Below are 230686 nucleotides of genomic sequence, written 5' to 3'. Positions count from 1 at the left end.
GGAGCGGCAGGTCGGGCCCTTCACCGTCGCCCAGGCGCGGGACGCGCTGGGCGTGACGCGCAAGTGGGCGCTGCCCCTCCTGGAGTACTTCGACCGCCGCCGCTGGACGCGGCGCGAGGGCGACCTGCGACGGGTGGTCGGCGGCCCTGACGATGAGCCCGGAGATGAAGATGGGACCCGATCCAGGTAGGAAGTCCCTGGGTCGACATCGAATGGCAACGGTGCCGCCGACCCAGAGGAACCGAGTGCCAGGACCCGCGCGGAGAGACGGGCGGCGGCCCTTCGGCGGAGGAAGGAGCGTCGGCCTTGGGTCGTGGAGGGGAGGCGCCCCGTGGCCGCGCGCCGCGCGGCGACGCCGGCGAGCCCGCTGCGAACGCCGTGAAGTCCTACGGGTTCTTCGAGCTGCTGCAGCGGTTCGAGGCCTACCGGCGGTACTGGTTGGCGATGGCGGTGTCCTGGGCGGGCGACCGGCTCAACGCCGTCGCGCTGGCCACCCTGGTGCTGGACCGCTTCCCCCAGCAGCCCATGGCCATCGGCCTCGTCCTGATGGCCCAGCACCTGCCCCAGGCGGTGCTGGGGCTTTTGGCCGGCGCGCTGGCCGATCGCTGGCCGCGGCGCACGGTGATGGTGGTCAGCGACCTGGTCCGCGCCGTCGCCGTGCTGCTGGTGCCGTGGGCGACGGAGCTCTGGCAGGTGTACCTGGCGGCCCTGGTGGTGGGTACCGCCAGCACCTTCTTCTTCCCGGCGTGGCGCAGCACGCTGCCGGCGGTGGTGAGCCGCGATGCCCTGCCGGAGGCCAACGCCTACCACTCGGCGACCCGCTCCTTCATCGACATCCTGGCCCCGGTGGGCGCCACCGCGCTGATCGCCGCCGGGCGCGCCCTGCATCCGGTGCTGTACATGGCGCCGGCCTTCTGGCTGGACGCGCTCTCCTACCTGGTCTCGGCCTGGCAGCTGGCCCACCTGCCCCTGGACGAGGCTGCCCTGGGAGGCCTGTGGCCCGCGACCCGCGGCCTGGCCGGGGTGGGCAGGGACGTGCTGGTCGGCCTTCGCTACCACCGGCAGAACCGCACGGTGTGGGCCCTCCTCCTGCTGATGGGCAGCTTCGCGTGGGGCGCCAACGGTGCCAACGCCCTGTTGCAGAAGGCCGTCCCCATGCTGCTGGGGGTGCCGCCCGAGCGGTGGGGCGTGCTGTTGGCCGCCATGGGCGTCGGCATGATCGCGGGGAACGCCGTCGTCGCCCGCCGGGGCAAGGTCTGGCCCCGCCACGTCGTCATCGGCGTGGGGTACCTGGGTGCCTGGCTGGCCCTGGTGATCCTCGCCGGGACGCGGGACTTCACCGTCGCGTTGGCGACCTACGTGCTGATGGGCGTCAGCAATGCCGCCTTCCTCGCCCCCCAGGTGGCCTGGGTCCAGGAGGCCACCGATCCCGCCTACCTCGGGCGCGTGGAGGCGACCCGCAATGCGGTGATCTACGTCGGGATGACGGTCAGCCCCTTGCTGGCGGGGTGGCTGGAGCAGGCCCTGGGGTCCCTCCCGGGCGCCATGGGAGCGATCTCGGTGCTGTTCCTGGTCCCCGCCGTGCTGTCCTTCACCCATCCCGCCCTGCGCCGGCCGGCGTCCGCGGCGGCGCGGGCGACGACCGGCGCCTGATGGGTGCCTACACCCGTCCGCCGTGGCGGCGCACGATGGCGGCTGCCCGCTGCCGACTCTGGCCGTCGGCCAGCGGCACCACCAGCAGGTACGGCATGGCGCCGACCAGTTCGTCGTCGGCGAGGCCGCTGACGGTGGGGTCCATGGCCGCCAGCGCGCGGCGGTCGCGATCCATGGCGCCGGTCAGGGTCTCGGGGACCGGCTGGTCCGTCAGGTCGCCGCGTTCTTCCCGCACCGGTTCCAGCCGGTCGATCTGCACGTCCCGGTAGCCGGCCTCCTTCAGGGCCTCCGCGGCCCGCTGGGCGCCGTCCACGTCCCGAAAGGTGGCGAACAGGGCCGGTTGCTGGAACGAAGGCTGGCGCCCGGCGGGGGCGGCCGGCGCGGACGACGCCCGGCGTGTCGGCCCGGGGGACGGTCCGCGTCCCTCCCGATCCTCCTGCGGTGGCATGGGTGGTCTACCTCCTCGCCCTGACGATCTCTCCCCGGACGGCCGCCGCGGCGGGTCGGCGCCCGGGCCTGGAGGGCGGTTCCCGCGCCGCGGCCGTTGTCCGTCCTCAGTGTGTCCCCTGACGGCGCCGGCCTCGCACCGGCCCGGACGGCCGGCGGGAGGGTGCGCCGCGGCCTCCCCCCACGGCCCACGGCCCGGTGGTATAATCGCCTTCGGGTTCCGCGCCCCAGGGTGCGGGGACGGTCGCACCGTCAACGGCGGACGGCGGGACGCGGCCACCGGTGGGTGCCGGCGGGGGCCGCTCTTTTTTGAGCCCTTGTGGCGGACGGGAACCGTCGAGGAGGAGGGGCGGCGGCATGCGCGGGCGCCGCAGGACGCGGGCGGTGCTGACCCTGATCCTCAGCCTGGCGCTTTTGGGGGGCATCGCCGCCTGGACGCTCTTGGACTTTCGGCTGCAGGACCGCATCAACCGCGGCCTCGACCTGGCCGGAGGGGTGCGGGTGGTCCTCCAGGGGGTGGACAAGCCCGGCAACCCGGTGACGCGGGAGAAGATCGACGACGCGGTGGAGATCATCCGCAACCGTGTAGACGCCCTGGGCGTGGCCGAGCCGGTGATCCAGCGGCAGGGCGAGGACCGCATCGTGGTCGAGCTGGCCGGCGTGGACGATCCGCAGGAGGCCATCGAGACCATCGGGCGCACGGCGCGCCTGGAGTTCCGCGGCCCCGACGGCAGCGTGGTGGTGACCGGCGACCAGCTGGTGGCCGGGGGCATTCAGGTGGCGGCCGACCAGGCTGGTCGCCCCGTGGTCCAGCTGCAGTTCAACGCCGAGGGGACCGAAACGTTCGCCGAGGCGACGCGAAAGTTCTTCGGCCAGCCCATCTTCATCGTGCTGGACGAGCAGGTGATCTCGGCGCCCGAGGTTCATGCCGTGATCACCAACGGCCGGGCGGAGATCACCGGCATCCCCACCTTCGAGGAGGCCCAGCGCCTGGCCGTGGCCCTGCGCTACGGCGCCCTGCCGGTGGACCTGCAGATCGTCGAGAACCGCACCGTCTCGGCGACGCTGGGGGCCGATTCGCTGGCGCGCAGCGTCCAGGCGCTGGTGGTCGGCGCCGCTGCGGTGGCCGGCTTCATGGTGGTCGTCTACCGGATCCCGGGGTTCTGGGCCGTGGTGGCCCTGGGCGTCTACCTCTTGCTGACCGCCGCGGCCCTCTACGGTCTCGACGCCACGCTGACCCTGCCCGGCATCGCCGGGTTCGTCATGTCGGTCGGCATGGCGGTGGACGCCAACGTGCTGATCTACGAGCGCATCAAGGACGAGCTCAGGGCGGGCAAGACCATCCGGGCGGCCCTGGAGGCGGGGTTCCGTAACGCCTTCTCCGCGATCCTGGACTCCAACCTGACCACCCTGATCGCGGTCGCCGTGCTCTACGGCCTGGGCACCGGCCCGGTGCGAGGCTTCGCCGTCACCCTGGCCGTCGGCGTGGTCGCCAGCATGTTCACCGCCATCACCCTGACCCGGTTCTTCCTGCGGAACCTGGTGGACGCGGAGCTCTTCCGGCAGCCCAGCCGGCTGTTCGGCGTGCGGGGTGGGGCGCGGTGAAGGGGTTCTCGTTCGTCCGCACCCGGGGCGTGGCCTTCGCCCTCAGCCTGCTCCTGCTGGCGGCGGGCATGATCGCCTGGGCCGTGCGCGGCCTCAACTACAACGTGGAGTTCACCGGCGGCGCCGCCTGGACCCTGCGCTTCGAGCGGACCGTGACCGCGGGCGCGGTGCGGTCCGTCCTGGCGGAGCAGGGCGTGGAGGACGCCGTCGTCCAGCTCAGCGAGGGCGACCGGGTGGCGCTGCTGCGCACGCCCGCCGTGGACCAGGCCACCCAGCAGCGGGTCCTCCGCGCCCTGGAGGAGCGGCTCGGCCCGGTCCGGCTCGAGCAGTTCGACAGCATCAGCCCCGCCATCGGCCGGGAGATCCGCGAGAGGGGCATCCTGGCCCTGGCCCTGGCCACGGTGGGGATGGTCGTCTACATGACGATCCGGTTCGAGTTCTGGTTCGCCGTGGCGGCCATCCTGGCCATGCTGCACGACGTCTTCATGGTGGTCGGCCTGTTCGCCCTGCTGCAGTGGCAGGTGGACTCGTCCTTCATCGCGGCGCTGCTGACCGTGTTCGGCTACTCCATCAACGACACCGTGGTGGTGTTCGACCGCATCCGCGAGAACCTGCGCCTGCGCCGCAAGGAGCCCCTGGACCAGCTGGTGGACCGCTCCATCCGGCAGGTGCTGCGTCGCTCGCTGCTGACCGGCACCACGACCCTGCTCGCCCTGGCGGCGGTCTTCGCCTTCGGCGGCGAGACGATCCGCGCCTTCGCCGGCGCGCTGTTCTTCGGCATCCTCTTCGGGACCTACTCCTCGATCTTCGTCGCCAGCCCCCTCTGGTACGTGCTGCGCCAGCGGGCCGCCCGGCGGCGCGCGGCGGCGCGGGCGGTGGACTGAAGGAGCACCCCCATCCCACGGGGACGGAAGAACCCGGCTGCCACCGGGCCCTGGGCCCGGTGGTTTTTTTGCGAGGGGGGCGGCCAGACTAACCTGCGCCGCCGGTTCTCCGGCCGGGCGCCCGCGCGGGGAATCCGGACGGAGGATGCGGGTCCGCGGCGGGATGGCGGCCCGGGGCGGGGCCCCGCCGCGATGCGCGCCGGGGCCCGCGGCGCCCGGCCCGGGACGCTCCGGCGGGCCATGGGATGGCGACCGCCGGGTGGGCTCGCGGCGCGGCGGCCGGGCGGACGGACCCCGGGGACGGTCAATCCGGGCGGGGGTGGGGCCGCATGCAGGAGTACGGGTCGCTGATCCGGCACGAGGGGAACCGCCAGCTCTTCGAGGCCGTGGAGATGTCCATCATCGCCCAGCTCTGGGGCGAGCCGCTGCACCTGCATGCCGAGGGGGTGCGGGGGACCGGCAAGACCACCATCCTCCGCGCCGCGCGCCGCATCCTGCCGCGCATCCAGCGGATCCGCGGTTGCCCGTACAACTGCGATCCGCGCGCCCCCCACTGCCCCCTGCACGCCCACTGGGACCCCGAGCGGATCGCCGCCCACGGCACCGAGTGGATCCCGATGCCCTTCCGCGAGATCTCGCCGTCGGCCAAGGTGGGCACCGTCATCGGCAGCCTGGACCTGGCACGGTTGACCGACGGCCAGCGGCCCGAGGCGGCGCTGCTGCCGGGCACCCTGGCCCAGGCGCACCGCGGCATCGTGCTGGTGGACGAGATCAACCGCCTGGCCGACGTGGCCCCGGAGCTGGCGGACTGCCTGCTGGACGTGATGGGCACCAAGCCCGGGCGGCTGCAGATCGAGGAGACGGGCCTGCCCCCGGTGGAGATCCCCGTGCGGGTGGCGGTGTGGGCGGCCTCCAACCCCGACGAGGAGCCGGGGCCGCTGGAGGAGATCCGCCGCCAGCTGTCGGACCGCTTCGACCTGGTGCTGGACGTGCGCCGCCCGGGCGAACCGTGGCTGGTCAAGCGCATCCTCCTCCTCGGCGAAGCCCGGGCCCGGGCGGCGGCGGAGGCCGCGGTCCCGCCGCCGGCCCCCGCCGCCGACGGGCCGTCGGCCGGGGCTGCCAGCGGATGCCCGACGGGGGCGCCGCCGCCCGGGCCCGGGGGCGCGCGCCCGGGGGACCAGCGGTCGCCCGGCGCCGGTCTCGCGCGACCGGCGGGCGTGACGGCGACAGCCGCCGCCTTGGGCGACGGCGGCGACCCCGCGGGGGGCCGGCGGTCGCGGAGGCCGCCGGGGCGGGAGCGGGCGACGGCCGGCCGGCGGGGCGGGCCGGGGCGACGGGCGCTGCGCCGGTACCGGGGGGTGACGGGCGGACGGACCGCGTGGCGGCCGCGGATGCCCGAGCCCTGCCGGGATGGCAGGGTCGACCGGGAGGCGTGCCGGCCGAGGACTCCGGGCCGGCGGACGGGCGCGGGGGCCCGCTCGAGAAGCCGCCGGCCACGGAGACGCGGTCCGGGGACGGGGCCGACGGGTGGGACCGGCGGTGGTGGGAGGCGGCCCGGCGGCGGCCCCAGTTCCCGGAGCCCCTGCTGGAGCTGCTGGCCGAGGTCTACGTCCAGTTCCGCCTGGAGAGCCTGCGCGCCCTGGAGGCGTGGCGCCACGCGGCCGCCCTCTACGCCGCCCGCGCGGGTCGGCGCCGGGTGCGGCGGGAGGATCTCCTGGAGGTGGCGCCCGCCGTCCTCCGCCACCGCGTGGAGGCCGGGGCGCTGGGGGAGGTCTTGGAGTTTCTGAGCCGCGACGGCAGCGGCGGGGCCGGCGCCCCGGGCGCCGACGATGCGGTCGGGGATCCGGCCGCCGGCGAGCCGGCGACCTGGCCCACCGGGGCCGCCGGCTGGGGTGCCGTCCCCGGCGGCGGGGCCGTGACGTCGGCCGGGGCGGCCGGCGTTCCGGGTCCAGGCCATGCCGCGGCGCAGCCTGCGGCACGGTCCGCGGCGGGCCGCTCCGGGGAGCCGACGGGCCCGGATGGGGGGACGGCCGGGGTTTGGGGCCGGCTGCGGGACATGCTGGCCCGGGCCGCCCGGCCGGCGGCCGGCGGCCCGGGCCGCGCCACCCCGGGGTGCACCGGCTCGGCCGCGGGTCCCGCCGGCGGCGGGACCCGCGGCGAGGGCTCGGCCCCCCCGGGGCCCGTGGGCCCCGGGGGGGCCGGTTCCGCCCTGGTCGGCCCGGGTCCGGCCGGCACCGCCTCGCCCGCCACGGCCGAGACCGGCGCGGGCCCGTGGCGACCGGGCGCCGACGGCACCCCCATGGGCACGGACCCGGTCCGGCCGGGCGCCGGGACCGCGCGTCCCGGCGCCCGGCCGGGGACCACCCCGCCCCGCCGCGCCCGGCCGCTGCTCGAGCTGACGCGGGACCGGGCCCTCCGGTCCTGGGGCCCCCAGTGACCCCGGGGATCGCGGGCATCGAACGCCTCACCGAGCGGCTGGGCCGGCAGGCCGACCTGACCGCGCGCCTCCTCGAGTCGCTGGCCCGGGGCGCGGCGGGCATCGGCGAGGCCGCCGTCGCCAGCACCTGCGTGCACCTGCTGGTGGTGGGCCGCCCGGGCGTCGTCCAGGTGCTGCGGGATGCCGACGCGGGCCGGGTCTTCTACGGGCGGTCCCGCCCCGGCCAGGTGCTCCACGTGGACGTCTTCCACGCCGACGGCGAGGTGGACCACCGCCTGGTGGCGCGCAACCTGGCCCGCGCCGCCCGGATCTTCGCCCGCGATGCCGGCGCCCACCGCGTGGCGGGCCTGGCGGTGGAACGCATCCCCGATCTCGTCGACCTGCAGACGGGCACCGGCGGCGGCCGCGCCTCCGGCTCCCTGATCTACGGCCGGCGGCTCTCCCTGCGCCTAGCCCACCGCAACCACGTCCACCTGGCCATCGGCCTCCCCCGCGCCCTGTGGGGCTTCGCGATCTACGCCGTGGCCGCCGCCGAGGAGGCGGTCCTCGCCGCCGGTCTGGAGCTGCGCCGCGTCGAGACGGTGGAGGTGGTAGCCGGGCGAGGCGGCGCCCCCCTGGACCTCAGCGACTACGAGACCGCCTCGGACTCGCTGCTAAGGGAGGACGGGCGGCCGGGTGCCACCCCGGGCGGCCGGCCCGGTGCGACCGGGGGCGAGCCCGGTACCGCCGGTCGCCCCGGGCCTGCCGGGGACGGCGCCGACGGCCATGCCCCCGGCTCCGGGGAGCTGGGGCGGGGCCCGATGGGACGGGGGGTCGACCCCGACGCCGCCGGGCTGGAGATCGATGCGCGGCAGGGGATCGCAAGCCGCCTGGGCCTTGGCCGCCGGCGCTCGGGGCCGGTGCTGCCCCCGCCCCATCCCGTGGATCCCGTGGGGGAGGGCTTCGGGGTCCGCAGCGGGGAGGTGTCGCGGCCGGCGCCCCGCCGGGGCGGCCACGCCGAACCCGAGGGCCCCGCGCCCGCTGCCGCACCCGCTGCCGGTTCGTCCGCTGGGGACCCCGAGGGGGCGGCCGACGCCGACGGGATGGGCGACCTGCCGGCCGCGGGCGCAGGGGAGGCCGTCCGGCACCAGCTGCTGGCCCGCTCGCTGGGGTGGCTGCGCGAGACGGGCATCGACCTGGCGGCGGCGCTGCTGGAGCGCCTGGAGCGAGGCGCGGCATGGCGCGACCTGCAGCTGCCCGGCGCCAGCTACGAGGAGCTGCGCCGCTGGCTGAACCAACTCCGAGAGGCGGGGTTGGTGGAGCGGGAGGGGGAGCAGTACCGGTTGACCGCCCGGGGCCGGCAGCTGCTGGGCCTGCTCCTGGACGAGCCGGCCGCCGTGCGCACCGCCTTGCGGCGGCTGTTGCGCGTCCGTCCGACGCGACCGGATGCGCGGCCGGGCCACGGCCGGGTGACGGTCTACGACGACGAGCGCGGCCGCCACGTGCGGCGGCGCGCGGTGCGCCCCTGGCAACCGGGTGCCGGGGGCGACGGGCTGGCCGTGGCCGAGTCCGTGCTGGCCGCCCTGGTGCGGGGCGGGCTCCCGCTGCGGCTCCAGGCCTGCGATCTGCGTCTCCACCGCCGCGTGCGCCGGCATCCCGTGGACGTGGGCCTGGTGCTGGATGCCAGCGCCAGCATGGCGGGCAGCCGCATCCGGGCGGCCAAGGACCTGGCGCACCAGCTCCTGGTCACCACCCGCGACCGGGTGGCGGTGATCACCTTCCAGGAGCGCATGGTCCAAGTCCAGGTCCCGCTGACCCGCAACACCGTCCGCGTCGAGCGGGGACTCGGCCAGATCCAGCCCTACGGGTTGACCCCCCTGGCCCAGGGTCTGGAGGTGGCCGCCAGCTACCTGCGCCAGGCCCGGGCCCGCAACCCGCTGTTGGTGCTGATCACCGACGGCATCCCGACGGTGCCCTACCGGACCGCCAACCCGCTGGAGGACGCCGTCCAGGTCGCGCGCCAGCTGGGGCAGGGGCGGTTCGGTCGCATCGCCTTCACCTGCATCGGCCTGCAGCCCAACGAGCGGTATCTCCGGGAACTGGTCGGGGCGGCGGGCGGTCGGCTGTACGTGGTGGACGAGCTGGAGCGCGACACCCTGGTCTCCATCGTCCACCGCGAGCGGGCCCAGCGCAAGGAGCGCGTCCGCGGCGTCTAGCAGTGGCGACCAGCGCTGCCGCGACGCAGGAAACCCCCTCCCCCTGTCGAAGGCCTCCACCCTGTGGAGGCGATGGACGTGTCGGGACCCCACGAATCGGCACCCGGTGCGCACGGCCGGGTGCCGTCTCGCGCCGGACCCCGGGGCCTGGGGGACGGGATCCGGTGGCGGCAGGGCAGGCGGGGGGGATCCGTGGGATGAGGCCGCCGCTCCTGGGCCGGCGGTGGCGGGTGCGCCCGGCGTCGGCGCAGGCGGCGGCCCGGCTGGCCCAGGCCCTGGGCATCACGCCCCTCACGGCGCGGGTTCTGGCCGCCCGGGGCTTCGCCGACGCGTCCCAGGCCCGGCAGCTGCTCCAGGGCGGCCCGCCGCTGCGGGACCCCTTCCGGCTGCCGGACATGGAGGCGGCGGTGGATCGCATCCGCCGCGCCCTGGCCCGCGGCGAGGGCATCCTCGTCGTCGGCGACTACGACGCCGACGGCGTCGCGGCGGCCGCCTTGCTGTACCGCGGCCTGCGACGCCTCGAGCCGGCGGCCCGGGTCGAGGTCTACATCCCCGACCGGCTGCGGGAGGGCTATGGCGTGCCCGGCGGCGCCCTGGACGTCGCGGACGCCGTCGGTGCCACGCTGCTGATCACCGTGGACAACGGCATCGCCGCCCACGGTCCCCTGGCGGAGGCGCGGCGCCGGGGCATCGACACCATCGTCACCGATCACCACCAGGTGCAGGGCGACCTGCCGCCGGCGCTGGCGGTGGTCAACCCCCATCGTCCGGACAGCGAGTATCCCTGGCGGGGCCTGTGTGGCACAGGCGTGGTGTTCAAGCTGCTCCAGGCGCTGGTGGGGGACGAACCGGCCCCGTCCGAATGGTGGCAGCTGGCCGCCGTGGCCACGGTGGCCGACGTGGTGCCCCTCCAGGACGAGAACCGCACCCTGGTCCAGCGGGGACTGGAGGAACTGGCCGCCAGCCCCCTGCCCGGCCTGGCGGCGCTGGCCGAGGCGGCGGGGCTCTCCGACACCCGCCTGGACGCCCACGGCGTGGCCTTCATCCTGGCGCCGCGGCTCAACGCCGCCGGTCGCATGGGATCGGCGTCCCAGGCCTTCGAGCTGCTGGCCACCGACTCGAGGACCCGCGCCCGCGCCCTGGCGCTAGCCGTCGAGCAGCTGAACCGGCTGCGCCGCCAGCAGGAGGAGCTGGCCCTCGGCCAGGCCCTGGCCCGGCTGGAGCGGGGGGAGGGGCTGATCGGCGGCGAGGTCATCGCCCTGGCCGACCCCCGCTGGCACCAGGGCGTCCTGGGCATCGTGGCGTCGCGGCTGGTGGACGTCTTCCACCGGCCTGCGCTGGTGGGTCGCCGCGAGGGGGATCGCATCACCGGTTCGGGCCGCAGCATCGCCGGGTTCCACCTGTTCCGGGCGCTCGAGGCGTGCGCCGAGCTCTTCGACCGGTTCGGCGGCCACGCCCAGGCGGCCGGCTTCACCCTGCCCGCAGCGCGATGGGGCGATCTCGGCCAGCGACTGGCGGCGGAGGCCCGCGCCCACCTGGCGCCGGAGGACCGGGTGCCGCTGCTGGAGGTGGACGCCGTGGCGCGCCCGGACGAGGTGACCGTGGCCGCCGTCCGCGAGCTGGAGCGATTGGCCCCCTTCGGCGAGGGCCATCCCGAGCCGGTGATCGCCCTGGTGGACCTCGGACCCGTGGCGGCGCGCCCCGTGGGCGAGGAGGGCGAGCACCTGCGCCTGGAGTGGGCAGGCGGATCCGCGGTGGCCTTCGGACTCGGTGCCCTGGCCGAGCGCGTCCGGCGGGTGGGGCGGGTGGAGGTGGCCGTCCGCCCGCGGGTCGGCACCTTCCGCGGGGAGGAACGGGTCGACCTACACGTCGCCGACGTGCGGCCGGCCGCGGCCCAGCGCGCGGCCTGGCTGGCCGCGGAGGTGGAGCGCCGCCGCCGCTGGACGGCGGAGCTCTACCCGGATCGCGGGATGCTGACCCGCGTGTACGCGGCGCTGGAGCGGGTGGCGGCGACAGGCGGCGGTGCGGCGGGGGGCCGTGGGAGGGGGCCGGTGGGCGGGCCCGTGGTCCCCGGCGACCTGGCGGCCGTGGTGGATGCCCTGGCCCGCCACCTGCCGGGGTGGCCCCGGCATACGGTGCGCGCGGCGGTGGAGATCCTGCGCGAGGCGGGCGTGCTGACGCCCGTGGACGCCAGCGAGCGGGCCTGGGCGCTGGCCCCGCGGGGCCGGCGCGCCTTCGACCTCAACCACAGCCCGCGCTACCGCACAGGGATGGCCCGCCGCCGCCTGCTGGACGGGGTGGCGGCGGCCCTGGCGGCGGGCCGCTGGGCCGAGGCGGAGCGCGGGCTGGCCCATCCCCTGGCCTTGCCCCTGCCGCCGAGCTACAATGAAGTGATAAGACGCCGCAGCGGAGACGCCGGCGCCGGGACCCGGCCCGGCCCCGCGGGGGGCACCGCCGCCGGCACGGCCGGCGGCTGAGAGGCAGGCCCCCGACGGCAACGAGCGCACGCGGGAAGGGGGTGTCTGGCCCGTGGCGGTGGAGCTGCAGCCATCCATCACGCCCGATGCCCTGTTGGAGCGGGCGGGGCGCTACCTGGGCGCGGAGGAGCTGGAGTGGCTGCGCCGCGCCTTCGAGTTCAGCAAGGCGGCCCATCACGGCCAGAAGCGCGCCTCGGGTCAGGACTTCATCGAGCACCCCCTGGCCGTGGCGCTGATCCTGGCCGATCTGGAGCTCGACGCCGCCACCCTGGTGGCCGCCCTGCTCCACGACACGGTGGAGGACACGCCCGTGACCCTGGAGCAGGTGGAGCGGGAGTTCGGGCCGGAGGTGGCGCTGCTGGTCGACGGGGTGACCAAGCTCAACCGGATCGAGTGGCGCACCCGCCTGGAGGAACAGGCGGAGAACCTGCGCAAGATGTTCCTCGCCATGGCGCGGGACATCCGCGTCGTGCTGATCAAGCTCGCCGACCGGCTGCACAACATGCGGACGCTGTCGGTGGTGCCGCGGGAGAAGCAGATCGCCAAGTCCCGCGAGACCCTGGAGATCTTCGCGCCGCTGGCCCACCGGCTGGGGATGTCCCAGATCCAGTGCGAGCTGGAGGACCTGGCGCTGCGCTATCTGGAGCCCGAGCACTACCGGGAGCTGGCGGAGCGCATCCCGCGCAAGCGGGCCGAGCGCGAGGCGCTGGCCCAGGTGATCATCGCCACCTTGAAGGCGCGCCTGGCCGAGGCCGGCATCCGGGCGGACATCCAGGGAAGGGCGAAGCACTTCTACAGCATCTACCGCAAGATGTACGAGCAGGGCAAGGACCTGTCCCAGATCTACGACCTCATCGCCGTGCGGGTCATCGTCGACACGGTGAAGGACTGCTACGGGGCCCTGGGCGTGGTCCACACCATCTGGCGGCCGCTGCCCGGCCGCTTCAAGGACTACATCGCCACGCCGAAGTCCAACATGTACCAGTCCCTGCACACCACGGTCATCGGCCCCCAGGGCGAGCCCTTCGAGATCCAGATCCGCACGTGGGACATGCACCGCACCGCCGAGTACGGCATCGCCGCCCACTGGCGGTACAAGGAGCGGGGCCGCACCGACAAGGACTTCGACGCCAAGCTGGCCTGGCTGCGCCAGATCCTGGAGTGGCAGAACGACCTGGGCGACGCCCGGGAGTTCATGGAGTCGCTCAAGATCGACGTCTTCTCCGACGAGGTCTTCGTCTTCACGCCCAAGGGGGACGTGATCGACCTGCCGGCGGGTTCGACGCCGGTGGACTTCGCCTATCGCATCCACACCGAGATCGGCCATCACTGCGTGGGCGCCAAGGTCAACGGCCGCATCGTGCCCCTGGACTACCGGCTGAAGAACGGCGACATCGTCGAGATCCTGACGAACAAGCAATCCGGCGGCCCCTCCGCCGACTGGCTGCAGTTCGTCCGCACCTCCACGGCCCGCAGCCGCATCCGCCAATGGCTCAAGAAGCAGCGGCGGGACGAGAACCTGGAGCGCGGGCGCCTCATGCTGGAGCACGAGCTCAGGGCCCACGGCCTGCCCGTGCGGGAGGTCTGGCGCAAGGACTGGCTGGACGAGGTGGCCGGCCGGTACAACCTGCCCGACGGCGAGGAGCTGTTGGTCGCCATCGGCTACGGTGGCGTGGCGGCCGGCCAGGTGGCGGGCCGGTTGCGGGAGCTCTACCGGCGGCAGCAGGCCCGCGACGCGGCGGAGGGCGGGGCGGCGCCGCCGGATCCGGCGGCGGAGGACGCGGACCGACGCGGTGGCACGCCCGCGGCCCGGGCCGGCGTGCGGGTGGACGGCCTTGACCACGTCCTGGTCCGGTTCTCCCGCTGCTGCAATCCCGTGCCCGGCGACCCCATCGTCGGATACGTGACCCGAGGGCGAGGGGTCTCGATCCACCGGGCCGATTGCACTATGCTCAAGGCGAGCCCGGAGGCCGACCGGCGGCTGATCGACGTCAGCTGGGACCAGGTGGCCGGGCAGGCGTTCCCGGTGGCGGTCGAGATCTCCTGCTACGACCGGGTCGGCCTGCTCTCGGACATCACCGCGGTGGTGGCCGACACCCGCCGCAACATCCTGGCCGCCCGGACGCGCACCCACAAGGACGGGACCGCCACCATCGACCTGGTGGTGGAGGTCCAGAACCTGGAGCAGTTCGACCAGCTGCGGCGCCAGCTGGAACGGGTCCGGGACGTGATCCGGGTGGAGCGGGTGGCCAGCCGGTAGCCCTGCGCGTCCCGTCCGGCCGGGGTCGCCGCCGGCGGATGGCCGGGGGCGGGACGGCGGGCGGATCGGGCAGCATGGCGCCGGGCCGCCGTGCCGGGCGGTGGCGGCCCGGGCCGGGGGCGCGGATCGGTCGGCGGTAGGGGCGGCGGGAGCCGCGGGCCGCGCCGGTCGCCCTCCGGCGCAAGGCGAGGGCCGGGCGATGCCGCGACGCGAGCCGCCCGAGGCGGGCGGGCCCGCGGGGCGGCACGGCCGCGGCCGGCGGGGCGGCGGGGACGGCGAGGGAAGGCATCCGGTGCGGGACGGAGGTCGGGCATGCGGGCCGTGATCCAGCGGGTGGCCCGGGCGTCGGTGCGCACCGCCGGGCAAGCCCCTCGCACCATCGGTCGAGGGGTTGTTGTTTTGCTCGGGGTGGAGCGGGGCGACGGGCCGGCGGACGTGGAGTGGATGGCGGAGAAGATCGCCCACCTGCGGATCTTCCCCGGGGAGGGCGATGCCGCCGGGCGGCACTTCGAGCGCTCGGTCCGCGAGGTGGCGGGCGCGGTGCTGCTGATCTCCCAGTTCACCCTGCTGGGCGACTGTCGCCGGGGCCGGCGGCCCTCCTTCACCGCCGCGGCGCCACCTGCGGAGGCCGAGCCGCTCTACGAGGCGGTGGCGGCGGCCCTGGCCGCGCGGGGGCTGGCCGTCCAGACGGGCTGGTTCGGGGCGGACATGCAGGTGGAACTGGTCAACGACGGGCCCGTCACCCTCTGGCTGGACAGTCGGGGCTAGGCCGGGGCGGGGCGCCCCCTGCCGCGGGCCGGCAGGACGCTTCGGCGCTTCCGCCCGCGGGGCGGACGGCAGCCGGCGCCCCGGGCGTGGCCTGGGCGCGGGGCGCGGACGGCATCCCGGGCAGGCCCGGGACGGGGGCGGGAGCGGGGGCGCCGCCGGATCGCGCCGGTTCGTCCGCCGGTCGCCGGATCGCCGCGGTGCCGACCGCCCGGCTCCGCACGGGGCGCCGGGGGCGTGAGCCGGCGCCGGCTCGCCGACGACCCCGCCGGTTCCGGCTGCCAGGTGGCCCGGGACAAGCCGTCGAGGTGGGGAGGGAAGGCCTTGGAGCGCGTCCAGCGTCCCCGCGGGACGTACGACGTCACCCCCCTGGAGGCGCCGCGCTGGCAGGCCCTCGAGGCCCGGATCCGCGACGTGGCGCGGCGGTTCGGCTTCGGGGAGCTGCGGACGCCGGTCCTGGAGGCGCGGGAGCTCTTCCAGCGCACCGTGGGGGAGACCACGGACATCGTTCAGAAGGAGATGTACGTGCTGACGCCGCCGGGCAGCGATCGGCAACTGGTGCTGCGGCCCGAGGGGACGGCGGCCGCCGTGCGCGCGTACCTGGAGAACGGGCTCCACAACGGTCCCCAACCGGTGAAGCTCTACTACATCCAGCCGATGTTCCGCCACGAGCGGCCCCAGGCGGGGCGGTACCGCCAGCACGTCCAGTTCGGGGTGGAGGTCTTCGGTGCCGGCGAGGCGACGGCCGACGCGGAGATCATCGCGCTGGCCGTGACCCTCTTCGCCGAGCTCGGCCTGGAGGGGCTGGCGGTGCACCTCAATAGCATCGGTTGCCCCGTCTGTCGCCCCCGCTACCGGCAGGCGCTGCTGGAGTACTATCGCCCGCGGGCGGCGCGACTGTGCGCCGACTGCCGCGCCCGGCTGGAGTCCAACCCCCTGCGGCTGCTGGACTGCAAGGTGCCGGAGGACCAGCCCCACAAGGCGGGCGCGCCGCGGACGGTGGACTACCTGTGCGAGGCCTGCCGGGCCCACTTCGAGGCGCTCCAGGGTGCGCTGGACGCCCTGGGCATCGCATACCGACTGGACCCCGGCCTGGTGCGGGGGCTGGACTACTACACCCGCACCGTCTTCGAGATCCGCTACGGCGGCCTGGGGGCCCAGGACACCGTCTGCGGCGGCGGTCGCTACGACGGCTTGATCGAGCTCCTGGGGGGACCGCCGACGCCGGGCGTGGGATTCGGCATGGGCCTCGAGCGCCTGCTGCTCACGCTGGAGGCGGTGGGGCGCCTGCCGGGGACGCCGCCGGCGCTGGACGCCTACGTGGCCGTGACGGGGGCCGTGCCGCGGACCCGGGCGCTGCGCCTGGTGCAGGACCTGCGGCGCGCGGGTCTGGGCGTCGACATGGATCACGTGGGGCGGAGCCTCAAGGCCCAGCTGCGGGCGGCGGGGCGGCTGGGGGCGCGCCACGTGGTGATCCTGGGGGATGCGGAGTGGGCCGCGGGCCAGGCCACGGTCCGGCACATGGCCAGCGGGACCCAGCGGCAGGTCGCCCTGGCGGAGCTGGCCGGATTCCTGCAGGCGGCGTCGGGGGCCGGCGGCGCGGAGGCCGCGGCTGCGTCCCCGGTCGCCTCCCGGGGGTCGTCCGGCCGCGGGGCGACGGGGGACGCCCCGCCGGCGGCCGCCGGCCGCCGGGATGCGGCCGCGGGGACCGGCAGCGGCGCGGCGGAGGTGGAGGGGGAATGAGCGGCATGGCGGAGCCAACCCGGGCCGGAGGGGCGCCGGCGCCGAGCCTGCGCCCGTGGCGCCAGGGCGCCACGGGGCGTGACCTGGGCTGCGGCGAGGTCCGGCCGGAGCACGTGGGCCGCACCCTGGCGGTGGCGGGGTGGGTCCACCGGGTGCGGGACCTGGGCGGCATGAAGTTCGTCGAGATCCGGGACCGCACCGGTCGGCTCCAGCTGGTGATCAATCGGGCCGAGGCGCCCGAGGCGGTGGTGCGCGCCGCCGAGGCGCTGCGCGCCGAGTTCGTCGTCGCCGCGCGCGGTCCCGTGCGCCGACGGGCGCCGGAGGCGGTGAACCCGCGTCTGGCCACGGGGGAGGTCGAACTGGTGCCGGAAGAGCTCCGGATCCTGGCCCCGAGCAAGACGCCCCCCTTCGCGCTGGACGCGGCCGGCGACGTGGACGAGACCCTGCGCCTGCGCTATCGCTACCTGGACCTGCGCCGACCGGAGATGTTCCACAACCTCTGGGTCCGCCACCGGGCCTACCAGGTGGTGCGGCGGTACTTCGACCGGCTGGGCTTCCTCGAGGTGGAGACGCCGATGCTCACCCGCAGCACGCCCGAGGGGGCCCGGGACTACCTGGTGCCCAGCCGGCTGTACCCCGGCCGCTTCTACGCCCTGCCCCAGTCCCCCCAGCTCTTCAAGCAGCTCTTGATGGTGGGCGGGATCGAGCGCTACTTCCAGATCGTGCGCTGCTTCCGCGACGAGGACCTGCGGGCCGACCGCCAGCCGGAGTTCACCCAGATCGACGTGGAGATGAGCTTCGTCGACGTGGACGACGTGCTGGCCGTGGCGGAGGGCATGATGGCCGAGCTGTGGCGGGAGCTGCTGGGTGTGGACGTGCCGCTGCCCCTGCCGCGACTGTCCTACGCGGAGGCCATGGACCGGTACGGCACGGACAAGCCCGACCTGCGCTACGAACCCGCCATTGCCGACGTCAGCGACGTCTTCGCCGAAACCGGGTTCCGCGCCTTTCGGGCGGTCCTCGACGCCGGCGGCGCGGTGCGGGCCCTGCGGGCGCCGGGCGGTGCGACGCTGTCGCGGCGGGAGCTGGACGGGCTGGACGAGGCCGCCCGGGCGGCCGGGGCCGCGGGGGTGGCGTGGGTCGCGGTGCCCCAGGCCGATCCTGCCAGCTGGCGCGGGCCGGTGGTGAAGTTCTTCACGTCGGAGGAGCGGACGGCCCTGGCCGAGCGGCTGGGCGTCCGGGCGGGCGACCTGCTGCTGCTGTGCGCCGATCAGCCGGAGCGCGCGTCGGTGGCGCTGGGCAGGCTGCGCCTCGACCTGGCCGAGCGCCTCGGCTGGCCCCGGCGCCGACCGTGGGCGATGGCGTGGGTGGTCGACTTCCCGCTGCTGGAGTGGGACGAGGACGAGGGACGCTACGTGGCGCGCCACCATCCCTTCACCGCGCCCCGGGACGACGACCTGGATCGTCTGGAGACGGACCCGGCGGCGGTGCGGGCCAAGGCCTACGACCTGGTGGTCAACGGCGTCGAGGTCGGCGGCGGCAGCATCCGCATCCACCGGCGGGACGTCCAGGAACGGGTGTTCCGTGCCATCGCCCTGCCGCCGGAGAAGGCCCGCGAGCGGTTCGGCTTCCTCCTGGAGGCCTTCGAGTACGGCCCGCCTCCCCACGGCGGCATCGCCTTCGGCTTCGACCGCCTGATCATGCTGGCGGTCGGCACGTCCAACATCCGCGACGTGATCGCCTTTCCCAAGACGGCGCGCGCCGTCGACCCGCTGACGGGCGCCCCGGCCGAGGTCGACCCCGGGCAGCTGGCAGAGCTGCATCTGCGGGTCCAGGCGCGGTAACGCCGGCGCGTCCCGGTGGAAACCCCCGGTCGGGCGGCGTTGAAGGCCGCCGCCGGGCCATGCTAGGATGGAGTCGGTCCGAGCGGAGCCGCATGGCACCCTGCGGTGCGCGTGGCGTGCCGAAGGTCTTGATCCAACACCGAGAGCAAGGGAGCCCGGCTCTCCGCGGCCTGCGTCCATGCCCCCACGGTCAGGGGACGGGCAAGACGGTCGTGGGAGGGCACCCACCTGTGGGGGAAGGGGTTCAAAGACTCTCGCCGCCACGGCACACGCGGGGTGTCGTGTTTTTGTTTGCCCGGAGGGTTCCCCGGCCGGCTCGGGGGTCGGCGGCTTGTTGGGCGGCCGGCCGGGGGTGGTTTATGATGGAGGCGTACCCCGCGGTTGGGGACGCGCCGGGCCCCGCCGGATGGGGCGGACCGGGCCCCGGGCCGCGGGACGGTGGGCCGCGGGGCGCGGCGAGCCGGGTCCCTGGCCCGGCGCGGCGCCGCCGAGGGCCCGCCTGCGGGGGCGACGTCCCCGCGCGGCCGGACGGACCTGGCCGGCCGGTGGCGGGGGTGCCGCCAAGCCGGCGTGCCCCAGCCGAACCGAGGACAAGGGAGGCGTGGCCATGGCAGCGGGAGTCGTGGAGCTCACCGCCGACCGCTTCGATGCCGAGGTGCTGCAGTCGGACAAGCCGGTGCTGGTGGACTTCTGGGCCCCGTGGTGCGGTCCGTGCCGGATGATCGCGCCCATCGTCGAGGAGATCGCCCAGGAGTACGCCGACCGGCTGAAGGTGACCAAGCTGAACGTGGACGATCACGGCGCCATCGCGGGCCGCTACGGGGTGATGTCCATCCCGACCCTGATCGTCTTCAAGGGCGGGGAGCCCGTGGTCCGCATCGTCGGCTTCCGGCCCAAGGAGGAGCTGGAGCAGGAGATCCGGAAGGCCATCGGCTGAGGCGAGGGGAGGGGGCGGGGCTGCGGCCGGTGGGCCGCAGCCCCGCCCCCTCTAGGGATGCGGCGTTGCATCCGTGGGGGCCGCGGAGGAGGGAGCGCCCGTGGGACCGGAGGAGGTCGGGGCGGTCGGGGCGCCGCCGGCGGGCGGAGGCCGCAAGGCGGCCGCGGGCGACCCCGCGCCGGAGGGGGGTGCGGGCGGGAGGGCAGCCCACGGCAGCCGCGCCCGCGCCCCGGGGGGCTCGGCGGGGCGGCTGCTGGCGCCGACCGCCACCCCGCCGCCGCGCCCGTCCCGGCCTGCCCCGCCTGCGGTGCGGACCTCCGGCGGCGGCCGTGGGGGTGGATCTGTCCCCGCTGCGGCTTTCACCCGACGTGAGGGGACGACTGTTGACCGCCCGGGAGGCGGTCCCGATCCATCGCCCCGGTTCGATCGAGGGGGCGCAGGAGCAGCGGACGGCGAGGAGGCGACGCGCTCCGTGGCGGACGTCATCGACTTTCGCAGCGACACCGTGACCCAGCCCACGCCCGCCATGCGCCGCGCCATGGCCGCGGCGGAGGTCGGCGACGACGTCTACGGCGAGGATCCCACGGTGCGGCGGCTCGAGGAGGTGGCCGCCGAGCGGCTGGGCAAGGAGGCGGGCCTGTTCTTCCCCAGCGGGACCATGGCCAACCAGGCGGCGGTGCTCGCCCACACGCGGCGGGGCGACGAGGTCCTGCTGGAGGAGGAGTCCCACATCTACTACTACGAGGTGGGGGGCGTCGCCCTCTGGGCCGCGTGTCAGGTGCGGCCGCTGCCCTCGCGGCGCGGGGTGCTGGACCCCGCGGTGGTGGAGGCGGCGATCCGGCCGGCCAACATCCACTTCCCCCCGCCGCGGCTGCTGTGCCTGGAGAACACCCACAACCGGTGGGGCGGCACGGTGATGACCGCCGAGCAGACGGCCGCGCTGGCGGAGGTGGCCCACCGGCACGGCCTCAAGGTCCACCTGGACGGGGCTCGCATCTTCAACGCCGCGGTGGCCCTGGGCATCCCGGCCGACCGCCTGGCCGCGCCGGCCGACTCGGTGATGTTCAGCCTCTCCAAGGGGCTGGGCTGCCCGGTGGGTTCGCTGCTGGTCGGGGACCGGGACTTCATCGCCGAGGCCCGGCGCTATCGCAAGGCCCTGGGCGGCGGCATGCGCCAGGCCGGGATCCTGGCGGCGGCCGGCCTGGTGGCGCTGGACGAGATGATCGACCGGCTCGCCGACGACCACGCCCTGGCCCGCCGCCTGGCCGAGGGGCTGGCGAACCTGCCCGGCGTGCACGTGGACCTGGAGGCGGTGCAGACCAACATCGTGATGGCCGACGTCGCGGCCACCGGACGGACGGCCTACGAGCTGGCGGGAGCCCTGGCCGCGGCCGGGGTCAAGGTGAACGCCGTCGACGCCCGGCGCCTGCGCTGGGTGACCCACAAGGACGTGGGACCGGCGGATGCGGACCGGGCGCTGGCGATCTTCCACCGCATCCTGACCGAGGGCTGAGCGGGCCCGGAAGAGGGGGAGCCCGACCACCTTGGCGCGCAGGAAGCATCCCGGCGGATCGGCGCACCCGGAGACCCCACGCGACGACCTGTTCACCCGCGCGGCGGAGGAGCGGGCCCGCCGCCAGGCGCCCCTGGCGGAGCGCATGCGTCCGCGCACCCTGGACGAGTTCGTCGGCCAGGAGCACCTGGTGGGTCCGGGACGCCTGCTGCGGCGCGCCATCGAGGCCGACCGCCTGGGCTCCATCATCCTGTGGGGACCGCCGGGATCGGGCAAGACCACCCTGGCGCGGATCATCGCCCGCACCACCCGCGCCCACTTCGAGCCGCTCAACGCCGTGACGGCGGGTGTGGCCGACCTGCGCCGGGTGATCGAGGAGGCCCGGGAGCGCCAGGCCGTGGAGGGTCGGTCCACGGTCCTGTTCGTGGACGAGGTGCACCGCTGGAACCGCGCCCAGCAGGACGCCCTGCTGCCCCACCTGGAGAGCGGTCTGGTGTCCCTGATCGGCGCCACCACGGAGAACCCGTACTTCGCCTGCGTGCCGCCCCTGGTCTCGCGGGCGCGGATCTTCCGCCTCGAGCCCCTCTCCGACGACCACGTCCGGCGGCTGCTGCGGCGGGCCCTGGAGGACCGGGAGCGCGGCCTCGGCATGTACCGCGTCGAGGTGGAACCCGCCGCCCTGGAGCACCTGGTGCGGGTGGCGGGCGGCGACGCCCGGACGGCCCTGAACGCCCTGGAGCTGGCCGTGCTGACCACCCCGCCCGATGCCGACGGCGTCCGCCGCATCACCCTGTCCGTGGCCGAGGAGTCCATCCAGCGGCGCGCCCTGGCCTACGACCCCACCGGCGACGAGCACTACGACCACATGTCCGCCTTGATCAAGAGCATCCGCGGCTCGGACCCCGACGCCGCCGTCTACTGGCTGGCGCGGATGCTCTACGCCGGCGAGGACCCGCGCACCATCGTCCGCCGGCTGCTGGTCCACGCGGCGGAGGACGTGGGGCTGGCCGACCCGCGGGCGCTGCAGGTGGCGGCGGCGGCTGCCACCGCCGTCGAGCAGGTCGGCATGCCCGAGGCCCGCATCCCCCTGGCGGAGGCCGTGCTCTACTTGGCCACCGCGCCCAAGAGCAACGCCGTGATCAAGGCCATCGACGCCGCCTGGAAGGCGGTGGAGGAGCAGGCGATCCGCGGGGTGCCCCGCCACCTGCGGGATGCCCACTACCGGGGGGCGCGGACCCTGGGTCACGGGCAGGGCTACCGGTATCCCCACGACTATCCCGGCCACTTCGTGCGCCAGCAGTACCTCCCCGACGAGCTCCTGGGGGCCCGCTTCTACGAGCCCAGCGACCAGGGCTACGAGGGACGGCTGGCCGCCGTGATCGAGGCGCGCCGGGGACCGACCGGCCGGTTCCCCGCGGCGCGCGATCCAGCCCGCGGGGGACGTACGGCCGCGCCGGAGGAACCCGGCCCCGCCGACGGCCCGTCGGCGGCCGTCGCACCCCCGTCCGGCGACCGCCGCCGGGACCGCGGGCCCAGCCGGGGGGCGGGTGCCGGCGACCCGGAGGCGCCGTCCGCGGCCGGCGGCGCGGAGACGTCCTCCCGGGGTGGCGACGCAAGGCCGTCCGGGACCGGCGAGGCGGTGGCGTTCGGGGCTGCCGGGGCCGAGGTGCCCGGAACCGGCGGGGCGGAGGCGGCCGGCGGCCGCGACGCCGCGGCGCCGCCCGCCACCGGCGCCGCGGGAACCCTGCCCGCGGCTCGCGACGCAGGAACGGCGTCGGCGGCTCGCGAAGAGTAGGCCCGAGCCTCCGCGCCGCCCGCCGCGCGCCGGCGCGGCGGGCGGCGCGGGGCAGCGGAGGACGCCATGGCTGGTTACCTCGAAGTGATCACCGGCGGCATGTTCTCCGGCAAGACGGAGGAGCTCCTGCGCCGGGTGCGGCGGGCCCGCATCGCCCGGCGGCGGGTGCTGCTCTGCAAGCCGGATCTCGACCACCGCTACCGGCGGGACGCCGTGGCCTCCCACGACGGTCGCGACCTGGAGGCGCACGTGGTACCCGCGCACCGGCCGGAAGAGGTGCTGAGACTGGCCCGGGCCGCGGCGGTCGACGTGGTCGCCGTCGACGAGGCCCAGTTCTTCGCGCCAGGGATCGTCCCGACGGTGCTGGAGCTGGTGGAGGCGGGGTTGCGGGTCATCGTCTCCGGCCTGGACATGGACTTCGCCCGCCGCCCCTTCGGCCCCATGCCCGAGCTGATGGCCCTGGCCGACGAGGTGGTCAAGCTCAAGGCCATCTGCGTGGTCTGCGGCGAACCGGCCACCTTCACCCAGCGGCTGATCGGCGGCCGGCCCGCCGCCCCTGACGACCCGGTGATCCTGATCGGCGGGAAGGAGACGTACGAGCCCCGCTGCCGCCGCCATCACCAGCTGGCGCCGGTCCAGGGGTCGACCGGTCATTCCGTCGACCCGGATCCGATCTCGGGGCGTCCGTCGCCGGCCAAGGCGTGAGGCGCGGCCCGGGCCGGCCCGTCGCGGCAGGGGGCGCCAAGCCGGTCCTGGGGTGCCGCAGGCCGGGGGGCCGGGACTCCGGCCGCGCGGGGCTGGTGCAAGCGGCGCCGCGCCACGTCGCCGCGGTCGAGCCGCCGGCGCTCTTGGGGGCTCCAGCGGGTGCTCTCGGAGACTCCATCAGGGCGGGGCCAGCGTCCGCCGCACCGGCCCGACCGGTGCGGCGACCTCCGCTCCGGGCCCAAGGGGAGGGCGGGGGTGCCCGAGCCGCGGGGACGCCCGTGGGGACGCCCTCGCTGGGTCCCGCGCTGGGGGACGAACCGGGGAGGCCAGCCGGGGCGCGATCCGCCCGGCGATGGCGCCTGGCGCGACCCGGGGTCGCTGGGCGTCCGTGGCGAATCGGCGGGCCGCCGCGACCCCGCGGCGGTGCCCGTCGCAGCCCCGGCCGCCGGCGCGCCCGCTCGCCCAAGGACCCAAGGAGGGGGACCGCCGATGACCGGTGCTTCCCGGAACCCTTCGCCCGTGCCGGACCCTGCGCCCGTCCCCGCCCGCCCCGCCCCGAGCCGGCGGCAGCTGGCGGCGATCATCGACCACACGCTGCTGAAGCCGGAGGCGACCCCCGAGCAGATCGAGCGGCTCTGTCGCGAGGCGGTGGAACACGGCTTCGCCGCCGTCTGCGTCAACCCGGTCTACGTGCCCCTGGCCGCGGAGCTCCTGGCGGACGCGGACCCCGTGGTCTGCACGGTGATCGACTTCCCCCTGGGCGCCGGCGCCGCGGCGGACAAGGCGCGCCAGGCCGAGGCGGCCCTGGCCGCGGGGGCGCGCGAGCTCGACGTGGTCCAGCCCATCGGCCTGCTCAAGGCGGGCCGCCACCGCGAGGTGGTCGACCACCTGCACGGGGTGGTGGCCGCAGCGCGGGCAGCTGGCGCGCTGGTCAAGGTGATCCTCGAGACGGGGCTCCTCACCCCGGAGGAGATCGACCTCGCCTGCCGGCTGGCGGTGGAGGCCGGGGCCCAGTTCGTCAAGACCGCCACGGGCTTCGGGCCCGGCGGCGCCAGCGAGGAGGCGGTGCGCCGCATGCGGGCGGCCGTGGGGCCCGACGTGGGCGTCAAGGCGGCGGGCGGCATCCGCGACTACGCCACCGCCTGCCGCATGGTGGCGGCGGGGGCCAACCGCATCGGGGCCAGCGCCAGCCTGGCCATCCTGGCCGGGGCGCCGGACGAACCGGCCTGAGCCCCGCCGCAGCCAGGCGGCGGCGGTGGGCCGTGGGGCTGCCGGCGCCGCCGTCGGCCGTGGGGTTGCCGCCGGCCGGCGGCCGCGGGGAGGGGCGCCCCCGGCGGGCGCCATGGGGCGGACCGGCGCGGCCGGTGCCCGGCGGCCGGCCCGCGGGGCCCCGGACGGCGAGGAGGCGGACCGCGTGCGGGCGTACGACCTGATCCAGAAGAAGCGGGACGGCGGCGTCCTGACCCGCGAGGAGATCGAGTGGTGGGTCGAGGGCGTCGCCCGGCGCACCATCCCCGACGAGCAGGTGGCGGCCTGGGCCATGGCCGTGTTCTTCCGCGGCATGGACGCCCGCGAGACGGCGGACCTCACCCGGGCCATGGCCTTCTCGGGCGAGACGGTGGACCTGGGCGACATCCCGGGCATCAAGGTCGACAAGCACAGCACCGGCGGCGTGGGCGACACGACCACCCTGGTGGTGGCGCCCCTGGTGGCGGCCGCCGGCGTCCCCGTCGCCAAGCTCTCCGGTCGCGGCCTCGGGCACACCGGGGGAACCCTGGACAAGCTGGAGTCCTTCCCCGGGTTCCGCGTCGAGCTGGGCCGCGACGAGTTCATCCGCCAGGTGCGATCCATCGGGATCGCCGTCGCCGGCCAGACCGCGGACCTGGTCCCTGCGGACAAGCGCCTCTACGCCCTGCGGGACGTCACGGCCACCGTGGACAGCATCCCGCTGATCGCCGCCAGCATCATGTCGAAGAAGATCGCCGGCGGCGCGGACGCCATCGTCCTCGACGTCAAGGTCGGCTCGGGCGCCCTGATGCGGACCCTGGACCGGGCGCTGGAGCTGGCCCATCTCATGGTCCGCATCGGCCGGCAGCTGGGGCGGCGGGTGGTGGCGCTGGTGACGGACATGAACCAGCCCCTGGGGCGCGCCGTGGGCAACGCCCTCGAGGTGCGGGAGGCCATCGCCACCCTCCAGGGCCGCGGGCCCGCCGCGCTGACCGAGCTGTGCCTCACCCTGGGCGGGTACATGGTGTGGCTGGGGGGCAAGGCGCCCGATCCCGACGCCGGCCGCCGGCTGGTGGCCCAGCGCCTCGAGGCCGGGGACGGGCTGGCCATGTTGCGGCGACTGGTCGCCGCCCAGGGCGGCGACCCCCGTGCCGTCGACGACCCGGAACGCCTGCCGCGGGCGCGTCACCGGGAGGCCTTCGCGGCGCCGCGGGCGGGCTACCTGACGGCCATGGACGCCGCGGCGGTGGGCGCCGCGGCCATGGTGCTGGGCGCTGGCCGGGCCCGCAAGGACGATCCCATCGACCCGGCGGTGGGGCTGGTGATGTGCAAGCGCCTGGGCGACCGGGTGGAGGCGGGGGAGCCGCTCGTGGAGCTGCACGTCAACGACCGGGCGCGGCTGCCGGCGGCGCTGGAACGGCTGCAGGCCGCCTTCACCCTGGCGGACGAACCGGCGTCGCCGCCGCCGCTGATCCACGCCGTGGTCGGTGTGGAGGGCACGGGCGCGGCGGGATCGGTGACCGGCGCGGCGAGCACCGCTTCCGTGGCGCCCGCCGCCACCCCAGCCGGACCGGCTCCGCTCCCGGCGGGCTGGGGGCATCTGGTGGAGTTGGCGCGGGCCGCGCGGGAGACGGCCCTCGCGCCCTTCTCCCGGTACCGGGTGGGGGCGGCGCTGGAGGCCGCCGACGGCCGGGTCTTCACCGGCGGGAACGTCGAGAGCGCCAGCTTCGGGCTCACCATGTGCGCCGAGCGGGTGGCGCTGTTCAAGGCCCTCTCCGAGGGCCAGCGCCGCTTCACGCGGCTCGTGGTGGCCGCCGACGGGCCGGAGCGGCCCTTCCCGTGCGGCGCGTGCCGCCAGCTCCTCTTCGAGTACGCCCCGGCGCTGGAGGTGTGGGTGGACGGCGAACCCGCGCCGCTCCCCATCACGGCGCTGCTGCCGCGCGGGTTCCGCCTGGAGCGCTGAGGGCGGCGTCCGCGCCGCGGGCCCGGGGGCGGCCGCCGGGTACTGGCGGCCGTTGCTTTGACACCGTGCGGGCGCCGTGGTAGCATGGCGTCGGAATTCCCAGTAGGCCAGTGGGAATTGGAACGCCCGGCCGGACGAACCGGCCGGGCTCGTCCTGTCCCTGATGGCGGTCGCCGCCGACGGCGGCGTTCGGTGAGGGTGGGCCATGCAACTGTCGACACGGGGTCGCTACGGCGTGCGCGCGATGTACGAACTGGCGCGCCGGTACGGCCAGGGTCCCGTCCCCCTGCGCGAGGTGGCCGAGGCGCAGCAGCTGCCGGAGAACTACCTCGAACAGCTGATGGCGCCCCTGCGCAAGGGCGGCCTGGTCCAGAGCGTGCGCGGCGCGCAGGGGGGCTACGTGCTGGCCCGGGAGCCGCAGAAGATCACGGTGGCGGACGTCGTCCGCCTGCTGGACGGGCCCATCGGCCCGGAGACGGACCGCGAGGCCACGGGCAGCCCGTCGGTGGCCGACCCGGTCTGGGAGGCGGTGCGGGAGGCCATCACCCGGGTGCTGGAGGGCACGACCTTGGAGGATCTGGTGCGCCAGGCGGAGGAGCGCAGCCGCGGCGGATACATGTTCTACATCTGATGATCGGCTGAGCGGCATCGGAACGGCTGATCGGCGTCGGATCGGCGGGAACCCGACGGCGGGAAGGAGGTGGTGGCGATGGCGGGACGCGTCTACCTGGACCACGCGGCGACCACCCCGCTGCGGCCCGAGGTCCGGCAGCGCATGGTCGAGGTGCTGGGCGAGGCGTGGGGCAACCCCTCCAGCCTCCACGCCGAGGGGCGCGCCGCGCGCGCCGTGGTCGACCAGGCCCGCATCCAGGTGGCCGAGCTCTTGGGCTGCCGACCGCGGGAGGTGGTCTTCACCTCGGGCGGGACCGAGGCCGACAACCTGGCCCTGAAGGGGGTCGCCCTGGCCCACCGGGACCGCGGGCGCCACATCGTCACCACCGCCGTGGAGCACCCCGCGGTGCTCGAGGCGTGCGCCGCCCTGGAACGGCAAGGCTTCGAGGTGACCCGCGTGCCGGTCGACGGCGACGGCCGCGTCGACCCTGAGCGGGTGCTGGCGGCGCTGCGGCCCGACACCATCCTGGTCTCGGTGATGCTGGTCAACAACGAGGTGGGCACGATCCAGCCGGTCGCCGAGATCGCGGCCGCGGCGCGGGCGCGCGGCGTGCTGGTCCACACCGACGCGGTGCAGGCGGCAGGCGTGCTGCCCCTGGACGTCGAGGCGCTGGGCGTCGACCTGCTAAGCCTGTCGGCCCACAAGATCGGCGGGCCCAAGGGGGCGGGGGCCCTGTACGTCCGCGCGGGGACGCAGCTGTTGCCCCTCCTCGACGGCGGCGGTCAGGAGCGCCGCCTGCGGTCGGGGACGGAGAACACGGCGGCCATCGCGGGCTTCGGGGTGGCGGCCGAGCTGGCCGCCAGGGAGTGCAGGGATCGGGCCGCGCGCCTGGCGCGCCTGCAGCGGCGTCTGGAGGAGGGCATCCGGGCCCGCATCCCCGACGCCCGCATCCACGGGGCGGGTGCACCGCGGGCGCCCCACATCACCAACGTGGGCCTGCCGGGCGTGACGGCGGACACCGTGTTGATCCAGCTGGACCTGGAGGGCATCGCCGCGTCCAGCGGCTCGGCCTGCAGCGCGGGGACGCCCGAGCCGTCCCACGTGCTCCAGGCCATGGGTCTCTCCGCGGACGAAGCCTTCCGAGCGGTCCGCTTCTCCCTCGGCGACGGCAACACCGAGGCGGACGTCGACCGGGTGCTGGAGGTCCTGCCCCGGGTGATGGAACGGGCCCGGCGAGCCCAGGCGTTGGGGCTGGCCGGCGCCTGAGGCTGGCATCGGCCGGGCCGGCGTCGGTGGTGCGCCCGCCGTGGTGCCCATGGGCGGGTCGCCGATGTTGCGTTGCGCCCGGGGTGATGCCCACGGGCGGGGCCGAGGAGGACCAGGTCCCGGCGGGTCGGAAAGGAGGTGGCGATGTGGCCAGGGGCGGCAAGGGCCGGGTCCTGGCGGCCATGAGCGGCGGGGTGGACAGCTCCGTCATGGCCGCCCTGCTTCGGGATGAAGGCTACGAGGTCATCGGGGTGACCATGCAGACGTGGCCCGCCATGGCCGCCGAGGACGAGGCGCGCTACGGCGGCTGCTGCTCCCTCGGCGCCATCGAGGATGCGAGGCGGGTCGCGGAGCGGCTCGGCATCCCGTACTACGTGATGAACCTGCGCCAGGACTTCGAGCAGAAGGTGATCGACTACTTCGTCGAGGAGTACGTGCGGGGGCGCACGCCGAACCCCTGCATCGCCTGCAACCGCTACATCAAGTTCGACGAGTTCCTCCGGCGGGCCGAGGCCCTGGGGTGCGACTACGTCGCCACCGGTCACTACGCCATCGTGGAGTACGACGAGGCGGTGGGCCGGTTCGTCCTGCGCAAGTCGGCCGACCGCCGCAAGGATCAGACGTACGTGCTGTACACCTTCACCCAGGAGCAGCTGGCGCGGACCCTCCTGCCCATCGGGCGCTTCACGAAGAGCGACGTCCGTCGCCTGGCCGAGGCGTACGGCCTGGTCACGGCGCGCAAGCCGGAGAGCCAGGAGATCTGCTTCGTCCAGGACGGCGACCACCGCCGGTTCCTGGAGGAACGGGCGGGGGACCGCATCCGGCCCGGCCCGATCTACGACACGCGGGGCCGCCGCATCGGCACCCACCGCGGCCTGGCGTACTACACCGTGGGGCAGCGGCGCGGCCTGGGCATCCGCAGCGATCGCCCGATGTACGTGGTGCGCATCCTGCCGGAGAAGAACGCCCTCATCGTCGGGCCGGACACGGCCACCTACGCCCGCGGGCTGCGGGCGGTGGACGTCAACTGGGTGTCCTGGCCCGGGCTGGACGGGGAGGCGCGCGTCACCGCCAAGGTGCGCTACAAGTCGCCCGAGGCCCCGGCGGTGGTGCGACCGGCGGCCGGCCGCGCGGACGCGGTGGAGGTCTGGTTCGACGAGCCGCAGCGGGCGATCACCCCGGGCCAGGCGGTGGTCCTCTACGACGGGGACCGCGTGGCCGGTGGCGGCGTGATCGCCGAGGTGCTGGATCCCGTGGCCCCGGAGGACCTGGTCGACGACCCCGAGGCGGGGCCGAGGCTCCCCCAAGGGGACGGGGGCGACGCGGCGGTCGCCGTGGGTGCCGGCGCCGGTGGCTGATGGCCCCCGCATGGAGCTGGGCCCGCCCGCGCAGATTAAGGGCGACCTCGAGGAGGGACGGGTCCATGCGCTGTCCGGTTTGCGGGGGCAATGCCACGGGCCGCATCGGCCAGAACGAGTGGTATTGTTGGGACTGCTGCATCGAGTTCCAGGAGTTGGGTCCGGGCCAGGTCGACTGCTTCCTGCTGGATTCCGAGGGCAACCGCGTGCGGCTGGCGGCCGACGCCGAGGCTGCGTCCGCCCCGGTGGAGGGGTGACGCCATGGGCCGCCGCTTCTGGGTCGGCGTGGTGCTCGGCGGTTTGGCCGTGGCGGCCCTGGAAAGGGCGGGCCTGCGCCCCGGCCGCTGGCTGACCTGGGCGGGCCGACGGGGTCGGCACTGGGTGGTCCACGAGGGGCCGCGGCGAGCCCGGCAGCTGATGGGCTGGATGCGGCCCCGGGTCCGAGGGTGGCTGGGACGCCGGGGTGCGCGGTGACCGGCGCATGGGTGCCGTCCCCTGGCGCGGCGTCGCGCGGGCCCTGGCCGCGGCCGCGGCGGTGCTGGTCCTCCTGCACCTGTTGCGGGGCACCTGGCCGCCCTTCGTCCTGGCCCTGGTCCTGACCTACCTCCTGGCACCGGCGGTCGACTTCCTGGAGGCCTACGGGCTCCGCCGGACGAGCGCCATCCTCTTGCTGTACCTCCTGATCACCCTGGCGACCGCGGTGGCGGTGGTCTACCTGATCCCCGGCTTCCTGGACGAGCTGAACCGCCTGGGCCGCCAGCTGCCCGACTACGCCCGCCAGCTGCGCGCGCTGGTGGAGGGCGTGCGCCAGGATGCCGCCCGGGCCACCCTGCCGGCTACCGTGCGGCAGGCGCTCCTGGCCCAGATCGACCGCGGCGAGGCGTGGGTGACCGCCCGCCTGGAGGGCTGGACCGAGGGCCTCGTCCAGGGTCTCCTGGGCGCGGCGCCCCTGCTGCTGGCGCCCGTGCTGGCGTTCTACCTGCTGGCCGATCTCCCCCGGTTGCGCGGGTGGGCGCAGGAACGCCTCGGTCGCGGTCGTCGCCGCCGCTGGCTCGAGCTGTTGCGGGCCGTGGACCACGTGATCGGCGGGTTCATCCGCGGCCAGCTGCTGGTGGCTGGCTTCGTCGGGCTGATGGTCGCGGTGGCGGCCGCCCTCTTCGGCCTGCGCTTCGCGGCGGTCCTGGGCGTGCTGGCGGCGCTGGCCGACCTGATCCCGTACTTCGGTCCCATCGTGGGCGCCCTTCCGGTGCTGGCCATGGCGGCGCTGGAGTCGCCGGCCACGGTGATCCGGGTCGCCGTGGCCCTGGTGGTGATCCAGTGGGTCGAGAACAGCCTCTTGGCGCCGCGCATCCTGGGGCGCCGGGTGGGCGTCCACCCCGTGGTGGTGATCGCGGCGCTGCTGGTGGCGGGCCACCACTTCGGACTGCCCGGGCTGCTCTTCGCCGTGCCCGTGGCCGGTCTGGTCCATGTCCTGTTGGCGTGGGCGTGGCCCGAGGGATTCGGTGGTCTCGAACGGGTGGTGGGGCCCGGTCCCGGCCGCCGCCTCGGCCCAGGGCGCGCGGCGACCGGCGGGGACCGCACCGTGGGCACGCTACCCAGGGGGCGACGGCCAGGGGGGGACGGGCCCCCGGCCGCCCGCCCCGCGGCGGTCCCGGCGGGGCCCGGCGCGACGACCGGGCGCCCGGGGGCTGCGCCCCCAGCGGCCAGGACCGTCACCGGGGTCGGCGTACGGGGCACCGGCGGAAGGTCCCCGCAGGACGACCCCGTCGGCGCCGCCCGGCGGGCGCCCACCCGGTAGGCGACGGTCGCCTAGCCGCCCGTCGCCTGCGGGCCGCGGACCGCCCCCCCGTCGGTGCCGCCCGTCCCCAGGCGGCGCTGCAGCTCGGCGATGCGGCGCCGGAAGGCGGCCCGGTCGAGCACCACCTGGACCTGCCGGCCCTCGGCGATCTTCTCCAGGTCGTTGTAAGCCTCGACGCGACACACCACCCGGTTGCCCTCGACCGCCTCCAGCACCGCCACCGCCCGCACCCGCGCGCCCACCGGCGTCGGCGCCAGGTGGCGGACCTCCACGGCGTAGCCCACCCCCTCCTCGTGGGGCTCCAGGAACGGTTCCAGGACCCGGCGGGCAGCGTGTTCCAGATGGTGGACCAGCGCCCAGGTGGAATAGAGGGGGTGGATGACGCGACCGTCGAAGGCGGCCTGCATGCCGGCGTCGACGACGGCCTTCACCTCGGCCCGCAGGCCGGGCACGAATCCGGGCTTCACCCGCATCACCTCGGCGATCCCGTTCGCCACCGGTCGACGAGCCCCTGCCCGCCCGCTGTCGCGTCCCCTCCGGCGCGCTGCGAGGGCGGCGCCGGGACCGCCGCGGCCGCCGGCCCCGGCGCCCGCCGGGCCGGGACGACCCGGCGCGAGTTGACGGGCCCCGGTGGACATGGGAAAATGCGGGTGATTCCATCGGGACCATGGGGACCGGCCGCTGGCCGTCGGGCCGGTCCCAGGCGATGACGGGACCAAGCCGCCTTCCCGCCCCCCAGAGAGGGAGCCCCCGGCTGCGAGGCTCTCGGGCGGTGGCGTGCAGGCCCTCCCGGAGCCGGTGCACCAAGGGAGGTCGCCAAGGGCCCGACCCACGCCGCCCTGGATCCCAGGGACGGGGACCCCAGGGAAGGGGCGTCCCCGACGCCGGGCCGACGGCGGCCCTCCCCAAGTGCACCCGGCGGCGCGCCGTTACCGCGCGGGTCGGCGGTGCCCCGCCGCCGGGGCGACCCCCGCCGACCCATGGAGGCCCCGCCCGCGAGGGCGGGGTGAAGCTCGGGTGGTACCGCGGCTTGGCCCGCCCCGGCCCTTGGCCGGTGGCGGTTTTTCTTTCGCGCGCGCCGGATCGCGCCGGTCCCGGGCGGGCCTGCGCCGCGCCGTCGGGCCGGGCGGTTCGCGGCGGTGTCCCGGGCCGGGGCGGGGCGGCGCGGTCGGAGCGTCGGATTGGGCGAGCCAACCCCAAGGAGGTGGCGAGATGGTGGCTGCGAGCCTGCCGGGGATGCCGGCGGCGGAGATCCGGGAGCGCTTCCTGCGGTTCTTCGAGCGCCACGGCCACACCATCGTGCCGAGTTCGTCCCTCATCCCGAAGGACGACCCCACCCTGCTCTTCACCAACGCCGGCATGGTCCAGTTCAAGGACGTGTTCACGGGCAAGGAGAAGGTGCCCTACAAGCGGGCGACCACGGCGCAGAAGTGCATGCGCGCCGGCGGCAAGCACAACGACCTGGAGAACGTGGGCAAGACCGCCCGCCACCACACCTTCTTCGAGATGCTGGGCAACTTCTCGTTCGGCGACTACTTCAAGCGCGACGCCATCCGCTTCGCCTGGACCTTCCTGACGGAGGAGCTCGGCCTGCCCAGGGACCGCCTCTGGGCCACCATCTACCGGGACGACGACGAGGCCTTCCGTCTGTGGCAGGAGGTCACGGGCATCCCGGCCCACCGCATCGTCCGCCTGGGGGAGAAGGACAACTTCTGGGCCATGGGCGACACCGGCCCCTGCGGGCCGTGCAGCGAGATCGTGTACGACCGGGGCGAGGAGTTCCGCTGCGATGCCGAGGTCTGCGGCATCGGCGCCTGCGACTGCGACCGCTGGCTGGAGATCTGGAACCTGGTCTTCATGCAGTTCAACCGCGACGAGAGCGGCCGTCTCGAACCCCTGCCGCGGCCCTCCATCGACACGGGGATGGGCCTCGAGCGCATCGCGTCGGTGATGCAGGGCGTGCCCTCCAACTTCGACACCGACCTGTTCCGGCCGCTGATCCGGGCCACCGAGGAGCTGACCGGGCGACGGTACGAGGACGGCGAACGCGGGTTCCCCTTCCGGGTCATCGCCGACCACGCCCGGGCCTGCACCTTCCTGATCGCCGACGGCGTGCTGCCCAGCAACGAGGGTCGGGGCCACGTCTTGCGCCGCATCCTGCGGCGGGCCGTCCGCTTCGGTCGCATCCTGGGGTTGCGGGAGCCCTTCCTCCACCGGTTGGTGGACACGGTGGGCGAGGTGATGGGCGACGCCTACCCCGAGGTGCGCCAGCGGGGCGAGTACGTCGCCCGCGTGATCCGGGCGGAGGAGGAGCGGTTCTTCCGCACGCTGGACCAGGGCATGGAGATCCTGGCCGAGCTGATCGAACGGGCGCGGCGGCGGGGCGACGGGGTGATCCGCGGCGAGGAGGCCTTCGTGCTGTACGACACCTACGGCTTCCCCCTCGACCTGACGGAGGACGCCGCCCAGGAGGCCGGCCTGCGGGTCGACCGCGAGGGCTTCGAGCGGGCCATGGCCGTCCAGCGGGAGCGGGCCCGGGCGGCCCGGGAGGTCGAGGCGGACTGGGACCCCGGCTCGCCCCTGGCCCAGGCCCTGGCGGACGAACCGGCCACGACCTTCACCGGCTACGAGCGATTGGAGGACGAGGGGACGGTGCGGCTGCTGGTGAAGGACGAGGAGCCGGTGGAGCGCGCCCGTGCCGGCGAGGAGGTGGGCGTGATCCTCGACCGCACGCCCTTCTACGCCGAGCGGGGCGGACAGGTGGGCGACACCGGCTGGCTGGAGGCGGCCGGCGCACGCCTGCAGGTGGTCGACACCCAGCCGCTGCCCGGGGGCCGGATCCTCCACAAGGCCCGCGTCACCGAGGGGACGTTGACCGTGGGCGACCGGGTCCGGGCCCGGGTCGACGGCGCCCGCCGCGCGGCCATCATGCGCAACCACACCGCGACCCACCTGCTCCACGCGGCCCTGAAGCGGGTGCTGGGAGACCACGTCAACCAGGCGGGTTCGCTGGTGGCGCCGGACCGGCTGCGGTTCGACTTCACCCACTTCGAGGCGCCGACGCCGGATCAGCTCCGGGCCATCGAGGACGAGGTCAATCGGGTGATCCTGGCCGCCGTCCCCGTGCGCTGGTACTGGACCAGCCTGGAGGAGGCGCTGGAGGCGGGTGCCATCGCCCTCTTCGGGGAAAAGTACGGCCGCGAGGTGCGGGTGGTCCAGATCGGCGACTACAGCCTCGAGCTCTGCGGCGGCACCCACGTGGCGTCCACCAGCGACATCGGGCTCTTCAAGCTCACCGGCGAGGGAAGCGTGGCGGCGGGCGTGCGGCGCGTCGAGGCGGTGACCGGCTGGTCGAGCCTGGCCTATCTGCGCCAGCGGGAAGACCTGCTCCAGCGGCTGGCGGCCACCCTGCGGGCACCGGTGGACGATTTGCCCGCTCGCCTCGAGGCGCTGGTGGAGGCCCACCGCGACCTGGAGCGCCAGGTGCACCGGCTGCAGGGTCGCCTGGCGCGCCAGGCGGCCGACCGGCTGCTGGCGGAGGCGCCGGCGGTGGCAGGGGTGCGGGTGATCGTGGGCGAACTCCCCGTGGACGACCCCGAGGTCTTGCGAGAGACCGCCGACTACCTGCGCCAGCGCGCCGGGGAGGCTGCGGTGCTGTTGGGGGCGCGGTCGGGCGACCGGGCTCTGTTGGTGGCCGCCTTGACGCCGGGCGCCCAGCAGCGCGGGCTCCACGCGGGTCGCCTGGTCGGTGAGGTCGCCCGCCGGGTGGGCGGCGGCGGTGGCGGCCGTCCCGATCTGGCCCAGGCCGGCGGCCGCGAGCCCGGCCGCCTGGCGGAGGCCCTCGAGCAGGGTCGCCGGTCGTGGCTGGAGCAACTGGGCGCGGCGGGCGTGGCGGCACGCGGCCAGGGCTAACGGTCCGCGGGCCGCTCGGCGCCGCCCGGAGCCCAGGGAGCCGTGGAGCGGAGGCGAGAGGTGTGCACCAAGGAGCGGAGCCGGTGCCGCCGGTGGCCGGCCGCGGACCGGGACCGGACCGGAGGCCCGTCGCCGACGCCGAGCCGACGATGTACGGCGGGGCAGCCCCCTTGCCGGCGACGCCCGCGGGGGAGGGCGGGGATGCGCCGCCGGATGCCGCGGCGGTGCTGGCCGCGGTCTACGAGGCCCTCGAGGAGCGGGGCTACGATCCGGTGCGACAGCTGGCCGGATACCTGCTCTCGGGCGATCCCGCGTACATCACCAGCCACCGGGGGGCGCGGGCGCTGGTGGTCCGGGTGGAGCGCGATCAGCTGCTGGCCGAGCTGGTCCGGGCCTACGTGGCGGCCCTGCGGGGCGGGACCCGGCGCCGCGAGGCCTAGGGCGGCTCGCCCAGGTCGCCCCCTGCGGCGGCCGCTGCCCCGGCGGCCGATGAGGGGTGCGGGCCCCGGGCTCCGATGAACGGCTGCGCGGCGTGCCCGGGCGGCTGCGCGCATCGCCGCATCCCGCCGCATCCGTTTCGAAAAGAACGGTCGGCCGTGGCGCGCGTCTACCGTGCGCCACATCCCCGGCGTGTCGGCCGCCAAGGCGCTCGCGGCCCGACGCCGGCGGGAAGCGGCTGCCCGAGCTGGCGCCGCCCCGGCCTCCCCGCTCTCTTACCGGAGGTGAGCTACCCGCGACAGGTCGTGGCCGAACCAAGTGCCAAAGAGGAAGCCGACCACGAAGGCGGTGGCGGCGACGACCAGCCAGAGGCGCCGCAGGCCGGCGAGGTAGGCGAGTTCGGCCTTGAGGCGAGCCCAGAGCCCTCGCCGCGCCGGGGGCTCCGGCACGAGGATGGCACCCTGGGCGACGGTTCCTCCGCCGCGGGGTCCGAAGACCCGGACCGCTCCCGGGCGACCGGGGTCGCGCCGGCGTCGCAGCCGGGGCGGGCGGGAACGCGGCGACGGCACCATCGGCTGGGTCATCACCGATCACCCCGCTTCCAAACCGCCGATGCTCCGTCGACTCCGCGCCGGCAGCGGCCGCCGGGGTGGGCACCCCGCCGGTGGGGTGCCGGCGAGAGAGCTGGAAAGGAGCACGCCATGATCCCGTTGCGCGACACCATCCGCTCCCGGCGCTTTCCCTGGATCACGGTACTGCTCATCGCCCTCAATGTCTATGTGTTCTTCGTCCAATGGACCACGGGGCCGACGCCCGAGGCCGGCATCGCCGCCCTGGCCCAACGGTACGGGGTGGTGCCGGCGGCCATCCCGCCCCTGGGGATGCTGCCGCAGGTGGGCATCGCCCCTTACCTGCCCCTGGTGACCGCCATGTTCCTCCACGGCAGCCTGCTCCACCTGCTGGGCAACATGCTCTTCCTCTGGGTGTTCGGCGACAACGTGGAGGACCGCCTCGGACGCGGCCGGTTCTTGGTCTTCTACCTCCTGACGGGCGTGGTGGGGAACTACGTCCACGTGCTGGCCAACCCCTCATCGACCATCCCCACCATCGGGGCTAGCGGGGCCGTCGCCGGCGTGTTGGGCGCCTATTTCCTGGCGTTCCCCCGGTCGCGGATCATCACCTTGATCTTTCTGTTTATCTTCATTACCGTAGCAGAAGTGCCCGCCTGGGTCTTCCTGCTGGTCTGGTTCGGCCTGCAGGTGCTGAACGGCCTGGCGGCGCTGGGCGCGCCCAACGTCAGCCTGGTGGCCTGGTGGGCGCACATCGCCGGGTTCGTCGCCGGCGCGGCGGCCCTGCTGTTGCTGTCGCCCCGGCGGCGCGAGCCGCGCTGGCTTTGAGCGACGCCGCCACGCCAGGGACGCGACTCGGTGGCCGCAGGGGGAGGCGGAGGCCCCCCGCCAGGGTGGGCCGAGCGCCTGGCCAGGGTGGGCGCCGATCCCGCGGCCGGGGCGGACGCTGGTCCCGCGGTCAGGGCGTGGCGACGCGATGGCGGCTCGGTCGGCGCGGAGGAGGCTGGAGGAGGTCGTGCGCTGGCTCGGCCTGGATCTCGGCGAACGGGTGATCGGGGTGGCGATCAGCGACCCGGAGGGGATCGTGGCGCGCCCGCTGACCAGCCTGCGCCGCCGCTCCGACGCCGAGAACGCGGCCCAGGTCGCCGCCTTGGTCCGCAAGTACGACGTGCACGGCGTCGTGGTCGGCTGGCCGCGCCGCCTCGACGGTCGACGGGGTCCGGAGGCGCACGCCGCCGAGCGGTTCGCCGACGCCCTGCGGCAAGCGGGCGTGCCCCGGGTAACCCTATGGGACGAGCGGCTGTCCACCGTCGAGGCGGAGCGGGTGCTGATCGCGGCCGACGTGTCCCGGCGTCGGCGCAAGCAGGTGATCGACCGCATGGCGGCGACCATCATCCTGCAGGGGTTCTTGGAGGCGGCCCGCAGGCGACGGCCCGACGGTAGCGAATCTCCCCGCGAAGGGCGCGGGCGTGGGGCCCGCCCCGGCGACCCCCGACGGCGGGGAGCTGCGGAGAAAGGTGGTGGGGCAGGCATGGATCTGCCGGAGGAGCGCCGGATCGTCACCTTCCGGGACGAGAACGGCGAGGAGCAGCAGTTCGTGGTCATCGACCTGGTGGAGCTGGACGACCGCAAGTACGCCATCGTCGCCGATCCCGACGACGAGGAGGAGGCCTTCATCTTCCGCCTGCTGCACGAGGACGACGGCACCCCGGTCCTGGTGGAGATCGAGGACGACGACGAGTGGGACGCCGTGGCGGAGGCCTGGGAGGACATGGTCGCCGAGGAGGAGGACGAGGCGTACGCCGACGAGCTGCTCGGCCCCGACGACGAGGAGTGGGAGGAGGCCGAGTGGAGCGACGAGGACCTGGCGGACGACGAGCTGGATGACGAGGACGAAGAGGGCGGCGACCTGGAGGCGCTGGACGACGCAGGGCTGGACGAGGAGGACGAGGGCGAGGATCCGGATCGGGGGGACGAGGGCGCCGGTGGCCCCCGGCGCGGCAGCCGGTAGGCCCGGGGGCGCGCCGGCGAAGGGCTGCGTCCGGGGCCGTGGTGCCGGCCAACCGGCGGGAGGTGGGGAGGGCCAGCGGTGGAGCGCTTCGGGCGGCGGGGAGTGGGGCTGGTGGCGGCCGCGACCCTCGTCCTGCTGGCAGGCGCCGCAGGGTGGGCATACCGTGCCTATCTCCATGCCCTGGAACCGCCCCGACCCGGTTCGTCCGAGGCGGTGGTGGTGCGCATCCCCCAGGGTGCCTCGACGGCGGAGATCGCGGAGCTCTTGCACCGCCGCGGGCTGATCCGGCACCCGCTGGCCTTCCGGCTGCTGGCCCGCGCGCAGGGGCGGGACGGCCGGCTCAAGGCGGGGGTCTACCGGCTGAGCCCGGGCATGGCGGCGAGGGCCGTGTTGGACAAGCTGGCGCGAGGCGAGGTGCTGACCGCCCGCTTCACCATCCCCGAGGGCTGGACCGTGGACCAGATCGTCGACCACCTGGTCACCCGGGGGCTGGTGGAGCGCGCGGCCTTCCGCGCGGCACTGGACCGCGCAGCCGCCACCTGGCCCTATCTGCCGCGGGATCGGGAGGTGCGGGCCGCGCTCCAGGAGCCCCTGGAGGGCTACCTCTTCCCCGACACGTACCGGGTGCCCGTGGACGAACGCGGCCGCGTCGCCGATCCGGACCAGGTGGTGCGGATGATGCTGGACCGCTTCCAGGAGGTCTTCGGTCCGGAGGAACAGGCCGAGGCTCAGCGCCAGGGGCTCACGGTCCACCAGGTGGTCACCCTGGCGTCCATCGTGGAACGCGAAGCCCGGGTGGCGGAGGAGCGCCCGCTGATCGCGGCCGTGTACCGCAACCGCCTGGAACGCGGGATGTCGCTGGACGCCGACCCGACGGTGCTCTACGCCCTGGGGCGGACCTCGGGGCCGTTGACCGCCCGCGACCTCCAGGTGGCCTCGCCCTACAACACCTACCGCCACCCGGGCCTGCCCCCCGGTCCCATCGGGTCCCCGGGCCGGGCGTCCCTGGAGGCCGTCCTGCACCCCGCGGACGTCGACTACCTGTACTTCGTGCTCAGCCCGGACGGATCGGGCCGTCACCGCTTCGCGCGCACCCTGGCGGAGCACGAGCGCAACGTCCAGGCCTATCGCCAGTCCCTGGAGGAGCGGGGCGGCTGAGGTCCGGGCGGATCGCCGGCCCCGGGGAGGCAGCGGGTCGCCGAGGGTGCGGATGCGCCGACGGCGCCGGCGGCAGGCGGCCCCAGGGGGTCGTGGCCGGGACCCTCACCGCCGGCGGCCGCCCACCCGGCCTTCCGCGCATGCCCAATCTCCGCGATCACGCCCAATGGCGCACCGGGACAGGTACGGAGCGGGGCCGCGGTGCATACCGTGGCAGTGCCCCTCGTGCTGGCCGGTTCGTCCGCAGGCGATCCGGCGGGCCGCAGGGGGCGCGGTGCCGGGCACACGGCGGCGGATGCCCGGCTCGCCACCCGTTGGCAAGGAGGCGCTGCCATGGGACCCGGATGGCTGCTGCTCCTTGGGGCGGCCCTGGTGCGCGGTCTGCTCTACTTGATCGGTTATCTTCAGACGGGCCGCAGCTTTCCCCAGCCCCTCACGCCGGAGGAAGAGGCCCACTACCTGGAGCGCATGCGACGCGGTGACGCCCGCGCCCGCGAGGTGCTGATCGAGCGCAACCTGCGCCTGGTGGCCCACATCGCCAAGAAGTTCGACGACACCGGCGAGGACCCGGAGGACCTGATCAGCATCGGCACCGTCGGACTGATCAAGGGCGTCGACTCCTTCGACCCGAGCAAGGGCACGCGCCTCGCCACCTACGCCGCCCGCTGCATCGAGAACGAGATCCTCATGCACCTGCGCGCGACCCGGCGCAACCGGCGGGAGGTGTTCCTGCAGAGCCCCATCGGCGTCGACCGCGAGGGCAACGAGGTGACCCTGATGGACATGTTGCCGGCGGAGGACGACGCCGTGGAGGACGCCGTGGGCCGCCGCCTGCTGGCCGGACGCATCCGGGACGCGGTGCGGGAGCTGGGCCCCCGGGAGCGGCGGGTGCTGGAGCTGCGCTTCGGGCTCGACGGCCAGCGCCGCTACACCCAGCGGGAGGTGGCGAGGGTCCTGGGCATCTCGCGCTCCTACGTCTCGCGCATCGAGAAGCGGGCGGTGCGCTGGTTGACCCGCCGCGTGCTGGACGAACCCGGCCCGCGGCGGGACGGCGGTGCGTCCAGCCCGAACGCGGAGGACGACTGAGCGGTCGCCCCCCAACACCGGCCCCCTCGGCGCCGTCCACCACCGGGCCACGCACCGGCGCCGCATGCTCGTCCGCAGGCGGGATCGCCCCGGCGCCGTGGGCCCCGCCCGTCCGCCCCTTCCGCCCGGTGGCGGACCGGCTGGGCGTGCCGTTTCAGGCGTGCCGTATAATGGGTCCGGAGAACCGGAAAGGAGCCCAGGGCGTGCGGCGGTTGTGGCGGCTGCTGACTCCCGATCTGGTCGTCCCATCCATCTATGCCATCCGCTGGGACGACCTGCGCGGCCGGGGCGTGCGGGGTCTGATCCTCGACCTCGACAACACCCTGGCGCGGCGGGACCAGCCGCTGCCCGACGAGAACCTCCGCCGCTGGCTGGACCAGGCGCGGGCCCAGGGGTTCGTCGCCTGCATCCTCTCCAACAACCTCGAGGCGCGGGTGCAGCTCTTCGCCCGGGCCTGCGGGGTCCCGGCGGTGCACGCGGCCACCAAGCCCCGTCGCCGCGCCTTCCTGCGTGCCCTCGAGACCCTCGGGGTCGAACCGGCCCACGCCGCCGTCATCGGCGACCAGATCTTCACCGACGTCCTCGGCGGCAACCGCCTCGGCATGGTGACCGTCCTGGTGACGCCGCTTCCCGGCAAGGAATTCATCGGCACCCGCCTGGTGCGGCGCGTCGAGCGCTGGGTGCTCCGGCACCTGGCCCAGCGCGGCGTGCTGCGGTCCTAGCCCCACCGGCCGACGCAGTGTGGGCGTCCGTCGACCGTGGCGGGGCGGAGGTCCGCCGGCGGGCGCGCTGCGGGCGCCTACCGGGCATCGCGCTGCGGGAGCCCATGGCCCGGCGCGATGCGGACCCTGCCGGCCATGGCGCTGCGAAAGCCCTCGGCCGGTGCGACGCGGACGCGCGCGGGCCATGGGGCTGCGGACGCCCACCGGCCGGTGCGACGCGGACGCGCGCGGCCCATGGGGCTGCGGACGTCCACCGGCCGGTGCGATGCGGACGCCCGCGGGCCATGGCGGTGCGGACGCGCACCGGCCGGCGCGCTGCGGACGCCTACCGGCCATGGCGCCGCGGGCGCCCGCGGCGCCTCGCGCGCCGCGTCCCGCCGATGCGGGCGGCCGGCCAATCCCATCGTCGGGATGCGGCCGATCCCCGGCGCCCCGGTGACGGTCCGGCGTCGTCCGCGTCTGCACGTCTGGCCGTCCCCCGCCGATAACCCGGATGGACGGATTGACGGCGGGGCCGGCTCCCCTCCTGGGGCTGGCGCGCCCGTTGGCGGTGGTGCGGGTGGAGGCGGTGGCAGCGGCGTCCCTCGGCCCCCTCGATCCCCTGGCCCTCGACCGCATCCTGCGCGAGATCCTGGCCGCCGTGGAGCGCGGCCGCGAACAGGTCCTCGCCGTCGCGGAGCACGCGCGCCAGGAGCACCGCGACGCCGCACGCGAGCTGGATGCGGTGCGGGAGCAGTTGGCGACCCTGATCGAACGGGTGGACCAGCTGGGCCGCCGCCAGCAGCAGGCGCGCCTGCGATTGGTGGAGATCTCGCGCCACTTCCATCGCTTCGGCGAGGAGGCCTATCGCCAGGCGTACGAGGAGGCCCTGCGCCTCCACGAGGACTGGGTCCGGGCCCAGGAGCGGGAGGCCCAGCTGCGCCAGCGGCGCGACGAGCTGGAGCGGCGCCTGCGCCGCCTGGAGGCGACGGTGCGGCGAGCCGACGAAGTGGGGGAGCACGTCCGCCTCGCCGCCGAGCTGCTCTCCGGGAACCTGGGGCGCTTGGTGGGGCAGGCGGCGGACCTGCAGCGACGCCTGCAGGTGGGGTTGATGCTGCTGCGCGCCCAGGAGGAGGAACGCCGCCGCCTGGCGCGGGACATCCACGACGGCCCCGCCCAGATGCTGGCCCAGGTGGCGCTCCGCGCCGAGGTCTGCCAGCGCCTGCTGGCGGACGACCCGGACCGGGCCCGGCAGGAGCTGGAGCGCCTCAAGGCGCTGACCCGCGAGAGCCTCCACGACGTCCGCAAGATCATCTTCGACCTGCGGCCCATGGTCCTGGACGACCTCGGCCTGGTGCCCGCCCTGCGCCAGTACGTGGCGGGGTTCGTCGACAGGACGGGCCTGCCGGTGGAGCTGGTCACGCGGGGCGCCATCCGGCGCCTCGACCCCGCCGTGGAGATCGCGGTCTACCGCGTGGTGCAAGAGGCGTTGAACAACGTCTGGAAGCATGCCGGCGCCACCCAGGCGGTGGTGCGGCTGGAGCTCGCGCCGCGGCGGCTGTGGGCCGAGGTGAGCGACGACGGCCGCGGCTTGGACCCCACCGCCGCGCGCCCAGCGGACCGCTTCGGCCTCGCCAACATGGCGGAGCGCCTCGCGATGGTGGGCGGACGCCTGGAGATCCACAGCCGTCCCGGCCAGGGGACGCGGGTACGCCTGGACATCCCGCTGGGGAGGGAGGGAGGCGGCCATGCCGATTCGGGTCCTGATCGTTGACGACCACGCGCTGCTCCGCGAGGGCCTGCGGCAGGTGCTCCAGCTGGAGCCGGACATCGAGGTGGTGGGGGAGGCCGGCAGCGGCGGCGAGGCCGTGCGCCGCGCGGCCCAGCTTCGGCCCGACCTGGTCGTCATGGACATCAACCTGCCCGACATGTCGGGGATCGAGGCCACGCGACAGATCCGCTCGGCCGCGCCGTCGACCCAGGTCCTGGTGCTGACCATCCACGATCAGGAGGAGTACCTGCTGGAGGCCATCGCCGCCGGCGCCAGCGGCTTCGTGCTCAAGGACGTGGAGCCGCGGGCGCTGGTCGAGGCGGTGCGCCTCTGCTGCCGGGGCGAGGGCTACGTGCACCCGACCCTTTCGGCGCGCGTGCTGCAGCTGGGAACCCGCCGCCGCGAGCGGTGGACCCCCCTGGGCGGGGGCATCCCCGAGCCCCTCACCCGCCGCGAGTTCGAGGTCCTGCAGCTGGTGGCGGAGGGCGTCTCCAACCGGGAGATCGGCCAGCGTCTGTTCATCAGCGAGAAGACGGTCAAGAACCACATCACCTCGATCTTCCGCAAGCTGGGCGTCAGCGACCGCACCCAGGCGGTGATCCACGCGATCCGGGAGGGCTGGGTCAAGGTCTAGGCGCCGGGGATCGGGGCAAGGGCAAGGCCGAGTCGCCGGGGGATTTGGTCGAGGGGGAGACCCCGGGGAGGGCATACGCCCCGCTGGGGCCCTGGAGACGGGACCGGGTGGCACGGTGGTACGGCGACCGGCCGCGAACGGCGGCCGATCGCCGCCGGGCTGGGGGCGGTCGCCAGGTGGCCCGATGGGGTTGCCGTGGCGATCGGCGCTCCCGTGGGCGACGGCGCCCGTGGCTCCCCAGGGCTTCCCTGGGCGAGGGCGCCTGTGCCTCGCCGGTGGCCGCCGCAGGCCACGGAACCCGTGCCCCGCCGGTGGCGCCTGGGCCTATCCCCTTCCTACCCAGGGGTTCCCGCCAAGGCCAAGGGGTTTCCACGAAGGGGCTGCAGGGGCGGCGGGGTGCGGCCGCGGGGCCGCACCTCGCCGCCCCTGCACCGTTCAACACCCGTGCAGCGTCCGCCTCACTGCACCATGGTCGACCCCTGACCACCGGATTATGTTCCCCAGGCCGCCTTGCGCCTGCGCCTTGCACGTCGCCTGGCGCCGTGGTGTGCCACGGCTCGGTGTACGGGGGCGGCCGCCGTGCCGGTTGCAGCGACGCCGGCGGGTGGCGACCCCGGCGGGGTCGCCACCCGCCAGCGGGCCCGATCCTCGGGGCAACCCCGTGGCCGCTTCGGTCCAGCCAGATCAATGGGTCAGGTGGAACACGGGCTCGCGATTCGCCGCCCCCTCGGCCACGGCCAGGTCCAGATGCGCGACGGCGCGTCGGTCGCGCCGACGGGCTTCCAGCTCGAGGGGCAAGGATGAGCCCGGAGCGGCATCGGGAGGAACCTGCCACCGGGCGGTCCACCGTCCGTCTCCGACCTCCCGCAACGGGATCGAGGGCTGGTTCGGCGGGTGGAGGGTGACGACGTCGGTCGTGGCCGGCACCGTCGCGGTGACCGTCACCGGCTCTCCCGGCCGGGCCGGGTTCGGCGCCACCGCGCCCTGGATCCACAGCGGGGGCAGGACGTCCACGTAGACCGTCTCCCGCCGTACGGTCTCCGGAAAGGCGGCGACCACCACCAGGGCCTGGCTCCCCGGCTCGGTGTCCTCCGGCACCGTCCAGCCCGCCTCCCAGGTCCCCGGGGCGGTGCGCGCCATCGGGGTCGGCGCCGTGTCCCCCGGAAGATGCACGACGACGCGCACCACGGGCCCCTCTGTCAGCGCCTGGATGTGGACCGGTTCGCCGGCCTCCACCACGGCCGGCGACGCGGTGGCCACCAACCGGTGGTAGACCACCTCGAGGGGTTCGACGGCGGAGGTGAAGCGCGTGCCCTGGCGGGCCACCAGCTCGCCACGCAGGAGGTAGAGTCCGGCGGGTACCGGGCGGCCCCCCTCGTCCCGGCCGTCCCAGTCCCAGCTGGCGGGAAGCCACTGCCCGGACCAGGTGCGCACCGGCTGACCGTCGGGCGTCAGGACCTGGACCTCCCAGGCGGTCTGGTTGCGGTTCAGCAGCGCGCGGGCGCCGAGGCGGGTCCGGTCTTGGACGTGGTCGCCGTCGGGCGAGAAGGAGGGCGGATCGGCGCCGACCCGCAGCAGCGCGGACTTGTAGATCAGGGTCGCCCCCTCGGCGCGAGTCAGCGAGCGGTCCGGCCGGAGGAAGCCGTCGCCATATCCCACGACGATGGCCAAGTCGACGGCCGCCGCCACGGCCCGGCGCAGGGCGGGGCGAATCCGGTCGGCGTCCCGGTAGGCGCCGAGCAGGGCCTCGATCCGGCTCTCCGGCATGCGATCGGCATACCAGGTCAGTTCCAGGGCGTGGACCAGCATCGCCACTGCTTCGTCGCGACGGACGACGTCGCCGGGCCGGAAGGGTCGGCCGGGTTCGTCCGGGAAGAGGCCGGCCCGCGCGCCGGCCTGCACCCACGGGTAGGCGTCGAGATCGCCACCCGCGCGGTAACCGGGTGGCACGTCGGGGTAGACGGGCGGACCGGTGGTGTCGGGCGCCAGTCCCATGACCTTGGCCAGCAGCACGGCGAACTGGGCGCGTTCCATATACGCGTTGGGGAGGAAGTAGGTCTGCGGCCGGCCGAGGGCGTCGGGACGGCTGTAGCCGTCGGTGACGCCCTCCTCCCAGAGGACGCGGATCTCGTCGGCGGCCCAGTGGCCGTCCAGGTCGACGTACCACGAGCCGGCGGCCTGGGCCGGCACGGACATCAAGACGAGACCGGCCAGGACGACGGCCAGCCGGGACCGCCCCCTGGGCCGCCCGCCGATTCCCCACCGCCCCGCTCGCCGACGGCCCGGAGCCCGTGGACGGCCGCCATCGCCGCCGGACGGGGCGGTATGCGGCCGCGCCGGTGCAGGGGCTGCTCCATCGCCAGCGGTGGGCGCCAGCGGTGGCGTCCACCGGCAGGTCGACGGATCGGCCCGCGCCGACGGGGCTGGTCCCGCCTCGCCGCGGCTGCCGTCCCCGGACCCGCGGGCCGCGACGCTTCCTGCGAACTCCTTCTCCGCGCCTTGCCGGGCCTCCCTCGCTGCAGCCTGCTGGGCCGCCGTCGTCCCGTGATCCTCCTGGATCCCCGTTCCCTGCACGGTGACCCCACCTCCAGCTCAAGGATACCAGTAAAATATTGTCATGGAAAGAGTTGACTTTCCTAGGACCCTGTGCTACGGTGGGTCGTGTAATCCATTATATGGAAGGAGGTGGCCCGGTGGCCCGGCTGTCGTGGCGGTCGGCGATCAGCCTCGCCGTGGCGTTGCTGGCCGGAGCCAGCGCGTACGTCCTCTACGTGGACGCCACCGCGTCCTCACCGGTGGTGGTGGCCACCCGCCCCCTCCAGGCGCCCGTACCCCTGGAGGCCCAGATGGTGGCGGTCACGCAGATGCCCGCCGTCGCCGTGCACCCCAAGGCCGTCACGGACCCGGCCACCGTGGTGGGCAAGGTGTTGCGCCGCGAAGTGGAAGCCGGCGAGCCCCTGCTCCTCACGGACGTCGCGCCCGGTGAGGGTGCGGGCCTCTCCCTCTACCTCCAGGGGGATCAGCACGCCTTCTTCGTGCCGGCCCGGCTGGAAGAAGGGCTGGGTGGCGCCGTGCAGCCGGGTGACCGCGTCGACGTGATCTTCGTCGGCGGTCAAGGATCCGGCGCCGTAGCCCGGACCCTGCTGGAGAACCTGCCGGTCCTTCAGGTCCGGGACGAGGAAGGCCGCCGCTGGGAGGAGGGTCGGCCGCTGGGGGTGCTGCTGGCGGTCTCGGCCGACCAGGCCGAGCGGCTGGCCTACGCCCTCACCTACGGGCGCGTCTACCTGGCCCTGGCATCGGCCACGGGTGGCGAGGGAGGGAGCGGCGGCATCACCTGGGACAACCTCTTCCTGCGTCGCCCCACCGCGGTGCCGGCGCCCGGCACCGCGGGGCCTCCGCCTGTCGACGAGCCCGGGGCGTCGCCGCAGGGGACGGAGGGCCCTGGGACCGGCGCGACCGGGGGAGACGTCGGTCCGGAGCCCGGCGGCGAGGCGAACGTCGACACCGGCTCGGCACCGGCGGAGACGTCGTCCCGCGCGGATGTGCCGGCGGGTTCGGCGCCGATCCCGCTGGTGGACCCAGCCTGGGTGGGCGAGGGGGAGGATGCCCCGTGACCGGGGAGCCCAAGACCTGGTGGTATGGCGTGGGGTTGCGTCCCGAGCAGATCGAACGGCTCGCCCGTCGTCCGGGCTGGGCGCCCGCCGGTCTGGCCCGGACGGCCGACGCGGTCACCGATCCCCGTGGACCGGTGGACTTGTGGCTGGTCCAGGCCGGGGACCTGGCGGATGCCCTGCGCAGCGGGCGCATCATCCGCGAACGGCACGGGCAGGGGGACCTGTATCTGCTGGCCCCGCCCGGCGCACCGCTGGACGTCTGGCAGGCGGCGGCTGCGGCCCTCCTCGGTGTCGAGCCGGGCGTGCGGGTTGTGGCTTCCCTGGATGCGATCCCCGATGCCGACGGCCGGGAGGAACCGGCCTTGGCGCCCGGACCGCCCGGCCTGGGCGGCCCGCCGCCCGCGGTCGCGGCACCGCCCGACGGGGTGGCGGTCCCGCGGCCCCAGGCGACGGACCCGACGACGGCCGGGCGGCGGGCGGGGTCGATTCCGCGCGACCAACGGGAGGCGGTGCCTCCACCCCCACGCCGCGATCCCGTTGCCGCCCGCGGCGGGCTCCTCGTGATGGTCGGCGGAGCCAAGGGAGGGGCGGGTCGGACCTGGCTGGCGTGCGAACTGGCCGTGACGGCGGCCGTGCACGGCTTGCGTTGCGGGCTGGTGGACGCCCATTGGGCGGCGGCGGACGCGGCTGTGGCGCTGGACCTACCTCCGGGGCCAACGGTGCTCGATTTGCAGCCCTTGCTGGACGGCGACGACGAAGGGTGGCTCGACCAGTGGCTCGTGCACCCGCGGTCGGGGCTGCGGGTGCTGGCCGGTCCGCCGCGTCCGGACCTGGCGGGACTCATCGAGCCCCCCACCCTCCCTCGCCTGTTGCGACGGGCGGCCACCGCCTTCGACGTGGTGGTGGTGGACTTGCCGCCGGCCCCTGCGTTCCCCACCGGCCCGTGGCCCGAGGGATCCCCCGGCGTCCTCCTGGCGGTGACGACCCCGGAGCCCGGGGCCCTGCGGCGGACCCGCCTCTGGATCGAGGCGCTCGGTGCCCACGGCGTCCCGGGGAGCGAATGGGCCGTGGTCGTCAATCGCTGGCGCGGGGCTGACGCCATGCGGGCGGAGACGGAGAAGTACCTGGCCGGGCCGGTGATCGCCTGGGTTCCGGACGACCCCGAGGCGGTGCAGCGGGCCGCGGCCGACGGCTTGCCGCTTGGCCTGGCCCAACCCGGCCATCCGGCCGCCGAGGCCGTCACCGCGCTCCTCGGGAGGATCCTGGGCACCCCGCTCCGTCCCCAGCGTCAGGGTGTCCTGCGACGCCTGTGGCACCGCTGGCGGGCCGACGTACGGACGCCGGCGGATGGGGGCCGCCGGGGGGTGGGCTTCCATGCGGGCTGAGATCGCCCCTCCGGGGCCGTGGAACGACCGGCGCTTCCTGGAGCTCGTCGAGGCGGTGCGCGAGCGGCTGCTGCGGGAACGCCCCCAGCTGCTCCGCCAACCGCCGGGACCGGAATTGCGCCAACGGCTGGAGGCGTTCGTGACCCAGGTCCTCGCCCGTCCGGGCGTGGCGGCGGGAACGGTGCCCGCCCCGGGTCTCGTCCAGGCGATCTGCGCCGAGATGGTCGGGCTTGGACCCATCGATGCCCTGCTGGGTGACGACGCCGTCACCGAGATCATGGTCAACGGTCCCGAACGCGTGTTCGTCGAGCGGGAGGGCCGTATCCAGCCCTACCCTGCCCGCTTCCGCGACGCGGACCACCTGATCGAGACGATCAACCGCATCGTCGCACCCTTGGGACGGCGGGTCGACCCCGCCCACCCCTTCGTCGACGCCCGCTTGCCATCGGGGGATCGCATCCACGCCATCGTACCCCCCTTGGCCGTCGACGGGCCGGTGCTGACGGTTCGCCGCTTCCACCGTCGTCGCCCGTCCCTGGACGACCTGGTGCGGCTGGGGACGCTCACCGCCGACGCGGCGGAGTTCCTGGCGGCCGCCGTCCGCTCCCGGCGGAACGTGCTGATCTCCGGGGCGACCAGCTCCGGGAAGACGACCACGTTGATCGCCCTTCTCCGGGCCGCCACCCATCCGTGGGAGCGGGTGATCACCCTGGAGGAGGCGGCGGAGATCGACCTCGGTCCCGATCGCCACGTGGTGCGCCTCGAGGCCCGGCCGGCCGGGGTGGACGGTCAGGGCGCCGTGCCCCTTCGCACCTTGCTGCGCAACGCCCTCCGCATGCGTCCGGACCGCCTGGTGGTGGGCGAGGTCCGGGGCGAGGAGGCCGCCGACCTCCTGCAGGCGCTGAACACCGGTCACCTGGGATCGGTGTGTACCATCCACGCCAACGGCACCCTGGACGCCCTGCGCCGCCTCGAGCAGCTGGTGTTGCTGGCCGGGGAGAACTGGGCGCCCTCGCTGGTGCGGGAGCAGGTCAGCCGGGCCATCCACCTGGTGGTCCACCAGGAACGGGTTCGAAGCGGCCGCCGGGTGGTGACCGAGATCGCGGCAGTGCGGCCGGGGGGCCGGGTGGAGCCGGTCCCGCTCCAGCCCCACCCCGAGGCCGAACGGTGGCGCCGGGACCCGACGCGTGCGGCGTCGACGGGACGGCTCGCGACGGAAGGCGAGGGACGTGCCGATGCCTGGACTGCCGACATCCGTTGAGGCGGCGACGGCCTTCGCCCTGGCCGTGACGGTGGCCGTCGGCGTGGCCGCCTCGGCCTTGCCGGACCCTCCGCCGTGGCGGCGGCCAGGTGGCGTCCAGCGCGGCACCGGGTACCGGCGACGTCCCGGGCTAGGTGGACGCCTCGGGGGGCCGTGGTACCGGCTGGGGATCGCGCTATCGCACGCACCGAGCGGGCCGCACCGGCCGGCCACGGCGAAGGCGGTGGACGCGATGGCGGATGCCCTGGAAGGGGTCCGGTGACCGTGATCGCCCAGCTCCAGGCAGGGCGACCCCTGCGCCAGGCCTGGCTCGAGGCCGCCCGGGAGGTGCCGGCGCCGGTGCTCGAACCGGCGAAGGGTGCGTTCGTCGCCGCCCTGGGAGCCGGCCTCCCCTTGGAGGAAGCCCTGGGCATGTGGTACGCCCGCAGCGGTCTCCGCGCCCTCCGGCGCTGTCAGGCGGTGGCCGCGGCCCACCGACGGACGGGCGGCGACGCCACCGGTCCGATCCTGGCCGTCATCCAGGGCTTGCGGGAGCAGCGGCTGTCTTGGGCGGACGTGGCGGCGCGGACGGCGGAAGCCCGCCTTTCGGCACGGCTCCTGGCCGGCCTGCCGGTGGTGGTCACGGCGTACGCGCTGGCGCTGGATCCAGCCTTCCTGCGACCCCTGTGGGACGACCCAATCGGACGCTGGGGGTTGACCTACGCCGTCGCCTCGTGGCTCACGGGCATCCACCTCTTGCGCCGGTTGGCCGGCTCGTTGACCGGCGACGGGGAGGGGTCCCCGTGACGGGATGGCTCGTGGCCGTGTTGGTCGCCATGTCGGCCGGGGCGGCGGCGGGGTGGGCGGTTCACCGGGGACCGGGCGTGCTGCCCGCCGGGGTGCGGTGGCTGCGAACCCGCATCGATGGCCGTGGCCTCCCCCGTCCGGCCCGACCGGCCTGGGCCTCGTGGATCGAGCGGTGGCCGTGGCCCGCCCGTCCGCCTGCGGATGTCGACCTCGTGCTGCTCGTGCGGCGCGCCGGCTGGCACCGGATCGTCGGAGACGACGGCCTGGGGTGGATTTGCCGCGCGCTGGGCGTCGCCGCATGGACGGGAGGCGCGAGTGGGGCCTGCCTGGCCGTGGTCGTGGCGGCGACGACCGGGTTTCGCCATGCCGGGTGGTGGCTGCTGCCCGGGGTGGGATTCCTGGCTGGTCGGCGCGTCTTCCTGGCGTGCCTCGAGGCGGCCGGCCGGCGACGAGCGGCGCGGGTTCGCGCGGGGTTGCCCGGTTGGTTGGAAGACGTCGCCCTGGCCGCTCGCGGGGGCCTGAACCTGCGACAGGCCGTCGAGGTGGCCAACGAGGTCGGCCACGGTCCCCTGGTGGACGACGCCCGCGAGGCCTTCGCCCGCGTGCGGGCCGGCGAGCCGCTGCGCCGGCCACTCCAGGAGCTGGCACGGCTGTACCCTGACCCCGCGGTGACCGTCGCCTTGCGGACGTTGGTCGAGGCAGAGGCCCGGGGCTTGCCGCTCGCCCAGACCCTGGACGACCAGATCCGCCTGATGCGAGCCTTGGCGGCTCGCCGGCTCCAGCGCCAGGCCGACGGACTGCCCTTCTGGCTGACGGTCGTCACCATGGGGCTGCTCTTGCCGCCGGTCCTGATCGTCGTCCTGCTGCCCAACGTGCTGCAGTTCCTGCGCCTCTACCGCTGAGCGGCCATGGGCGGTCATGCGGGGCCGGCCGGTGTCGCCCGGAGCCCAGCCGATGGACTCGGACCGAACCCGGTGCCGTCCGTGGGGGCCGCCCGGACCGCCAGCGCCGGGGAAGGGGGTGAGATCCCAGGAACGCCCGTCGCGAGGCCGGAAACCGGCGGGTTGGCTGACGTTGGGTGTGCCTCGGAGACGCCCGCGGGAGGCGGTTCGACCGCGGACCGAGGCCCGGACCCACCGACTGGCAAGGAGGCGGAAGCGGTGGTATGGACGGTACTGCGCATGGTGGCCGCGGGTGTGGGCCGCGCACCCCGGCTGCGCCGCTGGCTGGCACCGCTGGCGGAGCAGCGGGGGGCGGCCTCCGCAGAGTACGCGCTTCTACTCGCCCTCGTGGTCATCGTGTTGATCACGGCCTTGACGGACCTCGGCGACGTCATTCGCACGCGGCTGAGCGAGATCTCCTCGGCCCTCGAGGAGGCGGGCAACTGAGCCGACCTCGTGCCCAGCGTGGGGCGGTGGCGGCGGAGTTCGCCCTGGTCGCGGGCCTGCTGGCGCTCCTGGTGTTCGGGTTCTTCGACCTGGCGGTGATCCTGAACCGCCAGATCGTCCTCGTCCAGGCCGCGCGGGAAGGCGTGCGGCGCGCCGTCGTGGAGGGCGGCGACACCGCGGAGGTCCGGCAGGTGATCGCGCGCCAGTTGCAGGCCGGTGGCCTCGACCCGGCGACGGTGGACGTGCGCATCGAACCCCGGCGACCGGCCTACGGAAGCGTCCTGAGCGTGCGACTGGGAACGGTGGTACGACCGGTGACGCCGGTGGTGCGGCCGTTCCTGCGCGACGGGATCCATCTGCAGATCGAGATGCACGGGCGCAACGAACGGCTGCGCCCACCGGACGCGTGACGGGCGGGTCACAGGGACGAGGGGCGGGACGAGGGCGCCCGCGGCGGTGACCGGGGCGGGGCGACGTCGAGGCACCACCCGCGCCCCGGCCCGTCGCCGCCGCGCGCCCTCCTTCCGGTGCGCCGCCTCCGCTCCCGTGCCCCAGCAGGGGTCGAGAACGGACACCTTGGACCCCGGCGGAGGTCCTGCGACCGCGCGAAGGGAGCGGATTGGCGAAGGGAGCGGGTTGAGCGGTGGAGGAACACGGGAGTCGGCGGAGTGCTGCCCGCGGCGGGGCGGTGGCAGAGGAGCAGCGGTTGCAGCGGGGTGCGGTCGCCGCGACCTTCCTGCTGTTGCTACCGGTGATGATCGCCGCAGTGGGACTGGTCCTCGACGGGAGTCGGCTGATCCTCGTGCGGGCCCAGGCCCAGGCCGTGGCGGACATGGCGAGCCTGGCCGCGGTCCAGGAGATCGACGAACAGGCCTTTGCCCGGGGCGAGCCCTTGCTGCGCACCGCGGCAGCCGAAGCCACCGCTCGACGATGGCTTGAGGACGGGCTGCGGCGCGCCTTCGGCGAGGCCATGGCCACCCAGAGCACGATCGACGTGGTGGTGATCAACGCGTCGGCCTCCGCGCCCCGTCGCCATCCGTGGTCGGGGCGCCGCCTCACCGAACCGACGGTGGCCGTCCGCGTCCGGGTGCCGGTGAGGCTCGGCTGGATCCCGGGCCCATCCCCGGTTTCGGTCCGCGTGGCCGCCGACGCCAGCGTGGCGCTCCAGCCGACGGCGGACGCCCGGTGATCCTTCGCGTCGACCACCGCTCGCCTCCCCCTTCGCATTTCCTTCGCACCTCGCCCGCATCCGATCCGACACTCTCACCGCGTTCGCGTTGCGGCCCGCTGGCGGTACGGACACGGGGAGATCCGCCCGTGCACCGGCTTCATCCACCGGCTTACCCACCCGTGGTGGGTCGTCCCCTGCGCTTCGGAATGAAGCCCATCGGTCGATGACCTTAGATTGAATGACCGCCTTAGGACTCACGATGGAACCACGCACTTGGTTAGGATGCACGATGGAAACATGCCCTTAGGATGAATGATGGAAGCATGCTTCGCATGATGGGCGTCGACATGGTTCTACACAGGATCGTCCATCGCAAGGACGTGCCCTTCATTCAACGGGTTTCCCTGATCACCCCTGTCGGCTTTGCAGATTCACCTCACGATGCATCGGCCTTTACCATTTTCGTCATCATGCGGTCGCCGCCGGCTGCCGCGGGTCCAGTGGGTCATCCCAGGCTGTCGCACGTCACGTCGGGGCGCAGCTTCATCCCGCCGACTGCTCCGGCGTCTTCTCCGCGTTGTGCGCGGGCCAGGACCCGCGGATCGCCGCGCTGTACCCATCCGAGCATCCATTGGGGCCATTCTTCATGGGTATCCGTGGGCATCGCCCTGGTCCCGGAGCTTCCCGCGATCCGTCGACGTCCCGGCGAGGGCATGGCGATCGTCCCCGGGCCATCCATGCGACTTCGGTGGCAGGGCGTAGGCAACGGCGCGTGCATACAGCCAGCCGGAGGCGTTGACAAGCCATGGGCAGCGGGAAGTGCATCCGCGATGGCCAAGAAAGATACGAGGGGACTCTTGTTCTCGATGGTGACGTCCTAAACTGTCTGTAAACGCGAAGCGGTCTGGGCTACCATCGGTGGCGTCGGAAAACTCGCCCCAGCTGGGGCACACCGAGGAGGACCCAGACCTATGTCCAGGATACCACCCAGCCAGCAGTTGGCGGAGCTGGCCCGGCAGCTGGCCGCGCAGGCCCGGGAGGGTACTGAGGTCGAGGACCTGACCCATGCCCTCGTCCGCCTGGGCGCCCGCAAGCTCATCCAGGAGCTGCTGGAGGCAGAGGTCACGGAGCTTTTGGGGCGCGGACGCTACGAGCGGCGCGAGCCTGGCCAGGAAGGCGCCCGCAACGGCTACAAGCCGCGGACGCTGCGTTGCGCCGAGGGGCGGCTCGAGATCGACGTCCCCCAGGTGCGGGGCATGGAGGGACTGTGCCAGCCCACGCTGTGGAGGGCCCTCAAGCGGCGGACGGACGTGCTGGAGCGCCTGGTGGTGGAGATGTACGCCCGGGGCCTCTCTACCCGGGACATCGAGGATGCGCTGGCGGAGCTGGCGGGCAGCGAAGCGCCGCTTTTGAGCCGGTCCACCGTGAGCCGGATCACCGAGGCGCTCCACGAGGAGTTCGAGGCCTTTGCCCAGCGGGACCTGTCAGGCCTCGACGTGGTGTACCTGTTCGCCGACGCCATCTACGAGTCGCTGCGCCGGCAGGCGGGCTGCCGTGAGGGCATCCTGGTCACCTGGGCCATCTTGAGCGACGGCAGCAAGGTGCTGGTGCACCTGAGCCTGGGCAACAAGGAGCGCTACGAGGACTGGCTGGAGCACTTCCGGGATCTGGTGCGCCGGGGGCTGAAGACGCCGCTGACGGTGACGACGGACGGGGCGCCGGGGCTGATCCAGGCGGTGGAAGCCATGTGGCCGGAGGCGGAGCGCATCCGCTGCTGGGTGCACAAGATGCGGAACGTGCTGGACAAGGTGCCGGAGGAGGCGCGGCCCGTGCTCAAGCCCTACCTGGAGGCGATCCGGGACGCACCGGATATCGAGCAGGGCCGGCGGCTGGTGGCCGAGGTGGTGGAGCGGTTCGGGCGGGAGTATCCCTCGGCCATGCGGAGCCTGCAGGAGGACCTGGAAGCGAGCCTGGCGCACCTGCGGCTACCCGCCGCCCACCGCAAGCATGTCCGGACCACCAACCTGGTGGAGCGCAGCTTCGAGGAGGAGCGGCGGCGCGCCAAGGTGATCCCGCGGTTTCGGAGCGAGCGGGAGTGCCTGAAGCTAGTCTTCGCCGTGCTGTGGCGGGCGAGTGAGCGCTGGCGGCGGGTGCAGTTCAGCGAGCACGAACGAAAGCAGCTGGAGCGCTACATCGAGGAGCGGCAACGGCAAAGAGCGGCGCAGAAAGAGGTTTCACCCGCTGCCACCGTGGCATGACCCAGACCGCTTTTACAGACAGTTCGGGACTTGACCGTTCTCGATGAAATGGACGTATAATATACACGGTGAATATCCGAGAGGAGCGTGATGACGGTGGCGATCGAGTGGATTCGCAAGCGAGTGGTTCGCGAAGCGCGTTCGTCCGGTGCACTGGCCGTGAACATCCTCCCCAACGCCGTGAGCCTATCCGCTGCGCTCCGGCAGGAGCTGATGTCGGAGAACGGGAAGAAGCCGGGAGTCTACGTGCTGTTCGGCGTGCAGGGGCGCAAGCTGGCCCTGGTGAAGGCCAGCCCCGACGATCCCGACGCGTGGTACATCAATCCCAAGACGGGTCGCACCCATAACAAGCGACTGCTGGCCTTGCTGGCGGAGAAGGGGTTCGGCCAGGGCCGGTACGTCATGGAGTGGAACAACCGCGCCAAGTGCTACCTCTCCGTGGAGAGGGTCGCCATCACGCCGCGCCGGCGGCGCGTGGAGAAGGCCACGGCCTGATCCACCGTCACGCGGTGCGGCCGCCCGAGGCCGCCCCGTGGGGTGGCATCGCCGCGGCGGCCGCCGAGGTTGCGGCGGCCGCGCCCCCTGGGCGCGGGGCAGGCCGCAACGCGCCACCTGCGCCCGCCGGGACGCCGTCGGCGGGGATCGATGCGAGGGGAGCACCCGGGTCCGGCATCCAGGGTGCTCCCCTCGTCGTGTCGTGCGGAATCCGTCCACGGCAGGACCGAGCCCTCGCGCTGGCGTCGGCCGGTTCCTCCGGCGCGGGGTGCCTCGGGTTCCCTGCGGCCGTCGGGCCCAGGACCTGTGCTATGCTGGTCGTGGCCGTGGCCCGAAGCCGGCGGGGGTCGCTTCCCCGGCGCTCGGGTCGCGCCGCGAGACGTCTCGGGACTGCAAGCACAGCGGGGCCCTCCTGGGGCCTGGGCCGGAGCGGGGCCGTTCCCGGGCTGCTGTCGAGGCGAGGGTCGCCCCGCGAGGGCAGCCGGGGCGAATCCGTCCCGGGCTGCCGTGGAGGCGCCGCCGGCTCGACGGGTGCAATCGAGGCGGGGCCCTTCGCGGGGTGCCCGCACGGCAGGAGCCGTCGCGGGGTTGCAGCCGAGGCAGCGGCCGTACCTGCGGCGCGGGGCGGCTTCGGCGATCGCCTGCGCCCACGACTCGCGTTGCAGCCGAGGCAGCGGCCGTACCTGCGGTGCGGGGCAGACGTCGTTCGCGACCCCGATCGCAAGAGGGCCGGCTGCAGCAGCCGAGACCGCGGCCGTACCTGCGGGGCGGCGGCCGTCGGGGTGGCCGGATCGCGGCCCGGCCCCGGGGCCGGCAGCCCGGCCCCGGAGCCGGCAGGGGAGGTGGCGGTCCACCGGTGCGGATCGGGATGTTCAGCGACAGCTACACCCCCTACATCAGCGGGGTCGTCCGGTCGATCCAGACGCTGCGCCGGGGCATGGAGCAGGCCGGGCACGAGGTCTACGTCTTCGGGCCCCGCTACCCCACGGGCCTGGGAGCCGATCCCGATCCCGCCGAGGAGGCGCGGGTCGTCCGCTTTCCGTCCGTGGCCGCACCCCTCTACCCGGCGTTTCGGATCCCTCTCCCGCGTCGGGCGCAGGTCCGGGAGGCGGTGGCACGGCTGCACCTGGACGTCCTGCACACCCACACGCCGTTCGTCATGGGGCGCATGGCCCTGCAGGCGGCTCGCTCCCTGGGCCTGCCGCTCTGCTTCACGTTCCACACCCGGTACGACGTCTACCTGCGCCACTATGCCCCGGGCGCCGGGGCCGTGCTGGTGCCGGCGCTCAACGCCTACGTACGCCGCTTCTGCGACGCCTGCGACCTGGTGATCGCGCCGACCCGGGCCATCGCCCGGAAGATCGAGGAGCTGGGCGTCCGCTCGCCGGTGGAGGTGGTGCCCACCGGGGTGCCGGTGGACCGCTTCGCCGCCGGCGACCCGGCGGAGCGCCGCCGGACCCGGCTCCAGCTGGGCCTGGGGCCGGAGGACGTCGTGCTGCTCTACACCGGCCGCCTCAGCCGCGAGAAGAACCTGCCCCTCCTCCTCGAGGCCTTCCGCCGCCTGGCCGCGGCCGTGCCCTCGGTGCGGCTGGTCCTGGTCGGCGACGGTCCCCTGCGGGAGACGCTGCAGCGATCGGTGGCCGACTGGGGGCTGTCCGGACGCGTCCGGCTGACGGGTGCCGTCGCACCCGATCGCATCGCCGCCTTCTACCGTGCCGCGGACCTCTACGTCTTCCCCTCGGTGACCGAGACCCAGGGCCTGGTGGTGGTGGAGGCCATGGCGGCCGGCCTCCCGGTGGTGGCCGTGGCCAGCGAGGTCTCCGAGGAGGTGCTGGCCGACGGCCGGGCCGGCCTGGTGGTCGCCCCTTCGGCGGACGAACTGGCCCGCGCCTGCCGCCGGCTGGTGGAGGACGACGCCCTGCGCCGGGAGATGGGACGGGCCGCCCAGCAGGCGGCCCGTGGGTACGACAGCGACCAGGTCCTCAAGCGGATCCTCGGGTTGTACGAGGCGTTGCGGGTCCGGTCCGCCCGTCCCCGTCCCGCGGTCCGCGGGCACGTCCCGTAGCCCGGGCTCACCCCTCGTCGCCGGGCAGCGACTGCTTGAGCCGCTGCAGCTCGCGGCCCAGCTCCTCCACCTCGCGCCGGGCCAGGTCGAGGAGGAACTCCAGCTCCTCGCGGCGCGAGGGATCGCCTTGCTCCAGCTGCCGGCGACACTCGTTGTAGATGTCCAGCGCCTGGTCGACCCGCGCCCGCAGCTCCTCCAGCCGCTCCCGGGGATCGGGGGGCGCAGGGGGCTCCGCCGGCGCCAACACGGCCTCGAGCCAGGCCGGTCGCGGACCGATGTCGAGGGCCAGGTAGATGTCCGTATCCCGCTCGGCGAGGACGGAGATGAGGATCACGGGATCGGGCACCTCGGCCGTGCCCACCCAGGCCCGGAACCAGCGCCCCGTCCAGATGCGGGCATGGGGGGTGGCCAGCAGGATGCGGGCGGCCTGGGGGTCGGCCTGGTCCGGGTTCGCGACGAAGTGGAGGCGGTGCAGGCGCGCGGCGAGGAACCCCAGGAGCATGAACAGCCCGGGATGTTGCGGCAGCAGGCGCGAAAGCTGCATCAGGGCGACCATCTTCTCCCGTTGCCGCTCCATCTCCCTCGCCTCCTGCCATAAGTGTACACCCAGAGGTGGAAAGGGGGGCCGGGCATGACGGGAGCCGTACCGCCGGCGGAGATCGAGTGCCTCACCCTCCACGGCCAGCGTCGCCGCTATCCGGCCCGCCAGGTGCGGTTCCGGCCTGCGGTCTACGGGGTCGCCGTCGACGGCGGCCGGGTCCTGCTGGGACGGTCGGCCTTCACCGGCCGCCTGGACATCCCCGGCGGCGCGGTGGAGCCGTGGGAGTCCTTGGAAGAGGCCCTGCGCCGCGAGTTCCGCGAGGAGACGGGGGTGGAACCGGAGCCGATCGAGCTCTTCCACTTCACGGAGAACTTCTTCGCCTTCTTCGACCGCCCGTTCCACTCCCTGCGGTTCTACTTCCTGGTGCGGGTGCCGCCGGATGCGGTCTTCACGCCGCAGCCCGGCGAGGTGACCGAGGTCCGCTGGGTGGATCCGACCGCCGTGCCTCCCGAGGCCTTCGCGCCGGGCGACCGCGACATCGTCCTCAAGGCCCTGGCCCGGGCCCAGCGGCTCGACCCCCGCTGAGGGCGGCCGGCGGCAGGGAAAGGCGGCCGCGGCTGTCGAATGGCTGTCGGGCTCCGGCGCCGCGGCATCCGATGGCGGCCGGCCCGGACCGCCCGGTCTGGCGCCGGTTGCGGCCGGCCGCGCGCCGACGGAAGGAGGCGTGCCGTTGAGCCACCCGAGCAGCGCCGCAGGCTTGCGCCGCACCCCGCTCTACGAGGAGCACCGGGCGCTGGGGGCCCGCATGGTCCCCTTCGCCGGCTGGGAGATGCCGTTGCAATACGCCGGCATCGTCGAGGAGCACCGGGCGGTCCGCCAGGCGGCCGGCCTCTTCGACGTCAGCCACATGGGGGAGATCGAGGTCGCCGGCCCCGGGGCCCGGGACGCGCTGCAGCGCCTCGTCACCAACGACGTGGAGCGGCTGGTGCCCGGCCGCGCCCTCTACACGGTGATGTGCACCCCGGAGGGCGGCATCGTCGACGACCTGCTGGTCTACCAGCTGGGCGAGCAGCGCTACATGCTGGTGGTCAACGCGGCCAACACCGAGCGCGACCTGGCCTGGGTCCGCGAGCATGCGGGCGGGCCGGGGGTCACCGTGACCGACCGCACCCAGGAGACGGCGCTGCTGGCCCTGCAGGGACCGCGGGCGCAGGCCATCCTCGCGCGGGTGACCGACGACGTCGACCTCGATGCGCTGCGTCCGTTCCACTTCGTCGGCGGCTGGGAGGGCATGATCTCCCGCACCGGCTACACCGGCGAGGACGGCTTCGAGCTGTTCCTCAGCTGGGACGCCGCGGTCACCGTCTGGCGCGGGATCCTGGCCGCCGGCGAGCCCGAGGGGCTGGTCCCGGCGGGGCTGGGCGCCCGGGACACGCTGCGCCTCGAGGCCTGCCTCCCCCTCTACGGGCAGGAGCTCGACCTGGACACGACGCCGCTTGAGGCGGGGCTGGAGTTTGTCGTCAAATGGGACAAGGGACCGTTCCTGGGCCGCGAGGCCTTGCTGCGGCAGCGCCAGCAGGGCCTGCGCAAGCGGCTGGTGGGCCTGCGGCTCGTGGAACCCGGCGTGGCCCGCACGGGCTACCGGGTCCTGGACGAACGCGGCGAGCCGGTGGGGCGCGTGACCAGCGGCACCGTGGCCCCGACGCTGGGGGCCAGCGTGGCCCTCGCCTACGTGCCGCCCGCCCTGGCCCGGGTCGGGCAGCGGCTGGCGGTGGAGATCCGCGGGAGAGCGGTCGCGGCCCAGGTGGTGGAGACGCCCTTCTATCGCCGGCGGCGGGGAGGTTGAGGACGTGGCCCACGAGGTGCCCGACGGCCTGTACTACACGGAGGAGCACGAGTGGCTGCGGGTGGAAGGCGAGCAGGGCGTCGTGGGGATCACCGCCTACGCCCAGGACCAGCTGGGGGACGTGGTCTTCGTTGAGCTTCCCCAGGTGGGGGCGGAGTACCGCGCGGGCGAGGCCTTCGGGGTGGTGGAGTCGGTGAAGACCGTCTCCGACGTGTACATGCCCGTCTCGGCGCGGGTGCTGGCGGTCAACGGCGAGCTGGCGGACCACCCCGAGCTGGTCAACCAGGACCCCTACGGTCGGGGCTGGCTCGTCCGGATCCAGATCCTGAATCGGGACGAACTGGCCGGCCTGCTGGACGCGGCGGCCTATCGGCAGCGCACCGGCTGATCCGGCCCCGGGTGGCGGCCGGGCCGACCCCGGCCGCCACCCGGGGCCGGCACCGGGCCGGGGCGGCCGGCAGCGGGCCCGTCCCCGGCCGGATGCCCGCGGCGACGGCGCAGAACCGGCTGGGCCGGTCCGGTGTCGCGCCCGCGGGCCACGAAGGCAGGGAAGGGTGAGCATGGCCATCGACTACATCCCTCACACCGACGAGGACCGGGAGGCGATGCTGGCCGCCCTCGGCATCGCGTCGGTGGACGAGCTCTTTCGGGACATCCCGCCCGAGCTGCGCCTCGGGCGGCCCCTGGACCTTCCGCCGGCGCTGACGGAGCCGGAGCTGGTGGCGCACCTGGAGGCGCTGGCGGCGGCGAACCCGGGGACCACCAAGGTCTGTTTCCTCGGCGGTGGCGTCTACGACCACTTCATCCCCTCGGTCGTGCCCTACCTGGCGGGGCGCGGCGAGTTCGCCACGGCGTACACCCCCTACCAGCCGGAGGTGAGCCAGGGGACGCTGCGGGCGATCTTCGAGTTCCAGACGATGATCGCTGAGCTGACCGGCCTCGACGTGGCCAACGCCTCCATGTACGACGGCGCGACGGCCCTGGCGGAGGCCGCCTTCATGGCGGTGAACATCGCCCGCCGCGAGCGCATCGTGGTCCTGGGCGGCGTCCATCCCGAGGCGCGGCAGGTGCTCCAGACCTACGCCGCCGGCCAGGCTCTGCCCGTCACCGTGGTGCCGGTGGACCCGGAGCAGGGGACCACGGACCTGGCGGCGCTGGATCGCGTGCTGGCGGCGGGCGACGTCGCCTGCGTGCTGATCCAGCAGCCCAACTTCTACGGCTGCCTGGAGCCGGCGCCGGAGATCGCCCGCCGGGCGAAGGGGGCGGGGGCGATGGTGGTGGTCAGCGCCGACCCCGTCAGCCTCGGATTGCTGGAGGCGCCGGGCCGGTACGGCGCCGACATCGTGGTCGGCGACGGCCAGTCCCTCGGGTTGCCCATGGCGTACGGAGGGCCGCACTTCGGCTTCTTCGCCTGCCGGGCCGAGTACGTCCGCCGGCTGCCCGGGCGCATCGTCGGTCGGACCGTGGATCGCCGCGGGCGGGAGGGCTACGTGCTGACGCTGCAGACCCGGGAGCAGCACATCCGGCGCGACCGCGCCACGTCGAACATCTGTACGAACCACAGCCTGATGGCCCTGGCGGCCACCATCCACCTGGCGGCCCTGGGCCCCCGGGGACTGCGCCAGCTCGCCGAGCTCTGCCTGCACAAGGCCCACTACCTGGCGGAGCGGATCGAGGCCCTGCCCGGCTTCCGCCGGGTCTTCCGCGCGCCCTTCTTCAAGGAGTTCGTCGTCGCCTGTCAGCGGCCGGGCTTCGATCCCGCGGCCGCCGCGCTGGACGCCGGCTACCTGGTGGGGCCGGACCTGGGCCGCTGGGAGCCCGGGCGCCGCGGCCAGCTGCTGGTGGCGGTGACGGAGCGCCGGACGCGCGCCGAGATGGACGGCCTGGTGGCGGCGTGGGGGGTGAGGGCATGAGCACGGGACCCACCACGGGTCAGCCGGCGGAGGGGCCGGCTCCGGGCGCTGGGGGCGCGGTGCCGCCGGGGGCGCAAGGGGCCGAGGGCGTCCCGGCGGGTCCGCAGGCCAAGCCGCCCGTTCCGTCGGCGCAGGGCGCCGACCGGGCGGTGCCAGGCGGTGGGCAGGGCGAGCCCGCCGAGGGGGGTGGGGTGTCGCGGCCGGCGGCGGCCCAGGCGGGTGCGACCGCCGTGACGACCGCCCGGGCCGCGGACGCCGCCGGACCCTCCGGCGGCGCGGGGCGGGACGAGCCGGCGCCGGTGGGCACGGAGCCCGAGCCCCTGATCTTCGCCTACAGCCGGCCCGGTCGGGGCGGCATGCGCTGGCCCGCGCCGGACGTGCCGGTTCGTCCGGTGGAGGAGCGGGTGCCGGCGGAGCTGCTGCGTCGGGATCCGCCCCGCCTGCCCGAGGTGGCGGAGGTGGACCTGGTCCGTCACTACACGCGGCTCAGCCAGATGAACCACGCGGTGGACACGGGCTTCTACCCGCTGGGCTCGTGCACGATGAAGTACAACCCCAAGGTCGCCGAGCGGGTGGCGGCCCTGCCGGGCTTCGCCGACCTGCACCCGTACGTGCCCGACGAACTGGCCCAGGGGGCGCTGCGCCTGATGTACGAGCTGGAGCGCGCCCTCTGCGAGATCGGCGGCATGGCACGGGCGACGCTGCAGCCGGCGGCCGGCGCCCACGGCGAGCTGACGGGCATCCTCCTGATCCGCGCCTACCACCGTGCCCGCGGGCAAGGGCACCGGCACAAGGTGATCGTGCCCGACTCGGCCCACGGGACGAACCCGGCCACGGCGGCGATGGCCGGCTACCAGGTGGTGGAGGTGCCGTCGGACGCCCGGGGCGGCGTCGACCTCCGGGCCCTGGAGGCCGTCCTCGACGACGACGTCGCCGCCCTGATGCTGACCAATCCCAACACCCTGGGGCTCTTCGACGAGAACATCCACCGCATCGCGGAGATGGTCCACGCGGCGGGGGGGCTGCTGTACTACGACGGCGCCAACGCCAACGCCATCCTGGGCATCTCGCGGCCGGGGGACATGGGCTTCGACGTGGTCCACTTCAACCTGCACAAGACCTTCTCCACGCCCCACGGCGGCGGCGGCCCGGGCTCGGGGCCCGTGGGCGTCAAGGAGGAGCTGGTGCCCTTCCTCCCGGCGCCGCTGGTAGAGCGGGATCCGGCCACGGGCCGGTTCTACCTGGATCACGACCGGCCCCAGGCCATCGGGCGGATGCGCTCCTTCTACGGCAACTTCGCCGTCCTCGTCCGCGCCTATGCGTACATCCGGGCGCTGGGCGCCGAGGGGCTGCGCCGGGTCAGCGAGGACGCGGTGCTGAACGCCAACTACGTGATGCGCCAGCTGGCCGGTCTCTACCGGCTGCCCTACGATCGCACCTGCATGCACGAGTTCGTCCTCTCGGCGTCCAACCTGCGGGAGCGCACCGGCATCCGCGCCCTGGACGTGGCCAAGCGGCTCCTGGACTTCGGCATCCACCCGCCGACCATCTACTTCCCGCTGATCGTCGAGGAGGCGCTGATGATCGAGCCGACGGAGACGGAGAGCAAGGAGACCCTGGACCGGTTCGTGGCGGTGATGCGGCGCATCGCCCGCGAGGCCGAGGAGGAGCCCGAGGTGGTCCGCCAGGCACCCCACACCACCCCGGTCGGCCGCCTGGACGAGGCGCTGGCCGCCCGGCGGCCGGTGCTGCGGTGGCGCCCGGAGGGGGAGGATTGAGGGATCGTGGCGGCGGAGACGATGGAGCCGGCGGGGCCGGCGCCCGCGGAGGGCGGAGCGGTCGCGGGCTGCGCGGCCGACGGCGCCCTGGCGGGGCGTGGTGCGGCCCAGGGGGCCGGCGAGGCGCTGCGGCGTTGGGTGCGCCGGGTCCCGGACCATCCCGTGCCGGGCGTGACCTTCCTCGACATCACGCCGCTGCTCGGCCACGGGCCCGCCTTCCGGCAGGCGGTGGACGCCTTGGCCGCGGCCGTCGCCGGGCTGGAGTTCGACCGCATCCTGGCCATCGAGGCCCGGGGCTTCCTCCTCGGGGCGCCGCTGGCGGTGCAGCTGGGCAAGGGCTTCGTCCCGGCGCGCAAGCCGGGCAAGCTCCCCTTGACGGTGGTCCGGCAGGCGTACGAGCTGGAGTACGGACAGGCGGCCATCGAAGTGCACCGGGACGCCATCGCGCCCGGCGATCGGGTGCTGATCGTGGACGACGTGCTGGCCACGGGCGGCACCAGCGCCGCCGCGGCGGCGCTGGTGGAACAGCTGGGCGGCCGCGTCGCGGGCTTCGCCTACCTGATCGAGATCGCGGCCCTCGACGGTCGTCGGCGGCTGGGCGACCGGCCGGTGCGGGTCGTGCTGCGCGCCTAGCGGCACCGCGGCGAGGGCGCGGGCGACCCGCCGCGCGGAGGACGGCCGCCGCCGGGCCGCCCCGGACGCCGACGGGCGCCCGGGGCGGCCCGGCCCGGCCGAGACCGGCGCGAAGCGACGAAGCGACGAAGAGAGGAGCGGCGATGGCCTTGACGGTCACCGTGGAGCGGGCCGCCCCGACGGCCCGGCGCCTCGAGCGCCTGCGTCAGCGCATGGCCGCCGAGGGGCTCGACGCCCTGTGGGTCGCGGCCCCCGCGAACCGGCGCTACCTGAGCGGCTTCTCCGGCAGCTCGGGGTGGCTGCTGATCACCTCGCAGGTGGCGGAGCTGTGGACGGACTTCCGCTACCTCGAGCAGGCGGCCCAGGAGGCCCCGGGCTTCGCCGTGGTGCGGCACGAGCCCCAGCTCTACCCCCACCTGGCGCGGCGCCTCGAGGAGCTGGGGGTCCGCCGGCTGGGCTTCGAGGCCGAGCACGTGCGGTACGGGGAGTGGCAGCGGATGCGAGCGGCGCTGCCGGAGTCCGTCGAGCTGGTGGGGATCGGCGGTTGGGTCGAACAGCTGCGCCGCATCAAGGACGCGGCCGAACGGGCGGCCATCCGCGAGGCGGCGCGGATCGCCGACGAGGCGCTGCTGGAGGTGCTGGCGGGGCTGCGGCCGGGGTTGACGGAACGCGAGGTGGCGCTCCGGCTGGAGTTCGCCATGCGCCGGCGCGGCGCCGCGGCGGCGGCCTTCGACCTGATCGTGGTCTCCGGCCCCCGCTCCGCCCTGCCCCACGGCCAGCCGGGGCCCCATCCCATCGAGGCCGGGCAGTTCGTCACCCTGGACTACGGGGCGGTGGTCGACGGCTACTGCTCCGACTGCACGCGCACCGTGGTGGTGGGGCGCGCCACGCCCCGCCACCGGGAGGTCTACGCGGTGGTGCTGGAGGCCCAGCGACGCGCCCTGGCGGCGATCCGGCCGGGCGTCACCGGCGCCGAGGTCGACCGGGCGGCGCGCCAGGTGATCGAGGAGGCCGGCTACGGCGACCGCTTCGGGCACGCCACCGGCCACGGCGTCGGCCTGGAGGTCCACGAGGGGCCGCGCCTCTCGGCCCTGGCCGAGGAGGAGCGGCTGGAGCCGGGGATGGTGGTGACGGTGGAGCCCGGCATCTACATCCCCGGCTGGGGCGGGGTCCGCATCGAGGACCTGGTGGTGGTGACCGACGACGGCGCCGAGGTCCTGACCCGGGTCAGCAAGGAGCTGCTGGAGATCGGCGGGGCCTGACGGGCCCGCCGGGAAGGGAGGCGAGGGTCGTGATCCAGGCGGGTGACTTCAAGAACGGCATGGCCGTGGTCATCGACGGACAGGTTCACCAGGTGCTGGAGTTCCAGCACGTCAAGCCCGGACGCGGCCAGGCCTTCGTGCGCGCCAAGATCAAGAACCTGGAGACGGGGGCGACGGTCAACCGCACCTTCAGCCCCGACGAGCGCTTCCCCCTGGCCCACATCGAGAAGCGGGACATGCAGTACCTCTACGAGGCCGACGGCCAGTACTTCTTCATGGACACCGAGACCTACGACCAGGTGGGGCTGGCGAGCGAGCAGCTCGGGGACGCCGTCCGGTTCCTCAAGGAGGGCATGGTCGTCAAGGTCCTGAAGACGGGCGACAAGACCCTGGGCATCGAGCTGCCGACGGCGGTGGACCTGAAGGTCGTGGAGACCGAACCCGGCGTCCGCGGCGACACCGCGCAGGGCGGGTCCAAGCCCGCGAAGCTCGAGACCGGCGCCGTGGTGCAGGTGCCGCTCTTCGTCGACACCGGCGACGTGATCCGGGTGGACACCCGCACCGGCGAGTACGTGGAGCGGGTCTCCTGACCGGGGAGCCCGTCTCCTGAGCGGCGCCGGCGTCCCGGGTTGCGCGACGGCGGCAGGGGACTGGCCACCCGCCGGGGCTGCGGGGTTCGGGCCGCCCGGGGTTGCGGGGTTCGGCCGTCGGCCCCGCGAGGACGAACCGGCCGGGGGACCGGCGCGAGTACCGCGCCGGTCCCCCGGGCACATTTCTAGGCAGGTGCCCAGGGGCGCTGGGACGCCGCGAAGGGGGGCGAAGCCATGGGCCAGTTGCGCCAGCGCGTGGCGTACGTCAGCGGCCTGGCGGCGGGGCTGGAGGTGGCCGGCCAGACGGCCGAGGGACGGGTGTTGGCCGGCATCCTCGAGGTGCTCGACGCCATGGCCGAGGAGATGGAGCGGCTGGACCGCCGGCTGGGCGAGCTGGGCGAGTACCTGGGCGAGCTCGACCAGGACCTGTTCGACCTGGAGGAGGCGGTGGGGGGCGAGGAGGCCGGCGCCGAAGGCGACTGGGGTGCGGCGGCGCCGAAGGGGACCGTCCGCGACCCCAGCGGGGACGAGGAGCCGACGCCCGCGGACTTCGAGGGGGCCGTGGTGTTCGACTCTGGCATCCCGACCCGGTCGACGGCCCCGGCGGGTGACGCCGGCCGCGGGGGCGAGGCCGAGGCCGCCGGGAGCCCCGGCCGGGCGGGCGGCGAGGAGCTGGTGGACGGCCTGTTGCTGGAGTGTCCCCGCTGCGGCACCGCCTACGCCGTGGCCCGCGACGAGCTGGAATTCGACCGGGAGCCCGAGGAGGGCGAGCAGGAGTTCGAGTGGGTCTGTCCCAACTGCGGCGAGGTGGTCCACGACTTCCTCCCCGACGCCGCCCCCGACGACCAGGACGAGCCGCTGACCGCGAGCGCCGGGGGCGAGGCGACCCACCCCGCCGGCGACGGCGCGGATCCACCGTCGGGCGGGACGCGGGCGGCCGCAGGCGGCGCGGCCGCCGGCACGGCGTCGGCGCCCGTCGCCCCCTTCTGACCGCTCCCTCCCCGCCGCCACCGGGCTGCCGTCGAGCCCGGACGCGCAAGAGCCGACGAACAGCGGGCCCGGCGCGCGGGGCGAAGGCCCCCGCGCCGGGCCCGCGTATCGGGCCGGACGCCCGCAGGCGTCCGGCCTGCTTGCTTGCGGCCGGCGGCTTCGTTCCACCGGCGGCGCCGTTGGGGGTGTTAAAGCGGTCAAGCCCCTCATATACCTGGGAACGAGGTTGGACAGGGGGCGAGCCGATGACCGTCCACGCCGACGACGGCCTTCCGCGACGGGGAGCGCCCTCCCAGACCGCGCCCGTCCGCCCCGCCGCGCAGCCGGCGCACCCGCAGCCCGGGTCGACCGCTGCGCCGGACCGGGCGGTGGCGGGCGAGGGGGGCGACGATCCGTGGACGGTCTTGGAGCGGTCCCTCGCCCCCAGCCTCGCCCAGCGCCTGGCGCGGGTGGACGCCGCCCTGCGCGACCGGATCGACGAGATCCGGGTCATGACGGGGCAACCCCTGTGGCTGCTGCTGGCCGACGGCGAGGGCTTCGTGGACGCCGGGGGCCGCCTGGTGGGCGATCCGCACCGGGCCCCGGCGGTGACGGCGGGGGAGGTGGCGGTATGCCTCGAGCGCATGACGGCCAGTTCCTGGTATGCCGTGCAGGAGCAGGCGCGCCAGGGCTTCCTCAGCCTGCCGGGGGGACACCGGGTGGGCCTCGCCGGCGAGGTGCAGGTGGACGCCGGTCGCGTCGAGCGCTTCCGTCGGGTCTGGGGTCTCGTGATCCGCCGCGCCCGCTGCGTCGAAGGCTGCGCGCTCCCCCTGCTCCCCTGGCTGGTGGAACCCGGCCGCACCGGTCCCCGGCTCACCAGCGCGCTGCTGCTCGGCCCGCCCGCCAGCGGCAAGACCACGGTCCTCCGCGACCTGGCCCGCCTGGCCAGCCGGGGCGTCCCGGGACGGTTGGCGGCCCACCGCGTGGCGGTGATCGACGAACGCGGCGAACTGGCCGGCGGCGGCGCCCTCGACCTCGGGCCGCGGACGGCCGTGCTCGCCCACTGCCCCAAGGAGACGGGGATCGGTCTCGCCTTGCGGGCCCTCTCGCCGGAGGTCCTGATCACGGACGAACTGGGCGGCCCCGGGGACGCGGCGGCGGTGGCCGAGGCCGTGCACGCCGGGGTGACGGTGGTGGCCACGGCCCACGCCCGCGATCCGGAGGACCTGTGGGGGCGCCGGCAGCTGCGCGCCCTGGCCCTGGCCGGGGCCTTCCGGCGGCTGGTGGTGCTGGAGCGCAGGCCGCGGCCGGCCACGCCGGTGGCCGTCTACCGCCGCGACGGCCCGGCCCGCTGGAGCCGGCTGCCGCTGGGGACGGGCGGGATCGCGCCCCCGGTCGCCAGGCCGCCGTGATTCGCATCCCGGGGAGCGGTCGGCCGCCGGGGCCCCGGGGATGGACGGTCCAGCCGCCGCGGGTGACGGCCCTCGTGCGGAGGTGGGACGCCGTGGGGTGGGTTGGCTTCGGCCTGGTGCTCCTCGCCTCGTCAGCCTGGGGCTGGCTGCGCGCCGCGGAGCTGGCGCGACGCCCGACGGCGTTGCGGATCCTGCGTTCCGCCCTCCAGGCCCTGGAGAGCGAGATCGCCTTCGGCGCGGCACCGCTCCCCGAGGCGTTCGCCCGCATCGCGCGGTTCTACCCCGATCCCGCCGCGGTCCTCTTCGCGACGGCGGCGGCGGCCCTGGACCCGCCTCGCTCCCTGGGAGCCGCCGCGGCCTGGGAGGAGGCCCTGGCGGCCGCGGCCCGGTCCGCCGCGCTGGGCGCCGACGACGTGGCGGTGTTGCGGGCGCTGGGCCCCTACCTGGGGGCCACGGACCGGGACGACCAGGTCCGCCACCTGCGGCTGGCCATGGCGCGCCTCGAGGCCGCGGAGGCGGCGGCCCGCGACCTGGACCAGCGCTGGGGACGCCTGTACCGGTACGGCGGGGTGCTGGTCGGGGCCTTCATCGGGCTGCTGCTGCTGTAGCGCCGTCATCGGGCCCCGCCGAGCGGGGCGCGGCAGGGAGGAGGCCTGGCGGTGATCGACCCCAACCTGATCCTGCGCCTGGCCGGCATCGGCATCATCGTCACGGTGGTCTACACCCTGCTCAAGACCGCCGGACGCGAGGAGTACGCCTTCACCGTGCTCCTGGCCGGCCTGGCGGTGGTGCTGTGGATGACGGTCCAGGTCATCGTCGAGCTCTTCGAGACCATCCAGAGCCTCTTCGATCTGGGCTGAGAGCCATGACGATCGCCCAGGTGGTCGGCATCGCCCTGGTGGCCAGCGTGCTGCTCGTGCTCCTGCGGCAGGCGCGGCCCGAGTGGGCGCTGCTGCTGAGCATCGTCACCGCCGTGGCCGTGTTCCTCCTGCTGGTGGACGACATCGCCGCCATCATCCGCGTCCTGCAGGAGGTGGCGGACCGGGCCGACCTGGACGCCCGCTACACCGCCACCCTGCTGAAGATCGTCGGCGTCGCGTACCTGGCCGAGTTCGGGGCGCAGCTGTGCCGCGACGCGGGCGAGTCCGCCCTGGCGGCCAAGGTGGAGCTGGCGGGCAAGGTGGTCATCCTGCTGCTGGCGGTGCCCATCCTCATGGCGGTGCTGGAGCTGTTGATCGGGCTGCTGCCGGCGGCGTGATCCAGGGGGAGGTGGAGTGCGGGTGGGCCGGCTGCGCGTCGACGCGGGGTGCCGGGAGGGGGGCCCGTCCCGATGCCGGGAGGGAGGCGCGGGACGGGGGGGACGCGCGGGCCGCGGCCGGCGCCGGGCCGCCGGCCGGGGGCTCCTGGTGCTGCTCGCCGTGCTGTCCGTGCTCCTCGCCGGCGCCGCCTCTGCCGCCGCCCGCGCGCCCGCCCAGGCGGCGGCCATCCCCTCGCTGCCCCGCGGCGACGGGACCCTGGCGGGAGGAGCCGCGCCCCCGCCAGCCGGCCCCTTCCCCGGGGCCGGCATGCCCGCGCCGGCGCCCGGATCCGATCCCGCCCACCGCCTCGCGCCGACGGCGCCGCCCGCCCCCGCGCCTGCCGGCGGCCCGGGAACCGGCGGCGGGGCGCCCGCAGCCGGGGATGCTGGGGGGCCGTCCGCGGAGGGGCTGCCGGAGGCCGCCGACCTGGACGAACTGGCCCGCCGCCAGTGGGAGGCGACGGAGGGCGCCGCCGGCTTCCTCGAGGCCCTCGAGCGCGTCCGCCAGCAGGTCGGGGACGCGGTGCCGGGGCTGGATTGGGAGCACACCCTCGAGGCCCTGCGCCAGGGCCGCCTGCCCTGGGATGCCGGCGACCTGCTGGGCGCCCTGGTGCGGGTCCTGGCCGGCGAGGTGGCGACCAACAGCGGCCTCTTGTTGCGCCTGCTGGTGTTGGCGGTGCTGCTGGCGGTGCTCCAGGCCATCGAGAACGCCTTCGACAACGAGGCGGTGGCGCGGACGGCCTATGCCGTGACCTACCTGGCCCTGATCGCCCTGGCGCTGGTGAGCTTCCGGGACGCCCTGGCCATCAGCCAGCAGGCCATCCAGGGGCTGGTGGACTTCCTGCTGGCGAGCCTGCCCGTGCTGCTGACGTTGATGGCCAGCACGGGGGCCCTGGCGACGGCGGGGATCCTGCATCCGCTGGTGGTGGCCACCGCCCAGTCCACCAGCGTGGTCATCGCCCAGGGGGTGCTGCCCCTGATCTTCCTGGCGGCCGTGGTGGACATCGCCGGCCACTTCCCCGTCGGGTCCAGCCTGTCGGGTCTCTCCCGCCTGCTGCGCCAGGCGGCCCTGCTCGTCCTCGGGCTGGCGGGCACCGTCTTCCTCGCCGTGGTGGCGATCCAGGGGGCCGCGGGAACCGTGGCCGACGGCATCGCCCTGCGCACGGCCAAGTACCTGGTGGGCGCCTTCGTCCCCGTCGTGGGCGGGATGCTGGCCGACTCGGTGGAGCTGGTGGTCACCTCGTCGATGCTCCTCAAGAACGCCGTCAACCTGCTGGGGATGTTGGCCGTCTTCGCCCTGGTCGCCCTGCCGCTGCTGAAGCTGGTGGCCCTGGTCTTCGTCTACCGGTTGGTGGCCGCGGCCATCCAGCCGGTGGGACCCGGCCACGTCACCGCCGCCCTGCAGTCCATGGGCGATCACCTGGTCCTGGTGGGCGCGGCGACGGCGGTGGTCGGGCTGATGTTCTTCGTCGTGCTGGCGGTGATGCTGGCGGCCGGCAACGCGGCCGTGATGATGCGCTAGGAGGACGGGCATGGGCGCCCTGAGCGAGTGGATCCGCCAGGTGATCCTGGTCCTGATCCTCACCGGCGTGGTGGAACTGGCCCTGCCGGCGGGCACGATGCGGCGCTACGTCCAGGTGGTGCTGGGGCTGCTGGTCCTGTTGGCCATCATCCGGCCCGTCCTGGCGTGGCTGGGCGGGGAGCCGGCGACCCTGGTCCCCGCGTGGGAGCGGATCCTGGAGCAGGCCGGCGCGGGCGCCGCCCCCCTCGCCGACGGCGTCCCGGGGACACCCCCGCGGGTGGACGCGGACCACCTCGCGGCGGCCCAGGACCGCACCCGCAGCCTGGCCCTCGACCTCCACCGCCAGCGGCTGGTGACGCTGATCCGCGAGGCGGTGCGCACCGCCACGGGCCTGGAGCCGCTGGCCATCGACCTCGACCTGGTGACGGACCCGGCATCGCCCCGGTGGGGAGCGGTCCTGGGGCTGACCCTCCACCTGCCCGCCTGGTCCGCGGTGGACCAGGACCCGCAGGTCCCGGCGGCGCCCCGGGGTGGGTTGCCGTGGCCGCAAGGCGCAGGCGGGCCGTCGGCGGCGGCCTCGGACCCCGGGGGCGCAGCGGCCGGATCCCCCCGTGACGGCACCGACCCCGAGGGCGGGGAGGGGGTCCTGCCGGGTGCCATCCGCCCGGTCGAACCGGTCCGGGTGGGGCCCATCGGGCCCGGCCGACACGCCGCGGGGGGGAGGGGAGCGGGGACGGGCCTGGGCTCTGCGGCGGGAGGCCGGGTCGTCCCCTTGGGCGAGGCCGCGCGCCGGTCGCTGGCGGCCCGGGTCCGCCAGGCCCTGGCCGCCCGCCTCGACCTCGCCCCGGCGGCGGTGCGGGTGGTCTGGGTCGAAGCCGTGGAGGGAGGTGATGCCGGTGCCACACCGTGAGGGCGGGCGGGCCGGCCTGGCCCTGACCCTGGACTGGCGCGATCCCCGGCGACGCCAGCAGCTGCTCCTCGTGGCCGCGCTGGTCCTGGGGGTCGGGCTCCTGGTGGCGGGGCAGCTGGGCTCCCATGCCCGGCCCCCGGGGTCGGCGGGGACGTCCTCCCGCAGCCCGGCCGCTCCCGCCACGGCGGCGGCCGTGGATCCCCTGGAGCCGATGGCCGCCCAGCTGGCCGCCCGGCTGGAGGCCATCCTCTCCCAGGTCCGCGGCGCGGGCCGGGTGCAGGTCGAGGTCCACCTGGCCCGCGGGCCGCGGTACCAGTACGCGTCCAATCAGGTCTCCACCGAGCGACGCACCGAGGAACAGGACGCCGGGGGCGGCCGCCGGACCATCACCGAGCAGCGGGATGAGCGCCAGCTGCTCCTGGGAGGGGGGACGAGAAGGGACTGATCAGCCAGGTCGACGCGGTGGAGATCGCCGGGGTCCTGGTGGTGGCGCAGGGCGCTGCCGACCCCGGCGTACGGGCCGCCCTGACCCAGGCGGTGGCCACGTATCTGCACCTGCCGCTGCACCGCGTCATGGTGCTGGCCGGAACGCCCGCGGACGGGTCGCGACCGTGAGCCGCGGGTGCGACAACCGGCGGCGGTGCCCGTAGGCACCGACCGCCGACCACGGGGAGGTCCCAGCATGAGCAAAGTCCAGGCCGGTTCGCCGGCACGCTTCCTGGTCTTCCTGTTGGTGGTGGCGGTGGTCTTCGCGTACATCGCCGCCAAGTGGGACGACTTCAACCACCAGAGCGCCCTCTACGAGGGAAGCGCGGGCGGCGTCGACCTCGGTCAGCAGGGCGGCGCCGCGGTGGGCCTCGAGGGCAGCGAGGCGGGATCCAGCCCGTCGTCCGAGGGCGCGGCCACGGGCGAGGGCACCGCCCAGCTCCCCGGCGAGGCCACCCCCGATCTGGAGGGCGGCAGCTTCGCCGAACTGCGGGTGCAGCGGACGGCGATCTACGACCGCCAGATCGAGCAGCTCCAGGCCATCGCCAACGACCCCGACGCCAGCGCCAGCGCCCGCGAGCAGGCGCAGCAGGCGCTGGTCCAGCTGACCCAGCGGCAGGGGGTCGAGCAGCAGATCGAGCAGCTGATCCGCAGCAAGGGCTACGAGGACGCCGTGGTGTTCGTCTACGACCAGGCGGCGATCGTGGTGGTCAAGGCCGACCGCTTCGCCCAGGCCGACGCGGCACGGATCGCCGACATCGTCCGCCAGGTGACCGGCATCGGCTACGAGGGGATCCGCATCGTCACGCGCAACGGCTGAGGGGCGCCGCGGCAACCGCGGCGGCTGGCCGCGGTTGCCGCGGCCACTGTATAATGTCACCGTCGCGGCGGTCCCCCGGGGCCGGCCCGCCCGGTGCGGGAGGTGGCGTCATGGACGAGCAGGCCGAGTTCCTCCCCCTCCCGGGGGAGGACGAGGGCGGTCACATCCGCATCGCCAGCGAGGTGGTCAGCGTCATCGCCGGGATCGCCGCCATGGAGATCGACGGCGTCGCCGGCATGGCCAGTGGAGGCCTGGTGGGCGGCCTCTCGGAGATGCTGGGGTGGAAGAACCTCGGCAAGGGCGTCAAGGTCGAGGTCGGCGAACGGGAGTGCACCATCGACCTGTTCATGATCGTCCGCTACGGCGTCCGCATCCCCCAGGTGGCCGAGCGGGTGCAGGACAACGTCAAGCGCGCCGTCGAGACCATGACCGGCCTGCGGGTGCGCAGCGTGAACATCCACATCCAGGGGGTGGCGTTCCCGGAGGCGCAGCGGGAGGCGGAGGCCCGGGCCAAGTAGCGACCGACCCCGGATTCGCGCCGGGCCGGCCCGGTGGCGTCGGCGCCCGGCCGCGGACGCCCCTCCCGGCCGGGGGTCGTCGACGGGCGCCGCGAAGCGGCGCCCGGGGCAGCCGGGGCGACGCCGGTGACGCCCGGGAGCGTCCCGCCTGGAAGGCGGAAGGGGGCACGCCATGGCCCCTTGGCTTGCGGTGTTGGCGGTCTTGAACTCGGCGGTCCTGGCCATTGTCGGCCTCGCCGCGGTCGCCGCGGTGGTGGGGGGACTCCTCCTGCCCGCGGCGGGTTGGCTCCCCTGGCTCCCGTGGGCGACGGCCGTCGCGCCCCCCGCCCGGTGGTACGTCGCCGGCGTTGGGCTCGCGTTCGTCCTGAGCGGAGCGCACGTCGTCTACCACGCCCTGCGCCCGCGGCCCCGCGACGCCCTCTCGGCGGCCACCGAGCTCGGCGAGGTGCGCACCGCCCTGGCCGCGGTGGAGGAGCTGGCCCGGCGCAGCGGGCTGCAGGTCGGGGGCGTCCGGGACGTGCGACCCCGGGTGCGGGCGGACCGGGACGGCGTGCGGCTGTGGGTGCGGGCCGAGGTGTTGCCGGACCACCCCATCCCCGAGGTGGCCCCCCAGCTGCAGGCGCGGCTCCGGGAGACGGTGGAGGCCGTGGTCGGCGCTCGGGTGAAGGAGGTCCGGGTGGTGGTGGAACGCTTCGCCGGCGAGCGTCCCCGCCGGGCGGAGTGACCGGGAGGCGGTGGGGCCGTGGAGGAGGGCCGCGGGTTCTGGCGGCGTCATGCCGGGAAGGTCGTCGGCGCAGGGGCCGGATTCCTCCTGGCCCTCCTGGTCAAGTGGTTGGGCCTCGGGTGGACCTTGCTGGGCCTCGCCCTGGCGTGGGTCGGTTACCGGCTGGGCGCCCGTGTCGACGAGGGCGAGGGGGACTGGGCCGAGCTCTGGGACCGTTGGGCCGGTCGCTGGAGCCGCCGGGCGTAGGGGCGGGCGCGCAGGGCTGCGGTGCCCGGTCGCGGTCGGCGCGGCGCGGTCCGGCGACAGGGGACGTGGACGGCCGTGGACGGCCGGCCGCAGAGCCGGCGCCAGGGGGTTGGCCGGGGGATCGGAGCGGGACGGTCGGGTGCCGGGGACCGCGGGAGCCGTCCAAGGGGCGGCGGGTAGGGACGGTCCCTGGCCGGAGGTGATTGCAGGCGTTGGACCGGCGCAGCGGCGGACGGTCGGGAGGACCGCGACGGCGGGCGCGCGAGATCGCCTTGCAGGCGCTGTTCCAGTGGGAGGCGGCGGGCAACCCGCTGGAGACGGGGCTGGAGTGGGCGGCGACGGAGTACGATCCGGGCGAGGAGGTCTTGGCCTTCGCCGCGGAACTGGCGCGGGGCGTGACCCGTCACCGGCTGGACATCGACGGGCTGATCGCCCGCTACGCCCGCGACTGGGACCTGGACCGCCTGGCCCGAGTGGACCGCAACATCCTGCGATTGGGCATCTACGAACTGTTGTACGCCGGCCGACCCGACGTCCCGCCCCCGTGGCGATCAACGAGGCCGTCGAGCTGGCGAAGCGGTACAGCAGCGAGGACGCCGCCCGCTTCGTCAACGGCATCCTCGGCCAGTTGGCGCGGGACCGCGGGCTGGCCGAGGGCGATGCCGGGGCAGGGGATCCCGCGGAGGCGCAGCCGGCCGGGCCGCCGGTCCCCGCGCCCGGGGCGGAGGGCGGCTCCACCGAACCCTGAAGGGCGGCGGGAGCGGCACCGGGGGCGACCGGCCGCGGCAGGGCTGGGGGAGCCGCATGGAGGCGACCCGTCCCAGGGACGCGCCGACGGGCGGGGGCCGACCACGGGCGCACGGAGCCGGGGTACCCCTGGGCCCGTCCGCACCGGCGGGGCGAAGGGGAGGGAGGCGCCGCTGGGCGAGGACAAGCTGTGGGAGGGCAGGTCCCTGGCGGCCCGGATCCGTGTCGAGGTCGCGGCCCGCGCCGCCCGCTTCCGCCGACGGATGGGGCGCCCGCCCGGCCTGGCGGCGGTGCTGGTCGGGGACGACCCCGCCTCCTTCGTCTACGTGCGCAACAAGGCCCGGGCCTGCCGGGAGGCCGGGCTCTACTCGGAGGTGCACCACCTGCCCGCCACCGCGACCCAGGCGCAGGTGGTCGCCCTGGTCCGCCGCCTGAATGCGCGGCCCGACGTGGACGGCATCCTGATCCAGTGGCCGGTGCCGGCGGGGATCGACTACGAGGCGGTGGTGGCCGAGATCGACCCGGCCCGGGACGTGGATGGCTTCCACCCCGTCAACGCGGGAGCCCTCTGGCGGGGGCGGCCGCGGCTCGTCCCCTGTACGCCCCTGGGCGTCTTGGCGCTGTTGCGCGCCTACGGCGTCACGCCGGCCGGCCGCCATGCGGTGGTGGTCGGGCGGAGCCCCATCGTCGGTCGGCCGATGGCCGGGTTGCTACTGCTCCAGGACGCCACGGTGACCGTCTGCCATTCGCGGACGCCCGAGCTCGGGCGCATCGCGCGGCAGGCGGACATCCTCGTGGTGGCCGCGGGACGCCCGGGCCTGATCGGCGCGGACCACGTCGCCCCCGGCGCCGCGGTGGTGGACGTGGGCATCAACCGGCAGGGCGGCCGCCTGACCGGCGACGTGCGCCGCGCGGAGGTCCTGCCGGTGGCCGCCGGCGTGACCCCGGTACCGGGCGGGGTGGGACCCATGACGGTGGCGATGCTGCTGGTCAATACCGTCGAGGCGGCGTGGGCGCGCGCCGAGGGCCGGCCGCCGGACAGCCTGGCGGCGTGCCCGCCGCTGCGGGAGGCGACGGCGTGAGGGCACCGGGTCCAGCGCCCTGCGGGGAGCGGCGACCGCAGGGCGTCCCCCCGTACCTGGGATCGGCGTGGGAAGGGGCCCCGACCGGCGCGGTCCTCACCGTGTCGGAGCTGACCGCCCGCATCCGCCAGCGCCTGGAGGGCGACCTCCGCCTGCGGCGGGTCTGGGTGCGGGGCGAGATCAACAGCTGCCGGCGCCACTCCTCGGGGCACCTCTACTTCACGCTCCAGGACGAGGCCGCGACCTTGCGCTGCGTGATGTTCCGCGGGGCCGCGGCCCGTTTGGCCTTCACGCCCGAGGACGGGCTGGAGGTGGTGGCCGCCGGCCGCGTCGGCGTCTACGGACCGGCCGGCACGTATCAGCTCTACGTCGAGGCCCTGGAGCCGGCTGGCCTCGGCGCCCTCTTCCTGGCCCTCGAGCAGCGCCGGCGGCGGCTGGCCCGGGAGGGGCTGTTCGACCCGGAGCGCAAGCGCCCGCTGCCGCCCTTCCCCCGCTGCCTCGGCGTGGTCACCTCGGCCGACGGCGCGGCGCTGCGGGACATCCTCCAGGTCGCCCTGCGCCGCAACCCGCGGCTGCGCGTGGTGGTGGCGCCCGTGCCCGTCCAGGGCGAGGGTGCCGCCCAGGCCATCGCGGCCGCCATCGCCCGATTCAACCGCTGGGGCGGGGCCGACGTGCTGATCGTCGGCCGCGGTGGCGGCGCCCGGGAGGACCTCTGGACGTTCAATGATGAGATCGTGGTCCGGGCGGTGGCGTCCAGCCGCATCCCCGTGGTCTCGGCGGTGGGTCACGAGATCGACGTCACCCTCTGCGACCTGGCGGCCGACGCGCGCGCCCCGACGCCGTCGGCGGCGGCCGCCATGGTGGTGCCGGAGCTGGGACCCGTGCAGGCGCGGCTGGCCGAGCTCGCCCACCGCCTGGAGACCGCGATGCGGCGGCGGCTGGAGCGGGCGCGGCGGCGGCTGGACGAACTGGCCCGGCGGCCCGGGTTGCGCCACCCGGCGCAGCAGCTGGAGGACCGGCGCAGACGGCTGCGGCAGATCGAAGGCGCGCTGCGCCGCGCCATGGCCTGGCGGCTCCATGGCGAGCGGCGGCGGCTGGAGGCCCTGGCGGGCAGGCTCGAGTCCCTGAGCCCGCTGGCTGTGCTGCGACGCGGCTACAGCATCACGCGCGACGCGACGGGTCGGGTGCTCACCGACGCCGCGGACCTCCGGCCGGGTCACCGGGTGGAGGTGCTGCTGGCGCGGGGCCGGCTGGAGGCGGAGGTGCGGCGCGTCGACCCGGAGGGCGGGGCGACGGCGATCCTGGACGGTCTTCGCCCAGGGGAGGACGGGTGATGGTTCCCGAAGAGCCTCGCGGGCTGGAAGAGGAAGCGGCCCCCGCCGCGCCGCGTTCGGCAGCGCGGAGCGAGGACGAACCGGCCGGGCCGCGTGCCCGCCCAGGGGGCGCCGCGGGGGACGGCGGCGCAGCCGGTTCATTCCCGCCAGACGGCGGAGCCGGTTCGTCGCCATCCGGTGATGGGGGTCGGGACGAAGGGGTCTCGCGACCCGCCGTCGGGGGCGGCGACGCCGCCGGGGTGGCCCCCGACGGGGCGCCGCGGCGGGGTGCGGCCACGGCGCCGGAGCCGTCCTTCGAGGCGATGCTCGCCGAGCTGGAGGCCGTCGTCCGCCAGCTGGAGTCGGAGGAGGCCGACCTGGATCGGGCCCTGGCCCTCTTCCAGCGCGGCATCGAGCTGGTGCGCCGGTGTCACCGCCGCCTGGAGGCCATGGAGCGGCAGGTCCAGTGGCTGCTGGAGGACGCCACGGGCGCGGTCCGCCTGGTGCCCGCCCCGGAACTCGACCCGGCGGCGGAAGGGGGCGACAACCGGTGACGGACCCGGGGGCCGCCGCCGAGCCATGGCGGGCGGAGGTGGACGCCCTGGCGGCACGGGCCCGCCAGGCCCTGGAGGCGGTGCTGCCGCCGCCGGAGGTCCCGCCCGCCCGGATCCATGAGGCCATGCGCTACAGCGCCCTGGCGGGCGGCAAGCTGTTGCGCCCGGTCCTGGTGATGGCCGCCGCGCGCTGCGTCGGCGGACCCGCGGCGCTGACGCCGGCCGTGGAGCGCGCCGCCGCCGCCGTCGAGCTGGTGCACACGTATTCGCTGATCCACGACGACCTGCCGGCCATGGACGACGACGCCATGCGCCGCGGTCAGCCGGCCAACCACGTGGTCTTCGGCGAGGCGATGGCGATCCTGGCCGGCGACGCCTTGCTGACCCTGGCCTTCGAGGTGCTGGCGGACCTGCCGCGGTGGGGCGTCGACCCGGCGGTGGCGGTGCAGGTGGCGGCGGAGCTGGCGCGGGCCGCGGGGACCCAGGGGCTGATCGGCGGCCAGGTGGACGACCTGGCCGCCACCCGCGGCGCGCCGGTGGACCTGGCGACGCTGCGGTCGATCCACCGCCGCAAGACCGGGGCCCTGTTCTGCGCCTGCGTGCGCATCGGCGCCCGACTGGGCGGAGCCGACGCCGCCGCCCTGGAGGCCCTGACGGCCTACGCCACCGCCTTCGGCGAGGCCTTCCAGATCGTGGACGACATCCTGGACGTCACCGGGGACGAGGCGGAGCTGGGCAAGCCGGTGGGCAGCGACGCGCGCCGGGGCAAGGTGACGGTCCCCGGGCTGGTGGGGCTGGAGGCCGCGCGCCGGATGGCCGCCGAGGCCACGGAGCGGGCCGTGGCCAGCCTGCAGCCCCTTGGCCAGCGGGCGGCCGTCCTGGCCTGGCTTGCCCGGAGCCTCCTGCAGCGGCGGCGCTGACGCCCGCAGGCCGGCGGAGCAGGGCGCGCCGAGGCCGAGGCGCGGATCCCCACCGACGCCGTCACCGACGTCCCGCTACCGATGCGCCGGTCCTGGAAGGAGATGGCGGAGCCGGTGGCGAAGGGACTTGCGGCGGCGGGCCGCGGCGGCTATGCTGGTCCCCTCGGCCGCGCCGGCGGGCGTGGCACCGGCCACATGCCGCCGGTTGCGCTACAATGGAGCATGGCCGGCTCCCCTGGATCGCCGCCCTGGGGCGGGCCCCCCGTGGGTGCACGACGCGAGCCGGGGCCGTCGACCGGTGGGTGGGGGTCGGCCGGGACGATCCGGGATCGGCACCGAGACCTTCGACCCCACGCACGGGGGTCGAGTTGGGTTTTCGGCCGCGGGTGGCGCAGTATCCTAGTCGGCACCCGCGCTTCTGAAGGCGGGCCTAAAAATCCGCCATATGGGCACAGCGATGAAGTTCCTGGTGGCGGCTGCCGACGCCCCGTCGGGGGTCGCTGCTGGGAGTTAAGGGGTCGGGGCGATCTGCAAGGGCATGCAGGCGTGGACCCTGACCCCGCGGAGGCCCATGGTCGTGGCAGACGGGCGACCGGGCTGCTACGACGTGGGGTACGAACCTGCATGCGGGATGACCGTGTGCAGCGTAGCCCGCCCTGCGTGGGCAGGGTGGAGGTGGCACCGCGGCCGGCCGCGCCGGAGGGCCCCCGGCCGGCCGGCTTGCCCTGAAACCCTGCCTGCTAAACGGGCTAGGAAGCGCGGGGACCGTCGGGGAAAACCCCTAGGCTGTTTCCCGTTCGGGAAGGTCCGCTGGGGATTACAGTGCGCGCTAAGTGGCAATCTAGCCCTGCCGACGGCGACGCGGCAGGCTGGCCGTGCGAGGGGAAACCGCCGGGCCGGCGACGGCCCGGTCGGCCAGCGGGAAATCCTGCTAGACCTCAAGCCGCAACGTTTACTCAGCGGGCCGCCACTCGCGGCGCTTTTGCTTTTCCGCGGCCCCGCGCGGACCTCGCGGGCCCGCGCCGCGCGCTGGAGGGATGGGCTTGACGCGTGCGCAGGCCTCACGGTACGCCCCGGCATGGCGGCGGGGCGTGGGGCTTGGCTTGTTGACCTTCACCGTCGCCCTGGTCACCTCCCCCCTCTCCGAGTCGGCCGTGCGCGCCCTCAACCTGCCGCTGGCCGTCCTCATCGTGGCGGTCATCGTCGCCGTGGGCGTGTTCTTCGACATCATCGGCGTGGCCGCGGCAGCGGCGGACGAGGCACCCTTCCACGCCATGGCGGCCAAGCGCCGGGCCGGTGCCCGGGCCGCCCTGGGCCTGGTGCGCAACGCGGACCGCGTGGCCGCCTTCGCCAACGACGTGGTCGGCGACGTGGCCGGCACCCTCGCCGGCGCCGCGGGCGCGGCCGTGGCCGTGCGGCTGGGGGAGTGGCTGGACGGACGCGGCACCCACCTGGTGGTGACGCCGCTGGTCCTGGCGCTGGTGGCCGGTCTCATGGTGGGGGCCAAGGCGGCGGGCAAGGGCTTCGCCCTGCGGGAACACCGGCGGATCCTGCTGGCTCTCGGCCGCGCCCTCGAGGCCGTGGAGGGATGGACGCACCTGCGCCTGTACCCGGCATTGCGCCGCCACCGGCGGCGGGCACGGGCCGCCACCGGCGCCCGCGGTCGCGCGATGCGCCGCGTTCGTCCGTCGGGGAGGGGGTGAGGGATCCTGCCCCGAGAACGCCTCGACGTGCTGCTGGTCCAGCGAGGCTGGTTCGACAGCCGCAGCCGCGCGCGGGCGGCCATCCTGGCGGGCCGGGTGCGGGTGGACGGCCAGGTGGTCGACAAGGCCGGCACCCGGGTGGACCCCTCCGCCCAGGTGGAGGTGGTGGGCGATCCCATCCCGTATGTGAGCCGCGGCGGCCTCAAGCTGGAGCACGCGATCCGCGCCTTCGACCTGGCCCCTGCGGTGCGCGGCGCCGTCTGCGCCGACATCGGCGCCTCCACCGGCGGGTTCACCGACTGCCTACTGCAGCACGGCGCGCGGCGGGTCTACGCCATCGACGTGGGCTACGGCCAGCTGGCCTGGCGCCTCCGCCAAGATCCCCGGGTCGTGGTGATGGAGCGGGTCAACGCCCGGTATCTCACCCCCGGCGATCTGCCCGAGCGGGTCGACCTCGTCACGGTCGACGTCTCCTTCATCTCCCTGCGCCTGATCCTCCCCCCGGCGCGGGACCTCCTCGTGCCGGGGGGCGGCGTCGTCGCCCTGATCAAGCCCCAGTTCGAGGCAGGGCCGGCCGAGGTGGGCAAGGGTGGGGTGGTCCGGGACCCGAGGGTGCACCGCCGGGTGCTCGCCGAGGTGACGGCGGCGGCGGACGAACTCGGCCTTGTGCTCCTCGACCTCACGGCCTCGCCGATCCGCGGCGCCGACGGCAACCGGGAGTTCCTGGCCCTCTGGCGCAGCCCGCGGGCGGCCGACCGGGTGGGCCAGGCGGCCGGCGGCGATGGAAGTCCGGTGGCCGCGGTGCTGCGGGACCGGCCGGCGCTGGCTGGCGAGGCCCGCCGCCGCTGCATCGACGGCGTGGTGTCCTGAGGGGACCCGTCTCCGTGGACCGCCGGTGCCCGGGCGCGCCACGGCCGCCACGGCCGGAACCCGCGGCGCGGACGCAGGGACCGGCGGCGCCGGGATGGAAGAGATGCCCCCGGAGGCCGCGCGCGGCTGCGCCGGCAGCCCGCGGGGCGCGGGTCAGGAGGTGGGACGGTGAGCCTCGATCTCTCGGGCATCTGGGCGCCGCTGGTGACGCCCTTCACCGCCGACGAGGAGGTCGACCTGGAGGCGCTGGCGTTCAACGTGGAGCTCTACGGGCAGACGCCGCTGCGCGGGTACGTGGCCCTGGGGACCACCGGCGAGTTCGTCCACCTGAGCGATGACGAACGGGGTCGGGTCATCGAGACGGTGGTGCGGGCGGCCCGCGGCGACCACCGCCCGGTGATGGCGGGGGTCGGCGGCCACGCCACGCGCGTGGCGGTCGAACAGGCGCGGCGGGCGGCCGACGCCGGGGCCCAGGCGCTGCTGGTCTGGCCACCCTTCTACTACAAGGCACAGATGGACGCTGAGGCCCTGGTGGACTACTTCACGGCGGTGGCCGACGCCTCGCCCGTGCCGGTGATCCTCTACCACATCCCCCAGAACACCGGCGTCGCCCTCTCGCCCGCCGTCGTGGGCGAGCTGGCGGCCCACCCGAGAATCGCCGGCATCAAGGACAGCTCGGGCCAGCCGTCCCAGACCATCGCCTTCCTGCGGGAGGGCGGCCCCGGCTTCGCGGTCTTCGTCGGGTCGACCACGGCGCTGCTGGCCGGTTTGGCGGCGGGGGCCGCCGGGGGCATCCTGGCGACGGCCAACGTCGCCCCCTACGAGTGCTGCGAGGTCTACGAGCACGGGCGCGCGGGGCGCTGGACGGAGGCGGCCGAGGTCTACCGCCGGGTGGCGGCGGTGGACGAGCTGCTCTCCCGGCTCGGGCTGGGTGCGATGAAGGCCGCCCTGGAGATGCTGGGATACCGCGGGGGCTACCCACGCCGGCCCCTGGTCCGCCCCGACGAGGCGGAGCTCGACCGGTTGCGGTTGCTCCTGCGGGAGCAGCGCTTGCTGGGCTGTTGAGCTGCAGCGGGAGGCCGGACGGCCGCGGCTGGCCGGATCCCAGCCCACCCTGCGACGGGCCCCGGCGGCGGAGCGGGTGAGCGACCCATGGTACCGGACATCGCCTCCACGAACGACCCCATGGACGATCCCATGGACGATCCCTCCAGCGCGGACCGCGGCGAGGGGGCCCGCGGGGCGGCGCCCGAGGCGGCCGGCGGGGAGGCGTCGCCGGCGGCGGCCGCAGCCCCGTGGCTCGCCCGGTGGCTGGACGGCCGCCGCGAGGCGATGGTCCGCCTGCTGGAGGCGTTGGTGAACCGCGACTCGCCCAGCGACCACAAGCCCTCGTTGGATGAGGTGGCGACCTTCCTCGAAGGCGAGCTGACCCGACGGGGAGCCTGGGTCGAGCGCGTGCGGCAGCGCGAGGCCGGTGACCACCTGATCGCCCGTTTCTTCCCCGCAGAGGGCGCGGACCCCGCCGGCGGCCGCGACCCCGCCGCGACCCGCGACCCCGGCGGCGCCGCCGCGGCCGGGGACCCCGACGACGGGACGGCGGCCGGCCGCCAGCAGGCGCCGGCAGCCGGTCGCCGGGGGGTGCTGCTCCTCGGCCACTACGACACGGTGTGGCCGCCGGGCGAGGCAGCCCGCCGCCCGTTCCGCCGGGAGGGGGCGCGGGGCTACGGTCCCGGCGCCTTCGACATGAAGGGCGGGATCGTCATCGCCCTGGCGGCCTTGGACGCCCTGGCCGCGCTGGCCAGGGCGCAGGCGGCGCGGGCGACTGCGGCCGGGGCGGCGGAGGCCGGGTCGGCCGGGGCGGCCGGCGGGACGGCCGTCGTCCTCCCGCCGGTGACGCTGCTGCTGACCGCCGACGAGGAGACGGGCAGCCGGACCTCCCGGGCGCTGATCGAGGCGCTGGCCCGCCAGCACCAGGCGGTGCTGGTGCTGGAGCCGGCGGCCGGGGACCGCCTGAAGACGGCGCGCAAGGGGGTGGGCGACTTCCGCCTGGTCGTCGAGGGGCGGGAGGCCCATGCGGGCAACGACCCCGGACGCGGCGTCAGCGCGGTGGAGGAATTGGCGCGGCAGGTGCTGCGGCTCCACGCCCTGACCGATCCCGGACGCGGCACGACGGTGAACGTCGGCGTGGTGCGGGGCGGGCTGCGTCCCAACGTGGTGGCCGGGCGGGCGGAGGCTGCGGTGGACGTGCGCGTGCCCTCCATGGCGGAGGCGCGGCGGCTGGAGGAGCTCTTCCGGCGCTGGGAGCCGGTCCACCCGGCCGCCCGCGTGCGGCTGCTGGGATCGTTCAGCCGACCGCCGATGGAGTTCACCCCCGCCAACCGGGCTCTCTTCCGTCGCGCCAAGGCGGTCGGGAGCTGGCTGGGCATGACCGTGGAGGGCGCGGCCGTGGGCGGCGCCAGCGACGGCAACTTCACCTCGGCGCTGGGGATCCCCACCCTGGACGGGCTGGGCGCCGTCGGCGACGGGGCCCATGCGCCGGACGAACACGTGGACCTGGACGCCCTCCCGCGCCGGGCGGCGCTGCTGGCGGCGCTGGTGCTCGATCTCGGGGTACGGCCGCTGGACGATCCGTCCGGCGACCCGGGCGGCGACGGGAAGGCCGTCGCGCCGTGAAGGCGCGCCGTCGAGGCGGGGGATCGGATCGGGGGATGCGCCCGCGACCCGGCGCTCGGCGGTGTCGCCACCCGGCCGCGCCGGCCGATGGCGGCCTGTGAGCCGACCGGTGGCGCTGGGCGTCGCCGACCGGTGGGTGGGCCTCGGCGGCGGCTTGGCCGGGCAGGGGCGCGAAGACGAAAATAGAGGCGGCCGTCCGCGCGGCGCCCGACGGCCCGTCCCGACCGGGCCGCCGCGCCTCGTCGCGCGGCGGCCCCTGCGGACCCCGCGGGGCGGGGAGTCCCCGGGACGCGCGGGCGGGTGCCGTGTCCGAGCCCGGTGGGAACGTCGCCCAGTGGGGGCGGTGGGCGCCGACGGGAGCGGCTTGTGGGGACGGGTGGCGCAGACGGGAACGGGTGACGATGGGATACCATGGAGATCGCCAGGGGACGAACCCGGCCGCCGAGGGGTCGGCGGTGGAGGCGCCGGGGCCCGGCGCCGGCGGGACGCAGGCCGCCGGCGGCGAACCCGTGGAGTGGGTGGCGGTGGTGGCCACCAAGCCGAGCGGGCAGGCGCTGGCCCGGCAGCTGGTCCCCTGGCTCGACCGCCGGGGCGTCCGGGTCGTCGACCTCAGTGCGGCCGAGGGCCCGCCGCGCCCCCCCGGCCGGTGGCCGCGGGGGCGCGGCCTGGGCCTTTCGCTGGGCGGCGACGGCACCCTGTTGCGGGCGGCGCGCCTGGTGCCGGCGGAGGTGCCGCTCCTCGGGGTGAACCTGGGCCGCGTCGGCTTCCTGACGGAGCTCGGACCCGCGGAGGTCTGGGACGTGCTGCCCGACGTGCTGCGCGGCCGGTTCGTCCTGGACGAGCGGCGCGTCCTCGAGGGGATGGTGGACGGCGAGGCGCTCTGGGCCGTCAACGACCTGGTGGTGCGCAGCGGTGCGACGGCCCGCCTGCTGCGGCTGCGCGTCCGGGTGGACGACCAGCTGGCGGCGGAGGTCGCCGGCGACGGCATCGTCGTGGCGACGGCGACGGGGTCCACCGCCTACGCGCTGGCGGCCGGCGGGCCCGCCGTCCCGCCGGACCTGGAGTGCCTGGTGGTGGTCCCCCTGAGCGCCTTCACCCTCGCCGTGCGGCCCTTCCTCCTGGCGCCGCAGCGCCACGTGGCGGTGGAGCTGCTGGACGGCGAGGCGGCGGTCACCGCCGACGGCCAGGAGACGCGGCCGCTGTCGGCCGGGGGCGTCCTCCGCGCCGGCCTCGGCCGGCGCAGGCTGCGCCTGGTGCGGCGTCACCCCTGGCCCTTCTACGAGGTCATGCGGGCCAAGCTGTTCACCCCGCCCGAAGGAGGGGGGCGCCGGTGAAGTCCAAGCGGCAGCGCCTGATCCTGGAGATCATCCAGGCGCGGCCCATCGAGACCCAGGAGGAGCTGGTGCGCGAGCTGGAGCGCCGCGGCATGCCGGCGACCCAGGCGACGGTCTCGCGGGACATCAAGGAGCTCGGCCTGATCAAGACACCCACCGGCGACGGCCGATACTGCTATGCCCTGCCCGACGCCGCGCCCGGGGGCCGGGAGCGGCTGCGGCGCCTGTTCCGCGAGTCCCTGCTGGACATCGACACCAGCGAGAACCTGGTGGTGGTCAAGACGCTGCGGGGCACGGCGGCGGCGGCGGGGGAGGCCATCGACCAGCTGGGCTGGCCGGAGATCGTCGGCACCGTGGCCGGCGACAACACCGTCCTGGTCGTGGTGCGGTCGCGGGAGGTCGCTCCCCTGGTGGCCGACCGCTTCCGCGAGCTGGCCCGGTGAGCGGTGGTGGCGCTGCGAACGCGAGAGCAGGGGGGCAACCGGGTGCTGGCGGAACTGGTGATCGAGAACATCGCCCTGATCGACGAGGCCCGCGTGGCGTTCGGCCCGGGCCTGAACCTGCTCACGGGCGAGACCGGCGCCGGCAAGTCCATCCTCATCGACGCGCTGGGGCTGGCCCTGGGGGAGCGGGCCAGCCTGGACCGGGTGCGGGAAGGGGCGGTGGCGGGCCGGGTGGATGCGGTGTTCGTCCTCGACCCCGGTCCGCCGGCCGGGCTGCAGGCGCTCCTGGCCGAGGCCGGGCTGGAGCCCGACGAGGACGGCCGGCTGATCCTGAGCCGGGAGATCACCCGGGCCGGCCGCAGCGCGGCCCGCATCAACGGGCGGCCGGTCACCACCGCCCTGCTGCGCCGGGTGGGGGCGCACCTGGTCGAGATCCACGGGCAGGGCGACAACCAGGCGCTGCTCGATCCGGAGCAGCAGCTGGAGTGGCTGGACGCCCTGGCGGGAGCGGACGTGGCCCGCCTGCGGGCGCAGCTGGCCGAGCGCGTCGCCGCCCTGCGCCAGGTGGGCGCGCGCCTGCAGGCGCTGGTGGCGGATCCTCGCCAGCGCGAGCGGGAGCTGGACCTGCTGCGCTTCCAGCGCGACGAGATCGACGGCGCGCGGCTGACGCCCGGCGAGGAGGAGGAGCTGACCGCCCGGCGGCGTCTGCTGGCGGGGGCCGAGCGCCTCGCCCAGCAGCTTGGCGCGGCGTACGAGGAGCTCTACGCCGCCGGCTCGTCCGCGGCAGACCGGTTGGCCACCGCCGCCCGGGCGCTGGAGGAGGCGGCGGCCGTCGACCCCAGCCTGCAGGACCTGGCCCGGCGGGTGCGCGGGTTGGAGTACGAGGTGGAGGAGGCCGCCCGCGACGTGCGCGCCCGCGCCGACACGGTGGAACACGATCCGGCGGCCCTCGCCCAGGTGGAGGAGCGGCTGGCCCAGCTGCAGGACCTCAAGCGCAAGTACGGCGAGACGGTGGAGGAGATCCTGGCCTACCGGGAGCAGGTGGCGCAGCGCATCGCCGAGCTCGAAGACGCCGCGCAACGGGCGGCGGCGCTGGAGGCCGAGCGACGGCGGCTGCTGGAGGAGTGCGGCCGGCTGGCGCGCCGCCTGCACGAGGCCCGTCGCCGGGCGGCGGAACGGTTGGCCCGGGAGCTCCGCCCCATCCTGGCGAGCCTCGGCATGCCCGGGGCCGGCCTCTCCGTCGCCTTCCGCACCGTGCCCGACCCCGACGGCGTGCCGTGGGAGGACGGGTCGGTCCGCCTCACCGAGCGGGGCGTCGATCGGGTGGAGTTCCTCCTGGCCGCCAATCCGGGCGAGCCGCCGCGGCCGCTGGCCCGGGCGGCGTCGGGCGGCGAGCGCTCGCGGGTCATGCTGGCGCTCCGCAGCCTGCACGTGGCCGCGGGGGACGTGCCCACCGTCGTCTTCGACGAGGTCGACGCCGGCGTGGGCGGCGAGACGGCGTGGGCCGTCGGCCAGCGCCTGGCGCGGCTGGCGGAGCACCGCCAGGTGTTGTGCGTCACCCACCTGGCCCCCATCAGCGCGCTGGCGGATCGGCACCTGGCCGTGCACAAGGAGACCCGCGGCGGCCGCACCCGCACCCGCATCCGGCCGCTGACGGGCGAAGAGCGGCTGCGCGAGCTGGCGCGCATGCTGGGTACCGGCGTCGGCGAACAGGGGACCGACGCCGCGCGGCTGTTGCTCGAACGCGCCCGCGCCATGCGGCGCGCGGGCTAGGGCGTGCCCGCCGCCCTGACGCCGGGGTCACGCGGCGACGCCGCCGTCGTCCCGCGCCATGCGGCGCGCCGGCGCGGGCCAGCCCGGGGCCCTTCATCGCTCCCTCCCGTCCCTCCGCCATCCCCATCCTGTCGCCGGCGGCACCCACCGCCGGCCGGGCTGCGCGTGGCTCCGCGCCCGGGCCGGGGGTGGCAGCGCGGGCGGCTGGCTGCCACGCCTTGAAGCCTTTCTGCAACATCCCGCGACCCGAAGGTCCCGAAACTACCCCTGGGCGGGCACCCGGCGAGGGGTCGTCCGCAGAGGAGGACCTGCGCGCCCGCCGCTCGCCGCCGCCCCTTGACAAGCCGGCGCCATGCGGCCATGGCGGTCCGGGCCGCCGGGGTCGAGCCGGCGGGATCGGCCCGGCGGGACCGGAGCGCTGGGGGAGGAGCCCGGCCGCGCGCGGGGACGGGGTCCCTCCACGCGAAGGAGGGGAGGCCCGTGGATCCAGCGCGTGCCCGGAGGGCCAAGGTCCGGGCCGGGACCCTCGCGCTCCTGGCCGCCTCGACCCTGGTGCTGCTGGTCCGCTGGCAGGTGGCGATTCCCGACCGCGTGCGGCTCGCGCCCGAGGCGGTCCGGCGGCTCGGACCGGGTCTGCCGGTGCCCGTGGCGGTGCGGACGGACCCGCCCGGCGTGATCGAGGTCGACGGGCAGGGAGAGGGGACGGCCCGGTTGCCCCTGAGCCTGGCGGCCCGTCGCCCCGGCGTGGCGCGCGTGGAGCTCAGCCTCTTCGGCTGGATGCCCCTGCGCCCCGTCACGGTGGAGGTGGTCCCCCGGGTCGAGGTGATCCCCGGCGGCCAGGCGGTGGGGGTGATGGTTCGCGCCCGCGGGGTCCTGGTGGTCGACTACGCGCCGGTGCCGCTGGACGACGGGCGCACGGCGGACCCGGCCCGCCAGGCGGGGATCGAGCCCGGCGACCTGATCCTCCGCATCAACGGCGAAGCCGTGGACAGCGACGCGGAGGCCGTTGCGCTGATCGACGCGGCCGGTCGGCAGGGGAAGCCGGTGGAGCTGGAGGTCCAACGGGGCCAGCGGGTGTTCCGCCGCAGCCTGCAGCCGGTGTACAACCGGGACCAGCAGCGGTACGCCATCGGCGTGTGGGTGCGCGACCGGGCGGCGGGGGTCGGGACCCTCACCTTCTACGATCCGGCCAGCCGTCGCTACGCGGCCCTCGGCCACGGGGTGGCGGACCCGGAGACCCGGGTGGCGCTGCCGGTGGAGTCGGGCCAGATCCTGCCCGCCCGGATCACCGCCGTCGAGCCGTCGCGCCGAGGCCACCCCGGCGAGAAGATCGGGGTGGTGGCGCCGGGGGCCACGGCCCTGGGCACCATCGAGCGCAACACGCCGGTGGGCATCACGGGACGGCTCCTGGTCGAACCGCGCCCCGGTCCCTGGTCCCGGCCCGTGCCGGTGGCCACGGCCTCCGAGGTGCGGCCCGGACCCGCCCAGATCGTGACGGTGGTGGAGGGGGAGAGGCCCGAGGTCTTCGACGTCGAGATCCAGCGGGTGACGGCGTCCGGCGACGGGCGCGACCTGGTGATCCGGGTGACCGATCCCGGGCTGCTGGCCCGGACCGGCGGGATCGTCCAGGGCATGAGCGGCAGCCCGATCCTCCAGGACGGCCGGTTGGTGGGCGCGGTGACCCACGTGTTCGTGAACGACGCCACCCGCGGCTACGGCGTCCTGGCGGAGCGCATGGTGGAGGCGGCCGGGCTGGTCGAACCGGCGTCCGCCGCCGCGGGATCCCATGGCGGCCGGGGCCCTGAGGGGCCCCGGCCGCGGCGTTCCCCCGAAACCCTGGGCCTCCGGCGAAGCCTATTCCCAGGATGCCGCATCGCGGCGAATCCATGCCGTCCGCGTGTCGGAATGCGTCGACGAGTTTTCCTGGCGGAACGGCAGGAGTTGTCATCGGGCCCGCCAAACACGATGGGGGATCCCCGGGGAGCAAAGGAGGCATCTAAGCGCATGGTGCAGGCCGCAGGCGCCGTTGCCGAGCCCTTCCCCGCCGCCTCGGCGACTTCGATCCGCGTCCTCATCGCCGACGACAACCGGGAGTTCTGCGAGCTCCTGGCCGCCTACCTGGAGAAGCAGGGCGACATGGAGCTCGTGGGGGTCGCCCACGACGGCCAGGAGGTGATCGAGCGCATCCAGGCCGTCCAGCCCGACGTGGTCCTGTTGGATGTGATCATGCCGCACCTGGACGGCATCGGCGTGCTGGAGACCCTGGCCGCCATGGACCTGCCGCGCCGCCCACGGGTGGTGATGCTGACCGCCTTCGGCCAGGAGGCCGTCAGCCGCCGGGTGGCCGAGCTCGGCGCCAGCTACTTCGTGCTCAAGCCCTTCGACCTGGAGGTGCTGGCCGAGCGCATCCGCCAGGTGGCCGGCTCGCCCGCCCGTCCTGCCCGCCGTAGCCCCCTCAGCGCGCGCGATCGCAACCTGGAGGTGGAGGTGACGAACCTGCTCCACCAGATCGGCATCCCCGCCCACATCAAGGGCTACCTCTACCTGCGGGAGGCGATCCTGCGCGTCGTCCACCGGGTGGAGCTCCTGGGGGCGGTGACCAAGGAGCTCTACCCCTCCATCGCCCTGAAGTACGACACCACGCCGAGCCGCGTGGAGCGGGCGATCCGCCATGCCATCGAGGTGGCGTGGAACCGCGGCAACCTGGAGGTGGTCCATCGCCTGTTCGGCCACACGGTCCACGCGGACCGCGGCAAGCCCACCAACTCCGAGTTCATCGCCATGGTGGCGGACCGCCTGCGCATGGACATGAAGTAGCCCCAGGAGGCAGGCAGGGCTCTGCGGGGACAGGAAGGCACGGCGGTCCGGGAAGGCGACAGGGCGGCAGCCGGCAGGCCGCCCCGAGGCCCCCCGGCGCGCGGTCGGCGCGCCGGGGGGCCTCGCGCTTCGGGGCGGGCCGCTGGTCGTCCATCGTCTGGCGCGTAGCCTTCCGCGGATTTGGAAATCTTCTCATCCGGAGGCGGAGCCGCCGGCCGGGCCGCGGCGGAGCCGCCGCTCGGCCCGGGGCCCCGCCCGGCGGTTCGTCCGCCGGCCGGAGCGGCCCGGCGCCCCGGGCGGCGGAGGGGTGGGAGCGTGCGCGTGACCGGCACGGCGCGGGTCGACCGCCGCACCAAGCGGCTGGTGCGGCGCCTGCGTCCGGGCGACATCGCCGTGGTGGCCCATCGCGACATGGACGAGGTGGCGGCGCGCTCGCTGATCGACGCGGGCGTCCGCGCGGTGCTCAACGCGGACGAGACCCTGTCGGGTCGCTATCCCGCCGCGGGCGCGGCCTGCCTGCTGGAGGCCGGCATCCCGGTGGTGGACGGGCTGGGCGAGGCCCTGCTCGCGCAGGTGCAGGACGGGGACCCCCTCTGGGTCGAGGACGGCGCGGTGGGGTGCGGCGAGCGCGTCATCGCCTGCGGCACGCCCCTCACGCGCCAGCGGCTGGAGGAGCGGCTGGCCGCCGCCCAGGCCAACCTGGACCGCGAGCTGGCCCGGTTCCTGGAGAACACCCTGGAGTGGGCCCGGCGGGAACGGGATCTGATCCTTGGTCGCTGGGAGCCGCCGCCGCTGCGCACCCGCATGGCGGGCCGGCCCGTCCTGCTGGTGGCGCGGGGGCCGTCGTACCGGGACGACCTGGCCGCCATCCGACCGTACATCGACGAGGTGCGGCCGGTGCTGGTGGGTATCGACGGCGGCGCCGACGCCCTCCTGGCCGAGGGGTACCGGCCGGACCTGATCATCGGCGACATGGACAGCGTCTCCGATCGGGCGCTGGCCTGCGGCGCCGAGCTGGTGGTCCACGCCTACCCCGACGGTCGGGCGCCGGGCGAGGCGCGGCTGCGCGCCCTCGGTCTGCCGGCGGTGCGCTTCGCGGCCCCCGGGACCAGCGAGGACGCGGCGATGCTCTTGGCCTACCAGGCGGGGGCGGACCTGCTGGTGGCCGTCGGCTCCCACACGAACCTGGTGGACTTCCTGGACAAGGGACGCCCCGGCATGGCCAGCACCCTGCTGGTGCGGCTCAAGGTCGGCACCCGTCTGGTGGACGCCAAGGGCGTCAGCCGCCTGTATCGGTCGCGCGTGACGGGGCGACACCTGGTCCATCTGCTGGTGGCCGCCCTGGTGCCCGTGGCGGCCGTGGTCGCCGCATCCCCCTGGCTGCGCACGTGGGTGGAGCTGCTGTGGCTGCACGCGCGGGTGGCCCTGGGGTGGTGAGCCGCCGCGGTCCCGGGGTCGTCGCCGGCCGCAGAGCGCCCCGCACCCCGCCGTGATGGCCGTCGCCGCAGCCGCGGTGACGCGGCGGCCCCCGGCCGGAGAGCGCGCCGCACCCACGGCAGCCGACGGGCGGTGCCGCCGCCGACGGGACCGGCCCCGGCAGCGGAGGAGGCGTGGTCGTGGGACGCGCAGGCCCCCTCGGGCTTCGCTATCATCTGGTGACCCTGGTGGCGGTGTTCCTCGCCCTGGGCGTCGGCATCCTCATCGGCGCGGGGTTGCTCGACGACCGCGCCCTGCTGGAGCGCCAGCAGGCCCTGATCCGGGCCCTGGAACGGGACTTCGCCACCCTGCGCCAGGACACCGCCCACCTGCGCAGCGAGAACCGCCGGCTCAGCGCCGAGCTGGCCCGCTACGGCCAGGCCCAGCAGGCCCTGGCCTCGCTGGCGGTCGAGGGGCGCCTCAGCGGCCGACGGGTGGCCGTGGTCGTGCTCGGCGACCCCGATGCCCCCCTGGCCCGGGATGCCGCCCGCCTGTTGCAGGCGGCGGCGGCGCGACCCGGGCCGCGGCTCGCCGTCGACCCCGGCCTGGCCCGGCTGTCCGGCCCCTGGCCGGAGGTGGCGGCCGCCGCCCTGGGGATGCCCGGCGCCGATCCGGGACGTCTGGCGCAGGGCGTGGCCCAGGCGCTGGTGGCGGCCCTGACGCTCCCCGGGGGGGCGGACGCCCCCGCCGGGGTGGAGGGCCTGGCCGCGGTGGGCGGGCTGACCTGGCAGCCGGCGTCGGGGGACAGGCCGCCCCGGCCCGACGCGGTGATCCTGATCCACGCCGCCGGCGGAGGGTCGGAGGCGATCCTCGCCCCCCTGCTGGACGCCCTGGAGGGCGCCGGGCTGACCGTGGTCGGCCTCGCCCCGCCCGGCTCCGGCCGGACGGAGGCCTACGCCCGGACGGGCGTGCCGCTGGTGGAAGCCGGCTCGGCCGCCGATCAGGTCACCCTAATCCTCACCCTGGCGGGCCAGGGGGAGCGGCTCCAGGGGCTGGAGGGCGACGGGTCGTGAGGCCCGCGGACGGCCGGCGCGGCGCTCCGAGGGCGCCCGCCAGCCCAGGCGGGCGGCCGTCCGCCGCGGGCGACGGCGCCCGCCGGGTGCCCGCCGGCGGGCCGACCGCCGCCGGCGGTCGGCCGGCGGTGGAGGCCGTGATCCCGGCCCACAACGAGGCGGCGACCGTGGCCGCCACGGTCCGCGCCCTGGCGGCGTGCCCTCACCTGGGCCGCATCTGGGTGGTGGACGACGGCTCGACGGACGGCACGGCCGCCGCCGCCCGCGCCGCGGGCGCCGAGGTGGTGCGCCTGCCGCGGCGCGGCGGCAAGGCCCGCGCCCTGCTGGCGGGGGCGGCCCACACCACGGCGCCCTGGCTGCTGTTCGCCGACGCGGACCTGGGCGGCTCCGCCGGCCAGCTGGCGCGGCTGGTGGACCTCGCCCTGGCGGGTCGCGGCGACATGCTGATCGCCGCGCCGCCGCGCCGCCCCGGCCGCCGGGGGTTCGGCGCCGCCGTCGGCCTCGCCCGCTGGGGCGTGGAACGCCTGGCGGGGCGGCGCCTGGAGGCTCCCCTCTCGGGCCAGCGCGTCTTGCGGCGCGACGTGCTGGCCTGCCTCGATCCCGTGCCCCCGGGCTGGGGCATCGAGGTGGCCCTCACCGTGGCCGCGCTGCGCGCGGGTCTCGAGGTGGTCGAGGTCCCCCTGGCCATCGAGCACCGCGTCACCGGATGGCACCTCGCCCACCTGGCCCACCGTGGCCGACAGCTGGGCCACATCGCCTGGACCCTGGCCGCCTACGCGCGTCGCCGCGAGGCGGGGACGCCTTGGGGGGTGGCGGCGCGGTGACCGCGGGCGGCGTGGCGGTGCTGGCGGTGGCGGTGGCGGCGGCGACGGCGGCGCTGGCGGCCGCCGTCGCCCCGCGGCTGGCGCAGGCGGGGCTGGTCCGGTCCAACTACCGCGGCGCTCCGGTGACCACCGGCCTTGGCGTCGCCCTGGTGGCGGGGCCGCTGGTGACCGCCGCCCTGGGCGCGTGGCTCTCCCCGGCGGCGCCGGCAACCTCCCTGGCCGTCGGCCCCCCGCCCCTCGCCGTGGCGTGGACCCCGGCGGCGCCCGGCGCGGCGGGCCCGGCGGGCGGTGCGGGCGGCCTGCCCGCCCAAGCGGTCCCGACGCACGGGGACGCCCCGCCGTCCCCTGGCCCGGCGGGCGGCTTGCCCCCCAGCTTGGTGCACCTCCTCGGCCCCGCGCCGACGCTCCTCGGCCTGGTGGCCGCCACGACCCTGGTCGGCCTGATCGACGACCTCTGGGACGAACCGGTCCGCGGTTGGCGCGGCCACCTGGGGGCTGGGCGCGGGTGGACCGGCGGCCGGCTGAAGCTGTTGGCCGTCCCCCTGCTGGCGTGGGTCCTCGTGCCGACCCGGGGGTGGGTGCCTCGCCTCCTGGCGGCGGCCCTGGTCGCGGCGGCCGCCAACGGCATGAACCTCCTGGATCGACGGCCGGGACGCGCCCTCAAGGCGTTCTTCACGGCGTGGCTCCTCATGGCCGCCGCCCTCCCCCCCGGGGCGCTGGCGCTCCTGCCCCTGGCCCTGGCCGCCCTGGTGCTGCTGGGGCCCGACCTGGAGGAGCGGGCCATGCTGGGCGACGCCGGCAGCAACGCTCTGGGGGCCGCCCTGGGCTGGGCCCTGGTCGCCTTCGCCCCGCCCGTTGCCCACGGCCTCGCCCTGGCGGGGCTCGTGGTCCTACACGCCATCGCCGAGTTCCTCCCCCTGAGCCGGCTCATCGACGCGGTCGGTCCGCTGCGCTGGCTCGACCGCCTCGGCACCCGTCCCCACGCCGCCGCGCCCCGACAGGGATCGCCCTGGGCGAAGGAGTAATTCTGCCAGGGTGGCGCCTGCAACCAGGGACGAACCGGCTGGGCCACGGCGGGACTGCAACGCGGCGGCGTCGGCCTCTGCTCACAGGTGCCCGCGTCCACGGACGAACCGGCTGGGCCACGGCAGTTGCAGGTCCCGGCCGGGCCCGGCGCCGCGGCCCGCTCCCGCGCCGCGGGCCGGGTCCCGGCGAACCGCCGCGGTGGGAGACGTCACGGGGGGATGCGCGTGTCCATCTTCGCGGCCATGGCGGCCGGCGGCCACCGCCAGCTGGTGTTCTGCCACGATCCGGCGGCGGGGCTGAGGGCCCTCGTGGCCATCCACGACATCACCCTGGGGCCGGGGCTGGGCGGCTGCCGCATGTGGCCGTACGCCACCGAGGCCGAGGCGGTGGCCGATGCCCTCCGGCTCAGCCAGGGGATGACGGCCAAGTCCGCCCTGGCGGGGGTGAACTACGGCGGGGCCAAGGTGGTGATCTGGGGAGACCCCAACCGGGACAAGAGCGAGGTCCTCTTCCGCGCGCTGGGCCGGTTCGTCCACAGCCTGGGCGGCATGGTGGTCACGGGCACCGATGCGGGGACGAACCCGGAGGACTTCGTCGCCGCGCGCCAGGAGACGCCCTACCTGGTCGGCCTGCCGCCGGCCTACGGGGGCAGCGGCGACAGCTCGGAGACCACCGCCTACGGGGTCTTCGTCGGCATCCAGGCCTGCCTCGAGGAGGTGTACGGCGACGGCGACCTCAAGGGCCGCCGGGTCGCGGTCCAGGGGTGCGGCAAGGTGGGCAGCAAGCTGGTCCGGCGGCTGGTCGAGGCCGGTGCCGAGGTGGCGGTGGCCGACGTCGATGCCGCCCGGAGCCGGGCGGTGGCCCGCCGGTACGGCGCGCGGGTGGTGGACCCCGAGGCCATCTACGACGAGCCGTGCGACGTCTTTGCCCCCTGCGCCCTGGGCGGGGTGATCAACGACGCCACCGTCCCCCGCCTGCGCTGCCGCGTGGTCGCGGGGGCGGCCAACAACCAGCTGGCGGAGCCGCGCCACGCGGCGGCCCTCCAGGACCGCGGGATCCTCTACGCGCCGGACTACGTGATCAACGCCGGGGGGCTCATCCAGGTGGCCGACGAGCTGGACGGCTTCGACCGCGACCGGGTGATGCGCCGGACGGCCGCCATCGGTCCCATGCTGCGGGCCATCTTCCGCGTGGCGCGGGAGCGGTCCATCACCACGCTGGAGGCCGCCGAGTGGATGGTGCGCCGGCGACTGGCCGGGGTGGCGGCCCTGCGCACCGTCTACCGCCCGCAGGGTGGCGGCCCGGCGAACCCGCGGGCGGGCGGCGCCTGACCCGTGCCCTTCCCGGGAGGGGGAGCGAGAGACTTGGTGTTCGCGAAGATGGAGGCCATGGGCCACGAGCAGGTGGTCTTCTGCTACGACCGCGCCACCGGGCTCAAGGCCATCATCGCGATCCACGACACCACCCTGGGCCCGGCCCTCGGGGGTTGCCGCATGTGGCCGTACGCGTCGGAGGAGGAGGCCCTGGTCGACGCCCTGCGCCTGGCCCGCGGCATGACCTACAAGCACGCCGCCATGGGCCTGAACTTCGGCGGCGGCAAGAGCGTGATCATCGGCGATCCCCGGCGGGACAAGTCGGAGATGCTCTTCCGCGCCTTCGGCCAGTTCGTCGACTCGCTGGGCGGCCGGTACATCACCGCCGAGGACGTGGGCACCGCCGCCGAGGACATGGCGTACGTCGCCATGGAGACCCGCCACGTGGTGGGCCTCCCCGGCCGCAGCGGCGACCCCTCGCCCGCCACCGCCTACGGCGTGTTCCGCGGCATCAAGGCGTGCCTGGGCGAGGCCTTCGGCGACGAGTCCTTCCAGGGCCGGGTGGTGGCGATCCAGGGGCTGGGGCACGTGGGCGCCCAGCTGGCCCGGCTGCTCCACGAGGCCGGCGCCCGCCTGGTGGTGACCGACATCGACCCCGAGCGGGCGCAGCGGGTCGCCGCGGAGTTCGGCGCCCAGGTGGTGCCGCCCGACGCCATCTACGACGTGGAGTGCGACGTCTTCGCCCCCTGCGCCCTGGGGGCGATCCTCAACGACGACACCATCCCGCGGCTGCGCTGCCGCATCGTGGCCGGCTCCGCCAACAACCAGCTGGCCGAGCCCCGGCACGGGGAGGAGCTGGCGCGGCGGGGGATCCTCTACGCGCCCGACTACGTGATCAACGGCGGCGGCGTGATCCACGTGGCCGACGAGTACGGGCCGGGCGGCTATGACCGCGACCGGGCCTTCGCCCGCGTGGCGACGATCTACGACAAGGTCAAGGCGATCCTGGCCATGGCCCGGGAGCAGGGGATCACCACGGCGGAGGCCGCCGACCGGCTGGCGGAGCAGCGGATCCGTGCCATCGCCCAGCTGCGCCGCCTGCACATGCCGTCCCGGTTGCCGTAGGCGGCGCCGTCGAGGGCATGGCCCATCCGGCGTCCCGGGCGGGGCGCGGGGTCCGCCGACCACAGGACAGCGGAGGGGGCGGTCCGGGACGCCCCGGATCTGCACCCGTCCCGGAGGTCCGCAGACCACAGCACAGCGGAGGGGGCGTGGGGATGGCGACGGAACCACCGACGCGGGCTGCCGCCCGGACGGACGGCCCGCGACCGAGCCTGGGCGGCCGCGACCGGGGTGGGCGTGCCGCCGTCCGGCCCGCCGTTCGGCGGTCCGACATCGAGGATCTGCTCTCGCGCTTGCCGGGCGTCCTGGCGGTGCGGCTGGCGGTCAACGACTGGGGGGCCATCGAGGCCGTCCACGTGCTGGCCACCGTGGACCGCGGGGCGAAGCAGATCGTCCGCGACATCGAGAGCGCGTTGCAGGCCCGCTTCGGCCTGCGCCTGGACCACAAGAAGGTCAGCGTGGCCCAGGTCCGCGGCCTCGGCCCGTTGCGCGACCCGGTGCGGCCCGAGTTGGCCGGGTTCGTCAGCCAGACCGACGCCGTCACCGGCAAGACCCACATCGAGGTGACCTTCCGCGATCCGCGGGACGAGGCCGCCCGCTGGCAGGGCGCGGCCACCGGGGGCTCGCGCCGCAAGCAGCAGGCCCACACCGCCCTGACGGCCGTGCTGGAGGCCCTGCGGCCGCTGCTGCTGGCCCCCGAGCGCGAGCTGGAGCTGGTGGACTGCGAGCTGGTGACGGTGGGCGGACAGGAGCTGCTGGTGGGGCTCTTCGCCCTCCCGAACCTTCGCACCGGGGAGCCCACGTGGCTGGCCGGCGCGGCCCCCGCAGGCGATGAGCTCGTCGAGGCCGCGGCCCGGGTCTTCCTCGAGGTCTACGAACAGCTGATCGAGCTGCGGGACCGCCGGGTGCGCCAGTCCCCCATCTACCGGCTGCTGGAGCTGGGCCGCAAGATGCGGGCCCAGATGGCGGCGGAACGGGCGGCGGCCCTGGGGGTGCACGCCGAGGGTCAGGGCGGTGCGGCGGGGACGGGCGCCGGGAGCGGCGCCGGCGCGGCCGCCGGGACGCCGGACGAGGGTCGCGGGGACGGCGGGACCGGGGACGAGGCCCTCGACCTGGAGGCCGGCCAGGAGGCGGCGGTGGCGGCCGACGAGGACGGCGGCGACCCGGAGGTGCAGCTGGGCGAGGCGCCCGGTTCCGGCGGGGACGGGTCGGAGCGGTAGCCGTCGGGTCCGCCGACGGGGCGCGGGCCGCCGCGCAGGGCTCACGGCCCGGCGCGGCGCGGGGAGGTGGACCGGGTGCTCCACGCCCGCTGGGGTCGGGTCGAGCGGATCCTGGCGGTCGCCGGCGGCCGCCAGGAGCTGCTGGTCCAGGTGGACGGCGAGTGGCGGCGGGCCGTGGCCTACCCCGACCTGGTGGGCACGGCGGTCCCGGGCGACCGCGTGTGGCTCAACACCACCGCCGTCGACCTCGGCCTCGGGACGGGTGGATGGGATCTCGTCATCGCCATCCCCGGCCGCCGACCGCCGCCGGGCCGGGGCGAGGCGATGAAGCTTCGCTACACCCCGCTGCAGGTGCGGGTGCCGGCGGCGGAGGAGGCGCTGGCGCCGCTGCCCGCCGGCCTCGCCGGCATGCCGGTGGTCGCGGTGGAGCTCCACAGCCAGCTGGCGCCGGTGCTCGCCGGCTGGCGTTGGGCCGGCGGCGGGCCGGCCGCGGCCTACGTGATGACCGACGGCGGCGCCCTGCCGGCGGCCGTGAGCCGCCTGGTGGCGCGCTTGCGGGCCCGGGGCTGGGTGCAGCGGGTGATCACCGCCGGCCAGGCCTTCGGCGGGGACGACGAGGCGGTCCACCTGGCCTCCGCCCTGCTGGTCGCCCGCGCCCGCGGGGCCGCCATGGCGGTGGTCGGGATGGGTCCCGGCATCCTGGGGACGGGCGAGCCCCTGGGCCACTCGGGCGTGGACCAGGCGTGGGCGCTGACCCTGGCCCACGCCCTGGGAGGGCGTCCCGTCCTGGTGCCCCGCCTCAGCACCGCCGACCGGCGCCCCCGGCACCGCGGGCTGAGCCACCACACCGCGGGCGTGATGGGGGTGCTCGCCGTCCCGGCCTGGCTCGCCCTGCCGCGGCCGTTGCCGGAGGCCGCGGCCGACGCCCTGGGTCGGCTGGCGGCGGCGGCGACGGTGCTGCCGGTGGAGGTGTCCACCGCCGCCGCCTGGCGCTGGTGGTGCCGGGAGGGGCCGGAGACGGCCAGCATGGGCCGCGGGGCGGAGGACGACCCGCCCCTCTTCCAGGCCGCCCTGGCCGCGGGCATCCTGGCGGCGGTGCTGGCGTCCCGGCCGACGGCGCCCGGCGACGGATAGCGCGCCGGGGGCGCAGTCGGAGCGCGCGGGGGCGTCGGGATGCGTGGGGGCGGCAGGGCGCGCCGGGGCGGCCAGGCCGCGTCGGCCGGTCCGGGTCGGGACGCCCCGGGGGTACCGGGGAGCAAGGGGGGCGGCGGATCGGCGTGGGCGCGGCCGGGTCGGGTCGCGCCGGCCGGGACACGCCGGGGATACCGGGGTGCACCGGGGCGGCGGATCGGCGTGGGGGTAGCCGGGGCGCGCCGGGGTGGCCGCGGCGCGTCGGCGGGTCCGGGGAGCACTTGGGCAGCCGGCACGTGCCGAGGCGGACGGGACGCCTTGCGCCCGCGGGTGGGCCCTGGGACGGCCGGGACGCATCGGCGCGGCCGGGGGCATCTGGGGAGCCGGGGGGTCGTGGGGGGCCCGGGACGCCCAGCGCCCCGGGCCCCCCACGCGGTGGCGGGGTGCCGCAGCCGTCGCCGGGGTGGACCGTCCGGCGGAGGGGGCGCGGCGGGGCGGGGAGCCCTCGCCCGGGAGGGGCCCCCGGGCGGGGTCTCCCGCACCACGACGGAAGGAGATGGCGCATGGAGAGGCCGCTGCACACGGAGACGGTGTGGACCGGTCGGGTCTTCGACCTCCGGCGGGCGACGGTGCGCCTGGAGGACGGTCGCGAGGCCCAGCGGGAGTGGGTCGAACACCCGGGCAGCGTGGTGATCGCCGCCGTCACCGCGGCCCGCGAGGTGCTGCTGGTCCGGCAGTACCGGCTGCCGGCCGGCCGGGAGCTCTGGGAGCTCCCGGCCGGCCGGCGGGAGCCCGGCGAGGACCCCCTCGCCGGCGCCCGGCGGGAGCTGGAGGAGGAGACGGGGTACCGGGCCCGCACGTGGCGGCTGCTGGCGCGCTGCTTCGCCTCCCCGGGCTACACCAGCGAGCACAAGTGGCTCTTCTTGGCCCAGGACCTGGAGCGCGGCGCCCGCCACCCCGATCCGGACGAGGCCATCGCCGTGCGGGCCGTGCCCCTGGCGGAGGCCATGGCCATGGCCGAGCGGGGGGAGATCCTGGACGCCAAGACCCTGCTGGGGCTCCTGATTCTCGAGCGCGGCGGGCTGCTCGACGAACACGGCGGGCCACTCGACGAAGGCGGCGGGCTGCTCGACGAACGCGGCGGTCCGCCGGGCCACATGGACGGGCCCACCCGCGCATAGGGTGGTACGGACGGGCGGTGGACGCCGACGACCGCCATGGCCGCCCGCGGACCGCGGGGAGGACGCCCCCTCCATGCTGGAATATCTGCGCCGCGCCCTGATGGCCGCCGTCCGCCAGCACCAGGCCGCGCTGGTCCTGGCCGCGGTCGTCCTCACGGCGGGGATCGTCACCGGGGCCCTGCAGGTGGCCCGGCTCGATCCCGCCCAGCAGGCCCAGGTGGGACAATACCTGGACTACCTGATGGCCACCGCCCCCGGCGCCGCGGGGCCGCCCCCGGAGGCCGCGGCGGGGGCCGGCGACCTGGCGGCACCGGGGGCCGGCGCGGCACCCTGGCCAACGATCCTGGGCGGCAACCTGCGCCAGGTGGCGGTCGCCTGGGCGGCGGGTTTCCTGGTCCTGGGACTGCCCGTCGCCCTGGGCGTGCTCTTCCTGCATGGCTACAGCCTGGGCTTCGCGGTGGCGGCCATGACCGCCCACTGGCAGTGGCGCGGCCTCCTGGTGGCCTTGGCCGCCGTCTTCCCCCCCAACCTGCTGCAGCTCCCCGCCCTGGTCCTGGTGGCCGCGGCCGCCACCCGCCTGGCCGTCCAGGTGGCCGCCAGCCGGGTCCGGCGCGATCTGCCCGCGCTGGCCTCGCCGTGGTCGCCGTACCTCGCCCTCGGGGTGCTGGCGACCCTCCTCGCCCTCGGCGCTGCCTGGGTCGAGGTCGCCGTGGCGCCGGCGCTGCTCGGCCTGACCCGGCGCTTGGTCTTCTAGTCTTCTAGCCGCCCCGCCGACTGGTCACACCGCACGGCCGACGGCCATCCCGTGCCCGCGCTGTCGCCTTGCCGGTAGCCCCTGGGTGTGCTACCATCGCGTCGCAGTCCGGCGGCGGAAGGGCCCCGCCGGGCCGGTCCCGCACCGCCGCGTCGGGGACCGCGGCGCCAGGGCCGCCGGAACCGCCGACCGGATCGGGCCGGGTTCGTCCGACGCCGGCACGGCCCGTCGCCCACGGGACCGGGGTTCGGGGGCCGAGGCGCCGGCCCGCGGCCCGACCGCAACGGGGAGGCGTAGCTGGCATGGCCGTCATCGGCGTGCCGCGGGAGATCAAGCGCCACGAGAACCGGGTGGCCCTGACCCCCGCGGGAACCCACGCGCTGGTCCAGGCGGGCCACACCGTGCTGATCGAGCGGGGGGCGGGCGAGGGCAGCGGCTTCCGCGACGAGGACTACGCCGACGCCGGTGCCCAGCTGGTGCCCCACCCCGAGGCCGTCTGGGAGGCCGCCGATCTCGTCCTCAAGGTCAAGGAGCCCTTGCCCGAGGAGTATCGCTTCTTCCGCCCGGGGCTGACGCTCTTCACGTACCTCCACCTGGCCGCCGACGAGGCCCTGACCCGGGCGCTGCTGGACCGCGGGGTGACGGCCATCGCGTACGAGACCGTCCAGCGTGCCGACGGCTCCCTGCCGCTGCTGACGCCCATGAGCGAGGTGGCCGGCCGCATGGCGCCCCAGGTGGGGGCCCACTTCCTCGAGCGGGCCCACGGCGGTCGCGGCGTGCTGCTGGGCGGGGTCCCCGGCGTCCCGCCGGCGGACGTGGTGATCATCGGCGGCGGCACCGTCGGCCGGAACGCGGCCCGCATCGCCCTGGGCCTCGGCGCCCGCGTCACGGTGCTGGACGTCCGGCCCGAGGTCCTGCGCTGGTTCGACGACGTCTACGGCGGCCGGATCACCACCCTGATGTCCAACGAGTACAACATCGCCCACGCGGTGCGGCGGGCCGACCTCTTGATCGGCGCCGTGCTGATCCCCGGCGCCCGGGCGCCGCGGCTGGTCAGCGAGGCGATGGTCCGGTCGATGAAGCCGGGGTCGGTGATCGTCGACGTCGCCGTCGACCAGGGCGGCTCCATCGCCACCATCGACCGGGTGACCACCCACGACGCGCCCACCTACGAGCGGCACGGCGTCGTCCACTACGCCGTGGCCAACATGCCGGGCGCCGTCCCCCGGACGTCGACCCTGGCCCTGACCAATGCCACCCTGCCCTACGTGCTGGACCTCGCCCGCCTGGGGGTGGAGGAGGCCGTGCGCCGCGACCCTGCCCTGGCCCGCGGCGTCAACGCCTACCGCGGTCGCCTGACCCACCGGGCCGTGGCGGAGGCCCACCGCCTGCCCTACACACCCCTGGAGGAAGCGGGCCTCGAGGCGCACCCGGGTGCCGCCGGCGGGCGGTAGGGAACCGGGCTCCGGGGGCCCCGGGGGGCGGGAGCCCCGGGCCGCGGCGGACAGGGGGCCCGGGCGGCGGCCGCGCCGCCCGGGCCCGGGCCGAAGCGGTCGATGCGGGCGATCTCTCGCCGCCCCGGCCATGGGGATGCGCCAGGCGCGTCGCCCCGGGCGTCCGGTGCCCAGGCGCCCCGGGGATCGACGGGTGCGCCGGCCGATCCCCCGCGTCGGGCGATGCCGGGGCGATCGGACGGCCCCCGACCCCGGTGGCCCATGCCATCGCAGCAGGCGGGGGGAGGGCGTCCCATGGCGGGACGAGGCGAGGCTGCCGCGGCCGAGCCGCCCGCCGCCGTGTGGGCGGCGGCCATGGCGGAGTACTTGGAGATCCTGCGGGTCGAACGCGGCCTGGCGGCCCATACCCTGGAGGCGTACCGCCGCGACCTGGGCGACTTCGCCGCCTTCGCGGTCGGGCACGGGGCGGACCCGGGGGCCGTGACCCGCAGCCTGGTGATGGCCTACCTGCAGCGCCTGCACCAGGCCGGGCGGGCGCGGGCCACCGTGGCCCGGCGGCTGGCCGCGTTGCGCGGGTTCTTCGCCTACCTGGTCCGGGAGGGGCGGATCGCCCGCGACCCCGTCGAGGGCATGACCTCGCCGCGGGCGGGCCGCCCGCTGCCGCGGGTGATGTCGGTGGAGGAGGTCGAGCGCCTGCTGGAGCTGCCGCGACCGGCCTCGCCCGCCGGGCTGCGCGACCGCGCGGTGCTGGAGCTCCTCTACGCCGCGGGCTTGCGGGTGTCGGAGCTGGTGGGGCTCGACCTGGACGACCTGCTCCTCGACCACGGCCTCGTGCGCTGCCGCGGCAAGGGCGGCAAGGAGCGCGTGGTCCCCGTGGCCGCGCCGGCGGTGGAGGCCGTCCGCGTCTACCTGGAACGCGGCCGCCCCCGGCTCTGCCGCCGCCCCGACCAGCGGGCCCTCTTCCTCAACCACCGCGGCGGGCGCCTGAGCCGCCAGTGGGTGTGGCGGCTCTTGCGGCGAGCCGCGCGCCAGGCGGGCGTGAGCCGGGCCGTGAGCCCCCACACCCTGCGCCACTCCTTCGCCACCCACCTCCTGGCGGGCGGCGCCGACCTGCGGGCGGTACAGGAACTGCTCGGCCACGCCAGCATCACCACCACGCAGATCTACACCCATCTGACCCGCCACCACCTGCTGGAGGCCTACCTCAGGGCCCACCCGCGGCTGGCGGGGCCGCCGGCGACCCCGCCCGCGGCCGGAACGGCGGCCGCGGGGCCCGGGGCCGGCCCGGAGGGAGGAGGCTGACGTGCCGAGCCCGCACGACCGCGAGACGGCGAGCGCCACCGAGGCGGACCGCCGGCCGGCGGCGGCCTCGACCCTGCGCACCCTGCCGGCGGTCCACCGCCTGCTGGCCCATCCGGCCGTCCAGGAGGCCGCCCGCGGGGCGGGGGCGGCGTGGGCCGCCGAGGCCGCCCGCCGGGTCCTGGACGAGGAGCGCCGGCGCCGCCTGGAGGGCGCGCCCCCGCGTGCCCTCGACCAGCTGGCGGCCGCCACGGCGGCCCGCGTCGCCGCCGTGGCCCGACCCTCGCTGCGGCGCGTGATCAACGCCACCGGCGTCGTCCTCCACACCAACCTGGGCCGGGCTCCCCTGCCGGCGGAGGCGGTGGCGTCGGTCGCGGAGGTGGCGGGGGCCTACTCCACCCTGGAGTACGACCTGGCCACCGGCGGACGCGGCTCGCGCCTCGACCACGTCCGCAGCCTGCTGCGGCGCGTCACCGGGGCGGAGGACGCCCTGGTGGTCAACAACAACGCCGCCGCGGTGTACCTGGTCCTGGCCGTCCTCGCGGCGGGGCGCGAGGTGGTGGTCTCCCGCGGCCAGCTGGTGGAGATCGGCGGATCCTTCCGCATCCCCGAGATCCTGGCGGCCAGCGGCGCCCGCCTGGTGGAGGTGGGCACGACCAACAAGACCCGGCTGGCCGACTACGAGGCGGCCATCGGGCCCGAGACCGCCCTGCTGCTGCGGGTCCACACCAGCAACTACCGCATCGTCGGCTTCACCGCCAGCGTCCCCCTGGAGGACCTGGTGGCCCTGGGCCGGCGCCATGGCCTCCCCGTGGTGGACGACGTCGGCAGCGGCCTGTTGTTCCCGCCGCCCGCCGGCCCCGGGCGTCCCCTGGCCGGCGAGCCGTCGGTCCAGGCCAGTCTGGCGGCCGGCGCCGATCTGGTCACCTTCAGCGGGGACAAGCTGCTGGGCGGGCCGCAGGCCGGCATCATCGTCGGCCGGGGGGAGCTGGTGGCCCGCCTCCGCCGCCATCCCCTCATGCGCGCCCTGCGCTGCGACAAGCTGGTGCTGGCCGCCCTCGAGGCCACCCTGCGGCTCTACCTGGACCCGGCGGAGGCGTACCGGCGCGTCCCGGTGCTGGCCATGCTGTCCCGATCGCCGGACGAACTGGCCCGCATCGCCCGGCGCCTGGCGGCCCGCCTGCGCCGAGCCCTGGGCCCGCGAGCGCGGGTGACGGTGGCGCCGGGCGACTCCCAGGCCGGCGGCGGCAGCCTGCCGGAGGTCCCATGGCCCACCACCCTGGTCGGCCTGACAGTCCCGGGGGTGGCCGTGGCGGACCTGGCCGCGGCGCTGCGCCAGGGGGAGCCGCCGGTCATCGGCCGGATCCATGACGACGTGCTCTGGCTCGACCCCCGCACCCTCCTGCCCGGCGACGATCGGGAGCTGGTCCGGGCCGCCGCCCGGGCGGTGGACCGCCTGACCGACGCGACCCGGGGCGATCCGGCGCCCGCCGCCCCCTGACCCCCGCCCCCAGGGGCAGCCGGAGCCGCCGGGCCGCCCGCGCCCGCCCCGCGTCCTCCGCGCGCTCGGGCTGCGGCGCCCGCCACCGTCGGGCGCGGTGGCCGGCGCATAGGGACCTTCCCCCGGGAAAACCTACCTCCCGTCAGAACCGCGAACCACCGCGAGGGGGGATGAGGGGTGCCCGTGCTGCGCCCGCGGCCTGCGCCGCCCCGGGGCCCGTACGGCGACGGGCGGGGGGATCGGGGCTGGCGAGCCGCCGCCCGCATGGCCGCGACCCTCCTGCTGGCGATGGCCCTGGTCGGCGCGCCGGTCCCACCGGTGGCGGCAGCGACGGCGCCGGACCCTGGCGAGGGACCGCATCCCGACACCGAGAGGCCGGGCGGCAGTCCAGGCTTCCCCACCCGCTCGGCGGCGCTGCTGGTGATGGACGCCGCCAGCGGCCAGGTGCTCTGGGCGAAGAACGCCGACCAGCCGCGCCACCCGGCCAGCATCAGCAAGCTGATGACCCTGCTCCTGACCCTGGAGGCGATCCAGGCGGGGCAGATCCGCCTCCAGGACCAGGTGACCGTCAGCCCGCGGGCGGAGGGGACGCCGGGCAGCACCGCCTTCCTCGAGGCGGGCGAGCGGATCACCGTGGAGGACCTGATCAAGGCCGTGGCGGTGGCCTCGGCCAACGACGCCTGTGTCGCCCTGGCGGAGTACATCAGCGGCGACGTGGGCCGGTTCGTCCAGCGGATGAACCAGCGGGCGCGCGAGCTCGGGCTCACCCAGAGCCGCTTCGTCGACCCCCACGGCTTGACCGACCGGCCCGGCAACCGCATGAGCGCCCGCGACATCGCCGTCCTCAGCCGGTACCTGGTGAACCACCACCCCGAGATCCTGCGCTACACCTCGATCTGGGAGGACTGGTTGCGCAAGGGGACCGATCGCGAGTTCTGGCTCACCAACACCAACAAGCTGGTGGCCTGGTACGACGGCGTCGACGGCCTGAAGACCGGGCTGACCGAGGAGTCGGGTCCGTCCGTCGTGGTCACCGCGCGCAAGGGCGACGACCGGTTCATCGTCGTCGTGCTCGGCGCGCCCGAGAGCGACACCCGCTGGCGGGAGGCCAGCCGGCTGCTGGACTGGGCGTTCGCCTCCTTCGACTCCGTGCCCATCGCCCAACCGGGCCAGGCGCTGCGGACGGTGCGGGTGGCCGAGGGCCGGCGCCTGGGGGTCCCGGTGACCGTCCGGGAGGTCTTCGGCGTCACGGTGCCGCGGGGCGAGGCCGGCCGGGTGCGCTGGACGGTGGAGGTGGCCGAGCCCGTGCCGGCGCCGGTGGCGGAGGGGCAGCCGGTGGGGCGCGTCGTCGCCCGGGCCGGCGACCGGACCCTCGCCACGGCGCCCGTGGTGGCGGCGCAGGCGGTGGGACGGGCGGGCCCGCCCGCGCTCTGGGCACGGCTGTTCGGGTGGACCTGGCCGATGCGCTGATGGACGCATGGGGAACGCGCCGCCGGGTGCGGCAGGGACCGCCGGCCCGGCGGCGAACCCTTGTGGGGGGAGACGGGGAGAGAGGGCGATAGGAGGCGTTGCCGTTGCACGTCGCACTCCGGTGGACGGGACGCACCCTGATCGCCCGCCTGGCCGGGGACCTGGACGAGCATGGCGCCGAGGTCTTCCGGCAGGAGATCGAGCGCGCCCTCCGTCGGCGCGCCTACGACCATCTGGTGGTCAACCTCCAGGAGGTCCGCTTCATCGACAGCTCGGGCCTGGGAGCCCTGCTGGGGCGCTACCGTCGCGCCCGGGAGGACGGCGCCCGGGTCAGCGTGGCGGGAGCGCCGCCGCATGTGCGGGCGGTGCTGCAGCTGGCCGGCATCCCGCAGTGGATCCCCCTCTACGAGGACGAGGCCGCCGCCCTGGGCGCGCCGGGGGAGGTGGGGCGCCGATGAGCCGCGCCGAGCCCGGTCGTCCCCTGACGGCGGTCCCCCACCCATCCCCATCGAACCGGCCGGCCGGACCGCCGCGTCCCGCCGAGGAGGGGACGGGCCCCATGGGTGACCGCGCCGCCGAACCCCGCTGGCTCGAGCTGCGCCTGCCCAGCCGGCCGGAGAACGTCGGCGTGGCGCGGGTGGCCGTGGCCGCCTTCGCCGCCCAGCTGCCCTTCACCCTGAGCGAGCTCGAGGAGATCAAGGTGGCGGTGTCGGAGGCGGTGACCAACGCCGTGGTCCACGGCTACGGCCACGGCCGGGGCGTCGTCACCATCCGCGCCGGTCACGACGGGCGGCGCCTGTGGGTCGAGGTCGCCGACAGCGGCCGCGGCATCGCGGACATCGAGCAGGCGCGTCAGCCCGCCTTCTCCACCGACCCCGAGCGCATGGGCATGGGCTTCGCCTTCATGGAGGCCTTCATGGACCAGGTCGACGTGGAGTCCGCGCCGGGCGCCGGCACCACGGTGCGCCTCTACAAGCGGCCTCGCCCCAAGGAGCAGGCCCCCTCCCCGGACGAACCGGCGGCCGGGGACCCGCCGGCCGGCGCCCCCGACGGCGGGGCGCCGCCCTCGTCCCAGCTGGAGGCTGCCGCCGGCCGCGGCGACGGCTCCGGGTCGGCCGACGCCGGCGCCGCCCGCTGAGGGGGCGCGGGCGGTGGAAGCGGAGCTGTGGGCGCGGGCGCGCCAGGGCGACGCCGAGGCCCGGGAGCGCCTGGTCGCCCTGCACATGCCCCTGGTGCGACACGTGGCGCGCCGGTTCGCGGGCCTGGGCCACGACCTGGACGACCTGGTCCAGGCGGGCACCGTCGGCCTGCTCCAGGCCATCGACGGCTTCGACCCGGACCGCGGCTACCAGTTCTCCACGTATGCCGTGCCGGCCATCCTCGGCGAGATCCGCCGCTGGCTGCGCGCCAGCGACCCGGCCGGGCTGACCCGCGCGATGCGGGCGCGGGTGACGGCGATCCGCCGCGTGGCCGAGGCCATGGAACAGGAGCTAGGCCACCGTCCCGCCGCCGCGGCGGTGGCGGCGCGGCTGGGCTGCGACGTGGCCGACGTCGCCTTCGCCCTGGAGGCGGCGCAGGGCCCCCTGTCCCTGGACGAGCCCCTGGGCGCCGATCCCGACGCCGCCGCCCGCGGCCAGCGGCTGGCGGCACCCGCCGAGCCGGACTGGGGCGACCGGGTGGCGGTGCGCGCCGCCCTGGCCCAGTTGCCGCCGCGCCTGCGCACGGTCCTGACGCTGCGCTTCTTCCGCGACTTGACCCAGGCGGAGGTGGCCGCCGCCCTGGGGATCTCCCAGCCCCAGGTCTCGCGCCTGGAGAAGGCGGGCCTGGCGCACCTGCGCCGGCTGCTGGCGGCCGGCGAGGACGTCGGGGCCGCGGCCGTCCCATCGTGCCCGGCGTCGCGCCCGGGCGCCGGGGCGGCGCCCGGGCGCGACGCCGGGCCCGCCCCGGCATAGCGGCCGCAGCCCCCGGGAAGGCTAGCAGCGGAATCCCGGACCCAACGGCGCAGGCCCGGCGCCGCCCGGCGGGCTCGTCCCCCGTGGCGGTCCCGTGGGCGCCAACGGAGGAGGATGGACGTGGCGGACGTGGTCAAGGTCATCGAGCTGGTCGGCGAGTCCACCAAGGACTGGACGGATGCGGTCAACAACGCCGTGGCGGAGGCGTGCCGCACGCTGGACCACGTCTCCGGCGTCGAGGTGTGCAACCTGACGGCCAACGTCGACAACGGCCGCGTCGTGGAGTGGAAGGCCAACGTCAAGGTGGCCTTCAAGGTCGACAACAGCCGGCGCGGCGCCTGACGCGCCGCGCCGGCTCCGCGGGGAAGACCCATGGCCAAGGCGAGCCAGCAGCAGACCCAGGAATACCAGCAGGCCGTCCGCCGCATCCTGCCCCCCAAGCCCATCGCCCGCAATGCGCTGATGGCCTTCCTCGTCGGCGGGACCATCTGCACCGCCGGCCAGGTGGTGCTCAACCTGCTGAAGAACGCCGGCCTGCCCGCCACGGAGGCCACCGCCTGGACGGCGGCGGTGTTCATCCTGATCGGCCTCCTGCTCACGGGCATGGGGGTCTACGACGACCTGGGCCGGATCGGCGGCATGGGCGCCTTCCTGCCCATCACCGGCTTCGCCAACTCCATCGGCTCGGCGGCGATGGAGTTCAAGCGGGAGGGATGGGTGCTGGGCCTCGGCGCGCGCATCTTCCAGATCGCGGGTCCGGTGATCGTCTACGGGATCGCCGCGGCCACGGTGGTGGCCGGGCTGGCCACCTGGCTGGGCGGCGCCCGGGCGACCCTGGGGGCGCCCTAGGCGCCGCGGGGGCGAATCGGGACCGCCCGGGCGCTGCGCCACCGGCCCGGCCGACCCCGCGGCCCGGCGCGGCCGCGGGGTCGCCCGCGCGGCCGCGGCGGTGGGGAGCCCGGATCGCCCCGGGGCGGTGGGAAAGCGGGCCCCGGGGCGGCGGAGAGGTCGGGTCGCCCGCGGCGATCCGGGTCCGGAAGGCAAGGGGGACCGATCCATGGCATCGCTGACCGCCGTCGCCAACCTGCTGGAGAAGGGGCGCGGCCCGCGCCCCGGCGCCGCGGCCCCCCGGCACCAGGACCGCCGCATCGGACAGCAGACCCTGGTCTTTCCCAGCCGCCCCCGCATCCTGGCCGCCGCCGCGGTGGCCGGCCCCAAGGAGGCCCAGGGCCCCCTGGGGGCCTACTGGGATCGGACCTATCCCGACCGCCTGCTGGGCCAGCGGTCCTGGGAGCACGCGGAGCGGCGCATGTGCCTGGACGCGGCGGTCCTGGCCCTGGAGAAGGCGGGGCTGGAACCGGCGGACATCGACCTCCATCTGGCCGGCGACCTGATGAACCAGTTGACGTGCGCCAATTTCACCGCGGCCGAGCTGGACATCCCCTTCCTCGGCCTCTTCGCGGCCTGCGCCACGTGGGCCGCCGCCCTGGGCCTCGGCGCGGCCTTGGCCGACGCCGGCTACGCCGGGCGGGTGCTGTGCACCACGTCGAGCCACCACGACGCCGCCGAACGGCAGTATCGCTTCCCGACGGAGCTCGGCAACCAGCGGCCCGCCACCGCGCAGTGGACGGCCACGGGCGCGGCGGCGGCCGTCCTGGCGGCCACCCCGGGCCCTGGCCCCGGCGACGGGCCGGCGGAGCGGCGGGCGACGGCAGGCCGTGCGAGCCGTCGGCCGGCCGCCGGGCAGGCCGGCCGGCCACCAGCCGCGGACGCCGCGGCAGATCGGCCCGCCCGCGGCCGCCCCGGGCGCTGGGTGAGCGTCACCCACGCCACCTTCGGCCGGGTCATCGACATGGGCCTGACCGACCCCTTCGACATGGGATCGGCCATGGCACCGGCCGCGGCCGACACCATCCGCCAGCACCTGGCGGACACCGGCCGGCGTCCCGGCGACTACGACCTGATCGTCACCGGCGACCTGGCCCGTTACGGCCACCGGCTGTTGGTGGAACTACTGCGCGAACAGGGGTACGACGCCGAGGGCGTGCTGGCCGACTGCGGCATCATGCTCTACGACGCGTCCCAGGGCGTCTACGCGGGAGGCAGCGGCACCGCCTGTTCCGGCATGGTGACCGCGGGGTACCTGCTCCGGCGCATGCAGCAGGGCGACCTGCGCCGGGTGCTGCTGGTGTGCACCGGCTGCCTGCACAGCACCACGACCTACAAGCAGGGGGACACCCTCCCTACCGTCGCCCACGCGGTGGCGCTGGAGGTCGAGGACGCCGCGCCCGCCGACGGTCGCCCCGCCGCGGGCGACGGCCGCGGCACCCCGGCCGGCGGCACCGCCCCCGGCGCCCCCAACCAGGACCCGTCGGGCGAGGCCGCTTCGAGGGGGAACGGATCGTGAGCTATCTCCTGGCGTTCGTCGTCGGGGGCCTGCTCTGCACCCTGGCCCAGCTGGTGCTGGACCTGACGCCACCGCGCTTCACCCAGGGGCACGTGATGGTGCTGTTCGTCGTCCTGGGCGCCGTGGCCGGCGGGCTGGGCCTCTACCGGCCGCTGGTGGAACTGGCCGGCGCCGGGGCGACCATCCCGCTGCCGGGTTTCGGGTTCGCGCTGGTCGAGGGCGCCCTCCAGGGGGCGAGCCGGGGCCTGGGCGGCATCCTGGCCGGCGGCCTCGGCGCGACGGCCCTCGGCCTGACGGTGGCCATCCTCGGCGGCCTCCTGACGGCCCTGCTGTTCAACCCGAAGGGGTAGCCGACGCGCCAGACGAAGCCGGCGGCGGCCGGGGAACGCACGCGAGGGGAGGGCGGAGCCATGCGGGAAGGGGCCGGTTCGTCCGCACCGGAACCCGCCGGGGCGGCCGGGGCGATCCGCGCGGCCGTCGACCACGGGGAGTCCAGGCACCCGATCCGACGGGAGCTGGAGGCGAACCTGGCGTACCTGCGGCGGGTGCTGGGCGCGGGCGAGAGCTTCGACGTCCTGATCAAGCCCTCCCGGTTCGCCGGCCGCGATGCCGTGCTGATCGGCATCGACGGCCTCGTCAAGACCGACGTGCTGCTGCGCATCATGCAGGCGCTGGCGGTCTTCGAACCCGACCCCTCGGCCCGGGAGGACGACCGCCTGTGGTTCACCCAGGTGTTCGTCGAGGGCATCGGCTACCTGGAGGTGGATCCGGCCCAGACCCTAGACGACGTGGTGGAGAAGGTGCTGATGGGACCCGTGGCGCTGCTGGTCGATGGCGTCGATCGCGCCTACCTGATCGACGTCCGCACCTATCCCAGCCGGGGCATCGCGGAGCCGGCCCTGGAGAAGGTGCTGCGCGGCCCCCACGACGGGTTCACCGAGACGCTGGTCTACAATACCGCCCTGATCCGGCGGCGGCTGCGGGATCCGCAGTTCCGGGCGGAGGTCGTCCACGTCGGCCGACGCTCGCGCACCGACGTCGCCCTGGTCTACCTCAAGGACGTGGCGGACCCCGGGCTGGTGGAGGCGGTGCGCCAGCGGCTGCAGCGGGTCGAGACCGACGCCATCCCCATGGCCGAGTCCGCCGTGGTGGAGCACCTGGTCGGGCCCCGGCGCTGGTGGAACCCGTTCCCGCTGGTGCGCTTCACCGAGCGGCCCGACGTGGCCGCGGTCCACCTGATCGAAGGGCACGTCCTGATCCTGGTGGACACCAGCCCGTCGGCCATCATCCTGCCCACCACGCTGTTCCACCACCTGCAGCACGCCGAGGAGTTCCACGAGAACGCCACCGTGGGCACCTGGGTGCGGCTGATCCGCTACGCCGGGGTGCTGCTGGCGTGGTTCGGGCCCGCCCTGTGGGTCGCCCTGGTCCTGGACAAGGACCGGCTGACCGGGCTGCCCCGGGACTGGCTGGCCATCCTGGGTCCGCGGAAGCCGGCGGGCATCGACCTGGAATGGCAGTTCATCCTCGGCGAGGTCGGCATCGAGCTCATCCGCCTGGCCCTGATCCACACGCCCGAAGCCCTCTCCACCTCCCTCGGCATCATCGGTGCCGTCCTCATCGGCCAGCTGGCCGTGCAGGTGGGCCTGTTCACCAACGAGGCCATCCTCTACATCGCGCTGGCGGCGCTGGGCACCTTCGCCACGCCGAGCGTCGAGCTGGCCCAGGCCTTCCGCCTGTTGCGGGTGGGGCTGCTGATCCTGGCGGGGACGCTGGGCGTCCCGGGGTTCTTGCTGGGCATCCTGGCGTCCTTCGTCCTCCTGCTCAGCACGCGGTCCTTCGGCGTGCCCTACCTGTGGCCGCTGGTGCCCTTCGACGGGCGGGCGCTGGTCCGCATGCTGCTGCGCCAGCCGATGACGGTGCGGGTCGCCCGCGAGCGCACCTTCCCCCGCCCGGTGGAGGGGGGCGAGGCGGGCGGCCCCCAGCCGGCGTGACCGGGTGGCGCCCGGGCACCGGCGACCCGCGACCTTGACCCCCGGCGCGGCCCTTGGCTAGACTCGAGCCAGACTGCCGGGCCGGCCGGGCGGTGCCGTCGATGCGAAGGGCGCGCTTCGCCCCAGTGCGGGCCGGCCGCGGCCGCCGCGCGCCGGCGGGGGCCGCGCCTGGGGCCGGTCCGGAGCGGGGAGCGTTGCCCGTGTCGGGCCTGTTCGACCCCTTGGGACTCCTGATCGCCGCGCCGGGCCTGCTCCTGGCGCTGGTGCTGCATGAGTACGCCCACGCCCGCGTGGCCCACCACCTGGGCGATCCGACGCCCCGGGCAGCCGGACGCCTGACCCTCGATCCCCTGGCCCACCTGGATCCCATCGGCACCCTGCTGCTGGTGCTCTTCGGCTTCGGCTGGGCGAAGCCCGTGCCCGTGAACCCGTGGCACTTCCGCAACCCCCTGGCCGGCATGGCGCTGGTGGCGGCGGCCGGTCCGGCGACCAATCTCGCCCTGGCGTTCGCGACCTTCGTCATCGCGGACCTCTGGGAGCCGACGGGACTGGTCGGGGTGGCGGTGCGGTACGTCGCCATCATCAACGTCTACCTGGCGGTGTTCAACCTCATCCCCATCCCGCCGCTGGACGGCTCCCGGGTCCTGCGCGCGCTCCTGGGGCGCAGCGGCGGCTGGCTCGATGCGCTGGAGTCCTACGGATGGCTGTTGCTCATGCTGCTGTTGGTGACCCACACCCTGGATCTGGTGCTCCACCCGTTGGCCGCCCTGGTGATGGACGGCCTGGCGGGCCTGGCCGCGGCCATGGCGGGAGGCCGGTGAGCGGCCCGGGCGGAGGCCCGGGCGGCGGGGAGGAGTCGGCATGGCGTACACCGTACGGCTCGACCGGTTCGAGGGGCCGCTGGACCTGCTGCTGCAGCTGATCGAGAGGCAGGAGATCGACATCCACGACATCCCCATCGCCCGCATCACCGAGCAGTACCTGGAGCACCTGGAGGCCATGCGCCGGCTGGACCTGGAGGTGACCAGCGAGTTCGTCGTGCTGGCCGCCCAGCTCATCGAGATCAAGGCGCGGATGCTGCTGCCGCCGGAGCCGCGCGCCCAGGAGGAGGAGGCCGCCGAGGAGCCGGACCCGCGCGAGGAGCTGGTGCGCCGGCTGCTGGAGTACCGCCGGTACAAGGAGGCCGCCCGCTATCTGAGCCAGCTGGCGGAGCAGCACGGCGGACGCTATCCGCGGCTGGCCGAGGCCATCGAACCGCTGGCCGGCGAGCTGAGCGGCCTCGAGGGGGTGACCCTGGAGGACCTGGTCCGCGCCTTCGCCACCGTGCTCGCCGCCGCGCGCGAGACGCCCGAGGTGGTGGTGGAGCCGGAGGAGGTGACGGTGGCCCAGCAGATGGACGCCATCCTGCGGCTGCTGGCCGCCACCGCGGGCCCCGTCACCTTTCGCGCCTGCTTCTCCGGCCGCGCCACCCGGCTGGAGGTGGTGGTCACCTTCCTAGCCCTGCTGGAGCTGATCCGCCAGGGGCGGGTGCGGGTGCGGCAGGACCGCGCCTTCGGCGAGATCGTGCTCTACCCCGCCGAGGGGGTCCGGGCCGAGCCCGCGGGCGGGGAGGAGCGGGGCGGACGGCGCGGTGCCGGCGCGGAGCGGGAGAGCGGCGGCGAGACCGGCGCGGCCCCGGCGGCGGAGGAGGCGGCCCCAGGGGGGACGCCGGCTTGACGGTGGAACCGATCCGGGGCGCCGTGGAGGCCCTGCTCTTCGTCGCCGGCGAGCCGCTCTCCGTGGCCCGCATGGCCCGCATCCTGGGCGTCGGCGAAGGGGTGGTGCGGGAGGCGCTGGCCGAGCTGGCCGAGGCCTGCCGGGCGCCTGGGCGCGGGATCGAACTGGTCGAGGTGGCCGGCGGCTGGCAGCTGGTGACCCGGCGGGAGTACCGGCGCGCGGTGGAGGAGCTCCTGCAGCCGCGGCGCCAGGCGCTCTCGCGCGCGGCCCTGGAGACGCTGGCCATCGTCGCCTACCGCCAGCCGGTGACCCGGGCGGAGATCGAGGCCATCCGCGGCGTCCAGTCGGAGGCCGGCCTGCGGACGCTGCTGGAGCGCGGGCTGATCCGCGAGGTCGGCCGCAAGGACGCGCCCGGCCGCCCGATCCTGTACGGGACCACGCCCCTCTTCCTGCAGATGTTCGGCCTCAAGGACCTGAGCGAGCTGCCGCCCCCCAGCGCCTTCGTCCCGCCGGACGCGCCGTCGCTGGACGAACGCGGCGCGACGCCGGGGACCCCGCCCGATGGGGGGACGTCCACGCCCGGCCCTGGGGCATCCTAGCGGGCGGAGGTGCTCCCATGGGCCGCTCCGGGCTGGCCGCCGCCACCCTGGCCCTCGCCCTGGCCATCGCCGTGCGCTGGATCCTGCACCGGCCCCTCCTGCCCCTGCGACTGCGGGTCCGCTGGCGCGGTCGGCGGTTGACGGCAGCGCTCATGGTCGGCTGGCCGCGCCTCGCCTACCGCGCCTGGATCACCGGCCGGCTCCCCGGCCCCCTGCGGCGCCGGCACTCGGTGCACCTGCCCGGGGTCGGCCCCCTTCGGCCACCCGCCCGGGACGGGCGACGGCGGGGGACGCGGATCCTCCACCTGAGGCCGGCGCCGGGCGCGGCGGCCGCCGGCGGGCCGGCCGCGAGCCACCCGTGGCGACGGCTCCTGGCCGGGGACCGCTGGGAGATCCGGCGCCTCTCCCTGCGCATCGTGGCGGGCGTCGTCGACGCCGCGGCCACGGCTTGGCTGGCCGGCAGCCTCTGGGCGCTGACCGGCGCCGCCGCCGCGGCCGTCGCCGGGCGTCGCGCCACCGGCCCCGTCGACGTTCGGGTCGAACCGGCCTTTGGCCGGCACGCCTGGGCCCTGGAGCTGGAGTGCATCGCCCGCCTGCCGCTTTGGGAGACTATGAGCGCCGCCTGGGCGCTCCGCTCCCGGAGGCCGCCGGCGGCCCCCGCTGCCGGCCCGCGCCGGGGGCCGCGGAGGCCGGGCGCGCAACCTTGACGGCCGCACGGCCTTGACGGCCCCACGGCCCACCCGCCACCGGCGGGGCCCGCGGGGACCGGCGGGGTCGGACGCGCAGGCGGCGCTGCAGGGCAGGGGGGTCGAGGGGTTGGGCGAGCATCCCATCCAGGGCTTGATGCACACGGCGATGGAGAGCCTCAAGCAGATGGTGGACGTCAACACCGTCGTCGGCGACGCGGTGGAGGCCAAGGACGGCACGGTCATCGTGCCCGTCTCCCGCGTCTCCGTCGGCTTCGTCGCCGGCGGCGGCGAGTACGGCCGGGAGCCGCGGCGCACCGAGGCAGGCGACGCCGCCTGGCCCTTCGCGGGAGGCAGCGGGGCGGGGGTGAGCGTCCAGCCGGTGGGATTCCTCGTGGTGGGACAGGGTCGGGTGCGGCTGCTCCCGGTGGCCGAGGGCGCCTTCCTGGACCGCATCATCGATGCGGCCCCGGAGGTCCTGGATCGGGTCCGCCGTTTCTGGTCGGGACGAGACGGGACGGTCCCGGGCGGAGCCTCCGCCCCGGGCGGCCGCACGGCGGCCGGCGCCGGGGCGTCGGGGTCGCCCGCCGTGCCGGGGGCGCCGCTCGCCGGGCCGCAGGGCCAGCGGCCCGGACCCGGCACCGGCGCCATGGGATCCCGGGCGCGCCCCGGGGACGCCGCGACGCGCCCCCTGGAGCGAACCGGCTGGTCGGCGGGCGCGGTGGGGGACGAGTCGCCGCCCCTGGACTAGCCGCCGCTGGCGCCGGAGGGCGCCGGGCTGCCAGGCGTCGGGCCGGGCGGTGAGGGCACCGGCGCAGGCCGGGGATGGATGCCGGCCGGGGTCGGGGCGCGGGGAAGGGGAGATGGCCGGTGCGCAGCCTCTGGCGGGGCGTGATCAGCTTCGGCCTCGTCAACATCCCCGTGCGCATGTACCTGGCGGTGGAGGAGAAGGCGGTCCGCTTCCGCCAGCTGCACCAGCGGTGCGGGACGCCCATCCGCTACCGCCGCTGGTGCCCCCGTTGCGACGTGGAGGTGGCCGCGGAGGAGCTGGCGCGGGGGTACGAGTACGCCCCGGACCGGTTCGTCCTGATCACCGACGAGGACCTGGCCCGCCTGCCCCTGCCCACCGCCCGGGCCATCGAGATCCTGGACTTCGTCCAGGGCGAGGCCATCGACCCGATCTACTTCCAGCGCACGTACTACCTCGAGCCCGCCGAGGGCGGCGGCAAGGCCTACCGCCTGCTGCGCCGGGCCATGGACCTGCGGGGCCGCGTGGCCATCGCCAAGGTCGCCCTGCGGAACAAGGAGACCCTGGCCTGCCTGCGCACCTTCCGCCAGCGGGCGCTGGCCCTGGTGGCCATGGCCTATCCCGACGAGATCCGGCCGCTGGAGGCGCTGCCGGCCTTCGCCGCCCTGGGCCCCCCGGAGACGTCGGTGCCGGCGGGGGCGGACGTCGCGCCCGGCGGCGCGCGAGCAGCGGGCCCGGGGGGTCCGGCCGACGGGGGACCGGCCCCCGGGCATGACGGGCAAGGGCGGCCGCCCGCCGTGACCGCTGCGGGTTCCGCCCCCCTGCGTCCCGACGGCTGGCCCGGCGCCGCCCCGAGCGGCCCGCCGCCGGATGGCGCCGCCGTCGATGGGACGGCCGCCGGGCGGCCGGCGGAGGCCGACGGGCGCCCGGCCTCCCCCGTCGCAGCCCGCACCGGCGGGGACGGGGCGGTGGACGACCGCGAGCTCGAGCTGGCGCTGCACCTGATCGACCGGCTGACGACCCGCTTCGATCCCGACCGCTACCGCGACCGGTACCGGGAGGCCCTGTTGACGGTGGTCCAGCGCAAGCTCCAGGGGCAGGAGGCGGTGGTGGCGCCGCCCGAGCCGGCCCCGGTGGTCGACCTCATGGAAGCGCTGCGGGCGAGCCTGGAGCAGCTGGAGGGCCGCCGGGGCGCGGGCGCCCCGGTCCGCTGAGGCTCGCCCTGTCCCGGCGGCCGGCGTCGCCCGCCGGGCCGTCGGGCCGGACGTGCCGCCGGGTCGCGCCAGAGGGGGGCTGACCGTGGCGGGCGGAGGGCCGCCCATCCCGCGGACGTGGCACGAGCTCTGGTGCCCGGGCCGGCTGCCGCCGATGCTGGCCCGCCGGGCCCCCGCGCCCTTCTCCTCGCCGGCCTACCGCTTCGAGGTCAAGTGGGACGGGTATCGCTGCCTGGCCTTCGCCGACCCCGTCCTGGGACGCACCTTCCTCCAGTCCCGCCACGGCCACGACCTGGCGCCGCGATTCCCCGAGCTGGCCGGCCTCCACCGCCTGCTGCCGGCGGCCGCGGTCTTGGACGGGGAGATCGTCGCCCTGGTGGCCGGGCGGCCCTCCTTCGCCGCCCTCCAACGTCGGGCCGGAGGGGTGCGCGCGGCGGCCGGCGCGGCCCGCGACCGGTCCGCCGCCATCGCTCCGGCGCTGTTCGTCGTCTTCGACCTCCTCGGGCTCGGCGGCGAGGTCTGGCTTCGCCGCCCGCTGGCCGACCGCGTCCACCGCCTGGAGCGCCTCTTCCCCCAGGGGTCGGCGCCCGGCGTCGCTCTCTCCCGCGGCGTCGAGGGCCAGGGCGAGGCGTTGTTCGCCCGCGTCCGCGACCAGGGGCTGGAGGGCGTGGTGGCCAAGCGCCTGGACAGCCCCTATTTGCCGGGATGGCGCACCGACCACTGGCAGAAGATCAAGGCGGAACGGGAGCTGGAGGCGGTGGTGGGCGGGGTGGTGCCCGGAGGCCGGGCGGCCGGGGTGGGGACCCTGCTCCTGGGGCTCTACGGTCCGGACGGGGCGCTGCACTACGTGGGCGACGTCAGCACGGGCCTCGGCGGCGAGGCGATCCGCCACTTGCTGGGACGCCTCCGCCCGCGGGCCACCTGCCCCTTCGCCACGGTGCCGGCGCGCGCCCGCCACCGGCCGGTGGTCTGGGTCGAGCCCAGCCTGGTGTGCGAGGTGACCTACCTGCACTGGACGCCCCAGGGGCACCTGCGGCACCCCGTCTTCCGGCGCTGGCGCGACGACCGGGCGCCGCGGGACTGCCGGCTGCCCGCCGACGCGGGTCACCCGGCCGCGGGCCGCGACCCGGACGGTCCTGGCGACGGCCCCCTTGGGCGAGGGCGAGGCCTCCCCGGAGGGAGCCCCCGCGGGCGCCCCGGAGCGAGCCCTCGCGAGCGCGGGGAGGACCTCCCCGGAGGGAACCCCCGCGAGCGAGGGGAGGACGGCTGACGCCGGCCCCAGCGCCCCCGCGGCGGCATCCCCGGGCCGGAGGCGGGGGTGACGGCGTCCCCTTCCCAGCCCCGGCCCGCCCGCGGCGGGCCGCGCCGGGCGGCGCCGAGGCGGTCGCCGGCGCGGGGCACGGCGTGCGGCCCGCGGCCGGGAGGCGGGGGAGGGCCGATCCCATGCCGGGAGAACGGCTGCGGGTGCAGGTGGCCGGTCGAACGCTGGAGCTCTCCCACCTGGACCGGCTGCTCTGGCCCGACGCCGGGCTGACCAAGGCGGATCTGATCGACTACTGGGTGCGCGTGGCGCCGTATCTCCTGCCGCACCTGCGCGACCGGCCGCTGGTCTGTACCCGCTACCCCGACGGGGCCCAGGCCCCGGGATTCTACCAGAAGGACGCGCCGCCCGGGACGCCGCCGTGGGTACGCACCTGGCCCTACCGAACCCGGGAGGGCCGCACCATCCGGTTCCTCCTGGCGGACGAACCGGCCACCCTGGCGTGGCTGGGCCAGCAGGCGGCCATCGAGATCCATCCGTGGCTGTCCACCATCGGGCACCCCGACCGTCCGGACTGGGTGGTCTTCGACCTGGACCCCGGTCCCGGGGCCACCTTCGCCATGGCCGTCGAGGTGGGGCGCCTGGTCCGCCACGTGCTGGCCGCCCTGGACCTGGACGCCTATGCGAAGACGTCGGGGGCCACGGGCCTGCACGTGTTCGTCCCGGTCATCCCGGAGCATCCTTATCCCGTGGTCACCGCGTTCGCGCGGCGGGTGGCGGCGGTGGTCCAGCGGCTGCGGCCCGACCTGGTCACCACCGTGCGGGCGGTGGCCCGGCGGCCCCCGGCCACGGTCTACCTGGACGTGCTGCAGAACGGCAAGGGCAAGACGCTGGTCACGGTCTACGGTCCCCGGCCGCGGCCGGGTGCGCCGGTGTCCATGCCGGTGACGTGGGAGGAGCTGGAGCGCGGCGTCGAGCCCGCCGCCTGGAACCTGCGCACGGCGCCGGCGCGGTTGCGCGCCGTGGGCGATCTCTGGGCGCGGGCCGCGGCCAGCCGCCGCTCCCTGACCCCGGCCTGCCGCCGGCTCGGCCTGGACGTGGGAGCGGGCCGGCTGCCCAGCCCCGTGTAGGCCGCGGACGCTCGGTGCCGGCGGCTTGGGGATCCGGGTCGGGACCCGGCCCGCGGAGGAGGTGACGGGCATGGCCCTCGCCTGCTGGCCGGAGCTGCGACGGCTCTGGGAGCGCCGGGGCGTGCACTACCTGGGATACCAGATCGAGGCCGCCCGGCGCGCGGTGGAGGACCTGGGGGGCCGGGCCATCCTGGCCGACGAGGTCGGCCTCGGCAAGACCATCGAAGCCGGGCTGGTCACCCGCGAGCTCATGGCGCGCCACGGCATCCGCCGCGTGCTGGTGCTGGTTCCCACGCCGCTGGTCAGCCAGTGGGCCGCGGAGTTCCGGGACAAGTTCGCCCTCCCCCTGGCCGTCAACCCGCGGGGAGCGGCCCTCCAGCGCGCCGAGCGGATCGTGACCTCCCTCGACCTGGCCAAGCGGGACGAGCAGCGCCGCATCCTCCAGGCGCGCCCCTGGGACCTGGTGATCGTGGACGAGGCCCACAAGCTGAAGAATCGCAACACCCAGGCCCACGCCTTCGTCCGCGGGCTCGCGACCCGCTACCTGCTGCTGCTCTCCGCCACCCCCCTGCAAAACGACCTGACGGAGCTCTACAGCCTGGTGAGCCTGGTGCGGCCGGACCTCTTCGGGTCCTACAGCGAGTTCTGGCGCAACTTCCTCCTGGACAAGCGGACCCCCAAGGACCCGCAGCAGCTCAAGCAGGTGCTGGCCCGGGTGATGATCCGCAACCGGCGGGCCGAGCTGGACCTGCCCTTCCCGGCCCGGGAGGTGGAGCTGGTCGGGCTGGACCCCTTCCCCGAGGAGCGCGAGCTCTACGAGGCCGTCCTGCGGGCGGTGCGCGAGGAGTACGCCGAGCGCCGGCTGTACCACGGCACGGTGCTCCCGCTGCTCACCCTGCAGCGCGAGGTCTGCTCCAGCTCCCACGCCCTGCGCGCCACCCTGGAACGGCTGGCGGGCAGCGAGGGGTGGCAGTCGCTGGCCTGGACCCGCGTGCGCGAGCTGGCCCGCCAGGTGGACGAGAACCACAAGGCCCAGATGCTGGAGCGGCTGATCCACCGGCTGGACGAGCCGGTGGTGGTCTTCACCGAGTTCCGCGCCACCCAGGACTACCTGGCCCGGCGCCTGCGCCGGGCGGGGATCGAGACCGTGGTCTACCACGGGGCCATGGGGGCGGCGGAGCGGGACGCCGCCACCGCCCGCTTCCGGCGGGGCGCGCGGGTGCTGATCAGCACCGAGTGCGGCGGACAGGGGGTCAACCTGCAGTTCTGCCGCAACGTGGTCAACTACGACCTGCCCTGGAACCCCATGCGGGTCGAGCAGCGCATCGGCCGCGTCCACCGCCTGGGACAGCGGGCGGAGTCCGTGCGGGTCTTCAACCTCTACGCCCGCCGCACCATCGAGGAGTACATCCTGCGCCTCCTGGATGAGAAGATCAACCTGTTCCGCCAGGTGATCGGCGAGATCGACCTGATCCTGCGCAGCCTGGACCGGGAGAAGTCCATCGAGGCGCGCATCGCCGAGATCACCCTCTCCTCCCGGGACGACGCCGAGATGGCGGCGCGGTTCGAACGCTTCGGCAACGAGCTGGCGGCCTTCATGGAACGGGTGCGCCGGCGCACCCTGGCCTGGATGGGCTCCGGTTAGGGGGACGAACCGGCCCGACGGGCCGCCCCGCCGCGCCAGGCCGTAGCCCTCCCCGCCCCGGGCGGGAGCCCGGGGGCCGGCGCCGCGGTAGGGCCGTGCGGCGCCTGGTGACGGTAGCGAAGCGACGATCCGCCCGCCGGTCGCCGGGCGACGATCCCCGCCCCGGTCGCGGGCTGACGGTCCGCGTCCGTGCCTGCGAGGGCGCCGGCCGCCCGTCCAGAGGGGCCCCGCGTCGCGGCGCGACGGGGCCTCCCGCGGCGCGACGGGGCCCCCGCGGCGCGGCACGACGGTCGGTGCCGCCGTGCCGCATGCCCGTCGTGCGGCAGCGCTGGCGGGCGGGATGGGCCCGCCCCCGGCCGCATAGGGATTGACGGGGGTCCGGAGCCCGGCCGCGCCAGCCGCCGGACCCGCGGGCGACGGGGGAGGGGACCGGCGTGCTCGACCTGATCTGGCTGGGGCTGCTGATCGTGGGGTTGGCCGTGGCCGCCGCCACGGGGCGCGTCGAGCAGGTCACCGAGGCCGTCATGGCCTCGACGCAGCTGGCGGTGGAGACGGTCATCGGCTTCCTCGGCGTCACCTCCCTGTGGCTCGGCCTGATGAAGATCGCCGAGGAGGCCGGCCTGGTGACGGCGGTGGCCCGCGGGCTCCAACCCCTGATGCGCCGGATCTTCCCGACCATCCCGCCGGGGGATCCCGCCCTGGGGGCCGTGGTGATGAGCGTCAGCGCGAACCTGCTGGGCGTCGGGCCGGCGGCCACGCCCCTGGGGCTCAAGGCGATGCAGGAGCTGCAGCGCATCAACCCGCACAAGCACGCCGCCTCCGACGCCATGGTGACCTTCCTGGCGCTGACCACCTCGGGCGTCACCCTGGTGCCGGCCACCGTCATCGCCGTGCGGGCGGCGGCCGGGTCGGCCAATCCCGCCGAGATCGTGGGGCCCACGCTGCTCGCCAGCACCGTGGCCACCGTGACCGCCCTGGCGGCCGATCGGCTCCTGCGGCCCCTGGCCCCCGTGCCGCCCCCGCCGCCCGGTGCGGACACCGCGGACGCCCCGCACCCGGGGGCGGTGGACGGGGCCGCGGGAGCCTCCGGGCCCGGCGGTGACGCCCCGCGCCGCTGCGACGCGTCGCCGGCCGCCCCGCCGCCGGACCCGTCCGGCCCGGGCCCCGCCTGACCGGGGGGAGGGGGCCGCCGGAGGGGGCGCGATCCGTGGTATGGGAACTGGTCCAGCTCCTCTCGACCTGGTCGATCCCGGCCCTCCTGGTGGGGATCCCCATCTACGGGTTCCTCCGCGGCGTCCGGGTGTACGAGGCCTTCGTCGAGGGGGCCAAGGACGGCTTCTGGATCGGGGTGCAGATCATCCCCTACCTGGTGGCGATCCTGGCGGCCATCACCGCCTTCCGCGAGTCGGGCGCCATGGCGCTGCTGGTCCACCTGGCCGAACCCCTCCTGCGCCCCCTGGGCATGCCGGGGGAGGTCCTCCCCCTCGCCCTGGTCCGGCCCCTCTCCGGGGGCGGCGCCTTCGGCCTGATGGCCGACCTGGTGCGCCAGCACGGGCCGGACTCGTACATCGGCCGGCTCGCCACCGTCATGCAGGGGAGCACCGACACCACCTTCTACATCCTCACCGTCTACTTCGGGTCCGTGTGCATCCGCGCCTCGCGCCACGCCCTGCCCGTCGGCCTGATCGCCGATGCCGTCGGCATCCTCACCTCGGTGCTGCTGGTCCGCGCCCTCTTCGGCTGACGGCCGGGCGACGCGGGCGCCGGCCGGCGGAGGCGCGCCCCGGCCGGCGGGCCGCACGTCGCGCTCCCGGCCGACGGCACGGGGGGTTCCTCCGTGCGGGACCCGGCGCCGCGTCCCTCCCCATGGCGCCGCAGGCCGCGTCCTGCCCACGGCGTCCCGCGCCGCGTCCCTCCCCCCGGTACCGCGGGCCGCGTCGCTCCGGCCGGCGCCCGCAGCCGCATCCCTCTCCACGGCGCCGCCGGCTGCGTTCCTCCCCACGGCGTCGCGGGCCGGGCTCCTCCGGCCGACGCCGCGGGCTGCGTCCCTCCGCGCGGGACCGCGGGCGGGGTTCTCCGGGCCGACGGCGCGCGCCGCATCCCTCCGCCCGGGACCGCAGCCCGGCCGGGCGCTGGCGAGACCCCCCGCCTGCCCACCGAGCCGGCCGGCGCCATCCCGCCCCCGGTGGCGCCCGTCGGCGCCCGTGGACGGGTCTGGCAGGGGAGGCCAATATAGAGGGGAGGAGGGGAAGGAGGGGGTCCGTTGTCCTTCGAACGCCGCTTGGAGGAACTCGGCCTCGCGCTTCCGCCCGTGGCGCCGCCGGTGGCTGCCTACGTGCCCGGCGTGCTGGAGGACGGGTGGCTCTACGTGTCGGGACAGCTGCCCCTGCGCGAGGGGCAGGTGCTCTACCGCGGCAAGGTGGGCCGTGACGTCACGCCGGACGACGGCTACGCCGCCGCGCGCCTCTGCGCCCTGAACGCCCTGGCCGTGGTGCGGGCGGTCGCCGGCTCGCTGGACCGCGTGGTGCGCGTGGTCAAGGTGGTCGGGTTCGTCAACAGCGCCCCCGGCTTCACCGGGCAGCCGCAGGTGGTCAACGGCGCCTCGGAGCTGCTCGGGCAGGTGTTCGGCGAGCGCGGACGCCACGCGCGCTCGGCGGTGGGGGTGGCGGAGCTGCCCCTGGATGCCGCCGTCGAGGTGGAGGCCGTCTTCCGCGTGGAGGTCTGACCGGTGCCCGCCGAGCGACTGCAGAAGCTGCTGTCCCGCGCCGGGATCGCCTCCCGGCGGCGGGCGGAGGCGTGGATCGCCGCCGGCCGCGTCACCGTCAACGGCCGGCCCGCCGTGCTGGGGACGCGGGCGGACCCGGAGCGGGACGTGATCGCCATCGACGGGCGCCCTCTGGGCGATCTGCCCCGGCGCCTGGCCCGCAAGCGGTACGTGCTCTTCCACAAGCCGCGGGGCATGGTGACCACGCTGCGCGATCCCCAGGGGCGTCCCAGCGTGGGCGACTTCTGCCGCCGGGTGGGGCTCGCGGGTCTGCATCCCGTGGGCCGGCTGGACGTCGACAGCGAGGGCCTGCTGCTGCTCACCGACGACGGCGAGCTGACCTTCGCCCTGACCCACCCGCGCCACGAGGTGGACAAGGTCTACCACGTGCTGGTGCGCGGCCCGCTGGAGGCCCGGCGCCTGCGCCGGCTGCGGGACGGGGTGCTGCTGGACGACGGGCCGGCCCGCGCCCGGGCCGCCCGCATCCTGCGCCGGCGCCCCGGGGGCGGGTGGGTCGAGGTGGTGTTGCGGGAGGGCCGCAAGCGCCAGGTCCGGCGCATGTGCCGGGCGGTGGGCTGGGACGTGGTGCGGCTGGTGCGGGTGGCCGTGGGACCGTTGCGATTGGGCCGCCTGGCGCCGGGCCGCTGGCGGCCGTTGACCCGTGCCGAGGTCCGGGCCCTGCGGGAGGCGGCGGGCCTGTCGGCGGACGGGGACGAACCGGCCCCGGCCCCAAGGGGCGGCCGGGACGAGGGAGGCGTGGGCGACCATGGCATCGGCCGGTGAACCCGAGACCCCGGCGACGCAGGGCCGCGTCGACTCCTTCGCGACGCTGGACGCGGTGCGCCCCGGCCCGGGGCGGCTGCACTCGGCGACCCACGAGGAGATCCGGCGCGGCGCGACCACCGACGTCTACTTCGTCAAGACCTACGAGGTGCTCCGCCACCTGGGGGCCCTGGACACGCCGGTGACGGCGGACGTCTTCGCCAACCGGGCGGGGATCCTCTGCGGCGTGGAGGAGGTCCTGGAGCTGCTCCGCGGGCTGCCGGTGGCGGTCTGGGCCGCCGACGAGGGGCAACCGGTGGAGGCCGGCCAGGTGGTGCTGCGCATCCAGGGACCGTACGGCGCCTTCGGCCTGTACGAGACGGCGCTGCTCGGCATGCTCGCCTCGGCCACCGGGTGGGCTACGGCCGCCCGGCAGGTGAAGGAGGCGGCTGGGGAGACGCCGGTGATCTGCTTCGGCGCCCGGCACGTCCACCCCGCCGTGGCGCCGGTCATGGAGCGGGCCGCCGTGGTCGGCGGCATGGACGGCGCCAGCTGCATCCTGGGCGCCCGGCTGGCGGGACGGGACCCCGTGGGCACGCTGCCCCACGCGGTGATGCTGATCGCCGGCGACACGCTGACGGTGGCCGAGGCGGCGGACCGGGTGTTCCCGCCCCAGGAGGGTCGGGTGGTGCTGGTGGACACCTTCCAGGACGAGGCGGTGGAAGCCGTGCGGGTGGCGGCGGCCATGGGCCGTCGGCTGGCGGCGGTGCGGCTCGACACGCCGTCGGAGCGGGGCGGCGTCACCCCCGGCCTGGTCCGCGAGGTCAAGGCCCGGCTCGCCCAGGCCGGCTTCGGGCACGTCAGGGTGTTCGTGTCGGGCGGCATCACCCCCGAGCGCATCCCGCCGCTGAAGGCCGCGGGCGCCGATGCCTTCGGCGTCGGCAGCTACGTCGCCGCCGCGCCGCCGGTGGACATGACCATGGACATCAAAGAGGTGGCCGGCCGGCCGGTCGCCAAGCGCGGGCGCATCCCCGGCGCGCCCGCGGATCCACGCCTGCGCCGTCGCCTGTAGGCGCGACACCAAGGCCGGCGGCGCGAAACCGGCGGGTCCCCGCGCCGATCCACGGCGAAGACGGGATCGCATTGAAACCCACCGCGAAGAGGCATACAGTGGGATTGAGGGTGGCGAGCCAACGGATCGCACGTCGTGGCGAACGAGGCGAACCGACGGGTATCGCACGTTGTGGCAAACCAAGGCAAACCAAGTTGCACGGTGAAGGCTTCGTCGGCACGATGGCGAACCCCTCTGGGGACGGAGCCGCGGGCGGCGGCGCGGGTCCCTCGGCGGTGACGTGGGAGCAATCTCTAGGCCAACATGTGAACCGTATCACAAAGTAGGCCGGCCGTCCCCACCGGCGGGCCGCGCTGCGCGGCGGTCTCCGCCAGCCGGGCGGACCCGGCCAGCCCGCAAGCCGCGCCGCGCGGATGGGAGACGGCGCAGCACCGGGCGGGAAAGGGCGGTGGGAGCATGCACGTGGTGGTCTGCCTCAAGCAGGTGCCCGACAGCTCCGAGATGCGCATCAACCCCAAGACGGGCACCCTGGTGCGCCAGGGCGTGACCTCGATCATCAACCCCTACGACGTCCACGCCCTGGAGGCGGCCCTGCAGATCAAGGACCAGTTCGGCGGCGAGGTGACGGTGGTCAGCATGGGCCCCCCCTTCTTCGAGCAGTCGCTCAAGGAGGCGGTGGCGGTGGGGGCCGACCGCACCATCCTGGTCAGCGACCGGGCGATGGCCGGCGCGGACACCTTCGCCACCAGCCGGGTCCTCGCCGAGGCCATCCGGCGCATCGAACGGGAGTTCGGGCCCGTGGACCTGATCTGCTGCGGCCGGCAGACCATCGACGGCGACACGGGGCAGGTCGGGCCGGGGATCGCCGCGCGCCTGGACATCCCGGTGCTGACCTACGTGATCCGCATCCGGGAGGTCAACCCCCAGGGGCGCTACATCGTGGTCGAGCGCAAGGTGGAGGGCGGCCGCCAGGTGGTGCGCTCGACGCTGCCCGCCCTGCTGACCGTCGAGAAGGAGCTCAACGAGCTGCGCTACGCCTCCCTGCCCGGCATGCTGCGGGCGGCGCGGCACAAGCCCATCGTCTGGAACCGCGAGACCCTGGGGCTCGACCGCACCGAGGTGGGGCTGCTGGGGTCGCCCACCATCGTGGCCAAGTCCTTCACCCCGCCGGAGCGGAAGCGGGACACGGTGATGATCGACGGCAGCGACCCGCGGCGGGCCGCCCGGGAGCTGGCCGACCGGCTGCTGGCGCACCCCACCTTCCGCAAGGCGGTGTTGGAGAGCCGACGCGCCGCCGCCATGGCGGCGGCCATGGCCCAGGGGGCGGGTGGCGCGGCCGGTTCGTCCGGCGATCGCTGAGCGCCGTTGGAGGGAGGGGAGGAGGACGGTGAGCGAGGGAGCCATGGCGAAGCAGGCCCCGGCCGCCGCCCCGGCGGCCGGCGGGCGCGGCGGCGCGGCGGGCGCCGCACCCGCCGCGGCCCAGCGGCGGTCTGCGGCGGCGCGGGGACCCGGCGGGACGCCGGATCTGGAGGCCTACCGGGGCGTCGGGATCTTCATCGAGCAGCACGGCGGCCAGGCGGCGCCCGTCGCCTGGGAGCTGGCGGGCATCGGTCGGGTGCTGGCCGACAAGCTGGGGGTCGAGCTCATCGGCTTCGTCGCCGGTCACCAGGTGGAGGCCGTCGCCCGGGAGGCGGTGGAGCGCGGCTGCGACCGGGTGATCCTGATGGATCATCCGGCGCTGGCGGTCTACCGCAACGAGGCCTACTCCCGGGTGCTGACGCCGGCGATCCGCCAGGTGAAGCCGGAGATCTTCCTGCTGGGCGCCACCAGCACGGGCCGCGACCTGGCGGGCACCATCGCCACCACGCTGCAGACCGGGCTGACGGCGGACTGCACCCAGCTCGACGTGGACCCCGAAACGAGGCTGCTGGACGCGATCCGGCCGGCGTTCCTCGAGAAGCAGCTGGCGGTGATCCTCTGCAAGAAGCACCGGCCCCAGATGGCCACGGTGCGGCCGAAGATGATGGAGCCCGCGCCGCGCCAGCCCGGGCGGAGCGGCGAGATCGTCCGCTTCCCCGTGGACCTGGACGAACGCAGCCTGCGCACCCAGGTGCTGGGCGTGATCGACGAGCCCGACCCCCAGGCCCAGCTGGAGCGGGCCGACGTGGTGGTGGCCGGCGGCCGCGGCTTCCAGGATCCGAAGAACCTCAAGCTGCTCTTCGACTTCGCCGAGGTGGTCGGCGGCGTCGTCGGGGCATCCCGCGCCATCGTCGACGCCGGTTGGATCGGCCGGGAGCACCAGGTGGGCCAGACGGGCCTGACCGTGCGGCCCAAGGTGTACTTCGCCTTCGGCATCTCCGGGGCCATCCAGCACACCGTGGGCATGCAGAACGCGGAACTGATCGTCGCGGTCAACAAGGACCCCCAGGCGCCGATCTTCAAGGTGGCCGACTTCGGCGTGGTCGGCGACCTGTTCCAGATCCTCCCCGCGCTGCAGGAGGAGCTGGCACGCCGGCTGGACCAGCTGGCGGACGAGGCTTCGGCGTCGGCGGGCGCGGCCGGAGGCGGCGAGGCCCAGGAAGGCGCGGCCGCGGCGGCCCGGGCGGGCGCCTGACGGAGGGATGGCTGTGGCAGAGCGCTTCGACGTGGTGATCGTCGGCGCCGGTCCGGCGGGCCTGTCGGCCGGCCTGGTCCTGGCCCGGGGCGGCGCCAACGTGCTGATCCTGGAGCGGGGGGAGTACCCCGGCTCCAAGAACGTGATGGGCGGCGTGCTCTACCGGCACCAGCTGGACGAGCTGCTGCCGGGATTCTGGCGCGAGGCGCCCATCGAGCGCACCATCGTGGAGCAGAACTACTGGCTGCTCACGCCGGACGCGGCGGTCACCTTCGGCTACCGCACGCCGCGCTGGGCCGACGACCCGCCCAACAACTTCACGGTGCTGCGGGCCAAGTTCGACCCCTGGTTCGCGAAGAAGGTGGAAGAGGCCGGGGCGACCCTGATCACCCGGACCACGGTGGTCGACCTGATCCACGACGACCGCGGCCGTGTGGTCGGGGTGGTGGCGGGCCGGCCCGAGGGCGAGGTCTACGCCGACGTGGTCATCCTGGCCGAGGGGGTCAACAACCTGCTGACCCAGAAGGCGGGGCTCCACGATGACTGGGCGATGGACGAGGCGGCCCTGGCGGTCAAGGAGGTCATCGAGCTGCCGCGGGAGAAGATCGAGGACCGCTTCGGCCTGGAGCCCGGTCAGGGTGCCACGGTGGAGATGCTGGGCGACGCCACCGCCGGCATGCTGGGGATGGCGTTCCTGTACACCAACAAGGAGTCGCTCTCCTTCGGGGTCGGGGTGCTGGTCAAGCACCTGGTCTACAGCGGCATGAACCCCAACGACCTGTTGGAGCGGCTCAAGCAGCACCCCAAGGTGCGCAAGCTGATCGAGGGCGGCAAGGTGATCGAGTACTCCGCCAAGCTGATCCCCGAGGGCGGCTACAAGGCGATCCCGCGCCTGTTCAAGGACGGGTTGATGGTGGTGGGCGACGCCGCCGGCCTGACCAACGCGATCCACCGCGAGGGCTCGAACCTGGCGATGACCTCGGGGCGCATCGCCGGCGAGGTCGCCCTGGAGGCCCTGGCGGAGGGCGACACCTCGAGCCGGGTGCTGTGTCGCTACCAGCAGCGGCTCGAGGAGACGTACGTGCTCAAGGACCTGCGGAAGTACAACCACGCCAACGAGTTCTTCGACGCCAACCCCCAGTTCCTGCGGGACTATCCCGAGCTGTTGAGCCAGGTGATGCGCGAGTTCTTCACCGTCGACAGCACGCCGAAGTGGGACAAGCAGGCGAAGATCGTCCGGATGGTGCGCCAGCAGCGGCCGCTCTGGCGCATCGCCTACGACCTGTACGCCATGTGGAGGGCGATCGGATGAGCGCACGGGCTGCGGCCGCCGTCGCGGCGGCCCCCAAGGCGGTGGACGCGCAGGCGGGCGAGGGCGCCCAGGCTTCGGGCGGCGCCAAGCCCATGAGCATCCAGGACAAACTCTACCTGGACCGGTTCAACGCCGACAAGCAGTCGCACCTGTTCATCATCGACCCGGACGTGTGCCTGACCAAGTGCCCGGAGCAGTACTGCACCAAGTTCTGCCCGGCCCACGTCTACGAGTGGGATCCCGAGGCCCAGAAGATCCTGGTGGGGTACGAGGGCTGCGTCGAGTGCGGCACCTGCCGCATCGGCTGCCCCTTCCGCAACATCAAGTGGCTCAACCCGCGGGGCGGCTACGGCGTGCAGTACCGCCAGGGCTGAGCCGGCGGGCCGGCGCCGGGATCCGGGCCGATACGGGGGGTTGAGCCATGGCCATCGCCAGGGCGGAGCTGGTCCGCCGAGCGCGGGATGTGGCCCAGCGGGTCTTGGGGGAGTGGCTGGAGCCGCAGGCGGGCGCTTCGCCCGCCGCCACGGCCCAGGCGGCGGCCGGCGCCGCCTGGGCCGTGGCCCTGGCCGGTTCCGGGGCCACCGGCTACCGCGACCGGGTCTCGCGCCTCGACCTGGTGGCCGTCGGTCCGGGCTCGGCCGTCGCGCGGCTGCGCCACCGCCTGCCGCCCCACGGTGACCCGACGGGCCCAGGGTCCTTCCACCGGCTGCCCGGCTGGGCGGGCGGCGGTCACCTGGCCCTGTTGAGCTGGGACGAACTGGCCGAGGCGGCTGCCCGGCCCTCCGAGGCGGCGGTGGTGCTGCTCGGCGCCGCGGAGCCAGTGCTGGATCCCGGCGGCCGGCTGGCGGCGGCGCTGGCGCCGCTGCGCCAGCTGCCGCCGGCATGGTACCGCCAGCAGGTGCGGCGGCGCTACCGCGCCCTGCGGCGGCGCACCGCGTCGATGGCGTGGAACTTGCGCCGTGGCCAGGCGTTCGCCTTCCTGGCCGGGTTCGTCCAGTGGCTCGAGCACTTCCTCCTCCTGTGCCGCTACGCCGACGGGCAGCCCCCCGTGGATCGGAAGTGGCTCCTGCAGGCGGCCATGCGCACCTCCCTGGGGCGGCAGTGCCGCGCCGACCTCTACGCGCTCTTCTCCGGCCTGGGGCAGGTCGCCACCCTGGGAGGAAGCTACGACCCGAAGGAGAACCGGCTCTACGGGACCATCGCCCGGCTCCACGGCCAACTGGCCGATGCCCTGCGCCAGCGCGGGCTGTTGGAGGAGCGGGAGGAGACCAGGGAGGAGACCCCGTGAACCTGTTCGCCTACGGGACGTTGCGCCGCCGCGGGCGCATCGAGGCGCTGGTCGGTCGCCGGCTGCAGCCTCCCGTGCCCGCCGTGCTGGAGGGCTATCGCCTCTACGACACGGGCCGCGGATACCCCGTGATCCTGCCGGCCCCCGGCCATCGGGTCCACGGCGTGCTGTGGACCATCCAGCGGTCGGATCTCGGCCACCTGGACCACTACGAGGGGGCTGACGAGGATCCGCCGTACTACTTCCGCCGGACCGTGACCGTGCAGACGGCCGAGGGCCCGGTGGACGCCGCCGTCTACGTCGGCAACCCCGCGGTGTTCGACCGGCTGATCCCCCTGGAAGCCGCCGGGTGGGAGTGAGGACGGCACCGGCACCCCGCCGCCCGCCAGCCCGGGCCCCGCGCCGTCCCGAACCCGTACCGCTCGCACCGCGCCGGGGCGCCCCGTCCCCGACCGGCTGCGTGCCCCCATCCGAGCCGCACTCCGAGCCGCACAAGGATGCTCACCCGCACGCATAGACTCCCCCGGAGGCCGGCGCGGCGGACCGCCCGCAGCCTCCGGGGAGGTGGCGCGATGGGTTCCGGACAGCCGCCCCGGCCCGTGCCGCCGCGGCCGCGGTTCACCCCCTCGCCGTCGGGACGGCGGCCGCCGACCGACGCCGCCCGGGCCGCCCCGAACGAAGCGCCGCCCGCCGGGGGCGGCCCTGGGGCGCGCATCGGGCCGCCCTGGCTCGCAACCGTGGAAGAGGTCCTCACCCGCGCGGTGGTGGCGGGACTGGTGGCACTGGTGGTGGTCCAGTCGCTGATGGCGGGGCGCGGTCCCCTGGCCTACGAGACCTACGGTCGCGTCCTCGAGGATTGGGGCTACCGGCCCGGCATGCCCGCCGCCGCCTGGCGAGACGCCACGCCCGCCGGGGTGCCCACCGGTTCATCCGCAACCCCGGGCGCCACCATGCCCGGGACGTCGCCGCCGACCGAGGCGCCGCGATCCCCCGGGGTCCTGGGCGCCGCGGAGGAGCGGGGCGCCAGCCGCCCAGCGCCGGTCGGGGCGACCGCCGACCGGGCGAACCCGACCGCAAGCCGGACGCCGTCGGCCCAAGCCCTCCTGACCCTCGGCAACCGGGGGCCCTCGTCCGTCGCGGTGGTCCTCAACGGGGTCGAGCTGGCCCGGCTGGTGCCGGGCGACAGGCGGCCCGTGGTGGTCCGCCCGGGCGACCGCCTGGTCTTGCGGGCCGAGGCCGGTGGCGCGGAGGTGGTGCTCACCCACGCCAGCGGCCCGCTGGCCGCGCCGACCCCGGGTTCGACGTGGCGGGTGGGACCGCAGGGCACGGCGGTCCGGCTGGCATGGCGCGCGCCGTAGCCGGCGGGCGCCCGCGATCGGCCGCGCCGGCCGGCCGCGGCGCGGGCTCCCGCCGGGACCCGCCCGCGGCCCCCGCGGCCATCCGCCGGAACCGGGCCATGCCGAGCGCCCGGGCAGGCCCGCACCGGCGGGCGCCGGGACCGGGCCGGTCGGTCCCGGCGGTCGCGGGGCCGCCGGCACGCGGGGCCGGCGCCGCAGCGATCCATGGTATAATTGCGGGCGATTGGAACGGCGGCGCCGACCGTCGCCCCGCACCGCGGGCGGCGGGCCCTGGCGCGCCCGACCGCCGCCGGGCGGCCGCGCGGACGGCCCCTGCCGCGGTCGGGCGGCCCGCACAAGGAATCCGGCGGGCGCTGTCGAACAACCGGAGGGAACCGATCTCGTTGAAGCGCGTGATCGCCATCGACGGGCCGGCCGGTGCGGGGAAGAGCACCGTCGCCCGGCGGGTCGCCACAGCCCTGGGTTACCTGTACGTGGACACCGGCGCCATGTACCGCGCCATGACGCTGAAGGTCCTGCGCCACGGCATCGACCCGGCGGACCGGCAGCGGGTGGCGCAGCTGGCTCGAGAAACGGACATCGCGCTGGCAACGGGGCCCGAGGGGGCCCCGCAGGTTGTTCTCGACGGGGTCGACGTCACCGCCCACCTGCGGGAGCCCGGCGTCGACCAGGCGGTGTCGGCCGTGGCGGCGATCCCCGAGGTCCGGCAGCGACTCCTCGAGGTGCAGCGGGCGCTGGCACGACGGGGCCGGGTCGTCCTGGAGGGTCGCGACACCGGCACCCACGTGGCGCCCGACGCGGACCTGAAGGTCTACCTCACCGCGTCGCCGGAGGAACGGGCCCGCCGGCGGTACCGCGAGCTGGTGGCCGCGGGGCACAGGGTGACCCTGGAAGAGGTGGCGGAGGCCCTGCGCCAGCGGGACCGGCAGGACATGACGCGACCCGCGGCGCCGCTCAAGAGGGCCGCCGACGCCATCGAGATCGACACCACCGGCCGCACCGTGGAGGCGGTGGTGGAGGAGATCCTGCGGTACTGCCGGGAGGGCGACTAGGTGCTGTACGCGTTGGGGAAGGCGCTGTTCTGGGTGCTGTTCGCCCTGGGATGCCGCTGGGAGGTGGGCGGGCGGGAGCACGTCCCCCCCGACGGCCCGCTGCTGGTGATCGCCAACCACCTCAGCTGGCTGGACCCGCCGCTGGTGGGCACCGTCTTGCCGCGGAAGGTGCACTTTATGGCCAAGCACGAGCTCTTCCGAAACCCGCTGGCGGCGTGGGTGCTGCGGCGCCTGGGCGCCTTCCCCGTGCGCCGCGGGCAGCCCGACCGGTGGGCGCTGCGCCATGCCCTGGACCTGCTGGACCGGGGCGCCGTGGTGGGGTTGTTCCCGGAGGGCACCCGCAGCCGGGGTCGGCTCGGGCCCTTCGAGCCCGGTGCCGCCCTGCTGGCCATCAAATCGGGCGCGCCGGTGCTCCCCGTGGCCATCGCCGGCCCGTATCGCCCGGGCCGGCGGGTGCGGGTGCGCATCGGCATCCCCTTCCGGGTCGCGGGGAGCGGGGGGGAGGGGTCCATCGACGCGGTGGCGCACAGGATGCGCGAGGCCGTCGCGGCGCTGCTGGCCGAGGATCCCGCGGCGGGAGAGCCGGCGCGGCGCCGCGTCCCTGCAGGGTAAGCCGTGCGAAGGGGGTCGTGTCGAGGCATGGACGAGATCCGCGATCCGCAGGCGGCCAACCGGGACGACGACGCTCCCGGTGCCGTGCCGCGACAGGAGGTGAGCCCGGCCGCGCCGGACCAGCCGCTGGGCCCCGCGGCGGCCGAAGCCGCCGCGGGGGCGACGGAGGCCCTGGCGCAGCTGCAACAGGAGGCCGAGGAGTCCGCCGAGGCCGCGGTGGAACGCGAGACCGGCGTCGCCGAGACGGAGGGGGCCGACCGGCCGGCCGGGCAGCCCGCGGGTGAAGCGGGCGCCGCGGGGTCCGCCGAGGCCGCCGCCGGGGAGGGATCCCGCCCCGCGGCGGAGGGCGGCGACGCCGCCGGGGAGTCGGGTCCCGCCGGCCCGGATGGGTCCGCATCCGGACCCGGGGCCAAGGGGACCGCAACGCCGGAGGACGCCGGGCGTCGCCCGGAGGCCGGCGGCGCCGGGGCCAGCGAGGCCGCGGCCCCCGCATCCGCCGGGGCGGGCGAGGGCCGGGGGGCCATGGACGAGCAACTGGCGCCCACGCGCCTCAGCCGCGGCCAGATGGTGACGGGCACGGTGGTCCAGGTGGCCGACGACCACGTCCTGGTGGACGTGGGCCACAAGTCGGACGGCACGATCCCCCGCCACGAGCTGCGGCTGCTGGGAGGCAAGCGACCGGACGAGGTGTACCACGTCGGCCAGCAGATCCCCGTGGTGGTGCTGGGCTTCACGGACAAGGGGGAGGGCGGCTTGCTGCTCTCCCACCGGCGGGCCGTGGAGCGGGAGGCGTGGGAGTCCCTGCGGCGCGCCTACGAAGCGGGTGAGCCCGTCGAGGTGCCGGTGGTGGAGCAGGTGAAGGGCGGCCTGGTGTGCGACGCCGGCGTCCGCGCCTTCATGCCGGCCTCCCACGTGGAGCGGGGCTACGTGGCCGACCTCAGCCCCTACGTGGGCACCACCGTGCGGGCGAAGATCATCGAGCTGGACCGCAACAAGCGGCGGGTGATCCTCTCGCGCAAGCAGCTGCTGGAGGAGGAGGCGCGCCGTCGGGCCGAGGAGACCCTGGCCAGCCTGGAAGAGGGGCAGGTGCGGACCGGGGTGGTCAAGGGCCTGACGGACTTCGGCGCCTTCGTCGACCTGGGGGGCGTCGACGGTCTGCTCCACGTCTCCGAGATGCACTGGGGCCGCATCGACCACCCCCGCGACCTGCTGAAGGAAGGGGACACCATCCAGGTCAAGGTCCTGCGGGTGGACCGCGAGCGCGGCCGCATCTCCCTCAGCCTCAAGGAGCTCATGCCCGATCCGTGGGACGACGCGGAGCGCAAGTACCCGGTCGGCTCGCGGGTCCGCGGCACCGTGGTACGCCTGGTCCCCTTCGGCGCCTTCGTGCGGCTGGAACCCGGGGTGGAGGGGCTGGTCCACATCTCCCAGCTGGCCAACCACCGGGTGGAGTCGCCGGAAGAGGTGGTCCAGGAGGGCCAGGAGGTGGAGGTCCGGGTGCTGCGGGTCCAGCCCCAGGAGCGGCGGATCAGCCTGAGCATGCGGACGCCCCCGGAGGCCCGCCGGCCGCGGGGCGAGCGGGCCCGTCGCGGACCGGAGCGCCCGCTGCCCCGGTCGGACGAACCCGGCCCCGCGTCGGAGGGCGGCGGCATCACCATCGGCGAGATGTTCGGCGAGCTGTTGGAGGAGACCCGCGACCGGTTGACGGGCGACGAGGCGGCGGACCGGGCCTGACGCCGCTCCGAGGGTCGGCAGGCGGCGCGGGCGCCGGGACGCCGGCGGGACGTGCCGACGCCGGTGGGGCGCCGGTGGGGCGCGGGCCCAGCCGCCGCCCCACCGGGCGGGGAAGCCACCGCGTCAGCGGAGGGGGCGCGCCCGGGTGGGCGCGCCCCCTCCGCTGGCGGGACATCCCCCGATGCTGCTCTGCGCTCGTCTCGTCTCCGCGCAACCCCATGCGGTGCCTACGCAACCCCGTGCGGTCCCTGCGCAACCCCGTGCGGTCCCTGCGCAACCCCGTGCGGTCCCTGCGCAACCCCTTGCGGTCCCGCGCAGCATGGCGGATCCCCCGGCCGACGTGGCGGCTTCCGCTGGCCGGTGGCGCCTCCCTGCCGGTCTCCCCGCGGCCGGCTGCGTGCCGGGCCCGCCAGGGCACCGTCCAGCGCGCTTGCTCGCCCGCGTGGCTCGTCCGCCAAGAGGCCTTTGTGCATGGGGCCCTGCGGTTGTTGGGCCTTGAGGGCGTCCGCATCATCTAGGCCTTCCGCTCCGTCCTCCCCGGCCCCGGTGGGCGGCGGCCCTCTTCACCCCGACCCTGGGGAACCCTAGGCCGGGGTGGTGGCGGTGACCGGGACCTGGCTGATCGCGATGACCGTGGCCCTCCTGGCCCTCGACGCCGTTCCCGGCGCGCGGCGGCTGGGGGTGCCGCCGGGTCGCCTGGCGCTGTGGGGTGGGGCGTGGCTTGTGGCCAGCATCCCCCTCTGGCCCGTCGGCGAGAGCGGCGGGCTGGCCGTCAGTCCCGGCGGCGCCGGCCTGCCCCTGGTCGGCGCCGCCCTGTGGTTCGCCGGCCTGGCGCCATCCCTGCGGCTCCGGGCCGCGGCGAGCCTCGCGGCGACCACGTCCCTCGCCTATGCCCTCCTGCAGGGCTTGCCGGGCAGCGCGCCGCCGTGGCTCTCGCCTGCCTGGGCGGCCGGCGTGGTCACCGGCGTCGCAGCCTCCCTGGCGCCCCTGGCACCCCCTGCGGGCCTCGTGCTGGCCACCGCCGGCATGGTGCTCGCCCAGGGGCTGTGGGCCGGCGCCGCCACCGCAGGCGGCGGGTTGAACGGGTCCCCCTTGCCGCTGGCGTTCACCGTCGCCGGCGGCCCAGGGTACGACGCCATCGCGGCCAGCGCCTTGACGGCCGCCCTGATGGCCCTTCTCGGCGGTGACGGCGCTTCCACGGGAGCCGGCGGTCGGGGAAGGGGGGGCGGGCATCCGGCAGACGACGGGGGCAACCCGGCCGGCGACGGGCCGTCGAGCGTCCCGGGGCCACGGACCGGGTCGCGTTGACGCTGGCACGGCGGCGCTGGCATCATGGGGGCGGGCGGGGAGGGGATCCGCCGCCGTGAAACCGGTCGTGGCCATCGTCGGACGGCCCAACGTGGGCAAGTCGACCCTGTTCAACCGGATCATCGAGCGCCGGCTGGCCATCGAGGACGACGTCCCCGGCGTCACCCGCGACCGCCTCTACGCCGACACCGACTGGGCGGGACGCGCCTTCACCCTGGTGGACACCGGCGGCCTGGCCGAGGGGGACGACCCGCTGACCGTCCAGGTCCGGCGCCAGGTGGAGGCCGCGGTGCGCGAGGCCGATGTCCTCGTGATGGTGGTGGACGGCCAGGCGGGGGTCACCCCCGCCGACGAGGACGTGGCGCGCCTCCTGCGCCAGGCCAACAAGCCCACCATCCTGGCGGTCAACAAGGTGGACGACCCCCGCTGGGACGGGGTGCAGTACGACTTCTTCCGCCTGGGGTTGGGCGAGCCCATCCCCGTGGCGGCGGGACCCGGCCGCAACGTGGGCGACCTGCTGGACGCGGTGGTGCGGGCGCTGCCCAATCCCGCGCCGGCGGCCGGAGGCGGGCAGGCCGAGGCCGACGGCGGGGCCTGGGGCGAGCCCGCCGAGATCGCCGTGGCCATCGTCGGCCGCCCCAACGTGGGCAAGTCGTCGCTGCTCAACCGGCTGCTGGGGGAGGAGCGCGTGGTGGTCAGCGAGATCCCCGGCACCACGCGGGACGCGGTGGACGTGGTGTGGCGCCACGGGGAGCGCACCTTCCGCTTCATCGACACGGCGGGGCTGCGGCGCAGGAGTCGCATCAAGGAGGACGTGGAGTTCTACAGCACCGTCCGGACGCGGCGGGCGCTGGCCCGCGCCGACGTGGCGTGCGTGGTCCTGGACGCCCGCGATCCCGCCACCGAACAGGACAAGCGCATCGCCGGCATGGCCCTGGAGGAGGGCAAGGCGTGCGTCCTGGCGGTGAACAAGTGGGACCTGGTGACCAAGGGGCCCGACACCGCCGACCGGTACCGCGAGGCCCTGTCCCGGGAGTACGACTTCCTGCCGTTCGCGCCCATTGTCTTCCTGTCGGCGGCCACCGGGCAGCGCCTGGACCGGCTGGTGGATTGGATCGGGCGCGTGGCCGACAACCACCGGCGCCAGGTCCCGCAGCCGGTGCTGCGCAAGGTGGTGGACGACGCCCTGGTGGTCCACCAGCCGCCTTCCGCCAGGGGGCGCCGGCTGCGGATCCACGACATCCGCCAGGTGGCGACCCGACCGCCCACCATCCTCTTCGTGGTCAGCGACCCGGACGCCGTCCACTTCTCCTTCCAGCGGTTCCTGGAGAACGTCCTCCGCCAGGCCTTCGACTTCACCGGCACGCCCCTGCGCCTGGTGTTCCGATCCCCGGGCAAGGGCAAGGGGAGGGACAGGGACGAGGAGTAGCGGGGACGAGGGTCCCGGCCGGCCGTGCCGCCGCCGGCGGCCGGGACGGGTCGGCATGGCCCCCGACGGTCGTCCCCGGCCCCCGGCGGCGGAAGCTGCCGGCGACTTCACGGCGGATCGCCCGCGGCGCCCCCCGACCGTCCCGCGGCGCCGTCCGCCGATCCCGGCGCCGGGTGGGGCCATGGCCCCGGAGCGGGAGAGGAGCGCGAGATGGCAATGCCATGGCTGGGCGTCACAGGCTTGGTCCTGCTGGGCTACCTCCTGGGTTCCATCCCCTTTGGCCTCTGGCTGGTCCGAGCCGTCCGGGGCGTGGACATCCGCCGCTACGGCAGCGGCAACATCGGCACCACCAACGTCTTACGGGTCGCTGGACCGCGCCTGGCGGCGGCGGTCCTCCTGGCCGACGCGGCCAAGGGGGCGCTGCCGGTGATGCTGGCCCGCGCCGTCGGCCCCGGCGAGGTCGCGGCCGTGCTGGCCGGCGTGGCGGCCATGGCCGGCCACAGCTGGTCCATCTGGCTCGCTGGTCACGGCGGCAAGGGGGTTGCCACGGGCCTGGGCGTGTTGCTGGGCCTCGACGTCCGGGTCGCCCTGGCGGCCTTCGCCGTCTGGCTGGCCGTGGTGGCGGCCAGCCGCTACTCCTCCCTCGGCTCGATGGCGGCCGCCGTCAGCGTACCCCTCTGGATGGCCCTCTGGCATGCGCCGCCTGCCCACCTGGCCTTCGGCGTGGCGGCCGCCCTGGTGGTCCTCGTCCGGCACCGGTCCAACGTGGGGCGGCTGCTCCGCGGGGAGGAGCTGCCCATCACCCTGCGCATTGACCCCCGGAGGGAGTAGGGGATGCGGGTGGTGGTGGTCGGGGCAGGGGCCATCGGGTGTCTGCTGGGCGGCCTGCTGGCCGCCGGGGGACACCAGGTGGTCCTGGTCGGACGGCCCTGGCGGCTGGAGGCCGTGGCGCGCGGTGGACTGGTGCTCGACCCGCCACCCTGGGCCGCTCCCCAGCGGCACCGTTCCGGCACGGCGCCGGGGGAGAAGGCCCGCGACCGCTCCGGGGCGGCCCCCATCCCCACCCGCCCCGGGGGAGAAGGCGATGGCGGCGGGGGAACTAGCCACGGCTCCGGCACGGCACGGCGGGAACCCGACGACCAGCGCCCGCTGCCGGTCGCGGTGGTGGCGTCGGTCGGCGAGGCCACGACGGGTCCGGCGCCGGACGCCGTGCTGGTGACGGTCAAGATGCCCGCCCTCGACGCGGCCCTGGCCCAGGTGGCGGCCGCGTGGCCGGGGTCGGACCGCGGCCCGTCCCCCCTGGTGATCACCTTCCAGAACGGGATCGGCGCGGAGGAGCGGGCGGTCGCCCAGCTGGGTGCCGGGCGCGTCATCGCGGGCACCGTCACCCTCAGCGCGGCGCTGGAAGGCCACCGGGTGCGGATCTTCAACGCCGGCCGGGGCGGCATCGGCCTGGCGCCGGTCACGGGAACCGGTCCCGCCAGCACCGCCGGCGAGGCGGCCGACGGGCCCCGCCGGTTCCACCCCGCCGGGCGGGCGGGCGATGCCCCCGGCCGGACCGCCGCGCTCGCGTTCCGCGGCCTGGCGTCCCAGTGGCAGGCGACGCTGGCCGTGCCCGTGGTCATGGCCCCGGATGCGGCGACCCTGAAGTGGTCCAAGCTGCTGCTCAACCTGGTGGGGAACGCCGTCGGCGCCTTGCTGCAGTGGGGGGTGGACCGGGTCTTCCAGGACCCGGTGGCCGCGGCCGTCGAGCACCGCAGCCTGCGGGAGGCCGTCGCGGTGGCCCGGCGGGTGGCGCCTGCCCTGGTGGACCTCCCCGGCTACCCGGTGCGCCTCTTCGCGCGGCTGACCCGCTGGCTCCCCACCCCCGTCTTCCGCCGCGCCGTGGGACCGCAGGCGGCGGGGGGGCGTGGGGGGAAGCTTCCGTCCGTCGCCCTGGATGTGGCCGCCGGCCGGCACCCCACCGAGATCCAGGCGCTGCACGGCGCGGTGGCGCGGGCGGCGGAGACCCTCGCCCTCGAGGCGCCGGTCTGCGCGACCCTGGCGCGTCTGGTCGACGAGGCCGCCGCGGACCCGGCGCGGCGGGCGTGGTTCCGCGACCGGCCGGATCGTCTGCTGGCCGCCCTCAGGGACGCGGGCGCCTGGGGGTGAGCCACGAGGGGATCCGCCACCTGCCGGGCGCCGTGGGGGCCCCTGCCACCCCGCCCTTCTCGCCCGGCACCCCGGCACCGCCCCAACCGGCCGACGGGCGCATGCCGGTTCGTCCCACCGCGCGACATATCCCCCCCGACCCCTCATATACATGGTACTGGCCTCGGACAGGGGCTGGCCGCTGGCCGACCGACCAGCCGGAGCCGCGGGCACGGCGGCGGGATCGGGAGGGAAGGCGCGTGGAGCGTTACGACATCTTCCAGGACATCGCCGAGCGCACCGGCGGCGACCTCTACATTGGCGTGGTCGGTCCGGTGCGGGCGGGGAAGTCCACCTTCGTGAAGAAGTTCGTGGAGCTGCTGGTCCTGCCCAACATCGCCAACGAGCACGACCGGCAGCGCACCCAGGACGCGATCCCCCAGAGCGGGGCCGGCCGCACCATCATGACCGCGGAGCCCAAGTTCATCCCCGACGAAGCCGTGGAGATCCAGGTCAAAGAGGGCCTGACGGTGCGCGTCCGCCTGGTGGACTCGGTGGGCTTCCCCGTGCCCGGTGCCATCGGCTACACCGAGGCCGACGGGCCCCGCATGGTCACCACCCCCTGGTTCGAGGAGGACATCCCCTTCGAAGAGGCGGCGGTGGTCGGAACGCGCAAGATCATCACCGAGCACTCCACCCTGGGCGTCGTGGTGACCACCGACGGCAGCTTCGGCGAGATCCCGCGGGAGAACTTCGTCGAGGCCGAGCAGCAGGTGATCCGCGAGCTCAAGGAGCTGGGCAAGCCCTTCGTGGTGCTGCTCAACACCGCCGACCCCCTCTCGCCCGAGACCGCCCAGCTGGCGGAGACCCTGGCCTTCGACTACGACGTCCAGGTGATCCCCATCGCCCTGAACCGCGTGGGCGAGCGGGACCTTTTGGTGGTGCTGGAGCAGCTGCTGCTGGAGTTCCCCGTCCGCGAGCTGGTGGTGCGGCTGCCGGCCTGGGTGGAGGAGCTGGATGCGGACTTCTGGCTGCGGCGCCACTACGCCGACGCCATCCAGGCCACGGTCCAGAACGTGGAACGCCTGCGGGACGTGGAGCGGGCCATCGCCCAGCTGGCCGAGTACCAGCACGTGGAGAAGGTGCAGCTGGAGGAGCTCGACCTGGGCACGGGGGTGGCCACCGTCGACGTGGCCGTGCCGGAGGAGCTGTTCTGGCAGGTGCTGGGCGAGATCGGCGGCATGGAGATCCGCGGCAAGGAGGCGCTGGTGCGGCTGATCCGCGACCTCAGCAAGGCGAAGGCGGTGTACGACCGCATCGGCCGCAGCCTGGAGGAGGCCGACGAGCGCGGCTACGCGGTGGTCCTGCCCGCCCTGGACGACCTGGTGTTCGAGGAGCCCGAGCTGGTGCGCAAGGGCGGCCAGTTCGGCGTCCGCCTGCGGGCCAGCGCCCCGACCCTGCACCTGTTCCGCACCGTGGTCAGCACCGAGGTGGCGCCGATGATCGGTTCGGAGAAGCAGTCGCAGCAGCTGGTCAACTACCTGATGGAGAAGTTCGAGGACGACCCGCGCAAGATCTGGGAGTCCGACATCTTCGGCAAGTCCCTGGACGAGCTGCTCAAGGAAGGCATCGAGGACAAGATCCGCTCGATGCCCGAGCACGCCCAGGCCAAGATCCGCGAGGCCCTGGAGCGCATCGCCAACGAGGGCAGCGGCAACCTGATCTGCATCATCATCTGAGGCCGCTCTTCCCGGTCGACCGGTCCGCCCGTCCCGGGACGGGCGCCATCGGCGCGCACCGCCGACCGTGGCCGCCGCCGTCGGGTCCCGGGTGGGGAAGGGGGATGGAGCGGGTGGATCCCGACACCACCGGCATCGTGGTGGCCGTGCCCCTGATCGCCGGACTGGTCGAGCTCCTCAAGCGCCAGGGCATGCCCACCCGGTGGGCGCCCCCGGTGGCGCTGCTCTTGGGCACCGCCCTCGCCATCGGCTACGCCCTGGCCGGTCAGAGCCTGTGGTTCGAGGCCCTGATCCAGGGGCTGGCGCTGGGGCTCGGCAGCATGGGCCTCTACAGCGGCGTCAAGTACTACCGCCGGCCCGAAGGCTAGCAGCCGCTTACGACCGCCGGCCCGCAGGTTCGCAGCCACGCCCCGCCCCACGCCGACGGGGACCCGCCGATGCCGGCCCCGGCCGACGGGCCCCCGCCCCTGCCGACGCGATCCGATGGGCCACCACCGGCGCCGACTCCAGCCGCCGGCGCCCCCGCGCGGCCCCGTGGATCCGGCGCCCCCCTCCGGAGCGCCCGGCGAGGCCGCCCTGGCGCGGCTCGCTCGTCCCGCGTCCGTCCCCCGCCGCCCCGCCCGGCGAACGCGGCGGCACCGATCCGCTTCCCTCGCCGCCCCACGGCGACGGGGGCGACATGCCCCAGCCCGGCCCGTCCCCGGGCGGCGCACCATCGAGGCCCCGGTGCCCGGTCCGCCCACCGGCGGCGGAAGACCGCGCCGGCGGTGCGGGCGGGTTTCCGGCGCGGGCAGCCGGGGACGCGCGGTCCGAGCCCAGCCCGCCCGGGCTCGGCGGCTCCCCCGTCCCAGCGATCCGCCCCGGGTCGCTCAGCCCGCCTCGACCACCACGGGGTGCTCCGCGATCTGCCCCTCCACGATGCGGAAGGCGCGCAGCACCGGGGGATCCGTGGCCAGCGACGCGATCAGGTAGTAGGCCTCGGGGTAGTAGGCGTAGCGCACGTCGGTGGGCGAGGGGTAGGCAGCCGAGTGGGGATGGCTGTGGAAGATCCCCCACAGCTCCTCGCCGCGCTCCTCCATCGTGGTGAAGATGCGCAGCTGGTCCTCCGGGTCCACGGTGTAGCGCACCGGCGACCGCTCGGCGTTGCGCGCGGGGTAGAACGCGACCGGGCGGCCGCCGCGCCCGCCCACGATGCCGCACGCCTCCAGCGGGGCCTCGGCCCGCGCGTGGGCGAGCATCGCCTCCACCAGCGACCGGGGAAGAACCAGCGGGGGCGGGGCCTCGTCGCCCCGCCCCGGGACGATGCCGGCGCCCACCGGTCCCCGACTCACCGCCCGGACCCCGCCTCGACGGGCAGCCGGTAGTTGCGCCAGGCGATCATCCCGCCCTTGAGGTTGTAGACGGCCGGGAAGCCCGCTTCGTGGAGGAACTCGGCCGCCAGGCGGCTGCGCTCGCCCACCTCGCACACCATCAGCAGCGGCCGCTCGGGATCGATCTCCTCGAGCCGCGCACCCAGCTGGGCCAGCGGCACCAGGCGCGCGCCCGGGATGTGGTCGCGCTCGTACTCCCACGGGTCGCGCACGTCGATGATCTGGACCTGGCCCCCCTCGATGAGACGGCGCGCCTCGACGGGCTCGAGCTCCGCCGGCCCCTGCCCGGCGTCGGGGAGCGCCTCCGCCGCAGCGGGCGCGGCGGGCGCGGCCGCCCCACCCCCGGGCCCGGACCCGGACCGATCCGCCGCGGCGCCGCGTTCGTCCCGTCCGGCACGCCCCGATACCCCGGCGTTGGCTTCCGTCGCGGGCGCCGCCCCGGCCGGCGCCGGCGTCCCCGGCGCCGCAGCCGGCCGGCCTGTCGCCACGCCGTCGCGGGCCTCGGTGCCCGCGGCGGGGCGGCCCGCCGGCGTCACCCGGCCGTTGGCGCGGCTCTGGGCGCTGCCCGGCAGCGGCACCCCGCAGAAGGCCTCGTAGTCGATCAGGTGCGTGATGGTCGGGTTGTCGCCGCAGACCGGGCAGTTGGGGTTGCGCTGCCAGTGCAGGATCTGGTAGCTAGCGCTGAGGGCGTCGTAGATCAGCAGCTTCTCCGCCAGCGTCTCGCCGATGCCGAGGAGGATCTTGATCGCCTCCAGCGCCTGCAGGGTGCCCATGTGACCGGCCAACGCCCCGAGCACCCCGGCCTCCGCGCAGCTCGGCACCATCCCCGGCGGCGGCGGCGACGGGAACAGGCACCGGTAGCAGCCGCGCCCGGGCAGGAAGACCGTGGCCTGCGCCTCGAAGCGCAGGATGCTGGCGTCGACCAGCGGCTTGCCCAGCAGCACGCAGGCGTCGTTGACCAGGTAGCGCGTGGCGAAGTTGTCGCTGCCGTTGATCACCACGTCGTAGTCCTTGAGGATCTCCAGGGCGTTCTCCGCGTTGAGGAACGTGCGGTGCTCGATCACCCGGACGTCGGGGTTGATGTCCTCCAGGTGGCGACGCGCCGCCTGGGTCTTGGGCCGACCCTGGTCGTGGTCGAAGTAGAGGATCTGGCGATGGAGGTTGGAGACGTCCACCCGGTCGCCGTCGATGATGCCGATGGTGCCGACCCCCGCGGCCGCCAGGTAGATGGCCGCCGGCGAGCCCAGGGCGCCGGCGCCGACGATGGCGACCTTGCTGTCCAGCAGCTTGCGCTGGCCCTCGACGCCGACCTCGGGCAGGCGCACGTGGCGCGAGTAGCGCTCCATCTGCTGCTCGGTGAGCAGCGGCGCCGGGGACCCGCCATCGGAGCCGCCGGCCATGGCGGGGATCAGCGCCACCTCGTCGCCGTCGGCCAGCGGCGTCTCCGCCCCCTGCAAGGTGCGGATCTCGCGCTTGTTGACGTACACGTTGAGGTGATGGGCGATCTGATCGCCCTCGAACAGGCGCGGGCGCAGGTCGGGATACCGCTGCGCCAGGGTCTCCAAGAGCTCCTTCACGGTGGCCGCCTCGAGCCGCAGGCGGGCCTCGCCGGTGATGGAGCGGTACGGCGTCGGGATGTAGACCTCGACCACGGGCAACACCTCTTTTTCATCGAAACGCGATCTCATCGACTACTATACAAGGAATTGTGCGGCCGAGGGAATCCCGCCCGGGGGCGACGGGCGGCAAGGACCGCCGCGGGCCGCCACCCGCGGGCCCCGCGGGTCACCGGGAGCGAAAACCCCGCGGGTCCGCACCCGCGGGGTTCGTCGGTCGGGCTGCCCGGATTTGAACCGGGGACCTCTACCACCCCAAGGTAGCGCGCTAACCAAGCTGCGCCACAGCCCGTCGCAGACTCGAGGCCATTCTAGCACGGCCCCCCGCATCCCGCAACACGCGCCGCCGCTGCGGCACCCGGCGGGCCCGTCCGCGGCGTCCCACGGCCCCGGGGAACCCCCACCGCGACCGGTAGCGGGGCTGGGCCGGGGTATAGCGCCTGCGGGGCGGGGCAATCTTCTGGCAGGGAGGTCCAGCTCCATGCCGGTCGATGGCGCTGCGGACGAACCGGCCGTCCCGCCGGGCCCCGTGTGGTGGCTGGTGGGGCCTGCCGCCGGCGGCCTGCGCACCTACGTGGAGACCGTCGGCCGTCACCTGGCGGCCGCGGGCGTCGACTGGGCCGTGGTCCCCCTGACCGGCGCCCCGCGGCTCCAGGCGGCCGGCGGGGGCGAGGCCGATACCCCAGGGAACCTCTGGGCGGCGGCGCATCGCGGCGGTCCCGCCGTCGCCCCCGGCCCCTGGCCGGCGGTGCGGGCGCTGGCGGAGACCGTCGTCGGCCTGCGCCGCCTGGCCCGGGGCCGGCCGCCGCGCCTCCTCCACGCCCACGGCCTGCGGGCCGCGGTGGTGGCGACCCTGGCCCTGCCGCACACGCCGCTGGTCGTCACCCTGCACACCTTCCCGCGCGGGTGGTGGCAGCGCCAGGCGGCCCGCTGGGTCGCCCGGCGCAGTCGCGCGGTGGTGGCCGTGTCCCGCTCCCTGGCCACGTGGGCGGCGGCGCACGGCATCGCCGCCGCGGCCCCCGGAAGGCCGCCCCAGGTCCACGTGCTGAGGCCGCCCCTGGCGCGGCCCGGGCGGGCCGCGCTCCCGCGGCGGCGCGCCCGGCGAATCCTGGGACTCCCAGAGCTGGGTCCGGTGGTCGGCACCGTCGCCCGGCTGAGCCGTGAGAAGGGCGTCGACGTGCTCCTGCGGGCCGTGGCCCTGGTCCACCACGCGGGCCACCCGGTCAGCTGCGTCGTGGTCGGCTCCGGCCCGGACGAACCCGGCCTGCGGCGGCTGGCCCGCCGCCTCGGCATCGAGCCCTGGGTGCGCTGGGCCGGACCGAGGGAGGGGGCGGCTCGCCTGCTGCGCGCCATCGACGTCTACGTCCAGCCGTCGCGCCACGAGGCCTACGGACTCGCGGTGGCGGAGGCCATGGCCGCCGCGCGTCCCGTGGTGGCCAGCCGCACCGGCGGGCTGGTGGAGCTGATCCGCGACGGCGTGGACGGACGCCTGGTGCCCCCGGGCGATGCCCACGCCCTGGCCCGCGTGCTGCTCGGCTTGCTGCGGGACGAGCGCGCCCGCCAGCGGCTGGCGCGGGCCGCGGTGGCCCGCGCCAGCCGCTGGCCGGACGGGGCCCAGGTGGCCCGCCAACACGTGCAGCTCTACGCCGAGGTGGCCCCGGGGGCGGTTGCGCCCGCGCCGCGGCGCGGGCGCAACCGCCGGGCGTGAGGCGCCTCCCCCGGGCCCAGGGCGCAAGGGGGTCGACGCGGTGCGGGCGACGCCGACCGAGCCGACCCGGGCCCACGCCACCGGCCCGCAGACCCTCGCCGTGGCCGCCGTGGCCCTCGCGCTGGTGGCGGCGACGGTGGCGGCGGGCCACGGCCTGGCGGCCGCTCTGGGGGGCGCCGGTCGCCTGGCGATCGGCGAGGGGAGACCGTGGGTCGCCCCCGCGGACCCGCCCGGCGTGCCGTCCCCCCGACGGACGGTGACGGTGGTGGCCGCACCCGGCCTCGACCTGGACCTGCTCCGCCAGCTGGCCGCCGCGGACCCCACCTGGCGCGAGCTTCTGCGCAACGCCGCCGTCGGCCTGATGACGTCCCACACCGGCGGCTACTACGGTCGCGAAGCCGGCTACCTGACCCTGGGAGCGGGCGCGCGGGCCGTCAGCGGTCCCACCGCCGGCTGGGTCCTGCCCGGGGACCAGGTGCTGGAACCCGGGACGGCCGCGGGCCTGTTCGACCGGTGGTGGCCGCCCCGGGAGGCGCCGTGGCCGGGTGCGGCGATCCCGGCCGCCCGCGCCGGCGACGCGGGCGCGGCGCGGACCGCCGGGGCCGCCGACGACGGGCTGGTCCCGGTGGTCCACTGGGGGTGGCAGGCCCTCCGGCGGGCCAACGAGGACCTGGACCACCCCGTCCCCTTGGGTTCCCTGGCCACGGCGCTCCACCGCGCCGGCATGGCGGTGGCCGTGCTGGGCAACGCCGACCTGCCGGGGGGCCCGTGGGCCGTCCCCCGCCGGGGCGCCGTCCTCATGGCGGCCGACCAGCGGGGATGGGTGGACCTGGGCCTGATCGACGGGCGCTCCCTGGAACCCGACGCCTCCTTCCCGGGGGGCTGGCGCACGCGCTGGGAGGCGGTGCTGACGGGGTGGGCGGCGGCGCAACGCCACGCGTCGCTGATCGTCATCGAGGCCGGCGACCTGGGCCGCCTTGAAGACCTGGCCCCCACCCTGACGCCGGAGGGACTGGAGGGGGCGCGGCGGTCCGCGGGCGCGCGCCTGGGGCGAGCCCTGGCCGCCCTCCAGGCGGCCCTGGGCCCGGAGGATCGACTGGTGCTGCTCAACCCCGCGCCCCGTGACGAGGCGCGGGCCGCGGGGGAGACCCTCCTGCCGGTGGCGACGTGGGGAGCGGGGCCGGGCCTGCTGACGAGCCCCTCCACGCGCCGGGCCGGTCTGGTGGTCAACACCGACGTGGCGCCGTCCATCGCGGCCCACCTGGGGGCACCGCCCCACCCGGCCTGGGTGGGCCGGCCGTGGGCGGTGGTGCCCCCCGGCGATGGCACGGCGGCTGCCTCCGCCGGGTCCCCCGGCGGCGCTCTGGACGCCCTCGACCGGCTCGATCTGGCCATGGTGGCCAACTACCAGCGGCGCGCCGCGTTCATCCGCCTGTTCGTCGGCGCCGGCCTCGTCCTGTGCGCGGGACCCCTGCTGGCCCTCTGGCGGCGCAGCCGGCAGCTGGAGCGCTGGTCCCGCTGGCTGCTGGCCCTGGCGGCCTTTCCCCTGGCCAACCTGTTGCTGCCGGCCTGGCCGACGGGACCGGGGTGGTCCTGGTGGTCGGGGGCGCCGTCGGTGGTCCTGGCCGCCGGGCTGGCGTTGGCCGCGGCCGCCGCCGCACGGCGCCTGACGGCGAACCCCGTGGCGGCCTTCGGGGCCGTGGGCGCGTGGACGGTGGCCGTCGTCGTCGCCGACCTCCTGGCGGGGGGATGGTTGGCGCAGCTCACGCCCTTCGGGTACTCGCCCATCGGCGGCGCCCGCTACTACGGCCTCGGCAACGAGTACATGGGCGTGCTGATCGGTGCCGCCGCGGTGGCCGCGGCGGCCTGGGCCGAAGGCCGGCGCCGCCAGCACGGGGGGAGGGAGGCGGGCGGCGGGACGGCCCCGGCGCCGCCGGAGCCGTCCCGCCGCGGCCTCGCAGCCGGGGGCACCGCCGCGGCTTCCCGGGCCGTTCCCCTCAGCCTGGCGGCGGTGGCGCTGCTGCTGGCCGATCCGCGGCAGGGCAGCAACTTCGGCGGCGCCCTGTCGGCCGCCGTCGCCGCCTGCGGTCCAACCCTGGCCGCGAGCCTGGCGGCCCACCGGTCCCTGCGGCGGCGGGCGGGAGCGGTGTTGGTCCTCCTGGCCGTGCCCGTCGGCGTGGGCCTGCTGATGGCGCTGCTGGACCGACAGATGGGCATGGGGGCGAGTCACGTCCTGACCACGTGGGAGCAGGTGCGGGGCGTGGGACCGGAGGCGCTGGCGGACGTGGTGGGCCGCAAGGTGGCGATGAACCTGCGGCTGATGCGCTACACCAACTGGAGCTACCTATTTGTCATGCTGGTCTTCGTCTACGCCTTCGTCATCTATCGCCGCGCCGCCGTGATCCGACGGCTGGAGCGCAGGGTACCCGAGGCGGTGCGCGGCCTGGCGGCGGTGGGGGCGGGTAGCCTGGCCGCCCTGGTGCTGAACGACAGCGGGATCGTGGCCGCCGCCACCACCCTGGTCTACGGGGCGACCCTGCTCCTCGCCCTGGTGGCGGGGGAGGCGGGGGCCGACCCGCCGGGACGGGGCCCGGTCGAACCGGCTCCCCGTTGTTGACACGGCGGGGCAGGTTGCTACAATGAATCCTGGTTCTCGCGGGACCAGCCGGGGAATCCGCTTTTGTGCTTTTGGATTCCCGAATCTGACGCCGTCTGGCGGCGGAAAGGTTGTGAAACTCGGTCACGAAAAGGGGGCGAGGCGCATGCGGGCGCTTGGGCGGCACATCCTGGCCGAGGCCTACGATTGCGACCCGGCGGTGCTGGACGACGTGAACCTGGTGGAGTCGATCATGGTTGAGGCGGCGCTGGCCGCCGGGGCCGAGATTCGTCAGGTCGCCTTCCACAAGTTCGCCCCCCAGGGCGTCAGTGGGGTCGTGGTGATCTCCGAGTCCCACCTGACGATCCACACGTGGCCGGAGTTGGGCTACGCCGCCATCGACGTCTTCACCTGCGGCGACCACGTCGACCCGTGGGACGCGTGCCACTACATCTTCGAGCACCTGCGGGCGGGCCGCGTCGCGGCGACGGAGACCCAGCGCGGCATCCTGGACGAGCACGACACCCCGAAGCTGCAGCCGGTGGCCCTGCGCCGGGATGCCGCCGGTTGACTGGTGACGGGCGGACCCCGGCCGGGGCGGCGGAAGTGCGGTTCGACCGCACTTCTTTTTTTGCGTCCGGGCCGCCCGGCGCCGCACCGCCCCGGGGTCTTGCATCGCGCCGGCAGCGGACGGGGGCGACCGACGCGAGCGAAGGAGGATGCCCTGTGGAGCGTACCTTCGTGATGGTCAAGCCCGACGGCGTGCAGCGCGGCCTGGTGGGCGAGATCATCGCACGCCTCGAGCGCAAGGGCCTCAAGCTGGTGGCGCTGAAGATGGTGCGGGTCGGCGAGGAGCTGGCGCGCCGCCACTACGCCGCCCATGAGGGCAAGCCGTTCTTCCCGGGCCTGATCCGCTTCATCACCTCGGCGCCGGTGGTGGCCATGGTCTGGGAGGGCCGCGAGGCGGTGGCCGTGGTGCGCAACCTCCTCGGACCCACCGACGGCGCCAAGGCGGCGCCGGGCACCATCCGCGGCGACCTGGCCAACGACATCGGCTTCAACCTGGTGCACGGCAGCGACTCCGTCGAGAGCGCCCGGCGGGAGATCGACCTCTGGTTCCGGCAGGATGAGCTGCTGGACTGGGAAAATCATAGGGAAGCCTGGCTGTACGACCGCGGCTGAGATCCCCGACCGCAGGGCAGGCGAGACCGGACGGGGGCTGGGCCACGGGCGGCGCCGCCGCCGGCGCGGCCGCCAGGTCCGCACCCGCGGCGGTGGGACCGGTGGCGCCCTCGCGCAGCGCGGCGCACGCCCCGCCCCAACCGCCCCGGTCCGGCGGCACGGAGGCCACCCATGACCCGAAGGGACGAGGGATGCGGCGACGGACTGGTCGCGGCCGCCGAGCAGCACCTGCGGGCGGTGGCCACGCTGGTCCGGCATCACGGCCGCGCCATCTTGGAGCGCTTCGACATCACCCCGCCCCAGTTCGACGCCCTCCTGGTCCTGATGCGCCACCCGGACCTGACCATGGGGGAGCTCTGCCAGCACCTCTATCTGGCCTCCAGCACGGTCACCGATCTGGTGGACCGCCTGGAGCGGCAGCAACTGGTCCAGCGGGTGCGCGACCCCGACGACCGGCGGGTGATCCGGCTGCGCCTGCTGCCCCGCGCCCGCGAGCTGATGGACGCGGTACTGGAGGCGCGCCGCGCCTACCTGGCGCGGGTCCTGGCCCACCTGGAGCCGGCGGATCGGCAGGGGCTGCTGCGCTCGCTGGAGCGCCTGGTCGAGGCCATGCGCCGGGAGGGTGGGGGGCCGCCGGCGGCGACCGGCCCGGCGGTGGGCGCCGGCGGAGAGGCGGCGGGCAGCACCACCGGAGCCTCGGCTCCGACCGGCGACGGTGGCGAAGGGAGGAACCGGTCCGTGCGCTTGGCCATCATCGGCGGGACGGGGGTCTACGACCCCGCGATCCTCGAGGACGTGCGGGAGGAGACGGTGGTGACGCCCTACGGCCGCGCGACGGTCCGAATCGGGACGTTCCGCGGCCTGGAGGTGGTGTTCCTGGCCCGGCACGGCGCCGGGCACACGGTGCCACCCCACCGGATCAACTACCGCGCCAACATCTACGCCCTGGCCGCCCTGGGGGTACGACGGGTCGTGGCCACGGCGGCCGTGGGCTCCCTGCGCCGGGCGCTGGCCCCCGGGCACTTCGTGTTGGTGGACCAGTTCCTGGACTTCACGAAGAACCGGGTCGCCACGTTCTTCGAGGGGGGCGAGCAGGGGGTCGTCCACGTCGACGTCACCGAGCCCTACTGCCCGGAGATCCGGGCCCGTCTCGCCGAGGCGGGTGCCGCCCTGGGCCTGGCGGTCACCAACGGCGGCGTGTACGTGTGCACCGAGGGCCCCCGCTTCGAGACGCCCGCCGAGATCCGCATGTTCGAGCGCCTGGGGGGCGACGTGGTGGGCATGACCAGCGTGCCCGAGGTGGTGCTGGCGCGGGAGGCCGGGCTGTGCTACGCCACGGTGGCCATGGTCACCAACTACGCCGCGGGCATGGCGGGCCAGCCGCTGACCCATGAGGAGGTGCTGGAGGTCATGGCGGCCAACGGCGCCAACCTGCGGCGGCTGATCCTCGAGGCCCTGCCCGCGCTGGCCGCCGCGCCCACCTGCCGCTGCGTGGCCACGCCGGCCCCGCTCCGCATCCCCGCGGCCCAGGGCCCCCACCCGTCGGGGGAGACGCAGTCGTGACGGCCGCCGCCAGCCCGCCGCCCAGCCGGATCCGCGACCCCGGCCGCGCCGCATCCGGCTGGCAGAAGATCCGGTGGGTCGAACCGCACATGCCCGTGGTGGCCGCCCTCGAGCGGCGGCTGGCCGAATGCGGGAGCCTGCGCGGGCGCCGGATCGCCATCTGCCTGCACCTGGAGGCCAAGACGGCGCGGATGGCCCTGGCCCTGCACCGCGCGGGGGCGCAGGTGGCGATCTGCGGCTCCAACCCGCTCTCGACCCAGGACGACGTGGCCGCCGCCCTGGCCGAGGCGGGGGTGGCGGTCTACGCCTGGCACGGCGCCACCCCCGCGGAGTACGCGGCCTTCCTCGACGACGCCGTCGCCTTCGGGCCGCACCTGGTCCTGGACGACGGCGGCGACCTGGTGGCGCACCTGCACACCCGTCGCCGGGACCGCCTCGGCTCCGTCCGGGGCGGCACCGAGGAGACCACCACCGGCGTCCTGCGCCTGCAGGCCATGGCGCGGGACGGCGTCCTGGCCTTCCCCATGGTGGCCACCAATGACGCGCGCATGAAGCAGCGCTTCGACAACCGCTACGGCACGGGCCAGTCGGTCTGGGACGGCATCATGCGGCTGACGAACCTGGTGGTGGCGGGGAAGACCGTCGTGGTCTGCGGCTACGGCTGGTGCGGCAAGGGCGTGGCCGAGCGGGCCCGCGGCCTCGGGGCGCGGGTGATCGTCTGCGAGGTCGACCCGATCCGAGCCAACGAGGCCCTGATGAACGGCCACCAGGTGATGCCGTCCACGGAGGCCGCGGCCCTCGGCGACGTGTTCGTCACCGTCACCGGTTGCCGCGACGTCCTGGTGGCCGAGCACTTCCGCCGCATGAAGGACGGCGCCCTCCTGGCCAACGCGGGCCACTTCGACGTGGAGATCCGCAAGCCCGATCTCGAGGCGCTGGCGCGACGCGTCGAGGAGGGGCGACCCGGCGTCCGCACCTATGTCCTCGACGACGGGCGGCGGCTGCACCTCCTGGCCGACGGGCGGCTGGTCAACCTGGCCGGCGGCGACGGGCACCCCGCGGAGATCATGGACCTCTCCTTCGGCCTCCAGCTGCTGGCCCTGGAGTGGGTCGACCGCGAGGCGGACCGGCTGGGTCCGGGGGTCCATCCGTTGCCGGAGGCGCTGGACCGCGAGGTGGCATCGCTCCACCTCGAGGCGCGCGGCATCCGGATCGACCGGCTCCGTCCGGAGCAGGTGGCCTATCTCGCCAGCTGGCGGGAGGGGACGGCCTGAGGGCCGGATCGACGGGACCCCGCGACCCGCGCCCCGCCGTCCGCCCAGGCCGATCCGGCGCATCCGCAGGGGCGGGAGCGGCTCCGCCGACGTCCGGGGCGGGACCGCGCGGCGGCGCCGAACCACGCCGGAAGGTCCGGCCGCCGCCCGCCGGCGGGTCGGGGACGGCGCAGGGGGGACGCGGGGTTCCGCATCGGGCGCGGACGGACCCGGGGAGGAGGGAGGAGGCGGCGATGCCGTCACGGGTGCTGATCGAAGGGGGTTGGGTGTTCGCCGGCGAGGGCGACGGCCCCTTCCAGGTGGTGGAAGACGGCGTGGTGGCCATCGAGGGCGAGCGCATCGCCTACGTGGGCCCGCGGGACGGGCTCGATCCCGCCTGGCAGCCCACCCGCCGCATCGACGCCCGCGACAAGGCCGTGCTGCCCGGCCTGGTCAACGCCCACACCCACCACGCCATGTCGCTGTTGCGCGGCTACGCCGACGACGTGCCCCTCATGCCCTGGCTCGAACGGCACATCTGGCCGGCCGAGGCCCACCTGACGGGGGACGACGTCTACTGGGGGACGCTCCTGGCCATCGCCGAGTCGCTGCTGGCGGGGGTCACCACCTTCGCCGACATGTACTTCTTCATGGATCGGGTGGCCCAGGCGGTGGTGGAGACCGGGGTCCGGGCCCACCTCTCCCGGGGCTTGATCGGCGTGGCCCCCGGCGCCGACCAGGCCCTGGCCGAGGGCAAGGCGTTGGTGGCGTCGTTCCAGGGGGCCGGCGACGGCCGCATCCGCTGCGCCCTGGCGCCCCACGCCCCCTACACCTGCCCACCGCCCTTCCTCGCCCGGGTGCTCGAGGCGGCGGCCGCCCTGGGCTGTCCCATCCACACCCACCTGGCGGAGACGCGGGCCGAGGTGGAGCAGATCCGCGCCCAGTACGGCAAGAGCCCCATCCGCCACTTCGCCGACCTGGGCGTCTTCCAGCACCCGACCCTGGCCGCCCACTGCGTGCACGTGGACGCGGACGACATCGCGATTCTCGCGGAACACGGCGTGGCGGTGGCCCACAACCCGATCTCCAACTGCAAGCTGGCCAGCGGCATCGCGCCGGTGCCCGACCTCTTGGCCGCCGGCGTGACGGTCGGCCTGGCCTCCGACGGCGCCGCCAGCACGAACCACCTGGACCTCTTCGAGGAGATGCGGCTGGCGGCCAGCCTGCAGAAGGTGAGCCGGTACGACGCCACCGTCCTGCCGGCGTGGCAGGTCCTGCGCATGGCCACGGTGGGCGGGGCCCGCGCCCTGGGCTTCGACCGCCTGGGCTGCCTGGCGCCCGGCTATCTGGCGGACATCGTCGTCCTCGACCTGCGGGCGCCGCACCTGCGCCCGCGCCACGACCTGACCAGCCTGGTGGTCTACTCCGCCAAGGCGTCGGACGTGGACACCGTCCTGGTCCACGGCAAGGTGCTGGTGGACGGCGGGGAGCTGCTCACCGTGGACCTGGAACGGGTCGAGCACGAGGTGGAGGAGCGAGCTCGACGCCTGGCGCGGCTGGCCCGGGGTGGGGCCGCGGACGGGACGCCCTAGTAGCCCCGTTCCTTGTCGACCACGTTGCGCAGCGGTTCACCGCGGACGAACCGGCCCAGGTTGTCGAGGAACAGCTCCAGCGCCGCGCCGGTGTAGTCGCGCATGGCGCCCGCGTTGTGGGGCGTGATGAGCACGTTGTCCAGGGTCCACAGCGGGTGGTCGGGCGGAAGCGGCTCCTCCGCGAAGACGTCCAGGCCGGCGCCCGCGATGCGCCGCTGGCGCAAGGCCTCCAGCAGGGCCTGTTCGTCCACCACGGCGCCGCGGGCGACGTTGATCAGGAAGGCGTCGGACCGCATCGCCGCCAGTTCCTCCCGGCCGATCAGGTGGCGGGTCTCCGGCGTCAGCGCCGCGCTGACCACCACCCAGTGGGCCGGGGCCAAGATGCGGCGGAGGTCGGCGGGCCCGACCACCGCCTCGATGCCCTCCTCCGGCGCGGGGTGGCGCCGGCAGGCCAGGACCCGCATGCCGAACACCCGGGCCCGCCGCGCCACCTCGCGGCCGATGGCGCCCAGGCCGACGACGGCCACGGTCTCGCCGGCCAACTCGCGCATGGGGAGACGGCGCCACTCCCGGCGCCGCTGCTGGTCGAGGTAGGCCGGCAGCCGACGGGCCCAGGCGAGCATGAACATGAAGACGTGGTCGGCGATGGTGGCGGCGTGCATGCCCCGGGCGTTGGTCAGCACCACGGGGTGCCAGCGGAGCTCCGGCACCGCCCCGAGCATCGCGTCGACCCCGGCGTAGGCACACTGGATCCAGCGGAGACGTCGGGCGGCGGCCAGGCGGGCGCCGGTCAGCTCGCGCCCGAAGAGGAAGGCCACCTCGGCGCGGGCGAAGGCCTCGTCCAGCTGTTCCGGACGAACCCGGCCGGGCAAGAGGTGCAGCCGTACCCCCGGCGCCGCCGCCTGGACGCGCGCCGCCTGTTCCGGCGAGAGGGGGACGGTGCAGAGGATCTCCAGGGCCATGGGGCTCGACCTCCTCCTCCCTGGGGATTCCTTGGCGGGCGCGACCTTCCTCTCGGACCCCGCCCCGCCGCCCGCGAACGGCGCCGGCGCCGACGCTCCCTGGCGGCACCGCCCTCGGAGGCCCCGCCGGCGCCCGCACCGGCGGGTCGCCCCGCGCCGGCGGGCTCGCGCCGTTGGTCGGCGTCTCCTCGCCCGAGGAGGGGCGGGAGGGTGCGATGGGCATCACCGTCTATCTGATCCGGCACGGCGAGACGACGTGGAACCGGGCCGGCCTCTACCAGGGCCAGCGGGACGTGGCCCTGTCGGCCCGGGGGCGACAGCAGGCGCGCCAGCTGGCGCGGCGCTTCGCCCGCACCCCCCTGGACCTCGTGCTCACCAGCGACCTCCGCCGCGCGCTTGAGACGGCCCGCGCCCTGGCGGCGAGCCGCCGGCCGCCGGTGCCGCTGGAGGCCGATGGCCGCCTGCGCGAGATGTCCTTCGGCCAGTGGGAGGGGCTGCCGCTGGCGACGATCCGCGCCCGCTTCGGCGACGACTACGCCGCGTACCGGGCGGACCCGGCGGAGGGACGGCCCACGGGCGGGGAGACCTTCCGGGAGCTGGGCGAGCGCGCGTGGGCGGCCGTCGCCGAGCGGCTCGCCCGGCCCGGGCTCCGCCAGCTGGCCGTGGTGGCCCATGGCGGGACGGTCAAGGCCCTGCTCTGCCGGCTGCTGGACCTGCCGCTGACCCTGCGCCCGCGCCTGCTCATCGACAACGCCAGCGTCACCGCCGTCGAGCTGCGGGAGGGTCGACCGCCGCTCCTGCGCTACCTCAACGACACCTGCCACCTGCGGCACCCCGTCCCCCGGCGCCCACGGGGACCCGGTGCCGGCGGCACCCGCCCCGCCGCCGAGCCCGGGCAGCAGGGGCCCGGATGACGAGGCCGGGCGGCCCACCCCCGACCGGCCTGCGCCCCGGTCAGGGGACGCCGTCCGCCGGCGACCGCATCGCTCCCCTTCGGCTCGGACCACGCCGCCAGGGCCTGCGATGGGCCGGTGCGATGTGGTACCATGGCGGATACCGGCGATCGCCGACGCGCGGGATGGCGGCGTCGGCGGGCCGGCGCGCGACGGGAGTCCGAGAGGCCGGGAGGCACCAGCGTTGCGGGTACTACTGGTCAACGACGACGGCGTCTACAGCCGGGGGATCCAGGCGCTGCGCGCCATCCTCGAGGAGCGGACGGACTGGGAGGTCTACGTGGTCGCACCCGACCGCCAGCGCAGCGCGTCGGGCCACGCCATCACGCTCCACAAGCCCCTGTACCTGGACCCCGTGGACATCCCGGGGGCCCGTTCGCCGGTCTACGCGGTCAACGGGACGCCGGCCGACTGCACGAAGCTTGGCCTCCTGGCGGTCCTCCCCGGTCCGTGCGACCTGGTGATCTCCGGGATCAACCGCGGCGGCAACCTCGGCTTCGACGTGCTGTACTCGGGCACCGTGTCGGCGGCCATCGAGGGCGTGATCATGGGCGTGCCCGCCATCGCCGTCAGCCTGGCCGCCTGGGACGATCCGGACTACGGCCCTGCCGCCGCCTTCACGGCGCACCTGGCCGCGATGGTGGCCAAGAAGGGGCTCCCGCGCGGGGTCCTGCTCAACGTCAACGTCCCGCCCCTGCCGACGACCCAGATGGCGGGCGTGGCGCTGACGGTGCTGAGCCGGCGCAGCTATCGCGACCGCTTCGAGAAGCGGGTGGACCCCCGCGGTCGGCCGTACTACTGGCTGGCCGGCGAACCCGTGGAGGAGCCGCCCTCCGTCGAGACCGACGTCGGCGCCGTCCGCGCCGGCTACGTGTCCATCACGCCGCTGCAGCTCCAGCTCACGGACCGCCGGACCCTGGCCCACCTGGAAGGCTGGATGGAGGAGCTGGAGGCCGGCCTCGGCGGTCGCACGGGCACGCCCGCCCGCCGCGCTTGAGCGGCGCTTGCGCGCGGGGGCGGGCTGCGCGCGGGTCGGAGGGCGACGGGCCCGCAACCCGTCACGCCCGAAGGGCGTCCGGGGACCGGGCGGCGTCGGCGGGCGCTGCCCCGCGCGCAGGGCCGGTTGGCGCTCCCCGGGCGGGCCGATGCCCGGGCCGCCGCGCACGGGCCGGTGGCCGGCGCGACGCGCCCGGGCCGGTGGCGGCTCCCCGTCCACGGGCCGGGGCGTTCCCCCGCGCGGGCCGGTGCCCGGGCCGCCGCGCCCGGCGCGCCGGCGACAGAGGCCGACGACCCGCGGCCGGCGCCTGGACGGGGAGGCTATGTGCCGGGCCCCCCGGCGGCGGACCGAGAGGCTTCGACCCGCGGCCGCCTTGCCGGCCGGTTTTTTCTAGGCTAGCGGCAGATGCCTCCGGCCACGCTACGAACGGGTCTCGATCGGGGTGGCACCGGCAGGGTCCAGCGCCCCGGCCGGTCCGCCGGATCGGGACCACGGACCCCGTCGTCGCGGTCGTACGCCGATCGCCCCATGCCTCCGATCCCCCGGGCCACGGCCTGGCCGAGCCGGCGCGTTCGCGCCGGCTCGGCCCTTGATCCGCCGTTCTACACCGATCCCCGCCGCCATATCCATCGTCCGTAGGGATCGCACCCCGTCGGCAGCCGTCTCGGCGAGGCCCGTCGGCACCCGTCCCGGCGAGGGGGGATCGGATCGTGCAGGGAGCCGGCGTCAAGGAGCGGTACCGGACGCCCCCGCCCTTCGACGCCCGCGCGCCGGCCGTCGGCGCCGCCGTCGCCCTGGTGCTGGTGCTGCTGGCGTCGGGCGTCCTGGCCCTGGCGGTGTACCTCACCGCGCTGCACGAATACCAGCTCGAAGCCCTGCTCTACTACCTGGGGACGGTGGCCACCGCCGCCGGCGGCCTGGTGGCCGCGCGCTGGGCGGACCACAAGGGGTGGCTCCACGGGGGGGCGGCCGGCCTGCTCTACGTGCTGGTCGGCAGCGTCCTCGGGCACTGGCTGTTCCCGGGGGACGGATCACCGCTGGCACACCTGGGACCGCGCATGGTGCTGGGATTCGTCCTCGGCGCCATCGGCGGCGTGGTCGGCATGCTGCTGTGACGGCGATGGGAGGCCAGCCGGGCGTGATCACCCGTCGTTCCGCACCGTCGTCGCCCGGCGCCGCCCAGCCACCCCGGGCCCGGGCATCCCGCGCGGGGGCCGCGTCAGGCACGGCGTCGGACCCGAGGGAGCCCGCGCCATCGGCGGCGAACCGTCCCACCGTCGCCCGGCGGGCGGGCGCGCCCCGGCCCGGTGGGCCGCGGCGCACCGAGCCCTGGATCCCCGTGGTGGTCGCCCTCCTGATCGCGGCCACGGCCGGGTGGGGCGCCGGGCAGCTGTGGCGGGAGGTGGCCGCCACGCCCCAGGCCGTCACCGCCCTGGCGGCCGGCCGGGGCACCGAGGCCCGGGACGCCCACGCCCCGGCGCCATCGGCCGCGGCCGGCCGGCGTCCCGACGCGGTGCTGGCGGCGCAGCCGACGGTCCACGTGGTCCAGCGGGGGGAGACCCTCTACCGCATCGCGCGCCGCTACGGGGTCAGCGTGCAGGAGCTTGCGCGGCTCAACGGGCTGGACGACCCGGCGCGCATCCGCGCCGGCCAGCGGTTGCGGATCCCGGCCGGCGCGCCCGGGGCGGGCGGCGACCCGGCCGACGGCGGGGCCGGTTCGTCCGGATCGGGAGCCGACGGCGCCGGCGGCGGCCCGATCACGAACCCGCAGGCGACCGCGGGAGACCGCATCGAAGCGGGCGCCTCCGGGCGCGGAGCGGCATCCGGTGGGGCGGGGGACGCCGCCCGGCGCCGGGGAGCGGCGGACCGCGCCGGCGGCGGGATCGTGGCGGTGACCTTCAACGACGGCCCGGATCCGGCCACCTGGCCCGCCCTGCTGGACGCCCTGGACACCGCGGGGGCGAAGGCCACCTTCTTCCTCGAGGGCGCCAAGATGCAGCAGCATCCCCAGCTGGTCCAGGAACTGGCCCGCCGCGGCCACCAGGTGGAGAATCACGGGTGGAGCCATCGCAGCCCGCAGGAGCTGGGTGCGGCGGCCACCCGTGCCGAGATCCGGCGCACGGCCGCCCTGATCGCCCGGTTGACGGGCCGGCGCTCGCTCTACTACCGACCCCCGGGCGCGCTGCGGGAGGCGGACGTCTTCCGCTGGGCCCATGCCGAGGACCACCAGGTGCTGCTGTGGACGAACATCGGCGCCCAGGACGTGCCCCCCCAGCCGCCCGACCAGCTGGCGGCCCGGGTGGCGGCCAGCGCCTACAACGGCGCCATCCTGATGCTCCACGCCACCCAGCCGGGCACGGTGCAGGCGTTGCCCGAACTGCTGCAGCGCCTGGCCGCCCGGGGGCTGCGACCGGTGACGGTGGACGAACTCCTCGCGGCCCTGGAGGCCTCCGCGGCGCCGGCGCGACGGGCCGCACAAGGGGCGGCTGGAGGTTCGGCGGGAGCGGGCGGAACGTGAGACCCAGGACGGCCCCCGCCGGTTCCCAGCGCAGGGGCCGCGCGGGCCGGTCCCCGCCCCGGCCCGCGCGGCCCCGCGAGCCGGCCGCGGCGCGACACCCCAGCCGCCCCCGCCGCAGGATCGCCCCCCGCCGGCCGCGAAGTCTGGCCCCAAGGGGGGAGCGGCGTGACCGTCTACCGGAACTACATCAACGGCCGCTGGACCGAGCCGCGCTCGGGCCGGTACGTCGACAACGTCAACCCCGCCACGGGCGAGGTGCTGGGCCGGGCCGCGGTGGGCACCGAGGAGGACGTGGCGGAGGCCGTCGCCGCCGCCAAGGCGGCCTTCGCCAAGTGGCGCAAGGTGCCCGCCCCGCGCCGGGCGGAGATCCTCTACCGGGTGGGCGAGCTCTTGCGCGAGCGCAAGGAAGAGCTGGCGCGCAAGATGACCCAGGAGATGGGCAAGGTGCTGCCCGAAGCCCGCGGCGACGTGCAGGAAGGCATCGACATGGCGTACTACATGGCGGGCGAGGGGCGGCGCCTCCTGGGCTACACCACGCCGGCGGAGATGCCGGACAAGTTCGCCATGGCGGTGCGGGAGCCCATCGGGGTGGTGGCGGCCATCACCCCGTGGAACTTCCCCATGGCGATCCCCACCTGGAAGATCATGCCCGCCCTGGTGGCCGGCAACACCGTGGTCTTCAAGCCGGCCACCGACACGCCCTGGATGGCCTACGAGCTGGTGCGGATCTTCGAGGAGGCGGGCCTGCCGCCCGGCGTGCTCAACCTGGTCTACGGCCCCGGGGAGACGGTGGGCGAGGCCCTGTTGCGCCACCCCGACGTGCACCTGATCTCCTTCACCGGGTCGGTGGAGTCGGGCCGGCATGTCAACCAGGTCGCCGGCGCCCAGCTGAAGCGGGTCCACCTGGAACTGGGTGGGAAGAACGCGGTCATCGTCATGGACGACGCCGACCTGGACCTGGTGGAGCAGGCCGTGACCTGGAGCGCCTTCGGCACCACCGGCCAGCGCTGCACCGCCACGAGCCGACTCCTGGTCCACGAGGCGGTCTACGACCAGGTGGTCGAGCGGCTGGCCGCCCGGGCGGCCAAGCTGCGCCTCGGCAACGGGCTCGACCCGCAGACCGACGTGGGACCGCTGATCAACGGGCGCGCCTTGGAGAAGGTGGCCTACTACGTCGACGTGGGCCAGGAGGAAGGCGCGCGGCTGGTGGTGGGCGGCCGGCCGGCGACCGAGGGGGAGCTGGCGCGGGGCTTCTTCTTCCAGCCGACGATCTTCGCCGACGTCACGCCCGACATGCGCATCGCCAACGAGGAGATCTTCGGCCCCGTGCTGGCGATCATCAAGGTCCGCAGCCTGGAGGAGGCCATCGCGATCAACAACGGCGTCCAGTACGGCCTCTCCAGCGCGATCTTCACCCGCGACGTGCGCAACGCCTTCGTCGCCATGCGCGACCTGGCCACGGGCATCTGCTACGTCAACCACGGCACCATCGGCGCCGAGATCCACCTGCCCTTCGGCGGCATGCGGGCGACGGGCAACGGCCACCGGGAGGCGGGCCTGGCCGCGCTGGAGGTCTACACCGAGTGGAAGGCGATCTACGTCGACTTCAGCGGCCGCCTGCAGCGGGCCCAGATCGACGAGGTCAAGATCGAGGACATCGGCTAGAAAGACCGGGAAGCGCGGCGGCTTGCAGGCCCACTCGGGGCGGCGCAGCGGACCGGACGCAACCCAGCGTCGCATCCGTGGCTGGGGCCGGGGCTCGCGGACCCGCGGGGGGCGTAGCAGCGGGCCGGGCCCGGCCCCGGAGCGGGGCCGGGCCCGGCGGGGCAGGATCCGGCCCCGGTCCGGGCACGGGTCCGGGGCCGGCCGCGGTTCGGCGCGATCCGGGCAGGGTCCCGGCACGATCCGGCCCCGATCTTGGCAAAGATCCCGCGCCGGCGCCCCGGGCCGCAGCAGCCGCGCCCACCCCTCAGCGGGGTGGGCGCGGCTGCTGGCGCGCCTGGCGGAGCTGCTCGGGGAAGAGGGGGTTGTGCTCCGCGAGCCCGGCCCGCCGGTGGGCGGCCACCGTCGCCTCGAGGTCGTACGGGACGCGGATCAGCGCGATGTCCAGGGCGGGCGGGCGGCCCGTGGGTCGCACCGTGGGTCGCACCTCGATGAGGGCGTAGGCGGCGCGGGGATCCTCGTCGAAGGGCATGCCCACGCTGCCGGGGCCGACCATCCACCGCCCGTCCTGGCGCCAGGCCAGCTGCCGGTGATGGTGCCCGAAGAGCACCAGGTCGGCCGTGACCCCTGCCAACGGTCCCTCCGCCTCCGGGTTGGGCGCGCCACCCGGCCCGGCCCCGGCGGCACCGCCGGTTCCTCCACCGGCGCCGTTCCAGGGCAGCAGCGGCTCCTCGTCCGACCGGGGCGAGCCGTGGACCAGGAGGACGCGCAGCCCCTCCCACTCCACCTCGAGGCGCTCGGGTCGCTCCCCCAGCCACGCCAGCCGTTCGGGCCCCAGCATCTCGCGCCACGGCCGCAGGAAGGCGTCGGCCTCCGCCGGCGACAGGTTGGGTACGCCACCCCCGCGGGCCAGGTACCGGTCGGTGTTCCCGCGCACCGTGGGGATGGCCCGCTCTCGCAGCCGGTCGACGCACCGGGCCGCGTCCGGCCCCTGCAGGGCCACGTCGCCGAGGCAGTACACCGCGTCGACCCCGCGGCCGTCGATGTCGGCCAGCACCGCGTCCAGGGCGGCCCCGTTGCCGTGGATGTCACTGATCACCGCCACCTTCACCGCGTTCCACCTCCTGGGTCTGCCGTCCGCCTGGGGGCTCGGCGCTCCGGATCGCCGCGGGCCGCTGCGGGCCAGCGCTGACGGTGCTCCATCCATGCCTCAGGCCACGGCCACCGGCGGTCGGTGCCCCCTCAGGGCGCGGGCGAGGCCGCGGATCGCCCCGAGGCCGAGGATCTGCAGGCAGCCCGCCAGGCCCCAGGCCACCGCGTAGTGGCCGGCGGCGTCGACCACGCGGCCGAACAGCGGCGGGGCCAGCATGGTGAAGACGTACAGCACCGTCATGCTCATGCCCAGCGCCGGCGCCGACCGCCGCCCGGCGCACTCCGCCACCACGGTGGTGTAGAGCCCGTTCCAGCCCAGGCAACCGAAGCCGCCGAGGGCCGCCAGGACCACCATCGCCCCTGCCGCCGCGGCACCCCCCTCCGGGCGTCCCACCAGCGCCACGAGGGCGAGCAGGGTGGCGACCACCAGCCCCGTCCAGGCCGCCCCAGCCATGGGCCGCGTCCGCTCCCCCGCGAACCGCCGATCCGACGCCCATCCCCAGGCGAGCCGCCCCAGCATCCCGCCCAGGTGGACCACCAGCAGGAGCCGCCCCGCCGCCCCCGGCGACCAGCGGAAGACGTCCTCCATGAAGAGGGGGAGGTAGCCCGTCAGGCAGAACTGGACGGCCGCCAGGAGACACGCGACGAGGGTCACCCACACCAGGGGCGCCTGCCGGAGGAACCACCCGACCAGGGCCCTCCCGCCGGCGTCCGCCGGCTCCCGCTGGCTCCGGCCGCCGCCCGTCCCGCCGGCGGTGGTGGGCGCGCCGGCGTCCGCCGTGGCCCCGCGGGTGGCGCCGGGTTCGTCCCGGGGAAGAACCAGCCCGACCAGCACCCCGCTGGCCGCACAGGCCAGGGCGGCCACCAGGAGCGCGGCCCGCCAGCCCCACCCGCTGGCCAGGCCGGGGAGCAGCAATGCGGCTGCGAACCCGCCCGCCGGCAGGCCCGCCTGGCGGATGCCCATGGCCAGGCCGCGCTCGCGGACGGGAAACCAGCTGACGACGGCGTGGCTGCCCGCCACCTGGCTGGACGGGAAGCCGGTCCCCGCCAGGACCAACAGGGCCAGCAGCGCGCCCAGGCCGCGGCCCGCCAGGGCCGCGGCCGCGGTGACCACACCCGTCAAGACCGCCCCGGCGGCCATGACCCGCCGTTCGCCATAGCGATCGGTCAGCCGGCCGGTCAGGTAGAAGGTGAGCAGGGCGCCCAGGTCGAAGGCGCCGAGGACCATCCCCGTGGTGGACAGGGAGAGCCCCAGGTCGGCCCGGACGAAGGGAGCCACCACGGGGATGCCGAACCGCACGGCGGTGAGCCCCGCCTGCTGGAGGGTGGCCAGGGCGAGAAGCAGCCAGCGATTGCGTGGAGCCCCCGGTGCGTCGGGCCTGCCATCGGCCGGTCCGGCCCGGCGCCCCGATCGCCGCTGGGGCCGGCGGTCGAGCCCGGCGCCGGGTTCGCCGCCGGTGCCGCCGGTCCGCGGGGGTCCGCCGGTCTTCGTAGCCATCGCCCCTTTCCGCCCTGGGATTTCCTCAGGGGGAAGGCCTGCTCCTGCCAGGGCTCGGCGGGCGGTGGCCATCCCTTGACGACGCTGCCGGCGATGGGATACGCGGTGGGAGGGGCCCATCGCCGGGGAACCGGGGCGTGGGCCGCGGGATGGGCCGGGCCAGGCCTCCGGCGACGGGTGGGGCACGATCCTCCGGGTCGTCCGCCCCCCTCGTCCGGGCCTCAAGGCGTCGGCAACCCGGAGAGCGGAGCAGGGGGGAAGATCATGGCCGCTACCATGAAGGCGATGTTCATCCGTTCCTTCGGCGGGCCCGAGGTCTTCGAGGAACGGGAGGTGCCGATCCCGGAGCCGGGACCGGGAGAGGTCCTGGTCGAGGTCCATGCCTCCTCGGTCAACCCCGTGGACTACAAGATCCGGCGCAACGGCACGTGGGCAGGCGTCCAGCCGCCGGCCATCATCGGCTACGATGTCTCCGGGGTCGTGGCGGCCGTGGGTCCCGGCGTGACGGACTTCAAGGAGGGCGACGAGGTCTACTACACGCCGGAGATCTTCGGCGGGCGGCCGGGGAGCTACGCGCAATACCACGTGGCCCGGCAGGAGATCGTCGCCCGCAAGCCGGAGAACCTGTCCCACACGGAAGCGGCGGCGGTGCCGCTGGCCGGCGGCACGGCGTGGGATGCCCTGATCACCCGCGGCGGGCTGCGGGTCGGGGAGACCGTGTTGATCCACGGTGCCGCCGGCGGGGTGGGCCACTTCGCCGTGCAGATCGCCAAGGCCGCGGGCGCCTTCGTCTACGCCACGGCCCGGGCCGAGAACATGGAGTTCGTCCGGTCCCTCGGGGCCGATCGCGTCATCGACTACCGCAACCAGGACTTCGTCGAGGTCGTCCAAAGGGAGACGAACGGCCGGGGCGTCGACCTGGTGCTGGATACGGTGGGCGGCGACGTGTTGGGCCGGAGCTTCGAGGTCACCCGGCCCCACGGCCGCGTGGTGAGCATCCTGGGCGGGCAGGTCAACCTGGGCCCGGCCTACTTCCGGAACCTGACGATCCACGGCCTCTTCCTCGAGCGGGCCCGGTACAAGCTGGACGCACTGCGGACCCTGATCGAGGGCGGCCAATTGCGCCCCGCCCTGGACGGCGTCCTGCCCCTCGAGGAGGTGGCCGAGGCCCATCGCCGGCTGGAGGAGGGGGGCGTTCGCGGCAAGATCGTCCTGCGGGTGCGCCCCTGAGCCCCCTGGGACGTCGCGGGACGGACGTGCGAGGGCACCAGCCGGCGTTTCCGCGACCGTGATCCGTGAGGGGGCCCGCGGGCCGCAAGCGAGACTCCGAGCCCATTCGCGGGGCGACGGCGGGGAGGAGCCGGGCATCGCGAGGTCGAGGGGGATGGGAGGAGTTCGGCCACCGGGTGGCCGAACTCCTCCCCGTCCTTTTTCCTATCGTGGCGACTTGCCGGGTCGACGGCTCGCGCGCGGCGCCGACGGCATTCGGCGGACGAACGGGCGGGGAGGGGAAGGGTCCATGTCGGCGTGGTGGGCGCGGTATGGACGGCTGCGGCTGGCCTGGGCGGAGCCCGGGATCCTCGAGGTGGTGCTCGAGCGGCCGGAGACCCTCAATTCGGTCGATGCCGAAACCCATTCGGAGCTGACCCGGATCTGGCGCGACCTGGACGAAGACCCCGCGGTGCGCGTGGTCCTGGTCCGGGGTGCCGGGAAGGCCTTTTCTGCCGGCGGCGACTTCCGCCTCGTGGAGGCCATCATCCAGGACCCGAAGACGCGGGTGCGGGTGTGGAAGGAGGCCCGCGACCTGGTCTACAACGTGATCGACTGCTCCAAGCCCATCGTCTCCGCCATCGAGGGCCCGGCGGTGGGCGCGGGTCTTGCCGTGGCGCTGCTCGCCGACATCTCCGTCGCGGCCCGCAGCGCCCGGCTGCTGGACGGCCACGTCCGCCTGGGCGTGGCCGCGGGCGACCACGCCGCCATCATCTGGCCGCTGCTGATCGGCATGGCCAAGGCCAAGTACCACCTGCTCCTCAACGAACCGCTGACGGGGGAGCAGGCCGAACGCATGGGCCTGGTGTCGCTCTGTGTCGACGACGGGCAGGCCCGGGAGGCCGCCCTGTCCATCGCCCGACGTCTGGCCGAGGGCAGCCCGACGGCCCTCCGCTGGACCAAGTACGCGCTCAACAACTGGTTGCGGTGGGCCGGCCCGATCTTCGACACGTCCACAGCCCTGGAGTTCTTGGGCTTCACGCTGCCGGACGCCGAAGAAGGGCTGGCCTCGCTGCGCGCCAAGCGGCCGCCGCGGTTCGGATCCGAGTCGCCGCTGTAGGGGGTCGCCGCTGTAACGTTGGCTCCCCGCGCCGCGGCGCCGCGCGGATCCAACGCCGGTGGCCAAGGCCAGCGGCTCCGGCTTACCAGCTTGGCGAGGCTGATGAACAGCGCCGGCCGGTCGGCTGGGTGGCGGGTGCCCTCGAAGGCCCACGACCCAGGGCGGCCGTGCGCGAGGAGGTCGGCTCGCCACGCGTTAGTTAACATAATGCTACTTATGCGAACTTAGGGCTGCGCACTTTGGGGACCGCTGCGGACTCACGGGCGGACCGCTGCCCGCCAACGGTGCACGGCGGCCGACGGCGGCCCGCGGCAGCGGCCGGCGGCCGGCGGCTGCCACCGGCCGCCGGCTTCGATCCGGCGGTCAGCGGCCGACCCAGTCGGCCGGCACCGTCAGCACCATCCCCGGCCGCAGCGCCGCCGTGGACAGGCCGCTGGCCTCCATGATCGCCGCCACGCCCTCGCGGGGATCGCGACCCGGTCGGCCGAGCCGTTGCGCCACCTCCCACAGGGTGTCCCCGGGACGAACCACCACCTGCACGGCCCCGTCACCGTCCACGCGATCCACCGCCCCCAGGCCGCGAACCGGCGAGGCCGCGGCCTCGTCACCGCCTGCTGCGGCTCCCGCAGCCGCGATGCCGGCAGCCAGGTCCATCCGGGACGCGGGCCCCGCGTCTCGGGCGAGTCGGGCCGCCGCCATCGGCGTCGGCACCGGCGCCGTGCTGGACGGCTCGCTCTCCCGCCCCAGCGCCCCGAGCAGCAGGAGGATCAGCACCAGGCCGACCATCGCCGGGCGCCGCGTCGGCCGCCAGCGGTACCGACGCCGCCGTACCGCCGGCGCTTGCATGGCGCGCCGGCGAAGGCGGTCGACGCCTTCTCCGCCACCGCCGGGGCCGAAGGCCTCGGTCTTGCCGGTCGGCGCCGCGTTCGTCCGCATCCCCCGGCCCTCCGAACGGACCGACCCCCGGGTCACCCGGTCCGCCCACCGCACCTGCGCCCGACCCACCAGCATGCCGTCCCCTCCCTCGACCGAACACCCGTTTTGCCGATGCCCCCATGATAGGGAACGTGTGTTCCCTCGTCAAGCCTTCCCTCGTCACGCTTTGGAAGGGAGGCCGGCGGTCCGGGGTGGGCAGCCGTGGCGGCTGCGCGACGCGACGGGCGCAGGGTGCAGCAACGCGACGGGCGCAGCAGGAATCGAGCCGGGCGTAGGAGGAATCGGGCCGGCGGCCCCGAATACCCGGATGGAACGCCTGTTTGCAGAACCTATATTCGTCCCGTATTCGGCAGTCGGCCCGCTTCCTCGGCCTGCTAGCGGCGCCCGACGTCCCCCGACGGGCCGGCCCGGCTCCGGGGGACCAACCGTGCGGGGCGGTCGGGGGCACCGAGGAGGCGGCCCGGCCCTGGCGAGGACCCATGGGGCCCGTGGCGAGGGCCCTCGCTGGGATCCGGCTCCCGGCCGGCGCGACGGATGGCCATAGCAGGAGGTGCCGGCGTTGGAGGAACTCACCCGCCGTCAGCGGGAGATCCTGGAGTTCATCAAGGCGTCCGTGCGCGAGCGGGGCTACCCGCCGTCGGTGCGCGAGATCGGCGAGGCGGTCGGCTTGAAGAGCACCTCGACGGTCCACACCTATCTCGCCCAACTGGAGCGCAAGGGCTACATCCGACGAGATCCCACGAAGCCGCGGGCCATCGAGGTGCGCGGCGAGGCTGGCGTGCGGACGCGCACCGTGGCGGTGCCCCTGGTCGGTCAGGTGACGGCGGGTCGGCCGATCCTCGCGGTGGAGAACATCGAGGACGTCCTCCCCCTCCCCTCCGACCTCCTGCCGGAAGGCGAGGTCTTCGCCCTTCGCATCCGGGGCGACAGCATGATCGGTGCCGGCATCCTGGACGGGGACTACGTGATCGTGCGCCGCCAGGACACCGCCGAGGACGGCGACATCGTCGTCGCGTTGCTGGACGACGAGGCGACGGTCAAGCGCTTCTACCGCGAGCGCGACGGCATCCGGCTGCAGCCGGAGAATCCGGCGATGGAGCCCATCCGGGTCCGCGACGTCCGCGTCCTGGGAAAGGTGGTGGCGCTGCTCCGCCGGATGGCATGAGCCGAGCCCGTGGAGCCCCTGCTCGGCCGACGGGTGCGGTCGGGGACGGGTCCCGGCTGGGACAGGGCGCGGTCGGGGACCGGGCTCGGGCGCTGCGGGGGTGGGCTTGGCGCAAGCGGCGTCTTGACTTGCCCCCTTGCCGGCCTGACTTGCCACCTTGCCGGCCAACGGCGCCCTTCTCGGCCTATGGCGCCCGCCGCTCCGCCGCGGTGCGTACGGTTTCCGGCACGCCCTTCAGAATCCGAACGCGCGTCCACCTTCAGAACACGCGCGTCCAGAAGTAGATCGCCATCGCCAGCCCGATGCCCAGCTCCAGCAGCAAGCCCACCAGCAGGCCCACCACCGTGGTCCAGCCCGCGGCCAGCGCCTGCTGCCACGTACGGCCGCTCAGCAGCTCCCCCAGGACCGCCCCGGCCAGCGGGCCGAGGACGATGCCCCAGGGCGGGAAGGTGACGCCCCCGACGAGGCCCCCCAGAATGGCGGCCCAGAAGGCGGCTCGGCTGGCACCCCGCCGCCGGGCGGCGGCGGGGCCGAGGCCGTACTCCAGGGCCATCCCCGCCACGGTGGCGACGAGCATGACGCCCAAAGCCGTCGCGGAGATGACGCGAAAGCCCGTCGCGACGGCGTAGCCGGCGATGGAGACGAACACCAGCGGCAGGCCGGGCAGCACGGGGACCAGCGTACCCAGCAGGCCCACCACGATGCCCAGCGAGGCCAGGGCGCCCAGCCACCAGGGCGCCCCGCCGGGATCCGCCCCGATCGCCGCCGCGAACCAGCCCGCTTCCCCCGGCCGCATGGACGTCGCTCCCACCGGGCCGCCTCCCTTCCGCCGTGAACCCGTGGCCCCATGGACGTTCGGGCCGGCGCCGCCGGGCGTCCGCCGGGCCGACGCAGCCGGATGTCCCCCGCGGTGCGCTCGCCCGGCGGCCCCGGCGCCCGCGTCACGAGGAGGCCTCCGCCCCGGCCGCGGCGCCGGCGGCGGTGCCGGCGGCGGTTACGAGGCGGCAGCCGGACCGCTCCAGCCGACCCACCTCCGCCTCCGGGAGGAGCGCCGTCACCGCCCACCCGTCGGGGCCGGGTTCCTCCGCCAGGACGGAGCCGGCGGCGTGGATGCGCGCCCTCAGATCCGGGCGACGGTAGGGCACCCACACCGTCACGCGCCACCGTCCCCGCTCGAGGAGGGCGGCGACCGCCGCGGCCAGGGCCTCCAGCCCCTCGCCGGTGCGCGCGGACAGGCGGACCGCACCGGCATCCCGGCCGGCCCCCGGCGCATCCCGGCCGTCGCCACCCACGGGACCGTCGGCGGGTGGCCGGTTCGCCTCGGGTCCCCAGCCCGGCACCCGGTCCATCTTGTTCATCACCAGGAGCCGGGGTTGCCGCGCGCCGAGGTCGTCGAGGATGGCTTCCACCGTCTCCACGTCCACCGGCCAGCGGGGCTGGGAGGCGTCGACCACGTGGAGCAGGAGGTCGGCGTCCAGCACCTCTTCCAGCGTGGCGCGGAAGGCAGCGATCAGCTGCGGCGGCAGGTCGTGGATGAACCCGACGGTGTCCGCCACCAGGACGGGACCCACGCCGGGCCAGACGACCCGCCGCACCGTGGGATCCAGGGTGTCGAACAGGCGATCCCGGCCCGCCGTCACGGGGCCGGCGGCCTCCCCGAAGCGCCGCACCAGGGCGGCGTGCAGTGTGGTCTTGCCGGCGTTGGTGTAGCCGACCAGGGCCACCACCGGGATCCCCGCCCGCCGGCGCCCCCGGCGTTGCACGGCGCGGTGGCGACGCACCTCGGACAGCATGCGCCGCAGCTCGGCGATGCGCCCGCGGATGCGCCGCCGGTCCACCTCGAGGCGGGTCTCGCCGGGACCGCGGGTCCCGATGCCGCCGCCCAGCCGGGACAGCGCCTCGCCCATGCCCACCAGGCGCGGCAGCAGGTACTGGAGCTGGGCCAGCTCCACCTGGAGCTGCCCCTCGCGGGTGCGGGCGCGGGCGGCGAAGATGTCCAGGATCAACTGGGTCCGGTCGATCACCTTGCCGCCGATGGCCCGCTCCAGGTTGCGCTGCTGCGCCGGGGTCAGGTTGCGGTCGAAGATGATCACGTCGGCCTCCAGCCGGCGTCGCGCCTCGGCCACCTCCTGGACCTTGCCGGGGCCGATCAGGGTGGCGGGGTCCGGTCGACCGCGGCGCTGTCGGATCTCCCCCACCACCTCCGCGCCGGCCGACCGGGCCAGCTCGCGCAGTTCCTCCATCCGCTCGTCGAAGGACAGCCGTCCCCCTCGCCCCCAGGCGACGCCGACCAGCAAGGCGCGCTCGGGGCCGCGGCGCTCCTGGGCCGTTCGGGGGTCCTGGGGCCCGGCCGCCGCCGCGGCCGACGCCGCAGGAACGGCCGACGTCGCAGGCGCGCCCGGCGCCATGGGCTCTCTGGCCTCCTCACCGGCGGATTCCATCGGCTCGCGTCCTCGTCCCATGGGCCACCTCCCGGCGGCGGGCATGCGGGACCGCCCAGGGCGCGGCCGCGTTCGTCCCGCTGGCGGGCTGGCGGCGCCTCGCGGCCCTCGCCGGGCCGCATCGCCTCCCGGCGCCCGGCGCCGGCACCTCGGCGTGCCGCCGCCCGGCCCCGTGCCGCGGACCGCGGGCCGCGTCCCATCGCCATTCTACCACCGCCCCCGCGGACCCTCCCGCGGCGGCCCGTCGCCCGCCGCGCCCCCGGCGCCGTCCCGCACCGGTGGGCCTGCCGGGGAATAGACTGGAACGATGCCGGCCGGAGGTGGTTCCATGGAACGCGTCGTGCTCCCCCACCCCTCCCGGGACGGACGGATGCCACCGCGCCGGGACGGACAGCTGCCGCGGCGGCCGCCGCAACCGTCGTCGCCCGACGAGGTCCTGCGCTGGATCGAGGAGGGGCGCATCGCGCCGCCCCAGGCGGTGGACTACCTGCATCGGCTCGAGCGGGAACCGGCGCCGCCGGTCACCGAGGACGAACGGCAGCGCGAGCGGGAGATCGAGGCGGCCCTGGCCGACCTGGACGCCCTCATCGGCCTCCATCACGTCAAGCGGGTGATCCGGGAGATCCGCGCCTACGTCACGGTGCGCGAGCGCCGCTCCCGGGTCGGCCTGATCAACGAACCCCTGACGCTGCATATGGTCTTTACCGGCAACCCCGGCACCGGCAAGACCACCGTGGCCCGGATCCTGGCCCGACTGCTCCGGGCCCTGGGCGTCCTGGAGAAGGGCCACCTGGTGGAGGTGGAACGGGCGGATCTGGTGGGCGAGTACATCGGCCACACGGCGCAGAAGACCCGCCACGTCATCCACCAGGCCCTGGGCGGGGTGCTGTTCATCGACGAGGCCTACTCCCTGGCCCGGGGCGGCGAGAAGGACTTCGGCAAGGAGGCCATCGACACCCTGGTCAAGCAGATGGAGGATCACCGGCAGCGCCTGGTGGTGATCCTGGCGGGGTACCGGCAGGAGATGGCCTGGTTCCTCCAGACCAACCCGGGCCTCCGCTCCCGATTCCCCATCCACCTGACCTTCCCGGACTACACGGTGGAGGAGCTGGTGGCCATCGCCCACCAGATGGCGGGGCAGCGCCAGTACGTGCTGGATGCCGGCGCGGAGCAGCGCCTGCGGGAGATCCTGCTCGCCCTGCCGCCCGGCTTCGGCGAGCGCTCGGGCAACGCCCGCACCGTGCGCAACCTGATCGAACGGGCCATCCGGCGGCAGGCGGTGCGGCTGCTGGAGCGCCCCGGCGCCGGGCGGGAAGAGCTCATGCGCCTGACCGCGGCGGACTTCGACCCGGCCCCCGGCCGCGGGGAGGGGTGGCCGTGAGGACGGCCCTGATCATCGGTCAGGCCAACGCCGGCAAGACCCTCTTCCTGCTGAACTTCGCGCGCTATCTCGGGGTCGAGCGGGCGGAGATGACGGTGCAGGCGGCGGAAGGCGGGACCTTCACCCGGTCCTGCCACGTGGAGCGCGACCGGCCGCTGCTGGTGGGGGACGAGCCCCACACCACCCGCGGCCTGCAGTCGCTGGCGGTGTCGCTGCCCGCCCGCAAGCGGGCCCGGGTCGTCGTGCTGACGGACTCCACAGGGCTGGTGGACGGCATCGACGAGGACCGGCACGTGCGCCTCGCGGTGGCGCAGACCCTCCGGGCGCTGCGCCTGGCGGACGCGGTCCTGCACGTGGTCGACGCCGACCGCGTCGGACGCCAGGGGCGGGCGGCCATCGCCCAGGTGGAGGTCCAGATCGCCCGCTACCTGCCCCTGCGGGCGCCCTACGCCGTCCTGGCCAACAAGATGGACCTGCCCGCGGCCGCGGCGGGCCTCGTCACCATCCGCCGGGTCTTCCACGGGCGGCCCGTGTTCCCCATCTCGGCGCTGAAGCGGACGGGGTTCCGCGAGGTGCGGCGGTTCGTGGCCCGGTACGTGTGAGGACGCGGCCCGCACCCCGGGCCGCCTTCGGGCGCCGCCGGCCGGGAGGGCTGCGGCCGGCCCCGGCCGGGAGGGCTGCGGGGGAGTCGGGCGGCGCGAGGCGGCGACGGTCCGGGGCGCCCCCGCCCGGCACCCGGTGACTGCCGCCCGGCCCCGGTCACCGGGCACGGGCGCGGGACGGCGGTCGCGGCGGGTTGCGGAGGCCGGCGGGACGCCCCGTCCCTCCCAGGAGGGTCGGGGCGCGGGGAGGGTGGGGGCATGGCGGGGGTGGGGACATGACGGCCGAGCTCGGGCGGTGGCTCGCATCGGGGTGGTTGCCGCCGGGGGCGCCTCCCGTGGCCGCCCGGGTGCTGGCCGTCGTCGCCACGGGGATCGCGGTCAAGCTGATGGACGACGTCCTCGACCAGCAGGAGGACGCCGTCACCGGCCAGCCGAACGTCGCGGTCCCCCTCGGCGGCGCCGCGGTCGCGTACGCCCTCGCCGCCTTCGCACTGGCCGCCGCCCTCTCGCCGCGGGACGCCCTGTCGCTGTTCTGGGCCAGCTACGCCTGGGGCATGGCCCACGGGGCCGGCCAGCGGCTCCCCCTCGGCCTGCGGGCGTGGCAGGAGACGGCCCTGGCGGTGGCGCTGGCGGTCCTGACGGCAGGTGTGCCCGACGCCCTGGCCGCTCTGGCCCTGATCGGCGCGGTGCAGATGCTGGACGACTGGGTCGACCTGCGCCGCGAGGGGGTCGGATCGCCGGGCGCCCTGGGCGCGGCGGGGGGCGGGGGGCCGGGACGGCGGCCCGCGGCGGTCCGGCCCGGGTTGCCCGGCTCGCCCGGGGTCGGGGCCGCGGCGGGGCCGCGGCGCAACTGGGCCGTCCGCCTGGGCCCCGGCGAAGCCCTCTTGACCGCCCTCGCCCTGGGGTGGCTGGCCGCGACCTGGGATCCCGTGCGGGCCGCCGCCACGGGCGCCGTGGCCCTGGCCGCCGGCCTGCTGGGGCGGCGGGGCGGCCCCGGGCGGGCCGGGCCGGACGCCCCGGGAGCTGCCCCGGGCGGGGTCGCGGAGCCCCCACCGCAGGGCGCCGCCGCACCCGTCGCCGACCCCAGCGCACCGGGCCATCGTCCGGAGGGGTGAGACCATGGCCGAATGGGTCGCCGCGGGCATGGCCGCCGCCCCGCGGCCGGCGGGCCCGGAGGGGCCCACGGCATGGGCGGCGGCCGTCGGCGCCCTGCTCTTCGCCGTGGCCCTCGGCTACGCCGTCGGCCGGCGGCGGGGCCGTCGGGAAGGATACCGCCTGGGGCGGGCGGAGGCCCCCCTCCTCCTTCGCGCCGAGGCCCTGGTCCGCGGCGCCTGCCCCGTCTGCGACGGCGACCCCGGGGCCGCGCCGGCCGGCGGCGACGGGCACCCACGGGAGGGCAACGTCGCCCCGCAGCGCCGAGCTCCGGGGCCGCGGGCGCCGGCGCGGCGTGCGGGCGGCCGGGCGGCGCCGGATCCCGCGGATCCCGAGGCCGACAGGCCCGGCGGCCCGGTTCGCCCATGACGCCGGGGCCGTGCCGAGCGCCCGCCCGACCCGCCCACCCCCGGTCGGCGCCACCCTCGGGCCTCGGCGCCGGCCACCGCGGACGCCCGGCCGCCTCGAGGCCGCGGGCCGCTGCGCCCTCGCCACGCTCGGGCACGGGAACGCCGAGCCGCTGTACGCCCGGCCGGTTCGGGACCGCAGACCGCCCCGCCCTCGCCAGGCTGGAGCACGGCCAAGGCGCTGGACGCCCGGCCCCATCGAGACCACGGACCACTTGGCGGCCGGCGTCGCCCGCGGCCCCCGGCCCCCAGCCGCGGGCGCGCCGCCGGGGCGGCGCGCCGCCGTCACCCTCCCCTCGCACCACGGAAGGGACCGACTACCGGGTGCGGACGGTGGGCTCCACCGTCACCCTCCCCCCCGCTCCCCCCGCACCTCCTCGGCGATGGCCCGCGCGATGGCGGGCAGCGACCACTGGGAGCGGTGGAACCAGCGCACGCCCGGCAGCTGGTGGCGAAACCAGGTCCACTGGCGCTTGGCGTAGCGACGGGTGTTGCGGATCAGCCGCCGGCGCGCCTCGGCGAGGTCGTACTCGCCCCGGAGGTACCCGACGATCTCCTTGTAGCCCAGCGCCTGCATCGCCGGCAGCTCGGGCCCGTAGCCCGCCGCCAGCAGCCGCCGGACCTCGTCCACGAGCCCCCGGGCCAGCTGCCGGTCGACCCGGGCGGCGATGGCGCGGTACACCCGCTGCCGGTGGTCGGTCAGGCCGTACAGCCGGGCGTCGAAGGCCGGCGACGCGCGCCGGGACGGGACGAACCGGCTCGGCGGCTGGCCCGTCTGATGCCAGATCTCCAGCGCCCGCACCAGGCGCTTGCGGTCATGGGGGTGGATCGCCGCCGCCCGCTGGGGGTCGACGGCCGCCAGCTGCCGGTGCAGGGCCTCGGGCCCCAGCCGCTCGTAGGCCTCCTCCAGCCGCCGGCGCAGCGCCGGATCGGGACGAACCGGCTGGAACTCGTACCCGAAGAGCAGGGCGGTCACGTAGTACCCCGTGCCGCCCACCAGCACGGGGAAGCGCCCCCGGCTGCGGATGTCCGCGATGGCGGCCGCGGCGTCCCGCCGGAAGTCGGCCACGCTGTAGGGTTCGTCCGGGTCGCGGATGTCGATCAGGTGGTGGGGGATCCGGCGCCGCACCGCCGGGTCCACCTTGTCGGTGCCGATGTCGAGACCGCGATACACCTGGGTGGAGTCGGCCGACACCACCTCCACCGGCAGCAGCTCAGCCAGCAGCAGCGAGAGCTCCGTCTTCCCGACGGCCGTCGGCCCGACGATGACGATCAGGGGCGGTGCCGGCGAGGGGTCCACGCCGGATCACCCTCCGCCGCGGCGGCCGAAGCGGCGCTCCAGCTCCTCGACGCCGAGGCGGATCACCGTCGGCCGCCCGTGGGGGCACGCATATGGTTGCCGGCAGGCGGCCAGGTCGGCCAGCAGCTGGGCCATCTCCCGGGGATGGAGCCGGTCCCCCGCCTTGATGGCCGCCTTGCACGCGGCCAGGATGCGGGCGGCGCGCTCGGTGTCGAGGGCCGTCAGGGAGGCGGGGGTGCCCGCCGACCCGGGCGTCGCCCCCGCGCCGTCCCCCGCGCCGTCCGTCGACGACGCCCGCACCCGCCCCCGGGCTGCCCCCGCCCCCGGATCCGGCGGCGGCCCATGATCCCGACCCGCGACGGCGCCGTCCCCCTCGCCCAGCACCGCCTCGGTCAAGAGGCGGGAGAGGAGATCGCTCAGCAGGGCCGCCGTCGGCCGGTCGGCCAGCGCCGCCGGCACGGCGCGGACCGCGACGGCGTGCGGGCCGAAGGGCTCGACGCGGAACCCCAGCCTCGCCACGGCGGCGGCGTGCTCCACCAGCAGGGCGGCCTCCGACGGCGGCAGGTCGACCACCACGGGCACCGCCAGCACCTGCGCCGGCACGCCGCCGGGCGCGTCGCCCTCCCGGAGGAAGCGCTCGAAGTAGATGCGCTCGTGGGCCGCGTGCTGGTCCACCAGGTAGAGGCCGTCGGGACCCGCGCAGGCCAGGTAGGTGCCCACCACCTGCCCCAGGGGCTGGAGGTGCCGCAGGAGGTCGCGGCCGTCGGCGACCGCCCGTCCGGCGGGCGACGGCCCCGTGGCCGCCGGCGCCGTCGCCTCGCCGGGTGGGGCGGGGCCGCCGGCACCGGGGGCCCCGTGGCGGCCAAAGACCTCGACCCATGCCGCCACCGGAGCCGGCGTCCCGTAGGGGCCGGGCCCCTCGGCGGCCGCGGCCGCCGACTGCCACGGCGGGTCGGCGCCCCGCCCGGGAGCGCGCCCGGCCTGCGGCCCCGCGGGGCCGCAGGCCGGGAGGGCCTGGCCGTCCCCCGCCCCGCCGCCCGCCTCCCCGCCCGCGGCGGCCGCCCCGCTGGCCCCGGCCCAGGTGGCGCCGCGGACGAACCGCGGGGCGCCGGGCCGCCCGGCCCCGGCGCCGGGGCGGGGCGGCCCGGCCCGCTCGGCCTCCCGTCCCCATCCGGCGCCCGGTCGCAGCAGGTCGCGGTCCGCCAGCGCCTCGCGGACCGCCTCGTAGAGGAGGCCGGCCACCGCGCGCTCCCGGGCGAGGCGGACCTCCAGCTTGGCCGGGTGGACGTTGACGTCGACCTCCTCGCCGGGTACGGCGACCTCGATCACGGCCACGGGATGGCGGCGGGCCGGCAGCAGGTGCCGGTAGGCGTTCTCCAGGCTGAAGCGCAGGCTCGCCACCTGCACGGGCCGGCGGTTGACGCTGATGAACTGCCACGCCCGGCTGGCCCGCGCCACCCGCGGCGCCCCCACGTACCCCTCCACCCGGTACCCGTCGCGTCGGCCGGCCACGGGGATCAGGGCCGCCGCCACGTCGGGCCCGAAGCATTCCAGCACCGCGACGGCGCGGTCGCCGCTGCCGGAGGTCTGCAGCACCGGACGGCCGTCGTGCCAGAGTTCGAAGCGCACCTCCGGTCGGGCCAGGGCGTGGGCGGTGACCACGTCGGCGATGCGGCCGAACTCCGCCGCCGGCCCCTTGAGGTGCTTGCGGCGGGCCGGGGTGTTGAAGAAGAGGTCCCGCACCGTCACGCGGGTGCCCGGCGGGCTGGCCCAGGGGCCGACGCTGCGCCGCGTCCCCCCCTCCACCACCACGCGGCAGCCGGCGTCGGCGTCGGCGGCCCGGGTCAGCAGCTCGACGCGGGCGACGGAGGCGATGGCGGCCAGGGCCTCCCCGCGGAAGCCCAGGGTGCCGGCGTGTACCAGGTCGTCGAGGCGGGTGATCTTGCTGGTCGCGTGGCGCTCCAGGGCCAGGACCGCGTCCTCGGGATCCATGCCGCAGCCGTCGTCGGCCACCACGATGGACCGCAGTCCGCCCGCCTCGACGGCGACGCGGATCCTGCGGGCGCTGGCGTCCAGGCTGTTCTCCACCAGCTCCTTGACCACCGAGGCGGGCCGCTCGACCACCTCACCGGCCGCGATCTGGTCGATCACCTGCGGATCCAGCCGCCGTATCCTGCCCATGGGCTCCCTCCTGGCCGGCAGCGCTGCCGGCGTCCTCGGCGGACCGCGTCCACCGCTCGCGGCGAAGGCGCCGCTGCCACGCGTACAGCAGGTTCATGGCGTCGAGGGGCGTCATGCGGTTAAGGTCGAGGCTCGCCAACCGATGGAGCCAGGCCCGGGCCAGGGCCAGCTCGCCGGCCGCCTCCCAGCCCTCGCCGGCGCCGGCCGGCGCCGGCGCCGAGGGGCTCCCCGCCGTGCCGGCGGCCGCCATGCCGGCGGCGGCCGCCGATCCTGGCCCCTCCGCGGTGCGGCCGGCAGCCGCCGGTTCGTCTGACGCGGGTTCGACGGCGGCCGCGGCCTCGCCCCGCGGCGCGGCGCCCGCAGCCGCGGGGGTCCGCCCGGCGCCCTCCCCTTGGCCGCCCGCCTCCGCGGACCGGCCTCCCGCCTCCGCCAACCCGCCTCCCGTCTCCGCGGCGCGTAACGCCGCGCCCGCCACGGGGGAGGCCATCAGGTCCGCCAGCGACAGCTGGCGCGGCCCGGCGCGGCGGTCCAGCTCGGCCAGGATCGCCTTGGCCCGCTCGACGATCTCCACCGGCAGCCCCGCCAGGCGCGCCACGTTGATGCCGTAGCTGCGATCGGCCCCGCCCGGCACGATGCGCCACAGGAACCGCACCGAGTCCCCGTCCTCCACCACCCGGGCGTGGTAGTTGCGGATGCCGGAGCGCGTGGCCGCCAGGCCCGTCAGCTCGTGGTAGTGGGTCGAGACCAGGGTGCGGGCGCCGATGCGGTCGTGGATGTACTCGATCACCGCCCGGGCGATGGCGATGCCGTCGAAGGTGCTGGTGCCGCGGCCGATCTCGTCCAACAGGATCAGGCTGCGCGGCGTGGCGTTGTGCACGGCCAGCGCCGTCTCCGCCACCTCGACCATGAAGGTCGACTGGCCCGACGCCAAATCGTCGCTGGCCCCGACGCGGCAGAAGATCCGGTCCACCAGGCCGATCTCCGCCTCCGCCGCGGGGACGAAGCTGCCCATCTGGGCCATGATCACGATGAGCGCCACCTGGCGCAGGTAGGTGCTCTTCCCCGCCATGTTGGGGCCGGTGATGAGCATGACCCGCTCCTCGCGGCCGTCCAGGTCGATGTCGTTGGGGACGAACCGGCCCTCCAGCACCCGGTCCAGCACGGGGTGGCGGCCCGCCTTGATGCGCAGCCGGCGGTCGGCGGCGATCTGCGGCCGCACGTAGTCGTAGCGGGCGGCCGCCTCGGCCAGGGAGGCCAGCACGTCCAGCTCCGCCAGGGCGTCGGCCACCGCCTGCAGCCGCGGGATGGCCGCGGCCACCGCCTGCCGCAGCTCCAGGAAGAGGCGGTGCTCCAGGGCGGCCAGGCGCTCCTCGGCGCCCAGGACCTTGCTCTCCATGGCCTTGAGCTCCGGGGTGACGAACCGCTCGGCGCCGGCCAGGGTCTGGCGCCGCTCGTAGTCCGGGGGCACCAGGTGGCGGTTGGCCCGGGTGACCTCGATGTAGTACCCGAAGACCTTGTTGAACCCGACCTTGAGGGACTTGATGCCCGTCCGCTCCCGCTCCCGCGCCTCCAGGGCGGCGATCCAGTCGCGCCCCTCCCGCATGGCCCGGCGCAGCTCGTCGACCTCGGGGTGGAAGCCGTCGCGGATCAGGCCGCCCTCGGTCACGGTCGTCGGCGGATCGTCCACCAGGGCCGCCCGCAGCCGCCGGGCCAGCGCCGCCAGGTCGGGATCGAGGCCCGCCCTGACCGCCTCGAGACGGCCGGCCCGCCGTCCCCGCAGCGCCCCATCGAGCCGCCCGGCCAGCTCCGGCAGCCGCTCCAGGGAGCGGGCGATGCCCAACAGGTCCCGCGCGTTGGCCTGCTGATAGCCGACGCGGCCCAGCAGCCGCGGCAGGTCCTGCACCCCGGCCAACAGGCGCCGGACGTCGCTGCGCAGGAACGGGTCGGCCACCAACGCCTCCACGGCATCGAGCCGTGCCTCGATGGCCTCGCGGTCGACCAGCGGCCGCTCGACCCACTGCTTGAGCAGGCGGCGGCCCATGGCGGTCTCCGTCAGGTCGAGCACGTCGAGCAGCGTGCCCTGCCGCGATCCGTCCCGCAGCCGCCGGACCAGCTCCAGGTTGCGACGGCTGTTGGCGTCGATGGCCAGCCACTGGTCGAGGGGGTCGGTGCGCAGACGCCGGAGGTGCTCCAGGTCGACCTTCTGGGTCTCGCGGAGATAGGCGAGCAGCCCGCCGCCCGCCGCCACCGCCGCCGGGCCCGTGGCGGCGCGGGCCTGGTCGACCGCCGCCCGGCCGAAGCGGTCCGCCAGCACCGCCTCGGCGTCCCGCAGCCGCCAGGGGCCGGTGGGCAGGCGGGTCAGGGCGCAGCCCCGCTCCCGCAGCGCCCGTTCGATCCGGGCGGCTCCGGGTCCCTCCAGGCCCGGGCCCAGCAGGCACTCCGCCGCCTGCAGTCGCGCCAGCTCGTCCACGGCGAGGCGGACCGCCTGGGGACCCTCCAACTGGGCGATGACGAACTCGCCGGTGGACACGTCGGCATAGGCCAGCCCCAGCACCGGCGGGCCGTTGGGCCCGTCGCCGGCCGCCGCCGGGGTCGCGGGGACGCCGGCGGCGGGCGCCGGCGTGGTGGTCCACCGCGAGTCGGCACCGGGATCCTGCGGCCGGCCGGGGGAGGAGCCGCGGTGCGGCGCCGCCGTGCCGGGCTCCCCGCCCTCCCCCCCACCGCCTGGCCACCGGCTGCGCCCGCTGCCGCGGCCGCCCTCGGGCACCGCCAGGGCCGCCACGTAGCGCCCCTCCTCCGGGCCGCTGGCGGTCCAGAGGGTGCCCGGGGTGACCACCCGGACCACTTCCCGGCGCACCAGCCCCCGGGCCAGGCGCGGGTCCTCCACCTGTTCGCAGATGGCCACGCGGTAGCCGGCCTCCACCAGCCGGGCCAGGTACTGGTCGGCGGCGTGGCAGGGCACCCCACACATCGGCACCCGCTCGCCCTTGGCCGTCTCCCGCGAGGTCAGGGTGATGTCCAGGATCCGGGCCGCCAGCCGGGCGTCGTCGCCGAACATCTCGTAGAAGTCGCCCAGCCGGAAGAAGAGGATGCAGTCCGGGTAGCGCTCCTTCCACTGCCGGTATTGCCGCATCATCGGCGTCTCGCGGCCCGGCTTGTCCCGCTTCGTCGCATCCCCTTGCGCCATCGGCGTCAGCCTGCCACCCCCCGCCCTGGGACCGGCGTCCCGACGCGGTCCCGCACCCCGCCGTCAGGCGCCCTGCGCCACGGCGACGTAGGGCGCGAACTGGCCGTGCCGACCGATCTCCGGCGCGTCGTCGGGCAGCAGCTCCACCACCCGCCCCTCGAGGGTGAAGGTCTGGGCACGGGTGATCGCCACCCGGGCGAACCGGCCGGCCCAGGCCGCATCCCCGGGGACCAGGACCAGCTTGTTGGTCCGCGTCCGGGCGCTGAGGACCTGCGGATTCTTCTTGCTCGGCCCGTCGATCAGGACGACGGCCTGCTGGCCGACCAGCCGCTGGTTCTTCCGCAGGTTGATGGCGTACTGGACCTCCATCAGCCGCTCCAGCCGCTCCTGCTTGACCTCCCGCGGCAGCTGGGGCCAGCGGGCGGCCGGCGTGCCCTCCCGCGGCGAGTAGATGAAGGTGAAGGCGTTGTCGAACTCCACCTGCCGCACCAGGTCCAGGGTCTGCTGGAAGTCCTCCTCAGTCTCCTTCGGGAAGCCGACGATGATGTCCGTGGTGATGCAGGCGTCGGGCACCGCGGTACGGATCCTCTCGATCAGTCGCAGGTAGTACTCCCGGGTGTAACGCCGGTTCATCCAGCGCAGGACGTGGTTGGACCCCGACTGCACGGGCAGGTGGAAGTGCTCGGTCACCTTGTCGGATTCCGCGATGGTCCGGATGAGTTTGTCCGTGAAGTCCCGCGGGTGGGAGGTGGTGTAGCGGATCCAGCGGATCCCCGGCACCCGGTCGAGCCGCGCCAGGAGGTCCGCGAAGTCGAAGCCGATGCCCAGGTCCTTGCCGTAGGAGTTGACGTTCTGGCCGAGCAGGGTGACCTCCTTGTACCCCTCCGCGGCCAGGTACTCCACCTCGGCGATCACGTCCTCCGGGCGGCGGCTGCGCTCGCGGCCGCGGGTGGTGGGCACGATGCAGAAGGTGCAGAACTTGTCGCACCCGTAGATGATGTTGACCCACGCCTTCACGCCACCGGCGCGGCGCGAGGGCAGGTGCTCCACCACCCCCTCGGCCGCCTGCCAGACGTCCACCACCATGCCCTCTTCCCGTCGCACCCGCTCGATCAGCTGGGGCAGCTGGTGGACGTTGTGGGTGCCGAAGACCAAGTCCACGTGGGGGTAGTACCGCTGGATGCGGCGGATGGTGGCCTCCTCCTGCGCCATGCAGCCGCACAGCCCGAGGATCATCTCCGGGTTCTTCTGCTTGAACGCCTTGAGGTAGCCGATGGTGCCGAAGACCTTCTCCTCCGCCGTCTCGCGCACGGCGCAGGTGTTGAGCAGCACCAGGTCCGCCTCGTCCAGCAGCCCCGCCGGGACCATGCCCATCTCTTCTAATTGCCCGGCCAGGATCTCGCTGTCCCGCTCGTTCATCTGGCAGCCCCAGGTCAGGATCTTGTACGCCGGCCGGGGCTTGCCGAAGATGGACTCCGCCAGCGTGCGGCCGTCGGGCAGGCGCCAGACGCCCTGCTCGTCGCGGTATGCGCCGTAGCGGGCGGCCCACTGGGCCTGCAGGGCGCGGTAGTCGAGGGCCCGCGCCGACGGCCCGGGCATCAGGGGCAGGGTCTCCATGGCTCGCTTCCTCCTTCGGTCCTCTGTTGATTATGGACGCTGGGCCGCGGGCCGGGCAATGCGGACGCTCCGGCCGGGGGCACGGGGCCGGCCAGCCCTCGCGCCCAGGGCACCGCGGCGCCGGGACCCGCGTGCCCCGGCGCGGCGGCGGGAAACCTAGGGCGTAGACCGATGGGAAGCCCCGGTGGAGGTGATGGTCGTGGACCGGGACGAACCGGCCGGCGGCACCGCCGGCCCCGATCCGGCGGCCGGCGGGGAGGGCGACCCCCGCGCGGGTGCGTCGGCCGGGGCGACGGATCGGCCGGAGGCGGTGGACGAGGGGATCGGGGCGGGTGGGGAATCCCCATGGGTTGCGGGCCCAGCGGCGACGGCAGGCCATGGCGCGGTGGCGGCCGCGGGCGCCGGGGCCGGCGGCGACGGGGCGACCACGGGTGCCGCCGGGGCGCGGGTGGCCGATCCGCCGGCGGGGGATGCGCGTGGAACGGCCGCCTCCGCTGCAGGCGGGGTCCCGGCGGATGCCGCTGCGGCCGGCCACGGGGCCGCGCCCTGGGCTACCGGCGAGGCGCCTGGCGCCGGGGCCCCCTCCAGGGCCACCGGCGAGGCCGCTGGCCAGGGGGCAGCATCCTGGGCCACCGGCGAGGCGGCTGGCCACGGAGCCCCATCCCGGGCCGCCGGCGAGGCCGCTGGGCCCGGGGCCGCATCCTGGGCCACCGGTGGACCGGCCGCCCCGGGGGCCGTCCCGCCCTGGCAAGCGGCGCTGGCGTCCCTCAGCCACCGACCGCCCTACGCGTGTCCGCGTTGCACCGGCAACCGGGCCTCCTTCGACTTGGCCTGGCCGGTGCTCTGGTCGGTCCGCAAGGATCCCCACACCGGCCAGGTGGAGCAGTGGCGGTCGGGCCCCACCCTGGCGACGGCCGCCGACGGCGGTCCCGAGCTGACGGTGCGCTGCGAGCTCTGCGGCTTCACGGGACCCGAGTCGATGTTCACGGCGGCGGCGCGCCGCCTGCCTCCGCCGCCGCCCTTCCCACCAGCACCCGGCGCCGCCGGATGAACGCCAGCAGGCGCTGGCGCTGCCGCTCCAGCTCGTCCACCCGCCGGCGCAGGCGGTCGACCTCCGCCTCGTAGTACGCCTGCTGGGTGGCCAGCAGCTCCAGCAGCACCCGACGGCTGCGCCGCAGCGTCACGACCCGGCGCTCCAGGAGCAGGACCCGATACTGCCACTCGCTGGTCGCCGCACCGGCCGCCCCGACCCGCCCGGCGGCGGACGGGGACGACCCCCGGGAGCGGTCGGACCATCGGGCGGAACGGCTCATCGAGCTTGACCCCCCTGCTGGGAGGTCTATGCATCCGCGCCCCAGCCCATGCGGGGGCGGGACGGCCCGGGGGCGCGGGGACGCGCCGCAGGCCCGGCCCCCGCCGACCGCCGCCGCGGCCGCGCGCCCCTCCCCCGGTCCCCGCGCCTCAACGCGCCGAGCGCTCCCGCAGCCGCTCCACCCACTCCACCGGGATGCGCACGCGCCCGATCAGCGCCGGCTGCCCGGGCTGGGGGCCGTGGCAATCCGACCCGCCCGTCGGCAGCAGGTCGAGTTCCCGCGCCCGCCGAAGGAAGGCGGCCGCCTGCTCCGGCGAGTGCTTGGTGTGGTAGACCTCCACGCCCGCCAGGCCGTGGCGCTGCCAGACGGGCCACAGGGCGTGCAACCGCTCCGGGAGCAGGCCCGGGTGGGCCAGCACGGGAACGCCGCCCGCCGCGCGGATGGCGGCGATGGCCGCCTCGGGTGCCAGCGGCGCCCGGGGCACGTAGCCCGGCTTGCCGGGCGTCAGGTACCGCTCGAAGGCCTCCGCGACGGTGGCCACCACGCCGGCCTCGACCAGCGCCCGCGCCACGTGGGGTCGGCCCACGGCACCCCCCCGGGCCAGGGCCCGGATCCGCCCCTCGTCGAGGGCGATGCCCACCTGGGCCAATCGCTCCAGGATGCGTGCCAGGCGCCGCTCCCGCGATGCCCGCCGCTGGGCGAGCAGTTCCACCAGGGGCGGGTCGTCCTCCTTGACCCAGTACCCCAGCACGTGCACGCCCACCCGGCGGCTACCCAGGTCCACGTCGGTGCTGAGCTCCACCCCGGGGACCAGGCCGATCCCCGCGGCCCGCGCCGCCGCCCGGGCCGCGGGCAGGCCGGCCAGGGTGTCGTGATCGGTGATGCCCACGTACTCCAGGCCGGCCCGGCGGGCCATCTGGATCCGCTCCTCCGGCGTCACCGTGCCGTCGGAGGCGGTGGTGTGGGTGTGCAGGTCGGCGCCACCCTCCCGGGCAGCGGCCTCGCCGGATCCGTCCGCCCCCGGGCCCGGCCGTCCGGGGCCGACGTCCCCCCCGGGCCCGTCGGCGAGCCCGCGGCCCTCCGTCACGACCGTCCCCCCGCCGCCAGGTTGCGGGCCAGCTCCACCAGGGTGCGCACGCCGTAGCCGGTAGCGCCCTTGCCGTGATCGCCCTCCACCTGGTCCGACCAGGCGACGCCGGCGATGTCCAGGTGCGCCCAGGGCGTCTCGCCGGCGAAGGTCGCCAGGAACAGGGCGGCCAGGATGGAGCCCGCCGCCCGGCCCCCCGTGTTGCGCAGGTCGGCGTACTCGCTGCGCAGCCGGCGGCGGTAGGCGGCCACCAGCGGCAGGCGCCAGAGGGGTTCGCCGGCTGCGTCCGCCGCCCGCAGGACCCGCGCCGCCCAGGCGTCATCGTTGGCGAAGAGGCCCGCCACGTGGTCGCCGAGGGCGATGACCATGGCGCCCGTCAGGGTCGCCAGGTCGACCAGCCGCCGCGCGCCACGCTGGCGGGCGTAGGCCATGGCGTCGGCCAGGATCAGCCGGCCCTCGGCGTCGGTGTTGTTGACCTCCACCGTGGTGCCGTCGTAGGTGGTGATCACGTCGCCGGGCTTGAAGGCGCGCCCGCCGGGCATGTTCTCCACCGCCGCCACCACGCCCAGCAGCCGCGCCGGCAGGCGCAGCCGCGACACCGCGTGGAGGGCGCCGATCACCGCGGCGGCGCCCATCATGTCGAACTTCATGTCCTCCATGCCCTCGCGCGGCTTGAGGGAGATGCCGCCGGTGTCGAAGGTGACGCCCTTACCGATGAAGGCCGCGTCCGGCGGCTCCGACGCATCGCGACCCGGCCCCACGTAGTCGATGGCCACCAGCCGGGGCGGCTGGGCGCTGCCCTGGCCGACGGCCAGGATGGCGCCGAATCCCTGCTGGCGCAACGCGTCCTCGTCCAGCACGGTGACCTGGATGCCCGGGAGGTCTTCGAGCTCCAGGGCCGCCGCGGCGAGGCGGGCCGGCGTCAGGTCGTTGGCCGGCCGGTTGCCCAGCTGCCGGGCGACCATCACCGCCTCGGCCACCACGCGGCCCTCCTCGAGCCCGCGCTCCAGGGCCGCCTGCTGGGCGTCGGTGCGGTCGATCAGCCAGAGGCGCTCCACGCCGCGTTCATCCGTCGGATCCTGGGCGGAGCCGGAACCCAGCGGCTCGCCGCCGCGCCGCCCGGTGGGGTCGACGGCCGCGCCCAGCAGGCCCGGCGCCCCCGCCTCCGCCGGCGTGCCCGCCGCCCCGTCCCCCGGCGCGGCACCGGGTGCCCGGCGGCCCGGGCTGCGTTCGCGGCGGTAGCGGTAGAGGCCCAGCAGCGCCCCCTCCACGGTGGCCAGCGCCGCCAACTGCGGCGCCAGGCCCCCGATCCCGGCGCCGTGGGCGATGGTAGCCACCTCGCGGCAGCCGTGGCGCCGGGCGGCGCGCAGCGCCGCGGCCGACGCCGTGCGGGCCGCCGCCCGCCCGAACCCCTCCCGCGGTCCCAGGCCGGCCACGATCACCCAGCGGGCGGGCAGCCGGCCCAGCGTGGGCAGCACCAGCGCCTCGCCCAGGCGGCCGCGCAGGGCACCCGCCGCGATGGCGTCGCGGATCGCCCCGCCCAGGGCCTGGTCCACCGCGCCGGTGGCGCCCCCGGGAACGCGCACCCCCTCGAACAGATTGACCACGACGGCGTCGGCGTCCACCTCGGTCACCGACGCCACGCGAAAGGCCACCGTGGGAAGCTCTACGCCAGCGCGCGCCAATGCGATCCCTCCCCTGTTCCGCGCCCCGGCCCGGCCCCCTCCCCCGGCTCCGGCCGGCCCCGGGATGCAGACCGGCCCTGGCCCGTGCCGCCGCCCGGCCCCTCGGGCCGGTGCCGCCCGCCCCGCGCCGCGGGGGTCGCCGCATGGGCAAGCCTGCGGCCCAGGGCCTGCCCCGGCGCTCCCGGCACCCGGCTGCCGTCACAGCCCGGGCCCGCCGACGTCGGGCTCCTCCGGCGCGGGATAGGCCGGCTCCCCCGCGGACCACACCTGGCGGAAGACCCGCAGGAAGTTCTCGGCGAGGACCAGCCGCAGGTGGTCTTCCTTCCAGTTGCGGCGCAGCAGCGCCTCGATCAGGTTGGGCAGCCGGGTGACGTCCTCCAGGCCCTGGGGCGTCTCCCCGATGCCGTCGAAGTCCGACCCGAGGCCGACGTGCTCGGGCCCCACCAGCGAGGCCACGTGTTCGATGTGTCGAACCACGTCGTCCACCGTGGCCGGACCGTCCGCCCGCAGGAAACGGGCGTAGAAGTTCATGCCCATGACGCCCCCCTGGGCGGCCAGGGCTCGGATCTGGTCGTCGCTGAGGTTCCGCGGGTGGGGGCACAGGGCGCGGCAGTTGGAGTGGGAGGCCACCACCGGCTGGCGGGAGACCGCGAGGACGTCGTAGAAGCCGGCGTCGGAGAGGTGGCTGACGTCGACCACCATCCCCAGGCGGTTCATCTCCCGCACCACCGCCACGCCCCGCTGCGAGAGCCCGCCGCCGCTGCGGCCGTCGCCGGCGCCGTCCGCCAGGTCGTTGCGCTCGTTCCAGGTCAGGCCGACCAGCCGCACCCCCAGCCGGTGGAGCAGCCGCAGCACGCCCAGACGCCCGTGGAGGACCTCGCCGCCCTCGATGCCGACGACCGCGGCCACCTTGCCGGCGGCCAGGGTCCGCTGGAGGTCGTCCACGCCCGTGACCACCGCGATGCGGTCGGCGTTGCGGGCCACCTCCGCCAGGAAGGCGTCGTAGAGCTCCATGAAGCGGACCAGGGCCGCGTGGGGCTTGTAGGCCGGCTCGATCCAGTGGGCGAAGACCTGCACCCCCACCCCCGCCTCCTCCAGGCGGGGCAGGTCCACGTGGCCCTCTGGCGACCGCTCGCCCAGCCGGCGCCGGCCGGCGGCCAGATCCAGCACGGTGTCCACGTGAGCGTCGACGATGGGGCCGTAGGGCGTGTACGGCATCCCGTTCCCTCGCCTCCCATCCCACCCGTGCCGCCCCTAGCCGGGGTCTTCGACGCGGATGCGCTCGATGGCCGTGGCCTTGCCGGTGTCCCGGTCGACGTCGACGATGACGCCGCAGAGCACCCGGGGGCCGCGGGCCACCTCGAGGCGCACCTGGAGCTGGGTGCGCAGCCGCCGGATGACCCCGTCGGGCTCGAAGCCGATGATCGAGTCCCGCGGACCCGTCATGCCCACGTCGGTGATGGCGGCCGTCCCGCCCGGCAGGACCCGCTCGTCCGCCGTGGGGGTGTGGGTGTGGGTCCCGACCACCGCGGACACCCGGCCGTCCAGGTACCAGGCCAGGGCCTGCTTCTCCGAGGTGGCGTCGCCGTGCACGTCCACCAGGATCGCCGCGGCCTGGCCCGCCAGGCCGGTCAGGGCACGGTCGGCGGCCACGAAGGGGTCGTCCAGCAGGCTGTCGGCGAAGACCCGTCCCATCAGGCAGAGGACGGCCACCCGACACCCGCTGCGGCCCTCGGCCACCACCGCCCCCTGCCCCGGCGGCTCACCCGGCCAGTTCAGCGGGCGCAGGACCCGCGGATTGCGCTCCAGGTAGGGCAGGATCTCCTTGCGGTCGGCCCAGTGGTTGCCCAGGGTGATGACGTCCGCGCCCGCGGCGAAGAGCTCGTCGGCGGTCTCGGGGGTGAGACCCCACCCGCCGGCGGCGTTCTCGCCGTTGACCACCGTCAGCTCGATGCCGTGTTGCTCGATGAGGCTCTCCAGGTGGTCCCGCAGCATCCGGCGCCCCGCCCGGCCCACCACGTCGCCGATGAACAGCAGCCGCACGCCCCAGCCCCCTCGGGGGGAATGCCACGGCGCGCCGGGACGGCGGGCGGGGGCCCGCCGTCCCGGCGCGCCTGCGCACCCCATGCCGGCCCGCGGGGGTGCCGCGGCCGCCGGCCGCGGCACCCCCGCCCGTGGCTACCGCGCGTACTCGGTCACCCTCGTCTCCCGGATCAGCGTCACCTTGATCTGGCCCGGGTACTGGAGCTCCCGCTCGATGCGCTTGGCGATCTGCCGCGCCAGGAGGTACGCCTCGGCGTCGTCCACCTGGTCGGGGTGGACCATGATGCGCACCTCGCGCCCCGCCTGGATGGCGTAGGCCTTCGCCACCCCGGGGAAGCTGGAGGCGATCTCCTCCAGCTGGCGCAGCCGGCGGATGTACGCCTCCAGGGTCTCGCGCCGCGCCCCGGGTCGCGCCGCCGACAGCGCGTCGGCGGCGGTGACGATGACCGCCTCGATGGTCTTCGCCTCGAAGTCCCCGTGGTGGCAGGACATGGCATGGATGACCTCTTCCGACTCATGATACTTCTGCAGGATCTCCATGCCAATGGTGAGGTGGGTGCCCTCCATCTCGTGGTCCAGCGCCTTGCCGATGTCGTGCAGGAGCCCGGCGCGCCGCGCCACGTTGACGTCGGCGCCTAGCTCGTACGCCATCAGGGCGCAGAGGTGGGCCACCTCGATGGAGTGCTGGAGGATGTTCTGGCCGTAGCTGGTCCGGAAGGCCAACCGGCCCAGCAGCTTGACCAGCTCCGGGTGCAGGTTGTGCACGCCCACCTCGTAGCAGGCGCGCTCGCCCTCCTGGCGGATGCGCTCCTCCATCTCCTCCACGGCCTTGGCGTACATCTCCTCGATCTTCGCCGGGTGGATGCGCCCGTCGGCGATCAGCTTCTCCAGCGTCATGCGGGCGATCTCCCGGCGGATCGGGTCGAAGCAGGAGATCACCACCGCCTCCGGCGTGTCGTCGATGATCAGGTCGACCCCCGTCAGGGCCTCGAAGTGCCGGATGTTGCGCCCCTCGCGGCCGATGATGCGGCCCTTCATCTCGTCCCCGGGCAGCTCGACCACCGACACGGTGAGCTCGGGGACGTACTCCGCCGCCAGGCGCTGGACCGCGTTGGCGATGATCTCCCGCGCCCGGCGGTCCGCCTCGGCGCGGGCCTCCTCCTCCATCTGCCGGATCATCACCGCCAGGTCGTGGCGCATCTCCTCCCGGACCTGGCTCATGAGCAGCTCCCGCGCCTCGTCGCGGCTCATGCCGGCGATGCGCTCCAGCTCCGTCATCTGCCGCAGGCGCAGCTCCTCCACCAGCTCTTCGGCCCGGTCCAGGTCGCGCTCACGGGCCCGCATCAGCTCCTCCCGCTCGTCCAGCTGGCGCGCCCGTCGTTCCAGCGCCTCCTCCCGTTGCAGCAGGCGCCGCTCCAGTTGCTGCAGCTCTTGCCGCCGCTCCCGGCTCTCCCGTTCGAAGTCCGTGCGCAGCCTGTGGACCTCTTCCTTCGCCTCCAGCAGGGCCTCGCGCTTGCGCGCCTCGCCCTCCTTCCGGCCCTCTTCGATCAGCTGTCGGGCCAGGGCCTCGGCGGAGCCGATGCGGCTCTCCGCCACCACCTTGCGGACCAGGTAGCCGGCCAGCCCGGCGATCACGAGGGTCGCGAGGAGGATGAGGACGAAGACGCCTGTCGGAACGACCATCTCCTTCACTCCCTCGGCCCGCGGTCGACGCCCCCGCCGGCCCCCTAACAAAAAAGCCGAGTGCAGGGACCCGGCTCGGCGCGCTGACCACTGTGACCCGCGCCCCACGCCCCTCGGGCGTCGGGACGGGGACCGGCGACCGGATTGTCATGACACCCAGATTTCGCCGCGTTTTCATGATTTTGCGCCGGATATCATCGGATTACGCAATTGTGGCCGCGTTTTCGAGAGATCCCGATAATTCATTCTAGGGGTTGCAAGAAACCCCTGTCAAGGGAACGGCCGCCGCGGCCCGTCCCCCGCCGACGCGGGGCGGCCGGGCTCGCCGTCCTCCTCGGCCAGCCGTCGGACGATCGCCTCGGCCACCTCCGCCCCGAAGCCCCGCCCCACCAGGAATCGGTAGAGCCGGGCGGCGGCCCGCTGCCGCGCGCCCCCGCGCCCCTCGGGACGGCCCGCGGGACCGGCGGATGCAGGCCGATCGCCGACCGGGCCGTCAGGCCCCTCGCCGGCCCCCTCCTCGCCGTCGGCGCAGCCGGCGGCGTCGACGACCCCCCTCCGCTCCCGGCCGTCACCCCCAGGGGATGGCGCGACGAACCGGGCCCAGCGCCGCCGCGCCAGCTCCCACGCCACCTCCCGCTCGACCTCGGCCGGCCACGTGGCCTCCAGGGCGTCGCGCACCACCGCCTCGGGGACCCCGCGCCGCAGCAGCTCGTCACGCAGCCGCCGGGGTCCGACATGGCGAACCCGGGCCGCTTCCGCGGCCTCCAGCGCGAGGCGACGGTCGTCCACGTAGCCCCAGGCCCGCAGCTGGGCCAGGACCTGGTCTACCATCGCCTCCGTCACCCCGTGGCGCCGCAGGTGCTGGCGCACCTCCCACTCGCTGCGGGCCCGCACCGCGAGCCAGCGGAGCGCCGTCGCCACAGCCCGTCGGACGGCTTCGTCGGTCCCCGCCCCGGCGTCCCCCGGGGCGGCGTCGCGCCCGGTGGGTCCGCCCCCGCGGCCCTCGACCATGGCCGGGTCCCGGCTACTCCTCTTCGCTGGCGGTGGCCGCCCGGATGCCGCCCAGGCTCAGGAGCTCGCGCACCCGCTGCTCGATGGCGTCGGCCACCTCCGGGTGCTGGACCAGGTACTCGCGGGCGTTCTCTCGACCCTGGCCGATCCGGGTGTCGCCGTAGGAGTACCAGGCGCCGGACTTCTCGATGATCCCGTGCTGGGTGGCGATGTCCAGCAGGTCGCCCTCGCGGGAGATCCCCTTGCCGTAGATGAGGTCGAACTCCGCCTGCCGGAAGGGCGGCGCCACCTTGTTCTTCACCACCTTGGCCCGCGCGCGAATGCCGATCATCTCGCCGCCCTGCTTCAACGTCTCCACCCGCCGCACGTCCAGCCGCACGGAGGCATAGAACTTCAACGCCCGGCCCCCGGGGGTCACCTCCGGGTTGCCGAACATCACGCCGACCTTCTCCCGGATCTGGTTGATGAAGATCAGGCAGGTGCGCGACTTGGCGATGGCCCCGGTCAGCTTCCGCAGCGCCTGGGACATCAGCCGTGCCTGCAGGCCCACGTGGGCGTCGCCCATCTCCCCCTCGATCTCCGCCCTCGGCACCAGCGCGGCGACGGAGTCGATGACGATGACGTCCACGGCACCGCTCCGCACCAGGGCCTCCGCGATCTCCAGGGCCTGCTCGCCGGTGTCGGGCTGCGAGATCAGCAGGTTGTCCACGTCCACACCCAGGTTCTCGGCATAGACGGGGTCGAGGGCGTGCTCCGCGTCGATGAAGGCCGCCACGCCCCCCGCCCGTTGCGCCGAGGCCACGACGTGGAGGGCGACGGTGGTCTTGCCCGACGCCTCGGGACCGAAGATCTCGACGATGCGGCCCCGGGGCATGCCGCCCACGCCCAGCGCGATGTCCAGGGCCAGCGACCCCGTGGGGATGACCTCGACGTTGAGGCGCGACGACGCCTCCCCCATCCGCATGATGGAGCCCTTGCCGAACTGCTTCTCGATCTGGCTGAGGGCCATCTCCAGGGCCCGTTCCCGCTCGATCATGGACCTCGCCTCCATGCCCGGCCGCGCCGCTCTCCCGGCCCCGACCGCGACTTCGCCCCCGCTCCCGGGGCTGGTCTCCCGTGCCTTGACGGTCTGGTTGAAAATTCCAACGGTCACCTTACCGCGGAACCGTGCGGACGTCAATCCCGCGACGCCGGCGGTCGCGGGCGAGCGCCCCTCAGCGTCCCAGGCGCCAGCGGTGCAGGGGCGTGTAGACGGGACCGCCCGGTCGCAGCCGGCTGCGGAAGAGCACCAGCTCCCGCACCGGCAGCCGACCCCAGAGCCGTTCCCGCGCGGCGACCGCGTGGGGCCATCGCGTCAGGTCGATCCAGCTCGCCCGCACCCGCGCCAGGGTGACATGGGCGGTGAAGGGGTGGCTCAACGGGTCGAGGTCCGGCGCCACCGCCAGGAGCTCGTGCTCCAGACCCGCCGCCATCCCCGCCAGCTCCGTGGCCCCGGTCGCCACCCCCGCCCAGAGCGTGCGGGTCCGTTCGGCGCTGGGGAATCCGCCGACGCCGCGGACCTCCACCTCCACCGGCGCCGCGGCCCCCGCCACCCGCGCCCCTGCCGCCACCAGGGCGGGCATCTCCGCCGCCGGACGTTCGCCGAGGAAGCGCAGGGTGATGTGCAGGTGGTCGGGCTCCACCCACTTCAGCCCCGGTCGCTCGCGACGTCCGACCGCCATCCACGCCCGCAGCGCACCGGCCGCCGTACCCGTCACCGGCACGGCGATGAAGAGCCGCCAGCGCTCGTCGGACGCGGCGCCGGTCCTTCCCTCGCGTCGGTCTCCCGTCATACCGAACAATAGTTTGACATGACCGCGGGGAATCCTGCGACGACTCCGCTCCGGCCGGTTCGTCCCCGTCGAGGCGCCTCATCGCCCCTCGGATCCGCTGGCGGGGATCTCCTCCAGGGGGAAGGGCGGGCGCTCCCGCTCGGACACCGCCGCGTCGGGCTTCCCGTCCACCACGTGGCGCTGCAGGGTGAGCCCCGTGGAGGTGAGGCGGAAGACCTCCACCGCGTCCACCGTGACCGGTCGCCAGCCCGCCCCGTCGGGCGCGGGCAGCAACGTCAGGAGCAGGAGGCCGTACGGGATCTCCTGGGGCGCCATGAGGCCGCGCAACCCGGCGGCGCCCGTCGAACCGGGGTTGAGGAACAGGCCCTGCGGCGTCTCCTCGACGCGCTGGACGTGGGTGTGGCCGCTCACCACCACGGGGGCGCGGCCCAGAAAGCGGCGGGCCACGGCGGGGTTGTGGACCACCACCAGGTCGGGCCGGCGCGGGGCGCCCTCGAGCAGGGAGGCCAGGGCCTGGCGCTGGGCCGCGATCTCCTCGGGACTCCCCATGGCGGGCGAGGCGCGCCAGCTGGCCGGATCGCGGCTCGTGGCCACCAGCAGCCCGCCGGGCAGGGTGACGAGGCCGTCCCCCAGCACCTGTACCCCCGTCGCGGCCTGCAGCGCGGCCAGGGAGGCGGGCGAGTCGTGGTTGCCGGGGACCACGTAGTAGGGCACGTCCAGCTCGGCCAGCTCCGCCACCAGCCGGGCCTCCGGCGCCGTGCCCCAGTCGGCCACGTCGCCGGCGTCCAGCACCAGGTCGGGCCGGAAGGCGGCGGCCATCTCCCGGATCAGGCGCACGCCGGCCGGGTTGTTGTGCAGGTCGGCGACGATCAGCACGCGCAGGCCCTCGTCCCGGGGAACCGCCGCGCCCTGGGTGCCGATGCCGCGATACAGGTCGTGGAGCCGGCCCACCAGCACCTCCATCTGCTCGCTGAAGGCCGCCACGGTGGCCGGCGTGCGGGTGAAGACGTCCAGGAGCCACGGCGCGGCGCTGATGGCGCCGCTGTACTCGGCGTGGCGGAAGGCACCGGGGTCGTAGGTCGCGTGGGTCGCGGTCACCAGGCCGCCGCCGGTGACCAAGCCCAGGGCCGCCGCGGCCATCGCCCGCCGCCACCGCCGACCGAGGAGCGCGCCGGCGGCGGCACCCCCCGCCACCGCCAGCAGCACCAGCCGCAGGGCATACCGCCGCGCCACGCCCTGCACCTGGCGGCGCAGGCCGGCCACCAGCCCGTGGGCACCCCGGCGGTCCAGCACCCGTGAGAGCGCCTCGACGTCGACGGTATCCAGCCGCACCGCCAGGGCGAGGGGCGCGCGGTGGGTGACGGCGCGCACCCGGCCCAGCGGCGGCACGGCCACCTCGGTGAGCCCGCGCCAGGACGGCCGCACGGCGAGGGTCACCTCGAAGGGCCCCAGGCCCACCCGGGCGCCCGATCCCGCCACCATGGCCAGGTACGCGGCGAGGACGGCCGCCACCCCCAGCGCCGCGCGCCGGGGCCACGGCCGGCCGCCGGACGTCGCCATCCCCGTCTCCCTCCCGCAAGGGCCGGTTCGTCCGCGCCGGGGCGGCGGGGGGTGGGGCCACCCTGATGCCGCCGTCCCGTCTCGCGATCCCCACCTTACCGTTGCCCTTGACGGGGCGACGCCCCGCGGCAGGGCCCCTGGCACATGGCGGCAAGCCTCGGCGCCCACGGCCGCCGGGGCTTGCCACCACGGACCCTGGCCACCGCGCCGGCCGTACCGGACCCCGCCCACCGCGCCGGCCGCGCCCGCGCCCGGGCCCCTGCGCCGGCCGGACCCGATCCCGGGCCCTGCCGCGTAGGGCGCGGGGCGGCGACGGCCGCGCCTCGGCGCCGGGACGGCCGCCCGGGGCCCCGGGATTCGGCCGGTCTGGGCTGCGCGGTCAGCGGCCCCGGGCGGAGGGTCCGGCGCGCACCAACGCGCGGTAGAGCAGGAGCAGCGCCGCTTGCGCCGTCCGGGTTTTGACCGCCTGCCGGTCCCCGGCCCAGCGGTGGCGCTCGACCCGGGTGCCGCCCGGCCCGTCCACCGCCACGTAGACCGTTCCCACGGGCTTCTCCGGCGTCCCTCCCCCCGGGCCGGCGATGCCCGTGGTGGCCACGCCCCAGTCGGCGCCGAAGAACCGGCGGACCCCCGTCGCCATGGCGCGGGCCACCGGCTCGCTGACCGCACCGAACCGCGTCAGGTCGTGGGGGCTGACGCCCAGCGCCTGCACCTTGGCCTGGTTGGCGTAGGCGACCACGCCGGCCAGCACGTAGGCGGAGCTGCCGGGTACGTCGGTCAGCCGGTCGGCGACGCGTCCACCGGTGCAGGACTCGGCCACGGCGACGGTCTCGCCGCGCTCCCGCAGCAGGCGGCCCACCGCCTGCTCGAGGGTCTCCTCGTCCTGCCCGTAGACGTGCTCGCCCAGGCGGCGCCGGATCTCGGCGGTCAGCGCGTCCAGCTGCCGCAGCGCCTCGGGTTCCCGCAGCACCCAGGGTTCGCGGCCGCCGGCGCCGCCCCCAGCCGCCGCCGGCCCGCCGCCCTGCGCCGGCGCGGCCCACGTCCCCGGCGCACCCGCGCCGTCCCCGGCCCCGCCGCGGTCGGCATCCGCCCGTCCGTCCGACGCAGCGCCCGGCCCCTGCCGGTGGGCGGGGACGCTCCTTCCGGGTGCGGCCGCCGCCCCCTCGGCCGACGCCACCTTGACCGCCAGGCGCAGGTGGACCTCGCCGTCCTTGGCGTAGGTGGCCAGGGTCACCGGTCCCTGGCCGGCGAAGAGATCCGCCAGGCGGTGCTCCACCTCGCTCTCGCCCAGGCCGGCCACCCGCAGCACCCGCCGCAGCAGGCGCACCCCGCCCGCGGACCGGGACCACCGCTGCAGGAAGGGCACCAGCGGTCCGTCCACCATGGGCCGCAGCTCCCGCGGCGGTCCCGGCAGGGCCACGAACCAGCGGCCCGGCGCCCACTCCAGCACGAATCCGGGGGCCGTGCCGTGGGCGTTGGGCAGCACGTGGCTGCCGGCGGGGAAGAGGGCTTGCTTGCGGTTGCCCGGGGCCATCGGTCGGCCCCGGGCGGCGAAGTACCGCTCGATGCCGGCCAGGACCGCGGGATCCAGCACCAGGGGCCGTCCCGCCACGCGGGCGATGGCCTCCCGGGTCAGGTCGTCGCCCGTCGGACCCAGGCCCCCGGTGACGATGACGATGCCCGCCCGCTGGGCGGCCTGGCGCAGGGCCGCCTCCAGGCGGGCTAGGTTGTCCCCCACCGTGACGTGGTGGTAGACGTCGATGCCGTAGGCCGCGAGCCGCTGGGAGAGGAAGGCGGCATGGGTGTTGACCGTCTCGCCCAGCAGGAGCTCGGTACCGACGCAGACGATCTCGGCGTTGACCATGCTTTTGCGCTCCCGTGCCCGCGCTCCTCAGTCGCCCGCGGCGTCGCGCGGCGCCTGGCGCCGGCCGCGGGAACCCGGTTCGTCCGCCACGCCGGAACCGCCGCCGTCGCGATCCCCGGACCCTTGGCCGCCGGCGGTCGCCCCCTCGCCCCGCCCGCGGCCGGAAGGTCCGTCCCCCGCGGCCGGCTCGGCCGACGCATGGGGCAGGGGCGGCAGCCCCACCAGGCGCCGGAACTCCGCCGAGGTCAGCCGCTCCCGTTCCAGCAGCCGCTCGGCCGCCGCCCGCAGCCCGTCGCTGAACTCGCCCAGCAGCGCCCGGGCCCGCTGCTCCTGCCGGCGCAACACGCGGCTCACCGCCCGGTGGAGGGCGGCGGGGGGCAGCACGTCCCGCGCCACCACCCCCAGCGGCGTCATGCCGTCTTCCACCATGCGCCGGGCCAGCTCGACGGCCTGCTGGAAGTCGGCGCTGGCGCCGGTGCTCGGCCGCCCGAGCAGCAGGCGCTCCGCCTGGGAACCGGCCAGGGCGATGCAGATCGTGTCCTCCATCTGGTCCTGGGTCTGGAGGAACCGGTCCTCGTCGGGTCGCTGGCGCACGTACCCCAGGGCCTGCCCCCGCGAGGTGATGGTGACGCTGGCCACCGAACCCGGGCGGAGGATCTCCGCCACCAGCGCGTGCCCGCACTCGTGGACGGCGATGCGCCGGCGCTCCTCCTCCCCGGGCCGCCGATCCAGCCGCTCGCCCATCATCACCTTCTCGATGGCCTCGCGCAGGTGCTCCATGGCGATGGCGGGGGCGCCGGCCCGCATGGCGAGGATCGCCGCCTCGTTGCACACGCTCTCCAGGTGGGCACCGGAGAAGCCGAAGGTCTCCTGGGCGACCTGCCCGAGGTCCACGTCAGACGCCAGCGGCTTGCCGCGCATGTGGATGCGCAGGATCTGCTCGCGCGCCTCGCGATCGGGCAGCTCCACCCGCACGATGCGGTCGAAGCGGCCGGGCCGCAGGAGGGCGTCGTCCATCAGGTCGGGCCGGTTCGTCGCCGCCATGACCAGGACCTGGACGTCGTCCTCGGGCCGGATGCCGTCGAGCTCCACCAGCAGCTGGTTGAGGGTCTGGTCGTACTCCAGGTGGGACGTGTGGCGGCCGCGCTTGCCGGCCAGCACCTCGATCTCGTCGATGAACAGGATGGCGCTCTGCTTGCCCTGCCGGCGCGCCAGGCGCCGGACCTCGGCGAACACCTCGCGCACCCGCTGGGCGCCGACGCCCGCATACACCTCGACGAAGGCCGATCCCGAGGTGGCGAGGAAGGCGGAGTCCGTGTAGGTGGCCGCCGCCTTCGCCAGCAGGGTCTTGCCGGTGCCGGGCGGCCCCGCCAGCAGGATGCCCTTGATCGGGCGGATGCCGAAGCGCTGGGCCTCCTTGGGCCGACGCAGGAACTCCAGGGCCTCCTTGAGCTCCTGCTTGGCGGCCGCCTGGCCGCCGATGTCGTCGAAGGTGACGCCGGTGGCCTCCACCGCATGGGCCACCGGACCGCGGCCTGTCCCGGGCAGCAGGCCCATCCGGAACACGTAGAGCACAAGCCCCGCCAGCAGCAGCAGGGGCAGCCACTGGCCCACCGGCAGGCGCAGGAGCAGGAACGCCGCCACGCCCAGGCCGGCCCCCAGGGCGATCTCACGCCACCGCTCCCTCACCGGCCGGTCACCTCCTGCGGGGGCCGCAAGGGCATGACGGCGTACAGCACGCCATCGCCGCGCGCCAGCTCGAGATAGAGGAACTCGGCGTCCACGTACAGCCGAGCCCGGTCGAGCCCCAGCCGCCGACCAGCGGCCGCGACCTGCTGGGCCGCCCGGGCGTAGTCGCCGCGGCTGCGACCCTCCTCGACGAAATAGCTGACCTCGTAGAAGGCCTTCTCCAGCTCGGGCGTCCGCCGGTCCACCAGCTCCAGCTCGTAGCGGCCCAGCCCCAGGTGGCGGTCGGCCCGCTCCCGCAAGGCCTGGTAGGTGGCCGGCAACAGGTCGACCGCCCCCAGCTGGACCCGGACCCGCCACCGTCCGTCCTCCCGCTGGACCTGCACGGCGGTAACGCCGGGGACCGTCTCCAGCGCGCGCTCCAGCGGCGCCGCCTTGGCCTGCTCCTGGTACAGCACGTTGGCGAACAGCAGCACCCCCAGGGTCAGCGCGGCGGTGACGGCCACCCAGCGGATCTGCAACGGCTTTCCAAACATGGCTTCGACCTCGTCGTCCGTCGGCCGCCTCGAGACGCTCCTCGGCGCCCGCACCAAGCCCTTCGAACGCTATTCAGTCCGCATGAACCAGCGGGTGCTGCGCCGACGGGGGGTACGTCGCAGACGGCAATGGTGAAGCAAGCCCTTTCCAAGCAGGTTCATTCCCTTTCCAAGCAGATTCATTATAGCACCCCTCAGCGCGCGCCCGGAGCCAGGGCCTTCCGGCCCCTCGCGGCCCAGGCCTCGGCGGGATGGCACCCCTCCCGGCTGCATGGCCGGCCTCGCCGCCCGCCCTCAGCCGACGGCATCCGCCGCACGATACTCCCACGGACCGGGTTCCCAGCGCGCGGCCCCCGCGGAACGGTCGGCCACCTCGGTCGCCAGGGCGGCGACCTGGTCCTCGGGCACCCAGAGCTCCAGCGTCACGTGCACGCCGAATCCCTCGGCCAGGACCCGGACTCCCCGCCCTTGGAGCCACGCCCGCAGCGGCCCATAGGTCGCATAGGGTGCGACCACGCGCCCTCGCCGCCCGCGGCGGAAGGTCACCAGCCCGGCCTCCCGCAGCCCCGCTGCACAGGCGTCGGCGTACGCGCGCACCAGCCCTGCGGCCCCCAACTTGGTCCCGCCGAAGTAGCGGGCGACGAGGACCGCCACCTGCACCACGCCCTGGCGCTCCAGGACCTCGAGGACCGGACGCCCCGCCGTGCCCGGCGGCTCGCCGCCGTCGCTGCACCAGCGCTCCTCGCCGCGGAACCCAGCCACGAAGGCGGGGACATGGTGCGTCGCCCGGGGGTGGAGGGCTCGCGCCGCCTCCAGCCATGCCCGGGCTTCGGCGACCCCGTCCACCGGCGCCACGTGGGCGACGAAACGCGACCGTCGGATGGCCAGCCCGACCTCGGCCTCGCGGCGCACCGAGCGGAAGGCGGACGGGCCGCCGGCCGGCGCCGGCCACACCGGCCGCCCAGACGACGCGCCTCCCGCCGGGCGGCCCCGGATGCTCACCCCACCGCCGGCCTCCCCGCATCCACCGGAGCTCGGTGGGCTTCCGGCCCCCGGGACTCGGCCGCCAGGGACGGGGCGGGCGGATCGAGGAAGACCAGCTGGTGGCCGCCGGGGCTGGCTGCGCGCAGCAGCGTGCGCAGCCAGCGCTCCCCGAACCGCAGGAGGTAGGGGAAGACGTTGTGCACCCGCTCCTGGGGTTGGCCCAGGGGCCGCAGGCTGCCCTCCAGCCAGTCCAGGTCCCGCATCACCTCCCGGTGCCGGCGCCGGTGGTGCTGCCACGTCTTGCGGTGCAGGTAGTCCACCTGCATCAGGATGCGACCCAGGTTCTCCTGGCCGAGGGCGCGCAGCTCCGGCCGCACCCGCTCCAGGTCGTCCAGCAGGTCCGCGTAGAGCGCCTTGATCCGTTGCCGCAGCTCGGCGAAGCGGGCGTCGATGCCCAGGGGGTCGAGCCCCTCCAGGACCCGCCGGCGCAGCCCTTCCGGATCCTGGAGCACCTCCCCCACCGTGGCCCGGTAGCGCTGGAGCCGGTCCACCGCCGCGGGCTCGACCAGCGTGAAGCCGGGGCGGGGCAACAGCACCGGCATCTCCAGCCCGAAGAGGGGGTACACGTCGCGCATCTGCGCCAGGTACTGGGCCTCACCCGGCCCGACGACGAAGCCCACCACGGGCAGCAGCCAGTCCTGGACCAGCGGGCGCAGCACCACGTTCGGGCTGAAGGCCTCCGGCCGGGACTCCAGCTCCCGCGCCAGCTCCGCCGGGGAGAACGCCACGCGCCCCTGCCGATCACGGAACCGGCCTCCTTGCCAGAGCAGCGCCGCCCGCCGCCGGCCGTCGAAGTAGAACAGGTTGGCGTGGGCCGGGTCCACGTCCAGGGCGGGCGGGTAGCCGCGCCGCCGCAGGCGCGCCGCCGCCGCGGCGAGCTCGCGGTGGATCGCCTCCCGCCGCACCACGGCCCGCTGCAACAGCGGCCGGCTCAGCCGGCGGAGCGTGGGGTCCATGGGGTCCAGCAGCACCAGCCCGTCGCGGCCGAACAGCCGGGCCATGAGACGGCCGACCCACTGGCCCAGGGTCGCCGCCCGCTGGCGGGCGTCCTCCAGCACCTCCAGGGCGGGATGATCGGCGGGCACGCCGGCGAGGCGCGCCACCTCGGCCACCAGCGCCCGGGCGGCGGGCGGCAGCGGCAGGGTGCCCACGGGCGGCTGCCCGCCGGCGACGGCAGCCGGGAGGGGCAGCGCCAGGCGATGCAGGCGGCCGCGTTCGTCCAGCACGTGGAGCTGGTTGCACTCCGCCAGGTCGTGGTCCTCGGTCGCCAACCAGAAGACCGGGATCACCGGGCGCCCGAGGGCGGCCTCGATCTGGCGCGCCCAGCGCAGGATGCCCACGGCCTTGTAGACCGTGTAGAGCGGGCCCGTGGCCAGGCCCGGCTGCTGACCGCCCACCACCACCAGGGCCCGCGGGTCGGCCAGCCGGCGGGCGGCCTCCAAGGCCGGCTCGTCGGCATCCAGGGACGCGTTGTAGGCCACCAGCGCCTGGGCGACCACCTCCCGCGGGGGCTGGTGGGGCGACCGCGCCAGCGCCTCGGCGCGGCGCGCGAAGGCCGTCTCGTCGGACGGATCGTAGTTGAAGAACGACTGCACGCGGGCGAAGTCGCGCTGGTAGTGGACGAAGAACTCCGGATAGACCCACTCCAGCCGTTCCAAGGACTGGATCTGCACCGGGCGGTCCCTTCCCCTCGTCGGTGGCGTCGGTCCCCGTGCGCCGGGGCGCCCTGGTCCATCGCCGCACCCCGGTGGGATTTCGCCGGCGGCCGGGGGATGCCTCCCCCGGCCGCCAGACGGGGAGACCCCGGGGGTGACGGCACGGCCGGCGGCGGACCGGCACGCCGCGCCGCCGTCGGGACCCCGGCCCGCGCCTACGGCCGGCCGCGGGCGCGGAACCACGCCCAGGCGGCGTCCCCGAATCCGCCGTTCGCCGCGGCCCGCATTGCTGCCCGGCTCCACGCGCTCGCCGCGGCCCGCATCGCTGCCCGGCTCCGCCCGTTCGCCGCAGCCCGCGTCGCTGCCCGGCTGCGCGCCCTCAGGGCAGCCCGACCGCTGCCCGTTCCCGCGCGCTCGCCGGCGCCCCACCGCGGCGGCCCGGGCGGCGGGCCCGGCGGCACCCCCGGGGCCTGGACCGCCGGCGACCCCGCGCCCGGCAGGGATGCCCCCGCCGGCAGCGAACGGGTATTCGCTGGAGGTGGCCCCCGTGCCCTTGACCTTGAGCCAGGTGCTGGAGCAGCTGCGCACCGACCCCGCCTGGGTGGCGGGCATCCAGGCCTGGGAGGTGGAACCGGCCCAGCCGGGCCGCTTCGCGCCCCCGCCGCCTACCCTCGATGGGCGCCTCGTCCAGTGGCTGCGGCGGCGGGGGATCGACCGGCTCTACAGCCACCAGGCGGAGGCGGTGGCGGCCAGCCTGGCGGGGGACGACGTGGTGGTGGTCACCCCGACGGCGTCGGGCAAGACCCTCTGCTACACCCTGCCCGTGCTGCAGCGCATCTTGGAGCGGCCGTCGTCCCGCGCGCTCTTCCTCTTCCCCACCAAGGCGCTGGCCCAGGACCAGTACGCCGCCCTTCAGCAGGCCATCGACGAGCTCGGCCTCGACCTCAAGGCGTACACCTACGATGGGGACACGCCGGAGGCGGCGCGCCGGGCGATCCGGGCCGCCGGACAGGTGGTGATCACCAACCCCGACATGCTGCACGCGGGCATCCTCCCCTACCATACACGCTGGGTCAACCTGTTCGAGAACCTGGAGTACGTGGTGGTCGACGAGCTCCACCACTACCGCGGCGTCTTCGGCAGCCACGTGGCCAACGTCCTGCGCCGCCTCTTCCGGATCTGCGCCTTCTACGGGTCGCGCCCGCGGGTGGTGGCGTGCTCCGCCACCATCGCGAACCCGGGCGAGCACGCCCGGCGTCTCCTGGGGCGGCCGGTGCGGGTGATCGCCGAGAGCGGCGCGCCCCGGGGCGAGCGGCACCTGATCGTCTACAACCCGCCGGTGGTCAACGCCCAGCTGGGCATCCGGCGGGGGGTGCTGCAGGAGGCGCGGCGCTGGGCGGAGCGGTTCTTGAAGAACGGCATCCCGACCATCGTCTTCGCCCGCACCCGCCTGGCGGTGGAGGTCCTCCTGACCTACCTGCGGCACGCCATGGGCGACCGGTCCGAACGGGTGCGGGGGTATCGCGGCGGCTACCTGCCCAACCAGCGCCGGGAGATCGAGCGCGGGTTGCGCTCGGGGGAGGTGCTGGGGGTGGTGGCGACCAACGCCCTGGAGCTGGGCATCGACATCGGCTCCCTGCAGGCCGCGGTGCTGGCGGGCTACCCCGGCAGCGTGGCCAGCTTCTGGCAACAGGCCGGCCGCGCCGGGCGGCGCCAGGAGGCCGCCGTGGCGGTGCTGGTCGCCTCCTCGAGCCCCCTCGACCAGTACATCGCCCGTCACCCGCGCTTTTTGCTGGAGCAGCCGGTGGAGGCCGCGTTCATCCACCCGGACAACCTGTACATCCTGGTCAGCCACATCCAGTGCGCCGCCTTCGAGCTGCCCTTCCGGGCGGGGGAGCGCTTCGGCGACCAGCCGGTGGACGACGTGCTGACCTTCCTGGAGGAGCAGGGCCTGGTGCACCGCTCCGGCGACCGGTGGCACTGGATCAGCGACACCTTCCCCGCCCACGAGATCAGCCTGCGGTCGGCGGCGGAGGAGAACGTGGTGATCATCGACACCAGCCGCGGCGCCCGGGTGATCGGCGAGGTCGACCGCTTCTCGGCGCCCCTGCTGGTCCACGAGCAGGCGATCTACATCCACGAGGGCGAGCAGTACCAGGTGGAGCGGCTGGACTTCGCCGAGAACAAGGCCTACGTGCGACCGGTGCGGGTGGACTACTACACCGACGCCCACCTGGCCGTGGACCTGAAGGTGCTGGACTGCTTCGCCAGCCGGCCGGTGCCCGGCGGCGAGGCGTCCCGGGGCGAGGTGGCGGTGATCGCCCGGGCGACGCTGTTCAAGAAGATCAAGCTGTTCACCCACGAGAACGTGGGCTGGGGCCGGATCCACCTCCCCGAGCTGGAGATGCACACCGCCGCCTGCTGGGTCACCCTGGCGGACGAACCGGCGGGGATGGAGCCCGCGGTGCTGCAGGCGGGCCTGCAGGGGCTGGCGTATCTGCTGGGTCACCTGGCCCCGCTCTATTTGCTCTGCGACCGCCGCGACCTGGGCACGGTGGCGCAGCTGCGCTCGCCCTTCACCGGCCGGCCGACGCTGTTCCTCTACGATGCCTATCCCGGCGGCGTCGGCCTGGCGGAGAAGGCGTACGACATCCTGCCCTTGCTCTGGCAGGCGGCGGCGGAGGCGGTGGCGGCCTGCCCCTGCGAGGCCGGGTGCCCGGCCTGCACGGGGCCGGAGACGGAGAGCGGCCCGGGGGCGAAGGCGGCGGCCCGGCGGCTGCTGGCCCTGCTGGCCCCGCCGCAGGCCACGGCGCCGCCGGCCGGACGACGATGGGCCGCGCTGCCGTCACCCCCGGCGGCGGGCTCCCTCCCGGCCCCGCTCCCGCCGGGCCCCGGCGCCGTCCGCGGCGAGGGGGAGCGGCGATGAGCCGGCTCGAGGAGCTCCGCGCGCTCCACGCCCAGGGACGACTGGTGCTCAAGGCCCGCGGCCGGCCGGAGGCCGGCTCGCGGGGCGGGGCGCCCCCGGCGACCGGGTCGGCGCCCGGGGGATCCGGTCCGGTGAGCTGCACGCCCGTGACAGCGAGCCCGGCAGCCGGGGCCTCCCTCGCCGCCGGGGCCGGGCCGGTCCCGGTCCCAGGCGATGCCGCGGACGGGACCGCCCCAGGGGGACCGCCGGCCGCCGACGGCCCCGGCCATCCCTTCACGCCCTCGCCGACGCCCGCGGGGACCGCCTGGTGCTGGCGCACGGTCTACCCGGCCGCCTTCGCTCACGGGAGCGGGACCCCGGCCACGTGGTATCGCGACCTCCGCCGCTCCCTGGCCGTGCTGGCCGCGGTGGCGGGACCCGTCCGCAGCCGGCAGCCAGCGCCCGCCGCGGTGGAGCAGCTCCTCTTCCTCGACCTGGAGACCACCGGCCTGGCGGTGGGCGCCGGCCACCGCCCCTTCCTCGCGGGGTTGGCCTGGTTCGACGCCGGCGGGGCGGGGACCGGCGACCGGGGGGGAGAGCCGCGGGGCGCCGGCACGCCGGGCGGGGGGCCGGGGAGCCCCGGGGCCGCGGAGGATCAGGCCGTCGCCGAGGCGGTCGGGCCGGTGCTGGTCGTCGAGCAGTACCTGGTGCCGGACCTGGAGCCCGAGACGGAGCGGGCCTGGCTGGCCGCCATCGCGCGCCGGCTGGCCGAGCACCCGTGGCTGGTCACCTTCAACGGCCGCGGCTTCGACTGGCCCATGCTGGAGACGCGCTGGCACTGGCACCGGCGGACGGCACCGGCACCCGCCGGCCACCTCGACCTGCTCTACCCGGCCCGCCGGCTGTGGGCCGGGCCGGCGCAGCGGGTGAACCTGCGGGCGCTGGAGAGCCGGCTGCTGGGCGTCCAGCGCCAGGGCGACGTCCAGGGCGCCGAGATCCCGGAGCGCTTCGCCCGCTTCCTGCGTCGACGGGAGGGCCCGCACCCCGAGGCGCCGATGCCCCCTCCCCCGGACCCTGCGGGGACGACCGGCGCCTCCGGCCGGCCGCGGGACGGCGCACCGGATCCCGCCCGGCGCGGGCCCGTCCCGGCGGCGGGGGACGGGGCGGCGGAGACCCTGGACCCCTTGCTTCCCGTCCTGCGCCACAACCTGGTGGACCTGCTCTCGCTGGTGGGCATCGCCGCGTGGCTCGGCGGCTGGCTGCTGGCCGGGCCGCCCGGTGCGCGCCGCTGGGATGAGGCCCTGGCCGCCGGGCGGGAGTGGGAGCGCATCGACCCCGACGTGGCGACGCGGTGGTACGAGCGCGCCCTGGTCCTGGCCCGCGGCCGCGGGGCGGTGGCGGCGGTGGCCCGCCGGCTGGTCCCCCTCTACCGCCGGCAACGGCGCTGGGGCGATGCCGTCGCCGTGCAGGCCGCCCTGTGCGACGCCCACCACCCGCTGGCACCGGTGGAGCCATGGCTCGACCTGGCGGAGCTGTGGCTGCGGGCAGGGCAGCGCCAGCGGGCGGCCGCCTGCCTGGATCAGGCCGAGCGGCTGTGGGAGCGGCGAAGGCGGCTGCCCGTGGCCGGGACGCCCCGGCCGCCGGAGGTGGCCGCCCGGGCGCAGGACGCCGCCACCGCTCAGGGCCGGGACGGCGCCCCGCCGCCGGCGCCGGCGGCGGCTTTCCCGCCGCCGCCGGCGGCCCGGGCCGCGCCGAGCCGGGACGCGCGGAGCACAGCCCCCTCCCGGGTGGAACGGCGCATCGCCCACTTGCGCCAGCGGCTGACCGCAGGGCCCGACGGCACCCAGGCGCGAGCCCTCTAGCCCGCCCGCGCCGGCGGGCGGCGCCCGCCGGCGCGGGCGGGACGCAGCCCCCCGCGCCGCCCGGGCGCACCGACCCCGTCGAGGCGTCCGCACCGGGCTCGTACCCGCGGGGCTCCTCTCCCCCCTGGCGCACCGGCTTGCCCTCCCGGGCGGAGCCCGCCGACCGCCGACGCGCCTCACCACCGCGGCCGTGACGGCCCCTCGGGGGCCGGCGGCGCCAGCAGCCGATGGAGGGCGACGGGCTCGAGGCCGCGGGCGGCCAGGGCGTCCAGCACGCGGGGCAGGGCCCGCGGCGTCTGCCGGGCGAAGTCGCTGGCCTGGAGGAGCAGGACGTCGCCGGGCTGCGCCGCCTGGGCGCGATAGACCACGTAGTCCACGCCGGGATTCATCCAATCCTGGAGGTCCAGGGTCCACAGCACCGCGCGCAGCGGCCCGCCGGCGGCAGAGCCCGGCCCGGCGCCGCCGTCCGGCGCGCCGGCGCCGGCACCGCCGGTCCGGTCCCGTTCCCCCGCCCATAGGCCCACCAGGGCCGGCCGGACGAACCGGACGGGCCTCCCCGTCAGACGGGCCAGCGCCGCCGCCGCGCGCTCCCACCGCCCCGCCTCCGCGGACCGCCCGGCATCCGCCGCGCCGCCCGTCGGGCCCCGGGGCTCCGAGGCCCGGCGCAGGGTCCCGGCCGGTGGCTCGCGCAGGCCGACCTCGTGGCCCTCGTCGATCATCCGCCGCACCAGCTCGCGGTGCCCCTGGGCCCACGGAAGGGTGACGAAGAAGGTGGCGGGCACGCGGCGCCAGGCCAGCACGTCCAGCACCTGGACCACCACCGCGTCGCCCTCCAGCACGTCGAAGGTCAGGGCGACCCCTCTGCCGCCCGGCGCCCCGGCGCCCGGGCCCGGCGCCGGGGCGCCGCTGGTCGGCCGAACCGGATCGCCGCTGGCGCGGGCCGCCGGCGCCACCGGCTCGCCCCGCTGCCACGGCAGGGCGGCCCGGCCCAGCGCCAGCACCGCCGCCAGGCCCACCAAGGCGACCAGCCAGACCCGCGCCGACCGGCCCAGGGTGACGAACACCCTCTCCCCTCCCCGCGCCCGCCCGCCCCGCAAGGCCGCCGACCCCGTCCCCGTCCCCCGCCGACCGACCGCGCAACCAAGGACGGAGGCCCGCAGCCCGACCCCCTCACCAGGGCAGCGCGCGCCGCCACCAGGGCGCCAGGGGGACTGCCGCGGCCGCCACCAGGGGCTGGGATGCCAGGGTCACCCCATCCAGCTCCAGGCGCGCGGTGCCCACCCGCTGACCCGCCGCGACCGGCGCCGCCACCGCCCGTGCCACCTCCACCACCCGGCGGACCCGGGGCGCCACCGCGGGCGGCACCAGCGCACCGAGATCCCCCGCCAACTGGGCCTCGACGGCGGCGACGATGCCGTCGCGCACCGGCACCCGGCCCAGGACCTCGCCCTGCCGACCGCCCGCCACCGGTGCGAAGGCGCGGAAGCCCCACTCCAGCAGGCGCTGGCTGTCGGCCCAGCGGTCGCCGGAGTCCAGCACGACGGCGATCAGGCGGCGCCCGTCCCGCTCCCCGGAGCTGACCAGGCACGGTCCCGCCGGGCCGGTCGTGCCGGTCTTCACGCCGCGAACCCACTCGTGGTACCAGAGGAGGCGGTTGGTGGAGCTCAGGACCCGCACCCAGTCCCCGTCCCCCCGGCAGAGGACCTTCTCCGGCTGGCAGACCAGGCGCGCGAAGTACTGGTTGGCCAGGGCGTAGCGGGTCATCGCCGCCAGGTCGTAGGCCGTGCTGTAGTGGCCGGGGTCGTGCAGCCCGTGGGGGTTGGTGAAGTGGGTGTCCCGCAGGCCCAGGCGCAGGACCGTCTCGTTCATCAGGCGCGCGAAGGCGGCCTCGCTGCCGGCGATGTGCTCGGCGATGGCGACGGCGGCGTCATTGCCCGACTCCAGCATCAGCCCCCACAGCAACTCGCGCAGCGTGTAGCGCTCCCCGGGCTCGAGGTCCATGGTGGACCCCTCGGTCGCCGCCGCATGGGCGCTGACCGTCACCACGTCGTCCAGGCTGCCGTACTCCAGGGCGACGATGGCCGTCAGGATCTTGGTGGTGCTGGCCGGCGGCCGGCGCTGGTGGGCGTTGTGGGCGTAGAGCACCCGGCCGCTGGCGGCGTCCACCACGATGGCGGCCGCCGCATCCGGGGCCGGCGGCGGCTCCACCCGGTGGCGCCAGAGCGGCGCCACGCCCTCGGGCACGCGCTCCGGGGCGATGAAGGCCGCGGCGGCGGATCCCTCGAGTGCGCCCGCACCCACGGCAGGGCGCCAGGCCCCGGTTCCCGGCCGCGCGGGATCGGACGAACCGGCGCCCCCGGGTTCCGCTGCCGCCGATCCCGGCGCGCCCTGCCGGGTGGGTACGGCGGCACCCCGTCCCAAGCCCGCCGGCAGCCCGGCCGCCCCGGGCCCGCCGCCACCGGCCGCGGGCCCGGTTGGCGGGGCCAAGGCCGGTTCCACGGGGGCGACGGCCGGGTGACCCGGCCACAGGGTCGCGGCCCCGGCACCCCGCGGCGGGGCGGCGGATGCACCGCCCAGCAGGACCGCGGTCAGCAGCAGGACGGCCAACCCCTGCCGCAGCGTGCGCCGCCGAGGGCTCCACCCTGACGGGTCGCGATGCCCGTCGCGGATCGCGGCGTGCCGCACCACGGGGCGGTCCCTCCCCCGCCAGCCTCCGCCCCATGGGTATGGCGGATCGCCGCGCCGTAGACCGGCGCAGGGCGCAGCGCGCACCCTCGACCGGCACGCGCACGCGGACGCGGCCGGGGTCGCCGCCCCCGGCGGACTGGCGGTCCGGCGTCCCCCGGGCCGCCGCGACCGCCGTGAAGCCCCGCCGGCTCGCGGCCCGAGCCGCCGGACTGCGGCCCGGGCCCGCCTCAGGACGCCCCGGCTGCGGCGCCGGGCTCGAGGTGCAGGTTGAGCGGCGATTCCTCCGGGGGAACCTCCAGGTCCGCCGTCTCCACCCGCAGGGCCAGACCGCGCGGATAGCCGACGCGGATGTCCAACCCCTGGCCCAGCTCGACCTGCTGCCGGTCGCCGCGCTGCATCAGCCGCTCGAAGACCACCCGTCCCTCCGCATCGCGCACCCGCACCCAGACGCGGTCGGTCGCCTCCAGGGTCACGGTCAGGGGCGAGCCGTCGGCACCCGCCGCCGGGCCCGCGGAGACGCCGGCGATGGTGTAGTAGACGTCGTCGCCCTCCCGACGCACCGTCACCTGGGGCACCCGGGGCTCCTCGGCCGGCGACCCCGGCGCCGCCCCGCCCTCCCCGGCGGTCTCGCCCCCGCCCTCGCCACCCGGGACGGCGGGCTGGGTGCCCGGTGCCGACCCCGCCGGGCCGGAGCCGGCCGGCGGTCGCCCCGCCTCAGGCGCCGACGGCGCCCCGGCGATGTAGAGGCCCGCGCCGACCAGCAGCAGGAGACCGAGCAGCGCCATCCCCCAGCGCGCCCAGGGACCGACGCGCCGTCGGGTCGTGCCACCGAACGCCTCGGCCCCGCGCCGCCATCGCCGGCCCGAGCGCGGCAGCGGCCCGACCAGGGGCGGCGGCGTCCAGGGCTCCGGCACCTGCGGCCCCCTCTCCGGTGGCGGCACCCGGCCCGCCGGGGCCCCGCCGCCCGCGTCCGTCGCCACCCGCCCCTCGCCCGCCGCGCGGCGCGACGGGGCAGCGTCCGCTCCATCGCGGTCCTCGTCGTCCCCGGTGGACGGGACCGCCGCCCCCTCGCCGGCGGGGGCGGCACCCGCCCCGTCGGCCGCGGCGCCGGCCGCGGACTGCGCCCGCTTCCACCGGCTGTACGCCTGGGCCAGCTCCATGCCGTCGAGCCCCACCAGCTTGGCGTACGCCCGGATGAAGCCGCGGGTGTACACCTCCGGGGGCAGCTGGGCGTCGTCACCCCGCTCCAGGGCCTCCAGGTACTTGCGCCGGATCTTCGTCGCCACCTGGACGTCGTGCAGGGTCAGTCCCTTGCGCTCCCGGGCCTCCCGCAAACGCCGCCCGATCTCCTCCAGGGTCACCCCATCACCCCCGTGCCCGCGCCTGCCATCCCCCCGCGCGGCGGCCGTCGCGCCCCGCGCCCCCCACCCCCGGCTCCGGTCACCCGGACCCTGCCCGCGGTGCCCCCATCCCGTGGTCCGGCGGCCGCCCGCCGTCGCCCCGAGCCCCGCCCGGCCGCCCGGGAGCCGGCCGCCGCCCGCCGCCGGCCGGACGACGCCCGGCCCGGGCGCGTCGTCAGGGGTAGAGCCGGTTCAGCAGCCGCGGGAAGGGGATCGCCTCGCGCACGTGTTCGAGCCCGCAGATCCAGGCCACGGTGCGCTCGATCCCCAGGCCGAACCCCGCATGGGGCACCGATCCGTAGCGGCGCAGGTCGATGTACCAGGCCAACGCCTCCCGGCTCAGGCCGTGTTCGTCGATCCGTCGCAAGAGGAGGTCGAGGTCGCTGATGCGCTGGCTGCCGCCGATGATCTCCCCATAGCCATCGGGCGCCAGCAGGTCGGCGCACAGGGCCACCTCGGGCCGGTCGGGGTCCGGTTCCATGTAGAAGGCCTTGACCCGCGTCGGGAACCGCTCGACGAAGACCGGTCGCCCGAAGTGCCGGCTCAGCGCCGTCTCGTGAGGGGCGCCGAAGTCCTCGCCCCAGGGCAGGGTCAGGCCGTGTTCGTCCAGGATGCGCAGGGCCTCGTCGTAGGTGATGCGCGCGAAGGGCCCCTCGACCTGCCGCCGCAGGTGCTCGGGATCGCGCCCCAGCGTCTCCAGCTCGCGGGGACAGCGCTCCAACACCTCGAGCACCAGCCGGCGCACCAGCCGCTCCTGCAGGGCCACGTTGTCCTCGTGGGTGAAGAAGGCGGCCTCGGGCTCCAGCATCCAGAACTCCAGGAGATGGCGCCGCGTCTTGGACGGCTCGGCGCGGAAGGTGGGCCCGAGACAGTAGACCTTCCCCAGCGCCATGCACGCGGCCTCCATGTACAGCTGGCCGCTCTGGGAGAGATAGGCCTTCTCCCCGAAGTAGTCGGTCTCGAACAGGTTCGTCGTGCCCTCCGGGGCCGACGGCGTCAGGATCGGCGCGTCGACCCGGACGAACCCCTCCTGGGCCAGGATCTCGGCGGCCAGCGCCATGACCGCCGCCCGCACCCGCAGGATGGCGTTCTGGCGCGGCGTGCGGATCCACAGGTGGCGGTGATCCATCAGGAAGTCCACGCCGTGCTCCTTGAGCTTGATCGGGTAGTCCTCGGCCACGTGGACCGGCTCGAGGTCGGTGACCTCGATCTCGTAGCCGCCCGGGGCGCGCCGGTCCGCCCGCACCCGCCCGCGCACCCGGCAGGACGACTCCTGGGTCAGCCGTTCGAACACCGCCAGGCCCTGGTCGCCCACCCGATCGCGGCTGAGGACGCACTGGATGACGCCCGTGCCGTCGCGCAGCAGCAGGAAGGCGATGCGCCCGCTGGACCGGCGGTTGTAGACCCAGCCGGCCAGTTCCACCGCCTCGCCCTCGTGCCGGCCGACCTCGGCCACCGTCACCGTCACGTCGATCCCTCCAACCCTTGCCCATCCTGCCGTCGAGCCCGGGCGCCGCGCCGCCCCGCGCCGATCCCCGACGCCTCAGGCGAACAGGTCGCGGAAGAGCAGCCGCACGCTGTCCCAGAACACGCGGAAGAGCCCGCCCCGCGGGACGGCCTCCGCCGTCACCAGCGGCACCGTGCGCAGCACCCGGCCGCGGGCGTCCTCGATGGTCAGGGTCCCGACCCGCGCCCCCTGCGCCAGCGGCGCCACCAGCGGGTCGCGAAGCTCGACCCGGGTGCGCACCTCGCCGGCCTCGGTCTTCGGCACCGTCACCACCGGCGACGCCGCCGGCTCCACGGTGACCCGAGGGCGGGCCCCCTTGTACACCGGCACCACCTGGCGGCCCCCCTCGCCGAAGGCGACGCGGGTGTTGGTGAACTGCTGGAAGCCGTAGTCCAGCAGCCGCTGGGCCTCGCGGACCCGCAGCGCGTCGCTGGCCGCACCCAGCACGACGGCGACCAGCCGGCGCTCGCCCTCCTTGGCGGTGGCGACCACGTGGAAGCCCGCCGCGGCGAGGTGCCCCGTCTTCAGCCCGTCGACCCGCCGATCGCGGAAGAGCAGGCGGTTGTAGTTGGGCTGCGGCGCGAAGTCCTTCCACGTGAAGGTCTTCTGGCTGGTGTACTCGAGGATCTCGGGGTGCGCCGCGAGCACGTGCAGGGCCAGTCGGGCCATGTCCCGCGCGGTGACGTGCTGCTCCCCGCCCGGCAGGCCGTGGCTGTTGCTGAAGCGCGACGCCTGCAGGCCGATCTCCGCGGCGTGCCGGTTCATCATCGCGACGAAGGCCTGCTCGCTGCCGGCCACCGCCTCCGCCAGCACCAGGGAGGCGTCGTTGCCCGAGGCCACCGCGACGCCGCGGATCAGGTCCTCGATGCGGACCCGCTCCCCCACCCGCAGGAACATGGCCGAGGGCCCGCCGATGCCCGCCTGCACCGAGAGCCGCCACGCCGCCTCGCTGACCGTCACCTCCTGGTCCAGGGCGATCTTGCCCTGCTCCAGGGCGTGGAAGACCAGGTCGAGGGTCATGATCTTCGCCAGGCTGGCCGGCGGCACGCGCCGGTCGGGGTCCTGGGCGTAGAGCTCCTGGCCGGTGACGGCGTCGACCAGCAGGGCCGACCGCGCCTGGATCCGGAGATCGGCCGGGGCCGCGGCGGCGGCGGCCGGCGCCCCCTCCTGCGCCGCCGCCTGCGGCCCTGCCGGCCCCCCGGCCAGCAACACCGTCAGCACGAGGACGAGTCCCAGCACCGCCAGGAGACCCTGCCGCCTCGCCCGCCGGCGCCGCGCCGCGGCGCCGGCCCGCCGCCGATGCGGGTGCCCGCCGTCGAACCCCATGGGAATCCCCTCGCCTCCTTCGCCAAGCTAACCCCCCTGGGGCCCTGCGGCCTCCCGCGCCCGCACCGCCCGCACCAGGTCGCTGCGCTTGCCCGCCTTGAGGACGAAGCCGGGCAGCTCCCGTCCGATCAGCTCCTGGGCCAGACGAGCCGCCGCCAGCAATCGATCCAGGTCGACCCCCGTGGCGATCCCCATCTCCTCGAGCATGTGCACCAGGTCCTCGGTGGCCACGTTGCCCGTGGCCCCCGGCGCGTAGGGACACCCCCCCAGCCCGCCCACCGCCCCGTCGTAGACGGTGACGCCCGCCTGCAATCCCGCCACCACGTTGGCCAGGGCCGCCCCGCGGGTGTTGTGGAAGTGCAGCCCCAGCTCCAGGTCCGGAAAGCGCCCGCGCAGGCGGGTGCACAGGCGGTACACCTGGGCGGGGTTCGCCATGCCGGTGGTGTCGCCCAGGTAGACGGCCACCGCCCCCAGGTCGCGGTAGGCCGCCACGATGCGCTCCACCCGTTCCTCCGGCACGTCCCCCTCGTACGGGCAGCCGAAGGCCGTGACCACGTAGCCCGTGAGCCGGACGCCGGCCGCCGCCACCCGCTCGGCCACCGGGACGAACCCGGCGAGGGACTCGGCGATGCTGCGCCGCACGTTGTGCCGGTTATGGGTCTCGCTGGCCGAGACGAACAGGGTGACCTCGTCGACCCCGCAGGCCAGGGCGCGCTCGGCGCCCCGCAGATTGGGGACCAGGGCGCTGTACACCACGCCGGGTCGCCGTCGGATGCGGGCCATCACCGCCTCGGCGTCCGCCAGCTGGGGGATCGCCCCCGGGTGGACGAAGGAGGTCACCTCGATGCGCCGGAACCCCGCCTCCGTCAGCGCGTCGATCAGGCGCACCTTCGCGTCGGTGGACAGCACGCGCTCCTCGGCCTGGAGCCCGTCGCGGGGCCCGACCTCGCGCACCGTCACCCGCTCCGGCCATCGCACCGCCCATCCCCTCCCCCTGGACCCGTCCGCTCGTCGCCGTGCGGGAGCCGTCCGCCCCAGGCGCCCGCGAAGGGGCCACGGCGAAGGCGGCCATCGCCCCGGCGACCCCGGGCGGGGCGCCCGGTCCCCACCCCATCGGTCCCGCGGCCGGCACCCGCGGTCCGGCGGGCGCCATCGGAGCCCGGCGGGGCAGCCCCGCCACGCCGCCTCAGCACCCCAGCTCGCGGGCGATCACCAGGCGCTGGATCTCCGAGGTCCCCTCGCCGATCTCCATCAGCTTGGCGTCCCGCAGGTACCGCTCCACCGGGTAGTCGCGCACGTACCCCGCCCCGCCGTGGATCTGGATGGCCTCGAGGGCCGCCCGCACCGCCAGCTCCGACGCGAACAGCTTCGCCATCGCCGCCTCCCGGCGGTACGGCCGGCCCCGATCCCGCAGCCAGGCCGCCCGGTAGACCAGCCAGCGCGCCGCCTCCAGCTCCGTCGCCATGTCGGCCAGCTTGAACTGGATCGCCTGGAACTTGCTGATGGGCTGCCCGAACTGGCGACGGTAGCGGGCGTATTCCAGCGCCGCGTCGAGGCACGCCTGGGCGATGCCCACCGACAGGGCGCCGATGCCGATGCGGCCGCCGTCCAGGGTGCGCAGGAACTGCTCGTGGCCCTTGCCCCGCTCCCCCACCAGGTGGTCCAGCGGCACGCGGCAGCCGTCGAAGACCAGCTCGGCGGTGTCCGAGGCGTGAAGCCCCATCTTCTCGTACCGGCGTGCGACCCGCCAACCCGGCGCCCCCCGGGGGACCAGGATGTTGCTGATCCCCTCCCGGCCGCGATCCGGGTCGGTCACCGCCGCGACCACCACGTAGTCGGCGCGGCTGCCGTTGGTGATGAACGCCTTGGTGCCGTGGAGCACCCACGCGCCGTCGTCCTCCACCGCCCGGGTGCGGATGGCGGCGGTGTTGGAGCCGGCCTCCGGCTCCGTCAGGCCGAAGGCGGCCACGTACTCCCCCCGCAGGGCCGGGGCCAGCCAGCGCCGCTTCTGCTCCTCGCTGCCGAACAGGTACAGCGGGGTGCAACCCAGGGACACGTGGGCCGCCACCGTCAGGGCCGTGGCGGCGCAGCCGCGGGCGATCTCCTCGATGGCGATGGCGAAGGCGACCGTGTCGCCGCCCGATCCACCGACCTCCTCGGGGAAGGGCAGGCCCAGCACGCCCAGCTCGCCCAGCTCCCGGAACTGGTCGGCGGGGAAGGCCCCCGTGCGATCGCGCTCCGCCGCGCCCGGCGCCACCCGGCGCGCCACGTAGTCCCGGACCATCTCCCGCACCAGGCGCTGCTGCTCCGACAGCTCGAAGTCCAACGGCGCCACCCCCGTGCGCATCCGCAACGCGCCGAGCGGGCCCCCGAGGGCCCGCCGCCGCGCGTGAACCCATAGCTAGTTTCGGAAGCGGCCGGAGGTGTCCTGCCGATGCCGCGCCGGTCGCGGCACCCGTCGGCACTGGCGCCGGGGCGCGGGGCGCCGCGCGGACTGGCGTCCGCGTCAGCGGCCGGCGCCGCCCCGGCGCGGGCCGTAGGCCCGCTCGATGACGTTCCAGAAGGCGTCGTCCTCGTAGCCCAGGCGCCAGATGGCGATGCCGCCCAGGCTGTACTTGCGGACCATGTCCAGGCGCTGCTGGAGGACCCGTTCGTCCAGGTACCAGATCTCCCGCGGCTGTCCGTCCTCGCCGGTGTAGGTGAAGTGCGGGTTCTGGCTCGCGCGATCCCACCGGGGCCGGATGCCGTGGCGGTCGAGGATGCGCTTGACCTGCCAGAGGGGGACGGGCGTCGAGTGGGCCTCGTTGCCCGGCCCCGCCCCGGCGGGCCAGTCGTAGCCGTAGGCGCCCACGCCCAGCAGGATCTTCCCGCCCGGGATCCCCGCGTCCAACATCTCCTTGAGGTTGGCCTCGACCCAGCCCGCCGGCGACACCGGGCCGGGCTGGCTGCCCAGGTAGTGGCGGTCGTAGGCCATGAGGATCACCTGGTCGGCGTGCTGGGCGAAGACCCGCCAGTTGTGCCCCCCGTGGACCGACGGGTCCACGTCCACCTTGGGGAACGCCGCGATGTCCAGCCGCTTGTCGGTGGGCAGCGCCCGGTCCAGTTCCCGGATGAAGGCGGACATCAGGGGCTCCGCCTCCGGCGGCAGCAGCTCGAAGTCGATGTTGACGCCGTCGTAACCGCGCTGGCGCACCTCGGCCACGATGGCCTGCACCGCCCGGGACCGGGCGGCGGGATCCACGAGGAACCCGGCCTCGTTGCCGCCGCTCTGCAGCAGGTTGAAGAGCGGGATCATGCGGATGCCGTGCTGGCGGGCGAAGTCGATGACCTCCTGGCGGATCTCCTGGGGCCACAGGCTGCCGTCGGAGCGGATCGAGTACCAGAAGGGGCTGATGCTGTCCAGGAGATCCGGCCGCTTCCGGACCGAGGGGAAGGAGTCGCCGAAGATTGGCGACCACCCGTTCTCGAAGAAGCCCAGGACCTCCGGCCGCGTCAGCCCGGCCGGCTTGCGCAGGGGCGGCTGCCCCTGGGGCGATCCCCCGCCGGGCAGCGTCGCGAGGATCAGCAGGAGGATGCCCACGGCCACGGCGCCCACCTGCCAGCGCCGGTCCGTGCGCAGCCGCTGGGCGATGCCGCGCCAGCCGCCCAGCGCCTGCCACCCCTGGCCGGCGCCGGCGGCCGTGCGGCGCCACCAGCCCTGGAGCACCCGTCCGACCCCGGCTCCGGCCGCCGGCGGCCGGCGGCCGCCGGGTGCGGCGCCGGCCGGCTCCGCCTCGCCGCCGGTACGCCGCGGATCCGCGGCACCGTCCGCCTCCCGCCGCGGATCCGTGGGACCGGCCGCCTCCCGCCGCGGATCCGCGGGACCGGCCGCCTGCGGCGGCCCGGCTCCCCGGCCCGGGCCGTCGGGGCCGTCCATCGCACCGCCCCTCGGAGGCCGCGGGTGGGCTCCCGGATCCGCATCCGCGCCCGCCCCGGGCCGGGCGCCCGCGCCGCCCGGCCTGGCGCCGGGCGGTCCGCCGGTTCGTCCCTCGCGATCGCCAGGTCCTTCCGTGCTCACGCCATCGCCTCCCCATCCAGGATCGGTCCCCGCCCGGCGAAGCCTCCGCCGGCCCGCGGCCGGAGCCTGGCACCCGCCCCTCGGGCGTCAGCCGGTGATCCGCCCGCCGGGCGTCAGCGGGTGTGGCGCTCGGCGTAGGGCACCGGCACGAACTGCACCGAGGGCCGGCGCCCGTCGGGCTGGGGATAGAGCTCCATCAGCCGGTAGACCAGGTCGGGCAGCTCGCAGCGCACCTCCAGCCCCAGGGCGCGCAGCTCGTCGCACCCGATGGGGAAGTCGTGGGTCCAGCGCCCCTCCGTCAGCGCCTCGGCGATGCGGCGCGCGTCCTCCTCGGGCAGGCGGTCCTGGAGCAGGCGGTACACCGTCTGGCGGACCTGGGCGATGGCCTTCTGCGCCACGTCGCCCAGCACCAGCGTCCGATCGTCCACCTTCTCGGGGCCCTTCTGCCGGATGGCGGCCAGGATGCTGGCCGCGGGGTAGCCGCCCAGCTGGGGGTCCACCGGGCCCACCACGGCGTTCTCGTCCATCCAGATCTCGTCGGCCGCCAAGGCGATCAGCGTGCCGCCGCTCATGGCGTAGTGGGGCACCATCACGGTGACGCGGCCGCGATGGCGGCGGATCGCCTCGGCGATCTGCTCCGCCGCCAGGACCAGGCCCCCCGGCGTGTGGACGATCAGGTCGATGGGCATGTTGGGCGGCGTGTAGCGGATGGCGCGCAGCACCTGCTCGGAGTCGTCCACGGTGATGTACCGCGTGAGGGGGATGCCGAGGAAGCTCAGGGACTCCTGGCGGTGGATCAGGGTGATCACCCGCGAGCCCCGCTCCCGCTCCAGCTGCCGGATCACCTGCAGCCGCCGGTCGGTCACCCGCCGCTGGCGGAGCAGGGGCAACACCGTCCAGAGGACGAGCACGATCCAGAACAGGTTGCTGAGCAGCGCACCCCACGTGGCGCCCAAGGGCGTCACCGGCCGGCCGCCTCCGGCCCGCCGCCCGTAGTGTGCGCGCGAGCCCCCGCTTCTAACGGCCGATCCGCCGCCGGAGGGCCGAGCCGTCCCCGGGCGGTCGAGCCGCCCGCAGCCCCCGGTCACCGTCCGGGCCCGAGGCCCATAGGATGGCGTGGCAAGGGCCGCGGCCGCCCGGGACGGCGGCCCGGACGGTGGAGGAGGATGCCCCATGAGCCTGCCCGAGCCCTGGCACCATGCGGTCTCCCCGCCCCTCCCGGGGCGACCGCCCAAGCCCCGGCAGCGGGGCCTGACCATGATCCTGGACAAGGGCCTCGGCCCCGCCGCCACCGCCGACCTGCTGGCGGTGGCCGCCCCCTGCATCGACTACTGGAAGCTGGCCTTCGGGACCCCGGCCTGCTACCCTCCGGCGGTACTCCAGGAGAAGGTGCGGCGGATCCGGGACGCGGGGATCGCCGTCTACCCCGGCGGCACCTTCCTCGAGGTCGCGCTGGCCCAGGGCCGGTTCGCCGCCTTCGTCGCGGCCGCGCGGGCGGTCGGCTTCACCCACCTGGAGGTCTCCGACGGCACCGTCGACATGCCGCCGGCGGTGCGGCGCGCGGTGATCCGCGCCCTGCTGGCCGAGGGATTCGGCGTCGTCAGCGAGGTCGGCAAGAAGCACCCCGCCGACCGCGTCTCCACCCTGCGCCTGCACCAGCAGGTGCTGGACGACCTCGAAGCCGGGGTCGAGAAGGTGGTGGTCGAGGCGCGGGAATCCGGCAAGGGCATCGTGATCTACGACGAACACGGCCGGATCGACGAGGAGGAGCTGGAGGCCCTGGTGCGGGGGCTGCCCGACCCCTACGTGCTGATCTTCGAGGCGCCCCACGTCCACCAGCAGCAGGATCTGATCCTGCGCTTCGGCCCCGCGGTCAACCTGGGCAACGTCCAGCCCGCCGACGTGCTGGCCCTGGAGGCCCTGCGGCACGGCCTGCGCGGCGACACCCTGCGCGCGGCCCTGCTCGGTCGGCCCGACCTGCGGACCGTGCGCTTCCCCCAGGGGTGAGCGCGATGGCCCAGGGGCCGCTTCCTCGGGACGAACGCGGCCCGGCGGCCCAGGGGCACCCGCCCCCGCCGACGGTGGCGACGGGTCGGCCGCCTGCCGAGCCCCGGCGCCCGGTGGTCCTGGTGGCCGAGTTCTGCCCACCCGAGGGGCTGCGCACCCTCGAAGCGGGGGGCTGCCGGGTCGTCTACGCGCCCGACGGGCCGCGGGAGCCCGGCCGGCTGCGGCGGCTGGTGCGCTCGGCCGACGCGCTGCTGGTCCGCAACCAGGTGCGGGTGGACGAGGAGCTCTTGGCCGGGGCGCCGCGCCTCAAGGTGGTGGGACGGCTCGGCACCGGCCTGGACAACGTGGACGGCGCGGCGGCGGCGCGGCGGGGGGTGGCGGTGGTCTACGCACCGGGGGCCAACGCCCGCGCCGTGGCCGAGTTCGTCCTCGCCCAGATGCTGGCCCTGGCCCGCCGGCTGCCGGAGGCGGCCGCCATGGGCGCCTCCGGCACCTGGCTGCGCCCGGCGCTGGTGGGGGAGGAGCTGGCCCACCGCACCGTGGGCATCCTGGGGCTGGGTCGCATCGGGCAGGCCCTGGTGCCGCTCCTGCGCCCGCTGGTGGCGGCGGTCGCCACCCACCACCCGCGGCGCGGTCCCGAGGACCCCGGATGGCGGCGCCTGGGCGTGCGGTGGATGCCGCTGGACGACCTGCTGGCCTGGGCCGACTACCTGGTGGTGCTGCTGCCCCTGCGGCCGGAGACCCGCGGGCTGCTGGACGCCGCGCGCCTGCGCCGGCTCAAGCGGGGCGCGCGGCTGGTGGTGACGGGGCGCGGCGGCGTGGTGGACGAGGCGGCCCTGGCCGGGCTGCTGCGTGAGGGCCACCTGGCCGGCGCCGCCCTGGACGTGCGGGCGCTGGAGCCGCCGGGCCCGTGCGATCCCTTGCGCGGGCTGCCCGGGGTGGTCCTGACGCCCCACGTCGCCGGCCTGACGGTGGAAGCCCAGACGCGCGTCGCGACCCAGGTGGCCGCCGACGTGCTGCGGGTCCTGCGCGGCCAGCCGCCGCGGCATGCGGCCGTCCTGCCCGGCCCGCCGGGCCCGGCCCCCTCCCCCGGCGCGTCGGCGGACCGGGGCCGTGGCCCCACCGCGGCCGACGCCGCGGCGCCGGCCGCCACGCCGGGCACCTTGCCGCCCCGTCCGCCCTCCCGCTAGAATGGGGGCGAACCTCGCAGACGGGAGGCCGACCATGGTCGCCGTGCTCTCCTTCCTGAGCAACTGGGTCCTACCCTGGGTCTTCGTGTTCTTCGTGGGCTACTGGCTGTGGAGCGTCACGCGACCGCCCAAGCGGGCGTGGTAGGAGCCCCGGCGCGCCCTGGAGGCGGTGCCCCGCCTGGGGCCGGGGGCTGGCTGGCAGGCGGGGGGCCGGAATGGGGCCCGGCGCGCCGGGTCCCGGCGCCCCGGTGCCCTGCGCGCCCTGTCGCGCGGCCCCGCCGTCCTGGGGTCGGGGGACGAGGGCGTCCCCCGACCCCAGGGCGCCGTCGGCGACCCCGCGGCGCCGGGCGGGCAAGGTCCAGGGCCGCGGGGACCTCAGCCGCCGTCCGGCACGTTGCCGGGATGGCCCTCCTGCACGTCGCTCGCGTCCCCTTCGGGGTCCTGGTTCTCACTCTCCCGCTGGCGGTTGCGGTCCGGCGTCATGTCCATGCCCGTGCGACCCGTCTCGCGCAGGAGCATGCGCCAGTAGGGCGCGTCCTCGTACCCCAGCCGCCAGATGGCCACGCCGTAGAGGTCGTGGCGCCGGGCGAGGCGCACCTTCCGCGCCACCGACACCTCGTCCTCGTACCAGACGGTGTGACGGACGCCGCGTTCGTCCACGTAGGTGAAGTGGGGGATGCCGTCGTCGTCCCGCTGCACCCGGATGTCGTGCCGGCGCGCCAGCGTCCGCACCTCCCGCAGGGAGACCGGCACCGCCCGCTCGGCGCCCTCCGCCCAGTCGTAGCCGTAGGCGGGGATGCCGAGCCAGATCTTGTCGGCGGGCACGCCGTCCTCCCGCGCGGCGGCGATCACCTCCCCGACCCAGTCCAGGGGCGCCACCGGCCCCGGCCGGGTCATCTCGCCATGCCGGTCGTAGGCCATCAGGACCAGCCGCGCGTACTGCGCCAGCCCCTTGTAGCTGTAGGCGTCCTTGCTGTGCTGCGTGGCGTCCTCCTGGTGGCGGTGCGGGATCACCGAGACGGTGATGGCCTTGTCCTCCGGCAACGCCTGGCGCAGCTCGCGCACGAAGGTGGTCAGCTCCTGGCGACTCTGGGGCTTCAGCAGTTGGAAGTCGATCTGCACGCCGCCGTAGCCGTGGCGCCGCACCAGCTGGACGATGTTGTCCACGGCGCGGCGCCGCGCCGCGGCATCGGTCAGGAAGGCGTCCGTGCCCTGGTAGTTGTTGAACAGCGGCATCAGCTTGATGTTCTCGCGGGCGGCGAAGTCGCGGAGGTCGCGGTCGCTGCGGTCGACCACGGAGCCGTCGGCGCGGACGCTGTACCAGAAGGGCGACAGGTACTCGATGTGGTCCCGGTAGCGGCGCAGGGTGGCGAGGATGTCCTCGCCGCGGGCCTCCTCGGTCTCGTCGTAGAAGCCGAGGATGAAGAGCTGCCCGGGGACCTTGGCCCGCGGCGCCTGCTTGGCCGGCAGCTGGAGGTTGTCGTTGGAGCGGTCGGAGCCCGGCTTGGCCGTCGGGCCCCGGTCGCCCGCCAGGGCCGCCCAGAGGCCGGCGGCCACCACCACCGCCACCAGGACCCAGACCCACGTGCGGTTGCGCACCCTCCCTCACCTCGCTTTCCGGCCGTAGTATGGCCGCCCCGCCCGGCCGCGGGCGGCTCGCGGGGCCGGCAGGTTTGCGCAGGGTTGGGACGGTGCGCCGCGCGTTCGCAGGATGACGGGCGCCGCGCGCCCGCCGATGGACCGCCGGCAGGAGGCCGCCGGCAGGAGGCCACACGCCGCCTACGGGGCGCCGGCGCCGGGCGCCGAGGGCGGCGCCGGCGGCAGCCCGCCGTCGCCGTGGCGGCGGCGGAACTCCTCCCAGGTGATCAGCACGTCCCGCGGCTTGGCCCCCTGATGCGGGCCGATGTAGCCGCGTTCCTCCATCATGTCGATCAGCCGCCCGGCCCGGGTGTAGCCCACCCGCAGGCGCCGCTGGATCAGGGACACGGAGGCCTGCCCCGCCTCCAGCACCACCCGCACCGCCTGGGGGAACAGGTCGTCGTCCTCGGCGGCGGCCGGGCCCTCGCTGGCCTCCACCTCCGCGCGCATCACCTCGGGGTCGTAGTCGGGCCGGGCCTGGCGGCGCAGGAAGGCCAGCACCGCCTCCAGGTCCTTCTCCGAGATGTAGGCGCCCTGGACGCGCACGGGCTTGGTGGCCCCCACGGGCAGGAAGAGCATGTCGCCGCGGCCCACCAGCTTCTCCGCCCCGGCCCCGTCCAGGATCACCCGCGAGTCCGTCTGGGACGAGACGGCGAAGGCGATGCGCGAGGGGATGTTGGCCTTGATGACGCCCGTGATCACGTCCACCGACGGGCGCTGCGTCGCCACCACCAGGTGGATGCCGGCCGCCCGCGCCATCTGGGCCAGGCGCTGGATGGCGTCCTCCACCTCCACCGGGGCCACCATCATGAGATCCGCCAGCTCGTCGATGACCACCACCATGAGGGGCAGGGGCGGCTCCCCCTGCTGTAGGGCGCGCAGGTTGTAGCGGCTGACGTCCCGCACCCCGGTCTTGGCGAAGCGCTCGTAGCGCTGCTCCATCTCCCGGACCGCCCACTGCAGGGCGCCCGCCGCCTTGCGCGCGTCGGTGATCACCGGCGCGATCAGGTGGGGGATGCCGTCGTAGGCGCTGAGCTCCACCACCTTGGGGTCGATGAGCAGGAGCTTGACCTCGTCGGGCCGCGCCTTGAAGAGCAGGCTGGTGATCAGCGCGTTGATGCAGACGCTCTTGCCCGACCCCGTGGCGCCGGCGATCAGCAGATGGACCAGCTTGTCCAGCGAGGTGACCACCGGCTGGCCGGCGATGTCCTGTCCCAGGGCGACCGTCAGCTTCGAGCGGGAGCGGGCGAACTCCGGCGTCTCCAGCACGTCCCGGAGCTGCACCGCCACCACCTCCCGGTTGGGCACCTCGATGCCGACGGCTGCCTTGCCGGGGATGGGCGCCTCGATGCGGACGTCGGGCACCGCCAGGCTCAGGGCGATGTCGCTGGCCAGCGCCTGGATCTTGCTGACCTTCACCCCGCGAGCCGGCTCGACCTCGAAGCGGGTGACGGCTGGGCCCACCGCCACGTCGACGATGCGCGCCTGCACGCCAAAGCTGGCCAGGGTATCCTGCAGCGTCGCCGCCTTCTCCAGGATCTCCCGCTGGCGACGCGCGGCGGACCCCTGCCGGCCGCGGCTGAGCAGCTCCAGCGGGGGCAGCCGGTAGGTCGGCGAGGGCGCCGTCGGACCCGCCGGGGACGCCGGGGCGCCGGGCCCGTCGCTTGCTCCCCCGCGCCCTGCGGCCGCGCGGCCGCCCTGCGCGGCGCCGGATCGCCCGGACGCCCCCTCGGCGGACGAACCGGCCCGCGGCCCGAGATCAGCCCCTTCCGCGCCCGCATCCGCGGCTGGGGAGGGGGCGGCCCCGGCGGCAGGCTCCCCAGGGGGCGCCGCGCCCGCCGCCCGGGGGGTGCCGGGCCCGTGGGCGGCCCCCTGAGCGTGGAGCGAGTGGGGGCCGTGGGCCTGCATCGGGGCATGGCGCCCCTCCTCGGCCAAAGCGGTCCGGGCCGGGCTTCCCAGCGGGGCCGTCGGGGCCTCCGCCCCGGCGGCCCCGGCGGACGGCTCCTCGGCCTCGGCGGGCTCCTCCCCGGGGCTCGGGCCGTCCCGGCCGCCGTCCTGGAGGGCGCGCTCCACCAGGCGCTGGAGCCCCGGCAGCCCCAGGGCCCCGTCGCCGTCGGCCCCGGCCTCGCGCCAGAGAGCCCGCCCGTCGGGCGCGGGGCCGGGGGTGGCCGCGCCCTCCCGGGCGCGGCCACCCCACCACCGCCGCCACCAGGGCCGGCCCCTGGTGCCCGCCTCCGTCCCGCCTCGGGCCTCGCCGCTCGGGTCGGCCCCGGCGTCCGGGCCGGTTCCCCCTCGGCCGCCGCCCGCGCCCGCCGACGTCACCGGTGCGGCGGGCCCGCCGCCTGCCGCCGTGGACGCCGCCGCGGTCGACGCCGCGCTGCCGGCGGCGGGTTCGTCCGCCTCGGCGGCCAGGAACGTCTCCCCTGCCCACCGACGCAGTCGCCGGGCGGCCGCCGCCACGCCGCGGCCTCCGGCGGCGGCCATGGCGGCCAGCGGGATGCCGCTGATGAGCCGCACGGCCAGCACGGCCAGCGCCACCCACGCTACCAGCGCGCCCGTGACCCCGAAGGCGCGAGCCAGCGCCCAACCCGCCACCGTGCCCACCAGGCCGCCGCCGGTGCGAAAACAGGTGGCCGACCAGAGATCGGGGCACGGACGGGCCGCCGCCACGGCCACCAGGACCACCGCCAGCACGAGGCCGGCCTGGCGGGGGCGGGTGCGGGACGCCGGGGTGCCCAGCAGGGCCTCGACGGCGCGCACGGCCATCAGCGGCGGCAGCACCCACGCCGCCCGCCCCAGCACCCACCGCAGGCCGGCGGCCAGCTGCGTGCCGACGACCCCGCCCGCCCCGGGACCCTCGGCCAGCGCCAGCGCCGCCGCCGCGGCCGCCACCAGCAGGACGATGCCCGCCACCTCCGACCGCAGGCAGGCGGAGTCCGGCCGCGCCGGCGCCCTGCGACGCCCCACCTTGCGCCGGGCCACCGTCCGTCCCTCCTCGAAGAACTCCCATTCGGCCGGGAACGCCGATCTCCTGGGGCTCGGCCGCGAGCGAGGGCCCGGGAACCGCCGGTCCCGAGCCCCCGGACCCTGTGCCCATCGCCCTTGGCGGGACGCAGGGCCGCTCGGCCCCGCCGCCTCGAGGTCCCCCGATCGGCGCTGCGGACATGCCAACGGGCGGCGCTGTGCTCGCCGACGCGGCGCGCCCGGCTGCGGTGCGCTCCCGATCTCCGGACCCGCCGACCGCGCCGCCCAGGCCGCCGCGCCGAGCAGCGCCGAGACCGCCACCAGCCCCCCTGCGCACCGCGGCCGACGCCGCCGCCCGTGCCCCCGCGACCCCGCCTACGCGCCGCGCCATCCCTGGTAGAGCAAGAGGAGGATGGCAACCGTCCACAGGTAGTATGCAAACCATGCCAGCCGTCCCGCCACCAGCCAGCGCAGCAGCCAGTGGATGGCGGCGTAGCCCGTCACCGCCGCCGTCACGGCGCCGGCCAGCAGGGCCGCCCAACCGTCGACCGTGGCCACGGCCGCCACCTCCGGCATCTGGAGCAAGGCGGCGCCGGCGATGGCCGGCACCGACAGCAGGAAGGACAGGCGGGCGGCCTCCTCCCGCTGGAGGCCGCGCAGCAGCCCGCCTACCAGCGTGCTCCCCGAACGGGAGATGCCGGGCAAGAGGGCGAGGGCCTGGAACAGGCCGACTACCAGGGCGTCCAGCGGCGTCGCCCGCTCCAGGGGCCGACCGGAGGGCGACCGTCGGGCCGCCCACCACAGCAGGCAGCCCGTCACGATCCAGCACACCGCCACCGTGGTCGGCGCGTCGAAGGCCGCCGCGATGGCATCCTCCAGCGCGAGCCCCGCCACGGCCGCGGGGACCGTCCCGACGACCACCAGCCAGCCCAGGCGCGTGGCGGGATCCATGGCCGTCCAACCGCTCCCGTCGGTGCCCCGGGGGGAGCCCCAGAGCCCACCGCCGCTGCGGAGGAACCCGGCCGCCGCGGCCCAGAGGTCGGCACCGTAGACCGCCAGCACCGCCGCCAGGGTCCCCAGGTGGACGAACACCTCGAAGGTCAGGCCGGGCAGGCGGACGCCCAGGAGGTCCTCGGCCACCGCCAGGTGGCCGCTGCTGGAGACCGGCAGGAACTCCGTGAGGCCTTGCACCACGCCGAGCAGGATCGCCTTCCCCAGGGACAGCTCCACGCCGACTCCTCCTCACCACGGCACTTTCCCCATTGTAACGGCCGGGGGCCCCGCCGTCAGCGGGGCCCCCACCACCACAGGCGCCGTCCCGGCTGGAAGGCCGGGTCGAGGAAGTCGTCGGGATTGCCGGAGAGCAACCGCACGATGCGGCCGCCCCAGGGCGAGTCCGGCTCCACCAGGACCGTGCGGCCGTCGAGATCCACCTCCACCGGCTCCGGGCGGGGGCGGTCCCACCCTTCCAGGACCTGGTGCAGCGGGACGATGGTGTAGAGCAGCACGGCGACCCTCCTTTCCTCGTTCGGGGCCCCGTCGCGTCCGTCGCCGCGGCGGGCCTGCCCCACCGGCGGCCGCGGCGGAGCCGGAGAATGAGGGTGCCGCCGCCGACTCAGCCTACCGGGTGAG

The 230686-nt window shown here is 75.8% G+C and carries 198 protein-coding genes, 1 tRNA gene, 1 other RNA gene and 3 pseudogenes (1 of these 203 only partly in view); 157 read left to right on the top strand and 46 right to left on the bottom strand.

Annotated elements, in window-relative coordinates:
- A protein-coding gene (gene selB / locus E1B22_RS09870) for a selenocysteine-specific translation elongation factor (RefSeq protein ID WP_243123313.1) crosses the window boundary here: on the top strand, nucleotides 1-190 show its final stretch. The gene continues 1928 nt to the left of window position 1, outside the view; 190 of the gene's 2118 nt are visible here — the last part of the coding sequence; its start codon lies beyond the left edge, outside the window; it ends in the stop codon at nucleotides 188-190.
- 116 nt (nucleotides 191-306) lie between these two features.
- Nucleotides 307-1653: an MFS transporter gene (locus E1B22_RS09865; protein ID WP_135225513.1), complete on the top strand. Its 1347-nt coding sequence runs from the start codon at nucleotides 307-309 to the stop codon at nucleotides 1651-1653.
- 7 nt (nucleotides 1654-1660) lie between these two features.
- Here the strand turns inward: E1B22_RS09865 and E1B22_RS09860 are convergent, their stop codons facing one another.
- Nucleotides 1661-2101 (bottom strand): hypothetical protein, encoded by a 441-nt coding sequence (locus tag E1B22_RS09860; RefSeq protein WP_243123312.1) that lies wholly within the window; start codon nucleotides 2099-2101, stop codon nucleotides 1661-1663.
- A 356-nt stretch (nucleotides 2102-2457) separates the two neighbouring features.
- On the opposite strand from E1B22_RS09860, the gene secD reads away from it, so the two are divergent.
- The 22 genes from secD to E1B22_RS09750 all read left to right on the top strand — a co-directional run bounded on the left by secD (nucleotide 2458) and on the right by E1B22_RS09750 (nucleotide 31485).
- Complete coding sequence (gene secD, locus E1B22_RS09855) at nucleotides 2458-3705, top strand: protein translocase subunit SecD (RefSeq protein ID WP_135225512.1); 1248 nt, start codon at nucleotides 2458-2460, stop codon at nucleotides 3703-3705.
- Nucleotides 3702-4589 (top strand): protein translocase subunit SecF, encoded by an 888-nt coding sequence (secF, locus tag E1B22_RS09850; RefSeq protein ID WP_135225511.1) that lies wholly within the window; start codon nucleotides 3702-3704, stop codon nucleotides 4587-4589. Before secD ends, secF begins: the two co-directional genes overlap by 4 nt.
- A gap of 145 nt (nucleotides 4590-4734) precedes the next feature.
- On the top strand, nucleotides 4735-7026 hold the full coding sequence (locus tag E1B22_RS14125) for a hypothetical protein (protein WP_371413499.1): 2292 nt from the start codon (nucleotides 4735-4737) through the stop codon (nucleotides 7024-7026).
- Complete coding sequence (locus E1B22_RS09840; protein ID WP_135225510.1) at nucleotides 7023-9221, top strand: VWA domain-containing protein; 2199 nt, start codon at nucleotides 7023-7025, stop codon at nucleotides 9219-9221. The genes E1B22_RS14125 and E1B22_RS09840 overlap by 4 nt, the downstream gene beginning before the upstream one ends.
- A gap of 197 nt (nucleotides 9222-9418) precedes the next feature.
- Nucleotides 9419-11698, top strand: a complete 2280-nt coding sequence (recJ, locus tag E1B22_RS09835; RefSeq protein WP_135225509.1) for a single-stranded-DNA-specific exonuclease RecJ — start codon at nucleotides 9419-9421, stop codon at nucleotides 11696-11698.
- A gap of 52 nt (nucleotides 11699-11750) precedes the next feature.
- Complete coding sequence (locus E1B22_RS09830; RefSeq protein WP_135225508.1) at nucleotides 11751-13958, top strand: bifunctional (p)ppGpp synthetase/guanosine-3',5'-bis(diphosphate) 3'-pyrophosphohydrolase; 2208 nt, start codon at nucleotides 11751-11753, stop codon at nucleotides 13956-13958.
- 312 nt (nucleotides 13959-14270) lie between these two features.
- Nucleotides 14271-14726: a D-aminoacyl-tRNA deacylase gene (gene dtd, locus E1B22_RS09825; protein ID WP_135225507.1), complete on the top strand. Its 456-nt coding sequence runs from the start codon at nucleotides 14271-14273 to the stop codon at nucleotides 14724-14726.
- A gap of 321 nt (nucleotides 14727-15047) precedes the next feature.
- Entirely contained in the window at nucleotides 15048-16466 is a 1419-nt protein-coding gene (gene hisS / locus E1B22_RS09820; RefSeq protein ID WP_135225506.1) for a histidine--tRNA ligase, read from the top strand.
- A 5-nt stretch (nucleotides 16467-16471) separates the two neighbouring features.
- Nucleotides 16472-18310 (top strand): aspartate--tRNA ligase, encoded by a 1839-nt coding sequence (gene aspS, locus E1B22_RS09815; protein ID WP_135225505.1) that lies wholly within the window; start codon nucleotides 16472-16474, stop codon nucleotides 18308-18310.
- A 94-nt stretch (nucleotides 18311-18404) separates the two neighbouring features.
- Nucleotides 18405-18592, top strand: a non-coding RNA gene (ssrS, locus tag E1B22_RS09810) — 6S RNA.
- 325 nt (nucleotides 18593-18917) lie between these two features.
- Nucleotides 18918-19247, top strand: a complete 330-nt coding sequence (gene trxA / locus E1B22_RS09805) for a thioredoxin (RefSeq protein ID WP_135225504.1) — start codon at nucleotides 18918-18920, stop codon at nucleotides 19245-19247.
- A gap of 472 nt (nucleotides 19248-19719) precedes the next feature.
- Complete coding sequence (locus tag E1B22_RS09800; RefSeq protein ID WP_135225503.1) at nucleotides 19720-20760, top strand: GntG family PLP-dependent aldolase; 1041 nt, start codon at nucleotides 19720-19722, stop codon at nucleotides 20758-20760.
- 31 nt (nucleotides 20761-20791) lie between these two features.
- Nucleotides 20792-22555 carry an AAA family ATPase gene (locus E1B22_RS09795; protein ID WP_371413467.1) on the top strand — a complete coding sequence of 588 codons (1764 nt, stop codon included), beginning with the start codon at nucleotides 20792-20794 and terminating at the stop codon, nucleotides 22553-22555.
- Between the two features lie 66 nt (nucleotides 22556-22621).
- Nucleotides 22622-23260, top strand: a complete 639-nt coding sequence (locus tag E1B22_RS09790; RefSeq protein ID WP_135225502.1) for a thymidine kinase — start codon at nucleotides 22622-22624, stop codon at nucleotides 23258-23260.
- A gap of 489 nt (nucleotides 23261-23749) precedes the next feature.
- On the top strand, nucleotides 23750-24490 hold the full coding sequence (gene deoC / locus E1B22_RS09785) for a deoxyribose-phosphate aldolase (protein ID WP_243123310.1): 741 nt from the start codon (nucleotides 23750-23752) through the stop codon (nucleotides 24488-24490).
- A 184-nt stretch (nucleotides 24491-24674) separates the two neighbouring features.
- Nucleotides 24675-26450, top strand: coding sequence for a pyrimidine-nucleoside phosphorylase (locus E1B22_RS09780; RefSeq protein WP_135225501.1), 1776 nt, complete (start codon nucleotides 24675-24677; stop codon nucleotides 26448-26450).
- 205 nt (nucleotides 26451-26655) lie between these two features.
- The gene (locus E1B22_RS09775; protein ID WP_135225500.1) at nucleotides 26656-27081 is read left to right on the top strand and encodes an Rrf2 family transcriptional regulator; all 426 of its coding nucleotides are present in this window, start codon (nucleotides 26656-26658) and stop codon (nucleotides 27079-27081) included.
- A gap of 78 nt (nucleotides 27082-27159) precedes the next feature.
- Entirely contained in the window at nucleotides 27160-28329 is a 1170-nt protein-coding gene (locus tag E1B22_RS09770; RefSeq protein WP_135225499.1) for a cysteine desulfurase family protein, read from the top strand.
- A gap of 146 nt (nucleotides 28330-28475) precedes the next feature.
- Nucleotides 28476-29687 carry a tRNA 2-thiouridine(34) synthase MnmA gene (gene mnmA, locus E1B22_RS09765; protein ID WP_243123309.1) on the top strand — a complete coding sequence of 404 codons (1212 nt, stop codon included), beginning with the start codon at nucleotides 28476-28478 and terminating at the stop codon, nucleotides 29685-29687.
- 65 nt (nucleotides 29688-29752) lie between these two features.
- Nucleotides 29753-29944: a hypothetical protein gene (locus tag E1B22_RS09760; RefSeq protein ID WP_135225498.1), complete on the top strand. Its 192-nt coding sequence runs from the start codon at nucleotides 29753-29755 to the stop codon at nucleotides 29942-29944.
- A gap of 4 nt (nucleotides 29945-29948) precedes the next feature.
- On the top strand, nucleotides 29949-30161 hold the full coding sequence (locus E1B22_RS09755; protein WP_135225497.1) for a hypothetical protein: 213 nt from the start codon (nucleotides 29949-29951) through the stop codon (nucleotides 30159-30161).
- Complete coding sequence (locus E1B22_RS09750) at nucleotides 30151-31485, top strand: AI-2E family transporter (protein WP_243123308.1); 1335 nt, start codon at nucleotides 30151-30153, stop codon at nucleotides 31483-31485. The genes E1B22_RS09755 and E1B22_RS09750 overlap by 11 nt, the downstream gene beginning before the upstream one ends.
- 11 nt (nucleotides 31486-31496) lie before the next feature.
- On the opposite strand, the gene E1B22_RS09745 is transcribed toward E1B22_RS09750, so the two are convergent.
- Entirely contained in the window at nucleotides 31497-31982 is a 486-nt protein-coding gene (locus E1B22_RS09745) for a thioesterase family protein (RefSeq protein WP_243123307.1), read from the bottom strand.
- 715 nt (nucleotides 31983-32697) lie between these two features.
- On the opposite strand from E1B22_RS09745, the gene alaS reads away from it, so the two are divergent.
- Complete coding sequence (alaS, locus tag E1B22_RS09740; protein WP_243123306.1) at nucleotides 32698-35397, top strand: alanine--tRNA ligase; 2700 nt, start codon at nucleotides 32698-32700, stop codon at nucleotides 35395-35397.
- 149 nt (nucleotides 35398-35546) lie between these two features.
- Nucleotides 35547-35837, top strand: coding sequence for an IreB family regulatory phosphoprotein (locus E1B22_RS09735; protein WP_135226087.1), 291 nt, complete (start codon nucleotides 35547-35549; stop codon nucleotides 35835-35837).
- A gap of 273 nt (nucleotides 35838-36110) precedes the next feature.
- Here the strand turns inward: E1B22_RS09735 and E1B22_RS09730 are convergent, their stop codons facing one another.
- Nucleotides 36111-36419, bottom strand: a complete 309-nt coding sequence (locus E1B22_RS09730) for a hypothetical protein (protein WP_135225496.1) — start codon at nucleotides 36417-36419, stop codon at nucleotides 36111-36113.
- Nucleotides 36420-36536: 117 nt separating this feature from the next.
- Between E1B22_RS09730 and E1B22_RS09725 the strand changes: the two genes are divergently transcribed.
- The 7 genes from E1B22_RS09725 (at nucleotide 36537) to E1B22_RS09695 (ending at nucleotide 43765) form a co-directional block, all read left to right on the top strand.
- Nucleotides 36537-37232, top strand: coding sequence for a rhomboid family intramembrane serine protease (locus tag E1B22_RS09725; protein WP_135225495.1), 696 nt, complete (start codon nucleotides 36537-36539; stop codon nucleotides 37230-37232).
- Nucleotides 37233-37419: 187 nt separating this feature from the next.
- Complete coding sequence (gene ruvX / locus E1B22_RS09720) at nucleotides 37420-38415, top strand: Holliday junction resolvase RuvX (RefSeq protein ID WP_135225494.1); 996 nt, start codon at nucleotides 37420-37422, stop codon at nucleotides 38413-38415.
- 78 nt (nucleotides 38416-38493) lie between these two features.
- Nucleotides 38494-39573: an endolytic transglycosylase MltG gene (mltG, locus tag E1B22_RS09715; RefSeq protein WP_135225493.1), complete on the top strand. Its 1080-nt coding sequence runs from the start codon at nucleotides 38494-38496 to the stop codon at nucleotides 39571-39573.
- Nucleotides 39574-39906: 333 nt separating this feature from the next.
- The gene (gene sigK, locus E1B22_RS09710) at nucleotides 39907-40659 is read left to right on the top strand and encodes an RNA polymerase sporulation sigma factor SigK (RefSeq protein WP_135225492.1); all 753 of its coding nucleotides are present in this window, start codon (nucleotides 39907-39909) and stop codon (nucleotides 40657-40659) included.
- A 203-nt stretch (nucleotides 40660-40862) separates the two neighbouring features.
- Nucleotides 40863-41381, top strand: a complete 519-nt coding sequence (locus tag E1B22_RS09705) for a YqeG family HAD IIIA-type phosphatase (RefSeq protein WP_135225491.1) — start codon at nucleotides 40863-40865, stop codon at nucleotides 41379-41381.
- A 493-nt stretch (nucleotides 41382-41874) separates the two neighbouring features.
- Nucleotides 41875-43134 carry a sensor histidine kinase gene (locus tag E1B22_RS09700; RefSeq protein WP_243123305.1) on the top strand — a complete coding sequence of 420 codons (1260 nt, stop codon included), beginning with the start codon at nucleotides 41875-41877 and terminating at the stop codon, nucleotides 43132-43134.
- Nucleotides 43109-43765: a response regulator transcription factor gene (locus E1B22_RS09695; protein ID WP_135225490.1), complete on the top strand. Its 657-nt coding sequence runs from the start codon at nucleotides 43109-43111 to the stop codon at nucleotides 43763-43765. The genes E1B22_RS09700 and E1B22_RS09695 overlap by 26 nt, the downstream gene beginning before the upstream one ends.
- A gap of 684 nt (nucleotides 43766-44449) precedes the next feature.
- On the opposite strand, the gene E1B22_RS09690 is transcribed toward E1B22_RS09695, so the two are convergent.
- Complete coding sequence (locus tag E1B22_RS09690) at nucleotides 44450-46339, bottom strand: S-layer homology domain-containing protein (protein WP_243123304.1); 1890 nt, start codon at nucleotides 46337-46339, stop codon at nucleotides 44450-44452.
- A 119-nt stretch (nucleotides 46340-46458) separates the two neighbouring features.
- Between E1B22_RS09690 and cpaB the strand changes: the two genes are divergently transcribed.
- The 11 genes from cpaB (at nucleotide 46459) to E1B22_RS09635 (ending at nucleotide 58188) form a co-directional block, all read left to right on the top strand.
- Nucleotides 46459-47379: a Flp pilus assembly protein CpaB gene (gene cpaB / locus E1B22_RS09685; protein WP_135225489.1), complete on the top strand. Its 921-nt coding sequence runs from the start codon at nucleotides 46459-46461 to the stop codon at nucleotides 47377-47379.
- Entirely contained in the window at nucleotides 47376-48764 is a 1389-nt protein-coding gene (locus E1B22_RS09680) for a hypothetical protein (protein WP_135225488.1), read from the top strand. The genes cpaB and E1B22_RS09680 overlap by 4 nt, the downstream gene beginning before the upstream one ends.
- Nucleotides 48754-50025 (top strand): CpaF family protein, encoded by a 1272-nt coding sequence (locus tag E1B22_RS09675; protein ID WP_135225487.1) that lies wholly within the window; start codon nucleotides 48754-48756, stop codon nucleotides 50023-50025. The genes E1B22_RS09680 and E1B22_RS09675 overlap by 11 nt, the downstream gene beginning before the upstream one ends.
- A gap of 258 nt (nucleotides 50026-50283) precedes the next feature.
- The gene (locus E1B22_RS09670; protein ID WP_243123303.1) at nucleotides 50284-50811 is read left to right on the top strand and encodes a type II secretion system F family protein; all 528 of its coding nucleotides are present in this window, start codon (nucleotides 50284-50286) and stop codon (nucleotides 50809-50811) included.
- A complete protein-coding gene (locus E1B22_RS09665) occupies nucleotides 50808-51713 on the top strand; it encodes a type II secretion system F family protein (protein WP_135225486.1) in 906 nt (301 codons plus the stop codon). The genes E1B22_RS09670 and E1B22_RS09665 overlap by 4 nt, the downstream gene beginning before the upstream one ends.
- A 258-nt stretch (nucleotides 51714-51971) precedes the next feature.
- Nucleotides 51972-52199, top strand: a complete 228-nt coding sequence (locus E1B22_RS09660) for a Flp family type IVb pilin (protein ID WP_243123302.1) — start codon at nucleotides 51972-51974, stop codon at nucleotides 52197-52199.
- Nucleotides 52200-52225: 26 nt separating this feature from the next.
- Nucleotides 52226-52609, top strand: coding sequence for a TadE/TadG family type IV pilus assembly protein (locus E1B22_RS09655; protein WP_243123301.1), 384 nt, complete (start codon nucleotides 52226-52228; stop codon nucleotides 52607-52609).
- 233 nt (nucleotides 52610-52842) lie between these two features.
- Complete coding sequence (locus tag E1B22_RS09650) at nucleotides 52843-53388, top strand: pilus assembly protein TadG-related protein (RefSeq protein ID WP_243123300.1); 546 nt, start codon at nucleotides 52843-52845, stop codon at nucleotides 53386-53388.
- 953 nt (nucleotides 53389-54341) lie between these two features.
- Nucleotides 54342-55628, top strand: coding sequence for an IS256 family transposase (locus E1B22_RS09645; protein ID WP_135224104.1), 1287 nt, complete (start codon nucleotides 54342-54344; stop codon nucleotides 55626-55628).
- Nucleotides 55629-55718: 90 nt separating this feature from the next.
- A complete protein-coding gene (locus E1B22_RS09640; protein WP_243123299.1) occupies nucleotides 55719-56123 on the top strand; it encodes a hypothetical protein in 405 nt (134 codons plus the stop codon).
- A gap of 856 nt (nucleotides 56124-56979) precedes the next feature.
- Nucleotides 56980-58188 carry a glycosyltransferase family 4 protein gene (locus tag E1B22_RS09635; RefSeq protein ID WP_135225485.1) on the top strand — a complete coding sequence of 403 codons (1209 nt, stop codon included), beginning with the start codon at nucleotides 56980-56982 and terminating at the stop codon, nucleotides 58186-58188.
- A 7-nt stretch (nucleotides 58189-58195) separates the two neighbouring features.
- Here E1B22_RS09635 and E1B22_RS09630 read toward each other — a convergent pair whose 3' ends face one another.
- Nucleotides 58196-58765 (bottom strand): hypothetical protein, encoded by a 570-nt coding sequence (locus E1B22_RS09630; protein WP_135225484.1) that lies wholly within the window; start codon nucleotides 58763-58765, stop codon nucleotides 58196-58198.
- Nucleotides 58766-58819: 54 nt separating this feature from the next.
- Between E1B22_RS09630 and E1B22_RS09625 the strand changes: the two genes are divergently transcribed.
- The 88 genes and pseudogenes from E1B22_RS09625 (at nucleotide 58820) to E1B22_RS09190 (ending at nucleotide 145562) form a co-directional block, all read left to right on the top strand.
- Nucleotides 58820-59314 (top strand): NUDIX domain-containing protein, encoded by a 495-nt coding sequence (locus E1B22_RS09625; RefSeq protein WP_135225483.1) that lies wholly within the window; start codon nucleotides 58820-58822, stop codon nucleotides 59312-59314.
- Between the two features lie 145 nt (nucleotides 59315-59459).
- The gene (gene gcvT / locus E1B22_RS09620) at nucleotides 59460-60575 is read left to right on the top strand and encodes a glycine cleavage system aminomethyltransferase GcvT (RefSeq protein ID WP_135225482.1); all 1116 of its coding nucleotides are present in this window, start codon (nucleotides 59460-59462) and stop codon (nucleotides 60573-60575) included.
- A gap of 4 nt (nucleotides 60576-60579) precedes the next feature.
- Nucleotides 60580-60963, top strand: coding sequence for a glycine cleavage system protein GcvH (gene gcvH / locus E1B22_RS09615; protein ID WP_135225481.1), 384 nt, complete (start codon nucleotides 60580-60582; stop codon nucleotides 60961-60963).
- Nucleotides 60964-61135: 172 nt separating this feature from the next.
- Nucleotides 61136-62488, top strand: coding sequence for an aminomethyl-transferring glycine dehydrogenase subunit GcvPA (gene gcvPA / locus E1B22_RS09610; protein WP_135225480.1), 1353 nt, complete (start codon nucleotides 61136-61138; stop codon nucleotides 62486-62488).
- A complete protein-coding gene (gcvPB, locus tag E1B22_RS09605; protein WP_305791195.1) occupies nucleotides 62485-64266 on the top strand; it encodes an aminomethyl-transferring glycine dehydrogenase subunit GcvPB in 1782 nt (593 codons plus the stop codon). Before gcvPA ends, gcvPB begins: the two co-directional genes overlap by 4 nt.
- A 6-nt stretch (nucleotides 64267-64272) precedes the next feature.
- Nucleotides 64273-64899 carry an adenine phosphoribosyltransferase gene (locus E1B22_RS09600; protein ID WP_243123298.1) on the top strand — a complete coding sequence of 209 codons (627 nt, stop codon included), beginning with the start codon at nucleotides 64273-64275 and terminating at the stop codon, nucleotides 64897-64899.
- Between the two features lie 143 nt (nucleotides 64900-65042).
- On the top strand, nucleotides 65043-66161 hold the full coding sequence (locus E1B22_RS09590; RefSeq protein ID WP_135225479.1) for a Xaa-Pro peptidase family protein: 1119 nt from the start codon (nucleotides 65043-65045) through the stop codon (nucleotides 66159-66161).
- A gap of 29 nt (nucleotides 66162-66190) precedes the next feature.
- Nucleotides 66191-66751, top strand: coding sequence for an elongation factor P (efp, locus tag E1B22_RS09585; protein ID WP_135225478.1), 561 nt, complete (start codon nucleotides 66191-66193; stop codon nucleotides 66749-66751).
- 234 nt (nucleotides 66752-66985) lie between these two features.
- The gene (locus tag E1B22_RS09580) at nucleotides 66986-67741 is read left to right on the top strand and encodes a CD1247 N-terminal domain-containing protein (RefSeq protein WP_135225477.1); all 756 of its coding nucleotides are present in this window, start codon (nucleotides 66986-66988) and stop codon (nucleotides 67739-67741) included.
- Between the two features lie 245 nt (nucleotides 67742-67986).
- On the top strand, nucleotides 67987-69132 hold the full coding sequence (locus E1B22_RS09575) for an AAA family ATPase (protein ID WP_243123297.1): 1146 nt from the start codon (nucleotides 67987-67989) through the stop codon (nucleotides 69130-69132).
- Between the two features lie 92 nt (nucleotides 69133-69224).
- A complete protein-coding gene (locus E1B22_RS09570) occupies nucleotides 69225-69740 on the top strand; it encodes a stage III sporulation protein AB (RefSeq protein ID WP_135225476.1) in 516 nt (171 codons plus the stop codon).
- 51 nt (nucleotides 69741-69791) lie between these two features.
- The gene (gene spoIIIAC / locus E1B22_RS09565; RefSeq protein WP_135225475.1) at nucleotides 69792-69992 is read left to right on the top strand and encodes a stage III sporulation protein AC; all 201 of its coding nucleotides are present in this window, start codon (nucleotides 69792-69794) and stop codon (nucleotides 69990-69992) included.
- A gap of 5 nt (nucleotides 69993-69997) precedes the next feature.
- Complete coding sequence (gene spoIIIAD / locus E1B22_RS09560; RefSeq protein ID WP_135225474.1) at nucleotides 69998-70390, top strand: stage III sporulation protein AD; 393 nt, start codon at nucleotides 69998-70000, stop codon at nucleotides 70388-70390.
- 148 nt (nucleotides 70391-70538) lie between these two features.
- A complete protein-coding gene (gene spoIIIAE / locus E1B22_RS09555; protein ID WP_243123296.1) occupies nucleotides 70539-71951 on the top strand; it encodes a stage III sporulation protein AE in 1413 nt (470 codons plus the stop codon).
- A gap of 10 nt (nucleotides 71952-71961) precedes the next feature.
- The gene (locus tag E1B22_RS09550; RefSeq protein WP_135225473.1) at nucleotides 71962-72861 is read left to right on the top strand and encodes a stage III sporulation protein AF; all 900 of its coding nucleotides are present in this window, start codon (nucleotides 71962-71964) and stop codon (nucleotides 72859-72861) included.
- On the top strand, nucleotides 72848-73306 hold the full coding sequence (locus E1B22_RS09545) for a stage III sporulation protein AG (protein ID WP_243123295.1): 459 nt from the start codon (nucleotides 72848-72850) through the stop codon (nucleotides 73304-73306). The genes E1B22_RS09550 and E1B22_RS09545 overlap by 14 nt, the downstream gene beginning before the upstream one ends.
- A gap of 17 nt (nucleotides 73307-73323) precedes the next feature.
- Nucleotides 73324-73476 carry a hypothetical protein gene (locus E1B22_RS13455; RefSeq protein ID WP_243123294.1) on the top strand — a complete coding sequence of 51 codons (153 nt, stop codon included), beginning with the start codon at nucleotides 73324-73326 and terminating at the stop codon, nucleotides 73474-73476.
- A gap of 67 nt (nucleotides 73477-73543) precedes the next feature.
- The gene (locus tag E1B22_RS09540) at nucleotides 73544-74167 is read left to right on the top strand and encodes a SpoIIIAH-like family protein (protein WP_135225472.1); all 624 of its coding nucleotides are present in this window, start codon (nucleotides 73544-73546) and stop codon (nucleotides 74165-74167) included.
- A 110-nt stretch (nucleotides 74168-74277) separates the two neighbouring features.
- Complete coding sequence (locus E1B22_RS09535) at nucleotides 74278-74685, top strand: Asp23/Gls24 family envelope stress response protein (RefSeq protein ID WP_135225471.1); 408 nt, start codon at nucleotides 74278-74280, stop codon at nucleotides 74683-74685.
- Nucleotides 74686-74857: 172 nt separating this feature from the next.
- Nucleotides 74858-75409, top strand: a complete 552-nt coding sequence (gene amaP / locus E1B22_RS09530; protein WP_135225470.1) for an alkaline shock response membrane anchor protein AmaP — start codon at nucleotides 74858-74860, stop codon at nucleotides 75407-75409.
- A gap of 18 nt (nucleotides 75410-75427) precedes the next feature.
- Entirely contained in the window at nucleotides 75428-75655 is a 228-nt protein-coding gene (locus tag E1B22_RS09525; protein WP_135225469.1) for a DUF2273 domain-containing protein, read from the top strand.
- A 203-nt stretch (nucleotides 75656-75858) separates the two neighbouring features.
- Nucleotides 75859-76116, top strand: a pseudogene (locus tag E1B22_RS13450) (transcription antitermination protein NusB); the annotation flags it as partial.
- A gap of 83 nt (nucleotides 76117-76199) precedes the next feature.
- Nucleotides 76200-76403: a transcription antitermination factor NusB gene (locus E1B22_RS13445; protein ID WP_243123871.1), complete on the top strand. Its 204-nt coding sequence runs from the start codon at nucleotides 76200-76202 to the stop codon at nucleotides 76401-76403.
- Nucleotides 76315-77484 carry a bifunctional methylenetetrahydrofolate dehydrogenase/methenyltetrahydrofolate cyclohydrolase FolD gene (gene folD / locus E1B22_RS09515; RefSeq protein WP_371413498.1) on the top strand — a complete coding sequence of 390 codons (1170 nt, stop codon included), beginning with the start codon at nucleotides 76315-76317 and terminating at the stop codon, nucleotides 77482-77484. Before E1B22_RS13445 ends, folD begins: the two co-directional genes overlap by 89 nt.
- Nucleotides 77481-78818: an exodeoxyribonuclease VII large subunit gene (gene xseA, locus E1B22_RS09510; RefSeq protein WP_135225468.1), complete on the top strand. Its 1338-nt coding sequence runs from the start codon at nucleotides 77481-77483 to the stop codon at nucleotides 78816-78818. The genes folD and xseA overlap by 4 nt, the downstream gene beginning before the upstream one ends.
- Nucleotides 78818-79351: an exodeoxyribonuclease VII small subunit gene (gene xseB / locus E1B22_RS09505; RefSeq protein ID WP_135225467.1), complete on the top strand. Its 534-nt coding sequence runs from the start codon at nucleotides 78818-78820 to the stop codon at nucleotides 79349-79351. Before xseA ends, xseB begins: the two co-directional genes overlap by 1 nt.
- Nucleotides 79348-80271 carry a polyprenyl synthetase family protein gene (locus E1B22_RS09500; protein ID WP_135225466.1) on the top strand — a complete coding sequence of 308 codons (924 nt, stop codon included), beginning with the start codon at nucleotides 79348-79350 and terminating at the stop codon, nucleotides 80269-80271. Before xseB ends, E1B22_RS09500 begins: the two co-directional genes overlap by 4 nt.
- 1043 nt (nucleotides 80272-81314) lie before the next feature.
- Entirely contained in the window at nucleotides 81315-81974 is a 660-nt protein-coding gene (locus E1B22_RS09495; protein WP_135225465.1) for a hypothetical protein, read from the top strand.
- Between the two features lie 27 nt (nucleotides 81975-82001).
- Nucleotides 82002-82844, top strand: a complete 843-nt coding sequence (locus E1B22_RS09490) for a TlyA family RNA methyltransferase (RefSeq protein WP_243123293.1) — start codon at nucleotides 82002-82004, stop codon at nucleotides 82842-82844.
- A 168-nt stretch (nucleotides 82845-83012) separates the two neighbouring features.
- On the top strand, nucleotides 83013-83909 hold the full coding sequence (locus E1B22_RS09485; protein WP_135225463.1) for a dihydrodipicolinate synthase family protein: 897 nt from the start codon (nucleotides 83013-83015) through the stop codon (nucleotides 83907-83909).
- 87 nt (nucleotides 83910-83996) lie between these two features.
- The gene (locus E1B22_RS09480) at nucleotides 83997-85517 is read left to right on the top strand and encodes a M20 family metallopeptidase (RefSeq protein WP_243123292.1); all 1521 of its coding nucleotides are present in this window, start codon (nucleotides 83997-83999) and stop codon (nucleotides 85515-85517) included.
- A 401-nt stretch (nucleotides 85518-85918) separates the two neighbouring features.
- Nucleotides 85919-86851 (top strand): NAD(+)/NADH kinase, encoded by a 933-nt coding sequence (locus tag E1B22_RS09475; RefSeq protein ID WP_135225462.1) that lies wholly within the window; start codon nucleotides 85919-85921, stop codon nucleotides 86849-86851.
- On the top strand, nucleotides 86848-87294 hold the full coding sequence (gene argR / locus E1B22_RS09470; RefSeq protein ID WP_135225461.1) for an arginine repressor: 447 nt from the start codon (nucleotides 86848-86850) through the stop codon (nucleotides 87292-87294). The genes E1B22_RS09475 and argR overlap by 4 nt, the downstream gene beginning before the upstream one ends.
- A 42-nt stretch (nucleotides 87295-87336) precedes the next feature.
- Nucleotides 87337-89067 (top strand): DNA repair protein RecN, encoded by a 1731-nt coding sequence (gene recN / locus E1B22_RS09465; RefSeq protein WP_135225460.1) that lies wholly within the window; start codon nucleotides 87337-87339, stop codon nucleotides 89065-89067.
- Nucleotides 89068-89427: 360 nt separating this feature from the next.
- Nucleotides 89428-90759 (top strand): annotated as a pseudogene (gene spoIVB / locus E1B22_RS09460) (SpoIVB peptidase); the annotation flags it as partial.
- A gap of 312 nt (nucleotides 90760-91071) precedes the next feature.
- Nucleotides 91072-91884 (top strand): sporulation transcription factor Spo0A, encoded by an 813-nt coding sequence (spo0A, locus tag E1B22_RS09455; RefSeq protein ID WP_135226075.1) that lies wholly within the window; start codon nucleotides 91072-91074, stop codon nucleotides 91882-91884.
- Nucleotides 91885-92199: 315 nt separating this feature from the next.
- On the top strand, nucleotides 92200-93321 hold the full coding sequence (steA, locus tag E1B22_RS09450) for a putative cytokinetic ring protein SteA (protein WP_135225459.1): 1122 nt from the start codon (nucleotides 92200-92202) through the stop codon (nucleotides 93319-93321).
- A 179-nt stretch (nucleotides 93322-93500) separates the two neighbouring features.
- The gene (locus E1B22_RS09445; protein WP_135225458.1) at nucleotides 93501-94373 is read left to right on the top strand and encodes a copper transporter; all 873 of its coding nucleotides are present in this window, start codon (nucleotides 93501-93503) and stop codon (nucleotides 94371-94373) included.
- The gene (locus tag E1B22_RS09440; RefSeq protein ID WP_243123291.1) at nucleotides 94370-95197 is read left to right on the top strand and encodes a glycosyltransferase family 2 protein; all 828 of its coding nucleotides are present in this window, start codon (nucleotides 94370-94372) and stop codon (nucleotides 95195-95197) included. Before E1B22_RS09445 ends, E1B22_RS09440 begins: the two co-directional genes overlap by 4 nt.
- On the top strand, nucleotides 95194-96222 hold the full coding sequence (locus E1B22_RS09435; RefSeq protein ID WP_135225457.1) for a hypothetical protein: 1029 nt from the start codon (nucleotides 95194-95196) through the stop codon (nucleotides 96220-96222). The genes E1B22_RS09440 and E1B22_RS09435 overlap by 4 nt, the downstream gene beginning before the upstream one ends.
- Nucleotides 96223-96447: 225 nt before the next feature.
- Nucleotides 96448-97554, top strand: coding sequence for a Glu/Leu/Phe/Val dehydrogenase dimerization domain-containing protein (locus E1B22_RS09430; RefSeq protein ID WP_135226073.1), 1107 nt, complete (start codon nucleotides 96448-96450; stop codon nucleotides 97552-97554).
- 33 nt (nucleotides 97555-97587) lie between these two features.
- Entirely contained in the window at nucleotides 97588-98661 is a 1074-nt protein-coding gene (locus tag E1B22_RS09425; RefSeq protein WP_305791194.1) for a Glu/Leu/Phe/Val dehydrogenase dimerization domain-containing protein, read from the top strand.
- Between the two features lie 152 nt (nucleotides 98662-98813).
- The gene (locus E1B22_RS09420) at nucleotides 98814-99878 is read left to right on the top strand and encodes a hypothetical protein (protein ID WP_135225456.1); all 1065 of its coding nucleotides are present in this window, start codon (nucleotides 98814-98816) and stop codon (nucleotides 99876-99878) included.
- A gap of 75 nt (nucleotides 99879-99953) precedes the next feature.
- Nucleotides 99954-101012, top strand: coding sequence for a DUF3866 family protein (locus E1B22_RS09415; RefSeq protein ID WP_135225455.1), 1059 nt, complete (start codon nucleotides 99954-99956; stop codon nucleotides 101010-101012).
- Between the two features lie 560 nt (nucleotides 101013-101572).
- On the top strand, nucleotides 101573-102190 hold the full coding sequence (locus E1B22_RS09410) for an NUDIX hydrolase (RefSeq protein ID WP_135225454.1): 618 nt from the start codon (nucleotides 101573-101575) through the stop codon (nucleotides 102188-102190).
- Between the two features lie 73 nt (nucleotides 102191-102263).
- Nucleotides 102264-102944 (top strand): stage II sporulation protein M, encoded by a 681-nt coding sequence (locus E1B22_RS09405; protein ID WP_135225453.1) that lies wholly within the window; start codon nucleotides 102264-102266, stop codon nucleotides 102942-102944.
- A 68-nt stretch (nucleotides 102945-103012) separates the two neighbouring features.
- Entirely contained in the window at nucleotides 103013-104398 is a 1386-nt protein-coding gene (gene ald, locus E1B22_RS09400; protein ID WP_371413465.1) for an alanine dehydrogenase, read from the top strand.
- A gap of 294 nt (nucleotides 104399-104692) precedes the next feature.
- Nucleotides 104693-105700: a site-specific tyrosine recombinase XerD gene (xerD, locus tag E1B22_RS09395; RefSeq protein WP_135225451.1), complete on the top strand. Its 1008-nt coding sequence runs from the start codon at nucleotides 104693-104695 to the stop codon at nucleotides 105698-105700.
- Between the two features lies 1 nt (nucleotide 105701).
- A complete protein-coding gene (gene selA, locus E1B22_RS09390; protein ID WP_243123290.1) occupies nucleotides 105702-107198 on the top strand; it encodes an L-seryl-tRNA(Sec) selenium transferase in 1497 nt (498 codons plus the stop codon).
- A gap of 177 nt (nucleotides 107199-107375) precedes the next feature.
- A complete protein-coding gene (locus tag E1B22_RS09385) occupies nucleotides 107376-108668 on the top strand; it encodes a D-alanyl-D-alanine carboxypeptidase family protein (RefSeq protein WP_135225450.1) in 1293 nt (430 codons plus the stop codon).
- Between the two features lie 104 nt (nucleotides 108669-108772).
- A complete protein-coding gene (locus tag E1B22_RS09380) occupies nucleotides 108773-109126 on the top strand; it encodes an anti-sigma factor antagonist (RefSeq protein WP_135225449.1) in 354 nt (117 codons plus the stop codon).
- A gap of 101 nt (nucleotides 109127-109227) precedes the next feature.
- Nucleotides 109228-109806, top strand: coding sequence for an anti-sigma F factor (spoIIAB, locus tag E1B22_RS09375; protein ID WP_135225448.1), 579 nt, complete (start codon nucleotides 109228-109230; stop codon nucleotides 109804-109806).
- 13 nt (nucleotides 109807-109819) lie between these two features.
- On the top strand, nucleotides 109820-110620 hold the full coding sequence (locus E1B22_RS09370) for a sigma-70 family RNA polymerase sigma factor (RefSeq protein WP_135225447.1): 801 nt from the start codon (nucleotides 109820-109822) through the stop codon (nucleotides 110618-110620).
- 114 nt (nucleotides 110621-110734) lie between these two features.
- Nucleotides 110735-110962 carry a dodecin family protein gene (locus tag E1B22_RS09365; protein WP_135225446.1) on the top strand — a complete coding sequence of 76 codons (228 nt, stop codon included), beginning with the start codon at nucleotides 110735-110737 and terminating at the stop codon, nucleotides 110960-110962.
- A 30-nt stretch (nucleotides 110963-110992) separates the two neighbouring features.
- Entirely contained in the window at nucleotides 110993-111469 is a 477-nt protein-coding gene (locus E1B22_RS09360; RefSeq protein WP_135225445.1) for a SpoVA/SpoVAEb family sporulation membrane protein, read from the top strand.
- A gap of 208 nt (nucleotides 111470-111677) precedes the next feature.
- Nucleotides 111678-113027, top strand: coding sequence for a stage V sporulation protein AE (locus E1B22_RS09355; protein ID WP_135225444.1), 1350 nt, complete (start codon nucleotides 111678-111680; stop codon nucleotides 113025-113027).
- On the top strand, nucleotides 113024-113377 hold the full coding sequence (locus E1B22_RS09350) for a SpoVA/SpoVAEb family sporulation membrane protein (RefSeq protein WP_135225443.1): 354 nt from the start codon (nucleotides 113024-113026) through the stop codon (nucleotides 113375-113377). Before E1B22_RS09355 ends, E1B22_RS09350 begins: the two co-directional genes overlap by 4 nt.
- A gap of 60 nt (nucleotides 113378-113437) precedes the next feature.
- Nucleotides 113438-115021 carry a spore germination protein gene (locus E1B22_RS09345; protein ID WP_135225442.1) on the top strand — a complete coding sequence of 528 codons (1584 nt, stop codon included), beginning with the start codon at nucleotides 113438-113440 and terminating at the stop codon, nucleotides 115019-115021.
- 200 nt (nucleotides 115022-115221) lie between these two features.
- Nucleotides 115222-115842: a site-2 protease family protein gene (locus tag E1B22_RS09340; protein ID WP_243123870.1), complete on the top strand. Its 621-nt coding sequence runs from the start codon at nucleotides 115222-115224 to the stop codon at nucleotides 115840-115842.
- A gap of 40 nt (nucleotides 115843-115882) precedes the next feature.
- Nucleotides 115883-116737 carry a ScpA family protein gene (locus tag E1B22_RS09335; RefSeq protein ID WP_135225440.1) on the top strand — a complete coding sequence of 285 codons (855 nt, stop codon included), beginning with the start codon at nucleotides 115883-115885 and terminating at the stop codon, nucleotides 116735-116737.
- Between the two features lie 2 nt (nucleotides 116738-116739).
- Complete coding sequence (scpB, locus tag E1B22_RS09330; RefSeq protein WP_243123869.1) at nucleotides 116740-117336, top strand: SMC-Scp complex subunit ScpB; 597 nt, start codon at nucleotides 116740-116742, stop codon at nucleotides 117334-117336.
- A 17-nt stretch (nucleotides 117337-117353) separates the two neighbouring features.
- Nucleotides 117354-118043: a hypothetical protein gene (locus E1B22_RS09325; RefSeq protein ID WP_135225438.1), complete on the top strand. Its 690-nt coding sequence runs from the start codon at nucleotides 117354-117356 to the stop codon at nucleotides 118041-118043.
- Nucleotides 118044-118152: 109 nt separating this feature from the next.
- Nucleotides 118153-118773, top strand: coding sequence for a GerW family sporulation protein (gene ytfJ / locus E1B22_RS14120; RefSeq protein WP_135225437.1), 621 nt, complete (start codon nucleotides 118153-118155; stop codon nucleotides 118771-118773).
- A 119-nt stretch (nucleotides 118774-118892) separates the two neighbouring features.
- Nucleotides 118893-119984, top strand: a complete 1092-nt coding sequence (locus E1B22_RS09315) for a Ku protein (RefSeq protein ID WP_135225436.1) — start codon at nucleotides 118893-118895, stop codon at nucleotides 119982-119984.
- An 85-nt stretch (nucleotides 119985-120069) separates the two neighbouring features.
- Nucleotides 120070-121254, top strand: coding sequence for a non-homologous end-joining DNA ligase (gene ligD, locus E1B22_RS09310; RefSeq protein WP_135225435.1), 1185 nt, complete (start codon nucleotides 120070-120072; stop codon nucleotides 121252-121254).
- Between the two features lie 173 nt (nucleotides 121255-121427).
- Nucleotides 121428-122375 carry a non-homologous end-joining DNA ligase gene (gene ligD / locus E1B22_RS09305; protein WP_135225434.1) on the top strand — a complete coding sequence of 316 codons (948 nt, stop codon included), beginning with the start codon at nucleotides 121428-121430 and terminating at the stop codon, nucleotides 122373-122375.
- A 70-nt stretch (nucleotides 122376-122445) separates the two neighbouring features.
- A complete protein-coding gene (locus tag E1B22_RS09300) occupies nucleotides 122446-124020 on the top strand; it encodes a DEAD/DEAH box helicase (protein WP_135225433.1) in 1575 nt (524 codons plus the stop codon).
- A gap of 434 nt (nucleotides 124021-124454) precedes the next feature.
- The gene (locus tag E1B22_RS09295; RefSeq protein WP_135225432.1) at nucleotides 124455-125192 is read left to right on the top strand and encodes a nucleoside recognition domain-containing protein; all 738 of its coding nucleotides are present in this window, start codon (nucleotides 124455-124457) and stop codon (nucleotides 125190-125192) included.
- Nucleotides 125193-125227: 35 nt separating this feature from the next.
- Nucleotides 125228-125764 (top strand): spore maturation protein, encoded by a 537-nt coding sequence (locus tag E1B22_RS09290; protein ID WP_135225431.1) that lies wholly within the window; start codon nucleotides 125228-125230, stop codon nucleotides 125762-125764.
- A gap of 519 nt (nucleotides 125765-126283) precedes the next feature.
- On the top strand, nucleotides 126284-126745 hold the full coding sequence (locus tag E1B22_RS09285) for a RidA family protein (protein ID WP_135225430.1): 462 nt from the start codon (nucleotides 126284-126286) through the stop codon (nucleotides 126743-126745).
- Between the two features lie 3 nt (nucleotides 126746-126748).
- Nucleotides 126749-127567: a pseudouridine synthase gene (locus E1B22_RS09280; RefSeq protein ID WP_135225429.1), complete on the top strand. Its 819-nt coding sequence runs from the start codon at nucleotides 126749-126751 to the stop codon at nucleotides 127565-127567.
- Nucleotides 127551-128618 (top strand): nicotinate phosphoribosyltransferase, encoded by a 1068-nt coding sequence (locus E1B22_RS09275; protein ID WP_135225428.1) that lies wholly within the window; start codon nucleotides 127551-127553, stop codon nucleotides 128616-128618. Before E1B22_RS09280 ends, E1B22_RS09275 begins: the two co-directional genes overlap by 17 nt.
- A gap of 456 nt (nucleotides 128619-129074) precedes the next feature.
- On the top strand, nucleotides 129075-129977 hold the full coding sequence (locus E1B22_RS09270) for an electron transfer flavoprotein subunit beta/FixA family protein (RefSeq protein WP_135225427.1): 903 nt from the start codon (nucleotides 129075-129077) through the stop codon (nucleotides 129975-129977).
- Between the two features lie 28 nt (nucleotides 129978-130005).
- Nucleotides 130006-131232, top strand: a complete 1227-nt coding sequence (locus E1B22_RS09265; protein ID WP_135225426.1) for an electron transfer flavoprotein subunit alpha/FixB family protein — start codon at nucleotides 130006-130008, stop codon at nucleotides 131230-131232.
- Nucleotides 131233-131245: 13 nt separating this feature from the next.
- The gene (locus E1B22_RS09260; protein WP_135225425.1) at nucleotides 131246-132544 is read left to right on the top strand and encodes an FAD-dependent oxidoreductase; all 1299 of its coding nucleotides are present in this window, start codon (nucleotides 131246-131248) and stop codon (nucleotides 132542-132544) included.
- Between the two features lie 92 nt (nucleotides 132545-132636).
- Entirely contained in the window at nucleotides 132637-132918 is a 282-nt protein-coding gene (locus E1B22_RS09255; RefSeq protein WP_243123868.1) for a ferredoxin family protein, read from the top strand.
- 47 nt (nucleotides 132919-132965) lie between these two features.
- Nucleotides 132966-133832 carry a hypothetical protein gene (locus tag E1B22_RS09250; RefSeq protein WP_135225423.1) on the top strand — a complete coding sequence of 289 codons (867 nt, stop codon included), beginning with the start codon at nucleotides 132966-132968 and terminating at the stop codon, nucleotides 133830-133832.
- Nucleotides 133829-134191, top strand: a complete 363-nt coding sequence (locus E1B22_RS09245) for a gamma-glutamylcyclotransferase family protein (protein WP_135225422.1) — start codon at nucleotides 133829-133831, stop codon at nucleotides 134189-134191. The genes E1B22_RS09250 and E1B22_RS09245 overlap by 4 nt, the downstream gene beginning before the upstream one ends.
- Before the next feature lie 213 nt (nucleotides 134192-134404).
- The gene (locus E1B22_RS09240; RefSeq protein ID WP_135225421.1) at nucleotides 134405-135190 is read left to right on the top strand and encodes a hypothetical protein; all 786 of its coding nucleotides are present in this window, start codon (nucleotides 134405-134407) and stop codon (nucleotides 135188-135190) included.
- A gap of 383 nt (nucleotides 135191-135573) precedes the next feature.
- Nucleotides 135574-136242, top strand: a complete 669-nt coding sequence (gene cmk, locus E1B22_RS09235) for a (d)CMP kinase (protein WP_135225420.1) — start codon at nucleotides 135574-135576, stop codon at nucleotides 136240-136242.
- Nucleotides 136243-136854: a 1-acyl-sn-glycerol-3-phosphate acyltransferase gene (locus tag E1B22_RS09230; protein WP_135225419.1), complete on the top strand. Its 612-nt coding sequence runs from the start codon at nucleotides 136243-136245 to the stop codon at nucleotides 136852-136854.
- Nucleotides 136855-136881: 27 nt separating this feature from the next.
- Nucleotides 136882-138588 (top strand): 30S ribosomal protein S1, encoded by a 1707-nt coding sequence (gene rpsA / locus E1B22_RS09225; RefSeq protein ID WP_135225418.1) that lies wholly within the window; start codon nucleotides 136882-136884, stop codon nucleotides 138586-138588.
- A 603-nt stretch (nucleotides 138589-139191) separates the two neighbouring features.
- Nucleotides 139192-139896 (top strand): hypothetical protein, encoded by a 705-nt coding sequence (locus E1B22_RS09215; protein WP_135225416.1) that lies wholly within the window; start codon nucleotides 139192-139194, stop codon nucleotides 139894-139896.
- A 55-nt stretch (nucleotides 139897-139951) separates the two neighbouring features.
- Nucleotides 139952-141325, top strand: coding sequence for a ribosome biogenesis GTPase Der (gene der, locus E1B22_RS09210; RefSeq protein WP_135225415.1), 1374 nt, complete (start codon nucleotides 139952-139954; stop codon nucleotides 141323-141325).
- Between the two features lie 210 nt (nucleotides 141326-141535).
- A complete protein-coding gene (gene plsY / locus E1B22_RS09205; protein WP_243123289.1) occupies nucleotides 141536-142156 on the top strand; it encodes a glycerol-3-phosphate 1-O-acyltransferase PlsY in 621 nt (206 codons plus the stop codon).
- 3 nt (nucleotides 142157-142159) lie between these two features.
- Nucleotides 142160-143476: a ketopantoate reductase family protein gene (locus E1B22_RS09200; protein ID WP_135225414.1), complete on the top strand. Its 1317-nt coding sequence runs from the start codon at nucleotides 142160-142162 to the stop codon at nucleotides 143474-143476.
- Nucleotides 143477-143715: 239 nt separating this feature from the next.
- Entirely contained in the window at nucleotides 143716-145194 is a 1479-nt protein-coding gene (spoIVA, locus tag E1B22_RS09195) for a stage IV sporulation protein A (protein WP_135225413.1), read from the top strand.
- 104 nt (nucleotides 145195-145298) lie between these two features.
- Nucleotides 145299-145562: a hypothetical protein gene (locus E1B22_RS09190; RefSeq protein WP_135225412.1), complete on the top strand. Its 264-nt coding sequence runs from the start codon at nucleotides 145299-145301 to the stop codon at nucleotides 145560-145562.
- Nucleotides 145563-146063: 501 nt separating this feature from the next.
- Here E1B22_RS09190 and E1B22_RS09185 read toward each other — a convergent pair.
- The 3 genes from E1B22_RS09185 to E1B22_RS09175 form a co-directional block, all read right to left on the bottom strand.
- Entirely contained in the window at nucleotides 146064-146525 is a 462-nt protein-coding gene (locus E1B22_RS09185; RefSeq protein WP_135225411.1) for a Mov34/MPN/PAD-1 family protein, read from the bottom strand.
- Nucleotides 146522-148216 (bottom strand): molybdopterin-synthase adenylyltransferase MoeB, encoded by a 1695-nt coding sequence (moeB, locus tag E1B22_RS14115; RefSeq protein WP_135225410.1) that lies wholly within the window; start codon nucleotides 148214-148216, stop codon nucleotides 146522-146524. The genes E1B22_RS09185 and moeB overlap by 4 nt, the downstream gene beginning before the upstream one ends.
- A 181-nt stretch (nucleotides 148217-148397) precedes the next feature.
- Nucleotides 148398-148472: transfer RNA gene (locus E1B22_RS09175), tRNA-Pro, on the bottom strand.
- A 189-nt stretch (nucleotides 148473-148661) separates the two neighbouring features.
- Here E1B22_RS09175 and E1B22_RS09170 point away from each other — a divergent pair.
- The 8 genes and pseudogenes from E1B22_RS09170 to E1B22_RS09140 all read left to right on the top strand — a co-directional run bounded on the left by E1B22_RS09170 (nucleotide 148662) and on the right by E1B22_RS09140 (nucleotide 158074).
- On the top strand, nucleotides 148662-149888 hold the full coding sequence (locus E1B22_RS09170; RefSeq protein ID WP_135225409.1) for a glycosyltransferase: 1227 nt from the start codon (nucleotides 148662-148664) through the stop codon (nucleotides 149886-149888).
- 40 nt (nucleotides 149889-149928) lie between these two features.
- Entirely contained in the window at nucleotides 149929-152505 is a 2577-nt protein-coding gene (locus E1B22_RS09165; RefSeq protein WP_135225408.1) for a hypothetical protein, read from the top strand.
- Nucleotides 152506-152650: 145 nt separating this feature from the next.
- Nucleotides 152651-153055, top strand: coding sequence for an adenosylmethionine decarboxylase (gene speD, locus E1B22_RS09160; protein ID WP_135225407.1), 405 nt, complete (start codon nucleotides 152651-152653; stop codon nucleotides 153053-153055).
- 155 nt (nucleotides 153056-153210) lie between these two features.
- On the top strand, nucleotides 153211-153666 hold the full coding sequence (ndk, locus tag E1B22_RS09155; RefSeq protein ID WP_135225406.1) for a nucleoside-diphosphate kinase: 456 nt from the start codon (nucleotides 153211-153213) through the stop codon (nucleotides 153664-153666).
- A 171-nt stretch (nucleotides 153667-153837) separates the two neighbouring features.
- Nucleotides 153838-154161, top strand: a pseudogene (locus E1B22_RS13740) (MarR family winged helix-turn-helix transcriptional regulator); the annotation flags it as partial.
- Between the two features lie 243 nt (nucleotides 154162-154404).
- Nucleotides 154405-155229, top strand: a complete 825-nt coding sequence (gene mtnP / locus E1B22_RS13410) for an S-methyl-5'-thioadenosine phosphorylase (protein ID WP_243123866.1) — start codon at nucleotides 154405-154407, stop codon at nucleotides 155227-155229.
- Nucleotides 155226-156503: an adenosylhomocysteinase gene (locus E1B22_RS09145; protein WP_135225404.1), complete on the top strand. Its 1278-nt coding sequence runs from the start codon at nucleotides 155226-155228 to the stop codon at nucleotides 156501-156503. The genes mtnP and E1B22_RS09145 overlap by 4 nt, the downstream gene beginning before the upstream one ends.
- A gap of 233 nt (nucleotides 156504-156736) precedes the next feature.
- The gene (locus E1B22_RS09140; RefSeq protein WP_135225403.1) at nucleotides 156737-158074 is read left to right on the top strand and encodes an amidohydrolase; all 1338 of its coding nucleotides are present in this window, start codon (nucleotides 156737-156739) and stop codon (nucleotides 158072-158074) included.
- Here the strand turns inward: E1B22_RS09140 and E1B22_RS09135 are convergent.
- Nucleotides 158071-159036, bottom strand: coding sequence for a D-2-hydroxyacid dehydrogenase (locus tag E1B22_RS09135; protein ID WP_135225402.1), 966 nt, complete (start codon nucleotides 159034-159036; stop codon nucleotides 158071-158073). The two genes, E1B22_RS09140 and E1B22_RS09135, sit on opposite strands and share 4 nt — an antisense overlap.
- Nucleotides 159037-159251: 215 nt before the next feature.
- Here E1B22_RS09135 and E1B22_RS09130 point away from each other — a divergent pair, with 215 nt between their 5' ends.
- The 5 genes from E1B22_RS09130 to E1B22_RS09110 all read left to right on the top strand — a co-directional run bounded on the left by E1B22_RS09130 (nucleotide 159252) and on the right by E1B22_RS09110 (nucleotide 165169).
- Complete coding sequence (locus E1B22_RS09130) at nucleotides 159252-159950, top strand: histidine phosphatase family protein (RefSeq protein ID WP_135225401.1); 699 nt, start codon at nucleotides 159252-159254, stop codon at nucleotides 159948-159950.
- Nucleotides 159951-160173: 223 nt separating this feature from the next.
- On the top strand, nucleotides 160174-160986 hold the full coding sequence (gene surE / locus E1B22_RS09125) for a 5'/3'-nucleotidase SurE (protein WP_135225400.1): 813 nt from the start codon (nucleotides 160174-160176) through the stop codon (nucleotides 160984-160986).
- 710 nt (nucleotides 160987-161696) lie between these two features.
- Nucleotides 161697-162101, top strand: coding sequence for a TIGR04086 family membrane protein (locus E1B22_RS09120; RefSeq protein WP_135225399.1), 405 nt, complete (start codon nucleotides 161697-161699; stop codon nucleotides 162099-162101).
- Nucleotides 162102-162124: 23 nt separating this feature from the next.
- The gene (locus E1B22_RS09115; RefSeq protein ID WP_167758903.1) at nucleotides 162125-163504 is read left to right on the top strand and encodes a polysaccharide deacetylase family protein; all 1380 of its coding nucleotides are present in this window, start codon (nucleotides 162125-162127) and stop codon (nucleotides 163502-163504) included.
- Between the two features lie 165 nt (nucleotides 163505-163669).
- Complete coding sequence (locus E1B22_RS09110; RefSeq protein WP_135225397.1) at nucleotides 163670-165169, top strand: aldehyde dehydrogenase family protein; 1500 nt, start codon at nucleotides 163670-163672, stop codon at nucleotides 165167-165169.
- 304 nt (nucleotides 165170-165473) lie between these two features.
- On the opposite strand, the gene E1B22_RS09105 is transcribed toward E1B22_RS09110, so the two are convergent.
- Both E1B22_RS09105 and E1B22_RS09100 read right to left on the bottom strand, forming a co-directional pair.
- Entirely contained in the window at nucleotides 165474-166277 is an 804-nt protein-coding gene (locus E1B22_RS09105) for a metallophosphoesterase (RefSeq protein WP_135225396.1), read from the bottom strand.
- Between the two features lie 99 nt (nucleotides 166278-166376).
- Nucleotides 166377-167816 carry an MFS transporter gene (locus E1B22_RS09100; protein WP_135225395.1) on the bottom strand — a complete coding sequence of 480 codons (1440 nt, stop codon included), beginning with the start codon at nucleotides 167814-167816 and terminating at the stop codon, nucleotides 166377-166379.
- 264 nt (nucleotides 167817-168080) lie between these two features.
- On the opposite strand from E1B22_RS09100, the gene E1B22_RS09095 reads away from it, so the two are divergent.
- Together E1B22_RS09095 and E1B22_RS09090 are read left to right on the top strand one after the other, a co-directional pair.
- Nucleotides 168081-169046: a zinc-dependent alcohol dehydrogenase family protein gene (locus tag E1B22_RS09095; protein WP_207669859.1), complete on the top strand. Its 966-nt coding sequence runs from the start codon at nucleotides 168081-168083 to the stop codon at nucleotides 169044-169046.
- Between the two features lie 289 nt (nucleotides 169047-169335).
- Nucleotides 169336-170145, top strand: coding sequence for an enoyl-CoA hydratase/isomerase family protein (locus E1B22_RS09090; RefSeq protein ID WP_135225394.1), 810 nt, complete (start codon nucleotides 169336-169338; stop codon nucleotides 170143-170145).
- A gap of 363 nt (nucleotides 170146-170508) precedes the next feature.
- Here the strand turns inward: E1B22_RS09090 and E1B22_RS09085 are convergent, their stop codons facing one another.
- Complete coding sequence (locus tag E1B22_RS09085; RefSeq protein ID WP_135225393.1) at nucleotides 170509-171156, bottom strand: LysM peptidoglycan-binding domain-containing protein; 648 nt, start codon at nucleotides 171154-171156, stop codon at nucleotides 170509-170511.
- A gap of 475 nt (nucleotides 171157-171631) precedes the next feature.
- On the opposite strand from E1B22_RS09085, the gene lexA reads away from it, so the two are divergent.
- The gene (gene lexA / locus E1B22_RS09080) at nucleotides 171632-172246 is read left to right on the top strand and encodes a transcriptional repressor LexA (RefSeq protein WP_371413464.1); all 615 of its coding nucleotides are present in this window, start codon (nucleotides 171632-171634) and stop codon (nucleotides 172244-172246) included.
- A gap of 259 nt (nucleotides 172247-172505) precedes the next feature.
- Here the strand turns inward: lexA and E1B22_RS09075 are convergent, their stop codons facing one another.
- Together E1B22_RS09075 and hflX are read right to left on the bottom strand one after the other, a co-directional pair.
- Nucleotides 172506-173057 carry a DUF456 domain-containing protein gene (locus E1B22_RS09075; protein ID WP_243123288.1) on the bottom strand — a complete coding sequence of 184 codons (552 nt, stop codon included), beginning with the start codon at nucleotides 173055-173057 and terminating at the stop codon, nucleotides 172506-172508.
- Nucleotides 173058-173187: 130 nt separating this feature from the next.
- Nucleotides 173188-174687 (bottom strand): GTPase HflX, encoded by a 1500-nt coding sequence (gene hflX / locus E1B22_RS09070; protein WP_243123287.1) that lies wholly within the window; start codon nucleotides 174685-174687, stop codon nucleotides 173188-173190.
- A 328-nt stretch (nucleotides 174688-175015) separates the two neighbouring features.
- On the opposite strand from hflX, the gene E1B22_RS09065 reads away from it, so the two are divergent.
- The 4 genes from E1B22_RS09065 to E1B22_RS09050 all read left to right on the top strand — a co-directional run bounded on the left by E1B22_RS09065 (nucleotide 175016) and on the right by E1B22_RS09050 (nucleotide 178191).
- The gene (locus E1B22_RS09065) at nucleotides 175016-176068 is read left to right on the top strand and encodes an AAA family ATPase (protein ID WP_135225391.1); all 1053 of its coding nucleotides are present in this window, start codon (nucleotides 175016-175018) and stop codon (nucleotides 176066-176068) included.
- The gene (locus E1B22_RS09060) at nucleotides 176065-176670 is read left to right on the top strand and encodes a GTPase domain-containing protein (protein ID WP_135225390.1); all 606 of its coding nucleotides are present in this window, start codon (nucleotides 176065-176067) and stop codon (nucleotides 176668-176670) included. The genes E1B22_RS09065 and E1B22_RS09060 overlap by 4 nt, the downstream gene beginning before the upstream one ends.
- A 275-nt stretch (nucleotides 176671-176945) precedes the next feature.
- Nucleotides 176946-177785 (top strand): hypothetical protein, encoded by an 840-nt coding sequence (locus E1B22_RS09055; RefSeq protein WP_135225389.1) that lies wholly within the window; start codon nucleotides 176946-176948, stop codon nucleotides 177783-177785.
- Nucleotides 177786-177789: 4 nt separating this feature from the next.
- Complete coding sequence (locus tag E1B22_RS09050) at nucleotides 177790-178191, top strand: hypothetical protein (protein WP_135225388.1); 402 nt, start codon at nucleotides 177790-177792, stop codon at nucleotides 178189-178191.
- A 384-nt stretch (nucleotides 178192-178575) separates the two neighbouring features.
- Here E1B22_RS09050 and miaA read toward each other — a convergent pair whose 3' ends face one another.
- The 4 genes from miaA to miaB all read right to left on the bottom strand — a co-directional run bounded on the left by miaA (nucleotide 178576) and on the right by miaB (nucleotide 186514).
- Nucleotides 178576-179529, bottom strand: coding sequence for a tRNA (adenosine(37)-N6)-dimethylallyltransferase MiaA (gene miaA / locus E1B22_RS09045; protein ID WP_135225387.1), 954 nt, complete (start codon nucleotides 179527-179529; stop codon nucleotides 178576-178578).
- Nucleotides 179530-179535: 6 nt separating this feature from the next.
- Nucleotides 179536-181710 carry a DNA mismatch repair endonuclease MutL gene (mutL, locus tag E1B22_RS09040; RefSeq protein ID WP_135225386.1) on the bottom strand — a complete coding sequence of 725 codons (2175 nt, stop codon included), beginning with the start codon at nucleotides 181708-181710 and terminating at the stop codon, nucleotides 179536-179538.
- Nucleotides 181655-184897 (bottom strand): DNA mismatch repair protein MutS, encoded by a 3243-nt coding sequence (gene mutS, locus E1B22_RS09035; RefSeq protein ID WP_371413463.1) that lies wholly within the window; start codon nucleotides 184895-184897, stop codon nucleotides 181655-181657. Before mutS ends, mutL begins: the two co-directional genes overlap by 56 nt.
- A 63-nt stretch (nucleotides 184898-184960) precedes the next feature.
- A complete protein-coding gene (gene miaB / locus E1B22_RS09030) occupies nucleotides 184961-186514 on the bottom strand; it encodes a tRNA (N6-isopentenyl adenosine(37)-C2)-methylthiotransferase MiaB (RefSeq protein WP_135225385.1) in 1554 nt (517 codons plus the stop codon).
- A gap of 193 nt (nucleotides 186515-186707) precedes the next feature.
- Here miaB and E1B22_RS12910 point away from each other — a divergent pair, with 193 nt between their 5' ends.
- A complete protein-coding gene (locus E1B22_RS12910) occupies nucleotides 186708-187565 on the top strand; it encodes a hypothetical protein (protein WP_207669858.1) in 858 nt (285 codons plus the stop codon).
- Here E1B22_RS12910 and E1B22_RS09020 read toward each other — a convergent pair.
- From E1B22_RS09020 to bshC, 15 genes are all read right to left on the bottom strand, one after another.
- On the bottom strand, nucleotides 187498-187827 hold the full coding sequence (locus E1B22_RS09020; protein ID WP_135225384.1) for a hypothetical protein: 330 nt from the start codon (nucleotides 187825-187827) through the stop codon (nucleotides 187498-187500). The genes E1B22_RS12910 and E1B22_RS09020 overlap by 68 nt on opposite strands.
- A 148-nt stretch (nucleotides 187828-187975) precedes the next feature.
- Complete coding sequence (locus E1B22_RS09015; RefSeq protein WP_243123286.1) at nucleotides 187976-188914, bottom strand: PHP domain-containing protein; 939 nt, start codon at nucleotides 188912-188914, stop codon at nucleotides 187976-187978.
- Nucleotides 188911-190599: a leucyl aminopeptidase gene (locus tag E1B22_RS09010; protein WP_135225383.1), complete on the bottom strand. Its 1689-nt coding sequence runs from the start codon at nucleotides 190597-190599 to the stop codon at nucleotides 188911-188913. The genes E1B22_RS09015 and E1B22_RS09010 overlap by 4 nt, the downstream gene beginning before the upstream one ends.
- 198 nt (nucleotides 190600-190797) lie before the next feature.
- A complete protein-coding gene (locus E1B22_RS09005; protein ID WP_135225382.1) occupies nucleotides 190798-191817 on the bottom strand; it encodes a dipeptidase in 1020 nt (339 codons plus the stop codon).
- A gap of 36 nt (nucleotides 191818-191853) precedes the next feature.
- The gene (locus E1B22_RS09000; RefSeq protein WP_135225381.1) at nucleotides 191854-192642 is read right to left on the bottom strand and encodes a TIGR00282 family metallophosphoesterase; all 789 of its coding nucleotides are present in this window, start codon (nucleotides 192640-192642) and stop codon (nucleotides 191854-191856) included.
- 135 nt (nucleotides 192643-192777) lie between these two features.
- Complete coding sequence (gene rny, locus E1B22_RS08995) at nucleotides 192778-194325, bottom strand: ribonuclease Y (protein ID WP_135225380.1); 1548 nt, start codon at nucleotides 194323-194325, stop codon at nucleotides 192778-192780.
- A gap of 270 nt (nucleotides 194326-194595) precedes the next feature.
- Entirely contained in the window at nucleotides 194596-195336 is a 741-nt protein-coding gene (locus E1B22_RS08990) for a regulatory protein RecX (RefSeq protein ID WP_135225379.1), read from the bottom strand.
- 13 nt (nucleotides 195337-195349) lie between these two features.
- Nucleotides 195350-196372, bottom strand: coding sequence for a recombinase RecA (recA, locus tag E1B22_RS08985; protein ID WP_167758902.1), 1023 nt, complete (start codon nucleotides 196370-196372; stop codon nucleotides 195350-195352).
- A 178-nt stretch (nucleotides 196373-196550) separates the two neighbouring features.
- Nucleotides 196551-197168, bottom strand: a complete 618-nt coding sequence (gene thpR, locus E1B22_RS08980; protein ID WP_135225377.1) for an RNA 2',3'-cyclic phosphodiesterase — start codon at nucleotides 197166-197168, stop codon at nucleotides 196551-196553.
- Between the two features lie 78 nt (nucleotides 197169-197246).
- A complete protein-coding gene (locus tag E1B22_RS08975) occupies nucleotides 197247-198728 on the bottom strand; it encodes a metallophosphoesterase family protein (protein WP_135225376.1) in 1482 nt (493 codons plus the stop codon).
- A 379-nt stretch (nucleotides 198729-199107) separates the two neighbouring features.
- Nucleotides 199108-200589: a competence/damage-inducible protein A gene (locus E1B22_RS08970; RefSeq protein WP_135225375.1), complete on the bottom strand. Its 1482-nt coding sequence runs from the start codon at nucleotides 200587-200589 to the stop codon at nucleotides 199108-199110.
- Between the two features lie 27 nt (nucleotides 200590-200616).
- Nucleotides 200617-202278 carry an AAA family ATPase gene (locus E1B22_RS08965; protein ID WP_135225374.1) on the bottom strand — a complete coding sequence of 554 codons (1662 nt, stop codon included), beginning with the start codon at nucleotides 202276-202278 and terminating at the stop codon, nucleotides 200617-200619.
- On the bottom strand, nucleotides 202275-202811 hold the full coding sequence (locus E1B22_RS08960; RefSeq protein ID WP_243123285.1) for a hypothetical protein: 537 nt from the start codon (nucleotides 202809-202811) through the stop codon (nucleotides 202275-202277). Before E1B22_RS08960 ends, E1B22_RS08965 begins: the two co-directional genes overlap by 4 nt.
- Nucleotides 202812-203105: 294 nt before the next feature.
- The gene (locus tag E1B22_RS08955; protein ID WP_135225373.1) at nucleotides 203106-203813 is read right to left on the bottom strand and encodes a YigZ family protein; all 708 of its coding nucleotides are present in this window, start codon (nucleotides 203811-203813) and stop codon (nucleotides 203106-203108) included.
- The gene (bshC, locus tag E1B22_RS08950) at nucleotides 203810-205528 is read right to left on the bottom strand and encodes a bacillithiol biosynthesis cysteine-adding enzyme BshC (protein WP_135225372.1); all 1719 of its coding nucleotides are present in this window, start codon (nucleotides 205526-205528) and stop codon (nucleotides 203810-203812) included. Before bshC ends, E1B22_RS08955 begins: the two co-directional genes overlap by 4 nt.
- 529 nt (nucleotides 205529-206057) lie before the next feature.
- Between bshC and E1B22_RS08945 the strand changes: the two genes are divergently transcribed.
- Nucleotides 206058-208436 carry a DEAD/DEAH box helicase gene (locus E1B22_RS08945; RefSeq protein ID WP_135225371.1) on the top strand — a complete coding sequence of 793 codons (2379 nt, stop codon included), beginning with the start codon at nucleotides 206058-206060 and terminating at the stop codon, nucleotides 208434-208436.
- Nucleotides 208433-210277, top strand: a complete 1845-nt coding sequence (locus E1B22_RS08940; protein WP_135225370.1) for a ribonuclease H-like domain-containing protein — start codon at nucleotides 208433-208435, stop codon at nucleotides 210275-210277. The genes E1B22_RS08945 and E1B22_RS08940 overlap by 4 nt, the downstream gene beginning before the upstream one ends.
- Nucleotides 210278-210453: 176 nt before the next feature.
- On the opposite strand, the gene E1B22_RS08935 is transcribed toward E1B22_RS08940, so the two are convergent.
- The 9 genes from E1B22_RS08935 to E1B22_RS08895 all read right to left on the bottom strand — a co-directional run bounded on the left by E1B22_RS08935 (nucleotide 210454) and on the right by E1B22_RS08895 (nucleotide 222211).
- Entirely contained in the window at nucleotides 210454-211341 is an 888-nt protein-coding gene (locus tag E1B22_RS08935; protein WP_135225369.1) for a polysaccharide deacetylase family protein, read from the bottom strand.
- 106 nt (nucleotides 211342-211447) lie between these two features.
- Complete coding sequence (locus E1B22_RS08930) at nucleotides 211448-212965, bottom strand: D-alanyl-D-alanine carboxypeptidase family protein (protein WP_135225368.1); 1518 nt, start codon at nucleotides 212963-212965, stop codon at nucleotides 211448-211450.
- Between the two features lie 227 nt (nucleotides 212966-213192).
- Nucleotides 213193-214326, bottom strand: coding sequence for a helix-turn-helix domain-containing protein (locus tag E1B22_RS08925; protein WP_135225367.1), 1134 nt, complete (start codon nucleotides 214324-214326; stop codon nucleotides 213193-213195).
- A 214-nt stretch (nucleotides 214327-214540) separates the two neighbouring features.
- Nucleotides 214541-215833 (bottom strand): asparagine--tRNA ligase, encoded by a 1293-nt coding sequence (asnS, locus tag E1B22_RS08920; protein ID WP_135225366.1) that lies wholly within the window; start codon nucleotides 215831-215833, stop codon nucleotides 214541-214543.
- 75 nt (nucleotides 215834-215908) lie between these two features.
- The gene (locus E1B22_RS08915) at nucleotides 215909-217198 is read right to left on the bottom strand and encodes a D-alanyl-D-alanine carboxypeptidase family protein (protein WP_243123284.1); all 1290 of its coding nucleotides are present in this window, start codon (nucleotides 217196-217198) and stop codon (nucleotides 215909-215911) included.
- 27 nt (nucleotides 217199-217225) lie between these two features.
- On the bottom strand, nucleotides 217226-218176 hold the full coding sequence (locus tag E1B22_RS08910) for a hydroxymethylglutaryl-CoA lyase (protein WP_135225365.1): 951 nt from the start codon (nucleotides 218174-218176) through the stop codon (nucleotides 217226-217228).
- 208 nt (nucleotides 218177-218384) lie between these two features.
- Entirely contained in the window at nucleotides 218385-219524 is a 1140-nt protein-coding gene (locus tag E1B22_RS08905; RefSeq protein ID WP_135226062.1) for an acyl-CoA dehydrogenase family protein, read from the bottom strand.
- A 180-nt stretch (nucleotides 219525-219704) separates the two neighbouring features.
- Nucleotides 219705-221114, bottom strand: a complete 1410-nt coding sequence (locus E1B22_RS08900; RefSeq protein ID WP_243123283.1) for a glycosyl hydrolase family 18 protein — start codon at nucleotides 221112-221114, stop codon at nucleotides 219705-219707.
- Between the two features lie 254 nt (nucleotides 221115-221368).
- Nucleotides 221369-222211, bottom strand: a complete 843-nt coding sequence (locus E1B22_RS08895; protein ID WP_135226061.1) for an ATP-dependent Clp protease proteolytic subunit — start codon at nucleotides 222209-222211, stop codon at nucleotides 221369-221371.
- Nucleotides 222212-222428: 217 nt separating this feature from the next.
- Here E1B22_RS08895 and E1B22_RS08890 point away from each other — a divergent pair, with 217 nt between their 5' ends.
- Nucleotides 222429-223262, top strand: a complete 834-nt coding sequence (locus E1B22_RS08890) for a phosphosulfolactate synthase (protein WP_135225363.1) — start codon at nucleotides 222429-222431, stop codon at nucleotides 223260-223262.
- Between the two features lie 5 nt (nucleotides 223263-223267).
- Nucleotides 223268-224452: a hydroxyacid dehydrogenase gene (locus tag E1B22_RS08885; RefSeq protein ID WP_135225362.1), complete on the top strand. Its 1185-nt coding sequence runs from the start codon at nucleotides 223268-223270 to the stop codon at nucleotides 224450-224452.
- A 375-nt stretch (nucleotides 224453-224827) separates the two neighbouring features.
- Here E1B22_RS08885 and E1B22_RS08880 read toward each other — a convergent pair whose 3' ends face one another.
- The 4 genes from E1B22_RS08880 to E1B22_RS08865 form a co-directional block, all read right to left on the bottom strand.
- Nucleotides 224828-226051: a glycosyl hydrolase family 18 protein gene (locus tag E1B22_RS08880; RefSeq protein ID WP_135225361.1), complete on the bottom strand. Its 1224-nt coding sequence runs from the start codon at nucleotides 226049-226051 to the stop codon at nucleotides 224828-224830.
- 180 nt (nucleotides 226052-226231) lie between these two features.
- Nucleotides 226232-229072, bottom strand: coding sequence for a DNA translocase FtsK 4TM domain-containing protein (locus E1B22_RS08875; RefSeq protein WP_135225360.1), 2841 nt, complete (start codon nucleotides 229070-229072; stop codon nucleotides 226232-226234).
- Between the two features lie 357 nt (nucleotides 229073-229429).
- Nucleotides 229430-230284 (bottom strand): undecaprenyl-diphosphate phosphatase, encoded by an 855-nt coding sequence (locus tag E1B22_RS08870; protein WP_135225359.1) that lies wholly within the window; start codon nucleotides 230282-230284, stop codon nucleotides 229430-229432.
- Between the two features lie 56 nt (nucleotides 230285-230340).
- Nucleotides 230341-230562: a YlzJ-like family protein gene (locus E1B22_RS08865; RefSeq protein WP_135225358.1), complete on the bottom strand. Its 222-nt coding sequence runs from the start codon at nucleotides 230560-230562 to the stop codon at nucleotides 230341-230343.
- Nucleotides 230563-230686 lie beyond the last annotated feature (124 nt).

The organism is Thermaerobacter sp. FW80 (genome assembly GCF_004634385.1).
GTDB classification, from domain to species: Bacteria; Bacillota; Sulfobacillia; order Thermaerobacterales; family Thermaerobacteraceae; genus Thermaerobacter; species Thermaerobacter composti.
The sequence above is the reverse complement of the archived record's forward strand: the minus strand, read 5'-3'. Positions and strand labels throughout refer to the sequence as shown.

Bases quoted from the DNA above. Each gene is read 5' to 3' on its own strand.
- recJ (WP_135225509.1), top strand. From the start codon at position 9,419: ATGAGGCCGCCGCTCCTGGGCCGGCGGTGGCGGGTGCGCCCGGCGTCG.
- E1B22_RS09575 (WP_243123297.1), top strand. From the start codon at position 67,987: ATGACCGTCCACGCCGACGACGGCCTTCCGCGACGGGGAGCGCCCTCC.
- sigK (WP_135225492.1), top strand. From the start codon at position 39,907: ATGGGACCCGGATGGCTGCTGCTCCTTGGGGCGGCCCTGGTGCGCGGT.
- E1B22_RS09255 (WP_243123868.1), top strand. From the start codon at position 132,637: ATGAGCATCCAGGACAAACTCTACCTGGACCGGTTCAACGCCGACAAG.
- deoC (WP_243123310.1), top strand. From the start codon at position 23,750: ATGACCGGTGCTTCCCGGAACCCTTCGCCCGTGCCGGACCCTGCGCCC.
- E1B22_RS09675 (WP_135225487.1), top strand. From the start codon at position 48,754: ATGCGGGCTGAGATCGCCCCTCCGGGGCCGTGGAACGACCGGCGCTTC.
- E1B22_RS12910 (WP_207669858.1), top strand. From the start codon at position 186,708: ATGGTCGTGGACCGGGACGAACCGGCCGGCGGCACCGCCGGCCCCGAT.
- E1B22_RS09055 (WP_135225389.1), top strand. From the start codon at position 176,946: ATGACGGCCGAGCTCGGGCGGTGGCTCGCATCGGGGTGGTTGCCGCCG.
- E1B22_RS09775 (WP_135225500.1), top strand. From the start codon at position 26,656: ATGCAACTGTCGACACGGGGTCGCTACGGCGTGCGCGCGATGTACGAA.
- mutS (WP_371413463.1), bottom strand. From the start codon at position 184,897: ATGGCGCAAGGGGATGCGACGAAGCGGGACAAGCCGGGCCGCGAGACG.
- E1B22_RS09760 (WP_135225498.1), top strand. From the start codon at position 29,753: ATGCGCTGTCCGGTTTGCGGGGGCAATGCCACGGGCCGCATCGGCCAG.
- E1B22_RS09190 (WP_135225412.1), top strand. From the start codon at position 145,299: ATGGAGCGGGTGGATCCCGACACCACCGGCATCGTGGTGGCCGTGCCC.
- E1B22_RS09065 (WP_135225391.1), top strand. From the start codon at position 175,016: ATGGAACGCGTCGTGCTCCCCCACCCCTCCCGGGACGGACGGATGCCA.
- E1B22_RS09735 (WP_135226087.1), top strand. From the start codon at position 35,547: ATGTACGGCGGGGCAGCCCCCTTGCCGGCGACGCCCGCGGGGGAGGGC.
- E1B22_RS09250 (WP_135225423.1), top strand. From the start codon at position 132,966: ATGGCCATCGCCAGGGCGGAGCTGGTCCGCCGAGCGCGGGATGTGGCC.
- E1B22_RS09020 (WP_135225384.1), bottom strand. From the start codon at position 187,827: ATGAGCCGTTCCGCCCGATGGTCCGACCGCTCCCGGGGGTCGTCCCCG.
- E1B22_RS09770 (WP_135225499.1), top strand. From the start codon at position 27,160: ATGGCGGGACGCGTCTACCTGGACCACGCGGCGACCACCCCGCTGCGG.
- alaS (WP_243123306.1), top strand. From the start codon at position 32,698: ATGGTGGCTGCGAGCCTGCCGGGGATGCCGGCGGCGGAGATCCGGGAG.
- E1B22_RS14125 (WP_371413499.1), top strand. From the start codon at position 4,735: ATGCGGGTCCGCGGCGGGATGGCGGCCCGGGGCGGGGCCCCGCCGCGA.
- rpsA (WP_135225418.1), top strand. From the start codon at position 136,882: ATGGACGAGATCCGCGATCCGCAGGCGGCCAACCGGGACGACGACGCT.
- E1B22_RS09170 (WP_135225409.1), top strand. From the start codon at position 148,662: ATGCCGGTCGATGGCGCTGCGGACGAACCGGCCGTCCCGCCGGGCCCC.
- E1B22_RS09140 (WP_135225403.1), top strand. From the start codon at position 156,737: ATGCCGTCACGGGTGCTGATCGAAGGGGGTTGGGTGTTCGCCGGCGAG.
- E1B22_RS09860 (WP_243123312.1), bottom strand. From the start codon at position 2,101: ATGCCACCGCAGGAGGATCGGGAGGGACGCGGACCGTCCCCCGGGCCG.
- E1B22_RS09420 (WP_135225456.1), top strand. From the start codon at position 98,814: ATGGCGACGGAACCACCGACGCGGGCTGCCGCCCGGACGGACGGCCCG.
- plsY (WP_243123289.1), top strand. From the start codon at position 141,536: ATGGCAATGCCATGGCTGGGCGTCACAGGCTTGGTCCTGCTGGGCTAC.
- E1B22_RS09630 (WP_135225484.1), bottom strand. From the start codon at position 58,765: ATGGAGCGGCAACGGGAGAAGATGGTCGCCCTGATGCAGCTTTCGCGC.
- E1B22_RS09475 (WP_135225462.1), top strand. From the start codon at position 85,919: ATGGGATACCATGGAGATCGCCAGGGGACGAACCCGGCCGCCGAGGGG.
- E1B22_RS09240 (WP_135225421.1), top strand. From the start codon at position 134,405: ATGGGTTCCGGACAGCCGCCCCGGCCCGTGCCGCCGCGGCCGCGGTTC.
- E1B22_RS09625 (WP_135225483.1), top strand. From the start codon at position 58,820: ATGACGGGAGCCGTACCGCCGGCGGAGATCGAGTGCCTCACCCTCCAC.
- ligD (WP_135225434.1), top strand. From the start codon at position 121,428: ATGCCGGGAGAACGGCTGCGGGTGCAGGTGGCCGGTCGAACGCTGGAG.
- secD (WP_135225512.1), top strand. From the start codon at position 2,458: ATGCGCGGGCGCCGCAGGACGCGGGCGGTGCTGACCCTGATCCTCAGC.
- E1B22_RS09365 (WP_135225446.1), top strand. From the start codon at position 110,735: ATGGACGTGGCGGACGTGGTCAAGGTCATCGAGCTGGTCGGCGAGTCC.
- miaB (WP_135225385.1), bottom strand. From the start codon at position 186,514: ATGGAGACCCTGCCCCTGATGCCCGGGCCGTCGGCGCGGGCCCTCGAC.
- E1B22_RS08960 (WP_243123285.1), bottom strand. From the start codon at position 202,811: ATGTTTGGAAAGCCGTTGCAGATCCGCTGGGTGGCCGTCACCGCCGCG.
- E1B22_RS09645 (WP_135224104.1), top strand. From the start codon at position 54,342: ATGTCCAGGATACCACCCAGCCAGCAGTTGGCGGAGCTGGCCCGGCAG.
- dtd (WP_135225507.1), top strand. From the start codon at position 14,271: ATGCGGGCCGTGATCCAGCGGGTGGCCCGGGCGTCGGTGCGCACCGCC.
- aspS (WP_135225505.1), top strand. From the start codon at position 16,472: ATGGCGGAGCCAACCCGGGCCGGAGGGGCGCCGGCGCCGAGCCTGCGC.
- E1B22_RS09130 (WP_135225401.1), top strand. From the start codon at position 159,252: ATGGGCATCACCGTCTATCTGATCCGGCACGGCGAGACGACGTGGAAC.
- recA (WP_167758902.1), bottom strand. From the start codon at position 196,372: ATGATCGAGCGGGAACGGGCCCTGGAGATGGCCCTCAGCCAGATCGAG.
- E1B22_RS09590 (WP_135225479.1), top strand. From the start codon at position 65,043: ATGGCCTTGACGGTCACCGTGGAGCGGGCCGCCCCGACGGCCCGGCGC.
- E1B22_RS08940 (WP_135225370.1), top strand. From the start codon at position 208,433: ATGAGCCGGCTCGAGGAGCTCCGCGCGCTCCACGCCCAGGGACGACTG.
- E1B22_RS09325 (WP_135225438.1), top strand. From the start codon at position 117,354: ATGGGCCGCTCCGGGCTGGCCGCCGCCACCCTGGCCCTCGCCCTGGCC.
- E1B22_RS09790 (WP_135225502.1), top strand. From the start codon at position 22,622: ATGGCTGGTTACCTCGAAGTGATCACCGGCGGCATGTTCTCCGGCAAG.
- E1B22_RS09580 (WP_135225477.1), top strand. From the start codon at position 66,986: ATGGGCCAGTTGCGCCAGCGCGTGGCGTACGTCAGCGGCCTGGCGGCG.
- folD (WP_371413498.1), top strand. From the start codon at position 76,315: ATGCCGGGGCAGGGGATCCCGCGGAGGCGCAGCCGGCCGGGCCGCCGG.
- E1B22_RS09090 (WP_135225394.1), top strand. From the start codon at position 169,336: ATGTCGGCGTGGTGGGCGCGGTATGGACGGCTGCGGCTGGCCTGGGCG.
- E1B22_RS09700 (WP_243123305.1), top strand. From the start codon at position 41,875: ATGGACGGATTGACGGCGGGGCCGGCTCCCCTCCTGGGGCTGGCGCGC.
- E1B22_RS08890 (WP_135225363.1), top strand. From the start codon at position 222,429: ATGAGCCTGCCCGAGCCCTGGCACCATGCGGTCTCCCCGCCCCTCCCG.
- E1B22_RS09135 (WP_135225402.1), bottom strand. From the start codon at position 159,036: ATGGCCCTGGAGATCCTCTGCACCGTCCCCCTCTCGCCGGAACAGGCG.
- E1B22_RS09410 (WP_135225454.1), top strand. From the start codon at position 101,573: ATGGAGAGGCCGCTGCACACGGAGACGGTGTGGACCGGTCGGGTCTTC.
- E1B22_RS08970 (WP_135225375.1), bottom strand. From the start codon at position 200,589: ATGGTCAACGCCGAGATCGTCTGCGTCGGTACCGAGCTCCTGCTGGGC.
- E1B22_RS09480 (WP_243123292.1), top strand. From the start codon at position 83,997: ATGGTACCGGACATCGCCTCCACGAACGACCCCATGGACGATCCCATG.
- E1B22_RS09725 (WP_135225495.1), top strand. From the start codon at position 36,537: ATGATCCCGTTGCGCGACACCATCCGCTCCCGGCGCTTTCCCTGGATC.
- E1B22_RS09640 (WP_243123299.1), top strand. From the start codon at position 55,719: ATGACGGTGGCGATCGAGTGGATTCGCAAGCGAGTGGTTCGCGAAGCG.
- E1B22_RS09300 (WP_135225433.1), top strand. From the start codon at position 122,446: ATGGCCCTCGCCTGCTGGCCGGAGCTGCGACGGCTCTGGGAGCGCCGG.
- spoIIAB (WP_135225448.1), top strand. From the start codon at position 109,228: ATGGGTGACCGCGCCGCCGAACCCCGCTGGCTCGAGCTGCGCCTGCCC.
- E1B22_RS09730 (WP_135225496.1), bottom strand. From the start codon at position 36,419: ATGACCCAGCCGATGGTGCCGTCGCCGCGTTCCCGCCCGCCCCGGCTG.
- E1B22_RS09200 (WP_135225414.1), top strand. From the start codon at position 142,160: ATGCGGGTGGTGGTGGTCGGGGCAGGGGCCATCGGGTGTCTGCTGGGC.
- E1B22_RS08900 (WP_243123283.1), bottom strand. From the start codon at position 221,114: ATGGACGGCCCCGACGGCCCGGGCCGGGGAGCCGGGCCGCCGCAGGCG.
- E1B22_RS09345 (WP_135225442.1), top strand. From the start codon at position 113,438: ATGCGGGAAGGGGCCGGTTCGTCCGCACCGGAACCCGCCGGGGCGGCC.
- E1B22_RS09050 (WP_135225388.1), top strand. From the start codon at position 177,790: ATGGCCGAATGGGTCGCCGCGGGCATGGCCGCCGCCCCGCGGCCGGCG.
- E1B22_RS09270 (WP_135225427.1), top strand. From the start codon at position 129,075: ATGCACGTGGTGGTCTGCCTCAAGCAGGTGCCCGACAGCTCCGAGATG.
- thpR (WP_135225377.1), bottom strand. From the start codon at position 197,168: ATGACGGGAGACCGACGCGAGGGAAGGACCGGCGCCGCGTCCGACGAG.
- speD (WP_135225407.1), top strand. From the start codon at position 152,651: ATGCGGGCGCTTGGGCGGCACATCCTGGCCGAGGCCTACGATTGCGAC.
- spo0A (WP_135226075.1), top strand. From the start codon at position 91,072: ATGGTGCAGGCCGCAGGCGCCGTTGCCGAGCCCTTCCCCGCCGCCTCG.
- xerD (WP_135225451.1), top strand. From the start codon at position 104,693: ATGGCGGGACGAGGCGAGGCTGCCGCGGCCGAGCCGCCCGCCGCCGTG.
- E1B22_RS09100 (WP_135225395.1), bottom strand. From the start codon at position 167,816: ATGGCTACGAAGACCGGCGGACCCCCGCGGACCGGCGGCACCGGCGGC.
- E1B22_RS09540 (WP_135225472.1), top strand. From the start codon at position 73,544: ATGAGCAAAGTCCAGGCCGGTTCGCCGGCACGCTTCCTGGTCTTCCTG.
- E1B22_RS09085 (WP_135225393.1), bottom strand. From the start codon at position 171,156: ATGCTGGTGGGTCGGGCGCAGGTGCGGTGGGCGGACCGGGTGACCCGG.
- E1B22_RS09755 (WP_135225497.1), top strand. From the start codon at position 29,949: ATGGGCCGCCGCTTCTGGGTCGGCGTGGTGCTCGGCGGTTTGGCCGTG.
- E1B22_RS09405 (WP_135225453.1), top strand. From the start codon at position 102,264: ATGCTGGAATATCTGCGCCGCGCCCTGATGGCCGCCGTCCGCCAGCAC.
- gcvPB (WP_305791195.1), top strand. From the start codon at position 62,485: ATGAGCACGGGACCCACCACGGGTCAGCCGGCGGAGGGGCCGGCTCCG.
- spoIIIAD (WP_135225474.1), top strand. From the start codon at position 69,998: ATGACGATCGCCCAGGTGGTCGGCATCGCCCTGGTGGCCAGCGTGCTG.
- amaP (WP_135225470.1), top strand. From the start codon at position 74,858: ATGGCCCCTTGGCTTGCGGTGTTGGCGGTCTTGAACTCGGCGGTCCTG.
- E1B22_RS08990 (WP_135225379.1), bottom strand. From the start codon at position 195,336: ATGGTCGAGGGCCGCGGGGGCGGACCCACCGGGCGCGACGCCGCCCCG.
- gcvPA (WP_135225480.1), top strand. From the start codon at position 61,136: ATGGCCATCGACTACATCCCTCACACCGACGAGGACCGGGAGGCGATG.
- E1B22_RS09550 (WP_135225473.1), top strand. From the start codon at position 71,962: ATGGGCGCCCTGAGCGAGTGGATCCGCCAGGTGATCCTGGTCCTGATC.
- E1B22_RS09275 (WP_135225428.1), top strand. From the start codon at position 127,551: ATGGCATCGGCCGGTGAACCCGAGACCCCGGCGACGCAGGGCCGCGTC.
- E1B22_RS09355 (WP_135225444.1), top strand. From the start codon at position 111,678: ATGGCATCGCTGACCGCCGTCGCCAACCTGCTGGAGAAGGGGCGCGGC.
- mutL (WP_135225386.1), bottom strand. From the start codon at position 181,710: ATGGGCAGGATACGGCGGCTGGATCCGCAGGTGATCGACCAGATCGCG.
- rny (WP_135225380.1), bottom strand. From the start codon at position 194,325: ATGGTCGTTCCGACAGGCGTCTTCGTCCTCATCCTCCTCGCGACCCTC.
- hflX (WP_243123287.1), bottom strand. From the start codon at position 174,687: ATGGAATCCGCCGGTGAGGAGGCCAGAGAGCCCATGGCGCCGGGCGCG.
- trxA (WP_135225504.1), top strand. From the start codon at position 18,918: ATGGCAGCGGGAGTCGTGGAGCTCACCGCCGACCGCTTCGATGCCGAG.
- E1B22_RS09695 (WP_135225490.1), top strand. From the start codon at position 43,109: ATGCCGATTCGGGTCCTGATCGTTGACGACCACGCGCTGCTCCGCGAG.
- E1B22_RS09360 (WP_135225445.1), top strand. From the start codon at position 110,993: ATGGCCAAGGCGAGCCAGCAGCAGACCCAGGAATACCAGCAGGCCGTC.
- E1B22_RS08975 (WP_135225376.1), bottom strand. From the start codon at position 198,728: ATGGCGACGTCCGGCGGCCGGCCGTGGCCCCGGCGCGCGGCGCTGGGG.
- xseB (WP_135225467.1), top strand. From the start codon at position 78,818: ATGGTTCCCGAAGAGCCTCGCGGGCTGGAAGAGGAAGCGGCCCCCGCC.
- E1B22_RS09005 (WP_135225382.1), bottom strand. From the start codon at position 191,817: ATGCCGTACACGCCCTACGGCCCCATCGTCGACGCTCACGTGGACACC.
- E1B22_RS09535 (WP_135225471.1), top strand. From the start codon at position 74,278: ATGGACGAGCAGGCCGAGTTCCTCCCCCTCCCGGGGGAGGACGAGGGC.
- E1B22_RS09335 (WP_135225440.1), top strand. From the start codon at position 115,883: ATGGCGTACACCGTACGGCTCGACCGGTTCGAGGGGCCGCTGGACCTG.
- E1B22_RS08885 (WP_135225362.1), top strand. From the start codon at position 223,268: ATGGCCCAGGGGCCGCTTCCTCGGGACGAACGCGGCCCGGCGGCCCAG.
- E1B22_RS08915 (WP_243123284.1), bottom strand. From the start codon at position 217,198: ATGGGGTTCGACGGCGGGCACCCGCATCGGCGGCGGGCCGGCGCCGCG.
- E1B22_RS09095 (WP_207669859.1), top strand. From the start codon at position 168,081: ATGGCCGCTACCATGAAGGCGATGTTCATCCGTTCCTTCGGCGGGCCC.